The 165,070-nt window shown below is 72.3% G+C and carries 170 protein-coding genes (1 of these 170 cut by a window edge); 56 read left to right on the top strand and 114 right to left on the bottom strand.

The window, feature by feature from the left end; all coding sequences use genetic code 11:
- Positions 1-414 carry the 3' portion of an Fpg/Nei family DNA glycosylase gene (locus C1N91_RS15655; RefSeq protein WP_137768450.1) on the top strand. 366 nt of this gene lie to the left of the window's left edge, so 414 of the gene's 780 nt are visible here — the last part of the coding sequence; its start codon lies beyond the left edge, outside the window; it ends in the stop codon at positions 412-414.
- A gap of 36 nt (positions 415-450) precedes the next feature.
- Here C1N91_RS15655 and C1N91_RS15660 read toward each other — a convergent pair whose 3' ends face one another.
- The 5 genes from C1N91_RS15660 to C1N91_RS15680 all read right to left on the bottom strand — a co-directional run bounded on the left by C1N91_RS15660 (position 451) and on the right by C1N91_RS15680 (position 7,367).
- Complete coding sequence (locus C1N91_RS15660) at positions 451-948, bottom strand: hypothetical protein (protein WP_137768451.1); 498 nt, start codon at positions 946-948, stop codon at positions 451-453.
- 123 nt (positions 949-1,071) lie between these two features.
- The gene (locus C1N91_RS15665; protein ID WP_137768452.1) at positions 1,072-3,144 is read right to left on the bottom strand and encodes a glycosyl hydrolase; all 2,073 of its coding nucleotides are present in this window, start codon (positions 3,142-3,144) and stop codon (positions 1,072-1,074) included.
- A 3-nt stretch (positions 3,145-3,147) separates the two neighbouring features.
- Positions 3,148-3,888, bottom strand: coding sequence for an HlyD family efflux transporter periplasmic adaptor subunit (locus C1N91_RS15670; RefSeq protein WP_137768453.1), 741 nt, complete (start codon positions 3,886-3,888; stop codon positions 3,148-3,150).
- Positions 3,885-5,795 carry a glycosyltransferase family 2 protein gene (locus C1N91_RS15675; protein WP_217496445.1) on the bottom strand — a complete coding sequence of 637 codons (1,911 nt, stop codon included), beginning with the start codon at positions 5,793-5,795 and terminating at the stop codon, positions 3,885-3,887. The genes C1N91_RS15670 and C1N91_RS15675 overlap by 4 nt, the downstream gene beginning before the upstream one ends.
- 537 nt (positions 5,796-6,332) lie before the next feature.
- Positions 6,333-7,367, bottom strand: a complete 1,035-nt coding sequence (locus C1N91_RS15680; protein WP_137768454.1) for an aldo/keto reductase — start codon at positions 7,365-7,367, stop codon at positions 6,333-6,335.
- Between the two features lie 133 nt (positions 7,368-7,500).
- On the opposite strand from C1N91_RS15680, the gene C1N91_RS15685 reads away from it, so the two are divergent.
- Positions 7,501-8,046 (top strand): TetR/AcrR family transcriptional regulator, encoded by a 546-nt coding sequence (locus C1N91_RS15685; RefSeq protein WP_217496446.1) that lies wholly within the window; start codon positions 7,501-7,503, stop codon positions 8,044-8,046.
- Between the two features lie 80 nt (positions 8,047-8,126).
- Here C1N91_RS15685 and C1N91_RS15690 read toward each other — a convergent pair whose 3' ends face one another.
- Positions 8,127-9,047 carry a LysR family transcriptional regulator ArgP gene (locus tag C1N91_RS15690; RefSeq protein ID WP_137768456.1) on the bottom strand — a complete coding sequence of 307 codons (921 nt, stop codon included), beginning with the start codon at positions 9,045-9,047 and terminating at the stop codon, positions 8,127-8,129.
- A gap of 70 nt (positions 9,048-9,117) precedes the next feature.
- Here C1N91_RS15690 and C1N91_RS15695 point away from each other — a divergent pair, with 70 nt between their 5' ends.
- Positions 9,118-9,897 carry a LysE/ArgO family amino acid transporter gene (locus tag C1N91_RS15695; RefSeq protein WP_137768457.1) on the top strand — a complete coding sequence of 260 codons (780 nt, stop codon included), beginning with the start codon at positions 9,118-9,120 and terminating at the stop codon, positions 9,895-9,897.
- Positions 9,898-9,961: 64 nt separating this feature from the next.
- On the opposite strand, the gene C1N91_RS15700 is transcribed toward C1N91_RS15695, so the two are convergent.
- The 5 genes from C1N91_RS15700 to C1N91_RS15720 form a co-directional block, all read right to left on the bottom strand.
- Complete coding sequence (locus C1N91_RS15700) at positions 9,962-11,437, bottom strand: APC family permease (RefSeq protein ID WP_058750490.1); 1,476 nt, start codon at positions 11,435-11,437, stop codon at positions 9,962-9,964.
- A gap of 368 nt (positions 11,438-11,805) precedes the next feature.
- On the bottom strand, positions 11,806-12,678 hold the full coding sequence (locus tag C1N91_RS15705) for a hypothetical protein (RefSeq protein WP_175416060.1): 873 nt from the start codon (positions 12,676-12,678) through the stop codon (positions 11,806-11,808).
- Between the two features lie 98 nt (positions 12,679-12,776).
- Positions 12,777-13,634: an alpha/beta fold hydrolase gene (locus C1N91_RS15710; RefSeq protein ID WP_137768459.1), complete on the bottom strand. Its 858-nt coding sequence runs from the start codon at positions 13,632-13,634 to the stop codon at positions 12,777-12,779.
- Positions 13,635-13,813: 179 nt separating this feature from the next.
- Positions 13,814-14,362: a methylated-DNA--[protein]-cysteine S-methyltransferase gene (locus C1N91_RS15715; RefSeq protein WP_137768869.1), complete on the bottom strand. Its 549-nt coding sequence runs from the start codon at positions 14,360-14,362 to the stop codon at positions 13,814-13,816.
- A gap of 41 nt (positions 14,363-14,403) precedes the next feature.
- Positions 14,404-16,005 carry a DNA-3-methyladenine glycosylase 2 family protein gene (locus tag C1N91_RS15720; protein WP_254678275.1) on the bottom strand — a complete coding sequence of 534 codons (1,602 nt, stop codon included), beginning with the start codon at positions 16,003-16,005 and terminating at the stop codon, positions 14,404-14,406.
- Positions 16,006-16,378: 373 nt separating this feature from the next.
- Between C1N91_RS15720 and C1N91_RS15725 the strand changes: the two genes are divergently transcribed.
- Positions 16,379-16,876 carry a molybdenum cofactor biosysynthesis protein gene (locus tag C1N91_RS15725; RefSeq protein ID WP_137768871.1) on the top strand — a complete coding sequence of 166 codons (498 nt, stop codon included), beginning with the start codon at positions 16,379-16,381 and terminating at the stop codon, positions 16,874-16,876.
- A gap of 143 nt (positions 16,877-17,019) precedes the next feature.
- Here C1N91_RS15725 and C1N91_RS15730 read toward each other — a convergent pair whose 3' ends face one another.
- The 7 genes from C1N91_RS15730 to folE form a co-directional block, all read right to left on the bottom strand.
- A complete protein-coding gene (locus tag C1N91_RS15730; RefSeq protein ID WP_058750492.1) occupies positions 17,020-17,565 on the bottom strand; it encodes a type 1 glutamine amidotransferase domain-containing protein in 546 nt (181 codons plus the stop codon).
- A 110-nt stretch (positions 17,566-17,675) separates the two neighbouring features.
- Positions 17,676-18,329: an HAD-IA family hydrolase gene (locus C1N91_RS15735; RefSeq protein ID WP_137768460.1), complete on the bottom strand. Its 654-nt coding sequence runs from the start codon at positions 18,327-18,329 to the stop codon at positions 17,676-17,678.
- 17 nt (positions 18,330-18,346) lie between these two features.
- Complete coding sequence (locus C1N91_RS15740; protein WP_137768461.1) at positions 18,347-18,541, bottom strand: hypothetical protein; 195 nt, start codon at positions 18,539-18,541, stop codon at positions 18,347-18,349.
- Complete coding sequence (locus C1N91_RS15745) at positions 18,538-19,155, bottom strand: hypothetical protein (protein WP_137768462.1); 618 nt, start codon at positions 19,153-19,155, stop codon at positions 18,538-18,540. Before C1N91_RS15745 ends, C1N91_RS15740 begins: the two co-directional genes overlap by 4 nt.
- 140 nt (positions 19,156-19,295) lie before the next feature.
- Positions 19,296-20,033, bottom strand: a complete 738-nt coding sequence (locus C1N91_RS15750) for a pyrimidine reductase family protein (protein WP_137768463.1) — start codon at positions 20,031-20,033, stop codon at positions 19,296-19,298.
- Positions 20,030-20,968 carry a dihydropteroate synthase gene (gene folP, locus C1N91_RS15755; protein WP_137768464.1) on the bottom strand — a complete coding sequence of 313 codons (939 nt, stop codon included), beginning with the start codon at positions 20,966-20,968 and terminating at the stop codon, positions 20,030-20,032. Before folP ends, C1N91_RS15750 begins: the two co-directional genes overlap by 4 nt.
- A complete protein-coding gene (folE, locus tag C1N91_RS15760; protein ID WP_254678276.1) occupies positions 20,965-21,594 on the bottom strand; it encodes a GTP cyclohydrolase I in 630 nt (209 codons plus the stop codon). The genes folP and folE overlap by 4 nt, the downstream gene beginning before the upstream one ends.
- A gap of 148 nt (positions 21,595-21,742) precedes the next feature.
- Between folE and C1N91_RS15765 the strand changes: the two genes are divergently transcribed.
- Complete coding sequence (locus C1N91_RS15765; protein WP_137768466.1) at positions 21,743-23,215, top strand: NCS2 family permease; 1,473 nt, start codon at positions 21,743-21,745, stop codon at positions 23,213-23,215.
- Positions 23,216-23,388: 173 nt separating this feature from the next.
- Here the strand turns inward: C1N91_RS15765 and C1N91_RS15770 are convergent, their stop codons facing one another.
- The 5 genes from C1N91_RS15770 to C1N91_RS15790 form a co-directional block, all read right to left on the bottom strand.
- The gene (locus tag C1N91_RS15770) at positions 23,389-23,865 is read right to left on the bottom strand and encodes a hypothetical protein (protein WP_137768467.1); all 477 of its coding nucleotides are present in this window, start codon (positions 23,863-23,865) and stop codon (positions 23,389-23,391) included.
- A 67-nt stretch (positions 23,866-23,932) separates the two neighbouring features.
- Positions 23,933-24,274 (bottom strand): hypothetical protein, encoded by a 342-nt coding sequence (locus tag C1N91_RS15775; protein WP_254678277.1) that lies wholly within the window; start codon positions 24,272-24,274, stop codon positions 23,933-23,935.
- Between the two features lie 6 nt (positions 24,275-24,280).
- Positions 24,281-24,745, bottom strand: a complete 465-nt coding sequence (locus tag C1N91_RS15780) for a prevent-host-death protein (RefSeq protein WP_137768468.1) — start codon at positions 24,743-24,745, stop codon at positions 24,281-24,283.
- A 39-nt stretch (positions 24,746-24,784) separates the two neighbouring features.
- Positions 24,785-26,062 carry an MFS transporter gene (locus tag C1N91_RS15785; RefSeq protein ID WP_137768469.1) on the bottom strand — a complete coding sequence of 426 codons (1,278 nt, stop codon included), beginning with the start codon at positions 26,060-26,062 and terminating at the stop codon, positions 24,785-24,787.
- Complete coding sequence (locus tag C1N91_RS15790) at positions 26,059-26,631, bottom strand: ArsR/SmtB family transcription factor (RefSeq protein ID WP_137768470.1); 573 nt, start codon at positions 26,629-26,631, stop codon at positions 26,059-26,061. Before C1N91_RS15790 ends, C1N91_RS15785 begins: the two co-directional genes overlap by 4 nt.
- A 111-nt stretch (positions 26,632-26,742) precedes the next feature.
- Here C1N91_RS15790 and C1N91_RS15795 point away from each other — a divergent pair, with 111 nt between their 5' ends.
- Positions 26,743-27,258, top strand: coding sequence for a DUF1697 domain-containing protein (locus tag C1N91_RS15795; protein WP_137768471.1), 516 nt, complete (start codon positions 26,743-26,745; stop codon positions 27,256-27,258).
- Between the two features lie 15 nt (positions 27,259-27,273).
- Here the strand turns inward: C1N91_RS15795 and C1N91_RS15800 are convergent, their stop codons facing one another.
- The 3 genes from C1N91_RS15800 to C1N91_RS15810 form a co-directional block, all read right to left on the bottom strand.
- A complete protein-coding gene (locus tag C1N91_RS15800; protein ID WP_137768472.1) occupies positions 27,274-28,041 on the bottom strand; it encodes an SDR family NAD(P)-dependent oxidoreductase in 768 nt (255 codons plus the stop codon).
- A gap of 205 nt (positions 28,042-28,246) precedes the next feature.
- Positions 28,247-30,757, bottom strand: coding sequence for a glycoside hydrolase family 65 protein (locus C1N91_RS15805; RefSeq protein ID WP_137768473.1), 2,511 nt, complete (start codon positions 30,755-30,757; stop codon positions 28,247-28,249).
- Between the two features lie 87 nt (positions 30,758-30,844).
- Entirely contained in the window at positions 30,845-31,606 is a 762-nt protein-coding gene (locus C1N91_RS15810) for an HAD family hydrolase (protein WP_137768474.1), read from the bottom strand.
- A gap of 217 nt (positions 31,607-31,823) precedes the next feature.
- Between C1N91_RS15810 and C1N91_RS15815 the strand changes: the two genes are divergently transcribed.
- Positions 31,824-33,179: an APC family permease gene (locus C1N91_RS15815; RefSeq protein ID WP_137768475.1), complete on the top strand. Its 1,356-nt coding sequence runs from the start codon at positions 31,824-31,826 to the stop codon at positions 33,177-33,179.
- Positions 33,180-33,254: 75 nt separating this feature from the next.
- On the opposite strand, the gene C1N91_RS15820 is transcribed toward C1N91_RS15815, so the two are convergent.
- The 13 genes from C1N91_RS15820 to C1N91_RS15875 all read right to left on the bottom strand — a co-directional run bounded on the left by C1N91_RS15820 (position 33,255) and on the right by C1N91_RS15875 (position 47,474).
- Positions 33,255-33,977 carry an alpha/beta hydrolase gene (locus C1N91_RS15820; protein ID WP_175416061.1) on the bottom strand — a complete coding sequence of 241 codons (723 nt, stop codon included), beginning with the start codon at positions 33,975-33,977 and terminating at the stop codon, positions 33,255-33,257.
- Entirely contained in the window at positions 33,974-35,089 is a 1,116-nt protein-coding gene (locus C1N91_RS15825; protein WP_137768476.1) for a bifunctional GNAT family N-acetyltransferase/class I SAM-dependent methyltransferase, read from the bottom strand. The genes C1N91_RS15820 and C1N91_RS15825 overlap by 4 nt, the downstream gene beginning before the upstream one ends.
- A gap of 62 nt (positions 35,090-35,151) precedes the next feature.
- Positions 35,152-37,293, bottom strand: coding sequence for a glycosyltransferase family 39 protein (locus C1N91_RS15830; RefSeq protein ID WP_137768477.1), 2,142 nt, complete (start codon positions 37,291-37,293; stop codon positions 35,152-35,154).
- Between the two features lie 56 nt (positions 37,294-37,349).
- Positions 37,350-37,835, bottom strand: coding sequence for a GNAT family N-acetyltransferase (locus tag C1N91_RS15835; protein WP_175416062.1), 486 nt, complete (start codon positions 37,833-37,835; stop codon positions 37,350-37,352).
- The gene (locus C1N91_RS15840) at positions 37,822-38,352 is read right to left on the bottom strand and encodes a helix-turn-helix domain-containing protein (protein ID WP_137768478.1); all 531 of its coding nucleotides are present in this window, start codon (positions 38,350-38,352) and stop codon (positions 37,822-37,824) included. The genes C1N91_RS15835 and C1N91_RS15840 overlap by 14 nt, the downstream gene beginning before the upstream one ends.
- A gap of 104 nt (positions 38,353-38,456) precedes the next feature.
- A complete protein-coding gene (locus C1N91_RS15845) occupies positions 38,457-39,158 on the bottom strand; it encodes a response regulator (protein ID WP_137768479.1) in 702 nt (233 codons plus the stop codon).
- Entirely contained in the window at positions 39,155-41,647 is a 2,493-nt protein-coding gene (locus C1N91_RS15850; protein ID WP_137768480.1) for an ATP-binding protein, read from the bottom strand. Before C1N91_RS15850 ends, C1N91_RS15845 begins: the two co-directional genes overlap by 4 nt.
- A gap of 123 nt (positions 41,648-41,770) precedes the next feature.
- Positions 41,771-42,376: a potassium-transporting ATPase subunit KdpC gene (gene kdpC / locus C1N91_RS15855; protein ID WP_137768481.1), complete on the bottom strand. Its 606-nt coding sequence runs from the start codon at positions 42,374-42,376 to the stop codon at positions 41,771-41,773.
- Between the two features lie 3 nt (positions 42,377-42,379).
- Positions 42,380-44,491, bottom strand: a complete 2,112-nt coding sequence (gene kdpB / locus C1N91_RS15860; protein WP_137768482.1) for a potassium-transporting ATPase subunit KdpB — start codon at positions 44,489-44,491, stop codon at positions 42,380-42,382.
- An 11-nt stretch (positions 44,492-44,502) separates the two neighbouring features.
- Positions 44,503-46,194: a potassium-transporting ATPase subunit KdpA gene (kdpA, locus tag C1N91_RS15865; RefSeq protein WP_137768483.1), complete on the bottom strand. Its 1,692-nt coding sequence runs from the start codon at positions 46,192-46,194 to the stop codon at positions 44,503-44,505.
- The gene (locus C1N91_RS15870; RefSeq protein WP_058729515.1) at positions 46,194-46,283 is read right to left on the bottom strand and encodes a potassium-transporting ATPase subunit F; all 90 of its coding nucleotides are present in this window, start codon (positions 46,281-46,283) and stop codon (positions 46,194-46,196) included. Before C1N91_RS15870 ends, kdpA begins: the two co-directional genes overlap by 1 nt.
- The gene (locus C1N91_RS16810) at positions 46,280-46,420 is read right to left on the bottom strand and encodes a hypothetical protein (protein WP_175416063.1); all 141 of its coding nucleotides are present in this window, start codon (positions 46,418-46,420) and stop codon (positions 46,280-46,282) included. Before C1N91_RS16810 ends, C1N91_RS15870 begins: the two co-directional genes overlap by 4 nt.
- 106 nt (positions 46,421-46,526) lie before the next feature.
- The gene (locus C1N91_RS15875; RefSeq protein WP_137768875.1) at positions 46,527-47,474 is read right to left on the bottom strand and encodes a helix-turn-helix transcriptional regulator; all 948 of its coding nucleotides are present in this window, start codon (positions 47,472-47,474) and stop codon (positions 46,527-46,529) included.
- 62 nt (positions 47,475-47,536) lie between these two features.
- Here C1N91_RS15875 and C1N91_RS15880 point away from each other — a divergent pair, with 62 nt between their 5' ends.
- Positions 47,537-47,956, top strand: a complete 420-nt coding sequence (locus tag C1N91_RS15880) for a VOC family protein (protein WP_137768484.1) — start codon at positions 47,537-47,539, stop codon at positions 47,954-47,956.
- A 34-nt stretch (positions 47,957-47,990) separates the two neighbouring features.
- Here C1N91_RS15880 and C1N91_RS15885 read toward each other — a convergent pair whose 3' ends face one another.
- Positions 47,991-48,881, bottom strand: coding sequence for a putative RNA methyltransferase (locus C1N91_RS15885; RefSeq protein ID WP_137768485.1), 891 nt, complete (start codon positions 48,879-48,881; stop codon positions 47,991-47,993).
- A 34-nt stretch (positions 48,882-48,915) separates the two neighbouring features.
- Here C1N91_RS15885 and C1N91_RS15890 point away from each other — a divergent pair, with 34 nt between their 5' ends.
- The 5 genes from C1N91_RS15890 to C1N91_RS15910 all read left to right on the top strand — a co-directional run bounded on the left by C1N91_RS15890 (position 48,916) and on the right by C1N91_RS15910 (position 55,628).
- On the top strand, positions 48,916-49,671 hold the full coding sequence (locus tag C1N91_RS15890; protein WP_137768486.1) for an SDR family NAD(P)-dependent oxidoreductase: 756 nt from the start codon (positions 48,916-48,918) through the stop codon (positions 49,669-49,671).
- 83 nt (positions 49,672-49,754) lie between these two features.
- Positions 49,755-50,366: a CG0192-related protein gene (locus C1N91_RS15895; protein WP_137768487.1), complete on the top strand. Its 612-nt coding sequence runs from the start codon at positions 49,755-49,757 to the stop codon at positions 50,364-50,366.
- Between the two features lie 105 nt (positions 50,367-50,471).
- Positions 50,472-51,131, top strand: coding sequence for a 4'-phosphopantetheinyl transferase family protein (locus tag C1N91_RS15900; RefSeq protein ID WP_137768488.1), 660 nt, complete (start codon positions 50,472-50,474; stop codon positions 51,129-51,131).
- A gap of 46 nt (positions 51,132-51,177) precedes the next feature.
- Positions 51,178-54,546 (top strand): carboxylic acid reductase, encoded by a 3,369-nt coding sequence (gene car / locus C1N91_RS15905; RefSeq protein ID WP_137768489.1) that lies wholly within the window; start codon positions 51,178-51,180, stop codon positions 54,544-54,546.
- A 143-nt stretch (positions 54,547-54,689) separates the two neighbouring features.
- A complete protein-coding gene (locus tag C1N91_RS15910) occupies positions 54,690-55,628 on the top strand; it encodes an aldo/keto reductase (protein WP_137768490.1) in 939 nt (312 codons plus the stop codon).
- Positions 55,629-55,844: 216 nt separating this feature from the next.
- Here the strand turns inward: C1N91_RS15910 and C1N91_RS15915 are convergent, their stop codons facing one another.
- From C1N91_RS15915 to C1N91_RS15935, 6 genes are all read right to left on the bottom strand, one after another.
- Entirely contained in the window at positions 55,845-56,048 is a 204-nt protein-coding gene (locus tag C1N91_RS15915) for a hypothetical protein (protein WP_137768491.1), read from the bottom strand.
- Between the two features lie 57 nt (positions 56,049-56,105).
- Positions 56,106-56,351, bottom strand: coding sequence for a hypothetical protein (locus tag C1N91_RS16815; protein ID WP_175416064.1), 246 nt, complete (start codon positions 56,349-56,351; stop codon positions 56,106-56,108).
- A gap of 59 nt (positions 56,352-56,410) precedes the next feature.
- Entirely contained in the window at positions 56,411-58,141 is a 1,731-nt protein-coding gene (locus C1N91_RS15920) for a serine/threonine-protein kinase (RefSeq protein ID WP_137768492.1), read from the bottom strand.
- 10 nt (positions 58,142-58,151) lie between these two features.
- Positions 58,152-59,048, bottom strand: coding sequence for a phosphatase PAP2 family protein (locus C1N91_RS15925; protein ID WP_137768493.1), 897 nt, complete (start codon positions 59,046-59,048; stop codon positions 58,152-58,154).
- A gap of 37 nt (positions 59,049-59,085) precedes the next feature.
- Positions 59,086-60,771 carry a bifunctional 3'-5' exonuclease/DNA polymerase gene (locus tag C1N91_RS15930; RefSeq protein ID WP_137768494.1) on the bottom strand — a complete coding sequence of 562 codons (1,686 nt, stop codon included), beginning with the start codon at positions 60,769-60,771 and terminating at the stop codon, positions 59,086-59,088.
- Positions 60,772-60,876: 105 nt separating this feature from the next.
- Positions 60,877-61,125: a hypothetical protein gene (locus C1N91_RS15935; RefSeq protein WP_254678278.1), complete on the bottom strand. Its 249-nt coding sequence runs from the start codon at positions 61,123-61,125 to the stop codon at positions 60,877-60,879.
- 102 nt (positions 61,126-61,227) lie between these two features.
- Here C1N91_RS15935 and C1N91_RS15940 point away from each other — a divergent pair, with 102 nt between their 5' ends.
- Entirely contained in the window at positions 61,228-61,449 is a 222-nt protein-coding gene (locus C1N91_RS15940) for a hypothetical protein (protein WP_137768495.1), read from the top strand.
- Between the two features lie 18 nt (positions 61,450-61,467).
- Here C1N91_RS15940 and C1N91_RS15945 read toward each other — a convergent pair whose 3' ends face one another.
- Positions 61,468-62,841 carry an L-serine ammonia-lyase gene (locus C1N91_RS15945; protein ID WP_137768496.1) on the bottom strand — a complete coding sequence of 458 codons (1,374 nt, stop codon included), beginning with the start codon at positions 62,839-62,841 and terminating at the stop codon, positions 61,468-61,470.
- 87 nt (positions 62,842-62,928) lie between these two features.
- Between C1N91_RS15945 and C1N91_RS15950 the strand changes: the two genes are divergently transcribed.
- On the top strand, positions 62,929-63,747 hold the full coding sequence (locus C1N91_RS15950) for a shikimate 5-dehydrogenase (protein ID WP_137768497.1): 819 nt from the start codon (positions 62,929-62,931) through the stop codon (positions 63,745-63,747).
- A 114-nt stretch (positions 63,748-63,861) separates the two neighbouring features.
- Here the strand turns inward: C1N91_RS15950 and C1N91_RS15955 are convergent, their stop codons facing one another.
- The 4 genes from C1N91_RS15955 to C1N91_RS15970 form a co-directional block, all read right to left on the bottom strand.
- The gene (locus tag C1N91_RS15955) at positions 63,862-64,305 is read right to left on the bottom strand and encodes an SRPBCC family protein (RefSeq protein WP_137768498.1); all 444 of its coding nucleotides are present in this window, start codon (positions 64,303-64,305) and stop codon (positions 63,862-63,864) included.
- Between the two features lie 3 nt (positions 64,306-64,308).
- Positions 64,309-65,754, bottom strand: coding sequence for a phytoene desaturase family protein (locus C1N91_RS15960; protein WP_137768499.1), 1,446 nt, complete (start codon positions 65,752-65,754; stop codon positions 64,309-64,311).
- Between the two features lie 36 nt (positions 65,755-65,790).
- Positions 65,791-66,507, bottom strand: a complete 717-nt coding sequence (locus C1N91_RS15965; protein WP_137768500.1) for a hypothetical protein — start codon at positions 66,505-66,507, stop codon at positions 65,791-65,793.
- 125 nt (positions 66,508-66,632) lie between these two features.
- On the bottom strand, positions 66,633-67,319 hold the full coding sequence (locus C1N91_RS15970) for a hypothetical protein (protein WP_137768501.1): 687 nt from the start codon (positions 67,317-67,319) through the stop codon (positions 66,633-66,635).
- A 138-nt stretch (positions 67,320-67,457) separates the two neighbouring features.
- Between C1N91_RS15970 and C1N91_RS15975 the strand changes: the two genes are divergently transcribed.
- Positions 67,458-67,733, top strand: a complete 276-nt coding sequence (locus tag C1N91_RS15975) for a hypothetical protein (protein WP_137768502.1) — start codon at positions 67,458-67,460, stop codon at positions 67,731-67,733.
- A gap of 20 nt (positions 67,734-67,753) precedes the next feature.
- Here the strand turns inward: C1N91_RS15975 and C1N91_RS15980 are convergent, their stop codons facing one another.
- The 8 genes from C1N91_RS15980 to C1N91_RS16015 form a co-directional block, all read right to left on the bottom strand.
- On the bottom strand, positions 67,754-68,281 hold the full coding sequence (locus C1N91_RS15980) for a GNAT family N-acetyltransferase (protein ID WP_175416065.1): 528 nt from the start codon (positions 68,279-68,281) through the stop codon (positions 67,754-67,756).
- A 211-nt stretch (positions 68,282-68,492) separates the two neighbouring features.
- On the bottom strand, positions 68,493-69,536 hold the full coding sequence (locus C1N91_RS15985) for a glycine betaine ABC transporter substrate-binding protein (RefSeq protein WP_137768504.1): 1,044 nt from the start codon (positions 69,534-69,536) through the stop codon (positions 68,493-68,495).
- A complete protein-coding gene (locus C1N91_RS15990; protein WP_137768505.1) occupies positions 69,533-70,312 on the bottom strand; it encodes an ABC transporter permease in 780 nt (259 codons plus the stop codon). The genes C1N91_RS15985 and C1N91_RS15990 overlap by 4 nt, the downstream gene beginning before the upstream one ends.
- Positions 70,309-71,601 (bottom strand): ABC transporter ATP-binding protein, encoded by a 1,293-nt coding sequence (locus C1N91_RS15995; RefSeq protein WP_137768506.1) that lies wholly within the window; start codon positions 71,599-71,601, stop codon positions 70,309-70,311. Before C1N91_RS15995 ends, C1N91_RS15990 begins: the two co-directional genes overlap by 4 nt.
- A complete protein-coding gene (locus C1N91_RS16000; protein ID WP_137768507.1) occupies positions 71,588-72,235 on the bottom strand; it encodes an ABC transporter permease in 648 nt (215 codons plus the stop codon). Before C1N91_RS16000 ends, C1N91_RS15995 begins: the two co-directional genes overlap by 14 nt.
- Positions 72,236-72,532: 297 nt before the next feature.
- Entirely contained in the window at positions 72,533-73,168 is a 636-nt protein-coding gene (locus tag C1N91_RS16005) for a DUF6197 family protein (protein ID WP_137768508.1), read from the bottom strand.
- A 57-nt stretch (positions 73,169-73,225) separates the two neighbouring features.
- Positions 73,226-74,104, bottom strand: a complete 879-nt coding sequence (locus tag C1N91_RS16010; RefSeq protein ID WP_137768509.1) for an aminoglycoside phosphotransferase family protein — start codon at positions 74,102-74,104, stop codon at positions 73,226-73,228.
- A 122-nt stretch (positions 74,105-74,226) separates the two neighbouring features.
- Positions 74,227-74,913, bottom strand: a complete 687-nt coding sequence (locus tag C1N91_RS16015; protein ID WP_175416066.1) for a ScbR family autoregulator-binding transcription factor — start codon at positions 74,911-74,913, stop codon at positions 74,227-74,229.
- A gap of 79 nt (positions 74,914-74,992) precedes the next feature.
- Here C1N91_RS16015 and C1N91_RS16020 point away from each other — a divergent pair, with 79 nt between their 5' ends.
- Positions 74,993-75,424, top strand: a complete 432-nt coding sequence (locus C1N91_RS16020) for a hypothetical protein (RefSeq protein ID WP_175416067.1) — start codon at positions 74,993-74,995, stop codon at positions 75,422-75,424.
- Positions 75,425-75,465: 41 nt separating this feature from the next.
- Here the strand turns inward: C1N91_RS16020 and C1N91_RS16025 are convergent, their stop codons facing one another.
- Complete coding sequence (locus C1N91_RS16025; protein WP_137768512.1) at positions 75,466-76,617, bottom strand: PP2C family protein-serine/threonine phosphatase; 1,152 nt, start codon at positions 76,615-76,617, stop codon at positions 75,466-75,468.
- The gene (locus C1N91_RS16030; protein WP_175416068.1) at positions 76,614-77,390 is read right to left on the bottom strand and encodes a ThuA domain-containing protein; all 777 of its coding nucleotides are present in this window, start codon (positions 77,388-77,390) and stop codon (positions 76,614-76,616) included. The genes C1N91_RS16025 and C1N91_RS16030 overlap by 4 nt, the downstream gene beginning before the upstream one ends.
- Before the next feature lie 120 nt (positions 77,391-77,510).
- Here C1N91_RS16030 and C1N91_RS16035 point away from each other — a divergent pair, with 120 nt between their 5' ends.
- Complete coding sequence (locus tag C1N91_RS16035; protein WP_137768513.1) at positions 77,511-77,963, top strand: DUF3817 domain-containing protein; 453 nt, start codon at positions 77,511-77,513, stop codon at positions 77,961-77,963.
- Between the two features lie 292 nt (positions 77,964-78,255).
- On the opposite strand, the gene C1N91_RS16040 is transcribed toward C1N91_RS16035, so the two are convergent.
- Complete coding sequence (locus tag C1N91_RS16040; protein WP_137768514.1) at positions 78,256-80,466, bottom strand: NADP-dependent isocitrate dehydrogenase; 2,211 nt, start codon at positions 80,464-80,466, stop codon at positions 78,256-78,258.
- Between the two features lie 114 nt (positions 80,467-80,580).
- A complete protein-coding gene (locus tag C1N91_RS16045) occupies positions 80,581-81,069 on the bottom strand; it encodes a hypothetical protein (protein ID WP_137768515.1) in 489 nt (162 codons plus the stop codon).
- Between the two features lie 162 nt (positions 81,070-81,231).
- Here C1N91_RS16045 and C1N91_RS17150 point away from each other — a divergent pair, with 162 nt between their 5' ends.
- From C1N91_RS17150 to C1N91_RS16060, 3 genes are all read left to right on the top strand, one after another.
- Positions 81,232-82,317: a M23 family metallopeptidase gene (locus tag C1N91_RS17150; RefSeq protein ID WP_137768516.1), complete on the top strand. Its 1,086-nt coding sequence runs from the start codon at positions 81,232-81,234 to the stop codon at positions 82,315-82,317.
- A 202-nt stretch (positions 82,318-82,519) separates the two neighbouring features.
- A complete protein-coding gene (locus tag C1N91_RS16055) occupies positions 82,520-83,848 on the top strand; it encodes a hemolysin family protein (RefSeq protein WP_137768517.1) in 1,329 nt (442 codons plus the stop codon).
- Positions 83,849-84,087: 239 nt separating this feature from the next.
- The gene (locus C1N91_RS16060; RefSeq protein WP_175416069.1) at positions 84,088-84,993 is read left to right on the top strand and encodes a helix-turn-helix transcriptional regulator; all 906 of its coding nucleotides are present in this window, start codon (positions 84,088-84,090) and stop codon (positions 84,991-84,993) included.
- 42 nt (positions 84,994-85,035) lie between these two features.
- On the opposite strand, the gene C1N91_RS16065 is transcribed toward C1N91_RS16060, so the two are convergent.
- A complete protein-coding gene (locus tag C1N91_RS16065; RefSeq protein ID WP_137768518.1) occupies positions 85,036-85,278 on the bottom strand; it encodes a hypothetical protein in 243 nt (80 codons plus the stop codon).
- Between the two features lie 48 nt (positions 85,279-85,326).
- Between C1N91_RS16065 and C1N91_RS16070 the strand changes: the two genes are divergently transcribed.
- From C1N91_RS16070 to uraD, 3 genes are all read left to right on the top strand, one after another.
- Entirely contained in the window at positions 85,327-85,977 is a 651-nt protein-coding gene (locus tag C1N91_RS16070) for an SAM-dependent methyltransferase (RefSeq protein ID WP_137768879.1), read from the top strand.
- A 210-nt stretch (positions 85,978-86,187) separates the two neighbouring features.
- Positions 86,188-86,670 carry an FBP domain-containing protein gene (locus C1N91_RS16075; protein WP_137768880.1) on the top strand — a complete coding sequence of 161 codons (483 nt, stop codon included), beginning with the start codon at positions 86,188-86,190 and terminating at the stop codon, positions 86,668-86,670.
- Positions 86,671-86,715: 45 nt separating this feature from the next.
- Complete coding sequence (gene uraD, locus C1N91_RS17270; protein ID WP_368074207.1) at positions 86,716-87,513, top strand: 2-oxo-4-hydroxy-4-carboxy-5-ureidoimidazoline decarboxylase; 798 nt, start codon at positions 86,716-86,718, stop codon at positions 87,511-87,513.
- A gap of 25 nt (positions 87,514-87,538) precedes the next feature.
- On the opposite strand, the gene C1N91_RS16090 is transcribed toward uraD, so the two are convergent.
- A complete protein-coding gene (locus tag C1N91_RS16090; protein ID WP_254678279.1) occupies positions 87,539-88,942 on the bottom strand; it encodes a nucleobase:cation symporter-2 family protein in 1,404 nt (467 codons plus the stop codon).
- 197 nt (positions 88,943-89,139) lie between these two features.
- Positions 89,140-90,126, bottom strand: coding sequence for an aldo/keto reductase (locus C1N91_RS16095; protein WP_137768519.1), 987 nt, complete (start codon positions 90,124-90,126; stop codon positions 89,140-89,142).
- Between the two features lie 95 nt (positions 90,127-90,221).
- Here C1N91_RS16095 and C1N91_RS16100 point away from each other — a divergent pair, with 95 nt between their 5' ends.
- The 8 genes from C1N91_RS16100 to C1N91_RS16135 all read left to right on the top strand — a co-directional run bounded on the left by C1N91_RS16100 (position 90,222) and on the right by C1N91_RS16135 (position 97,971).
- Positions 90,222-90,455, top strand: coding sequence for a hypothetical protein (locus tag C1N91_RS16100; protein ID WP_137768520.1), 234 nt, complete (start codon positions 90,222-90,224; stop codon positions 90,453-90,455).
- A gap of 121 nt (positions 90,456-90,576) precedes the next feature.
- Entirely contained in the window at positions 90,577-91,122 is a 546-nt protein-coding gene (locus C1N91_RS16105; protein WP_137768521.1) for an acyl-CoA thioesterase, read from the top strand.
- Positions 91,123-91,186: 64 nt separating this feature from the next.
- Entirely contained in the window at positions 91,187-91,771 is a 585-nt protein-coding gene (locus tag C1N91_RS16110; protein WP_254678280.1) for a YdeI/OmpD-associated family protein, read from the top strand.
- A gap of 158 nt (positions 91,772-91,929) precedes the next feature.
- Positions 91,930-92,811, top strand: a complete 882-nt coding sequence (locus tag C1N91_RS16115) for an aldo/keto reductase (protein WP_137768523.1) — start codon at positions 91,930-91,932, stop codon at positions 92,809-92,811.
- A gap of 160 nt (positions 92,812-92,971) precedes the next feature.
- Positions 92,972-93,553 (top strand): PadR family transcriptional regulator, encoded by a 582-nt coding sequence (locus tag C1N91_RS16120; RefSeq protein WP_137768524.1) that lies wholly within the window; start codon positions 92,972-92,974, stop codon positions 93,551-93,553.
- Complete coding sequence (locus tag C1N91_RS16125; RefSeq protein WP_137768525.1) at positions 93,550-94,284, top strand: ABC transporter ATP-binding protein; 735 nt, start codon at positions 93,550-93,552, stop codon at positions 94,282-94,284. The genes C1N91_RS16120 and C1N91_RS16125 overlap by 4 nt, the downstream gene beginning before the upstream one ends.
- The gene (locus C1N91_RS16130; RefSeq protein ID WP_137768526.1) at positions 94,281-97,091 is read left to right on the top strand and encodes an FtsX-like permease family protein; all 2,811 of its coding nucleotides are present in this window, start codon (positions 94,281-94,283) and stop codon (positions 97,089-97,091) included. The genes C1N91_RS16125 and C1N91_RS16130 overlap by 4 nt, the downstream gene beginning before the upstream one ends.
- 118 nt (positions 97,092-97,209) lie before the next feature.
- Positions 97,210-97,971, top strand: a complete 762-nt coding sequence (locus C1N91_RS16135) for an SGNH/GDSL hydrolase family protein (RefSeq protein WP_137768527.1) — start codon at positions 97,210-97,212, stop codon at positions 97,969-97,971.
- Positions 97,972-97,984: 13 nt separating this feature from the next.
- On the opposite strand, the gene C1N91_RS16140 is transcribed toward C1N91_RS16135, so the two are convergent.
- Positions 97,985-98,650 (bottom strand): SDR family NAD(P)-dependent oxidoreductase, encoded by a 666-nt coding sequence (locus C1N91_RS16140; RefSeq protein ID WP_137768528.1) that lies wholly within the window; start codon positions 98,648-98,650, stop codon positions 97,985-97,987.
- A gap of 131 nt (positions 98,651-98,781) precedes the next feature.
- On the opposite strand from C1N91_RS16140, the gene C1N91_RS16150 reads away from it, so the two are divergent.
- The 4 genes from C1N91_RS16150 to C1N91_RS16165 are packed head-to-tail and all read left to right on the top strand — an operon-like array spanning position 98,782 to position 102,404.
- Entirely contained in the window at positions 98,782-99,966 is a 1,185-nt protein-coding gene (locus C1N91_RS16150) for a PQQ-dependent sugar dehydrogenase (protein ID WP_254678281.1), read from the top strand.
- A 55-nt stretch (positions 99,967-100,021) separates the two neighbouring features.
- Positions 100,022-100,975: a helix-turn-helix transcriptional regulator gene (locus tag C1N91_RS16155; RefSeq protein WP_137768529.1), complete on the top strand. Its 954-nt coding sequence runs from the start codon at positions 100,022-100,024 to the stop codon at positions 100,973-100,975.
- On the top strand, positions 100,972-101,199 hold the full coding sequence (locus tag C1N91_RS16160; protein WP_137768530.1) for a hypothetical protein: 228 nt from the start codon (positions 100,972-100,974) through the stop codon (positions 101,197-101,199). The genes C1N91_RS16155 and C1N91_RS16160 overlap by 4 nt, the downstream gene beginning before the upstream one ends.
- Positions 101,196-102,404 carry an MFS transporter gene (locus C1N91_RS16165; protein WP_137768531.1) on the top strand — a complete coding sequence of 403 codons (1,209 nt, stop codon included), beginning with the start codon at positions 101,196-101,198 and terminating at the stop codon, positions 102,402-102,404. The genes C1N91_RS16160 and C1N91_RS16165 overlap by 4 nt, the downstream gene beginning before the upstream one ends.
- 57 nt (positions 102,405-102,461) lie before the next feature.
- Here the strand turns inward: C1N91_RS16165 and C1N91_RS16170 are convergent, their stop codons facing one another.
- Both C1N91_RS16170 and C1N91_RS16175 read right to left on the bottom strand, forming a co-directional pair.
- Positions 102,462-103,433 (bottom strand): NAD-dependent epimerase/dehydratase family protein, encoded by a 972-nt coding sequence (locus tag C1N91_RS16170; RefSeq protein WP_137768532.1) that lies wholly within the window; start codon positions 103,431-103,433, stop codon positions 102,462-102,464.
- 148 nt (positions 103,434-103,581) lie between these two features.
- Complete coding sequence (locus C1N91_RS16175; protein WP_137768533.1) at positions 103,582-104,067, bottom strand: DUF4126 family protein; 486 nt, start codon at positions 104,065-104,067, stop codon at positions 103,582-103,584.
- A 113-nt stretch (positions 104,068-104,180) separates the two neighbouring features.
- Between C1N91_RS16175 and C1N91_RS16180 the strand changes: the two genes are divergently transcribed.
- The 4 genes from C1N91_RS16180 (at position 104,181) to C1N91_RS16195 (ending at position 108,949) form a co-directional block, all read left to right on the top strand.
- The gene (locus C1N91_RS16180; protein WP_137768534.1) at positions 104,181-104,825 is read left to right on the top strand and encodes an NAD(P)H-binding protein; all 645 of its coding nucleotides are present in this window, start codon (positions 104,181-104,183) and stop codon (positions 104,823-104,825) included.
- A gap of 42 nt (positions 104,826-104,867) precedes the next feature.
- Positions 104,868-106,145, top strand: a complete 1,278-nt coding sequence (locus C1N91_RS16185; protein ID WP_137768535.1) for a DUF2254 domain-containing protein — start codon at positions 104,868-104,870, stop codon at positions 106,143-106,145.
- A gap of 33 nt (positions 106,146-106,178) precedes the next feature.
- Positions 106,179-108,014 (top strand): BCCT family transporter, encoded by a 1,836-nt coding sequence (locus tag C1N91_RS16190; protein WP_137768536.1) that lies wholly within the window; start codon positions 106,179-106,181, stop codon positions 108,012-108,014.
- A gap of 110 nt (positions 108,015-108,124) precedes the next feature.
- Positions 108,125-108,949, top strand: coding sequence for a DNA-formamidopyrimidine glycosylase family protein (locus C1N91_RS16195; protein ID WP_137768537.1), 825 nt, complete (start codon positions 108,125-108,127; stop codon positions 108,947-108,949).
- Here the strand turns inward: C1N91_RS16195 and C1N91_RS16200 are convergent.
- Positions 108,907-109,458 carry an AAA family ATPase gene (locus tag C1N91_RS16200; protein ID WP_137768538.1) on the bottom strand — a complete coding sequence of 184 codons (552 nt, stop codon included), beginning with the start codon at positions 109,456-109,458 and terminating at the stop codon, positions 108,907-108,909. The two genes, C1N91_RS16195 and C1N91_RS16200, sit on opposite strands and share 43 nt — an antisense overlap.
- A gap of 140 nt (positions 109,459-109,598) precedes the next feature.
- On the opposite strand from C1N91_RS16200, the gene C1N91_RS16205 reads away from it, so the two are divergent.
- On the top strand, positions 109,599-110,036 hold the full coding sequence (locus C1N91_RS16205; protein WP_137768539.1) for an arsenate reductase ArsC: 438 nt from the start codon (positions 109,599-109,601) through the stop codon (positions 110,034-110,036).
- Here the strand turns inward: C1N91_RS16205 and C1N91_RS16210 are convergent.
- From C1N91_RS16210 to C1N91_RS16240, 7 genes are all read right to left on the bottom strand, one after another.
- On the bottom strand, positions 110,033-110,419 hold the full coding sequence (locus C1N91_RS16210) for a DUF1304 domain-containing protein (RefSeq protein WP_137768540.1): 387 nt from the start codon (positions 110,417-110,419) through the stop codon (positions 110,033-110,035). The two genes, C1N91_RS16205 and C1N91_RS16210, sit on opposite strands and share 4 nt — an antisense overlap.
- Before the next feature lie 22 nt (positions 110,420-110,441).
- Positions 110,442-111,152 (bottom strand): NUDIX hydrolase, encoded by a 711-nt coding sequence (locus tag C1N91_RS16215; protein WP_394586951.1) that lies wholly within the window; start codon positions 111,150-111,152, stop codon positions 110,442-110,444.
- The gene (locus C1N91_RS16220) at positions 111,149-111,862 is read right to left on the bottom strand and encodes a copper resistance CopC family protein (protein ID WP_137768541.1); all 714 of its coding nucleotides are present in this window, start codon (positions 111,860-111,862) and stop codon (positions 111,149-111,151) included. Before C1N91_RS16220 ends, C1N91_RS16215 begins: the two co-directional genes overlap by 4 nt.
- An 80-nt stretch (positions 111,863-111,942) precedes the next feature.
- Positions 111,943-112,380: an ester cyclase gene (locus tag C1N91_RS16225; RefSeq protein WP_137768542.1), complete on the bottom strand. Its 438-nt coding sequence runs from the start codon at positions 112,378-112,380 to the stop codon at positions 111,943-111,945.
- 176 nt (positions 112,381-112,556) lie between these two features.
- Positions 112,557-113,417, bottom strand: a complete 861-nt coding sequence (locus C1N91_RS16230) for a LamG domain-containing protein (protein ID WP_254678282.1) — start codon at positions 113,415-113,417, stop codon at positions 112,557-112,559.
- Entirely contained in the window at positions 113,414-114,295 is an 882-nt protein-coding gene (locus C1N91_RS16235; RefSeq protein ID WP_137768543.1) for a S26 family signal peptidase, read from the bottom strand. The genes C1N91_RS16230 and C1N91_RS16235 overlap by 4 nt, the downstream gene beginning before the upstream one ends.
- A 285-nt stretch (positions 114,296-114,580) precedes the next feature.
- A complete protein-coding gene (locus C1N91_RS16240) occupies positions 114,581-115,234 on the bottom strand; it encodes a hypothetical protein (protein WP_137768544.1) in 654 nt (217 codons plus the stop codon).
- Between the two features lie 165 nt (positions 115,235-115,399).
- On the opposite strand from C1N91_RS16240, the gene C1N91_RS16245 reads away from it, so the two are divergent.
- Positions 115,400-115,855: a MarR family winged helix-turn-helix transcriptional regulator gene (locus C1N91_RS16245; protein ID WP_137768545.1), complete on the top strand. Its 456-nt coding sequence runs from the start codon at positions 115,400-115,402 to the stop codon at positions 115,853-115,855.
- Between the two features lie 76 nt (positions 115,856-115,931).
- Positions 115,932-116,915 (top strand): TerC family protein, encoded by a 984-nt coding sequence (locus C1N91_RS16250; RefSeq protein WP_137768546.1) that lies wholly within the window; start codon positions 115,932-115,934, stop codon positions 116,913-116,915.
- Here the strand turns inward: C1N91_RS16250 and C1N91_RS16255 are convergent.
- Positions 116,902-117,501 (bottom strand): TetR/AcrR family transcriptional regulator, encoded by a 600-nt coding sequence (locus C1N91_RS16255; RefSeq protein ID WP_217496447.1) that lies wholly within the window; start codon positions 117,499-117,501, stop codon positions 116,902-116,904. The genes C1N91_RS16250 and C1N91_RS16255 overlap by 14 nt on opposite strands.
- 63 nt (positions 117,502-117,564) lie before the next feature.
- On the opposite strand from C1N91_RS16255, the gene C1N91_RS16260 reads away from it, so the two are divergent.
- Positions 117,565-118,218, top strand: coding sequence for an NAD(P)-dependent oxidoreductase (locus C1N91_RS16260; protein ID WP_137768548.1), 654 nt, complete (start codon positions 117,565-117,567; stop codon positions 118,216-118,218).
- Between the two features lie 101 nt (positions 118,219-118,319).
- On the opposite strand, the gene C1N91_RS16265 is transcribed toward C1N91_RS16260, so the two are convergent.
- The 4 genes from C1N91_RS16265 to C1N91_RS16280 are packed head-to-tail and all read right to left on the bottom strand — an operon-like array spanning position 118,320 to position 122,683.
- Positions 118,320-119,420 carry an AI-2E family transporter gene (locus C1N91_RS16265; RefSeq protein ID WP_175416070.1) on the bottom strand — a complete coding sequence of 367 codons (1,101 nt, stop codon included), beginning with the start codon at positions 119,418-119,420 and terminating at the stop codon, positions 118,320-118,322.
- The gene (locus C1N91_RS16270) at positions 119,417-120,508 is read right to left on the bottom strand and encodes a Brp/Blh family beta-carotene 15,15'-dioxygenase (RefSeq protein ID WP_137768550.1); all 1,092 of its coding nucleotides are present in this window, start codon (positions 120,506-120,508) and stop codon (positions 119,417-119,419) included. The genes C1N91_RS16265 and C1N91_RS16270 overlap by 4 nt, the downstream gene beginning before the upstream one ends.
- Positions 120,505-121,788 carry a lycopene cyclase family protein gene (locus C1N91_RS16275; RefSeq protein WP_137768551.1) on the bottom strand — a complete coding sequence of 428 codons (1,284 nt, stop codon included), beginning with the start codon at positions 121,786-121,788 and terminating at the stop codon, positions 120,505-120,507. Before C1N91_RS16275 ends, C1N91_RS16270 begins: the two co-directional genes overlap by 4 nt.
- Complete coding sequence (locus C1N91_RS16280; RefSeq protein WP_137768552.1) at positions 121,766-122,683, bottom strand: bacteriorhodopsin; 918 nt, start codon at positions 122,681-122,683, stop codon at positions 121,766-121,768. Before C1N91_RS16280 ends, C1N91_RS16275 begins: the two co-directional genes overlap by 23 nt.
- Positions 122,684-122,874: 191 nt before the next feature.
- Here C1N91_RS16280 and C1N91_RS16285 point away from each other — a divergent pair, with 191 nt between their 5' ends.
- The 3 genes from C1N91_RS16285 to C1N91_RS16295 are packed head-to-tail and all read left to right on the top strand — an operon-like array spanning position 122,875 to position 124,600.
- Complete coding sequence (locus C1N91_RS16285) at positions 122,875-123,528, top strand: response regulator transcription factor (RefSeq protein WP_137768553.1); 654 nt, start codon at positions 122,875-122,877, stop codon at positions 123,526-123,528.
- Between the two features lie 9 nt (positions 123,529-123,537).
- Positions 123,538-124,020, top strand: coding sequence for a MarR family transcriptional regulator (locus tag C1N91_RS16290; RefSeq protein WP_137768554.1), 483 nt, complete (start codon positions 123,538-123,540; stop codon positions 124,018-124,020).
- A 25-nt stretch (positions 124,021-124,045) separates the two neighbouring features.
- Entirely contained in the window at positions 124,046-124,600 is a 555-nt protein-coding gene (locus C1N91_RS16295; protein ID WP_137768555.1) for a GNAT family N-acetyltransferase, read from the top strand.
- A 44-nt stretch (positions 124,601-124,644) separates the two neighbouring features.
- On the opposite strand, the gene C1N91_RS16300 is transcribed toward C1N91_RS16295, so the two are convergent.
- Positions 124,645-125,001, bottom strand: coding sequence for a hypothetical protein (locus C1N91_RS16300; protein ID WP_137768556.1), 357 nt, complete (start codon positions 124,999-125,001; stop codon positions 124,645-124,647).
- 99 nt (positions 125,002-125,100) lie between these two features.
- Positions 125,101-125,835, bottom strand: a complete 735-nt coding sequence (locus C1N91_RS16305) for an SDR family NAD(P)-dependent oxidoreductase (RefSeq protein ID WP_137768557.1) — start codon at positions 125,833-125,835, stop codon at positions 125,101-125,103.
- A 77-nt stretch (positions 125,836-125,912) separates the two neighbouring features.
- On the opposite strand from C1N91_RS16305, the gene C1N91_RS16310 reads away from it, so the two are divergent.
- Positions 125,913-126,491, top strand: a complete 579-nt coding sequence (locus C1N91_RS16310; protein WP_137768558.1) for a TetR/AcrR family transcriptional regulator — start codon at positions 125,913-125,915, stop codon at positions 126,489-126,491.
- A 55-nt stretch (positions 126,492-126,546) separates the two neighbouring features.
- Here the strand turns inward: C1N91_RS16310 and C1N91_RS16315 are convergent, their stop codons facing one another.
- Positions 126,547-127,788, bottom strand: coding sequence for an MFS transporter (locus tag C1N91_RS16315; protein ID WP_137768559.1), 1,242 nt, complete (start codon positions 127,786-127,788; stop codon positions 126,547-126,549).
- A 181-nt stretch (positions 127,789-127,969) separates the two neighbouring features.
- Between C1N91_RS16315 and C1N91_RS16320 the strand changes: the two genes are divergently transcribed.
- The gene (locus C1N91_RS16320; RefSeq protein WP_137768560.1) at positions 127,970-128,332 is read left to right on the top strand and encodes a carboxymuconolactone decarboxylase family protein; all 363 of its coding nucleotides are present in this window, start codon (positions 127,970-127,972) and stop codon (positions 128,330-128,332) included.
- Positions 128,329-128,766: a cupin domain-containing protein gene (locus C1N91_RS16325; RefSeq protein WP_137768561.1), complete on the top strand. Its 438-nt coding sequence runs from the start codon at positions 128,329-128,331 to the stop codon at positions 128,764-128,766. Before C1N91_RS16320 ends, C1N91_RS16325 begins: the two co-directional genes overlap by 4 nt.
- 64 nt (positions 128,767-128,830) lie before the next feature.
- Here the strand turns inward: C1N91_RS16325 and C1N91_RS16330 are convergent, their stop codons facing one another.
- From C1N91_RS16330 to C1N91_RS16425, 21 genes are all read right to left on the bottom strand, one after another.
- Positions 128,831-129,214, bottom strand: coding sequence for a VOC family protein (locus C1N91_RS16330; RefSeq protein WP_137768562.1), 384 nt, complete (start codon positions 129,212-129,214; stop codon positions 128,831-128,833).
- A gap of 153 nt (positions 129,215-129,367) precedes the next feature.
- Positions 129,368-130,063 carry a helix-turn-helix transcriptional regulator gene (locus C1N91_RS16335; protein WP_137768563.1) on the bottom strand — a complete coding sequence of 232 codons (696 nt, stop codon included), beginning with the start codon at positions 130,061-130,063 and terminating at the stop codon, positions 129,368-129,370.
- A gap of 61 nt (positions 130,064-130,124) precedes the next feature.
- Positions 130,125-131,858 carry an alkaline phosphatase family protein gene (locus tag C1N91_RS16340; RefSeq protein WP_254678283.1) on the bottom strand — a complete coding sequence of 578 codons (1,734 nt, stop codon included), beginning with the start codon at positions 131,856-131,858 and terminating at the stop codon, positions 130,125-130,127.
- Positions 131,859-131,893: 35 nt separating this feature from the next.
- Complete coding sequence (locus C1N91_RS16345) at positions 131,894-132,445, bottom strand: phosphoribosyltransferase family protein (protein ID WP_254678284.1); 552 nt, start codon at positions 132,443-132,445, stop codon at positions 131,894-131,896.
- Positions 132,446-132,488: 43 nt separating this feature from the next.
- Positions 132,489-132,863, bottom strand: a complete 375-nt coding sequence (locus C1N91_RS17065) for a hypothetical protein (protein ID WP_254678285.1) — start codon at positions 132,861-132,863, stop codon at positions 132,489-132,491.
- 9 nt (positions 132,864-132,872) lie between these two features.
- Complete coding sequence (gene dnaB / locus C1N91_RS16350) at positions 132,873-134,237, bottom strand: replicative DNA helicase (protein WP_058728756.1); 1,365 nt, start codon at positions 134,235-134,237, stop codon at positions 132,873-132,875.
- A gap of 426 nt (positions 134,238-134,663) precedes the next feature.
- Positions 134,664-139,124 carry an FtsK/SpoIIIE domain-containing protein gene (locus tag C1N91_RS16355; RefSeq protein ID WP_137768566.1) on the bottom strand — a complete coding sequence of 1,487 codons (4,461 nt, stop codon included), beginning with the start codon at positions 139,122-139,124 and terminating at the stop codon, positions 134,664-134,666.
- A complete protein-coding gene (locus tag C1N91_RS16360) occupies positions 139,124-140,044 on the bottom strand; it encodes a hypothetical protein (RefSeq protein WP_137768567.1) in 921 nt (306 codons plus the stop codon). The genes C1N91_RS16355 and C1N91_RS16360 overlap by 1 nt, the downstream gene beginning before the upstream one ends.
- Positions 140,041-140,769, bottom strand: a complete 729-nt coding sequence (locus C1N91_RS16820) for a hypothetical protein (RefSeq protein ID WP_175416071.1) — start codon at positions 140,767-140,769, stop codon at positions 140,041-140,043. Before C1N91_RS16820 ends, C1N91_RS16360 begins: the two co-directional genes overlap by 4 nt.
- Positions 140,766-141,359 (bottom strand): hypothetical protein, encoded by a 594-nt coding sequence (locus C1N91_RS16370; RefSeq protein ID WP_137768568.1) that lies wholly within the window; start codon positions 141,357-141,359, stop codon positions 140,766-140,768. The genes C1N91_RS16820 and C1N91_RS16370 overlap by 4 nt, the downstream gene beginning before the upstream one ends.
- 37 nt (positions 141,360-141,396) lie before the next feature.
- Positions 141,397-142,971: a hypothetical protein gene (locus tag C1N91_RS16375; RefSeq protein WP_137768569.1), complete on the bottom strand. Its 1,575-nt coding sequence runs from the start codon at positions 142,969-142,971 to the stop codon at positions 141,397-141,399.
- Entirely contained in the window at positions 142,971-143,264 is a 294-nt protein-coding gene (locus C1N91_RS16380; RefSeq protein ID WP_137768570.1) for a hypothetical protein, read from the bottom strand. Before C1N91_RS16380 ends, C1N91_RS16375 begins: the two co-directional genes overlap by 1 nt.
- Positions 143,265-143,349: 85 nt before the next feature.
- Complete coding sequence (locus C1N91_RS16385; RefSeq protein WP_058748771.1) at positions 143,350-143,643, bottom strand: WXG100 family type VII secretion target; 294 nt, start codon at positions 143,641-143,643, stop codon at positions 143,350-143,352.
- Between the two features lie 270 nt (positions 143,644-143,913).
- Positions 143,914-145,353 (bottom strand): WXG100 family type VII secretion target, encoded by a 1,440-nt coding sequence (locus C1N91_RS16390; RefSeq protein ID WP_137768571.1) that lies wholly within the window; start codon positions 145,351-145,353, stop codon positions 143,914-143,916.
- Positions 145,353-145,673: a hypothetical protein gene (locus C1N91_RS16395; protein WP_137768572.1), complete on the bottom strand. Its 321-nt coding sequence runs from the start codon at positions 145,671-145,673 to the stop codon at positions 145,353-145,355. Before C1N91_RS16395 ends, C1N91_RS16390 begins: the two co-directional genes overlap by 1 nt.
- Before the next feature lie 130 nt (positions 145,674-145,803).
- Positions 145,804-146,097, bottom strand: a complete 294-nt coding sequence (locus C1N91_RS16400) for a WXG100 family type VII secretion target (RefSeq protein WP_058748771.1) — start codon at positions 146,095-146,097, stop codon at positions 145,804-145,806.
- Between the two features lie 250 nt (positions 146,098-146,347).
- Positions 146,348-146,800, bottom strand: coding sequence for a 50S ribosomal protein L9 (gene rplI, locus C1N91_RS16405; protein WP_058728351.1), 453 nt, complete (start codon positions 146,798-146,800; stop codon positions 146,348-146,350).
- Between the two features lie 14 nt (positions 146,801-146,814).
- Positions 146,815-147,072: a 30S ribosomal protein S18 gene (gene rpsR / locus C1N91_RS16410; RefSeq protein WP_017887834.1), complete on the bottom strand. Its 258-nt coding sequence runs from the start codon at positions 147,070-147,072 to the stop codon at positions 146,815-146,817.
- A 50-nt stretch (positions 147,073-147,122) separates the two neighbouring features.
- Complete coding sequence (locus C1N91_RS16415) at positions 147,123-147,692, bottom strand: single-stranded DNA-binding protein (RefSeq protein WP_137768573.1); 570 nt, start codon at positions 147,690-147,692, stop codon at positions 147,123-147,125.
- A 3-nt stretch (positions 147,693-147,695) separates the two neighbouring features.
- Complete coding sequence (rpsF, locus tag C1N91_RS16420; RefSeq protein ID WP_058728349.1) at positions 147,696-148,067, bottom strand: 30S ribosomal protein S6; 372 nt, start codon at positions 148,065-148,067, stop codon at positions 147,696-147,698.
- A 187-nt stretch (positions 148,068-148,254) separates the two neighbouring features.
- A complete protein-coding gene (locus C1N91_RS16425; RefSeq protein ID WP_137768574.1) occupies positions 148,255-149,691 on the bottom strand; it encodes a CCA tRNA nucleotidyltransferase in 1,437 nt (478 codons plus the stop codon).
- A gap of 123 nt (positions 149,692-149,814) precedes the next feature.
- Between C1N91_RS16425 and C1N91_RS16430 the strand changes: the two genes are divergently transcribed.
- The 6 genes from C1N91_RS16430 (at position 149,815) to C1N91_RS16455 (ending at position 158,733) form a co-directional block, all read left to right on the top strand.
- Positions 149,815-154,077: a DUF6049 family protein gene (locus C1N91_RS16430; protein WP_137768575.1), complete on the top strand. Its 4,263-nt coding sequence runs from the start codon at positions 149,815-149,817 to the stop codon at positions 154,075-154,077.
- A gap of 91 nt (positions 154,078-154,168) precedes the next feature.
- Positions 154,169-155,167, top strand: a complete 999-nt coding sequence (gene trxB, locus C1N91_RS16435) for a thioredoxin-disulfide reductase (RefSeq protein ID WP_137768576.1) — start codon at positions 154,169-154,171, stop codon at positions 155,165-155,167.
- A 63-nt stretch (positions 155,168-155,230) separates the two neighbouring features.
- Positions 155,231-155,557, top strand: coding sequence for a thioredoxin (gene trxA / locus C1N91_RS16440; protein WP_022832611.1), 327 nt, complete (start codon positions 155,231-155,233; stop codon positions 155,555-155,557).
- 191 nt (positions 155,558-155,748) lie between these two features.
- Positions 155,749-157,053, top strand: a complete 1,305-nt coding sequence (locus tag C1N91_RS16445; protein ID WP_137768577.1) for an aminotransferase-like domain-containing protein — start codon at positions 155,749-155,751, stop codon at positions 157,051-157,053.
- Positions 157,054-157,093: 40 nt separating this feature from the next.
- A complete protein-coding gene (locus C1N91_RS16450; RefSeq protein WP_137768578.1) occupies positions 157,094-158,056 on the top strand; it encodes a D-alanine--D-alanine ligase family protein in 963 nt (320 codons plus the stop codon).
- Between the two features lie 2 nt (positions 158,057-158,058).
- A complete protein-coding gene (locus C1N91_RS16455; RefSeq protein WP_137768579.1) occupies positions 158,059-158,733 on the top strand; it encodes an ElyC/SanA/YdcF family protein in 675 nt (224 codons plus the stop codon).
- A gap of 791 nt (positions 158,734-159,524) precedes the next feature.
- Here C1N91_RS16455 and C1N91_RS16460 read toward each other — a convergent pair.
- The 8 genes from C1N91_RS16460 to rpmH form a co-directional block, all read right to left on the bottom strand.
- The gene (locus tag C1N91_RS16460) at positions 159,525-160,505 is read right to left on the bottom strand and encodes a ParB/RepB/Spo0J family partition protein (protein ID WP_137768580.1); all 981 of its coding nucleotides are present in this window, start codon (positions 160,503-160,505) and stop codon (positions 159,525-159,527) included.
- Positions 160,505-161,398, bottom strand: coding sequence for a ParA family protein (locus tag C1N91_RS16465; RefSeq protein ID WP_137768581.1), 894 nt, complete (start codon positions 161,396-161,398; stop codon positions 160,505-160,507). Before C1N91_RS16465 ends, C1N91_RS16460 begins: the two co-directional genes overlap by 1 nt.
- 81 nt (positions 161,399-161,479) lie before the next feature.
- Positions 161,480-162,124, bottom strand: coding sequence for a 16S rRNA (guanine(527)-N(7))-methyltransferase RsmG (gene rsmG / locus C1N91_RS16470; protein WP_137768582.1), 645 nt, complete (start codon positions 162,122-162,124; stop codon positions 161,480-161,482).
- Positions 162,121-162,618 (bottom strand): Jag family protein, encoded by a 498-nt coding sequence (locus tag C1N91_RS16475; protein WP_137768583.1) that lies wholly within the window; start codon positions 162,616-162,618, stop codon positions 162,121-162,123. Before C1N91_RS16475 ends, rsmG begins: the two co-directional genes overlap by 4 nt.
- Positions 162,619-163,581: a membrane protein insertase YidC gene (yidC, locus tag C1N91_RS16480; RefSeq protein ID WP_137768584.1), complete on the bottom strand. Its 963-nt coding sequence runs from the start codon at positions 163,579-163,581 to the stop codon at positions 162,619-162,621.
- An 8-nt stretch (positions 163,582-163,589) separates the two neighbouring features.
- The gene (gene yidD, locus C1N91_RS16485; RefSeq protein WP_137768585.1) at positions 163,590-163,985 is read right to left on the bottom strand and encodes a membrane protein insertion efficiency factor YidD; all 396 of its coding nucleotides are present in this window, start codon (positions 163,983-163,985) and stop codon (positions 163,590-163,592) included.
- Positions 163,982-164,377: a ribonuclease P protein component gene (gene rnpA / locus C1N91_RS16490; RefSeq protein WP_137768586.1), complete on the bottom strand. Its 396-nt coding sequence runs from the start codon at positions 164,375-164,377 to the stop codon at positions 163,982-163,984. Before rnpA ends, yidD begins: the two co-directional genes overlap by 4 nt.
- 61 nt (positions 164,378-164,438) lie before the next feature.
- Positions 164,439-164,576, bottom strand: a complete 138-nt coding sequence (gene rpmH / locus C1N91_RS16495) for a 50S ribosomal protein L34 (RefSeq protein WP_019181680.1) — start codon at positions 164,574-164,576, stop codon at positions 164,439-164,441.
- Between the last annotated feature and the right edge of the window lie 494 nt (positions 164,577-165,070).

Below are 165,070 nucleotides of genomic sequence, written 5' to 3' on the forward strand. Positions count from 1 at the left end.
GGCCCCGACCTGCTCGGCCCCGACTGGGACACCGACCGGGCGCTGGAGAACCTGACGGCGGACCCGGAGCGCCCGATCGGCCTCGCGCTGCTCGATCAGCGGGTGCTGGCCGGCCTGGGCAACGTGTACCGGAACGAGCTCTGCTTCCTGCGCGGCGTGCAGCCGACGCGGCCGGTGGGACAGGTGTCGGACCCGGCACGGGTGATCGCGCTGGCGCACCGGCTCATCACGATGAACCGCGACCGCAGCAACCGGGTGACGACCGGGGTCGATCGGCCCGGGCGGCGGTTCTGGGTGTACGGCCGCGCGGGCAAGCCCTGTCTGCGGTGCGGGACGCCCGTGCGGCGGGGTGAGCTCGGCGATTCGGAGCTCACGCTGCGGGACACCTACTGGTGCCCGCGCTGCCAGACCTGAGCCGACCGGCCGGAGCCAGCCGGGTGGGGCCTGGGATCAGCGGTCGGCGGCCTCGACGGCGCAGCTCTCGGCGCGCTTCGCAGCGTCCGAGTCCGCGCTGAAGGAGCTCGGCGCCGGCGAGGCCGACTTCGACTCGTCCGAGCTGGCGTCCTTCGCGGTCTGGTTCACGGCGTAGATGGTGCCGTCCCAGTCCTGCGCCGTCGGGTCGGTCTCCGTCGCCCAGATGGTCAGCTCGTCGTCGTTGGCGTCCTTGCTGTCCGACGGCACGATCGACGCGGCGAGGTACCAGCCGCCGTCACCCTCGGCGACGTTGGCGAAGTCCGTCGTGTCGTGCGGGCCGACGGCGGTGCCGATGGCGTCGACGGCGTTGCTCGAGGCGACGGCGCACTCCGCCGACTGCGACTTCTGCTCGTCCCCCGGGACCTTGCCGACCGGGTCGATGTTCTGGGCGCCGCCCGGGTCGCACGCCGTCAGGAGCAGGGCGAGGGTGGCAGCGCCGAGCAGCGCGGTGGCGGTCTTGGCTCGCGTGGTCATGCCCTGGACGGTAGGCCGCTGTCCCCGTGCAGGACCCCAGAGCGTCCGGGAAGCGAACGACGGGCGGCACCGCGGTCGGGGACCGCCGCGCCGCCCGTCGGGTGGGCGTGCGAGGACCTGCCGCTACGACCGGCCCCGCGTCATGATCCACGCGAGCAGGTACGACCGCGTGTTCGCCGAGTCGATCACCGCGTCCGGCAGCCGCTCGGCGTCGCGGAGTGCCGCCGCTGCATCGGACTTCCCGCCGAGGGCGCGGTACATGAGCAGGTAGTCGCCGAACTGCACGTCGTACCGGCCGTCCGGCACGGCCTCGTCGAGCACCCGCTGGATCTGCTGCCGCCCGCCCGCGTCGACGTACTCGCCCGCCATCGCCGGCATCGGGATGAGCTCGATGCCCGCGGGGGCCGCTGCGGCCGCGCTGAACCACGTGGCGTGGTCGCGCTTGCCGCCCCAGTTCAGGGAGACGACCCGGTGCGTGAAGCCCGGGAACGCGGACAGGTCGGGGTCGAGCACGTCGCGCTGCGCAGACGCTGCCTCGTTCGACAGCAGCCACGTGCCGGTCGACTCGAGCGTCGACGACCCGGACACGGCGCCCCAGCGGGCGAGGCCGTTCCAGGCGGACACCGCCTCGGACGACGACTCCTGGTTGTTGCCGTCGGCGAAGGGCGAGTAGCCGGACGCCCACGAGTGCTGCGCGTACGGGTCGTAGACGCGGAGCGCCGGGAAGGACTCCGTTGCGGTCGGCGAGGCGATGTCCGCGGCGACGAGGTCCGCGACGGTGCGCCACTTCTGCACGAGGGACGCGTCGCCGTCGGCCACCATCGCGGCGGCGGACAGCACGTAGCCGTAGTGGAAGTGGTGGTCGTTGAACTCGTCGGAGCCGAACGACGCCTGCTGCCCGACGAGGCCGTGCACCTCGGGGTCGTACGCGAAGCACCGTGCCGTGCGACCACCGCACCCGGCGGGGTCGAACCACTGGTCGAGTTCGGCGACGACGGACGTCTTCAGCGCCGCGGCCTGGTCGTCCAGCCCGAGCGCGACGGCGAGCCGGTAGAGCGTCGCGACGCGGTACAGGTCCTTCCCGCCGCCGTACGAGTCCGCGGCGTACGACGAGGCGTCGACCTTCGAGGCGTCCTGCCGCACCTGTGCCGCCAGGGTCTCCCGCTGGCCGTCGGTCAGGCGGGACAGGTCGAGCCGGTCGGACGGCTCGACCGTGTCGACGCCGAAGCGCAGGGCCGTCCCGGTGCACAACGGGGCGGGACCCGTGATGGTCGCGACGCGCAGGTCGGTGCACGTCAGTCCCTCGGTGCCCTGGCCGGGCTGCGGCACGAGCACGCCGGCACCGCCGTCGAAGTCGTACGACAGCGTGGTGCGCTGGGAACCGCCGGACGCGCTGCGCTCCAGGGTCGTGCCGGAGAGCGGCCGTGCGGCCTCGACGAGCCGGGCGACCTGCGACGAGGACGCACCGTCCGGCGTCGGCAGGAGCACCACCGATCCGCCGCGGCGCAGGGTCACGCCCGACGCCGAGACGGAGCCGTCCCGCACGACGACCTGCCAGGTGCGGCCGCCGCCGGACATCGTCGCCGTGTGGTCGCCGGTCCGGTCGAGCGGCGCGGTGCCGGTGATCGTCTGGTCGCGGTCGGCCGTGTAGGTCACCAGGGGCGAGCCCTCGGCGACGACCGAGTGCCCGAGCACCGTGTCGCCGTCGCGGTGCTCGACGGTCACCGAGACCGCGTCGTACGCGGAGACGAGCGTGCTCGTCGCCCCGAGGTCGAACCCGACCTGCGGCACGGCGCCGCCGGCGATGGTCTTCTCGGTCGCGGTCACGTCCGGTAGTCCGGCGGCGAAGCCGTCGGAGGTGACCTGCCACGAGATCGGCGTCGGGAACACCGGCTGCGGGGCGTCCCCGAACACCAGACCGGAGAACCAGCGGTTCGTCGGCGGCAGGAGCCCTTCGGCCAGGCGCATCGTGCCCACCGTGGACGACGCGACGTCACCCAGGGCGGCGACCGCGCGCGCCTGGGCCGCCGAGTCGGCCGCTGTGGCCGACGGGGTCGGGTGGTCCGTGCCTCCCGTCCCGGTGCACGCGCTCAGCAGCAGGGCGACGGACGTCACCAGGGGGACGACCAGGAGCGCCGGTCGGGAGGCCCGGCGTGCGCCCGCAGGGCGGCCGTCGGTGCGCAGGTGGTACGGCACCGACTACAGCCCGATCTGACGCGAGAAGTCGCGGACGGCGTCGGTGACGCCCGCCAGCGTGCCGTCGTCGCGCAGGTGCAGGGTCGCGTCGACCGGCGTCCCGGGGCTCGTGATGCCCGTCGACGGCGAGGCCGACAGCTCGGGGCTCTCGACGTCGACGGTGGTCTTCGCTCGGCCCGCGTCGTTCGTCTCCACGCTCACGTTCTTCACGGTGCCGGTGATGGTGCGGTCGTCGGGCAGGCGGAGCTCGACCTCGGCGCCGTTCTGGATCCGGCCGTAGTCGCGGGGCGTCACGGTGAAGTTCGAGGTGACGAAGAGGCTGTCCGCCTTGTGGATCGTGCCGAGCTCGGAGCCCGCCTGCACGTAGCCGCCGGTCTTCACGTCGATCTTGGCGACGGTGCCGGACACCTCGGCCTTGAACGTGATGAAGCCGTCCTCGCCGATGTCGTACGCGCTCGTCTGCGTGTCGGCGCCGACGACGCCCTTGCGGATGTCCTGCGCGAGCTGCAGGCTCTGCACCTGCAGGAGCTTCTCGCCCTTCTTCACCGAGTCGCCCTCCTGGACGTACTCCTCGGTGACGGTGCCGCCGTAGTCGGTGCCCACGGCGTACTCCTGCGCAGCGATCGCGGCCGAGGTGCTGGCCACGGCGCTCTGCCGCTGGTTGAAGACGAGCGTGCAGGCGGCGACGATCACCAGGACGACCACGAGGCCGCCGAACAGTCGGAGTCGGTTGGTCCAGGTCATGCGCGGGTTCCGTCCTGCATCTGCATCGCGACGCCGGCGATCGCGGCGCGCTGGGGTTCGAGGGTGTCGGGCCGGACGACGGTCGTCCGGACGGGGTTGGCCGGCGCCTGCGCGAGCAGCGCGGCCGGACGGACCGGCTCGACGCGGCCGCGCTGGCGGTCGGCGACGCGGTTCCGGGCCTGCTCGCGGAAGGCCGCGACGATGAACGCGGCGAACACCAGGGTGTTCGTGATGTTCCAGGCCGTCGCGAGGGTGAACTGGCCGTTGCCGGTGTCGCGCCAGACCGCCACGACGCTCGTCAGGGCGAGGAACACGAAGACGAGCACCTGCGGCACGATGAAGTTGAACGGCGACGGTGTGCGACCGCGGTTCGCACCGGTGACGTGCCAGGCCTGCTCCTTGCCGCACAGGACGTTCCAGAGCGCGCTCGCGTAGATCGGGAACGACACGGCGGCGAGCAGGAGCGTCTCGTAGCGGAACGAGCCGAGCGCGTAGAAGGCCAGGACGACCTGCATGAGGTAGAAGCCGAGGTAGAACAGCACCCACTCGCCGGCGCCGATCGACAGGTTCATCGGGCGCAGGTCGAAGAAGATCTCGAGCGGCGGCACCAGGAGCAGCAGGCCGGGGACGATGCCCGTCAGGTAGAAGCTCGCGGTGACGAGGTACTGCAGGCGCTGGTCCATCGTCAGGCGGTGCTTCGGGTTGAACGGGAAGTGCGTCAGCAGGATCTCGAACCCGCCGGTCGCCCAGCGCAGCTGCTGCTTGGTGAAGCCCTCGATGGTCTCCGGGGCGTCGCCGACGGCCAGGGTCATCGGGATGAACACCGACTTCCACCCGCGCTCGTGCAGCATCAGGCTGGTCCAGACGTCCTCGGACTTCGAGTCCGTGTGCATGCCGCCGATGTCGTCGATCGCGCTGCGGCGGAAGATGACGTTCGTGCCGACGCAGAACGCGGCGTTGAAGCGGTTCCGGCCGGGCTGGATGAACTTGTAGAACACCGTCTGCATGTAGCCGGCGCCACGGGACACCAGGTTGTGCAGGTTGCCGTAGGTCTGGGGCGTCTGGACGAACGCGATCGTGTCGTCCGCGAAGAACGGCACGGTCTCGAACAGGAACTCCGGCTCGGGGACGAAGTCGGCGTCGAACACGGCGTAGTAGTCGCCCTTGGCCAGGGTCAGCGCGTGGTTGATGTTGCCGGCCTTGGCGCCGTGCGACGACAGGCGGCGGACGTACCGTGCGCCGAGCTGGGCGGCGAGCGCCTGCACCTCGTCGCTCCGGCCGTCGTCGAGCACCCACGTGCGGTGCTCGCCGCGCATCGCCACCGCGGCGCGGACGGTCGCGGCGATCTTGGACAGCTCCTCGCCGTACACCGTGATGAACACGTCGACCACGACCCGGCGTCCGCGCACGTGCATCGGCCAGCGGTGCGGCTGGTCGGCGAGGCCGTCGCGCTCGATGGTGTCCCGGTCGAACAGCGTGTCCTGCGTGTGGTGGAACGCGAAGTCCCGCGGGTCCGCACCACCGGACAGGATCGTCCACATCGACAGCAGCGCCTGGCCGACGAGTACGCTCTCCGCGACGATCACCAGGCCGTACGGCAGGAAGTCGCCACGGTTCGCCGGGTCGAGGAGGAACACCGCGTAGGCCATCACGCCGAGGGTCGCGACGAGCACGATGAGCACCATGACGGGGCTGTGCGCGCGGCTCTCGGAACGGGGCCGCACGTGTGGGACCTGCTCGGTCTGCCGACGACGGCGGGCACGCTCGCGGTCCCGCGGGGTGAGCTGCTGCGGGAGCGGCTGCTCGACGAGCTGCGCCACGTCGGGTGACTGCGGTGGAGCGCTCCGGTGGTACTGCGGAGCACTGGCGTCCGGGCGCGAGCGACGGACGTCCGTGGGTGCGGACATGAGGGTCTCCTGTCGGGTCGGGAGAGACTCACGGCCCGCAGGCAGGGACGCCGACGGGTCGCGAGACGGGCGTCGGCGACTGTGGCGACATGGGTCCGGATCCTTCGGGGTCCGGCTCGGCGAGGGACCAGGGATCCTGCGCCGGGGAGGTCGCGACCGAGGGTGCGGTCGCGGTGTTCGGTGTGTCGAGAGCGGTCGTGCGGCGACGGCCCGTGCCGTCGGTCGTCTGCGACACTACGACCCGCTCTGCTCGCCCGTGTGTCCGTCCCGTGAATCCCGCAGGACCCCGCCGCTTCTTGCGGTTTCCCGCAACGCCGCGGTGCGGGTTGCGGGTCGCAGGTTCGGGTGGCGCGGTCCGCTCCCGGTTGTCCCGGTTGCGGTCCTGGTTCCGGTTCTGGCTCCGGTTCCGGTTCCGGTTCCGGTTCTGGTTCTGGTTCCGCGGGACGCAACGAAGGCGGTTGCTCGCAGCGGTACAGCGCTGCGAGCAACCGCCAGGGTTGCGTTTCGCGAGGGGGACGGGCCTCGGGCGAGCCGGGGTCAGGCGGCGGAGCGCTCGGCGACGGGGCGGCGACGGAGCTCGGGGCGCAGGAGCGCGGGCGGCTGGTACTGCTGGTCGAGCCGGGTGACGTCGGTGCCCGGCGGGACGATCGCGTCGATGCGGTCGAGCACCTCGTCGGAGAGCGCGACGTCGGCCGCGGCCAGCAGGTCGTCGAGCTGTTCCACCGACCGCGGTCCGATCAGCGCGCTGGTGACGCCCGGGTGCGCGATCGCGAACGCGAGGGCGAGGTGGGTCGTGGGGATGCCGGTCTCCTCGGCGAGGGCGACGACCTGCTCCACCGCGTCGATCCGCCGGTCGTCCTGGTCGTGCCGGAACATGCCGGCCCGCGACAGGTCGTTCTGCTGGCCGCGACGGAAGCGCCCGGTCAGCATGCCGCCCGCGAGGGGGCTCCACACGAGTGCGCCCATGCCGTACCGCTGGGCGACCGGCAGGACCTCGCGCTCGATGCCGCGGCTGAGGATCGAGTACGTCGGCTGCTCGGAGCGGAAGCGCTCGAGCCCGCGGCGCTCGGACGTCCACTGCGCCTCGACCTGCATCGAGGCCGGGAAGTCCGAGGACCCGATGGCGCGGACCTTGCCGCTCCGCACGAGGTCGGTCAGGGCGGACAGCGTCTCCTCGAGGTCCACCGTGTCGTCGGGGCGGTGTGCCTGGTACAGGTCGATGTGGTCCGTCTGCAGGCGGCGGAGCGAGTCCTCGACCGCGGTGGTGATCCACCGGCGGGAGTTCCCGCGCCGGTTGGGATCGTCGCCCATCGGGCCGTTGAACTTCGTGGCGAGGACGACGTCGTCACGCCGACCCTTGATCGCCTTGCCGACGAGCACCTCGGACCCGCCCTGCGAGTAGCGGTCCGCGGTGTCGATGATGTTGATGCCGGCGTCGAGCGCACGGTGCACGATGCGGATCGAGTCCTGCTCGTCGCCGTTGCCGATGCGGCCGTCGGTGCCGAGCATCATGGCGCCGAGCGCGAAGGGGCTGACCTGGATGCCGGTGCGGCCGAGGGTGCGGTACTGCATGGTGGTGCCTCCTGTCGGTGGCGCTCCGGTGCCGGCCGTCGTAGGCTGGGATGAAGCGGAACGCTCTTCCGGAAGCATACGGAACGGCTTTCCGTTTCCGCAAGCCCACCTCGTGATCGCCCTTGGAGGCACCGTGCGCGCCGATGCCCGCCGCAACCTCGACGCCCTCGTCGACGCCGCCCGCCAGGTCTTCGCCGAGCAGGGCGTCGACGCACCCGCCAAGGTGATCGCCGACCTCGCCGGGGTCGGCGTCGGCACGCTGTACCGGCACTTCCCGCAGCGCTCCGACCTCGTGGTCGCGGTGTTCCAGCAGGCCGTCGAGGAGTGCGCCGACGCCGCCGTGGACCTCGCCGACCACCACGCCCCGGACGAGGCCCTCGCGCTCTGGCTCCAGCGGTTCACGGGGTTCGTCGCCACGAAGCGTGGCCTGGCAGCGGCACTGCAGTCCGGCGACCCGGCGTTCGAGGGGCTGCACCCCTGGTTCATCGGTCGGCTCGGTGGGGCACTGACCGGACTGCTCGACGCCGCCTCGGCCGCCGGCACGATCCGCAGCGACCTCGACGCCACGCAGCTGCTCCGCGCGGTCGCGGACCTGTGCCACGGGGCGCCGACGACCGAGCAGAGCCAGCAGCTGGTCGGGGTGCTCGTCGACGGGCTGCGCTGGCGGGCGACCGTCTGAACCGCAGCCGCCGCAGCCGCACCCGCAGCCGCCGGAGATCCCGGGTGTGCCCGGCCCGCCCCCGCCCGCCGCTCCGGCGCTCAGCCGGGCTGGTGCAGTCGCTCGCGCGCGGTCGCCCGCACGGCCTCGGTCACACGCTCGAGCAGTGGTGACGCCAGGTTCCACCGCTGCCACCACAGCGCCACGTCGGCTCGACGGCCCGGGGTGAGCTCGACGAGCGCACCGCTTCCCAGACCCTCGAGGCACTGGGCCTCCGGCAGCATCCCCCACCCGAACCCGAGCGACACCGCACGCGCGAAGTCCGCCGAGGTCGGGACGAAGTGCCGCGGTCCGCGCGGGGCGTGCCCGAGGACCCGGCGGAGGTACCCCTGCTGCAGGTCGTCGTCGCGGTCGTAGTCGACCAGCGGGACCGCGTCCAGCCGCGTCGTCATCTGCCGCTCGGACACCGCACCGGCGAGGTACCGGTCGACGAACGCGGGTGACGCCACGGCCCGGTAGCGGTCGACGCCGAGCGGTACCGACGAACAGCCCTGCACCGGGTCGGCCTCGGCGGTCACCGCGGCCATCACCGTGCCGGCGCGGAGGAGCTCGGCGGTGCGGTCCTGGTCCTCGCGGTGCAGGTCGAACACGACCTCGGTGTCGACCCGGACGAGGGCGAGGGCGTCGAGGAACCAGGTGCCGAGCGTGTCCGCGTTGACGGCGAGCGGGATCGACGGCACAGCCGGACCGTCGGCGTCTCCGACCGCGCCGAGCGCCCGGGCGGTCTCGTCCTCGAGCAGCCGGGCCTGGCGCGCGTGCCGGAGGACGACCTCACCGTCGGCGGTGGGCACCACAGGGGTCGTGCGCTGGAGCAGTACCCGACCGAGCTGCTGCTCCATCGCCTTGATCCGCTGCGACACGGCGGACGGCGTGATCGCGAGCGCGCGGGCCGCGGCGTCGAGCGTGCCGTGGTCGACCGCGGCGAGGAGCGTCTCGAGGTGGTCTCGCTGCAGCCGGAGCATACAGCAGAGCTTACGGTGCTGCAGGAACGTGAGCTGGACTGCATCCCGGTGCGCTCGTAGCGTCGGGAGCGTGACCGCACTCCTCCCCCTGCTCGCCGGGCTCGGTACCGGCCTGGCCCTGATCGTCGCGATCGGCGTGCAGAACGCCTACCTGCTCCGGCTCGCCGTCAGCGCTCCCGTGCGGGTCGTCGCCGCGGCGGTCGCTGTCTGTGCCGTGTCGGACGCGGTGCTCATCGTCGCCGGGGTTCTCGGCGTGGGCGCCGTCGTCGAGCGCTTCCCCGTCGCGCTCGTGGTGGTGCGGTTCGTCGGCGCGGCGTTCCTCGTCGTTTACGGGGTGCTCGCGGCCAGACGGGCGTTGCGCCCCACCGGGGCGGCGATGGCCGTCGAGCAGGACGCGGCGGACGACGGTGTGGTCGTCCCGACGACGGCTGCGCGGTCGACGGTCGCACGGGCGGGAGCCGCGCACGGGACGGCCGGAGCTGCGGGGCGGGGCGCGGAGGAGCCTCCCGGCCGGGGCTCGACCCCCGCGACCCGGACCGCCGCAGCACGCGCGGTCCCGACGCTGGGTGCGGCGGTCGCGACGATGCTCGTCTTCACGTGGGCGAACCCGCACGTGTACCTCGACACGCTCGTGTTCCTCGGCTCGGTGGCGAACCAGCAGGGCGTCGACGACCGCTGGTGGTGGACCGTCGGTGCCGTCGCCGCGAGCTGCCTGTGGTTCGGCGCGCTCGGGTTCGGTGGACGGCTGCTCCGTCCACTGTTCGCGAAGCCCCTCACCTGGCGGGTCTTCGACGGGCTCGTCGCCGTCGTGATGCTGTCGTTCGGCGTCGCGCTCGCCGTCGGCGCGTAGGCACGGCGCACCGCAGCACGGCGGCGGACGCAGCACGGCGGCGGACGCAGCACGGCGGCGTCCGCTACTGCAGGCCCTTGCCCACCCGGCTGTGCCGACGGCTGTAGCCGAAGTAGATCGCGAACCCGATCGCCAGCCACGCGATGAAGCGCAGCCAGGTCTCGACCTCAAGGTTGAGCATGAGCCAGAAGCACAGCACCGCCGAGAGGATCGGCAGCACCGGCACCCACGGCACCCGGAAGGCCCGGGGCGCGTCGGGACGGGTCTTGCGCAGCACCACGATGCCGATCGACACGAGCACGAAGGCGGAGAGCGTGCCGATGTTGATCATGCCCTCGAGGCGCTCGACCGCGGTGAACCCGGCGATGAACGCCACGACGACACCGGCGACGACCTGCACCCGGACGGGCGTCTGCGTCTTCGGGTTCGTCTTCGAGAACCAGCGGGGCAGCAGACCGTCGCGGCTCATCGAGAACACGATGCGGGACAGCCCGAGGAGCAGGACCATGACGACCGTCGTCAGGCCGATCAGCGACCCGATCGCGATGATGCCGGCGGCCCACGGCAGGCCGACGATGTCGAACGCCGAGGCGAGGGACGGGGCCTCCTCGTCGGCGAGGCGCTGGTAGGACACCATGCCGGTGATGACGATGCTGACGCCGATGTAGAGCAGCGTGACGATGCCGAGGCCGATGAAGATGCCTCGGGGCAGGGTCTTCTGCGGGTTCTCGGTCTCCTCGGCGCTCGTCGCGACGACGTCGAAGCCGATGAACGCGAAGAACACCAGCGAGGCCGCGGCGAGCAGACCGAACACGCCGTACTGCGCCGGGGCCTGGCCGGTGACGAACGAGACGAGCGACTGGGTGAGGACGCCGCCCTCGGCACCCTTGGACGGCTCCGCCGGCGGGACGAACGGCGCGAAGTTCGCCGCCTTGACGAAGAACGCCCCGGCGACGATGACGAAGACGACGATCGCGACCTTGATGATCGTGATGACCGCCGAGACGCGCGACGACAGGCGCGTCCCGAAGGCGAGCAGCAGCGTGAAGACGCCGACGATCAGGACGGGCCCCCAGGTGAAGCCGATCGGGCCGAGCTGGATCGTGTCGGGCAGGTCGATGCCGAAGACCCCGAACGCGGTGCTCAGGTAGATGCCCCAGTACTTCGCGATGACGGCGCTCGCGGTCAGGGTCTCGAGGATGAGGTCCCACCCGACGATCCAGGCGAGCAGCTCGCCCATCGTCGCGTAGGTGAAGGTGTACGCGGAGCCGGCGACCGGGATGGTCGAGGCGAACTCGGCGTAGCACATGATCGCGAGGCCGCAGGTGACGGCGGCGAGCAGGAACGAGATGATGACGCTCGGTCCGGCGAAGTTCGCGGCGGCGTTCGCGCCGACCGAGAAGATGCCGGCGCCGACGGCGACCGCGATGCCCATCGCGGCGATGTCGAACGTCTTGAGCGACCGCTTGAGCGAGCGGCCCTTCTCCTCGGAGTCGGCGAGGGAGGCCTCGATCGACTTGATGCGGAGCGGTGTTGCCATGGGGAGGTTCCCGTCATCGGCTGGCGGTGGACCCCGGAAGGGTACTGGTGTACCACCCTGGCTCGCAAACGGTGCCGGCCCGGCAGCACCAGCCGTCCGGACGGGAGGCGCGGCCGGAGTCCGCCCCGCGCGTCACGGGACGACGGCGTCGCGGCGAGACGACGCCGACGCCGACGCCGCGAGACAACGCCGGATCTGGGACCGTCTCGTGGCGCGCAGGGCGCCTGGTGCTGACGCCGGCGTCTCGTGGCGCGCAGGGCGCCTGGTGCTGACGCCCGCGTCTCGTGGCGCGCAGGGCGCCTGGTGCTGACGCCGGCGTCTCGTGGCGCGCAGGGCGCCTGGTGCTGACGCCCGCGTCTCGGTGCGGGTCAGACCCCGCGGCGCCAGTCGGCCAGGAAGCGCGCGCCCGCCTCGTCGTGGATGACCCCGTCGGGAGCGGTGAGCACCGGGAACGGCGTCTCAGGGATGCCGTCCGCCGGTCGGACGTCCACGTGCGCGACGTCGTGGCCGTTCGCGTGCAGCCAGTCGGCCATCGCGTAGTCGCTCCGCGAGTCCCCGACGGTCCGCCACGTCACCGGGAGCTCCCCGTCCTGCGCGAGCAGCTCGAGGGCACGCTCGGCGCCCATGTCCTTGCCGGACCGGTCTGACTCCACGTCGGTGGAGATGATCGTCGGGTCGACCCGCCACTGCACGGCGCCGTCGGCGTCGGGTCGGACGTCGTCGAGCCGGCGGACACCGAGCCCGCGCCGCTCGAGCGCGGCCATCGCCTTCGCGTCGAACTCGGCCTGGCGGGCGAGGTAGGCGGCGTTCGGCACATCGACGCGCTGCTCGATCGACACCATGGCGTGCTTCGTCTCGTCGAAGAACACCAGGTCGGCGTACTCGTCGCGGACCAGGTCGCGCATCTCGTCGGCGAAGTCCCGCGGGAGGGCGAGGTCCTCGGCGACGACCAGGTCGCTCATCCCGCCCTCGTACTGCGGGCCGATCGAGCACCAGACCGCGCCCTTCTCGCACACCGCGTGGACCCGACCGGCCTCGGTGAGGCCGCCGGCCACGAGCGGACCGACGACCTCTTCGCGGATGAACGCGTCGCTGCGGCCCGTGTTGAAGACGATCGGGACGCCCTCGGCGGCGAGCGCGACGAGATCGGCCACGATCGAGGGGATCGCGATCGTGCGGGTCACCGGGCTGGCGATGGGCCCGTCGACGTCGAGCAGCAGGCCGAGGCGGGGAGCAGTCACGACCCCATCCTCTCGCACCCGTGCGGCCTGCCCGTCCGCGACGACCGGGACGACTGCCGTGCACCCGCCCGCGCGCAACTCCCCGGCAGCCGGAGCGGTCACTCCTCCGTCGGCATCCCGACGAACCGGTCGACCAGGTGCCGGAGCACCCTCGGCTCCGGCACGTGTCCCTGGCCGGGGACGACGAGGTGCCGCGAACCGGGGACCGCCTCGGCCAGCGCGACCGAGGCCTGCCGCATCCACTCGGGGCCGCCGTCGCCGGAGGCCACGAGCACCGGCACGCCGACCGACGCCGCGACCCGCTCGGGCACGGAGAGGCCGTTGAGCACCCGGACGTCGCGGGCGAGCACGTGTGCGTCGGCCAGGAGCGACCGCCAGAGCCCCGGCTTCAGACGGGCCGCCGTGATGTACGGGATCGGGACGCCGAGCACGCGGGACAGGAACGCCCGGACCGCCTGCGCCCGCCGTCCGGCGGCGACGTGCCCGTCGAGGAAGTCCGCGAAGAGGACGTCGTCGCCCTGCGGATCGACCGAGGCGCGGTACGGCGGCTCCCAGAGCACCGCACGCCCGAACGGCACGCCCGCGGCGAGGCCGCGCAGCACCACACCGGCGCCCACGCACCACCCCACGGCGTCGGCAGGGCCGCCGATCGACGCGGTGACCGCCGCCAGGTCCTCGACCTCGCGCTCGACCGACCACGGCGCCGTGTCCCCGCTCGCACCCCGACCCCGCCGGTCGTAGGTGACGACGCGGTAGCGGTCGCGGAGTGCCGCGACGATCCGGTCGGACGCCGGGCTGCCGTGGTGGTCCCACGCCCCACCGACCAGCACCAGGGCGGGCCCGGAACCACTCTCGGCGACCGCGAGCGCCGTTCCGTCCGCGGACACGACGGTGCGGTCGAGGTGTCCGGGGTCCCGCTGGGGCTGTCCGGGCGGAGCGTGCTGGTCGGCGGGCATGGGTCCTTCCGAGGTGTGCGACGGCGCTGCGTCGGGTCCTGCGGATGGACCGTGCGGGTCGGTACCCAGAGCATGACAGTCCGGACCGTGAGCGTCACCACCCGCAACCAGGGGGAGCGCTCCACGTTCCCTGTGCACTCTGCTCGGACGGCCCAGCTCAGCGAGCGCTTCCGGTCGACTCAGACCAGCGCGGTCACCCCGACCGACTCGCGCTCGAGCAGGGAGCGCTTCACGTCGAGCCCCCACGCGAAGCCGCCGAGCGACCCGTCGGACCGCAGCACCCGGTGGCAGGGCACGAACAGCGCCGGGGCGTTCCGGGCGCAGACGCTCGCTGCCGCACGGACGGCGTCGGGCCGCCCCATCGCTGCCGCGAGCTCGGTGTAGGTCAGGACCGTACCGGCCGGGATCGCCCGGAGCTGCCGCCACCCCTCCGCGAAGAGCTCGGTGCCGTGCTGCCGGACGGGGACCCGCATCGCCGCCTCGACCTCGCCCGCGTAGAAGGCTTCGACCGCGTCGGCCGACCGCACCCGACCGTCGGTCAGTCGGCGCGGACGGTGCCGTTCGGCCAGCCGCGCGAGCAGCCGCGCGGAGTCGTCGGTCCAGCCCGATGCGAGCACGTGGCCCTCGGCGTCCTCGAGCACCGTGAAGGGGCCGTCGGGGGTGTCGAGCGTCTGCACCGTCGCCGCCGGCAGCGTCGCCGCTGGGTCGGTCGTCGTGGGGTCGGACATCGTGGGTTCGGACATCGTGGGTTCGGACATCGTGGGGTCGGTCATCGTCTCTCCTCCTGCTGCTGGTGGGTCGCCGCTGCCGTCTCCGCCGCCACGGTCGCGCGGTCGACGATCGGACGCCAGCAGTGCATCGTCAGGTAGCTCCGCCACGGCGCCACCTGCTCCGACCGTAGGGAGAGCTCGCGGGCACCACCGGGCAGACCAAGCTCCTGTGCACCGTTCCGCACGGCGAGGTCGCTGTGCAGGAACACGTCCGGGTGGTGCCGGACCCGGAGGGCGACGTAGTCCGCCGTCCACGGGCCGATGCCCTTGACCGCCAGGAGCCCGGCACGCTGCTCCGCGAGGGACTGTCCCGCGTCGACGACGAGCGACCCGTCAGCGAGCGCCGCTGCGACACGCAGGATCGTGTCCACGCGCGCCGCCGGCCCCCGGAGGACCTCGTGCCCGTGGGTCGCGATCGTCGCCGCGGTCGGGAACAGCAGCCCGTCCTCGGCCAGTCCGGGGTCGACGGGCGCCCCCAGCGCGGCCACGAGTCGGGTCTGCGCTGTGCGGGCAGCGGCCACCGAGACCTGCTGCCCGATCAGGGTGCGGACGACGACCTCGTGCGCGTCCACGGCGCCGGGCAGGCGGATGCCGGGGACCCGCGCCACCGCGGGGGCGAGCACCGGGTCCGCCGCGAGGACCGCATCGACCGCCTCGGGGTCGGCGTCGAGGTCGAACAGGGCCCGCACCCGCGCCACGAGCGTCGGCAGGTCGGAGAGCGTGGTGAGCCGGACGCGCAGGGCGACCCCGGTGCGCCCCGCGCCCCGGCCGGCCCCGTCGGCGGCGGGGGCCGAGGCGGTGAAGCGGGCCGGGCCTCCCGGCAGGGTGACGAGGCGACCGTAGGCGGTGACGCGACCCGAGGCGTCCCGTTCGACGTGCTCGAGCCCCGGCAGGGCGTGGAGCGCGTGCCAGTCGAGCAGGCCCTGCAGGTCGAACGGCGGGCGGGCCGGGAGGTGCACGTGCAGCCAACCGTCGTCGGCGGTCGGCGCGCCGTCGTTGCGGCCGTCGGTCCGGCGGGCTCGGAGCTGGGAGGGGGTGAGGGCGAAGACCTCGCGGACGGTGTCGTTGAACTGCCGCACGCTGGTGAAGCCGGACGCGAACGCCACGTCGGCCACCGGCAGGTCCGACGACGTCAGCAGCGTCCGGGCGGTCTGGGCACGGTGCGCCCGGCTGAGCGCCTTCGGCCCGGCCCCGAGCTCCTCGGTCAGGATCCGGTTGAGCTGCCGCTCCGAGTAGCCGACGCGCGCGGCGAGGCCGGGCACGCCCTCGCGTTCGACGACACCGTCGAGGACGAGTCGGACGGCGCGACCGGCGACGTCCTCGCGGAGGTCCCACTCGGGGCTGCCCGGGGTCGCCTCCGGCAGGCAGCGCTTGCAGGCGCGGAAGCCGGCGAGGTGCGCGGCGGCGCTGGTGCGGTAGAAGGTGACACCCTCGGCGCGCGGGGTGCGGGCGGGGCAGCTCGGACGGCAGTAGATGCCGGTGGAGTGCACGGCGGTGACGAACTGCCCGTCGAACCGGGCGTCGCGCGACGCGACCGCCCGGTGGCGCTCGGCGTGCTGCACGTCGGGCTGCGGCTCGGTGCGGGGTACGGGGATCGTCACGCCGTCAGCCTGGCACGGGCCGCCGACAGCCACTGGCGGGAATCGGACACGGCAGTGGGGGTGGTCGCTGCCCGTCGGTCGGCGGGGGCGTCGAGACGACGGCGTCGCGTCGAGACGCACCAACCGCGTCGAGACGCCGCGAGATCCGGCGGCGTCTCGCGGCCCGCGTGGCGTCCCGAACACACGCCGGCGTCTCGCACACACGCCGGCGTCTCGCACACACGCCGGCGTCTCGGGTCCGCTCCAGCGTCTCGGGTCCGCCCCGATCCCACGCAGCCGGCCGGGAGGCACGACTACCGTGAGTGCCGTGACCTCCGTCGACGACGTGGCCGGCCCCGGCGACCTGCCCTTCCGCACGGACGTCGAGGTCGCGATGCTGCTCGTCTCTCCGCGCCACCGGTACGAGGGGCGTCCGGCGGACGGTGCGCTGCCCGCCGAGGGTCCGGAGCTCCGCGACCAGATCGACCTCCGCGCGGGGCTCGGCATCGTCGGTGACCGCTACTTCGCCGCGCGGGCGCACGTGCACGCCACCGTGACGGTGATCGGGATCGAGGGGCTCGACGCCGTCGCCGGTGCGGTGGGCGCCGCGATCGACCCCGCTGCCACCCGGCGGAACGTCTTCCTGCGCGGGGCCGACGTCGAGGCGCTCCGGGGCGAGCCGTTCTCGCTCGAGAGCCCCGGCTCCGGCGGCCCGGTGCGCTTCCACGGGTACCGGCCGGCGAACCCCTGCGCGTGGATGGACCACGAGTTGGCGCCGGGCGCGTTCCGGGCGATGCGGGGACGCGGCGGCGTGCGGTGCGACCCGGAGTCGGACGGCGTGCTCGCCCTCGGGCCCGCGGTGCTCCGCACGGCACGCCCGGTCGCGCTCTGACGGGAGCGGCGCGGTCATCCGCTGCGGGAGACCGGCGAGACCCCTGCGTGTTCCGCGAGCGCCGTTCCGCGAAACGCAACGTCGGCGGCACCGCGCAGCGCTGTACCGCTGCGAGGAGTCGCCGACGTTGCGTGTTGCGACGGTCAGGCGGTGAGGGCCTGCTCGATGGCGTCGACGAACGCCGGCAGGTCGTCGGGGTTGCGCGACGTGATCAGGCCGCCGTCGACCTGGACCTCCTGGTCGACCCACTCGGCGCCGGCGTTGCGCACGTCGGTCTGCAGCGAGGGGAACGAGGTGATCGTCTTCCCCTGCAGGACACCGGCCTCGATGAGGGTCCACGGGCCGTGGCAGATCGCGGCGACGGGCTTGCCGGCCTCGGCGAACGCCTTCACGAGGGCGACCGCGTCCGAGTCCTGGCGGATGGTGTCCGCGTTGATGGTGCCACCGGGGACGACGAGTGCGTCGTAGTCGCCCGCGCCGCTGACACTGCCGATGGTGGTGTCGACGGACACCGACTTGCCCGGGTCCTTGTCGCCGACGAGGGTCTCGATCGAACCCGACTCCTGCGCCGCCACCGTGACGTCGGCGCCGCGCTCGCGGAGCTGGTCGGTGGGGACGACGATCTCGTCCTGCTCCACGCCGTAGTTCGTCGCGATGACGAGGATCTTCTTGCCGTCGAGGGCTGCCATGGTCGCTCCTTCCGATGCCGGGGTCTCCCGGCGCGCTGCCGAGGGTCTCCCGGCGCGATGACCACGGTCGTCCGGTCGGCCTGGGGACGTTCGCAGTCCGGAGCCGACGTTCAGCCCCGGATGCGGAACCCGTCCGCTTCGCGCACGACCTCGAGCCCGTCGTACCCCGAGATGCGCGGGAGGCCCTCGGTCACCGCTCCCTCGAGCGTCCCGACGACGACGGTCGTCGCGCCGGATGCGACGGCGGCCTCGACACCGGCGGGAGCGTCCTCGAACGCCAGGCACCGTTCGGCCGGCACCCCGAGCAGTGCGGCGCCCCGCAGGTACCCCTCCGGGTGCGGCTTGCTCCGCTCGGCGTCCTCGGACGGCACGAGCGCCTCCGGTACGGGGACGCCCGCGGCGCGCATCCGCTCCACCGCGAGCTCCCGCGGGGCGCTCGTGACCAGGGCGACCGGGACACCGGCGTCGAGCAGGCGCTGCACGAAGGCCGCGGCTCCCGGTACCTCGACGATGCCGTCGGTGTACCCGATCTCGGCGGCGATCATCGCGTCGACGATCACGCGCTGCTCGTCCGCGGACAGCTCGGGCAGGAAGCGCTGCACGGTGTCGATCGTCTGGCGACCGTGCGAGAAGCCGAGGATCTCGGCCGGGTCGATGCCGTGCTCCGCCCCGAAGCGGCTCCAGGCGTCCTCGACCACGGCGGTCGAGTCGACGAGCGTCCCGTCCATGTCGAACAGCACCCCGGACACCACGACGTCGATCACGCGTCCGACCCTAGCCGCTACCGATCGCCCGGACGCCGGTTCCGGATGACCACCAGGCCCGCGACGACCAGCAGTGCCAGGCTCGTGACCCACACCACGACCGGGACCTCTCGGAGCGCGGGGACGACGCGGCCGCCGGCCATGACGAGTGCAGCACAGCCGATGAGCACGGCGGGGGTGAGCGAGTCGCGTCGGGTCGGTCGGCGGCTCACCCTCGGCTCGCCTTCCCGGCGCAGAAGGAGATCGTCCCGCTGGTCGCCGCGCCGGCAGCCGTGATGCACGCGATGCAGCCGACACCGGCCGTGACCAGACACGCCGCTGAGCAGGCGATGGTGAGGGCGGTGATGGCCCACGCTGCGACCCCTGCACTGTTCAGGCAGGACGAGAACCGGCTCCACCAGGTCGAGCGCACCGTGGGCGCGGCCGTGACGTCACGGTCGAGTCCGGCAATCCCGTTGATCCACGTCTGCAAGCGGCCGGAGTCAGAGGATCTCGGCGTCAGGACCAGTTCGCTCCAGGTCCTGACGTGTCCTCCGTCGACGACGGCAGTGACGCTGGACTCGGCCAGCACACCGGCACCCTCGGCGAAGGGCATCCGCAGGACCGTCCCGTCGACCGTCGCGAAGGCCCGGGCTCGTGCCAGGTCGAGGGGGAGCCCGCTCGATGACGTTCGGCCCGATCCGGACCACACCGCGACAGCCGCCGTGGTCTCGCTGTCAGGAAGGGCCTCCCATGACTGCGCCTGCTCGACGAGGTCCCGGACGCCCCGTTCGGCCGAGGCCGCCGACGGCGTCGGGGCAGCGGCTGCCGGGTCAGGCGCGGCCACCAGGCCGCTGACGAGGGCGACGAGGACGGCTCCCGCCGTGACGAGCGGCCGAGCGGTCAGAGGAGTGGAGAAGGAGCTCGTGGTCAGACGGCGAGCCTACTGGTGTCTCACATATCAGTGCAGGTGTTCGTCACCTTTCGTCATGATCGCACCCACCGCGTCAGCAGCACACCCCCGTCGCCGAGCAGCACGTGCGCGGGCCGCATCCGCCGCAGCTCCGGCGAGGACCCGGTCGCGATCCGCGGCCCCTCCCCGCCCTCGAGCGTCGGGTCGATCGTCAGCGTCAGCTCGTCGACGGCATCGCCGGCGACGAGTGCCCCGAGGAACGACGGCCCGCCCTCGCAGTGGACCCGGTCCAGCCCCCGGTCGGCCAGGGCGGCCCGCAGCGCGTCCACGTCGACGGAGTCGTCGCCGCAGGCCACCACGTCGGCGACGTCGGCGAGCGCCCGCCCCGAGGACGACGATGCGCCGGACCCCGATGTCAGCACGATCGGCCGCACCGGCGCCTCGGTGAACACCCGCGAACCCGCGTCCATCGACCCGGACTTCGTGACGATCGCGAACACCGGGTGGTCGGACATCCCGTGCGCCCGACGCCACGCCACGTCCTCGTCGTGCAGCACCATGGGCCCGTACTCCTCGTCGCGCACCGTGCCGGCAGCGACGAGGACCACGTCGGCGACCCGTCGCAGCAGGTCGAAGATCCGCAGGTCGTCGTCCCCGCCGAGCGAGGCCGTGCGACCCGACGCGGACGCCGAGCCGTCGAGCGTCGCGACGAAGTTGACCCGCAACCAGGGCCCGTCGGGCACGTCCGCGGTGTACAGGTCGAGCAGGTCGTCGTCGGACAGGTCCGCGACGGACGGGGGCAGGACGGTCATGTGTTGTGCCTCGCTTCCACGGGTTCGCGCCAGCCGAGGACCGCCTCGACCATGCGCATGGCGTCGACGCTCTCGACGACGTCGTGCATCCGGACGATCCGGGCGCCGAGCATCGCGCTGACCGTGGCCGCGGCGAGCGACCCCGGCAGCCGTTCGCCGCGGGGGCGTCCGAGCGACTCCCCCACGAAGTCCTTGTTCGACACGGCGGCGAGCACCGGGTACCCGAGCGCCACGACCTCGGGCAGGCGCCGGGTCAGCTCGAGCGTGTGCACGGTGTTCTTGTTGAGGTCGTGCCCCGGGTCGACGATGATCCGCGACTCCGGGATCCCCGCGGCGAGCGCCCGGTCGACCCGCTCGCGCAGGAAGTCGACGACCTCGCGGCCGATGTCCGCGTACCGGGGTGGCTCGGGCAGCTGCTGCCGCGGCGGCGCGGTCGAGTGCGTGATGACGATGGTCGCCTCGGATTCGGCGACGACGGACGCCATCCGAGGGTCCGACAGGCCGGTGGTGTCGTTGACGACGCTGGCGCCGGCGGCGATCGTCGCTGCCGCGACCTCGGGCCGGAAGGTGTCGACCGAGATCACGACGTCGGACTGCTCGGCGAGCTGGGAGACGACGGGCAGCACCCGGTCGATCTCGTCGTCCGCCGACAGCTCCGGGCCCGGCGCGAACTTCACCCCGCCGATGTCGACCCAGTCGGCGCCCTGGTCGGCGGCGCGGACGGCCGCCTCGACAGCACGATCGAGGGCGAAGGTGGCGCCCTTGTCGTGGAACGAGTCCGGGGTGCGGTTCACGATCGCCATCACCGCGACGCGGTGGTCGAAGTCGAAGGTGCGGCGCCCGATGGTGCGCACCGGGTCGCGCAGGTCGGGCACCACCCAGCCCGGTGCGGAGGACGCGGCCCGGAGGCTCGTGGCCGGCCGCCCGGTCGTCATGCGTCCGCCCCGTGGTCGGTCCCGGCACCCGTGGCAGCCCCGGCACCGGCACCGGCACCGATCAGGGCGATCGCCTCGGCGCGTCCCGCTACCTCGGCGAGGCTGCCGGTCGCGGCGACGGTCACCGTCGACGAGCCGGACTGCCGTTCGCCACGGGTGGTGACGCACTGGTGCGTGGCGTCGAGCACGACGAGCACGCCGTCGGCGTCGAGTCCCTCGGCGACGGCTGCGGCGACCTGCTCACCGAGGCGCTCCTGCAGCTGCGGCCGCGAGGCCACGGCGTCGAGCACGCGGGACAGGGTCCCGAGGCCGATGAGCTGCTCCCCCGGTGCGTAGGCGAGGTGCGCGACCCCGATGAAGGGCAGCAGGTGGTGCTCGCACATCGAGCGGAAGCGCACGTCACGGACCACCACGAGCTGCCCGCGCTCGCCGTCCTCGGAGTGCACGGCACCGGATCGGGCGATCGCGGTGGCGTCGACTCCCATGCCGGCGAAGAACTCGACGTACGAGTCCGCGACGCGAGCCGGGGTCCGTTCGAGCTCGGGACGGTCGGGATCGTCGCCGACGGCGAGGAGGAGCTCGCGCACGGCGGCTTCGACCCGCGCGCGGTCCAGTCGTTCGTTCACGGACTCATCCAACACCGTGGACTGGCCGGAGAACGCGGCCATCTGTCGGACGCACCGTCCCCCGGGTGGGTGATCCGGGCCTCCCGGCCGGAGCCCGCGCAGCGACATGCGAGCCGCTCGGACTCCCAGCGTTCTGTAAACTCGTTCGGTGAGCGCCCAGCAGACCGACACCCCGCCCCGGAACCGCTTCGCATCCGGCCTCGACCGCTTCTTCTCGATCACGCAACGCGGGTCGAGCATCCCCCGCGAGATCCGTGGTGGTCTCGTCTCCTTCGTGACGATGGCCTACATCGTCATCCTCAACCCGCTGATCCTCGGTGGGTTCAGCCAGGACCAGGCCCCGCAGGACGTCCTGGGCGGCTGGTTGCAGAACGCGCAGGTCGCCGCCGCGACCGGTCTCGTCGCCGGTGTGATGACGATCGCGATGGGCCTCGTCGCGAACCTGCCGTTCGGCATCGCAGCGGGCCTCGGCATCAACTCGTTCCTCGCCGTGAGCGTCGTGCACCAGGTCACCTGGGCCGAAGCGATGGGCCTCGTCGTCATCAACGGCGTCGTGATCGTCATCCTGGCCCTGACCGGCATCCGGACGATGATCTTCACGGCCGTCCCCGCGCAGCTCAAGGCCGCGATCACCGTCGGCATCGGTCTGTTCATCGCGTTCATCGGTCTGGTCGACTCGGGGTTCGTCCGCACCACCAAGAACGCCTCGCCGCCGCTGCAGCTCGGTGAGGACGGCTCTGTCGCGGCCCTGCCGACCATCGTCTTCCTGATCGGCCTGGTCGTCATCGGCACGCTCATGGCCCGCCGGGTGAAGGGCGCACTGCTCATCGGCATCGTCGGCACGACGATCGTCGCGATCATCCTGCAGGCGATCTTCAAGGTGCCCACCTCGGTCGACTCACCGACCGGCTGGAACCTCAACGCCCCCGGTTTGCCGAACGCCCTCTTCGCCCTGCCGGACCTGTCGCTCGTCGGACACGCCGACGTCTTCGGGGCCTTCACCCGCATCGGCCCGGTCGCCGCGTCGATGCTCGTCTTCACGCTCGTCTTCACGAACTTCTTCGACGCGATGGGCACGATGACCGGTCTCGCCAAGGCCGCCGGTGTCGCGAAGCCCGACGGCACCTTCCCGCGCCTGAAGTCGGCGCTCGTGGTCGAGGGTGCCGGTGCGATCGCCGGTGGTGGCGCCTCGGTGTCGTCGAACACGGTGTTCATCGACTCGGCGTCGGGCATCGGCGAGGGTGCCCGCACCGGCATGGCGTCGGTCGTGACGGGTCTGCTGTTCCTGGCCTCGATGTTCCTCACGCCGCTGACCCAGGTCGTCCCGCTCGAGGTTGCCGCCGCCGGGCTCGTCGTCGTCGGTGCGCTCATGGTGGCGCAGGTGAAGGACATCGAGTGGAGCGACTTCGGTGCCGCGCTGCCGGCGTTCCTCACGATCGTCGTGATGCCGCTGACCTACTCGATCGCGAACGGCATCGGCGCGGGCTTCATCAGCTGGGTGCTCATCAAGCTGCTGTCCGGCCGCGGGCGAGAGGTCTCGTGGCTCCTGTACGTCGTCGCCGCGGGCTTCCTGCTGTACTTCGCGCGCGGGCCGCTCGAGGCGCTGCTCGGCGTCGGGTAACGCTGGGGTCGGCCCCGGCCCGTTCCGTTCCGTTCCGTTCCGTTTCGTTCCATTCCGGCCCGTTCCGGCCCGGCCCGGCCCGCGAAAGCGACAGTCCTCGACGAACCGTTCGTCGAGGACAGTCGCTTTCGCGCATCACACGGTCCGTGTGCGCCCGGCCGGGAGGCCCTGGCTCAGTCCCGCAGGTCAGCCGGCTTGGCCTCGTGGCGGCGTCGGCCCGCGGTGCGCCGGTCTTCCTTCATGCTCGCCTCGTACAGGTGGCGCTTGCCGCCGACGAGCTGGTCGCGGGCGGTCTGCTCGAGCTCCTTGGCGAGGGCGTAGTAGTTGTCGTCGTAGTCCTCGACGATCTGGAACGTCCAGCGCCCGTCGATCACGTTGCGCCCGACGAGCTCGGTGTCGATCCGCTCGGCCAGTTCGGTGTGCCCGGCCTCCCGGAGCTGCTCGACGGCCTCGCCGAGGTTGAGGTCCGCGGTCCCGGTCAGCCTGTGGAACCCGTAGAGCAGGCCCCGTGCGTGCTCGAGCACCTCGAGCGCGGCCGACAGCGTGCCGAGCGCCTCGACCGTCGCCTCGGACACCCCCTCGGGCACCACGTGTGCGTCGTCCGGTCCCTGTCCGTCGGCTGCCTGGTCGTCGTTGCGCTCGTCCGTCATGCTCCTCGTCTACCGGAGCGTCGCTCGGGTCGCTCCGAGCAAGTGCGGGACCGCCGCGCCGGATGCGTCACTTCGTGGCGTTCGGGTGATGCGTGTGCACGGCGATCACACCGACCATCCGTTCCGCCTCGTCCACGGTGAACCAGATCCGGGCGCCACGCTTGAGCTCGATCTGTCGCCGGGTCCACGCGCGCCCGGAGTGCACGACCGTCCTCAGTTCTCCCCGCAGCGCGTGGCACGCCAGGTCATCGGTGAGGGGATCGCTCGTCAGACGGTCCCAGGCGTCCGCCACGGCGTTGCGCTGGGTCGCCACGAGGTCACGCCATCCCAGTTCTGCCGCCCGGGTGAGGAACACGAGCGAGTACTCCGTGGTGCGGACCGGTCGCGGCACCGTGGTCCGGCGTGCCACGGCTCGTCAGGGGCGCTCGACAGCGATCGGCTCGTCGAGGAGCTGCGGGTCCGGACGATCCCAGCCGGCGGCGATCGCTTCGGCGGAGTTCCGCCACGCCTGCATCTCCAGCAGGAGCGTGCGCGGTTGACGCAACGAGAAGGATCCGCGAGCGATCTCGGTGATCTCCTTCGCGAAGCGGACCTGGTCATCGGAGCTGAGGAGCTTCAGCCACGGGTAGGGGATCGCGAGCCGGTCCTCCAGCGGGAGCTCGACGTTCACGGTCATGGCGGCGATCAGCTGCGCAGCGATGTCGAGCACCGCCTCGTCGTCGTCGGAGCGCTCCTTGGTCGTGAGGACGAGCGGCTTGCCGTCCCGACGAGTCACCTCGAGCGGCTCGACCTCGGCCGCCGCGAACACGTCCTTCGCGTGTCGGGACAGGTCGGACGACTGGACTGAGCGCCGGCGACGAGGGGGAGCAACGAGGGTCATGGACCGATGCTATTCAGAACACGTTCCGAACTCAAGACCTCAGCGCGCCGTCGTGGGGACCGGGGGACTCGCTGCCGACGCCTCCGCGACGACCGGCCGGCGCTCCATCAACCGCCAGGACCCTCCGAGCAACGGCGACAGCGTCACGACCGTGTACACCGCCGCCACGACCCCGAACGTCGCCGTCACGCCGATGCCGTCCGCAGCGATGCCCCCGAAGAGCCCACCGAGCGGGATGCCCGCCCACGATCCCGCCGACAGGAGCCCGAACACGCGGGCCCGCATGTGCGACGGGATGCGCTCGAGCTCCACGGCCCCGAGGATCGGGTTGAGCGCACCCGCCGCCAGCCCCGACAGCACGCACGCGCCGAGCACCCACGGCAGCCCGAGCCCGAGTGCCGGGACCACGAGCGACGGCCCGCCGGCCAGGACGAAGCACACCACGAACGTGATCCGTCGCGGCACCCGGTGCGCGACGTACCCGAATGCGAGCGATCCGAGGAAGGCCGCTCCACCGTAGGTGCCGCTGACGATCCCGAGCGACTGCGCCCCGTCGAGCAGCTGGTCGGCGTAGAGCGGGAGCAGGGCCGTCGACCGCGCGGCGTCGAGCAGGTTCGTGACGAGCACGAGCGCGATGACGAGCCGGAAGAGCGGGTCCCGCGCGCAGAAACGGAGTCCCGACGCCAGGTCGCGCCAGTACCCGGCGGACGGTTCGACGGGCGCTGCGTCCGGTTCCGGGTGCACCGTCGCACCGCGGAGCGTCAGGGCAGCGAGCACGGCCGCCGCCGTGAACACACCGGCCGTCACCGCGAGCGCCGGCAGCGGTCCGACCGCCCCGACGAGCAGGCCGGCCGCGGGCGCCCCGAGCAGCACCGAGAACCGGACCGACGCCTCGAAGTGCCCGACGGCGCGTTCGAGCGGGATGCCCGCAGCCGTCGCGAGCCCGGGCAGGAGCACCCGTCGGCCGGACTCCCCCGGGGTGTCGAACAGGCCGCCGAGGAACACGAGCAGGAGCAGGGCCCAGGACGGCAGCCCGACGGTCCACGCCAGGAGCGGGATCGCGACGAGGGTCGCAGCGCTGACCAGGTCGGACGTCACGCTCGACCGGACGAAGCCGAAGCGCTCGACGAGCACGCCGCCGAACGCCCCACCGAGGACGATCGGGACCGTCGCCGCGAACGCCGCGATGCCGACGTCCGTCGCCGAGCCGCCGCGGGACAGCACGACGAACGGCACGGCGATGGTCGTGGCGACGTTGCCCGTCCGCGACACGACCTGCACCGCGAGCAGCGACCGCAGCCGCCAGTGCGCGTTCACGGGCGCGCCGACCGGTAGCTCTGGACGACCGCGGTCACGCGCTCGGAACCGTCGCCCGGCTCGTGCTCGGCGCTCCGTGCCTCCCACCGGTCCAGGACGCCCTGCAGCTCGCTGCCGAGGGCCTGCAGCTCGCCGACGGTCAGCCGGAGGGTCCGGTCACCGCTGTTCGATGCCGCCACCCACTCGCGTCCGAGCGCCGGCACCTGGTCGAGGAACGCCCGGTACTCGTCGGCGTACGCCTGCGCGACGGTGCGGTCGAGCGCGGTGCCGGCGAGCATGCGGTCAGGGTCGTCGAACCCGTCCGCGAGGTTCCACGACGTGTGCTGCGCGACCGCCCGCCACCAGCGCTCGCGTCGGTCGGTACCGAGCTCCGGCGCGGGCTCGATGAAGCCGGCGTCGGCCAGGCGCTTGCAGTGGTAGCTGATCGTCCCCGGCGCCTCGTCGACCTGGTCGCCGAGCATCGCCGCGGTCTGCGGGCCGCCGGTCCGCAGCAACCCCACGAGCCGCAGCCGGGTGGGGTGGGAGAGCGCACGCATCTGCGCCGCGTCGTCGAGTCGCTGCACGTCCATGGCTCGACCATAGATGCACAAAATATGTTGTGCAAGACTTCTTGCGCAATGGTTCTTGTGAGTCCTTCTGGAGGCTCGCCCCGCGCCTGGTGAGCGCGCTACGGTTCCGGCATGGCCAGGTGGGTCGCGCTGCTGCGCGGGGTGAACGTCAGCGGCATCACGATCCGGAACGCCGACCTCGCGGCGGTGTTCCGGGAGCTCGGGTACGCGGACGTGCGGACGGTCCTGGCCTCGGGCAACGTCGTCTTCACCGCACCGGGCGAGGCGTCGGAGGTGCAGGCTGCCGTGGAGCAGGGGCTGCGGGACCGGTTCGGGTACGACGCCTGGATCGTCCTCGTGCCGCACGAACGACTGGCCGCGATCGTCGAGGGGTTCCCGTTCGGGTCCGCACCCGACCGGCACGACTACGCGGTCTTCGGGTCTGACGACACCGCGCTCGACGAGCTGATCGCCGACCTCGACACCGACGACGCCGTCGAGCGGCTGGTACGCGGGGACGGGGTCGTCTACTGGTCCTGTCCGAAGGGGTCGAGCACCGAAACCGCCTTCGCGAAGCGGGCCGCCGCCGCACGCTTCAAGCGCACGACGACGACCCGCAACGTGAACACCCTGCGCAAGCTGCTCTGAGCCGCGCGAGGGGCGTCAGGACTGCGCGGGCTGCCCGTTGCTCGCGGTGGTGCCGCCGTCGACCGGCAGCACCGCGCCCGTGATGTACGACGCCGCGTCGCTCGCCAGGAACAGCACCGCCGCGGCGACCTCCTCCGACCGCCCACCACGACCGAGCGAGACCCGCTCGGCGAACTTGTGCTGGAGTTCCTCGTCCTCGGCCTGCTGCTCGGTCATGTCCGTCCAGATCAGCCCCGGCGCGACAGCGTTCACCCGGACGCCGAACTGCCCGTTGTCGAGCGCGGCGGCCTTCGTGAAGTTCGAGACCCCGCCCTTCGCGGCGTTGTACGGGCTCATCCGCCAGTCGGCGTCCATGCCCGACACCGACGACGTGTTCACGACCGACCCCTTGGTCTCCCGCAGGAACGGCAGTGCAGCTCGCGTTCCGTAGAACACGCTCGACAGGTCGGTCTCGATGACGCGGTGCCACTCGTCGGGCTCGATGTCGGTGATGTCGCCGGAGGTGAAGGTGCCGGCGTTGTTCACGAGCACGTCGATGCGGTCCCACCGGTCCACCGCGTCGGACACGATCGTCTCCCAGGCTGCCGGGTCGGCCACGTCGGCCTGCAGCGCGACCGCACGACCGGTCGGCAGGCTGTCGGCGACGGCACGGACCTTGTCCTCGACGCTGTCGACGAGCAGCACGTCCGCGCCCTCGTCGACGAACGCCCGCGCGGTGGCCTCGCCGATGCCGGACCCGGCCCCCGTGACGATCGCGACCCTGCCCTCGAACCGCTTGTCCATGTGTGTCTCCTCTCGATGCACTGCTCGTGCCGCAGGAGACGCCGTCGGCCCGGGGGCACGGACGACCACGGTGCCCGCTCGCGGCTGGACGCACGCGCAGGCGGACGCACGGGCGGCCAGCGGACCGGCCCCACCGGCGCGGAGGCGGGAGCAGGCCGAAGGCGCGGCGCGGGACGGACCCGCACCGCGCCTCCAGACCGGACCGTCAGGCGGTGGTCTCGTCGACGTCCATGTCGCGGTCGAGGGAGATCATCGGGATCGACGCCGTGATGACGGAACCGTCGGCCCGCAGCGTGCCCTGGATGTCGCTCGTGGTCGGGGCGTGCCCGGTCATCCGCGGCCCGTGGTGGGCAAGCGGCACGACCGTCGGCGCACCGGCCGTGATGTCCCACTGCTGGTTGTGCACCCACGCGGTGAAGCCGTCGCCGGTCTCCACCGTGAAGGTCATCGCGTCCTCTTCGAGGTCGACCCGGACGCGCGACCCGTGCACCTGGATGCGGTAGGTCAGGCGGTCCCAGTCCTTCGGTAGCCGCGGGTTGAACGTCATCCGGCCGCCGTGGTCGCGCATGCCGCCGAAGCCGTTCACGAGCGCACCCCAGATGCCGCCGGTCGACGCGATGTGCACACCGTCGGAGGTGTTGCCGTGCAGGTCGGCGAGGTCGACGTAGAGCGCGGTCAGGAAGTACTGCGCCGCCAGGTCGTGGTAGCCGACCTCGGCCGCCATGATCGACTGCACGACGGCGGAGAGCGTCGAGTCACCGGTCGTCAGGGCGTCGTAGTAGTCGAAGTCGCGACGCTTCTCGGCGGCCGTGAACTCGTGGCCCTGCAGGAACAGCGCGAGCACGACGTCCGCCTGCTTGAGCACCTGGAACCGGTAGATGACCAGCGGGTGGTAGTGCAGCAGCAGCGGCCGCTTCGACTCGGGGGTGTTCTCGAGGTCCCAGAGCTCCTTGTCGAGGAACTGGGCGTCCTGGGGGTGGATGCCGCGGTGCGGGTCGAAGGGGATCTCCATCGACTCGGCGGCGTGCTCCCACTCGGTGACCTCGTCGTCGACGAGCCCGGTGCGCCGGACCATGCGGCCGTACTCCTCCGGGTCGTCGGTCGCGAGCTGCCGGCAGGCGTTGACCGCGAACCACAGGTTCGCCCGCGCCATCACGTTCGTGTAGAGGTTGTCGTCGACGACGGTCGTGTACTCGTCGGGTCCGGTGACGCCGTCGATGTGGAACTTCTTGTCGCCGTTCGAGCGCCAGAAGCCCAGGTCGGACCACAGGCGGGCGGTCTCGACCAGGATGTCGATCGCCCCGCGCTTCAGGAAGTCGGTGTCGCCGGAGGCCCGCACGTACTGCATCAGCGCATGCGCGATGTCCGCATCGATGTGGTACTGCGCGGTGCCGGCCGCGTAGTAGGCCGACGACTCCTCGCCGTTGATCGTCCGCCACGGGAAGAGCGCCCCGCGCTGGTTCAGCTCCCGCGCCCGCGACCGGGCGGCGTCGAGCATGTTGTAGCGGAAGCGGAGGGCGTTCCGCGCGACGATCGGCGCCGTGTACGACAGGAACGGCAGGACGTAGATCTCCATGTCCCAGAAGTAGTGACCGCCGTACCCGGAGCCCGTGACGCCCTTCGCCGCGATGCCGTGCCCGTCGGTGCGTGCCGTGGCCTGGGCGAGCATGAACAGGTTCCACCGGACGGCCTGCTGGATCGCCGGCTGCCCGGGGATCTCGACGTCGCTGCGCGTCCAGTAGTCGTCCATCCACGCGCGCTGCTTGGCGAAGGTCTGCTCGACGGTCTCGGCGCGTGCACGGTCGAGCGTCCGGTCGCACCGGTCGGCGAGCTCGCGCGCCGGCACCCCGCGGGACGTGTGGTAGACCATGTGCTTCACGAGGCGGATCGGCACCCCGGCACGGGCCTGCACGCGGTAGACGTGCTTGGCGAGGTCGTCCTCGATCGACGAGGCCTCGTCCCAGGGGTTCTCGGTCTCCAGGTGGTGCTCGACACCGACGCAGATCGTCATGCCCGAGCTCGCCGCCTGGTACCCGAGCAGCGACCGCCCACCCGTGCTGCGCTTGATCACGGGCTCGAGCACGCGCTCCGTGAACGCCTCGGCCTTGCGGGGGTCGAAGGCGTTCGCCGCGGCGCGCATGCCCGCGTGGTACTCGTCCTGCACGTCCTGCCGGTTGAGGACCTGGCTCGAGAGCAGGATCGACGCGTCGCCGTCGAGCACGGTGACCTCGTAGTCGATGACGGCGAGGTGCCGGTCGGTGAACGAGACGAGCCGGCGGGCACGGATGAGCACGCGCTTGCCGGAGGGCGTCGACCACTCGGTCTCGCGGTACAGGTACCCGCCGCGGAACTCGAGCCGTCGGGTGTGCCGGAGGATGTCGGCCTCGGCCAGCACGAGCGGCTCGTCGTCGACGTACAGCCGGATGACCTTGGCGTCGGGCGCGTTGATGATCGTCTGCCCGGTCTTGGCGAAGCCGAAGGCGTCCTCGGCGTGCCGGATCGGCCAGGTCTCGTGGAAGCCGTTGACGTACGTGCCGTACTGCACGCCGCCGCGGCCCTCGTCGAGGTTGCCGCGCAGACCGAGGTAGCCGTTGCCGACCGCGAAGTTGGTCTCGGCGACGCCCTGCTCGTCCGGCGCGTACTCGGTCTCGACGAGCGCCCACTCGTCGACCGGGTAGCGGACGCGGTCGAGGGGGTCGGAGGTGATGGGGTTCATGGCGTGTGCTCCGTGGGAGGGAGGAGTCGTGGGCAGGTCGGGACGGTCGGGCCACGCCGTCGGGGCCGTTCCGGGTGGGACGGGACGCTAGTGGGTGCGGGGTGCCGGGAGCTGGTCGACCAGTTCGGCGAGGTCCTGGACGACGACGTCGGCGCCGTGCTCGCGCAGAGCGTCGGCGCCGGCACCGCGGTCGACGCCGACGACGAGCCCGAAGGCGCCGTTCCGGCCGGCCTCGACCCCGCTCGTGGCGTCCTCGACGACGACGCACTCGGCAGGGGCGAACCCGAAGCGCCCGGCCGCGTCGAGGTAGGTGTCCGGTGCAGGTTTGCCGGCCAGGCCGTCCTGACGCGCGACGAGCCCGTCGACGACCACCGGGAAGTGGTCGAGGATGCCCGCCGTGCGCAGGACCTGCGTCGCGTTCGCCGAGCTCGACACGACGGCGACCTGCATGCCGGCGGCGATCGCGGCGACGAGGAACCGGAGCGACCCCGGGTACGGCTCGACGCCGTGTTCGGTCAGCTCGGCCGTGAACTCGGCGTTCTTCCGGTTGCCGAGCGCGCACACGGTGTCGCTGCCCGGAGCGTCGTCGGGCGAGCCCTGCGGGAGCTCGATGCCCCGCGACGCGAGCAGCGATCGCACACCGTCGTAGCGCGGCTTGCCGTCGATGTGGTCGAAGTAGTCCTGCTCCGTGTACGGCGCGACGCCGTGCTGGGCCAGGAACGGCGTGAACAGGCGGCTCCACGCGCGCATGTGCACGTCGGCGGTGGGGGTCAGCACGCCGTCGAGGTCGAACAGGAGTGCCCGGGTGTCAGCGAGTCGTGCGGGCGTGCGCCGGTCCGGCATCGTCATCGGGGTTCCTCTGGTCTCGGTGGCGGTCCGCCCGCGACCGAGGGTCTCGGCGGGCGGTTCGGCTCCGACCGAGTCTAGGACCGCTCCAGCCCGGGCGTTCAGGCTCGCGGGGAAGCTGTGGAGAACCGTTCACCCGGGCGTCGACCGCGCCGAGCGGACCTTCCGAGAGGACCCGGACCACCCCACGTCGAGGTTGGGCGCGACGGAAGGCACCAGCATGACCAGCGACACCAGCGCTCCCCCACAGGACGGCTCCGCCTCGAAGCTCCGGCAGGCGATCACCGGCCCGCTCCTGTTCCTCTTCATCCTGGGCGACGTCCTCGGTGCCGGCATCTACGCCCTGGTGGGCACCCTGTCGAAGGACGTCGGCGGGGCGCTCTGGGCACCGCTGGTCCTGGCGCTGCTGCTGGCCCTGCTGACCGCTGGCTCGTACGCCGAGCTCGTGACGAAGTACCCGAAGGCCGGCGGCGCCGCGGTGTTCGCCGAGCGGGCGTACCGGACGCCGATCGTGTCGTTCCTCGTCGGCTTCAGCATGCTCGCCGCCGGGGTGACGAGCGCCGCCGGGCTCTCCCTGGCGTTCGCGGGCGACTACCTCGGCACCTTCGTCGACCTGCCACCGGTGCCGACGGCGATCGTGTTCCTCGCGCTCATCGCCTGCCTGAACGCCCGCGGCATCTCGGACTCGCTGAAGAGCAACGTCGTCATGACGGTCATCGAGGTCTCCGGCCTCGTCATCGTCATCGTCGTGGTCGCGGTCATGCTCGGCGGCGGAGGCGGGGACGTCTCGCGCATCGGCGCCTTCCCCGCCGAGGCGAACCCGGCGCTCGCCACCCTGAGCGCCGCGATCGTCGCCTACTACTCGTTCGTCGGCTTCGAGACCTCGGCGAACATCGCGGAGGAGGTCCGTGAGCCCCGCCGCGTCTACCCCCGCGCGCTCTTCGGCGCCCTCGCCACGGCCGGCGTCGTCTACGTGCTCGTCGCGCTGGCGAGCTCGATCGCCCTGCCCGCAGGGGAGCTCTCGGACTCGAGCGGCCCGCTGTTGGCGGTCGTCTCGGCCACGGGCGTCCCGATCCCCGACTGGGTGTTCAGCACCATCGCCCTGATCGCCGTCGCGAACGGCGCGCTCCTCACGATGATCACGGCCAGCCGCGTCACCTACGGCATGGCGGAGCAGCGACTGCTGCCCGGACCGCTCGCCCGGGTCCTGCCGAACCGGAAGACGCCGTGGGTCGCCATCGTCGCGACCACCGTCGTCGCGATGGCCCTCACCCTGGTCGGCGACGTCGGCACGCTCGCCGAGACGGTCGTGCTCCTGCTGCTCTTCGTGTTCATCAGCACGAACGTCGCGGTCCTGGTGCTGCGGACGGACCGCGTCGAGCACGACCACTTCCGGGTGTGGACGTGGGTGCCGGTGCTCGGGGTGGCGTCCTGCGTCCTGCTGCTCACGCAGCAGAGCGGGCAGGTGTGGCTGTACGCCGCGATGCTGCTGGCCGTGGGCGTGGTGCTGTACTTCGTCGCCCGCGCGACGGGTCGCCGGACCGGCCGCGACCACGAGGCGGGCCGCATCCACTGACGGGATCGGACCACGAGACGGACGGGAGGCTGGGTACCAGCTGGCACCGAGCCTCCAGTCCGTCGTCCGCTCGGCTCAACCGAGGGTGCGCACCCAGTCCTCGATCGCCGCGCTGATCTGCACCCGCGCGTCTGCACGCGGGATCGTCGCGGTGCGGTCGCCCGGCTGGTCGCCGTAGGCGCCGAAGTCGGCGTGGTTCGCCCCCTCGATCTCGACCAGGGTCGCTGTGGTCGGGAGGAGGTGCCGGGCGGCGGCGACCTTGTCCGGTGTGGAGAGCCCGTCGCGTGAGCCGGAGACGCTGAGGACCTGGACGTACGAGCGGGCGATGTCGTTCGCGCAGTAGCTGCCGAGCAGGAGCAGCCCGTCGGCGTCCTGCGCGAGCTGGCACGCGCGGACCCCGCCGAGGGAGTGCCCGCCGACCGCCCACGTGCGGACGTCCGGGGCGTGCGCCTCGAAGGTCGCCAGCGGTCGGATGTCGAAGAACGCCAGGTTGAGCGTCGGCTTCGTGATGACGACGGTGGTGCCCGAGGCGACGACCTGCCGGAAGGTCGCCATGTACGCGTACGGGTCGACCTTCGCGCCCGGGATGAAGACGATCCCCCTGCCGTCGTCGCTGCCCGTCGGGGTCATCACGATGCTGTCGCCGACGTCGCGGACGGCCACGCGGTCGTCGCGCCAGACCTGCAGCGCGGCGCTCCGGGTGCCCTGCATGACGGTGTTCGCGTACACCAGGAAGACGACCGCGAGCAGCACCACGACGGTGACGATCCAGGCGGTCCAGCGGAGTGCTCGGTTCACGGTCGGTCATCCTCGTCGGGTCGGTCCTCGTCCGGCCGACGGGCCGTCACGGTCAGCCAGCGCTCCTCGGCGCCGGGGCGGGTGGTCTCGCGCACGTCGACGGCAGCCCACCCGGCGTTCGTCACCACAGCGGCGAGGCCGTCCTCGTCCCAGTAGGTGAACCAGCGGGGGTCGGCGAGCTTGCGGTCACTCCAGCCGTCCCCGTCCCCGTCCCCGTCGCCCCGCTTCACCGTCGCCGCGAGGACACCTCCGGGGCGGACCGCGTCGCGCGCGCGCTCGAGCACGGCGGCGGTGTCCGAGCGTGGGACGTGCAGCAGCACGGCGTTCGCGAAGACGGCGTCGTACGGGCCGCCCCAGCCGTCGCGGCGGACGTCGAGCACGCGGGCGTCGTGGCCGTCGGCACGCAGGCGCTCCACGAACGCGGCGCTGCCGTCCGTCCGGTCGACGCGCAGGCCCGCCGACTCGAGGGCGTCGGCGTCCCGCCCGGGGCCGGAGCCGAGCTCCAGGACGCGGGCGCCGTCGGGCACGAGCGCGAGCAGGTCGTCGACGAGCCCGGCGCGGTGGTCGTCGGTCCGCTCGGCGTAGCGATCGGCGCCCCGCTCGTAGGCCAGGAGCGTGCGCTCGGCGGTGAGGTCGCGGCGCATGACCGTCTCGCGCCGACCGTCCGGCAGCAGGCCGCCGGGGGTGTCCGTCGCGGTGAAGCCGATCCGCTCGTACGCCCGGCGGGCGCGGCCGTTGTCGGGCATCACGGACAGCTCGAGGCGCTCGACCCCCTGCGCGACGAGTGACTCGGCGATCGCGTCGACCAGGAGCGCGACGGTCCCCCGGCCGCGGGCGTCCGGCGCGATCCACATCGAGATCACCTCGGCGAGCGCGGGGTCGTCCGGGTCCGGGACCCCGCTCGCCATCCCGACCGGGACGTCGCCCTCGACCGCGAGCAGGTCGACCGCTCTCGGTAGTGACAGGCGAGTGCGCCAGCGGTGCTCCGGGGCGCCCTGCCAGTCCTCGAGGCGGGAGCCGAACGCCTGCGGCGCGTCCGCGAGGGCGGCGAGGCGGACCGGCCGCCAGAGCGCCCAGTCGTCGGCGGTCACCCGGCGCAGGTCGATGGTCACGGATCGACGGTACCGCTCGCGTCCTGTCCGCAGGACGCGGGCGGTACCGTCGGTCTCCGTGGTCAGGATGCCGGCGTGAGGTCGTACATCGTCACGCCGTCCACCGTCGTCGCCTCGTAGTGGGCGGCGACCCACTCGGCGATCTGCTCGGTGGCGTCGCTCCCGGTGCTGCTGCCCGCGCCCGACTGCGATGCGCCGCCGATGAACCAGTGGATCCTCCCCGCGGCGACGAGGGCCCGGAACTCCGCGAGGGTCGGCGCGGGGTCGGTGCCGTTGTAGCCGCCGATCGCCATGACCGGGTCGCCGGTGGCGAGCTGGTAGGTCGCGGCGCTGTTCGACCCGACGGTCGCGGCGGCCCAGGTGTACTCGTCGGCGTCGGCGGAGAGCGCGGCTACGACCTCGTCGGACACCTCGGTCGAGCCGCCGAGCAGGTTCGTGCCGCCGCCGGGGGCGTTCCCACCGCCGTCGGTCGTGCCGCCCGCGGCCCCCGGGCCGGCAGCGCCCTGGCCGGTCGTGTTCTGGCCGGTTGCGTTCTGGCCGTTCTGGCCGCCCGGTGCTCCACCGGGTGCACCCTGACCGCCCGGCGCTGCCTGACCGCCGGGCGCACCCTGGCCGCCGGCACCGCCCTGACCGCCGGGCCCACCCTGGCCGCCGGGCATGCCGCCACGGCCGCCGCCGAACCCGCTCGTCGTGACGCTCGGCCCGGCCGACGGGAGCGCGCCCGTGTGCCCGACCGTGGTGGTCTGCACCGAGAACGCCGTCGGCCCGAGCAGCGCCGCGACGAGCACCGTCGCGACGGTCGCTCCGGCGAGTCCACGCCCCCGAGGCGGCAGCACGACGAGCGCCGCCCCGACCACGGTCGCAGCGAGCACGACCCAGCGGATCCACGGCTGCCACGACGACGCCTGGGAGAGCAGGACGAACGACCAGGCACCGGAGACCGCCACGACCGCCGCCGCGACGATGCGCCAGGCGAGCACGTCGCGGCGCTGCCACAGGAGCCCGGCGCCGATGCCGACCAACCCGGCGATGTACGGAGCGAGCGCCACCGTGTAGTACGGGTGGAAGATCCCGCCCATGAAGCTGAAGACCAGACCGGTGACGAGCAGCGAGCCGCCGAGCACCAGGACGGTCGTGAGCCGCGGGTCGCGGCGCCGACGGACCCCGACCGCGACGAGGGACACGACGAGCAGCACGAGCGCGGTCGGCAGCAGCCAGGTCACCTGCGTGCCGAACTCCGAGCCGAACAACCGGGTCAGGCCGGTCGAGCCCCACGACCCCGCTCCGGTCGCCCCGCCCGGCACGACGCTCCCCGTCTCGTCGCCCGTGACCCGCCCGAGGCCGTTGTAGCCGAAGGTCAGCTCGAGGAAGCTGTTCGTCTGCGACCCGCCGACGTACGGGCGCGCCGAGGCCGGGACGAGCTCGACGATCGCGACCCACCACCCCGCGGAGACCACCACGGCGAGCGCCGCCGCGAGCAGGTGCCCGACCCGCCGGAACACCGGGCGGGATGACGCGACGAGGTACACGCCGACCAGGGGCGGCAGCACGAGGAACGCCTGCAGCTGCTTCGTCAGGAACCCGAGCCCGACGAGCACCCCGGCCCAGACCACCCACCGCATCCGCCCGGACTCGATGCCGCGCAGCGTCAGGGCGATCGCCCCGACGGTGAGCAGCACGAGCAGGGCGTCCGGGTTGTCGTAGCGGAACATCAGGGTCGCGACCGGCGTCGTCGCGAGCACGGCCCCCGCGGTCAGTGCCGCGCCGGCCGAGAAGCGGCGCCGGACGATCCGGTACAGCACCGCCACCGACGCGACGCCCATGAGCGCCTGCGGCACGAGGATCGACCACGAGTTCAGCCCGAACAGCCGGACGGAGATGCCGATCACCCAGAGGAACGCCGGCGGTTTGTCGACCGTGATCGCGTTCGCGGCGTCGGAGGAGCCGTAGAAGAACGCCTCCCAGCTCTGGCTCCCCGCCTGCACGGCCGCGGAGTAGAACGCATTCGCCCAGCCGTTCACGCCGAGGTTCGCGACGTAGAGCACGCCGGTGACCAGCAGCAGCCCGAGGAACGCCGGGCGCTCCCACCGCGCGGCGTCGGCGCGACCGCGGACCAGCGCCGCCAGCCGCTCGCGGACTGCCGGTCGGTCGCGGGTCGGTGGTGGCAGGAGGCGCGGGCGCTCGGCGGGGATCGTGTCGGTCATGCCCCCGAGCGTGCGATCCCCACGTGCGCGGATCGTCGGCGCAGCCTTGGACGCGCCTAAGGGACCGAGGCCAGGGAGACCAGCGGCCGACTCCAGGCGACCTCGCGCGCGAGCTGCCCGGTCGTCCGAAACAGCTCGACCTGGGTCGTGTCGGCGAGCACGGTCACGAGTTCCTCGCGGTCGGCCGGCACGAAGCCGAGCCCCTGCCAGAACGGGCCGGACCGGCGGCTGAACAGCCAGGCCCGCCGTGCCCCGCCAGCAGCCGCCTCGGCCATCGCGAACCGGGCGAGCGCCGCCCCGCGGCCGGAGCCGCGCAGCGCCGGTCCGACGGCGACGCTGCGGAGGAGGGCGTGCCTCCCGTCCGGTCCGGTCTCGTAGCCGGTGGTCCCGACGACGGCGCCCGCCTTGTCACGGACGGCCCAGAGGTGCACGCCCTGATCGGCCAACCCGGCGACCGTCAGGTCGCACGCCGACAGGAAGGCGTGCACGTCGTCGACGTCGTCCGGTCCGACGCGGACGGGGGTCGGCTCAACGCGCGGCACGGACCGGCACGGCGGTCGCGGTCGAGAGCGGCCAGCGCCGGTCGAGCCGCGCACCCAGCACCGCTTCGAGCAGGAACCACCCGACCGGACGCCGGACCGCCCAGTACGCACCGACGAGCAGGAACACCAGCGGGGACCACACGTGCAGGACCAGGAGCAGGACGGTGACGATGCCGAACACGACGCCGACCGCGTTCGAGAACGACCAGAAGCCGGCCACGAACCGGTCCCGAGCAGCCTGCTGGGTCGCAGCAGCAGCAGCCGCGGCCTCCGCCGCCGCGGTCCGCTCGTCGAGCCCGCGGACGCCGGGCTCCAGCTCGGCGGGGTCGTCCTGCGCGAAGAGCTCCCGCACCGGCACCTCGAGCGCACGGGCGATCGCGGAGAGGGTCTCGAGGCTCGCGTCGTTGCCGCCCTCGAGGCGTTGCACCGTCCGGACGGCGACGCCGCTCGTCTCGGCCAGGCGTTCCTGGGTCCAGCCACGCTCTCGTCGGAGGGTGGCGATCCGCATCTCGTTCATGGTGCCGAGCCTAGGAACGACCGGGGCGACAGCACCACGACAGCACCACGACAGGGACACGACAGGGACGCGACAGCCTCCCGCCACCTGCCCGCCACGGGCCGTCACGCCCCGTGCGGGTCGAACCGGTACCCCATCCCCGACTCGGTCACCAGGTACCGAGGGTGCGACGGCTCCGGCTCGAGCTTCCGCCGCAGCTGCGCCATGTAGAGCCGCAGGTAGCCGGAGTCGTTGCCGTGCGTCGGGCCCCAGACCTCGGTCAGGAGCATCTCGCGGGTCATCAGCCGCCCGGGGTTCGTGACGAGGACCTCGAGCAGCCGCCACTCGGTCGGGGTGAGCCGGATCGTCGGACCCGTCGGCGGCGTGACCTGCTTCGCGACGAGGTCCACGACGAGGTCGCCGATCGTCACCGTCGGCGTCACACCCGCACTCGCCGCGGCCGTCGCCTGCCGCCGACCGAGTGCGCGGAGCCGGGCGAGCAGCTCGTCCATCTGGAAGGGCTTCGTCACGTAGTCGTCCGCCCCGGCGTCGAGCGCGTCGACCTTGTCGGACGAGTCGGTCCGACCGGAGAGCACGAGCACGGGCACCTGCGACCACGCACGGATGCCCTCGAGCACGCCGATGCCGTCGAGCCGGGGCATGCCGAGGTCGAGCATCACGATGTCCGGCCGCTCGGTGATCACCGCGTCGATCGCGGCCCGGCCGTCCCGCGCGGTCACGACGTCGTAGCCGCGGGCGGCGAGCGTGACGGACAGGGCCCGGACGAGCTGTGCGTCGTCGTCGGCGATGAGGACCTTCGTGCTCACTTGACATCCACTCCCAGGTGTCCGGCGATCGGCAGCCGCACGACGACGGTGAGCCCGCCGCCCGGGGTGTCGTCGACCTCGATCGTGCCGCCCATGCCCTCGGTGAAGCCGCGCGCGAGCGCCAGCCCGAGTCCGAGCCCGGTCTCGTTGTCGGTGTCGCCGAGTCGCTGGAAGGGCTGGAACACCTCGCCGCGTCGGTCCTCGGGGATGCCCGGGCCGTGGTCGGCGACGCGCAGCTCGACGCCGCCGCCGAAGGCGCTCGCCGCGACGCGGACGCGCGTGCCCTCCGGCGCGTAGCGGCTGGCGTTGGCGAGCAGGTTCACGACGACGCGCTGCAGCAGTCCGGGGTCGGCGAGGACGGGCGGCAGGTCGGCCGGCAGGTCGAGGTCGACGTCGTCCGGGCCGAGTTCGAGCTCGTCGAGCGCGGGGGCGACGACCGTCTCGAGGGCGGTCGGCAGTGGGTTGACGGCGAGGACACCGGCCTGCACGCGACTGACGTCGAGCAGGTCGGCCAGCAGCACCGCCAGCTGACGGAGACTCTCGTCGGCGGTGGTGAGCAGTGCCTCCCGGTCGGCCGGCGAGAGCTCGATGTCGGAGGCGTGCAGGGTCTGGACGGCAGCGGACGCCGCCGCGATCGGTCGGCGCACGTCGTGCCCGACGGCCGCCAGGATGGCGCTCCGGACGCGGTCCGCCGCGGCGATCCGCTCCGCGTCGACCGCGGTGCGGGTGAGACGCCGGTGCTCGACGGCGGCGTCGAGCTGCTGCTCGACGACGCGCAGCAGTCGGCGCTGGGTCGGGTCGTCGGGCGCGCCGGCGAACTCGAGGACGGCGCCGGACGGGAGGCTCGTGGTCGCGTCCGCCACGTTGGCGAACGTCCCCGACGTGGCCGGCACCTCGTCGCCCTGACGGATCCGCACGCCGGTGAAGCCGAAGGCCTCGCGGGTGCGGTCGAGCAGCGCCTGCAGGGCGTCGTCGCCGCGGAGGACGCTGCCGGCGATCCCGACCAGGAGTCCGGACTCGGCGGCGGCACGACGTGCCGCGCGGCTGCGACGGGCGGACCGGTCGACCACGAAGCTGACCAGCACGGCGCTGATGACGTACATCACGAGCGCCACGAGGTGCCACGGCTGCTGGACGGTGACCATGTAGAGGGGTTGCACGAAGAAGTAGTCGAGGCTCAGCCCGGACAGCACGGCGGTGAAGACCGCCGGCCACATCCCGCCGATCAGCGCGACGACGAGCACGAGCAGCTGGTACGACAGCACGTCCACCGTGATGGCGTCGGGGTCGTTGCCGAACGACAGCAGCCAGGTCAGCAGCGGGCCGAGGACCAGCGAGACCGCGAACGCGGCGGCGATCCGGCCCCGCGACAGGCTGCCGCCGAGCTTCGGCAGGGCGAAGCCGCCGCCTGCCCGCTCGTGGGTGACGACGTGCACGTCGATGTCGCCGGACTCGCGGACGACCGTGTTGCCGATGCCCGGACCGGTGAGCGCGGCGGCGAGACGACTGCGGCGGCTGACACCGATGACGATCTGAGTGGCGTCCACCGACTTCGCGAACCGGACCAGGGTCGACGGCACGTCGTCACCGACCACCTGGTGGTAGGTCCCGCCGAGCTGTTCGAGCAGGGCGCGCTGCTTGCCGAGCGCACCGGGGTGGCGTTCGCGCAGCCCGTCGTTCGTGGTGACGTGGACGGCCGCGAGCTCCCCACCGGCGCTGCGGGCCGCGATGCGGGCACCCCGGCGCAGCAGGGTCTCGCCCTCCGGGCCGCCGGTGAGCGCGACGAGCACGCGCTCGCGGGTCTCCCACCGATGGTCGATGCCGTGCTCGGCGCGGTAGGCCTTGAGCGCATCGTCGACCTCGTCGGCGAGCCAGAGCAGGGCGATCTCGCGGAGCGCGGTGAGGTTGCCGAGCCGGAAGTAGTTCGACAGCGCGGCGTCGATGCGGGCGGCCGGGTAGACCAGCCCGTCCGACAGTCGTTCGCGCAGCGATGCCGGGGACAGGTCGACGACCTCGATCTGGTCGGCGGCGCGGACCACGGCGTCGGGCACGGTCTCGCGCTGCACGGTGCCGGTGATCTCGCGGACGACGTCCCCGAGGGACTGCATGTGCTGGATGTTGACCGTCGAGATGACGCTGATGCCGGCGGCGAGGAGCACCTCGACGTCCTGCCAGCGCTTCTCGTTCGGGCTGCCGGGGGCGTTCGTGTGGGCGAGCTCGTCGACGAGCGCGACGTCGGGCGCCCGGGCCACGACCGCGTCGAGGTCCATGTCGTCGAGGGCGACGCCGCGGTGCTCGACGACCCGGCGTGGGACGAGTTCGAGGCCGTCGACCAGCGCTGCTGTTGCGGCTCGCTCGTGGGTCTCGACGACGGCGACGACGACGTCCCGGCCCTCGGCGCGGAGCCGGTGGCCCTCCTCGAGCATCGTGTAGGTCTTGCCGACACCAGGAGCGGCGCCGAGCAGCACCCGGAGTTTCCCGCGCTTCACGTGCTCATCCTCTCGCTTGTCGCTGTGGTGGTGTCGGTGGTGGTGCCCGCGGAACCAGGTTCCGGACACTGCACCAGGAAGTTGCGCGGTGCTGTGTCCGGAACCTGGTTCCGTCGGAAGGGGTCAGGCCGCCTTCGCCAGCGCGAGGTTCAGCTCGAGGACGTTCACGACCGGCTCGCCGAGGAACCCGGCCTGCCGGGACTCGGTGTGCTGCTGCACGAGCGCGCGGACGGTGGACTCCGACAGCCCCCGGGCCTCGGCCACCCGGGACACCTGCTGCAGCGCGTACTCCGGGCTGATGTCCGGGTCGAGGCCGGAGCCCGACGCGGTCACCGCGTCGGCGGGCACCTCGGCCTCGCTGACCCCGTCGGCCTTCGCCACGGCGGCCCGGCGCTCCTCGATGCTCTTCAGCAGGTCGGGGTTGTTCGGTCCGAGGTTCGAGCCGGACGAGGCGTTCGCGTCGTAGCCGTCGTCGCCAGCGGCGCTCGGACGCGACTGGAACCAGCGGTCGGCGCCCTTCCCGGAGAACGACTGCCCGATGAGCGACGAGCCCACGACCGTGCCCGACGAGTCGGTGACCATCGAGCCGTTCGCCTGGTCGTGGAAGGCGGCCTGGCCGACGCCCCACACCGCGAGCGGGTAGGCGATGCCGAGCACGACGGTGGACAGCAGGGTGAGGCGCACGGCCACACCGGTGGAGCGGAAGAAGGAACGTGATGAGGAAGCCATGGTCTAGAACCCCGGGATGAGACCGACCACGAGGTCGATCGCCTTGATGCCGATGAAGGGGACGATGACGCCGCCGAGCCCGTAGACGAGCAGGTTGCGTCCGAGGACGGACGACGCCGAGGCGGCGCGGTACTTGACGCCGCGCAGCGACAGCGGGATGAGCGCCACGATGACGAGCGCGTTGAACACGACGGCCGACAGGATCGCCGACGACGGGCTGTGCAGACCCATGACGTTCAGCGCCGCCAGGCCGGGGAACGCCGCCTGGAACATCGCGGGGATGATCGCGAAGTACTTCGCGACGTCGTTGGCGATCGAGAACGTGGTGAGTGCCCCGCGGGTGATGAGCAGCTGCTTGCCGATCCGGACGACGTCGATGAGCTTCGTCGGGTCGGAGTCGAGGTCGACCATGTTGCCGGCCTCCTTCGCAGCGGTGGTGCCGGTGTTCATCGCGACGCCGACGTCGGCCTGCGCCAGCGCGGGGGCGTCGTTCGTGCCGTCACCGGTCATCGCGACGAGGTTGCCGCCCTCCTGCTCCTTGCGGATGTAGGCGAGCTTGTCCTCCGGCGTGGCCTCGGCGAGGAAGTCGTCCACCCCGGCCTCGGCGGCGATCGCGGCGGCGGTGCGGGGGTTGTCGCCGGTGATCATCACCGTGCGGATGCCCATCGACCGCAGCTCGGCGAAGCGCTCGGCCATGCCGTCCTTCACGACGTCCTTGAGGTGCACGACGCCGAGCAGCGCGACGGAGCCCGAGGCCGAGCGGCGCCCGACGACGAGCGGTGTCCCGCCCTGGTCGGAGATCTCGGCGACCGCGGTGTCGATCGCCGCGACGACGGCCGCGTCGGTCGATCCCGCCCACGCGAGCACGGCCGCGGCCGCACCCTTGCGGATCTGCGACCCGTCGGCCAGGTCGAGCCCGGACATGCGGGTCTGCGCCGTGAAGGGCACCTCGACCGCGCCCGCCGGGTTGCCCGGCGCGATGCCGTCCTGCTCGGCGAGCGTGACGATGGAACGGCCCTCGGGCGTGCTGTCCGCGGCGCTCGACAGCGCGGCGGCCTCCATGAGCTCCGCCTCGGTCACACCGGGGACGGGCACCACGCGCGAGGCCTGGCGGTTGCCGTACGTGATGGTGCCGGTCTTGTCGAGCAGCAGCGTCGTGATGTCACCGGCGGCCTCGACCGCGCGGCCGGACATCGCCAGGACGTTGTGCTGCACGAGCCGGTCCATGCCGGCGATGCCGATCGCGGAGAGCAGCGCCCCGATGGTGGTCGGGATGAGACAGACGAGCAGGGCGATGAGCACCGGCACGCTGACGGTCGCACCGACCAGCCCCGCGATGGGCTGCATCGTCAGGCAGACGATCACGAAGACGATCGACAGCGACGCGAGCAGGATGTTCAGCGCGATCTCGTTCGGCGTCTTCTGCCGCGCAGCACCCTCGACGAGCCGGATCATCCGGTCGATGAAGGTCTCGCCCGGTGTCGAGGTGATCCGGACGACGATCCGGTCGGACAGCACCCGGGTGCCGCCCGTGACGGCACTGCGGTCGCCGCCGGACTCGCGGATGACGGGCGCCGACTCACCGGTGACCGCCGACTCGTCGACGCTGGCGATGCCCTCGACGACGTCGCCGTCACCGGGGATCACCTCGCCGGCGACGACCACCACGACGTCCCCCTTGGCGAGGTCCACCGAGGCGACCTCCTCGGTGTCGTTCGACAGCGCAGCGGCGTCGGACGCGTCCCACCGCAGGACCCGGCGGGCGCTGGTCGTGGAGCGGGTCTTCCGCAGGGTGTCGGCCTGCGCCTTGCCCCGGCCCTCGGCGACGGCCTCGGCCAGGTTGGCGAAGACGACGGTCAGCCAGAGCCACACTGCGATCGCGGCGGTGAACACCGACGGCTCGACGAACGCGGTCACGGTGGTGAGCGCGGCGCCGACCTCGACGATGAACATGACGGGGTTGCGCCACATCAGGCGCGGGTCGAGCTTGCGGAGTGCGCCGGGCAGGCCCGCCGCCAGCTGTCGGGGTCCGAAGGCGGACGATCGGGTGACCGGCCGGGAGGCGCTGGTCGCCTCCGCCTCGGCGGTCGCGGTGGTCGTGGTGTCGTGTGTCATCGATGCGGCTTTCATCGTGCGAGCGCTTCGGCGAGGGGGCCCAGGGCGAGGACCGGGAAGTAGGTGAGGGCGGTGACGATCACGGCGACCGCACCGAGCAGGCCGACGAACAGCGGCCGGTGCGTGGGGAGCGTCCCGACGGTGGCGGGCACCTTGTCCTGCGCGGCGAGGGACCCGGCGAGCGCCAGGACGAGCGCGATCGGGACGAACCGGCCGAGCAGCATCACGACGCCGAGCGCGGAGTTCATCCACGTCGTGTTCGCGGTGAGCCCACCGAAGGCGGAACCGTTGTTGTTCGCGCCCGAGGTGAAGGCGTAGAGCAGTTCGGACAGCCCGTGGTTGCCCGGGTTGAAGATGCTCGTGCCGAGGACCTGCTCACGGACGCCCGGGATCACCAGGGACAGTCCGGTGCCGAGCAGCACCAGGGTCGGCGTGACGAGGATGTACAGCGCGGCGAAGGTCATCTCGCGGGCACGGATCTTCTTGCCGAGGTACTCCGGGGTCCGACCGACGAGCAGGCCGCCGATGAACACCGTGATCACCGCGAGCACGAGCATGCCGTACAGGCCGGAGCCGACACCGCCGGGGCTGATCTCGCCGAGCATCATGTTGAGGAGCGCCATCATCCCGCCGATCGGCGTGAAGCTGTCGAACATGCCGTTCACCGCACCGGTGGACGTGGCGGTCGAGGTCGTGCCGAAGAGCGTCGTGCCGAGGATGCCGAAGCGCATCTCCTTGCCCTCCATGGCCGCACCGGCCGCCTGCGTGGCGCTGCCGCCGCCGGCGAGCTCCGCGATCGACATGACCGAGAGCGACACGAGGAAGATCGCGCCCATCACGGCGAGGATCGCGTACCCCTGGCGGTCGTCGCCGACCATGCGCCCGAAGGTGCGGGGCAGCGAGAACGGGATGACCAGCATGAGGAAGACCTCGACGAGGTTCGTCCACGCCTGCGGGTTCTCGAACGGGTGCGCCGAGTTCGCGTTGAAGTAGCCGCCGCCGTTCGTGCCGAGCTCCTTGATGGCCTCCTGCGACGCGACGAGCCCGTCGGGGATGTGCTGGGTTCCACCGGCGAGGGTGGTGACGTCCAGCCCGCTGCCCCAGGACTGCACGACACCGCCGGCGACCAGGACGATCGCGAAGACGAAGGCGCCCGGGAGCAGGAGCCGACCGGTGCCGCGGACGACGTCGACCCACACGTTGCCGAGCGTGCCGCTCTTCCGGCGCGCGAACCCGCGCACCAGGGCCACGGCGACCGCGAGGCCGACCGCGGCGGACAGGAAGTTCTGCACCGCGAGGCCCGCCATCTGCACGGTGTAACCCATCGTCGCCTCGGGCGAGTAGGACTGCCAGTTCGTGTTCGACACGAACGACGCGGCGGTGTTGAACGCGAGCGACGGGCCGACGTTCGGCAGCCCGAGGTCTCCCGGCAGCACGACCTGGATCCGCTGCAGCAGGTAGACGAGCAGCACGCCGACGGCGCTGAAGAGCAGCACGCCACGCAGGTACGCGGGCCAGGACTGCTCGGCGTCGGGGTCGACCCCGATCACGCGGTAGACACTCCGCTCGATGCGGGCGTGCTTCGTGGGCGTGTAGACGCGCGCCATCCAGTCGCCGACCGGGCGGTACGCGACCACCAGGAGCAGGACGAGCGTGGCGACCTGGGCGATGCCGGCCCAGACGTCGGCAGGGGAGCCCGCCATCAGAAGCGCTCCGGGTGGACGAGGGCCCACACGAGGTAGACGACCGATGCGATGCCGAGGACGGCGGCGGCGATGGTGACGACGATCACAGCCGCTCCACCCCCTTGGCGATGAGTGCCACCACGCCGAACACGGCGAGGACACCGGCGACGACGAAGACGTCGAACACGAGGGACTCCGATGGGGTTGCTTGCGGGTCGACGCCGGGCGGCGCGGACCGCACCACGGATGGTGCGGTACCGATGCTGGATCCGGTGTCGCGCCTCCAGGTCGGTCCTAACGGGTTCCTGACGGCGTCCTGACGGACGCATGCACCGCCCTAACGCACCGCCCTAACGCACCGCCGCGCGCTCGAGCCGCTCCGCCGATCGGCGCACGGCAGCCCGGAGTTCCTCCGGCCCCTCGACCACGAACGGCACCGTCAGCGCGGCGACCGCTCCGGCGAGCCCGTCCCACGACCACGAGCCGAGCATCAGCCGCGAGCGGCCGTCCTCGAGCGGCTCGAGCACGGCGTCCTCGGGCAGGAACGGCGCGACGCGCTCGGCATCCTGAGGGGTGAGCAGGACGGACCCGCGGCACGGCCACGCGTCCTCCTGCTCGGACCCCTTGAAGCGTGCCGACACGAACGCCGCAGCGTCCCCACCGGGAACGGGCCGTGGAGGGAACGGGAGCCGCGTCCGCATCCGCGGGGCGATCCGATCGACCCGGTAGGTGCGCCAGTCGTCGTGCTCGGGGTCCCACGCCAGCAGGTACCACCGGCCGTACCGGGCGACCACCGCGTGCGGCTCGACCCGGTGCGGGGTGTCCCGCTCGCCGTACCCGAACCGCAGGACCTCGTGCCGGTGCACGGCCTCGCTGACGGCGACCAGCACGTCCGGGGCGACCCGCGGGCCCGACGACCCGACGACGGCATCCACCAGGTCGACGCGCTGCCGGAGCCGGTCCGGCATCACCTGCCGGACCGTGGCGAGCGCGCGGACGGCGGACTCGGCGATGTCCGCACCGGAGGCAGGGGCGACCGCGAGGGCCAGGGCGATCGCCACCGCCTGGTCGTCGTCGAACAGCAGCGGCGGGAGGTCCGATCCGGCAGCCAGGCGGTAGCCGCCGGCCGGCCCGCGGACCGAGTCGATGCGGTAGCCGAGGTCGCGGAGCCGGTCGACGTCCCGGCGGAGCGTCCGGGGGCTGACGGTCAGGCGGCCGGCGAGCTCGTCGCCGGTCCACTCTCGGTGCACCTGCAGCAGGGAGAGCAGGGCGAGCATGCGCGAGGACGGTCCGGCCATGTCGTTCATCTTCGATCGAGAAGCGGTCACGATCTGACCGCAACACCGTCGACACTCGACCCATGAGCATCGAGACCACGACCCACATCAACTTCGACGGACAGGCGCGGGAGGCCCTGGACTTCTGGGCCTCCGCCTTCGGCGGCACCGTCACCGCCGCCACCTACGGCCAGATGGGCGCATCGCAGGACCCCGCCTGGGCGGACCGCATCGTGTTCGGCCAGGTCGCGACCGACGCCGGCTTCCGGATCATGGCGTTCGACGTCTGGCCGGACCAGCCGTACGACCAGGGCACGAACGCCTTCTACGTGTTCGTGCACGGTGACGACGCCGACGAGGTCACCCGCTACTGGGAGGCCCTGTCCGACGGTGCCGAGGTGCGGCAGCCGCTCGCCCCGTCGCCGTGGGCGCCGCTCGCCGGACAGCTCCGCGACCGGTTCGGCGTGGTGTGGCAGCTCGACGTGGCGGCACCGCAGGCCTGAGCGGTCGACGCGCGGGCCGTCAGTGCCCGAGCCCTCAGTGCGTGGACGGTCCGGCGACCGTCCACGTGCTGACCGTGACGGCCGCCGTCACGGTCGTCGGGGCGAACACCCGGTCCGGATCGACGTGGTGGTGGCTCGGCCCCATGTGCACCACGTCGTGCACGTCCTCGGCGGACAGCTCCATCGTCCAGGTCAGGTCCTCGGACGTCCGCTGCACGAAGGTCGGTTCGAGCGAGTCCCGCAGCCGCCGTTCCTTCTCGGGGTCGACGGCGATGGTCGCCTCGGCCAGCTCCGCCAGGTGCCCGTTCCGCGGGGTCACCACGGCGAGCACGCCGTCGGGGTGCAGCACCCGGGCGTACTCCCGCTGGTTGCGCGGGGCGAAGACGTCCAGCACCACAGCGGCCGCGTCGTCGACGACCGGGAGGCGCTCGGTCACGTCCCCGACGACGGCCCCCGCCCTCGGGTGGACGCGGGCCGCTCGTCGGATCGCGACCGCGGACAGGTCCAGCGCGACCCCGAGGCAGGCGGTGACGGAGCCTGCCTGGGCCGGTCCGGTCCTCCCGTCCGGTCCGTCCGTGACGGGCACGTCCGGTCCACCCGCGTCCAGCACGTGCGCGAGGTAGGTCCCCGGTCCGGATCCGACGTCGAGCACGACACCGGGCGCATCCGTGGCGGCGACCACCGCGGCGAGCGCCCGCTCGACGGACGCGTAGTGCCCGCGGCCGAGGAAGCGGATGCGGGCGTCGACCATCTCCGGGGTGTCCGCGGTCAGGGCGCGGCGCTTCGCGGGCAGGAGCGTGAGGTGGCCCTGCTTCGCCTCGTCGAACCGGTGTCCGGTGACGCACCCGACCTGCCCGCCGTCGACACGGGCGAGGGGCTCGGCGCAGACGGGGCAGGCGAGCACGGGGAGCAGGTCGTCGCGCACCGTCCCAGCGTACGGGCGTCGGTAGCCTGGCCGGATGGCACTGGAGCAGCTCTTCGGCCTCGACGGTCGCCGTGCACTGGTCACCGGGGGCAGTTCCGGCATCGGGCGGGCGATCGCGCTCGCCCTGGCGGACGCCGGCGCCCACGTGTTGGTCGCGGCACGGACGCGGGCCACGATCGACGAGACCGTCGCGACGATCGCCGACGGCGGCGGGTCGGCCACGGGCGTCGTCGCCGACCTGTCGACGCGGGCGGGAGCGCATGCGCTCGCGGACGCCGTCGGCGAGGTGGACGTCCTCGTCAACTCGGCCGGCATCAACCTGCGGCCGCCGATGCCGGACCTCGACGAGGGCACGTGGGACGCGACGATGGCCGTCAACCTCGACGCACCCTTCGTGCTCGGCCAGCGGCTCGCGCCCGGCATGGCCGCGCGCGGGTACGGCCGGATCATCGGCATCAGTTCGCAGCAGGCGCACCGCCCCTTCGCCTCGAGCGGCGCGTACGGGGTGTCGAAGGCCGGCCTGGAGGCACTGGCACGGTCCCAGGCGGAGGCCTGGTCGGGCAGCGGGGTCACCTCGAACGTCCTTGTCCCCGGCTTCGTGCAGACCGCGCTCAACAGGCGACTGTCCGCCGACCCCGAGCGGGTCGCGGCACTCGCCGCACGCACGCTCGTCGGACGCAACGGCGAGCCGTCGGACTTCGCGGCCGTGGCGGTGTTCCTGGCCGGACCGGGCTCCGGGTACGTCACGGGCCAGTCGATCGCGGTCGACGGCGGCTTCTCCGTGCACTGACCTCCGCGCCCTGACCGCAATGCGCTGACCGCAGTGCGGCGGGCCGAAGACGACAGTCGAGCGCTGCTCGGTAGCGTCGGTGCATGGCCGTCATCCACCGCGCAGAACTCCGACCGTCCAAGGCCGAGGCGCTCGCCGCATGGCTGCCCGCGCAGCCGTGGAGCGGGCTCACCGCCGGTGCCACGGTCGAGGTCGTCACCCGCTTCCGGTTCGACGACCCCGCGGGCGAGGTCGGCGTCGAGGAGATCCTCGTCCGGACGCCAGAGGGTCGGCTCCTGCACACCCCGCTGACCTACCGCGGTGCCCCGCTCGAGGGGGCCGGGGCCTGGCTGGTGTGCGAGATGGACCACTCGGTACTCGGTCGCCGCTGGGTGTACGACGCTGCGGCCGACCCGGTCTACGCCGACGTCCTGCGCCGCGCGATCGCCACCGGCGGGCACGAGGCGGAGCTCGAGCGCGCCGACGGCTCCGGACGGTTCGACAAGGAGGGCACGGCGACGGGCAGTGGTTCGGCGCCCGACTCCCCCACGGTGACGACGGCCTCGGCCACCACGGACGGCACCGAGACGACGGTGCACACCGACCACGGCGACCTCGTCGTGCTGCGCGTGGTCGGACTGCCCGTCCCGACCGGCGAGACGCTGACCGCGACGTGGGGCGACCGCTCGGCCGTCGTCGCCGTGCTGCCCGCCTGACGGACCCGCCGCCGGCCCTCCCACGACGATCCCCGGCCGCCGCGAGCGCCGCCCGCGGCGTGCCCCATTCGGGGGACTCGGAGCTTCCCGGCGTGTGATTGCAATGTGCAACTTCGGGGCGGGACGGACTGGGCGGGGCTGATCCCCGCCTCGGTGACCGTCGCCGCCGTCGACCACGACCTGGGCGGCCCGCTCACCGACGAGGAACACGCGGCGATCGCCCACGCCGTCCCCTCGCGTCGCGCCGAGTTCCGGACCGGTCGGGTGCTCGCCCGCCGCACCCTGACGGCGATCGGCACCCCCGTGACCTCGCTGCCCGTCAGCCGGTCCGGCGCCCCTCGGTGGCCCGACGGCGTGGTCGGCACGATCACCCACTGCCCCGGCGTGCGCGCGTGCGCGGTCGCCCGGAGCGTCGAGCACGCCGGTGTCGGCATCGACGCCACCCCGGCCCGTCCCCTGCCGTCGGGGGCGCTCCGACGCATCGCGGACCTCTCGGACGACCGTGTCGCACGGGGTCTCGCTACGCTCCGCCGAACCGGGGTTGAGAGTCCGGACAGCGTCCTGCTCGCCGCTGCCGAGGCCGTCGCGAAGGCCCGCACGGCCGCGCACGACGGCTGGTTCGGCATCGACGGTGCCCACGTCGAGCTGCGCCCGGACGGGAGCTTCGCGGCAGGGGCACGACGCGGACCCGCGTTCGCGGCGACCGGGCGATGGGCAGTGGACCGGGGGACGGCGCGGGCGGGCATCGTGCTCGCCGCGCGCTGAGACGCGGCGCGCGGGGGCGCGCCGGACGAACGAGGAAGGAACCACCATGGTGCAGCAGGACGAGGACACCTCCGTCGAGGCGGTGTTCGACCGGTACGCAGATCGACCGGCCCTCCGACAGCGGGACGGCGAGGTCGTCACCGATACGAGCTTCCGGGAGCTCCGGGATCGCGCGCGGGCACTCGCGGCAGTGCTCGGCGAGACCGTGTCGCCGGGTGACCGGATCGCGGTGCTCGGCCCGCCGAGCGCCGACGTCGTGACGCTCGAGCTCGCGTGCTCGGTGCTCGGCGCGGTGAGCGTGCCGCTGCAGTCCAGCGCGCCCGTCGAGCAGCTCCGCGCGATCGTCGACGAGACGACGCCGGTGTGGCTGGGCGTCACGGCCGACCAGACCGGGACCGCGCAGGCCGTCACCGACGTGGCCGCCGCCGAGGTGCACACCGTGCTGCTCGACACGGACGACACGGACGACACGGACGGCACGGCAGCGCTGCCGGCGCTCGCCGACCTCGTGGCGCGGGGCCGTGCCCTGCCGCAGCCGACCCCGTGGCGACCGGCACCCGACGAGGACCCGCTCGCGCTGCTGCTCTACACGTCGGGCAGCACCGGTACCCCGAAGGGCGCGATGTACACCCGGTCGATGGTCGAGCGGCTCTGGCACGCGCTCCCGCCGGACCACCCGGACGCCGTGACCGTCGGGTACGCCTACCTGCCGCTCAGCCACCTGACCGGGCGCGCGGCACTGCTCGCGACGCTCGGCCGCGGCGGCACCGTGGCCCTCGCGACCTCGACCGACCTGTCGGCCCTGTTCGAGGACCTGCGGGTCTACGCACCGACCGAGCTCGTCCTCGTCCCCCGGATCGCGGAGATGGTCCGGCAGGAGGGCGCGCGCGAGGAGCAGCGCCGACTCGCCGCCGGAGCCGCCGGAGCCGCCGGAGCCACCGCCGCCACCGCAGCCACCGACGCCGCGGCCGTGCGCGCACAGGTGCAGGAGGACCTCCGCACGCGCGCCTTCGGTGGACGCGTCGCGCAGGCCGTCTGCGCCAGTGCCCCGCTCACGCCCGAGCTCCGGGCGTACCTCGAGGGGTGCCTCGGCATCCCGCTGCACGACCTGTACGGCTCGACCGAGGCGGGCAGCATCCTGCGCGACGGCGTGGTGCAGCAGCCGCCGGTCACCGAGCACAAGCTCGTCGACGTCCCCGAGCTCGGGTACCGCACCACCGACCGACCGCTCCCCCGCGGTGAGCTGCTCGTGAAGAGCACCGCGGTGATCCCCGGGTACTTCCGCCGCCCGGACGTCACCGCCGCGGTGTTCGACGAGGACGGCTTCTACCGGACCGGCGACGTGATGGCGCAGACCGGCCCGGGCACGTACGAGTACCTCGACCGCCGCAACAACGTCATCAAGCTCTCGCAGGGCGAGTTCGTCGCGGTCTCGGCCCTCGAGGCGACCTACGGCGGGACACCGGAGGTCCGGCAGATCGCCCTGCACGGGGACAGCCGGCACGCCTTCCTCGTCGCCGTCGTCGTGCCCGCCGACCCGGAGGCGACCGAGGGCGACCTGCTCGCCGCCCTGCAGCGCACCGCCCGCGCGCACGGCCTCGCCCCCTACGAGGTGCCCCGCGCCCTCGTCGTCGAGCCGGACCCCTTCACGGTCGACAACGGCATGCTCTCCGACGCGCGGAAGCTCCTCCGCCCACGGGTCACCGCCCGCTACGGGGACCGGTTCGCCGCGCTGTACGACGCGGTCACCGAGCAGCAGAGCGGCACCCTCGTCGCGACCCTGCGCGAGCACGTCGGTGACGAACCGACCGTCGACACGGTCGTCCGTGCCGCCCGTGACCTGCTCGGCGCCGAGGTCAGCACGGAGTCCGCGTCGGCCGCCCGGTTCTCGGACCTCGGCGGTGACTCGCTGTCGGCGCTGACGTTCTCGGGCGTCCTCGAGGACGTCTTCGAGACCGAGGTGCCGGTCGGCGTGATCACCGACCCGACGAACGACCTCGCCGCCGTGGCCGCGTACGTCGACCGTTCGGCCGCCGACGACCGCCCGACGGTCACCCGCGTGCACGGCGCCGACCCGACGGTGCTCCGGGCGACCGACCTCCGGGTGGACCGCCTGCTCGGCGAGGTCCCCACCCCGGTCGCACGCGCGCCCCGGGACCCGTCCGCGCCGCCCCGCACCGTCCTGCTCACCGGCGCGAACGGCTACCTCGGCCGCTTCACCGCGATGGACTGGCTGGAGCGGCTCGCACCGGTCGGCGGCACGCTGGTGTGCGTCGTCCGCGGGTCGGACGACGCTGCTGCCCGTCGCCGGCTCGACGCCGCGTTCGCTGCCGACCCGGCGTTCGCCGCCCGGTTCGCCGAGCTCTCGGGATCGCTCGAGGTGATCGCCGGGGACGTCAGCGAGCACCTGCTCGGCCTCGACGACCCCCGGTGGCGCGAGCTCGCCGCCCGGGTGGACCTGGTCGCGCACGCCGCGGCCCTGGTGAACCACGTCCTGCCGTACACCGCGCTGTTCGGGCCGAACGTCGTCGGCACCGCCGAGGTGATCCGGCTCGCGATCGCCGCCGGGAGCGTCCCCGTCACCTTCGTGTCGAGCGTCGCGGTCGCCGGTGGGGCCCGTCCGAGCGCGACCGAGGACGTCGTCCCCGACGCTCCCGCCGCACTCGACGAGCGGGCGGACGTCCGGACGACGATCCCCGAGTGGACGGTCGCCGACGAGTACGCGAACGGCTACGGCGCGAGCAAGTGGGCCAGCGAGGTGCTGCTCCGCGAGGCCCACGACGAGCACGGGGTCCCGGTCGCGGTCTTCCGCTCCGACATGGTCCTGGCGCACCCGCGCTGGCGCGGTCAGGTGAACCTGCCCGACGTGTTCACCCGCCTGGTCTGGAGCGTGCTCGCGACCGGGCTCGCGCCCGCGACCTTCGTGCAGCGGACCCCGGACGGCCGGGTGCAGCGCTCGCACTACGACGGCCTGCCCGCCGACTTCACGGCGGCGGCGATCGACGCGATCGGCGCGTCGGTGGTCGAGGGCCACCGGACGTTCAACGTCGTGAACCCGCACGACGACGGTGTCTCGCTCGACACGTTCGTCGACTGGCTGGTCGAGGACGGGCACGCGATCGAGCGCGTCGAGGACCACGCCGAGTGGGTCGACCGGTTCCGGTCGGCGCTCGAGGCGCTGCCGGACGAGGACCGCGCGCGATCCGTGCTCCCGTTGCTGCACGCGTTCGCGGTGCCCGAGGCCCCGCACGCCGGGTCCGCGATCCCGGCCGACGCGTTCGCGGCGGCCGTGCGGGCGGTGCGCCCGCTCGGGGCACCGGCGATCCCGTCGCTCGACCACGCGCTCATCACGAAGGTGGCGGACGACCTGACGTTCCTCGGTCTGCTCCGGCCGGCCGCGACGACCGCGCGCTGACCACCGGACGGGAGGCGCGGCGCCGGCCGGCACCGCGCCTCCCGTCCGTCACCCGGTCACGCCGAGCGCCGCTGCCGGGCCGGTCCCGACGGGCACCGGCAGGGCCTGTCTGCGCACGGTGACCTGCTGGCAGGATCGAGCGCGTGAAGACACTGGAGTTGCCACAGACCGACCTCACCGCGTCCGACGTCGTCGTCGGGCTCATGCGGATCAACGACATGAGCGACGAGGACATCCGCGAGCTGTACACCGCCTCGCGCGACGCGGGCGTCACGATGTTCGACCACGCCGCCGTGTACGGCGTCTGGCACGGGTGCGAGCAGCGCTTCGGCTCGGCCGTGACCCTGTCGTCGTCCGAGCGTGCCGCGATCCAGCTGCAGACCAAGGTCGGCATCCGCCCGACGCCGAACGGCGCGTACTTCGACTTCTCGTACGAGCACATCATCGAGTCCGTGCACGAGTCGCTGGAGGCACTGCACACGGACTACGTCGACGTGCTGCTCCTGCACCGCCCCGACGCGCTCGTCGAGCCGGACGAGGTCGCCCGCGCGTTCGACGAGCTGCACGCCGCCGGCAAGGTGCACCACTTCGGGGTCTCGAACCACACGCCCGGTCAGGTCGAGCTCCTGAAGAAGTCCGTCCGCCAGCCGCTGGCGTTCAACCAGGTGCAGCTGAGCATCACGCACGCGAACGTCATCACGCAGGGCCTGACGGCGAACATGGCCGGTCTCGACCAGTCGATCGACCGCGACAACGACATCCTGAACCACGCGCGCCTGCACGACGTGACGCTGCAGGCCTGGTCGCCGTTCCAGAAGGGCTTCTTCGACGGCGTCTTCCTCGGCGACCGCGAGCAGTACGCCGAGCTGAACGACGTGCTCGAGGAGCTCGCCTCGGCGCACGGGGTGACCCCGACCGGCATCGCGGTGGCGTGGATCACCCGGCACCCCGCGCACTTCCAGGTCGTCCTCGGCACGACGAACCCGCAGCGCGTCCGGGACTCGGCCGCGGGTTCGGACGTCGAGCTGTCCCGCGAGGAGTGGTACCGCGTCCTCACGGCGGCGGGGCACACCGTCCCCTGACCGGGACCCGGCCGCGGGACACCGCCCCGGGCCGGGCTCACGCCTTCCGGTCCCGCCCCCCCCCCGGCGGTGCCGGACTCCGCACAACGGGGAGCACGTCGCGCCACGGAAGTCCGTGGTGTCACGTGCTCCCCGTTGTGCTGACGCACGTCGTGCCGCCGGCTCCCAAGAGCAGATCGGGGGCTCGGCTGGGGCGGCTCGGCCCGGGCAGGGCAGTCAGTCGTCGGCGGTCGGGGCGCTCAGCACGCGCACGTCGAGGGGCGAGACCCGCGACGGGTCGGCCGAAGCTCCGCCGACGACGTCGAACGAGATGCCGAGCTCGGCGGCGGTGTCCTCGTCGAGCTCGAGCCCGTCCTCGGTGGCCTGGTCCTCTGGGATGGCGCGACCCTGCGACGGGTCCCACGCGTTCGCGAACGACATGCGCACGAGCATGCCGCTCCCGGCTGGCAGCGAGGTGTCAGATGTCGACGGTGTCCGTCAGAGGTCGTCGGCGTGCAGCCGGTCGCCCGCCTGCGGACGGCGGAAGACCGGACCACCGCCGGCCTCGTCCTCGTCCTCGTGGGAGACCGGGGAGGTGCTCGGGTCGACCGAGTCGGGACCGACGTCGGCGCCGCGGTCCTCCTCGACCTCGCGTTCCGTCTCGGTCTGGTCGTCGTGCGCCACGCCGTCCACGGGGAGGTCGGCGCCGGGCTGCTGCGGATCGAACGGTGTGCTCATCGACATGCACCGAGCGTGCTCCGCGCCGGTGGACGGCAGGTGGACGCTGTCCGTCCGCCGCGCCCTCAGCCCCGGCCGGGGCCCTTCGCCGGTCCCTCGGTGAGGGTCCCGATCGTGGTGTCGACCGCCGTGTCCGCCGCACCGGCACCCTTGTCCTTGCCCTTGCCGCTGTTGCTTCCCGGACCGTTGCCGCTGCCGTTGGTACCCGGGCCGCCCTGGGGCGCCTCGACCGGGTTCGACGCGGGGCCGCCCGGCTGGGGCCCGACGCTCGCGTCGTCGGCGGGCTGACTCGGCTCCTGCGCGGGCTCGCTCGGCTCCTGCTCCTGGCTCGGCTCCTCGGCCGGTTCGCTCGGCTCCTGTGCGGGCTGGCTCGGCTGCTGCTCCTGACTCGGCTGCTGCTCCGGCTCTCTCGTCTGCTCGTCCGTCGACGTCGAGGGCTCGCTCGACCCGGTGGGCGCGGGCGCCGGGTCGTCCCGCCCGCCGAGGGCGAACAGCGCGACGCCGATGCCGGCCAGGACGAGGAGTCCGATGACGACCGCAGCGATGATCCCGGCCCGTCGACGCTTCGGTTCGGCCGCGGCCGCACCACCGCGTCCGGCGGTCCCCGCCCCGCTGCCCGCGCCACGCGCCGCGGCACCACCGACGGCAGCACCACCGCCGGCAGCACCACCGCCGGCAGCGGCAGCGGTACCCGCTCCACCTGCGCCGCGCTGGGCACCGAGGACGGTCGTCGCGACGTCGTCCTGCGCCCCCGGTCGGTCGTAGGCGCGCGTCGGCGCGTCGGCGCCGCCCGCGGTCGGCATGGCTCGCGTGGCCTGGTCGCCGTCCACCGCACCCGGCATCGCCCGGGTCGCCTGGTCGCCGTACGCCGCATCCGGGCTGCCGGCGCCGAGTGCGGCACCCGCCAGACCGGCAGCCGCGCCGGCCGCGCCACCGGCGGCACGGGTCAGGGTCCCCGGGCCGCCGGGCAGCAGCTGCGTGGCCGGTGCCGTGCCGTCGCGTTCGAGGGCCCGGAGGCGACGGGCAGCCTCTGCCGCGGTCGGCCGCTCGGACGGGTCCTGCGCCGTCATCACGTGCAGGAGCGTCCGCCAGGCAGTGGGCAGGTGTTGGTCGATCTCCGGGCCGCGCGTGAGTCGCGCGGTCGCGGACTCCACCGCCGTCCCGGGGAACGGTCGCTCGCCGGTCAGGCACTGCAGCAGGACGAGCCCGAGGGCGTAGACGTCGGCCTGACCGGTGACCTCGCGACCGAGGACCTGCTCCGGGGAGATGTACGCGGCGGTGCCGATGACGGTGCCCGTCCCGGTCACCCGGGCGGCGTCGCGGAGCAGGGCGATGCCGAAGTCGGCGAGCTTGACGTGCTCGCCGTCGCTCTCCAGCAGGACGTTCGCGGGCTTCACGTCACGGTGCACGATGCCCTGCGCGTGCACCGCGGCGAGCCCCTCGGCGACCTGGGCACCCATGCGTGCGGTCGTGGTCGTGTCGAGCGGCCCCTCGCGCAGCCGGGTGTCGAGGTCGCTGCCCGGGACGAGCTCCATCACCAGGTAGGAGTCGCCGTCCTCGTCGTCCAGCGCGGCGTCGTAGAGCGTGACGAGGGACGGGCTGCGGAGTGCGGCGAGGGTGTGCATCTCGGCCTCGGCCCGGGCGCGCTCGCCGTGGTCGACGGCACCGATCCGGAAGACCTTGACGGCGACCTCGCGGCCGAGTTGCTCGTCGACCGCACGGTAGACCGAGGCCATGCCGCCGTGTCCGAGCGTGCCGGTGACGCGGTACCTGCCGCCGAAGACCCGTTCTTCCATGCGGGTGAACCTACCGTGGCGACCTGACCGGGCGTGCCGGTCCCGCGCCGCGGCGGACGGGTTCGGCACCCCGGTGCAGGGCCGTCAGGTAGAGCCGGTGGGCCGTGATCACCAGGGCCAGCCAGGCCAGGCCGAGGGCCCACGCGGCGAGCACGTCCGTCGTCCAGTGGTGCCCCAGGAAGATCCGCGAGACGCCGATCGACAGCACGAAGAGCGTCCCGACGACGATCGTCCACACGCGGGTCACCGTGCGGGACTGCCGCAGGATGAGCAGGTACACGATCGTGCCGACGACGACCGTGGCGTTCAGGGTGTGCCCGGACGGGAACGACGGCGAGTGCTCGTAGGGCGGCACCGCGTCGGACAGCGGCGGGCGGGCACGGCCGATCAGGTCCTTGCCCGCGATCGTCATGAGGAGCGAGCCGCCGCTCGCCGCCACGAGCAGCACCAGCGGGGTCCAGGCCCGGCGCTGCACCGTGAAGCCGACGAGGAACGCGACGGCGACGATCGGCATCCCGATCGTCCCGGCGATGTCGGTCCACCACGTCACCGCCCGGTCCGCGAACGGCGAGCGCAGGGTGAGCATCCAGTCGAGCACCGGACGGTCGAGCACGGCGACGTCGTCGGACTCGCGGACGGCGTCGTACACCTCGGACGCCGCCCACGTCGCGGTCACCGCGATGCCGATGCCGACCAGGAGCATGAGCACGAGCAGCGGGAGCGCTCCGTACCGTCGGCCGAGCGCGGCCCAGGCCTCGGCGACCGCGTGCCCGACACGCGATCGCCACGAGGTGAGGTCGACCTCGCCGACGTGGCGGTCCGCGTCGACGGCGGTGCGCTCGTCCCGGTCGACCCGCGCGGCGGCAGCCGCGAGCGGGTCCGTCGGCTCCTCGTCGTCGCGCTGCATCGTCCCACCCTGCCCGTCCGACACTGCGAACGCCCGGTCAGTCCTTCGCGGCGCCGTAGTCGCGCACGGTGGACACGCTCAGCGGGAAGACCACCGGGAAGTCCCGGAAGAGCAGCCGCCCGGCGTCGACCGCGGCAGCACGGACCTGCTCGGCGACGAACGCCGCGTGCTCGACCGGTGTGTGCACCACGATCTCGTCGTGCACGAAGAACACCAGGTGCGGGCCGGCCGTCAGCGGGCCGGGGAACCGCGCCGCGAGCCGGGTGCGGAGCGACCCCATCCAGGCCAGTGCCCACTCGGCGGCGGTGCCCTGCACCACGAAGTTCCGCGTGAACCGACCCCAGCTACGTGCTCGTCCCTCGACCGCCCGCTGCTGCACCGGGGTGCCGTCCACCGACCACGCGCGGTTGCGGGCGACGAACCAGGCCTCGTCGGGCACCGGCGACGTCCGGCCGAGCAGCGTCGTGACGGGCTCACCGCGCTCCCCCGCGCGCGCGGCACGGTCGACGAGCCCGAGCGCCGCGGGGAACGCCCTGGCCAGCCGCGGCACGAGCCGACCGGCATCGCCCTGCGTGGCGCCGTACATCGCGCCGAGCATCGCGCCCTTGGCCTGCTGCCGGGTCTCCACCGCACCCGAGGCCACCACACCGTCGTACAGGTCCCGCCCGTCACCCGCGGTCGCCATGGCCCGGTCGCCGGCCATCGCGGCGAGCACGCGCGGCTCGAGCTGCGCCGCGTCCGCCACCACGAACGCCCACCCGTCGTCGGCGACGACCGCGCTGCGGACGGTCTTCGGCAGCTGCATCGCGCCGCCGCCGTCGGCCGCCCACCGCCCGGTGACGACCCCGCCGACGACGTACTTCGGGTGGAACCGCCCGTCCTGCACCCACTCGTCGAGCCAGGCCCATCCGTTCGCCGTGAGCAGGCGGGAGCGCTTCTTGTACTCGAGCAGCGGCGCGATGACCGGGTGCTCGAGCTCCTGCAGCTCCCACTTGCGCGTCGACGACACCATGAGTCCGGCCGCTCGGAGCGCCCGCAGGACGTCGGCGGGCGAGTCCGGGTTGAGACCGGGTTCGCCGAGGTGCGCCCGGATCTGCGCCGCGAGCTCCTCGAGCCGACGCGGCCGCACCCCTGCCGGCACCCGGGGCCCGAGCTCCTGCTCGAGCAGTCGCTCGTGCACGTCGGCGCGCCACGGCAGCCCGGCGTGCAGGATCTCGGCCGCGACGAGCGCCCCGGCGGACTCCGCCGTCGTCAGGAGGCGGAGGGCCCCCGGGGTCGTCGACGTGGCGATCGCGTCGAGCTGCAGCCGGAACTCGGCGATCGGGTCGGCCGCGTCATCGGCCGGCCCGACGGCGAACAGCGCGTCGTCGAAGAGCCGGGCCTGCGTCGGACGGGTGGGGCGGGCCTCCTGGCCGGGTGCATCCCACGTGTCGACGGGAGCCGCTGCGAGGGCGGTGCCCCGTGCGGCGAGCGCGCCGCGGAGGATCCGGCGGCAGAGTCGGAGGTCGACGCATCGGCCGACGCGTCCGCCGGCCGCCAGGACGGCCGGGTACCAGCGGGCGGTGTCGTCCCAGACCCAGCGCACGTCGGGTGCGTCGTGCGCGGCGACGAAGGCCGGGAGACCCGGCTCGTCCACGCGCGTCGGCTCGCCGGCCAACTCCCCCGCGTCGGTCAGGGGCGTCGCGGTGACGCCGCCGTCGACGCGGTGGAGGACGAGGTGCACCCGACGATCATCCCCCGGTTTCGCGAAACGCAACGTCGGCGACTGCTCGCAGCGGTGCAGCGCTGCGAGGTGTCGCCGACGTTGCGTCCCACGGAGGGGGGCGGGTCAGTCGGCGTGGTGGGGGTCCTGCGCCGCGTCCGTGCGGGGGTCGGTGCCGGCGGCGTCGCCCGGGCGGACGGCTGCCGAGTCGGCGACGTCGATGCGGACGTCCCCGTCCTCGGCACGCGAGACCTCGACGCGCGGGTCTGCGTCGTGCTCGTCCGAGCCGGACATGCGTCGGAAGGTGTCCTGACGCCGTTCCTCGAAGGACATGTCGACGCCGTCGCCGAGGTGGTCGTGGTCCGTGTCGCTCATGCGACCGACCGTACCCGCGGCGTCCGGGGCGGCTCACGGCAGTGTAGGTGAGCAGTGTTCAGCGATTTGGTGCGCGAATCGGACAGCCGCCATGGTGGAGCGATGGAGACGGAACGCGCACGAGCACCACGGTGGCGACCGGTCCCCGCCGACGACGTCCCGATCCACGCCGTGGTCCGCTACCGCGACCGGGGGCGGCTCGTCGCCGGCACGGCGGTGGACGTCCTCGACACGCCGGGGCGTCCCGCCCTCATCGTCCGTGCGGACGACGGGCAGCACCACGTCGCACCGCGCGCGGTCCCGCTGGAGATGCGGGTCGCCTGACCGTCCGGTCGCGCCCGGTCAGCAGAGCGGGACGTTGACCGCCAGACCGCCCATCGCGGTCTCCTTGTACTTCGTGGACATGTCCGCTCCGGTCTGCCGCATGGTCTCGACGACCTGGTCGAGCGACACGTGGTGCACGCCGTCGCCGCGCAGCGCCATCCGCGCGGCGTTGATCGCCTTGTTCGCGGCGATCGCGTTCCGCTCGATGCAGGGGATCTGCACGAGGCCGCCGATCGGGTCGCAGGTCAGCCCGAGGTTGTGCTCCATCGCGATCTCGGCCGCGTTCTCGACCTGCTCCGGTGTACCGCCCAGGACCTCGGCCAGCCCGGCCGCCGCCATCGACGCCGCGGAGCCGACCTCGCCCTGGCAGCCGACCTCGGCGCCGGAGATCGACGCCCGCTCCTTGTAGATCGAGCCGATCGCCCCGGCGGTGAGCAGGAAGCGGACCACGGCATCGTCGCGGCCCTCCGGCGCGACCTCGGAGACGTAGGTCAGCGCGTAGTAGAGCACCGCGGGGATGATCCCGGCGGCGCCGTTCGTCGGCGCGGTGACGACCCGGCCGCCCGTCGCGTTCTCCTCGTTGACCGCCATCGCGGTGAGGTTGACCCACTCCATCGCGAAGAGCGGGTCGTGGTGCGGGTCGTCGCGGGTGAGCTGCTCGTGCCAGTTCGCCGCCCGGCGCCGGACCGCGAGTCCCCCGGGCAGCGTGCCGGTGCGCCGGATGCTGCGGTCGACGCTCTCGCGCATGACCTCGTGCACGTGCAGGAGCCCGGCGCGGACCGCGGCCTCGCTCCGGGTGACGGTCTCGTTCGCCATCGCGATGCCGTTCACGGGCAGGCCGGTGGCGGCGCAGGCGGCCAGCAGCTCGGCACCGCTCGAGAAGGGGTGCGGGACGGCGTCGTCGACGGGGATCGCGGCCTCGGCCACCGTGCCCTCGGAGTCGGTCGTGATGAACCCGCCGCCGATCGAGTAGTAGGTCTCCTCGGCCAGGACCGCGTCTGCGGCGTCGCGTGCCCGGAGTCGCATCGCGTTCGGGTGCCGGGGGAGCATGGTCAGCGGGTGCAGCACGATGTCGGCCTGGCGGAACGGCACGGTCGCACCGCCCGCGAGGCGCAGCACGCCGGTCTGCTCGAGGTCGTCGAGCGCAGCCGCCATCGCGTCCGGGTCGACCGTCTCGGGGTCGGAGCCCATCAGGCCGGCGAGCACCGCACCGAGCGTGCCGTGTCCCTGCCCCGTGGACGCGAGCGAACCGTACAGGTGGACGTCGAGCCCGGCCACGGGGACGTCGACGAGCCCGGCCGCGAAGGCCGCTCCGGCTCGCATCGGCCCGACGGTGTGGGAACTCGACGGGCCGATCCCGACGCTGAACAGATCGAAGACGGAGACCGGCACCCCGCCACACTAACCCGTCCGGACGGCGTGGACCCCGAGCGAGCGCGGTGGACCGCTCCATCGGCACGGGCGTGCGAGACTCGTGGCATGCCCATCCTCAACAAGGACATGCAGGTCTGCATCTCGCTCGCGGCCCGCCCGAGCAACATCGGCACCCGGTTCCACAACTTCCTGTACGACGAGCTCGGGCTGAACTTCGCGTACAAGGCGTTCACGACGACCGACCTGCCCGGCGCGGTCACCGGCATCCGGGCACTCGGCATCCGGGGCTGCTCGGTCTCGATGCCCTTCAAGGAGGCGATCATCCCCCTCGTCGACGTCGTCGAGGAGTCCGCGGCCGCCATCCAGTCGATCAACACCGTGGTGAACGACGAGGGCGTGCTCACCGCGTCGAACACCGACTACGAGGCCGTCGCCTCCCTGCTCCGCACGCACGAGGTCGACCCGACCGCCCGCGTGGTCCTCCGCGGCTCCGGCGGCATGGCCAAGGCGGTCACGGCGGCCTTCCGCGGCGCGGGCTTCGAGCAGCTCACCGTCGTCGCGCGCAACGCGGAGACCGGCCCCGCCCTCGCCGAGCAGTACGGGTTCGACTGGGTCGCGACCGAGCAGGAGGCGCCCGACGCCGACGTCCTGGTCAACGTCACCCCGCTCGGCATGCGGGGCGCCGACGAGGACGCACTCGCCTTCGCGCAGGACCGCATCGAGGCCGCGTCGACCGTCTTCGACGTGGTCGCGTTCCCCTCCGAGACCCCGCTCGTCCGCGCCGGTCGCGCCGCCGGGAAGCGTGTGGTCACGGGTGCCGAGGTCATCGCGCTGCAGGCGGCGCGCCAGTTCGAGCGGTACACGGGCGTCGCCCTGACGGACGACCAGGTCCGTCGGGCGAGCGCGTTCAGCCGCGCGGAGTGACCGGATGACGGTCTGGAGGATCGTGGCGGCGCCGCCACGTCCTCCCTCGCAGGCTCGGTCGGCGCGGCCCGCGTGACGCTGACGCGTCACCGCTGAGCGGGCCGCGCAGTCCGTCTACTGGGTGCCGGCGCGACCCTGCGCGACCCAGCGGAGCCGCCGGATGCTCTCGTTGTTCCGGATCCAGATGCCGGGCTGGGCGATGAAGCCGGGCACGAGCGACCCAGGTCCCCGCACGGGGTTCTCACGGAGCGTGACCCGACTCCCGCGCGGGTGCGGTTCCACCTCGACCTCGACGCGCGCCTCGCCGACCGGCCAGCCCTTCGCCTGGATCACCAGGCGGCGGGGCTCGTCGACCTCGAGCACGGTCGTCACGTCGTTGATCAGGAACGGCCAGATGCCGAACGAGTGGTGCAGCTCCGAGCCGACCGCCGGCCACGTCGGGTCCTGGCGGCGCATGCGCGAGGCGCCGACGACCCAGGTCGGGTAGAGCCAGCCGTCACGGAGCACGTCGAAGACGGCCTCCGGGCTGCAGTGCACGATGCGGACGTTCTTCGCCATGGTTCAGTCCTCCGGTGCGAGATCGACGTGCTCGGACAGCCCGAAGGTGTGGCGCAGCGCACTGCGGGCCGCGTGCCAGCCCGCCATGCCGTGCACACCCGGGCCGGGCGCGGACGCCTCCGAGCACAGGTACATGCCGCCGCCCATCCGCCACGGGTCCGACGACAGGACGGGCCGCTTCACGAGCTGCCAGAAGCTCGCTGCCCCGGCGGCGATGTCGCCGCCGACGTAGTTCGGGTTGTACTCCCCCATCTGCACGGCCGTGCGGCTGCTCGACTGCAGGATCGTGTCGCGGAACCCGGGGGCGAAGCGCTCGACCTGGCGGACGACCGCGTCGGTCGGGTCGACGTCCGATCCGGCCGGCACGTGCGCGTACGCCCAGAAGACGTGCTTGCCGCGGGGTGCGCGACCCGGGTCGACCACGGTCGGCTCCGAGCCGAGCACGTACGGCCGTTCCGCGTGCCGCCCCTCTGCGACGGCCCGCTCGGCCTCGGCGATCTCCGCGCGGGTGCCGCCGATGTGCACCGTGCCGGCCCTCCGGAGCTCGGAGTTCGTCCACGGCACCGGGTCGGACAGCGCGAAGTCGACCTTCGCGGCCGCGTTGCCGAACCGGAAGCGGCGGAGCGCCCCACGCTTCGGGGTGGGGATCTGCTTCCCGGCGATGTGGAGCATGCCCGGGACGCTCGTGTCGAACAGGACCGCCTTCGCCGGGGTGAGGTCGCCGAGGGATCGAACCTCACGGCCGGTCTCGATCGTCCCGCCGTGGGCGACGAGGTCGGCGGCGAGCGCGTCGACGATCGCCTGGCTGCCCCCGATCGGCACCGGCCAGCCACGGGCGTGCGCATAGGACCCGAGCGACAGCGCGGCGGCTGCGGTCGACAGGGACGGCATGTGCTGGATCGAGTGTGCGGCGACGCCGGACACCATCGCCGGTGCGACCTCGTCGCGGAACCGGGCGTTCCACGCGGCACTGCCCTGCTCGAGGGCGCGGAGACCGAACCGCAGGACCGTCAGCGGGTGGCGCGGGACGTGCAGCAGCGCGTCGGTGGCGAAGTCGGCGACCTGGTCCGCGTTGCCGGACAGGGGCGCCATCAGGTTCCGGAACGCCCGACCGTCGATCCCGAGGCCGTCGGCGGTGCGCTCGAGGTCGCGGTACGCGATGCCGGCGCGGCCCCGGTCGAGGGGGTGGCCGTACTGCACCTCGGGCAGCCGGAGCTCGATGCGGTCCTCCATCCGGAATCGCCGGAAGAACTCGGACTGCAGCGCCATGGGGTGCACCGCGGAGCAGACGTCGTGGTGAAACCCGGGCAGCGTGAGCTGGGCCGTGCGGGCGCCGCCGCCGATCGTGTCGTTCCGCTCGACGACCTCGACCGACAGCCCGGCACGCGCGAGCGTCACCGCCGCCGCGAGTCCGTTCGGTCCGGCACCGACGACCACCGCATCAACCATGTGCCCGAGCCTAGGAGTTGCCCACAGCGCGTTCGCTCAGATGACCGTCCGACCTGCGTTCAGCGCCTCATCGCGACGAGCGAGCACGGGATCGATGCGACTCGAATCGACGATGAGTCGCTCCGCGTCTGGACTCACGATTCCCGCGATCCGGGTGATGTCGTCACGGATGCGTCCCAGCGGGGCAGCGTGGGTCGGCTCGTGGTGCGCGAGACGGTTTCGGAACCGGCGCACGTCGTCGAGCAGGCGGTGCAGTCTTTTGCGACGGAGCGTGCCGAGGTGCGGGAACGCCGTCCTCAATCGCGGCTGCCAGAGCACGGTCTCGTAGCTGAGGGTCGGGTGCCGCGGCACCCCGGCGTCGGTCAGCCCGACCCAGAACCCGAAGCTCGTCGCGGCGACGACCTGGTCGGCGGTCGGTCGCGCGACGCCTCGCCGCGCCAAGGTGTCGGTGGCACCGTCGACGGCGCGACGCTCTCGCGGCATGAGGTGCACCGCCTCGTCGTTCCACCAATCGTCGTTCCGTCCAGCGCGCAGGGCGTCGTGCATCGTGTTGCGGACGGCGATCTCGAGCACGGCGATCGGGCCCCAGAACGCAGCGGTCATCTCGATGTTCCAGGCGTAGAGGCGGAGCGCGCCGGCACGATCGCCGTTGCAAGCGGCGAGGTAGGGGCCCAGGCGAGCAGCGCTGCAGAGGCGCGGTAAGTCCGTGAGCGTGGCGATGTCGAGCCCAACGACGGCTGATCGACCGGTCACACGAACTCCCCCGAAGACGACGATCGCCCCAGGAGTCCGGCGATGCCGAATGGTCCTGGGGCGTTACGGCTCCAGTATAGACGCGTTTCGGTGGTACATCAAGTACCAGTCCACGTGCGTGGAGGTCAGGGGCGGGCGATGTCCGCGTCGGCGGGGTCGGTCCCGTCCTCGGGGCCGTCGCCCTCGTCGGGCTCGTCCGCGTCGGCCGGTGTCGCGATCGGCGCCTCGGCGCCCGCGGGGTGCTCGGCGAGCAGCGCGGCGAAGTCCTCGTCGAGCATCTGCTGCAGGCGTTCGTCGCGCCCGATCACGTAGTCCTCGGTCGGACGCTGCGCCCACCCGAGTCGCCCGACGACCGTCGTGCCGATGTCGTCCCACGCGCGCGCCCGGGCCTGCAGCACGATGCCGTCGACGAAGCCCTGGTCGTCGCGCCGCCGGTCGAGCATCGTGGCGAGCTGCTCGTACGTGGCCTCGCGCGTGCGGAGCTTCAGGTCGTCGCCCCGCTTGTAGTCGTGCTGGTGCTGGGAGCGGCCCCGCTTGTTGCTCGACGTGGACCGGATCTCCCGCATGCGGGCGGCGTCACCGCGCTGCTCCTCGGCCATGCGGTGCAGCTCGTCGCGGGCGGCCTCGGCGATGACGGCGTGGTCGAAGTACCCCTGGTCGCGGAGGGCGTTCGTGATGATCCGGTTCGCCACAGCGACGGTGACCGCGGCCTTGGCGATGAGGAAGCCCTCGTCCACCGCTCGCTTCAGCTCGACCTGGCTGACGGGTCGGTCGCGAACGTCGTTCCTGGTGCGTCGTCCGAACAGGGCCATGCTCCGACGATACCGGCGTGCAGCCGTCCGTCCGCAGCGTCCGTCCGCAGCGTCCGTCCGCGGGTCCGTCCGCAGGAGGACCCACGATCACACCGCCGAGGGACGTGCCGGAGCGACCCGACCCGTAGCGTCGTCTGCATGACCACGATGCAGCACTCCCCTCGGACCGGCCTCGGCACCGCGAGCCTCGTGCTCGGGATCTGCTCGCTGCTCGCCGGGTGGACCTTCTTCGCCCCCGTCGTCGGCCTCTGCCTCGGCATCGCCTCCCGCGGTCGTGAGCCGATGGCGCGCGGCCGGGCAGGGTGGGGCATCCTGCTCAACCTCGTCGCACTGGCGGTGTGGATCCTGGTCGGCCTCCTGCTCGTGCTCGGCGGCGCGTTCGCGGTGTGGGCGGGCGTCCAGCAGGGCCGCTGACCGACAGCGGCCGACGACCCTCAGGTCACGAGCCCGTAGACCGCCACGTCGACCCGTCGGGGTCCGAGCGGCAGGGCGCGGCGGAGCGTCCCCTCGTGCGCGAACCCGAGCCGTTCGGCCAGCGCCCGACTCCGGACGTTGTCGGCGCCGGTCCGGATCTCGACCCGGGCGCTCCCCCGCTCGCGGGCGACGTCGACCAGCGCGGCGGCGGCGCGTCGGACGATCCCGCGCCCCTCGTACCGCTCGTCGATCCAGTAGCCGAGCGATGCCTGGCCCAGGTAGTGATCCAGCGCGAGCGACGCCGCCCCGACGATGCGTCCGTCCACACGGATGACGCACGGCACGGCCCGGTCCATCGCGTACTGCCCGAGCAACTGCTCGGTGTGCAGCACGAGCGAGTCCCGCGAGACCGACGCCCACGCCCACGGCTCCGCCGCACGGAGCCGTCCGAGGTTGGCCTGCACCAGCTCGTGGACGGCGTCGACCGTGCTGAGGTCGCGCAGCGTCAGCGTGCACCCGTCGCCGAGGTCCCGTCCCGAAGCCGCCACGCCCCCGACACTATGCACATCGGCCCCCGACGTCCGGGGTCGGCACGACGCGGCCTGCAGCGAGCACGCAAGCACGCAAGCACGCAAGCAACCGTGGACCCGACGTCACCCGACCCGGCGCGACCCGACCCGACGGACGACGGGAGGCGCGGCACCCACCGGCACCGCGCCTCCCGTCCGAGCGCACGCGCGTCCGAGCGCCGTGCATCCGTCAGGGCGCCGTGATGAAGCCCTTGTCCACCATCCATTCGAACGCGACGTCCGCCGGCTCGCGCCCCTCGACGTCGACCTGCCGGTTCAGCTCCTGCAGCGCCTCGTCGGTGAGCTCCGGCGAGATCTGGTCGTACACGTCACGGAGCTGCGGGTACTCCTCGAGCGTCTCGGAGTCGATGACGGGCGCGACGTTGTACGCCGGGAAGAAGCCGCGGTCGTCCTCGAGCACCGTCAGCCCGAGCGACTTGATGCGGCCGTCGGTCGTGAAGACCTCGCCGAAGTTGCACCTGCCCCGGTCGGTGGCCGTGTAGACGGTGCCCGTGTCGAGGATGCTGACGTTCGAGGTCGGCACGCCGTTCTCGCCCGACCCGCCGAGCTCCAGGCCGTACTTCTCGAGCATCGGCTTGAAGCCGTCCGCTCGCGAGTTGAACTCCGACTCGACGCAGAACGTGCGCTGGTCGACCGGCAGCTTCGTGATGTCCGAGAGCGTCGCGACGTCCCCGAGCTCGGAGACCGCCTCGTCGCGCACGGCGAAGGCGTACGTGTTGTTCATCGGCGCGGGTTCGAGCCAGGTCAGCCCGTTGCCGGCGTCCTCGTCCTTCACCGCCTGCCACTGCTCGGTCTTGTCCGGGATCCCCTGCTCGTGCGCCATGAACGTCAGCCAGGCGGTGCCCGTGTACTCGTAGGTGAGGTCCGCGCTGTGCGAGGTCATCAGCTCGCGCACCGCGACCGAGCCCGGCACGTTCGTCTCGTCGGTGACGTCGAACCCGGCCGCCTTCGCGGCGAGGACGGCGATCTTGCCGAGGACGAGCTGCTCGGTGAAGTTCTTCGACGTCACGGTCAGCGCCGCACCGTCCGGCAGGTCGTCGATGCGCTGGATCGACCCCGGCGCGGCCCCCGGAACGAAGGACGCGGCCGGCTGCAGGCCGCAGCCGGTCAGCACGAGGGCACTCGCCCCCGCCACGGCTGCTGCGGTCACCCAGCGGCGACCGGCGGACGGACGGGAGGCACGGCGCGCGTCCGGCGCTTCGGCGGTGGTCATCGGAGTCCCTTCGGTCGTGCGACCGTCTCGACCACGCGGCCGATCCAGTCGATGGTCAGGGCGAGGAGCGCCACCAGGAGCGCCCCGGAGACGAGCACCTTCGGCAGGAACAGGTTCACGCCCGTGGTGATGAGGAGCCCGAGGCCACCCGCGCCGACGAAGGTCGCCAGGCTCGCGGTGCCGACGAGCAGCACCAGGGCCGTCCGGATGCCGGAGAGCATCACCGGGACCGCCAGCGGCAGTTCGACCTTGAGCAGCACGCTGAGGGCGCTCATCCCCATGCCCCGACCGGCCTCGACGAGCCGGTCGTCGACGCTCTGCACCCCGAGCATGGTGTTCCGGAGCACCGGCAGGATCGCGTAGAGCACGAGGGCGATGACGGCCGACCAGCTGTTCAGGCCGAGCCACGCCGCGAGCAGCACGATGAGCCCGACCGCGGGGGCCGCCTGTCCGAAGTTCGCCACGGCGATGACGGTGGTGCTCGCCCGACGGAAGGGCCCGCGGGTGAGCAGGACCCCGAGCGGGATGCCGATCACGAGCACGAGCACGGTGGCCTGGAGCGTCAGGACGAGGTGCTGCCCGGTGAGCTCGAGGATCCCCGACGGGTTCAGGGTCGAGCGCTCGGTCGCGCTGAGGTCCGCGGTGTTCAGCCAGAGGACCCAGGCGGCGAGGACCACCAGGATCGCGATCGGCTGGACGAGCAGCCCCTTCCACGGGGTGCGCTGCGCGGTACCCGGGCCGGCCGCGGCGGGGGCGTCCGTCGCGACGGCGGTCACAGGTCCTCCCCGGAGGTGGCGAGGGTCGGCGAGGTGGGTGCGGGCGGCAGGGTCTCGATCGGGTTCGTGTTCGTGCCGACCGGCGTGTAGGCCTGCTCGTCGGCGGCGGCCGCGCGGGAGCGGGTGATCGCCTCCATGACGGTCTCGACGGTGATCACGCCCCGGAAGGCGTCGCGGCGCCCGGTGACGAGCGCGGCACCGGCGCTCGAGACGAGCATGGTGTCGAGCGCGTCGTTGAGCGTCGCGGCCTCGCCGACGACGGGCAGGGCGGGGTCGATGCCCTCGGGGATGCGGTCGAGGCGCTCGAGCTGCCGGCGCGACGGCCACCCGATGGGCCGCTGACGGCGGTCGACGACGACGGCGTGCCCGTGTCGCCCGGCCTCGTCCATGCGCTGCAGGACGGCCTTCGCGTCCTCGCCCGGCGAGCACGTCACGGCGGACACCACGTCGACGTCGCGCACGCGGTTCAGCGTCAGCTGCTTGAGTCCGGCACCGGAGCCGATGAAGTTCTCCACGAACTCGTTCGCGGGCTCGGCGAGGATCCGCTCCGGGGTGTCGTACTGCACGATGTGCGCACCCTCGGTGAAGATGACGATCCAGTCGCCGAGCTTCACGGCCTCGTCGAAGTCGTGCGTGACGATGACGATCGTCTTGTGCAGTTCCTCCTGGATGCGCAGGAGCTCGTCCTGCAGGCGCTGCCGCGTGATCGGGTCGACGGCACCGAACGGCTCGTCCATGAGCAGGACGGGCGGGTCGGCGGCGAGTGCACGGGCCACGCCGACGCGCTGCTGCTGCCCACCGGAGAGCTCGCGCGGGAAGCGGTCGCGGTAGGTGTCGGGGTCGAGCGAGACCAGGTCGAGGAGCTCGTCGACGCGCGCGGCGATCCTCTCCTTCGACCAGCCGAGCATCTTCGGGACGATCGCGATGTTCGCCGCGACGGTCATGTGCGGGAAGAGCCCGCCGGCCTGGATGACGTAGCCCATGCGGCGACGGAGCTCGTCGCCGTCGATGCTGGTGACGTCCTCGTCACCGACGACGATGCGGCCCTCGGTGGGCTCGATGAGCCGGTTGATCATCTTGAGCGTGGTGGTCTTGCCGCAGCCGGACGGGCCGACGAGCATGACGACCTTGCCGGCCGGGATCTCGAGCGTGATGCCGTCGACGGCAGGCTTCTGCTGCCCCGGGTACCGCTTGGTGACCTCGTCGAGCAGGATGCTGCGCCCGGTGACGTCACCCTCGGGCGCGGCGCCGGGTGCGTGGTCGGTGGTGGCGTGGTCAGTGCTGGACACGGATACCTCTCGGGGTGGTCAGGCGGCCGAGGCCGATGAGGAGCAGGTCGAGGACGAAGGCGAGCAGGACGACCCCGACCACCCCGACGACGACGGAGTTCAGGGCGTTGGCGCCACCGAGCCGGGAGAGCCCGGAGAAGATGAAGCCGCCGAGACCGGGGCCGAGCGCGTAGGCGGCGATCGCGGCGATGCCCATGACCATCTGCGCGGACACGCGGACGCCGCTGAGGATGATCGGCCACGCCATCGGCAGCTCGACCTGCAGCAGGGTGCGCATCCGGCTCATGCCGATCCCCCGCGCCGACTCGACGACGGTCGGCGGGATCTCGGCGAGGCCGACGACCGCGTTCCGCAGGATCGGCAGCGTTGCGAAGAAGGCGACCGTGACGACGGACGGCACGACGCCGAACCCGAGGGGCACGATGAGCAGGCCGATCACGGCGAAGGACGGCAGTGTCAGCCCGACGGCGGACACCCCGTTCGCGATCGAGGTCAGCTGCGGACTGCGGTAGACGAGTGCTGCGAGCACCACGGCGATGAGCGTGGCGAGCACGGTGCACTGGACGACCAGTGAGAAGTGCTGCCACGACGAGAACCAGATCTGGTCCCATCGCTCCACGACGTACTGGAACACGGTTGAGTGCCCCTCCCTGGTCGGCCGAACGCCCCACCGGACGGGGCACGAACTCGACCGACCGTACGCAGGGGTCGGGGTGTTTGACCAACAGCAAACGTCGGATCCGTGCAGATCCTGCATCTTCGCGCAGGGGGAAACCCCAGGTCAGCAGGGTGTGCCGACCCTCCACCTGGGAGAACGGTAACGATGTCGAGCAGACGTCGGCTACCCGGGCATCCTCCGCCCGGACGCCGATGACCCGTCGCACGGGGTACGACGGGTCATCAGGGACTCACGGGGCACTGCACCCGTCGGTCACTCCGCCAGGGGTACGCGGCGCGCGGCGACCCGCTCCGCCTCGTGCACGGCGACCCGTTCCGCGGTGAGGAGCAGCGATGCGACCTCGGCCACGGTACGCCCGGGACGGTCGTTCCAGGTCGTCAGGTCGCGGACCCGGGCCATCCGCACGTCCGGCGCCGGGCACCACAGCACCGGGCGGCCCTCGTCCGCGGCCAGGGCGTGCCAGACGAGGTCGAGCGATCGCTGGACCTGCTGCGAGTGCACGACCTGCGGGCCACCCGCCGCCGAGACGACGGCGCCGACCAGGCAGGCGGCGACGAGCGGTCGGCCCTGCGCGGCGAGCGCCGCGGCACTCGACGCCTTGCGCAGGCGCCCGTGCTCGTCGAGGTAAGCGAACCAGGAGTGCTGGATCCACCCGCGTTCCACCACCCCGCGCGCACCCGTGAGCAGCCGCTGCAGGTCGTCGAGTTCGTGCAGGTGGGCGACCAGACGTCGGTCGCGGGCGACCGCACGGCGGACGGCCAGGCGGTCGAGCAGACCGCGCAGCCCGGTGCGTCGGGGAGTGTCGGACGGGACGGTGCCCGGTCGGGTGGACGGGGCGGGAGAGGCGTCGGTGTCGACGTCGTGCGGGACGCGGAACTCGAGGGTCATCAGGCCCCTCCGATCTCCAGTGCACGGACAGGTGAGGGAACGGTAACCCCTGCGGGCTCAGCCGTCCAGCACCGCGTCGATCGCACGGGCCGCGACCGTCCGGAAGGCGTCGTCGTCCGTCACGGCGAGCGCCGACGCGATCGAGACCGCCCACCCGCGGGCACGGGTCCAGGTCGCCTCGTCCGCGTCGACGCGCGCGCCGAAGGCCCGTCCGCCCGCGTCGTCGAACGTGAGCCAGCGGGTGGCGAGGTCGACCGCCGGGTCCCCCGCGGTCAGGTCGCCGAAGTCGACCACCGCCGAGAGCCGTCGGGCACCGAGCGGCATCGACTCGACGAGCAGGTTGAAGGGGTGCAGGTCGCCGTGCACCCAGACGGGAGGCCCGGTGTACGTCGGCGCACCGGCCGCGGTCCGCCAGAGTACGGCCAGCTCCACGGCCCGGGGCACGTCGTCCGTCGCCAGTCGCGTGAGGACGGCGTCGCTCCGCGTCGCGAGCGGGACGGCGCGGACCGGGTTCACCGGGGCGTCCGGCGGGGCGGGCACGTGCAGGCGGGTCACCACGGCGGCCAGGTCGCGTGCCACCCGGACGCCCTGCGCCTGCTCCCCCGCCGGGTGACCGGGGAACCAGGGCACGACGCTCCACGCCCACGGGTACCCGAGCGCCGGACGGCCGGTGCGGACGGGCTCGGGGACCGGCACGACGTCGCCCACCAGCGCGGCGATCGTCGGGAGCCAGCGCTGCTCGTGCTCGACGAGGGTGGCGGCGGCGGCACGGCGGGGCAGCCGCACGGCCAGGGAGTCCCCGGCGCGCACCACGACGTTGTCCCACCCGCTCGCGACGACGCGCAGCGGCAGGTCGGCGAGGTCCGGGTGCTGGTCGCGGAGCAGCGCGGCGACGAGGTCGACGTCGACGTGGAACTCGGCGGCCGGGGTGCCCATCGGGTCAGGGTAAGCCGTCGCAGCGATCCCCGCGAACGTGGGGCTGCTGCGGAAACGTACTCCTTGGTATCCTCCAAGAGAAGCGACGTGGGTGTCCCTGGGGGGACCCGCGTCGCTCAGTCTCATCCTGGGGTGTCGGCTTCGCCGGGGGTGCCGGCGTCTCCGGGGTGGATGATCGCCACGAGCCGCGGGACGTCGGCCCGGGTCCGGTCGGTGGCCATCGCCGACAGCAGCATCGTCCAGAGTTCCTGCAGACGGTCGTACAGGTCCGCCCTGTCGTGCAGCATGTCCGACACCATCTGCACGCCCGCCACCGCCGGGCTCACGACGTGCCCGACGAGCTCCGGGTCCCACGACGGGTCGACCTCGCCCGCCGAGATCGCCCGCCGGATGATGTCGGCGGTGTGCTCGACCCAGTGCTCGTAGGGGTGCTCGCGCGGTATCTCCCGGGCGTTCGGGTCCGCGGCGAGCCGGATCCCCGCGCGGACCACGACCTCCCGCGTCATCTGCGTCGCCACCCCCTGGGACATCCACATGAGCGACTCGAGCGGCGACGACGACCGTGCGGCCGCGACCTCGGCATAGTGGCGCGAGATCTCGTCCTGCCGTGCGATCACCGCGCCGGCGATGTCGGCCTTCGACCGGAAGTGGAAGTACAGCGCGCCCTTCGTCATGCCGGCACGCTCAGCGACGCCGTCCATGGACGCCCCGACGTAGCCGCGCTCGTCGAACTCCGCCGCCGCCGCCTCGATGAGGGCCGCGCGGGTCGCGACCGCCCGCTCCTGCCTGACCCGGCCGTCCTGCGCCATGCCGTCGATGCTAGCCAGGAGACACTGCTCGAAGGGGGCCCTCAGGGGACCCCCCGAGCGCTGCCGTACGGTGACCGGCATGGACGGAAGGCTGGAGCCCGGGCGCTGGGCACGGGTGGGACGGTGGCTGCTGCTGCCGATCGCCGTGCTCGACTGGGTCGCCCTCGCACCGCAGCCCGTCGTCGTCATCGCCTTCCTGGTCGCCGTGCTCGGCATGGTCGGCATGGCCGGCGCGCTCGTCGTCCGGATGCTGGGCCGGTCCCGCGGCGCGATGGCCGGGCTCGGGGTGGTGCTGCTCCTCGGCGGGCTCGTCGTGCTCGGGCTCGACCCGTTCCCGGGCACCGTGCCGTTCCTCGACCCGTGGTGGCCGGACGCGATCACGCAGCCCCAGGTCGTCGGCAGCGCCTACTGGAAGACCGCGGGCCTCGGCATCGAGCTCGCCGGCGTGGCGCTCCTGGCCACGCTGCTCGTCGCCACCGCGACCGGACGCCCGGCACCGCGGAACCGCTGACCACCCGCCCCCCGTCTCCGAGCGGTCGGGACTCCGCGCGGTCAGGTGCGCGTGAGCACCACGACGGCGACGTCCGCAGCACTGCCGACGACCGGTACGAGCGACCGGACCTGCGCGACGAGGTCTTCGGGGTGGGCCGCTGCCGACGCCGCGAGGGCCTGCACGTCACCGATCCCGTCGAGCGCCAGCGTGCCGTCGGTGACGAGCACCAGCCGGTCCCCCGGCGCGAGGTCGAGTGCCCCGACGGCCCGCGGCACCGTCACGGGCTGGAGGCCGATCGGCAGGTCCGACGACCCCAGGGCGGTCGTGGTCCCGTCGGCACGGACGAGCAGCGCCGGGCCGTGTCCGGCGTCGACCCACTCCGCGTGACCCGTCGTCGGGTCGAGGCGCACGTGCAGGACCGACCCGACGGCACCGCCGGCCGACAGGTCGGGGGCGAGTTGCGCCTCCAGGCCGGCGAGCGCGTCACGGAGCGGCAGGTCGCTGCGTGCGACGACCGCGGCCCGCACCGAGGCGGCGAGGAGCGCCGAGGCCCGACCCGCCGCGGCGACCGTCCCGACGGTGACCTGGACCGTCCCGTCGGCGGCGACGCGCCAGTCGACCAGGTCGCCGCCGTGCTCGTCCGGCTCGAGGAACCCGTCCACCGCGGCACCGGGCACCGTGACGGGCTCTGGCACCAGCCCGGTGAGCACCCGGCGCACCCGGCCCTGCTCGATCGAGTGCCCGAGCTCGCGTTCCGCCCAGCGCGCGAGGTCCCCGAGGAGCGCGAGGTCCTCGTCGGAGAACACCCGCGGTTCGGCGTCCATCACGCACAGCGTGCCCACGCGGGTGCCGTCCGGCATCGTCAGCGGCGCTCCCGCGTAGAACCGGACCCCGTACTCGGTCACGGCCGGCGTGTCGGCGAACCGGACGTCGAGGAGCGTGTCCGCGACCACCATGGGCCCGGGCGTCAGCACGGTCGTCGCACAGAACTGCCCGGTGGCGGGCACGCTGGTGCCCTGCTGGAACCCGTACGTGGACTGCGTGGTGACGAGGTCGGCGTGCACGAGGTTGAGGAAGGTCAGCGGCACGCCGAAGGCCTCGTGCGTCATGCGGGTGATGCGGTCGAAGCGTTCCTCCGGGCCGGAACCCAGGACGGCGAGCGCCTCGATCACCGCGGTGCGCCGGTCCGCACCGTCGAGCTGGTCGGTCATCCCTCCTGTGTACCCGCACCGGCACCGAGGAACCAGTCCCGCGGGTGGGGGTCGGCGGTCAGCTCGCGCCGCTCGGACGTCGGCGCCGCCCAGGACGCCGCGTTCGCGAGCACCCGCTGGACGTCCTGGTGGTGGTAGACGGGGTACTCCTGGTCGCCCGGCGAGAAGTAGAAGACCCGGCCGAGGCCGCGGCGGTAGGCGACCCCGGAGCGGAAGACCTCGCCGCCGGCGAACGTCGACAGGAAGACCTCCTCGTCGGGGCGGGGGATGTCGAAGTACTCGCCGTACATCTCCTGGCGGTCGATGACGATCGGGTGCGGGACGCCGGCTGCGATGGGGTGCTCGGGTGCGATCGTCCAGACGAGCTCGCGCTCCCCGTCGTTCCGCCACTTCAGGGAGCACGTGGTGCCCATCAGCCGCGTGAACGGCTTCGAGTAGTGCCCGGAGTGCAGCACGACCAGGCCCATGCCGGCGTGCACGGCCTCGACGACCCGGGTGACGACCTCGTCGGCGACGTCCTGGTGGGCGACGTGTCCCCACCAGAACAGCACGTCGGTCTGCGCGAGCCGCTCGGCGGTCAGGCCGTGCTCGGGCTCCTGCAGCGTGGTGGTGCTGACCGACGCCTCGGGGTGGTGCTCCCGGAGCGCGGCGGCGATCACGGTGTGCATGCCGTCGGGGTAGTGCCCGAGCACGGTCGCGTCACCGCGGCTCTCGTGCACGTTCTCGTTCCAGACGACGATGTTCAGGGGGCGGCTCTCGGTCGGCGCTGACATGTCCCCGACGCTACCCGCTCCCCGGGTCGAATCGATACGACCGGTGGTGTGTCGGGGTTGTGTCGGTACCACCGGGGGCGTGTCGGGGGTTCTCCCGGACGGGTGCGCGACCATGTGGGCATGACCCCTCGCTCCCTGTTCCGCGCCGCTGCCGTGGCCGAACTCGTGACCTGGACGCTCCTGATCGCCGGGATGGTGCTGAAGTACGGACTGGACGCAGGCGACTGGGGCGTGCGGATCGGCGGGAGCATCCACGGGTTCGTGTTCCTGGCGTACCTCGTGGTGACGACCGTCGTCGCGGTGAACCAGCGCTGGTCCGTCGGAACGCTCGTGCTCGGCTGGGTCAGTGCCGTCGTGCCGTACGCCACCGTGCCGTTCGAGGTCGCGGTCGCCCGGCGCGGCATGCTCGAGGGTCCGTGGCGCCGGTCGCCCGACGACCGCTCGGGGCTCTGGGACCGCCTGCTGTTCTTCGTGGTGCGTCGCCCCGCGGTGTCGGCCGGCATCGGTGTCGTCGCCGTCGCGCTGGTCTTCTCGGCGCTCCTCGTCGTCGGCCCCCCGGTGCCGAAGGGCTGATGCGGCGCGCTGCTGCCGCGCCGGCGCAAGGTCGCCAGGTCGCCAGGTCGCCAAATCGCCAGGTCGCCCGGTCGCCAGGTCGCACGACGTGCCGCCCACGGTCGCTCCGGTCGCACGACGTGCCGCTCACCTTCGGCCGCGACGGCATGTCGTGCGACCAGAACGGACCGGGCGGGGCGAGCCGGGGCGGGGCCGGGCGTGGCGGGGCGGGGCGGGACAGGGCGGGCCGACGACGGACGGGAGGCGCGGTGCCGGCTGGCACCGCGCCTCCCGTCCGTGGGTGGGTGCGTCCCTACAGGGCGGCCAGCGCCTCGTTGAGGGTGGCGGACGGGCGCATCACGGCGTTCGTCTTCGCCGTGTCGGGGCGGTAGTACCCGCCGATGTCGGCCGGCTTCCCCTGCACCGCGTTCAGCTCGTCGACGATCTGCGACTCGTGCTCGTCGAGCTGCGCCGCGAGGCCCTGGAACGCCGCCGCGAGCTCGGCGTCCTCGGTCTGGCGGGCGAGCTCGTCGGCCCAGTACTTCGCCAGGTAGAAGTGGCTGCCACGGTTGTCGATCGTGCCGATCTTGCGACCGGGGGACTTGTTCTCGTCGAGGAACGTCCCCGTGGCACGGTCGAGCGTGTCCGCCAGCACCTTCGCCCGCGTGTTGCCGGTCACACCGGCGAGGTGCTCGAACGACACCGCGAGCGCGAGGAACTCACCGAGGGAGTCCCAGCGCAGGTAGTCCTGCTCGACGAGCTGCTGCACGTGCTTCGGGGCCGAACCGCCGGCACCGGTCTCGAACAGGCCGCCGCCGCCCAGGAGCGGGACGACGGAGAGCATCTTCGCCGAGGTGCCGAGCTCCATGATCGGGAACAGGTCGGTCAGGTAGTCGCGGAGGACGTTGCCCGTGACCGAGATGGTGTCCTCGCCGCGGCGGATGCGCTCGAGCGAGAAGCGCATGGCGTCGACGGGTGCCATGATCTCGATCTGCAGGCCGTCGGTGTCGTGGTCGCCGAGGGACGTGCGGACGAGACCGATCAGGTTCGCGTCGTGCGCGCGCGTCTCGTCGAGCCAGAACACGGCGGGCGACCCGGTGGCGCGGGCGCGCGTGACCGCGAGCTTCACCCAGTCACGGATCGCGACGTCCTTGGTCTGGCAGGCGCGCCAGATGTCGCCCTGCTCGACGTCGTGCTCGATGACCGTCTCGCCGGAGCTCGTGACGACGCGGACCGTGCCGTCGCCCGGCAGCTCGAAGGTCTTGTCGTGCGAGCCGTACTCCTCGGCCTTCTGCGCCATGAGCCCGACGTTCGGCACGGAGCCCATGGTCGACGGGTCGAACGCGCCGTTCGCGCGGCAGTCCTCGATCACGGCCTGGTAGATGCCGGCGTAGCTCGAGTCCGGGATGACCGCGAGGGTGTCGTGCTCCTCGCCGTCCGGGCCCCACATGTGGCCGGAGGTGCGGATCATCGCGGGCATCGAGGCGTCCACGATGACGTCGCTCGGGACGTGCAGGTTCGTGATGCCCTTGTCGGAGTCGACCATCGCGAGCTCGGGGCCGGCGTCGATGCCGTCCAGGAACGCCTGCTTGATCTCCGCGCCGTTCGGCACGCCGTCCAGCCCCGCGAGGATCGACCCGAGGCCGTCGTTCGGGTTGAGCCCGGCGGCGGCCAGGTCGGCACCGAAGCGCTCGAACACGGACGGGAAGAACGCGCGGATGACGTGGCCGAAGATGATCGGGTCCGAGACCTTCATCATCGTGGCCTTGAGGTGCACCGAGAACAGCACGCCCTGCTCCTGCGCCGCGGCGATCTGGTCGCGCAGGAACGCCTCGAGCGCACGGACGTGCAGGACGGTGCCGTCGACGACCTCGCCCTGCAGGACGGGGATCGACTGCTTCAGCACGGTCGTGGTGCCGTCGGCGGCCACGAACTCGATCGTCAGGGTGTCGTCGGCCGGAGCGATCCACGACTGCTCGTTCGAGCGGAAGTCGTCCTTGCCCATCGTCACGACGTTCGTCTGCGAGTCCGACGACCAGGCGCCCATGCGGTGCGGGTGCTTGCGGGCGTAGTTCTTCACGGACAGCGGTGCGCGGCGGTCGGAGTTGCCCTCGCGCAGGACCGGGTTCACGGCGCTGCCCTTGACGCGGTCGTAGCGGGCGCGGACGTCGCGCTCCTCGTCCGTGGTGGGCTCGTCCGGGTAGGCAGGCAGGTCGTAGCCCTGCGCCTGGAGTTCCTTGATCGCGGCCTTGAGCTGCGGGATGGACGCCGAGATGTTCGGCAGCTTGATGATGTTCGCCTCGGGGGTCTTCGCCAGGTCCCCGAGCTCGGACAGGGCGTCGTCCAGGCGCTGCTCGTCGGTGAGCCGCTCCGGGAACTGCGCGATGATCCGGCCGGAGAGCGAGATGTCGCGGGTCTCGACGTCGACCCCCGCGGTGCGTGCGAACGCCTCGACGACCGGCAGGAACGAGTGGGTGGCGAGGAACGGTGCCTCGTCCGTGAGCGTGTAGATGATCTTGGCCATGCTGGCGGGTACTCCCTTGTTCGACCGTGCCGGACCTCGGTCCGTCCACGGTACTCGCGGCGCGGATTCTCTCGACGTCAAGATACCCGGTCCGGACCCCGCCGTGGCAGGGCGTCAGACGGTGATCCGGAACACCCGGACGCCGGCGGCACGGAGCCCCGCGGTGCCGAGCCGGGTCCGCATGCTCCGGAAGGGGCGCTTGAAGCCCGAGCGGGCCGAGGCCACGCCGATCTGGTGGAGGACCTCGGAGGTCAGCGTGCGCTCCACCTTGGGTGCCAGCCGGGTGACGCCCGAGACCGTGATCACGATGCGCACGGCGTTCGGTGCGAGCAGCGGCGCGATGAGCTCGGCGGCCTCCTGCGCCCGGTGGAACGCGGGGTCGTCGCCGGGGCGTCGGATCGCGATGACCGCCAGGTCGGCCTCGGCGTGGTCGTCGGGATCGGGCAGGTCGTCCACCCCCACCACCCGCATGCGCGCGGCGTCCACACCCGCACGGACGGCCGAGGCCCGGAGCACGGGGAGCAGCTCCTGGGTGCCCGCGAGCACGACCTCGGCGGTCGCGAGGTCGATGGGTTCGTGTCGCTCCCGCGGCGTTCGGGCCATGGCGCAGGTCCTTCCGGTCGCTGGACTCGGACACTACCGACGAGACGTCCAGCAGGCACGCAGCGGCGGTGACACGTCAGCGGACTGCCAGGCGTTCGGTAACGGGGAGATCACGGAAGGGCCTGTACAAAGCGACAGACTCGTGCAGAATGGTCTGCGGCCATGACGACGACACACGACACAGACCAGCAGCAGGAGCCGGGCACCCCGGTCGTGCACCTGTCCCGTCGCGCTGCCCTCGAGGCCGAGCGCGCCGCAGCCGGGAAGCCGGCTCGCCGCTCCCGCCCTCCCCGTCCCGCCCGCCCGGAGGCCACACCGGCGGTCGCGAGCGGCTCCCCCGCAGCGACGACCGCGAGCGAGCCCGCCGCGACCGTGACCACAACTGCGGCCACACCGGCACCGGCACCCCACGCGGTCCCGGTCGCAGCACACTCGAGTCGTCGCGCGTCCGAGGCGCGCGCCAGCACCGAGCACGTCGACGCCCGGATCACCCGGATCGTCCGCCGCAGCACCCCGAAGCCCCCGACGGCACGTCCCGCCCGGGCGCGCAGCACGCACCGCGCCAGCCGGATCACGCTCACGAGCGCCGCTGCCGCCCTCGCGATGTTCGCCGCCTCGGCGATGCCCGCCCACGCCAGCGCCGGGACGTCGACGGCCACCTCGACCCTGGCGCCGCAGGTGCGCACGCAGGACTACGCGGTGACCCAGGCGGTCACGGCCGCCACGCTCGACCGCGACGACTTCACCGTCGGTGGCGGGCAGCAGGTCGTCGTCGCGGGCGACGGCAGCACCGAGGGTGCGGTCTCCTACGGCGGCGAGGTCCGCTCGCCCTTCCCGGGTCCGGTGCGGATGAGCTCGGGCTTCGGCTACCGCTCGGCCCCGTGCGCCGCGTGCTCCTCCCTCCACCAGGGCCTCGACTTCAACCCCGGCATGGGCGCTCCGATCGGTGCCGTCGCAGCCGGCAAGGTCCGGGTCTCGGGCACCTACTTCTCGTACGGCACCGCGGTGATCATCGACCACGTGATCGACGGCCGTCGCGTGTCGACCCTCTACGGGCACATGATCCCGGGCTCCTCGCCGCTGCGGGCCGGTGACACGGTCGCCGCCGGGCAGTTCATCGGCAAGGTCGGTTCCTCCGGCGTCTCGACCGGTGCGCACCTGCACCTCGAGGTGCTCATGGACGGCGTCACGCCGATCGATCCCGAGGCCTGGCTCGAGGCGCGGATCGGCCGCTCGCTCACCATCTGACCCGGGCTCCCCACCCGGAGCGACGACCCCACCCGCGCCGACGACCCGGCGGCTCCGCTGCCGTCCCGCGCCGCGTGCCCCGGACCCACAGCACTCGCGCAGCAGCGGTGCGGCGACGTCCCAGCGGACCTGTGCAGGATCACAGCATGGACGATCACCACAGACCGCCCGCCCGTCGTCGACCCTCGGGGGTGTCCCGCTGATGGACGCCGACACCTGGATCGCCTTCGGGCTCGTCATCCTCTTCGTGCTCGTCGGTGGTGTCTTCGCCGCTGCGGAGATCGCCCTCGTCTCGCTCCGCGAGTCCCAGCTGCAGCAGCTCGAGCGCCGGGGTTCCCGCGGCGCCCGGGTCGCCGCGCTCGGCCGTGACCCCAACCGGTTCCTGTCGGCCGTGCAGATCGGCGTCACCGTCGCCGGGTTCTTCTCGGCCGCCTACGGTGCGTCCTCGATCGCCCCGGACGTCGCACCGCTGCTGTCCGACCTCGGACTCGACCAGGGTGCGGCCGAGGCCGTCGCGCTGGTCCTGATGACGCTGGTCATCGCGTACCTGTCGCTCGTGTTCGGCGAGCTCGTGCCCAAGCGCCTCGCCCTGCAGCGCGCCGAGGGCTTCTCGATGGCCGTCGCACCGACGCTCGACCGCTTCGCGACCCTGATGCGCCCGGTGATCTGGGTGCTGTCGAAGACCACGAACGGCGTCGTCCGGCTGCTCGGCGGCGACCCGGACGCCCGCAGCGAGTCGATGAGCACCGAGGAGCTCCGGGGCCTGGTCGAGGACCACGACGCCATCGACGCGCAGGGCCGACGCATCGCCCGGAGCGCGCTCGACGCCGGTGACCGGATCCTCCGCGAGTCGATGCGCCCCTGGTACGACGTCTCGACCATCGACGCGTCGCTGAGCATCGCCGACGCGACCGACCATGCCATCGAGGTCGGTCACACCCGGTACCTGGTCACCGAGGGCTCCCGCGACGACGTCTCGGGCTTCGTGCACCTGCGCGACCTGCTCCGTCCGACCGACCCGACGGCGCCGGTCTCGACGCTCGTCCGCCCGGTGCTCGCACTGCCGGAGACGAAGTCGCTGTCGAGCGCGATCGCGGACATGCGCACCGAGGGCCACCAGATCGCACTCGTCGTGGACGAGTACGGCGGCAGCGCCGGCATGGTCACGCTCGAGGCGCTGCTCGAGGACCTGGTCGGCCGCATCAGGGACGAATGGGACGCAGCTGAGTACGACCCGGCGGCGGCCCGGGCCGACGGCATCGACGGTGCGACCGTGCTCGAGGACCTCGCGGCCGACGGCGGCCCCCAGCTGCCGGACGGCGACTACGAGACCGTCGGCGGGCTCGTGCAGGTGCACCTCGACCGGGTCCCGCAGGTCGGCGACGTCGTCTACGCCGGCGAGCACCGCCTCGAGGTCACCGAGATGGACGGGCACCGCGTGGCCCGGGTACGGGTCACGGCGCGGGCGGCGGACGCCGCGGCGACGCCGTCGGCCACCGAGCCGGTGCGCGCGACCCCGCCCGTCGCCTGACCGGTCCGACCACCGGACGGGAGGCGCGGTGCCGGCCCGCACCGCGCCTCCCGTCCGTCACCGGTCCCGCAGCGCTCGCCGGTCGCGCGGGTCCCGCGTCGCGAGACGCCCGGTGGTCCACGAGACGCCGCCGGTTCCGGCGGCGTCCCGGTCGTTCGGCGGCATCTGGCTCCCCCGGCGCCGTGGCGGGTACCGGCGGTGCCTGTCGCCGCGACCGCACCGCCACGTACGCTCGTCGCATGGGTATCGACGTGCGCAACGAGATCCGTGACTTCCTGTCCTCACGACGGGCACGGCTCACCCCCGACGAGGTCGGGATGCCGTCGTTCGGCGGCGGTGTGCGCCGCGTCCCCGGGCTGCGCCGCCACGAGGTCGCGATGCTCGCCGGGGTGAGCGTCGACTACTACACGCGGCTCGAGCGCGGGTCGCTCAAGGGCGTCTCGGACAGCGTGCTCGAGGGCCTCGCGGGTGCGCTGCAGCTCGACGAGGACGAACGGGTGCACCTGTTCGACCTCGCACGGCTGGCGAACGCCGGCGTGAAGGTCATGCACCGGAACGTGCCGACGCGGGTCCGACCGGGGGTGCAGCGCCTGCTCGATGCGATCACCGGGGCGCCCGCGTGGGTGCGGAACGAGCGCGGCGACGTCGTCGCGACGAACGAGCTCGGCCGCGCACTGTACGCACCGATGTTCGCGGGGCCGGGGCGTCCCGTGAACACCGCGCGGTTCACGTTCCTCGACCCGGCCGCGCGCGACTTCTTCCCCGACTGGGCCGCGACCGCGCGCGAGGCGGTGGCAGTCCTCCGCGCCGCCGCCGTCGCGAACCCCTGCGAGCCCGGGCTGGTGACGCTCGTCGGTGAGCTCTCCACCCGGAGCGAGGAGTTCCGCGGCTGGTGGGCGGCGCACGACGTCCGGGTGCACCGACGGGGTGGCAAGCGCATCGCGCACCCGATCGTCGGCGAGCTGCAGCTCGACTTCGAGGCGCTCGAGCTCGTCGCCGACCCGGGACTGACGATGTTCACGTACTCGGCGGAGCCGGGCAGTGCGTCGGAGCGGTCGCTCGCACTGCTGGGGACCTGGGCCGCGACCGAGCGGTCCGAGCGGCTCGCCGCGGTGCGTGCCGGCGATGCGGAGCAGGACGACTGACCTGCCGGGCCGCGCGTCCTGGGTGAGCGCGGTCGGACGGCGTCAGGGTGCCGTCGGTCCCGTCGGACGGTCACGGTCGCGGTCGTCGGTGTCGTCGTCGCCGAGCGTGTCGACGAGCGCGTCCACGCGGAGCCGGTCGATGCGCAGTTCCTTCTCGATCGCGGTCAGCCGCAGCACCCGGACCGCGGCGAACACGAGCACGATGAGCGCGATGACGAGCACGAGCAGCAGCAGCACGACCGCCAGGTAGACGAGACTGACGACGGCGAATCCCCCGGAGAGCATGCAGCGACGCTAGCAGGGACGCTCCGTAGGGTGGGAACGGTGACGACGATGCCGGCGGACGGGGACCTCGCGGCGCTCGTGCGTCGACACCGCCGCCCGGAGCCGTCGTTCGTGCGCGCGGTGGCGAAGGCCCTCGGCGACGCCCGCACCGTGCACGAGGTCCGCCCGGGTCCGGTCTCGTACGTGCCCGCGGACCGCCGGGTCCTCAACGACACCGACGCCGACGGGGGCGCCGACGCCACGCTGCTGACCTTCCCGACCGTCGACACCCTCGCCGCGCTCGCGCTGCCCGCCGGTGGCCGCGTCGTGGTGCTCGCGCGCGATCCGGACCGTCTGCGCGCCGGGTGGCTCGCCGAGTACGCGTCCGAGGTGGTCGCCGCCGAGGCCGGGACGCTGCCGACCGTCGACGCCCTCGCCTCACTCGTGGGCCCGTCCGCCGAGGTCCTGCACCTGCCGGTGCCGTTCACCTGCGTGGACGGCTTCGGCGAGGGGTACTACGCGCGACCGGAACGGCTGCTCGACGCCGACGTCCGCGCCGCAGATGCCGCATGGCGCCTGGTCGACGACCTGACCGCTCGCCGCTCGGTCGCCGCGCTGCGGAACGCGCTCGCGTCGGGCGAGTGGGACGCCCGGTACGGCGTGCTCCGCCGGCAGCCGACGCTGGACGGGTCGGTCGTCCTGCTGCGCTCCGTCCCCTGACCGTTCCGCAGCCACGACACGCCCGGCTTGACACGCCGTCGTAGGCTGGGGTCGTGAGTCAGCAGGAGGTGGTCGGCGCGCAGAGCGCCGGCATCAGGGCGTGACGCCCCCGGCTGTGCGCTCCGGCACGGCCGCGTTCGTCGAACCCTGACCACCCCTCTGCCCGTGCGGCGCGACACCGCGCCCGGGCCCGTCGAGAGCGACCACACCGTGCTGCCCATCAGCGAGAAGACCATCCGTTCGTCCTTCGTCAACGCCTCCCGGAAGGAGGTCACCGATCTGACGCTGCCCACCGATCTCGAGACGCTGGACTGGGAGTCGCTCGACTTCCTCGGCTGGCGCGACCCGAAGACCGCTCGCCGTGCGTACGCCGTCGTCCCCACGCTCGAGGGCGACCTCGTCGGCATCCTGTTCCGGCAGGCCGAGGCGTCGCCGCGCGCTCGGGCCCAGTGCTCGTGGTGCCAGGACGTGAAGCTCCCCAACGACGTCGTGTTCTACGCCGCCAAGCGCGCGGGGAAGGCCGGCCGGAACGGCAACACCGTCGGGACGCTCGTCTGCCAGGACTTCCAGTGCTCCCGGAACGTCCGGCGCCCGGCCCCTCCGGCGTACGAGGGCTACGACGTCGAGGCCGCCCGGGCCCGGCGGATCGAGGACCTGCAGCTCCGGATCGCGTCCTTCGCCGCCGAGCTCTGACGCCGGGAAACGCCGGCGTAACGCGGCAACCCTATGGTGTGGCGGGTGGACCTCCGCGACTTCGACTCCGCCCCCGCCGACGACGCCCGACGGACCGCCCTGCACTGGGCGGCGGTACCGGCCTGGGCCGACGCCCTGGTGGCCGCACGACCGTTCCGCACCGTGCCGGCCCTGATCGCAGCGGCGACCGAGGCCGCGGCGGACTGGACCGCGGCGGACCTCGACGCCGCCCTCGCCGAGCACCCCCGCATCGGCGAGCGCACCACCGAGGCGTCGTCGGCCCGCGAGCAGGGCGCGATGGCGACGGCGGCGGACGACGTCGCCGCGGCGATCGCCCGCGGGAACGCCGCCTACGAGGACCGGTTCGGCCGGGTGTTCCTCGTGCGTGCCGCCGGTCGGGCGCCCGAGGAACTCCTCGCCGAGCTCGAACGGCGGCTCCCCGGCGACCCGGACGCCGAGGTCACCGAGGCCACCGCTGCCCTCGCCGACATCGCCGTGCACCGGATCCGTGCGACCTTCGGCGTCCCGCACCTGACCACGCACGTGCTCGACGCCCGGACCGGCATGCCGGCCGCGGGCATCGCCCTGACGCTGCGCACCGCCGGGGGCGAGGTGCTCGCCACGGGGGAGACCGACGCGGACGGTCGCGCCGGGCTCGGACCCGACGTGCTGCCACGCGGCGACCTCGAGCTCCGGTTCGACACCGGCGCCCACCACCGCGCAGCCGGGGTCCCGACCTTCCACCCGTACGTCGTCGTGGCGTTCTCGGTGGCCGGGACCGACCACCTGCACGTCCCGCTGCTGCTCAGCCCCTTCGCGTACAGCACCTACCGCGGCAGCTGACCTCACCGTGCACGGCTGGCCAGCGTCAGGCGCGACCGTCGCCGACCGTGGCGACCGGCGCCGTCGAACGCACCGCGTCGTAGGACCCCGCCACGGGGTCGTCGCCGTACCGCTCCCGCAGCCCGTGCGACCCGAGCAGCAGGTTGAGCAGGATCGCCGCGACCGCCCCGGCCGAGATGCCCGAGTCGAACACGAGCGTGAACCACGTCGGGAACGCGCCGTAGATCTCCGGCTCCACGGTCGGCAGCATCGCGATCGCGAGCGGGAGCGCCACCACGAGCACGTTCCGGTTGTCGAACCGCACCTTCGAGAGCGTCCGGATGCCGCTCGCCGCGACCATGCCGAACAGGGCGACCCCGGCTCCGCCGAGCACCGCGTGCGGCACCGCCTCGACGACGGCCGCCACCTTCGGCACGAGCCCGAGCACCACCAGGATGCCGCCCGCCGCCGTCGCGACGTACCGGGAGCGCACGCCGGTCAGCGCCACCAGCCCGACGTTCTGCGCGAACGCCGTGTACGGGAACGTGTTGAAGACACCGCCGAGCACCGTGCCGAGGCCGTCCGCCCGCAGCCCGTCGGCCAGGGTGCGGCGCGACACCGGACGGTCGACGACCTCGCCGACGGCCACCATGTCGCCCGTGGTCTCGGTCATGATGACGAGCCCGACGACGAGCATCGACACGATCGAGGCGAGGTCGAAGGTCGGCAGGCCGAAGTGGAACGGCGTGACGACGGCGAACCAGGCGGCGTCGCCGATGCCGGACCCGTCGACCATACCGGGGACGAACAGCGCGGCCACGGTGCCGAGGACGAGTCCGAGCAGCACCGACACCCGCGCGAGACCCCGCGGCGCGAACCGCTCGACGAGGACGATCGCGAGCAGCACCCCGGCCGCGAAGGCCACGTCGAGCGGATCGGCGGCGCCGTCCTTGCCGCCCTCGGTGATCCACCCGGCGGCGACGCTCGTGAGCGAGACGCCGATGATCAGGATCACCGTGCCGGTGACGATCGGCGGGAACAGGCGGACGAGCTGCGAGAACCACGGCGCGACGAGCACCATGAACACCCCGCAGGCGATGGTCGCGCCGTAGACGGCGGTGATGCCGTGCGCGCTGCCGATCGCGATCATCGGGCCGACGGCGGCGAACGTCACGCCCTGGACCAGCGGCAGCCGGACCCCGAAGCGCCAGAACCCGACGGACTGCACGATGGTCGCGAGGCCGGCGACGAACAGGTCGGCGCTGATGAGGAAGGCCAGGTCGGCCCGGTCGAACCCGAGCGCCCCACCGACGATGAGTGGGACGGCGACCGCCCCCGCGTACATCGCCAGGACGTGCTGCAGCCCGAGCGGCAGCAGCCTGGCGAGCGGCGGGATCGTGTCGACCCCGTCCTGCCCGGTGGTCGTGCGTGGTGTCCTCGTGCTGGTCATGGGTGCCCCCGTCGCGTCGCCGGTCACGTGTCACCTCGACGCTAGGGAGCCCCTGTTTCCGCGCCGTGACGAGCACGGGTCGCGCGGATCACGCGACCCGACCCCGGAACGCACGTTCCGGCCGCTGGCCGCCACCGGGACGGACGGGAGGCCCGTGGCGGGGTCGCCACGAGCCTCCAGACCGTCTCCTGGTCGCCTCAGCGACCGATGGACGACATGTCCGGGTACCGGTCACCGGTCGGGACGGGCAGCGCCGACAGGCGCTCGAGCTGGTCGGCGGACAGCGTCACGTCGGCTGCACCGACGTTCTCCTCCAGCCGCGAGACCCGCTTCGTGCCGGGGATCGGGACGACGTCGTCGCCCTGCGCGAGCAGCCAGGCGAGGGCGACCTGTCCCGGCGTCGCGCCGACCTCGGCGGCGATCTCCTTGACGGCGTCGACGATCTTCATGTTCTCGGCGAACGCCTGCTCCGCGAAGCGTGGGTTCTGGCGACGGAAGTCGTCCTCGTCCAGGTCGGACGGCTTCGTGATCGCGCCGGTCAGGAAGCCGCGGCCGAGCGGCGAGTACGGCACCAGGCCGATGCCGAGCTCGCGGAGGGTGTCGAGCACGTCGCCCTCCGGGTCGCGCGTCCAGAGCGAGTACTCGCTCTGCAGTGCGGTGATCGGGTGCACGGCGTGGGCCTTCCGGATCGTCGCGGCGCTCGCCTCGGAGAGCCCGATGTGGCGGATCTTGCCCTCCTGCACGAAGCCGGCGAGCTGGCCGATCACGTCCTCGATCGGGACGGCCGGGTCGACGCGGTGCTGGTAGTAGAGGTCGATGTGGTCGGTGCCGAGGCGACGGAGGGAGCCCTCGAGCGCCTCGCGGACGGACTCCGGTGCGCTGGAGATGCCGCGTTGCTGGGTGGGGGTCTGCTCACCGGCCTCGTGCCGGTACAGACCGAACTTGGTGGCGATGACGACCTGGTCGCGGCGGTCGCCGAGGGCACGACGGAGGAGTTCCTCGTTCGTGTACGGGCCGTAGGCCTCCGCGGTGTCGAAGAGGGTGACGCCGAGGTCGATCGCGCGGTGGATGGTGCGGATCGACTCGTCGTCGTCGGTGCCGGCGCCCGTGTAGAAGGCGCTCATGCCCATGGTGCCGAGGCCGACGGAGCCGACCTCGAGGTCTGCGAGCGTGCGTGTCTGCATGCCTGCAGGTCTACTCCTGGCAGTCCCTCGTCAGGGAGGTACCGGCACGGCTACGCTGAGGGGACGGACAGTGTCCGCGACGGGAGGGGAACGTCATGACCGTGGTCTGGATCGTCATCGGGATCGTGGTGGTCATCGCCGCCGCGCTCGTCGTGCTCGAGGTGCAGAACGTCCGACGCCGCAGGGCCCTCGCGCACCTGGAGCCCGTCGACCCGCGCGTCGGGGAGCGAGCGATGAGCGAGGCGTCGGCAGCGCACTCGGTGATCGAGGGGCAGGCGAAGTCGGCGCACCCGGGCATCAGCGGCGCCGGGGGCGGCCCGCTCGCCTGAGCCCTCCTGATCGACCCCGTTGCAGGTTCCGCTGCACGGTGTTGCACTCCGCACCGAGCGGCATCGTGCCGTTCCTCCAACGCGTTCGACCACGGCGTCCTCCCGCTGGTGTGATCGGCTCGTGAACCTGTACCTGCGGCTGCTCCTGCTCACCCTGCGCATCCGGCTCGCGGCCGCACGACCGGGCCATCGGCCGTCGCTCTGGGGCGAGGCCCGCACACCGTTCCGGGTGCTGCCCACGGACCTCGACCCGCTGCGGCACGTGAACAACGGCAAGTACCTGTCGATGCTCGACCTCGGGCGGTACGACCTGCTGGTGCGGTCCGGGTTCTGGCAGGAGGCCTCGCGCCGCGGGTGGTACGCCGTCGTCGCCGCGCAGACCATCACGTACAAGCGCTCCCTGACGCTCGGGCAGCGGTTCACCCTGCTGACGAAGGTGCTCGGCTTCGACGAGCGGGCCGTGTACATGGAGCAGACGTTCGTCCGCGACGGTGCCGTCGTCGCCCGGGCGGTCGTGCAGGCGCGGTTCCTGCGCCGCGAGGGCGGCCAGGTGACGCCGGACGAGCTGGTGGCCGCGGCGGGCGGGTCGCCGCGGGACCTGACGCTGCCGGGCTGGGTGCACGAGTGGGCCGATGCCGTGCGCATCAGCAGCGGCGGGGTGCACTGACGGCGTGGCGGGGTGCGCTGACGGCGCGGCACTCGGCGCGGGTGGACGGTCCTACGATGACCGCGTGGACGACGACGACCTGGTGCTGCCCGACGCCGCTGCCTGGCGCGCCTGGCTCGACGAGCACGAGGACGATCCCGACGGCGTCTGGCTGGTGCTGGCGAAGAAGGGCACCACGGAGCCGACCTCGCTGACCTACGACCAGGCGCTCGACGAGGCCCTGTGCTCCGGCTGGATCGACGGACAGAAGCGCGGGCGGGACACCGCGACCTTCCGGCAGCGCTTCACCCCGCGTCGCCGGGCGTCCCTCTGGTCGCAGCGGAACATCGGTCTCGTGGCGGCGCTCGAGGACGCCGGACGCATGCGCACCCGCGGTCGCGCCGAGGTCGACCGCGCGAAGGGCGACGGCCGCTGGGACCGCGCGTACGCCGGTGCCGCGACGGTCACCGTGCCCGACGACCTCCGGGCCGCGCTCGACGCCGCACCGGCCGCCGCCGCGCTGTTCACCGAGCTCGACGCGACGAACCGGTACGCCGTGCTGCACCGGGTCGTGACGGCGCCGAGCGACACCGCGCGGGCGAACCGGATCGCGAAGCTCGTCGCCGGGCTCTCGGCGGGCGAGACGCCGTACCCCCGCCCGGCCCGCTGACCGGTGCTCCCGCGGGCGCGTCGAACCATGATCCCGACATCGAACCAGCCGCACGCCGTGGCTCGATGTCGGGAACGTGGTTCGATCCCCGATCCGGTGCACGCGCCAGGGGGACACCGACCCAGGAACGGGCCACGAGACGGGCGTAGACCGGGCGCATGACCACTGGTACCGACACCACGAACCGTCCTGCCGCCGCCTCGGGCACCTTCCGCATCGGTGGTGACCTCGAGGTCCACCGCCTGGGCTACGGCACCATGCAGCTCACCGGCCCGGGCGTCTGGGGCCCGCCGAAGGACCACGACGAGGCGGTCCGCGTGCTCAAGCGCGCGGTCGAGCTCGGCGTCGACTTCTTCGACACCGCCGACTCGTACGGCCCCTACGTCGCCGAGGACCTGCTCCGCGAGGCCCTGCACCCGTACGGCGACGACGTCGTCATCGCGACGAAGGCCGGCCTGACCCGCACCGGTCCGAACGAGTGGCCGCCGGTCGGCCGCCCGGAGTACCTCCGCCAGGAGGCCGAGATGAGCCTCCGCCGCCTCGGCCTCGAGCGCATCGACCTGTTCCAGCTGCACCGCATCGACCCGAAGGTCCCCCTCGAGGACCAGGTCGGCGAGCTGAAGAAGCTGCAGGACGAGGGCAAGATCCGGCACATCGGCCTCTCCGAGGTCTCCGTCGACGACGTCAAGGCCGCACAGGAGATCGCCACCATCGTCTCCGTGCAGAACCTCTACAACCTGCAGAAGCGCGACGCCGAGGAACTCCTCGACTGGTCCGAGGAGCAGGGAATCGGCTTCATCCCGTGGTTCCCGCTGGCGACCGGCGGCCTGACCGGCGACGACTCGCCGCTCACCGAGATCGCCGAACGCAAGGGTGCGACGCCGGCACAGCTCGCGCTCGCCTGGCTGCTGAAGCGCTCCCCCGTCATGCTGCCGATCCCGGGGACGTCGAGCGTCGACCACCTCGAGGACAACCTGCAGGGCGCGACGATCGAGCTGACCGACGAGGAGTTCGCGGAGCTGTCGAAGCTGGGGGAGTGAGCCCCGGGGCCGGCCGACATCCGACGGGAGGCCCGTGGCGATGCCGCCACGGGCCTCCCGTCGTCTCGTGACCACTTCGTGACCCGGCTCAGCTTGTCGACGCCTACCGCGTATGTGCATACTCGGTATGTCCGAAGCGGACGGAGACGGGGGAGTCACGATGAGCGTCAAGATGGGCGTACTCGCGCTGCTGGTGGGAGGACCCGGCTACGGGTACCAGCTCAGGGGGGAGTTCGAGCACCGGACCGGGGGGAGCTGGCCGCTCAACATCGGCCAGGTCTACACGACGCTCGACCGCCTCGAACGCGACGGCCTCGTGGCCCGCGGCGAAGCCGACGATGACGGTCACGTCGTCTACACGGCGACCGTCGCGGGCCGCGAGGAGGTCGCACGCTGGTTCAGCGAGCCGGTGCCCGCGAAGCGCGGTCGGGACGAGCTCGCGATCAAGTTCGCCCTCGCCGTCACCGTCCCCGGGGTCGACGTCCCGCGACTCGTGCAGGTCCAACGGGCGTCGGCGATGCGCGCGCTGCAGGACCTGACCAGGCTCAAGCGGACCGCCGACCCGGCCGAGGACCTGGCGTGGTCGCTCGTCCTCGAGTCGATGATCTTCCAAGCCGAAGCCGAGGTGCGGTGGCTCGACCACGTGGAGAGCTTCGTCGACCGGTACATGCCGCCCGCGGTACACGACGCACCAGCTCAGGGCAGGGCCATTGCCGCAGCGGCACGTGAGGCCGTCCGATGAGCACGACAGCGACCGCTCCTCTGCTGTCCCTCGACGCGGTGAGCGTCCAGTACGGCTCCGGGGAGCGAGCGGTAATCGCTCTTGCCGGTGTCGACCTGTCGGTCGAGCGCGGCGAGATGGTCGCCGTGATGGGGACGTCGGGGTCCGGCAAGTCGACCCTCCTGGCATGCGCCGGTACCCTGCTGCCGCCCACCAGCGGCGAGGTCCGCATCGACGGCGAGTGGGTCTCCGACCGCCCCGCCCGCGAGCTCGCAGCACTCCGTCGACGCCTGGTCGGCTTCGTGTTCCAGGACTTCAACCTCATCCCGTCGCTCACCGCGTTCGAGAACGTCGCGTTGCCGCTGGAGCTCGACGGCTGGAAGGCGAGCCGGGCCCGACGCGCAGCCGAGCTGGCGCTCGAGAACGTCGAGCTCGGGGACCGTGCCGACGCATTCCCCGACGACCTGTCCGGTGGGCAGCAGCAGCGCGTCGCGATCGCCCGCGGGGTCGTCGGTGAACGGCGCCTGGTGCTCGCCGACGAACCGACCGGCGCCCTGGACTCACAGACCGGCGAGGTCGTGCTCCGGATGCTCCGTCGACACGTCGACAACGGCGCGGGCGCACTGCTCGTCACGCACGACGCGCGCCACGCCGCGTGGGCGGACCGGGTGGTCTTCCTTCGCGACGGCCGGGTCGTCGACGAGACGGTGTACGCCGGCGTCGAGGACCTCGTCGGCCGAGCAGCATCGTGAGGGGCCGGCGCCGCACCCGCACGCCCGTCGCGATCAGGGCCGCCCTCCGTCTCGGTCGTCGCCTCGCCTTCGCGAAGGTCGGCCGCGCGGTGTTGATCGTGTCGCTCATCGGCGTCCCCACTGCAGGGTTCGCGGCAGGGGCCGTGGTCATCCAGTCCACACTGCCCACGGTGCAGGAGCAGCTCCGGTACGACCTCGGCCACGCGGCGGCCCAGATGCGCCTGTCCGGTCCTGATGTGCCCGGGATGCGGCAGGACCCCGTCCAGTGGCAGCTGACCGACTCCGCACGGGACAGCCCGGTGACGACGGCAGACGAGGACTCACCCTGGGCCGAACTGCTCGACCACGTGCCCGAGGGAGCTGACGCGATCACGGTCCGGACCACGCAGGTCGTCGTCCGCGGCCCGGAGGTCCCCGTCGCCGTCACCGCGGACGAGGGAGCGACGTGGTCGCCCGCCCTCGACGGGCACTGGCACGTGCTCTCCGGCCGTGCGCCGGCCGCGCCGGACGAGGCGATGGCGACCCCGGCGACGCTCGAACGCCTCCACGTGTCCGTCGGCGACGCGATCACCGTCACCGATCCGGTCCGCGAGCGCTTCACCGTCACGGGCACCATGCGCGATGCCGCGACCGGCCCCGAGGCCGAGGGCGTGTTCCTACCGTCGGGGTCACTCCCCGCCGACCTCCCGGAGTCACTCCAGCGCGGCGGGTCGGACACGACCGTGTTCCTGCCCGACGTCGCCCCGACGTGGTCGGAGATCCGCTCGCTCAACGCGCACGGGATCGTCGTCGAGTCCCGTCCGGTCGTGCTCGCCCCGCCGTCGGACCGACTCGAGGGGGCCCCGACCGGGACGACCGTGGACGCGTACCTCGGAGCCATGGCGCTCGTCGGGGTGTTCGCCGCCTTCGAGGTCGCACTGCTCGCCGGTGCCGCCTTCCTGGTCGGCACACGGGCGGACACCCGCACGCACGCGATCATCACGAGTGTCGGCGGCGGTCGTGGCTTCGTCCGCGCCGTCGTCGCCGGCTCCGGGTTGGTGCTCGGTGTGACGGGTGCGCTGCTCGGCACCGCACTCGGCACAGGACTCGGTGTGCTCGCGTTCCACCTGCTCGACGACGGCAACGTCGGGACCTGGCCGGGGCTGCACGTGCCGGGACTCGCCATCGTCACGATCGCGGCGGCCGCCGTCGTCGCCGGTCTCGTGGCGGCCCTGGTCGCGGCGCGGGCGGCGACCAGGATCGACGTCCTCGCGGCCCTCCGTGGATCCCTGCGACCCGCTGCCCCCCGTCCCCGGGCAGAGCGTCGACGTCGCACCTGGGTCCCCGTCCTGGTCGTCGCCGGGACGGCGATGACGCTCGCCTGCGGCGCCGGGGTGCTCCTGCTCAACGACCGGCCCGTGCAGCAGGACCGGTGGGCGGTGCTCGTCGGTGTCGGCGTCGCCCTCGGACCGTGCCTGGTGCAGCTCGGCGTCGCACTGGCGTCGCCGTGGGTCCTGGCCGGCGTCGCACGGCTCTCGGCCCGCCTCGGTCTGTCCGCCCGGATCGCCGCGCGGGACGCCCGACGCAACCCGGTCCGCACGGTCCCGGTGCTCGCGAGCGTGATGAGCGTGGTGTTCGTCGCCTCGGTCGTGCTCACGTGGAGTGCCTCGGAGCACGCCCGGTTCGTCCGGGGGTACGAGTACACGACTGCCGTCGGGGTCGCGACCGCGAACGTCTCACTGACCGACCGGGACGGCTACAGCGACGGGTACGACGCCGCCGTCACCGACCGGGCCGCGCGGGTGCTCTCCGGAGCGTTGGACGGCGTCCGGCTGCACGTGCTCGCCGTGAACCGCGAGGACGCCGGCAAGGGGCCGACCACGATCACCACGCCGCACGACTTCGTCCAGCGGGACTGCCCGACCTTCGACACGACCGACTGCGCGACCTTCCTGCAGAGCGTCGGGAGCGGCGAGCCGCACATCGTGGCGGGGACGGTCGACGACTACGCCCTGCTCACCGGGCACCGCCCGTCCGCCGAGGTCCGACGGGCGCTCGCGGACGGCGAAGCCGTGTCGCTCTGGCCCGAGTACGTCCGCGACGGAGCGGTCCGCATCGACACCTTCCGGAACCGCGCGGTGGGCGACGACGCTCCGCTCGAGGACCCCCGCCCCGATGCATCGACGACGATCCCGGCCGTGCTCGACGTGCAGACGCCACGGATCAAGGTCGGGGTCTTCATGACGCGGGAGACGGCAGCGGCAACCGCGGTCCCGCTGGTCGACGGCATGCTCGCGATGCACCTGTCGCAGGAACTGACCCCGGCGCAGTACGACGGGCTGTCGTCCGCGTGGCAGAGCGGTGGCGGCGCGGACCGGGAACGATGGGGCGGTCCGGGCTTCGTCTACGAACGCGGACCGGTCGACGAACAGGCGACGGTGCAGGCCCTCGTGCTCGCCCTCGCCGCGGCGGTGACGATCGGCGCCACGGCGGTCGCCGTCGGACTCGCCCGGTCCGACGGTCGTCGCGACGACGAGGTCCTCGACGCGATCGGAGCCGAGCCGGTCCTGCGTCGACGCGTGTCGGCGTGGCAGGCGGCGATCCTCACCACGGTCGGCGCGGTCGTCGGCACGCTGCTCGGGTTGCTGCCGATCCGGGCGCTCACCCTTCGGTTCGATGCCGGTCCGACCGGGACCACGCACCTGCCGTTCGTGGCGGACTGGCCGGTGCTCGCGCTGCTGGCCCTGGGCCTCCCGCTCGTCGTGACGGCCGGGACCTGGCTGACCGCCGGCCGTGGACGCCGGGTGGCGGTGCGCCGTGCGCACTGAGGACGAGACCGTCGGCGGCCACGAACCTGTGAACGGCCACGAGGACCCTCAGCCGGACCGCACGTTCCCCAGGTCGGGGGACTGGTTCCGTCGGGCGATCCGGGGGATACCTGTACCCGTGACCCGCACCACCCGCCTCGCCCTCGTCGCGAGCATCGTCTCCGCCGCCTGCCTCGTCGGCGCCGGCGTCTTCGTCGTCGCCGCCCCCCACACGGCGAGCGCCGAGGACCGCCCCGTCGCCACCGCAGCGGCATCCCGTGTGGAGCGGAAGGCCGACCTGCCGCGTCCGAGCACCCCGGACCAGGTGGTCTCCGGCGCGCTCGACACCCCGGCCCTGGCCGACGCCGTGCCGTTCGCGTACGCCGGCGACTCGATCACGGCACGCCCCGACTCGTGGCTGCACCAGCTCGAGTCCGACGACCGTCTGCACGCCGTCGGCGGGTACGCGCACAGCGGGTACCGAGCCGACCAGGTGCTCGCTGAGATCGGCCCGGTGCCGCAGGCGCGCGTGCTCGTGGTCGAGGTCGGGACGAACGACGTCAACCAGGCCGTCCCGCTGGACCACACCATCGCCAACGTGGACGCGATCGTCCGCAAGGTCGGTGCCGAGCGGGTGCTCGTCGTCGCCGGTCCGCCGTCCGACTGGACATGGAGCCGGTGGGGTGCCGACCGCCGCTCGGGGCAGATCGTCCTGACGGATGCGCTGCACGCCGACGCCGATGCGCACGGCTGGGAGTTCGTGGACCCGTTCCGGTCGCTCCGGGCCTCCGACGGCGCGTACCTGCCGGGCACCAGCCCGGACGGCATCCACCCGACCGCCGAGGCGAACCGCTCGGTCGCGGCGGCGATGGCCGACGCGATCGAGCGCACCGCGCGCTAGTCCGTCCGCTCGTTCACTCCGGCAGCGGCTCGGCGTACGTCCGGAACTCCCCGCGCTCGGTGTGCATCGTCCAGAGTCGTTCGGCCACCGCGGCCGACGAGTGGTCGTCCTGCCCGTCGTCGATGCCGAACGGGATGATCAGCTGCCCGACGTGCACGTGCTCGTCGGCGACGGCGTCGTGCAGGAGCTGCGCGTAGGCGCTCTCGCCGGCGAACGCGACCGAGGTGCCGGTGACCCGTGCGCCCGGTCGGACGGCGCTGCCGCCGTTGACGAACAGGATCGTGCCCGTGCCGATCGCACGCATGCCGGGCAGCACCTGGCGCACGGCGTTCACCGAGCCGTAGACCGAGAACTCGATCGGACCGACGAGGTCCTCGGCGGTGGTCTCGAGCACGGGGCGCATGTACTCCTTGGCGGGCAGCGGGCTGTACTGCAGCACCTCGATCGGGCCGAGCTGCTCGGTGGCGGCCTCGAGCGCGGCGCGGAGCGAGTCCCCGTCGCGGACGTTCGCGGCGAACCCCTGCGCGCGGTACCCGGACGACCGGAGCTCGGCGGCGAGCGAGTCGAGCCGGTCCTGGTTGCGGGAGATCAGGGCGACGTCGAAGCCCTCGCGGCCGAAGCGGTCCGCGACGGCGAGCCCGAGGCCCTTGCCGGCGCCGACGATGGCGATGGTGGTCATGCGGTGGTCCTTCCGTGGGTGTGCGGCCGACGGTAGGCCGGTGTGCGCAGCGGTGAGGGGTTCCGCCGGGAACCCCCAGGCGATTCCCGACGGGGGCGTGTGGACTCGGTGCACGACCCGGGAGGATCACCGTGGACACCACCCGCACCACCGGCACCGGCACCGGCACCGGCACCCGCGCCCGCCGCAGCCGCCGCACCTGGTCCGCCGTCGGACTGGCCGCCGTGGCCGCCCTCGGCCTGACCGCCTGCTCCGACGACCGGGCGGCGACCGGTCCGGACGACTCCGCCGGGCAGCGCAGCACCGCGAGCCCGCCGGCCGACCTCGCCGCGGGGCAGCTCGCCCCGGACGGGCAGACCACCGACGTGGTCTCCGGCCTCGAGGCACCCTGGTCGGTGGTCCCGGTCGGTGACGACGGTGACGCGTTCGTCAGCGAACGCGACTCCGCACGCGTGCTCGAGCTCCGAGCGGACGGGACGACCCGCGAGGTCGGGACCGTCGAAGGTGTCCGGCACGGCGGCGAGGGCGGACTCCTCGGCCTCGCGCTGCACGACGACGACCTGTTCGTGTACTCGACGGCCGACGACGGCAACCGGATCGAGCGCTACGACCTGACCGGGGACACCGGCTCGTACCGGCTCGGCGAGGCCACCACCGTGATCGACGGGCTGCCCGCGAACACCTTCCACGACGGCGGGCGCATCGCCTTCGGCCCGGACGACATGCTCTACGCGAGCGTCGGCGACGCGGGGCAGCGGTCCGAGGCGCAGGACCGCGACTCCCTGGCGGGCAAGATCCTGCGCCTGACCCCGGACGGCGAGGTGCCGGACGACAACCCGTTCGCGGGGTCGCCCGTCTGGTCGCTCGGGCACCGGAACGTGCAGGGCATGGGCTGGGCCGAGGACGGCACGATGTTCGCAGCGGAGTTCGGGGAGAACCGCTGGGACGAGCTCAACGTCATCGAGCCGGGCAACGACCACGGCTGGCCCGAGGTCGAGGGCACCGGCGGCGAGGACCGCGGGTTCGTCGACCCCGTGCAGCAGTGGTCGACCGACGAGGCGTCCCCGAGCGGCCTGACCGTGATCGGCGACACCGTCTTCGTCGCGAACCTCAAGGGGGAGTCCGTCCGCGCCGTCCCGGTGTCCGACCCGTCGAGCTCGACCGTGTACTTCCAGGGCGAGCACGGGCGCATCCGCACGGTGCTGCCCGGACCCGACGACACGCTCTGGTTCGTGACGAACAACACCGACGGCCGGGGAGACCCCCGCGACGGCGACGACCGGATCCTGTCCGTGCCGCTCACCACCGGGCGCTGACGGGGGTTCCGGCAGCACCTCGTTCCGGACCCGGTGCGGCCGTACCGTGGAGCGCATGGACCACCGTGACGAAGCCCGTGACTTCCTCGCCAGCCGTCGCGCGCGCATCACCCCGGAGCAGGTCGGCATCCCGACCTTCGGCACCCGGCGGCGCGTCCCCGGGCTGCGGCGCGAGGAGGTCTCCCGCCTGGCCGGTGTGAGCATCGACTACTACACCCGCCTCGAGCGCGGGAACCTGCAGGGCGTCTCCGACAGCGTGCTCGACGCCGTCGCCACGGCGCTGCGGCTCGACCCCGCAGAGCACGAGCACCTGCGCGACCTGGCGCGACACCAGAACGCGACGCCGCGCCGTGCCGCGCGGGCCGTCCCGGTCGCCGCCGTGCGCCCGGAGTTGCAGTACCTGCTCGACGTCGTGACCGACGCACCCGCGATGATCGTCAACAACCGGCAGGACATCGTCGCCGCGAACGCCCTCGGGTGGGCGCTGCACGCCGACGTCGCCACCGGGGATCGACCGATGAACTTTGCGCGCTACATCTTCCTCGACAGCCGTGCACGCGACTTCTACCGCGACTGGGACCGTGCGGCGCACACGAACGTCGCGATCCTGCGGCGCGAGGCCGGACGGACGCCGGGAGACCGGGACCTCGCAGCGCTCATCGGCGAACTGTCGGTGCGCAGCGAGGACTTCCGCGAGCTCTGGGCGTCCCACGACGTCCGGCGGCACTACGCCGGCGTGAAGTCCTTCGACCACGCCGTGGTCGGGCCGCTCGAGCTGCACTTCCAGTCGTTGGAGCTCACCGAGGACCCCGGCCTCTCCCTGACGATCTACCCGGCGACTCCGGGCAGCGCGAGCGCCGACGCACTGCAGGTGCTCGCGTCCTGGGCTGCGACCGAGCGGATCGCGGAGCGGGCGACGGACCGGACGACAGAGCGGACGACAGAGCGGGCCACGGAGCGGACGACAGGCCGGACGACGGCCGACGCGACGGGACAGGAGCTGGCGTGACCCACACCTCCGCGGTCGCGACACCGCTGACCCGGCGACCCGGACCGTGGGCACGCCTGCGCTTCCGGTGGCAGGCCGAGCAGGAGGTCCACGAGCTCACCCGGGACCGGGCGCACGAGCAACGGGTCCTCGCCGAGGCAGCCGTCCGCCTGCAGCCCGGCCCCTGGGCGATCGGTCTGCTCCTCCGTCGGGACCCCGACACCGACCAGGTCCCGCGCCGATGAGCGAGGACGCCCCTCCGGCGACGATGACGCGTGGCCGGACGCTGCTCTTCGCCGTGGCCGGTGGTGCGGCCGTCGGGAACCTGTACTGGGCGCAGCCCCTGCTCGACGACGTCGCGTCGGACCTCGGGACCTCGCCGGCGTCCGCGGGACTCCTCGTCACGCTGACGCAGGTCGGCTACGCGCTCGGGATCCTGCTGCTCGTGCCGCTCGGCGACGTCGTCGACCGACGACGCCTGGTCCCCGGCGTGCTCGCGGCCTCCGCGGTCGCCCTGCTCGCCGCCGCGCTCGCGCCGGGGTTCCCCGCGCTGCTCGTCGCACTCGCGTTGGTCGGTGCGACGACGGTCGCCGGGCAGCTCCTCATCCCGCTCGCGGGCGACCTGGCAGACCCGGCGGCACGCGGCCGGGTGGTGGGGACGATCGCATCCGGGGTGCTGACCGGCATCCTGCTGTCCCGGACGGTCAGCGGGGTGATCGCGGACGTCGCCGGGTGGCGCAGCGTGTACGTCCTCGCCGCGGTGGTCGCGGTCGTGCTGGCGGTCCTGCTCGCACGGGCGGTCCCGCGTCTGCCGGAGCGCGAGCGGGTGCGGTACCCGCAGCTCCTGGCGTCGGTGGCCGGCGTCGTCCGCGCACACCGGGCGGTCCGCGTGACGCTGGTCGTCAGCGCGTCCGTGTTCGCCGTGTTCACGATGTTCTGGACGGCGCTGACGTTCCTGCTCAGCGGCGCGCCGTTCGGGTACTCGACCACCGCGATCGGCGCCGTCGGCCTGGTCGGGCTCGCGGGGGCCGTGGCGGCGCAGCGGGTCGGGCGGCTGCACGACCGTGGCTGGTCGGTCCCGGTGACCGGTGCCGCGCTCGTGCTGGTGCTCGTGTCGCTGGTGGTCGCCGGCCTGGGCGCGCGGTCGATCGTGGTGGTGCTCGTCGCGGTGCTGCTGCTCGACGTCGGGGTGCAGGGCGCGAACGTGCTGAACCAGACGCGCCTGTTCGCGATCGACCCCGCGGCACGCAGTCGGCTGAACACGGCCTTCGTCACGTGCAACTTCGTCGGCGGCGCGGTCGGTTCCGCCGTCGCCGGGGTGCTCTGGAAGGTCGGTGGTTGGACCGCCGTGACGATCGGCGCCGCCGTGCTCATCGGTTTCGCGACGACGGTCTGGGCCGTGCACCGGCGCGGGGCGCTCGCGCTCCCGGAGCGCGCTGCACAGAGCTGACAGCCGGCCCGCGGCACGCGCACCGAGAGTGCGCGTCCTGCCTCCGGACGCCCGCACTCAGGGGCGGAACGTCCCCGGCACGTCGAGATCGCCGTGGGCCGCCTGCCACCGCAGCGCGTCGCGCACCGTCTCCGACGCCGTGTACGCCGGCGCGTAACCGAGCACACGCTGCGGCTTCTCGGTGCTGAACACCTGGCTGCGGGACAGGTGCTCCCAGCTGGCGTCGGCGTGCTCCGGAGCCGTGGTCTCACGGAACCGGTCCCAGCTGACGGACTCGAGCCGTGCCTCCCGGCCGACCCACGATGCGACCAGGTCCGCGTACCCGCGGACCGTGAGCGCCGTCGGGGCGGTCGCGAAGAAGTCCTGTCCGGCCGCGGCGTCACGCTGCTCGACCGCCAGCTGGAACAGCTGGGCGACGTCGTCGGCGTGCACGTGGGCCATCGACTCCGCGCCGAGACCGGGGACCTCGACGGTCTCGCCGGTGGCCAACCGCGTGATCACCGACGGGTCGAGGTTGCCGAGCGGTCCGATCGGCATCCAGCCCGGACCGCTGATGTGCCCGGGGTGGATCGAGGTCGTCGTGACACCACCATGGGCGGTCTCCTGCAGGAGCATGCGGGCGATCGCGTCCTTCTGGGTGCCGTACTCGCCGGACGGCGGGGTGGCGGTCTCCTCGGTGATCGGCAGCACGTGCGAGACGCCGGCACGCCAGATCGAGCCGCAGTGCACGAGGTGGGTGCGGCTGCCGCGGAGCGCCCGGACGAGCTGCTCGGCGGAGTGGAGGGTGAAGCAGACGAGGTCGACGACGGCGTCGGCACCGAGCGCGGCGATGCGGGCGCCGAAGGTGCCGTCACGGTCCTCCTGCTCACGGTCGGCGGTGATCCGCTCGACCTGCTCCCACTCGGGAGCGTCCGCGTACGGGGCGCTGGTGCCGCGCGTCACGACGGTGACGCGGTGGCCGGCCCGGACGAGGCGGGGGACCAGGAATGTGCCGATGTGGCCGGTGGCTCCGATGACGACGATGTCCATGCGGGCCACGCTAGGCGCGCACTGCCGTGCGCGACAGGCCCTGGTGGTGCTCCCTCGGTGGACGCGACGCGGCTGGGCCGGGTGGCGGACGGACGGGAGGCCCGTGGCGGGTCCGCCACGAGCCTCCCGTTCAGTCGGGTGGTCGGGTCTAGGACCCGCTGACCGCCTTGACGGAACCGGCGATGACCGCGGCGTCCTCGGCGAGCGCGCCGACCGGGTCGGGCAGGCCCGAGCTGCTGAGCGCCTTGCGCGCCGCCCAGCCGAGGAAGCTGCCGACGACCGCACCGATCCCACCGAGCACCGCGCCCTCGATGCGCAGGTCGCGCCGACCCGTGGTGCCGAGCGCCGCGCCCGCGAACGCTCCGGCTCCGATGCGGCCGATCAGCCCGAGCGGCGAGATGCGCGCGGGGGCCTTCGGGGACTTGTCACCGATGAGTTCACCGATGGCAGAGGCGACGAGCAGGCCGCGGCCGAGCGGCGTGCTGAACACCTTCCACTGCTGCCAGTCACCCTTCACGGCCTTGTTGTCGTGGTTCAGCGCGAGCACCGCCAGCGGGGTGCTGCTCCGTCCGCCGCTGAGGAACCCGAGTGCCAGGGTCCGGACCAGGGTGTGCTGCTCGTCGTGCTTGCTCATGGTTCTCCTGTCGAGTCCGCTCGGACGTCGTGTCCGCTCGGACGGTACTCGCCGGGCGCTGGGGGACGGACCGCCGCCGCCCCCTCCGAGCCGTGCCGCGTACCGTCCGGGCCATGAGCAACGTCATCCTGTTCGGCGGCCACGGCAAGGTCGCACTCCTCGCCACCCGCATCCTCACCGAGCGCGGCCACAGCGTCACGTCGGTGATCCGCAACCCGGACCAGCAGGACGAGGTCCGCGCGCACGGCGGCGAGCCCCGCATCGCCGACGTGCAGGAGCAGTCGCTCACGGACTTCGCCGACCTGATCCGCGGGCACGACGCCGTCGTCTGGTCGGCCGGCGCCGGTGGCGGGTCTGCGGACCGCACCTGGGCGATCGACCGCGACGCGGCCGTGCTGTCCGTGCAGGGCGCCGCGCAGGCCGGGGTCGACCGGTACGTGATGGTGTCGTGGTCCGGATCGACGCTCGACCACGGGATCCCGCAGGACCAGGACTTCTTCGCGTACGCGCAGTCCAAGATGATCGCCGACGCGGTGCTCCGTGACTCCGGGCTGCAGTGGACGATCGTCGCGCCGAGCACCCTGACCGACGACGAGCCGACCGGGTCGGTGGACTGGGACGGCTCGTCGTCGCAGGTGCCGCGCGGCGACGTGGCGCACGTGGTCGCCGACGTCGTCGAGGACTCGTCGACGGCCGGTCGGACCATCCGCTTCAACGGCGGCGGGACGGCGATCGCCGAGTTCCTGCAGCAGCGGTAGCGGTCGGGTGTCGGTGACGGACCGGTCGGGTCGGCCCTGCTGATGCACGCGCTGCTCGTCCGCGTCCGCGAGTCGTTCTGGTTCCTGCCCGCCCTGCTCGGGGTCGTGGCGATCGTCGTCGCGCAGCTGCTCGTCACGCTCGACCGCGAGGTCCTGGACGGGCAGGTGCCGGCGGTCCCGTTCCTCGACGCCCTGAGCGCCGGCGGTGGTCGGTCGATCCTGACGACGATCGGCACGGCCATGCTCACGGTGGCGGGCACCTCGTTCTCGATCACGATCTCGGTCCTCGCGACCACGTCGTCGACGTACGGGCCGCGGCTCGTGCGGAACTTCACGGCGGACCGGGCGAACCAGCTCGTGCTCGCGGCGTTCACCTCGACGTTCCTGTACGCGATGGTCGTGCTGCGGACCGTGCACACCGACGTCGACGACGGCGACGCGTTCGTGCCCGTCGTCGCCATCCACGTCGCCGTGCTGCTCGCGGTGCTCGACGTCGGTGTGCTCGTCTTCTTCATCCACCACATCGCGTCGAGCACGCAGATCACGTCGCTGCAGCGGCAGGTGCAGACCGACCTGCGTGCCGCGGTCGACGAGGCCTACCGGGACGGCGACGACGAGCGACGGACGATCCAGCCCGTCACCGTCCCCGAGGACGGCTGGTACGCGGTCCGGGCGGCCTCCGACGGCTACGTGCAGTCGGTGGAGTGGCGGACGCTGACGGCATGGGCGGTCCGCAACGACCGTCTGGTGGACGTCGTCGCGACCCCGGGCCGGTACGTCATCCAGGGCGACGTCGTCGTCCGCGTGCGCGTCCGCGCGGACGGGGACCAGATCGACCGATCGCGCGACGACGACAGCACCCCGGCGATCGACGCCGCGACCTCCCGGACGCTGCGCGCCGCGGTGGTCCTCGGCACCGCCCGGACGCCCGTGCAGGACGTCGAGTTCGCCCTCCAGCAGCTCGTCGAGATCGCCGTCCGCGGTCTGGCGTCCGGCTCGAACGACCCGTACACGGCGGTCAGCGCCCTGGACATGGCGACGCCGGTCCTGGTGCCGCTCTGGCGCGACCGGAGCGCCGTGACGGCACTGCTCGGGCCGGACGGGACGCCGCGGGTCCTGCAGCACTGGCCGTCCCCCGAGGACCTGGTGGCCGGACTCTTCGCGACCGTCGGGCACTACGGCGCCGGACAACCGCTCGTCGAGCGGGCCGCCGATCGGCTCGCTGAGCGGCTGGAGCACCAGGCGCCGGAGCACCGGCGCGGACTCGTGGCCGGGACGCGCGCGCGGCGTGACGACCCCGACGGCGAGCCACCTGCCTGAACGGAGTCACAGCACGTCAGGCACCATGGACCGATGGCCACGACCAGACCACCAGCATCATCCACCGACCAGCTCCGCCCCGGGGAGCCGGTCCGCACCACCCCCGAGCTCGCGCGCTGGGTCTTCTGGCCGGCCGCCGTCATCGTGCTCGGCTTCGTCGCCTGGACCCTCGTCGCACCCTCGTCCGCCGAGGCCGTGTTCACCGCGCTGCAGAGCGGGATCGTCCGCAACTTCAGCTGGTACTACGTGCTCATCGCGGCGTTCTTCGTCGGGTTCTCGCTGTTCGTCGGGTTCTCGAAGTACGGCGACATCAAGCTCGGCAAGGACCAGGACGAGCCCGAGTTCACCACCGGCTCGTGGTTCGCCCTGCTCTTCGCGGCGGGCATGGGCATCGGACTCGTCTTCTACGGTGTCTCCGAGCCGCTCAGCCACTTCGCCTCACCCCGGCCCGGCGTCACGGGCACCGAGAACCAGCTCGCGCAGCAGGCGATGACCCAGACGTTCCTGCACTGGGGCCTGCACGCCTGGGCCATCTACGTCGTCCTCGGCCTCGCCCTGGCCTACGCGATCCACCGTCGCGGCCGTCCGGTCTCGATCCGGTGGGCACTCGAACCGCTGCTCGGCAACCGCGTCCGCGGCGGGTGGGGCAACCTCATCGACGTGATCGCCCTGATCGGCACGCTGTTCGGCGTCGCGACCTCGCTCGGCCTCGGTGTCATCCAGATCGGCGCCGGACTCGAGAGCGCCGGTCTCGCCGAGAGCAGCACGGTCAGCCAGATCGCGATCATCGCGGTCATCACCGCGGTGACGATCGTCTCCCTGGTCACCGGCGTGACCAAGGGGATGAAGATCCTGTCGAACTTCAACCTCATCCTCGCGGCGGCACTGCTGCTCTTCATCCTGATCGTCGGCCCCACGCAGTTCCTGCTGCGGGACTTCGTGCAGTCGATCGGCGCCTACCTGCAGAACGTCGTCGGACTCTCCTTCAACGTGACCGCGCAGCAGGGTGCGGCCGGCGAGGAGTGGCAGGGCGCCTGGACGACGTTCTACTGGGGCTGGTGGATGTCGTGGGCCCCCTTCGTCGGCATCTTCATCGCACGCATCTCGCGCGGCCGCACCGTGCGTGAGTTCGTCTTCGGCGTGCTGCTCGTGCCGACGGCACTGACCTTCCTCTGGTTCGCCGTCCTCGGTGGTGCCGCCATCCACCAGGAGACGGACGGCGCCGGCGGCCTCGTCGGCGCGGACGGGTCGGTCGACGTCGAGGGCTCGCTCTTCACGCTGCTCGCCGACCTGCCCGCCGGCGTCGTGCTGACCTTCGGCGCGATCCTGCTCATCGGCGTCTTCTTCGTGACGTCGTCGGACTCGGGGTCACTCGTCATGGCGATGATCGCGTCGGGCGGCGACATCGAGCCGAAGAACTGGCTGCGCGTGTTCTTCGCGCTCGTCGCTGCGCTGCTGGCCGTGGCGCTGCTCCTGACCGGAGGGTTGAACGCGCTGAAGACCGCGGCGATCACCACGGCGTTGCCGTTCAGCATCGTCCTGCTGATGACCTGTTGGTCGACGATCATCGCCTTCAACCGCGAGCGCCGGGCGTACGACAAGGCGGAGCGCGAGGTCCTGCTCGAGCACGTCGGTGCGTACTACGGCCTCGAGGTGGACGCGCCGAACGAGCGCGCAGCCGGACGGCCGTGGGACATCGTCCGTCGCCTCCGTGGCCGGACGCCGCAGCGCAGTGGTGTGAGCACCTCGCCGGATGCGTTCCCCGTGCACACCGACACCGTCTCACCGGATCCCGGGATCGACGCGAGCCTCGACCCGGCGCCAGCCGACGCAGCAGCGGACGCTCAGGAGGCGCAGCCGCGGTCCTGACGTGACCCGGTGACGGACGGGAGGCGCGGTGCCGGCTGGCACCGCGCCTCCCGTTCGCCTGCTCATCGGTCGACTGAGCCGCTGTCGGTGGCCCCGCCTAGCCTGACGACATGCCCGAGGGTGACTCCGTCCACCGCCTGGCGTCACGCCTCCGCGCCGTCGACGGTGCCCTGGTCACCCGCGGTGAACTGCGCGGTGGCGCCGACGCCGGCGTTCCGCTCGGCGGCCGGCGGATCATCGGGCACGCGACGCACGGCAAGCACCTGCTGACCCGGTTCGACGACGGCAGCACGCTGCACACGCACATGCGGATGACGGGCTCGTGGACGACGACGGGCGCCGGGAAGCGCCTGCCCGTGCACGCCGCGCGGGACGCCCGCGTCCGGATGGCCCTCGACGACGGCCGGACGGTGTGGGGGATCGCCCTGCCCGTGGTCGAGCTGCTCTCCACCCGTGACGAGCACCTGGCGGTCGGGTACCTCGGCCCGGACCTGCTCCACGACGACTTCGACCGCGACGAGGCCCTCCGTCGCTGCACGGCCGACCCCGACCTGCCCGTGCGCACCGTCCTGCTCGACCAGCGGCGCGTGGCGGGGCTCGGCAACCTCTGGGCGAACGAGCTCGGCTTCGTCCGCGGGCTACACCCCGACCGGCCGATCGGCACGGTCGACGTCGGGGCACTGCTCGACACGGCGCAGCGCATGCTCCGCCACTCGGCGACGACGCCCGACGCGTACCAGGTGACCACCGGGGTGCTCCGCCGCGGCGAGCGCCACTGGGTCGTCGGTCGGGCCGGTCGGCCGTGCCTGCGCTGCGGGACGCGGGTGCGCGCCCGCGACGACGTCGAGGTGGTCGGTTCCGCGCCCCGACGCGTCTGGTGGTGCCCCCGTTGTCAGCCCGTGACGGTCGAGGCGGCGGCGACCGCTGCCGGCTGACCGTCGGCGATGTCCCGGGCGACCTGCTCCGGCGCGCGGTCGACAGTGGAGACGACCTCGGCGGCCTCGTGCAACCAGCCGTCCGCGGCCTCGGCGTAGGGTGCGAGCCGGCTCATCCGGAACGTCGAGTACCCGACGACCGCGTCGTCCTCGATCCGCCGGCGCAGGGTGTCCTGGTCGGCATGGAGCACGACGTGCCGCACCGGGATCCCGTGCTGCGCGAAACCGTCGGCGATCTCCCGCCAGTAGGCCTCGACCAGCACGGTCTGCGGCATGACGAGCGTGCCGCCGACCTGGTCGAGCACCCGTCGGGCCGTCTCGACGACGAGCGGCCGCCACGGGGCCCAGTGCTGGAAGTCACCGTGGTCCGGCAGCGGCGGCCGGACGTCCATCAGGACCTCGCCGATCTTCTCGGGGTCGAGCACGTGGGCGTCGGGCAGCATCGGCTGCAGCAGACGTGCCGTCGTCGTCTTGCCGGCCCCGTGGGTGCCGTTGATCCACACGATCACCCTGCGGACGCTACCGCACCGCTCCGCGCGGGTGGGTCACGATCCGGCACCGGCCACGGGACGGCCTGGAGGCGCGGCGGCGGCCCGCGACGAGCCTCCCGTCCGCCGGACGCATCGTCCGTTCACCTCGGTGCGGCAGGATGACCCCACCCGTCGCCCCCACCCCCGGAGTCACCGTGCCCGACCAGAAGCCCGCCGTCCTGTTCGTCTGCGTCCACAACGCCGGCCGCTCCCAGATGGCGGCCGGGTGGCTGCGCCACCTGGCGGGCGACCGCGTCGACGTGTTCTCCGCCGGGTCGGAGCCCGCCGACCGGATCAACGCGGTCGCGGTGCAGGCGATGGCCGAGGAGGGCATCGACATCGCGGGGGAGCAGCCCGCCGTCCTCACCACCGACGCGGTCCGCCAGGCCGACGTGGTGGTGACCATGGGCTGCGGCGACGCCTGCCCCGTCTTCCCGGGCAAGCGCTACGAGGACTGGGCACTCACCGACCCGGCCGGCCTGCCGATCGAGCAGGTCCGTCCGGTGCGCGACGCGGTCCGGCAGCGCGTCGAGACCCTGCTCGCCGAGCTCGTCTAGACCAGCGCGGCGATCCCGAGCGCGACCAGCGCCAGGAGCGGCAGCGCGCCCTGCGTGCTCGCGGCGCGGCGCTTCGTCGCGTCGCTCGTGAACAGCACCAGGGCGGCGGCGAGCATGCTGCCGGTGCCGGCGACGACGAGGGTCAGGCCGACCGCGGTCTGACCGGAGGCGACGACGACGATGCCGACCAGGACGAGCACGGCGAGGAACAGGTTGTAGAAGCCCTGGTTGAACGCGAGCGACCGGGTGGCGGCGGCCTCCTGCTCCGAGGTGCCGAAGGTGTTCCGCGCGCGCGGGGTGGTCCAGAGGACGGACTCGAGCACGAAGATGTACACGTGCAGGAGCGCGGCGAGGGCGGCGAACACGAGCGCGACGATGGTCATGCCCCGACCCTACGACGACCGGTCAGCGCCCGGAGGGGAGCGGCAGCTCGTGCGACGCGTCCCACGGCTCCGTCCAGGCGAGCCGGTCGAAGAGCGCGTCGAGGAGCATCGCGGTGAACCCCCAGAGCGTGTGCACGCCCTGGTCCGACCGTACCGTGAAGGCCGGTCCGCGCCACTCCTGACCACCCCGCCTCAGGACCGTCACGCCGCGGTTCGCCGGGTCGAGCAGCTCTGCCACCGGCGTCCGGAAGACCGCGGCGGACTCCCGCTGGTCGACGACCCGCACGGGCGTCGGGTCGCGCCACCACCCGAGCACGGGCCGCACCAGGTGGTTCGAGTGGGCGAGCGGCACGGCGGGCAGGGTCCCGAGGACCTCCACACCGGACGGGTCGAGCCCGGTCTCCTCGCGGGCCTCGCGCAGGGCCGCGGCGGGGGCGTCCGCGTCGCCGGGGTCGATGCGTCCACCGGGGAAGGCGACCTCGCCCGGGTGCGACCGGAGCGTCGATGCCCGGGCGAGCAACAGGACGTCGAGGTCGCGGTGGACGGCACCGGCTGCGGCCGGCCGGTCGGCGGGCACCCGGTCGAGGACGCCGAAGAGCATGAGCACGGCCGCCGCACGAGGGTCCGCGGTGGTCGGCAACGCAGGGACCAGCGGGGCCGCTCCGGGACCGGCGACGGCGGCGAGCGCAGCGCGGGCAGCGTCGACCGACGGCGACCGGTCCGTCCGCGTCACCGCTGCGTGCCGTCCTCGGCGGCGCTGCCGGCTGCCGGGCCGTCCGATCCGGCCCCGTCCGGGCCGTCGGCGGGGACGCCGTTCCGACGGGCCAGCAGGGCGCGGATGCCGACGACACCGGCGAACCCGACGACGACCAGCGCGACGATCAGCAGCAGGATGGTGTGGTGCTGGTGGCCACCTGCGGGTGCAGCTGCGGTCGTGGCGGACATGTCGTCGCGGATGCTGGACGCATCGTCCGCCCGCGCGGTCGCGGTCGCGGTCGGCGCAGCCGTGGCACTCGGCACCGGTGTCTCCGCGATGCCCGAGTCCGTCGAGGAGTCCAGCGCCGCCGGGCCGCTCGACCGGAAGCGGTACTCGCCCGAGATCGGGTGCCCGTCGACGGAGACGCTCCGCCACCGCACCAGGTACGAGCCGGCCTCGGAGACGTCGAGGTCCTTCGCGATGGTGTTGCCCTCGACGCTGACGTCCCCGGACGTGTGCTCGGCGCCCTCCGCGTCGGTGACGCTGATCACGATGCCGGTCTGCAGCCCGCTGAGCGGCGGTTCGGACAGGGTCAGGAGGACGTGGTCCACGTCTCCCGCGACCGTCACGTCGGCGACGGGATCAGACGCGACCAGCACGTCGTGGGCCGATGCCGGTCCGGCGACCAGCAGGACGGGCGCGAACGCTGCGACGACGACGGTGGCGAGGAGGGCTCGGAGACGCACGGGTGCCTTTCATCGGCGGCGGACCCGGCTGGTACCGGACGCCCCGAGCGTACCCGGGGCGTCCGGTGCGGCGGCGCGGGTCAGTCCTTGCTGACGAACTGCGCGTCGGACGAGCCGAGCTGCAGCTGCTCCTCGATGCCCTTCTGGTCCGTCGAGCCCCAGCGCTCGGCGATCTTCCCGTCGACGAACTTCGACACCTGGATGCCGCGGACGGTGAACTCGCGGCCGGTCGGCTCGTGTCCCTGGAACGGCCCGGTGTGGGTGCCGTGGATCGTGAACACCGCGGTGATGAAGTCGTCGGTCACCACGAGCGGGTCCGCCTCGAGCGTGACGTCCGGGAACGCGGTCGTGAACTCCGTCCAGAAGTCGACGATGCCGGCGAGCCCCGGCGCCTGGTCGGGTGCGGGGTCGTGGTCGACGACGTCCTCGTGCCAGGCCTCGTGCATGCGGCTCCAGTCGCGTGCCTCGAGGATCCCGCCGAGCTTCTCCTGCGTGGCGGCGTTCGCGTCCTTGGTCATGTGGGTTCCTCCCGTGGTCGGACGGTGAGGGTCCTGGCTACGCCGGGCACCCCGGAGGGTCCCGAGGATCGAGGGACACGCTGTCCGGTCGGCGCACGTGCCCGGGACGGTGGAGGAGCCGGACCGGAGGCCCGTGGCGAGCCCGCCACGCGCCTCCCGTCCGGCTGGTGGTCGCGTCAGCGACCGGCTGCGGCGTGGTTCGCGACCTGCGTTGCGGACAGCTCGGTGGAGTAGACGGCGGCGTAGCGCATCTGCCCGGTGAACCAGTAGTTCGCCGGCGCTCCCGGCCACCCGGTGATGGTGTCGTACCCGATCCGGAAGTACCCGGTCGCGTTCTCGGGCGTCCGGTACGCGGCGTTCGACGCGACGAGCGTGCCGTCGAGGTACAGGCGCATGCCGTTCGTCGGCGACATGGTCGAGACGACGTGGTGCCAGGCACCGTCGGTGACGGCCTTCGGCGAGGTGATCACCTGGGTCGTGCCGTTGTACGCGCCGAAGACGAGCTGCCCCGCGGTGTTGATGTAGATCTGCCGGTCGTGCTGCCCCGAGGTGGCGACCTGGTTGCTGCCGAACCCGATGAGGAGCCCGCCCGCGACGGTCGTGCGGAACCAGACCTCCTCGCTGAAGGTCGTCGGGTTCTGGTACGAACGCGGTGTCGAGACGAAGCTCGTCGACCCGTTCAGCGTGTACGCCGGACCGCCGTCGCGCGCGCAGGCGGCGGGGTTCGCCGTCGTCGTCATGCTGCCCTGGTACGTCCCCGCAGCGTTCTTGCCGGAGGAGTCGGCGGCGGTGCGCGACCCGGCGGCCTCGTCGAGGTCGTAGGCGAACAGCGCACCGGAGGCGTCGGCCAGCGCTGCGGCGCCGCAGGTGAAGTACGGCGCGGTCGCCGCGGTGTTGCCGGTGTTCGTGACGGTGGCGCTGTACGCGGACCGGGTCGGCGCGAACTGGTTCAGCAGGACGACCACGGCGAGGGCGACGACGAGCAGGGCGGCGACGACCCGGCCGTCGCGCAGGGAGCGCAGGGGGCGGCCGGTCACGATGCACGCACCGGTTCGACACGACCGACGGCAAGGCAGAGCACGAGCGGCACGAGGCACACCGCGACGAGGGCGGCCCAGCCCGTCGGGTCGAGGTCGATGGTCGAGCTCAGCTGGTAGTGCCCGTTCCTCGTGAGCTCGTGGATGACGACGCGTCCGACCTGGCCGTCGACCAGGTGGACCGAGTTCCCGCCGTGGGCGTCGACGCGGACGGGGAAGATGCCGGAGGAGACGATCGTCGCCTCGACCCCGCGCGGGCTCGAGGTGTTCGTGATCGTCGTGACGTTGACGAACGGCTTGAGCACGAACGCGGCGTAGGACGTGGTGAGGGCACCGCCGGCGATGCGCAGGCAGGTGCGGGTCACACGGTCGGTGAAGGCGCTCGTGAGGGTCCAGATGAGCAGGGTGCCGACGAGCAGGATCGGAGCGGCCCGGAAGAGCCACCCGAGGTGGGGGACGAGCGCCACCGGGGTCCCGATGACGTCGCGCTGCGTGAGGGCCCACGGGTCGGTGGCGCCGTTGATGTCACCACGGGTGTGGAGTCCGGCCGCGTCGATGCCGATGATGCGGTGCGTGTAGACGACACCGGGGTTGGCATCTGTCGCGAAGGAGACGACGTCGCCGACCGCGAGCGTGTCCACGTCGACGGGCAGGTCGAGCACGAGCGTGCCGACCGGTGCGGCCTCGCCCATCGAGGGCGTCTCGACGACGAACCAGCGACCACCTGCGGACAGGAACAGCACGGCGGCGACGAGCAGCAGGGCGGCGATCGCGGCGACCGTCCAGGCGAGGACGGTCTCGGAACGGGAGACTGCCCGTCCGCGCAGGACCGGACGGTCGAGCGTGCCGCTGAGCGGGATCGCCGCGGTCTGGCTCATCTGGTGCTCCGGTGGGGTCGGCCGCCCCGGGGGACGGCGGGAGGTGCGGGGGCTCTGTGGGAGAGGGGCGGCGGCACTCGGACGTGGGGGGGTCGTCCGAGTGCCGCCGGGGTGGGCGCGGTCCGACCGGACGGGGGGATGACGGTCGGACTGCGCCGGGGGGTGACGTCGCCCGGCCGGAAGGGGGGGAGGCCGGTCGGGGGGCGTCGGTCTGGGGCGGGTGCGGGAGCGGGGCGGTGCCGGCGGGGCGGGATCAGGGCGTCACGCCGACTCGCTCGCGGTGGGTCAGGCGGTGAAGGTCCAGGTCATCGGGACCGAGGCGGCGAGACCCTGGTACGTGTTGCCGGCCGACGGGTCGAGGGTCACGGCGAAGTTGAACGGGACGCTCGCACCGGCTGCGGGGGCCTGGGGCATCGTGAAGGACGAGGCCGGCGCACCCTTGAAGCTGGCGAGCGTGCCGCTGAACACGGTGGTCGAGCCCGAGGTGATGACGAGGTTCATCTTGGCGCAGAGGTCGGTGGCGGTGCCGTTCTGGGTGCCGTTGGCCGACTGCGTGCACGTCGCGCCCGGGGTGAGCGTGAAGGTCGCGGCGTTCGCGGTGCCGGTGTTCTTGATCGAGATCGCCGTGTTCACGGTGTTGCCCGGCGTCATCGTCGTGCTGCCACCGAACTTGTTGATCGTCGAGCAGGTCGCCGCGTTCGTCGAGACCGAGCCGCCGTCGGTGCTGAGGCAGGTGACGGTCGCGCCGGCGTTCTGCTCCTGCATGACCAGGGTGCCGGTGGCTGCGGTGTTGCTCGAGTTGGTGATGCTCGCCGCGAACCCGGACAGCGTGCCGGTCAGCGAGAGCGAGAGGAGGACGGCGGCGAAGATGCCGGCCAGGAGCGCCACGGGGGCGAAACGGATCCGCTTCAGTGCGGAGGTGCGGAGCTTGGTGGACACGGTGGACCTCTTCGTTCGGTGTGGTGCGGGAAGTCTGGGAGCAAGGGGTTCGGGCCGACTTGCTTCAACCATCAAGATAGTTAGTTGTTCGCCAACTTGGCCACTCGTATACTTACCCCAGACCGGGGGACGCCCCGTGTCCCCCCTTCGACGGAAGCAGGCCACGTGGCCCCCACCACCCCCGAAGATGCCGACCTGATGGCAGCCTTCGCCGCGGTCGTCCGTGCGAACACGAGCCTGATCGGGCAACTGAGCGCTCGGGCCGGCATCCACGAGAACGCCCTGCGCGCCCTCGTGCTCGTCAGCGACACCGGCTACTCGACCCCGACCGAGGTCGCGGGGTACCTCGGACTGACCTCGGGTGCGGTGACGAACATGATCGACCGCATGACGGCCGCCGGACTGCTCGAGCGGGCACCGAACCCCGCCGACCGACGCGGATCGCTGCTGCGCCTGCTGCCCGCGGGTGACGCCGTCGTCGAGGACTACCGGGCCCGGTACGGCGCCATGCTGCGTGCCGTCGACGGCGCGCACGGCGGCGAACTGCACGAGGTGCTGAACGCCCTGGCGACCAGCCTGTACGAGCAGGCGGCCGACGCGGTCGGCGACCACGGGGACTGAGCCGGGGACGCGAGGGACGGGAGGCACGCGGCAGCCCGCCCGCGCGCCTCCCGTCCGCATGCCCCAGACTGGGACGATGCCCCAGCTCCCCGTCGTCTTCGAGGTCGGCTCCATCATCGCGCTCGTCGCGATCCTGCTCGTCGACCTGCTCATCGTCGCCCGGCGGCCCCACGTGCCGAGCCTGCGGGAGTCCGGTGCGTGGGTCGGGGTCTACGTCGGACTCGCGCTCGTCTTCGCCGTGCTCATGCTCGTCTTCGCGGGCGGGGACGCCGCCGGGCAGTTCGTCGCCGGCTGGCTGACCGAGTACAGCCTGAGCATCGACAACCTGTTCGTCTTCGTCATCATCATGGCGCGTTTCAGCGTGCCGAAGGCGATCCAGCAGGAGGTGCTGATGCTCGGCATCATCATCGCCCTGGTGCTGCGCGGGGTGTTCATCCTCGTCGGCGCGCAGCTCATCGAGGACTTCACCTGGATCTTCTACCTGTTCGGCGCCTGGCTGATCTGGACCGCGATCCAGCAGCTCCGCGAGGAGGACGACGAGGAGCAGCAGGACAGCGCCCTCGTCCGACTGCTCCGTCGACGCGTCCGGATCACCGACGAGTTCGACGGCATGAAGTTCCGCGTGTCCCAGGACGGCGCGAAGCACTTCACCCCGCTGCTCATCGTGCTCATCGCGATCGGCACGACCGACCTGCTGTTCGCGCTCGACTCGATCCCCGCGATCTTCGGCATCACCGAGAGCGCCTTCATCGTGTTCACCGCGAACGTCTTCGCCCTGATGGGCCTGCGGCAGCTGTACTTCCTGCTCGGCGGGCTGCTCGAGCGCCTGGTCTACCTGAAGTACGGGATCGCGCTCATCCTGGCCTTCATCGGCGTGAAGCTCGTGCTGCACGCCCTGCACGAGAACGAGCTCCCGTTCCTCAACGGCGGCGAGGGCTTCTCGTGGGCGCCGGAGATCCCGACGTGGGTGTCGCTCGTGGTGATCCTCGTCGCGATGGCGGGTGCGACCGGCGCGAGCCTGGTGCGGATGCGGCGGGACGCGGTGGTCAGCGGCCGCTGACCGTCCGGGCGCCGAGGTCCGACCCGAGCATCATCTCCATCGCGTCCCCGACGAGCCGGTCCCCGTCGGCGCGGGAGATCCGGTGTGCGGCGACGAGCGCTGCGATGCCCTGCATCGAGGCGGCGAACAGCATCTTGAACGTGTCGCGGGCGCCCTCGTCCGTGCGTCCGTCCCGCGGCCCCATCGCGCTGTCGAGCGCGTCGAACAGGTCCCGCGCGGCGCTCGAGACGGCCTCCGGGCGGCCGCCTGGGCCGGGCTGGAACATCAGGTCCATGAGCGCTGCGTCGTCGATGGCGAAGTCGACGTAGGCGCGGGCGACGCGGAGGAACCGCTCCCGGACGTCGTGCTGCCCCGCCACGGCGCGTCGGACCTCGTTCGTCAGGCGGTGGAAGCCGGCCTCCGCCAGCGCATCGAGCAGTGCCTGCCGGTCCACGAAGTGGCTCCGGGGTGCGCCGTGGCTCACGCCCACCCGTCGGGCGAGGTCACGGAGGGACAGCCCGTCGACGCCGGACTGGCGGATGACGACGATCGCCTCGTCGAGCAGCGCGGTGCGCAGGTTCCCGTGGTGGAAGGGCCGGTCGCTCACGGGACCCATCCTACCGCGGAACTAGTCATTGACTACTTTCTTGTCACTGTCTAGATTGGCCGCATGACCTCGACACAGACGATCCTCGTGCTCGGCGCGACCGGCCAGACCGGCCAGCACTTCACCCGACTCGCCCTCGACGCCGGCCACCGGGTCCGGGCGCTCGCCAGGACCCCCGCGAAGCTCGCGCTGCAGCACGACGGGCTCGAGGTCGTGCAGGGGTCGATCTCGGCACCGCTCGACCTCGACGCCCTGCTCGAGGGCGTCGATGCAGTGGTCCTCATGCTCGGCGACGTGGTGGCGCAGCGCGACTGCCTCGTGAACACCCCGTTCGTGCAGGCGCTCGTCCCGGCGATGCGCCGGAAGGGTGTGCGTCGCCTGCTCTACCAGGCGGGTGGGCTCAGTGCGGCGCCGGGGAAGCGGCTCATGCCCGTGCTGCGGCTCGTCCGCGCGACCGTCGCCCGCTCGTACGACGGGCAGCACCGGGACAACGAGGCCGTGATGCGCTGGCTCGACACCGAGGCCCGCGACCTGGCCTGGGTCGTGCACCGCGCGGGCATCGGTTCGGACGGTCCGTCGAAGGGCGAGCTGCGACGGTCGCGGACCTGGATCAGCATCGCGACCTTCGTGGACTGCGCTGCCTACTCGCTGCGCCTGCTCTTCGACGACGACGCCGTGCACACGTGCGACGGGAGCGCCTACCGCCGCGGACGGTGAGCGGCGCGGCGCGGCGCCGCGGTGGGCGTCGGGGTAGCGGCGCCGCGCGGATCCGGACCGGCCGGCTCGTCACCCGGCCGGATCGTCACCCGGCCGGATCGTCACCCGGCCGGCTCGGCGCTCTTCGGGATCGGCAGCGCGATCTCGACGTCGGGGTCGTCCTGCCGGGCTGCACGGATCATGGAGTTCGCGGTCGCGGCGAGCGGCACGGCGAAGAAGCCGCCCGCGATGCCGCCGATCGTCGTGCCCGCGATCACGGCGAGCAGCACCGCGAGCGGGTGGACCGCGACGACCGAGCCCGTCAGGAACGGGTGCAGCACCTGTCCCTCGAGCTGCTGCACGAGCACGACGATCCCGAGCATGACGAGGGCGACCACCCACCCCTTGAACACCAGCGCGAGCAGCACCGCGACCGCCCCGGCGGCGAAGGCACCGACGACCGGGATGAACGCCCCCACGAAGACGACGACGCCGATGGGTCCGGCGAGCGGCACCCCGAGCAGGAACGCGCCGAGCGCGATGCCGATCGCGTCGGTCGCCGCGATGACGACCTGCACGCGGATGAAGTGCGTCAGGGTCGTCCACCCGGCCTCGCCGGCGACGCCGATCCGGTGCTGCGCGGCCCGCGGGAAGAGCGAGACGACCCACTCCCACATGTGGCGACCGCCGGTGAGCGCGAAGATCGTCACGAAGGTCACGATGAAGAGCCCTTCGCCGAGGTGGACGAGGGTGGCGCCCGCGACGACGATGCCCTGCTGGAGCTCCGCCGAGTGCTGCTCGACGAAGGTCCGCGCGTTCGCCGAGAGGGTGTCGAGGTCGACCGACGGCAGGCCGAACGGCGGGTGCCGCAGCAGGTCCTGCACGTTGCCGATGAGCGCGACCGTGCGGTCCTCGAGGCTCGGGAGCTGCTCGCTCACCCGCCAGACGACCAGGAACACGAGCAGCGCGATCCCGACGACGAGCGACAGCAGCGCGAGGACGATCGCGAGCCACTTCGGGACGCCGTGGCGCTGCAGCGCCGCGCTGAAGGGCACGAGGAGCGCCGCGACGACGAGCCCGATGAGCAGGGGCACCACGACGTTCGACAGCGTGAACGCGACCCAGCCGACCAGACCGACGGCCGCCGCGATGACGAGGATCCGACCGGCGAAGACGGCACCGGTGCGCAGACCGGACGCGCGGGGCGAGGGGGTGACGGTCACGGGGTGTCCTTCGTTCGGGGTGACGAGGCTCGAGGAGCGGGCGGGTTCGCGGTCCAGGTGCGCTGGACGTGGTCCATCCAGGTGACGACCACGGTGTGCGGGGTGGTGAGTGCGGCGATCAGGGCGAGGTAGACGCCGAGGTCGAGGCGATGCACGACGACGGCGAGGACCACGAGTACCACGATCGCGACCGCCGTGATCGGCCATGCCTGACGGGCGAAGCGGAGGAACGGCGCGAGCAGTCGCCCGCGGTGCAGCTGCCGCGCGCTGGTCGGGTCCGTGAGCTCCAGGCGGAGGATGTGCCGGACCGCGTGCCACAGCGTGAAGTAGAGCCCGACCGCGAGCACCGGCGGCACGACGGTGAAGAAGGCGACGAGCACGAGGTCCTCGGAGACCTGCCGCCACCGGGGTCCACCCGACCGGCCGACCACGACGGCGTGCAGCACGACGAGCACGGCGACGAGGACGGCGCCCGCGATCCGGACCGCCGTGGGGACGACGAGGACGGCACTGCCGAGCCCGCCGTCGACCACGCTCGCCGACTCGACGACGACCTGCACGGCAGCGCCCGGCTGTGCCACGAAGGGGACGAGCATCGGCAGCGCGCCGCGCACCAGCACGGTCAGGACGGAACCGGCCCGTCCCGGTGCACCGTCACCGAGCAGCCGGTCCACGAACAGGTCCCCCTGCCCCCAGTGGAACCAGGTGATCCCCACGAACACGGCGAAGCCCAGCAGCGGCGCGGCGACCCAGAGCGCCGCGGTGGCCGAACCGACGACGAGGTACAGGGCGACGACCACCAGGACCGAGCGCGCGGTGCTCGTCCCCAGGCGCAGCCGGGCGGGGACGAGGTGGTCGAGCGCACCGTGCGGGAGTCCGAAGACCAGGACGCTGACGGCGAAGGGGACGAGCTGGACGGCCGTCGGCACCGGTGTGCCGGTGAGCCGGAGGACGGCGCAGACCAGGGCGACGACGACGAGGACCGCGGTCACGGGTGCCAGCACGTGGTCGGCGACCCAGGTGCGCAGCGCGGGGGGAGCCTCCTCCGGGCGCGCGAGCACGGGCAGCCCGGCGGTCACGGCGCTCACCGGACGCTCCGCGCAGCACGGGCACTGCGCAGGACCGCGTCGACCACGGTGCGGCCGAGGGCCGCGAGGAACGGTGGCTTCTGCAGCGCCAGCACGATGCGCAGCTCGTCCACCGGCGTCGAACGCTCCGTCAGGAAGCGCACGACGAGCGGCCCGGGCAGCGCGAACAGACGACGGAACGCCTCGGGCGCCTGCTCCGGCCGGTCGCGCAGGAACCGGAGGAACACGGCGTCGAGGAACCGCGTGCGCCAGCCGTCCGTGAACGGCGGGACGGGCGCGCCTGCCGCCAGGTGCTGCGCGACGACGGCGCAGTGCCGGTTGCTCCGGGCGAACCCGTAGCCGCTGCTCGGTCGGGTCGTCCCGAGGACGGTCTCCGCGGCCGACCACCGCGCACCGGGTCGGACCGGGGCGTCGGTCATCGGGATGCACCCCCGCTCCGTGTCGACGATCCGCCACTCGTCCTGCCGCAGACCCCAGCGCCGCTCGACGTAGCGCTCGACGTGGTCCTCGTGGTCGAACGGATCGGCGGCGTCCGGCGAGAAGAGCGTGCTCTCGACGAGGGCCTCGGTGGGGGAGACCGGCAGGACGTACACGAACCGCACGGGTCCGGCGTCGTCCTGCCCGCTGAAGTCCATGAGCGTCGCGGTCGTCGTGTCGAAGACCGGCCGGTCCGCGGTGATCCAGTGCCCGACGAAGCGCTGGTGGAGCAGCACCCGGCCGGCGTCGACGTGCTCCGGGCAGCGCGGTCCCCGAGCGTCGAGCACGGTCCCGGCGCGCACCTCGCCCAGGGCCGAACGGACCGAGACGCCCGACCCGTCCGTCGCGGACTCCGCCGTCACCGCCGTCACGGGGGCACCGTCGACGAACCGGACGCCACCGAGCGCGGCCAGCCGTCGCTCGGCCGCTGCACGTCGGTCGGCCGCCCGCACCAGGACGTACGGGTGCGCTGGGTCCGTCCCGACGCTCGCTCCCCGGTCGGTCCGGACCTCCCACCTCGTCCACGACGCCGAGCGGGCCTCGGGCAGGGGATCACTGCCGTCGTCCCACGAGCACCACGAGCGCGGGTCCGGCTCCGAGCGGCCCTCGAGCACCAGGACGGACCGGTCACCCGGGAGCTCGGCGAGCCGGATCGCCGTCGCGGTGCCGGAGCAGCCCCCGCCCACCACGGCGACGTCGACGGTGGCGGGGAGCGGCCCCGCGACGGGGCCGGGGGCCGGAGCGACGTGCGCTCCGGCCCCCGTGGTGGTCGTGCCGGTGTCAGCGACGGACACGGTGCTCACCGCGACCTGCGACGGTGGCGGTGTCGGACCCGGACGCGGTGTCGGGCAGGGTGCCGTCGGCGAGCTTCTCGGACGAGACCCACAGCGCCTCGGGCAGGGTGTCGACCCCGGCGCGGACGTCCTCGGCGGACCGGAACTTGGCGACCTTGTGGATCATCGCGCCGAAGCCGACCTTCGCGACGATGTCCGCGGCCGACAGGACGACCTGCATCCAGGTGATGACGGCGCCACCGTGGCCCCAGCCCTGCAGCCCGAAGATGATCGGGTACGCCATCCAGGTGACGATGAGCAGGATCCCCGCGTTGCGGAGCGTCGTCGCCGCCTCGGAGCCCTTCAGGTCGCGGCCCCCCTTGACGACCACGTAGATCACGAGGAGGTACAGGATCACCATGAAGACGCCGGAGATGACGCCCCAGGTCCAGAGGGCCGGGATGCTCGTGCCGGAGTCGATCACGACACCACCGACGAAGCCGGTGCTGATCATCAGGAACGCGGCGGCCACGCCGACGGCACGCAGGCGACGGGCCGCGACGCCGGCGAGGGTGGCGACGGCCAGGAGCTCGATGACGAGCAGCGGCACGGTGACGGTCCAGTCGAAGTAGCGCGGTGCCCAGGACAGGATCGCGTTCGCGTTCGGGACCCACGAGTCACCCTTGCGGTCGTACCCGAGGGCGAAGGACGCGACGAGCACGACGTACGACAGGAAGGCGACGCCGGTGATCGCCGTCCCGGCGTAGACGCCGGTCCGGTAGCGACCGGTGACCTCGTTCGTGGACACGAGCGACTTCACGAAGAACGCGAGGAGCGCCAGTCCCGCGACGGAGAGTGCGTAGACGATGATCGAGTGCTCCGCGAGCGTCAGCGTCGCGTTCCACGGAGCGAGTGCATCCGACATGGGGTTCCTTCCGGGGGATCGAGGGGCGGCGCATCACGGCCGACCAGGAAAACTTGCTCCCGGGCAACCGTCGTGGTTCCCAGGCCCGGCTGCAGACGGGGTACAAGGCCGTCCGTAGCGTGGTGATCCCGACGGAACTCGCGTCGATCAGCACCCGTCTCACCCCCAGGGGTGGTCCTGAGAGGATCCAGATGCCCGACCGCATCCGCGTCGCGCTCGTCAACGACTACGAGCTGGTCCTCCGCGGCCTCGCCGATCTGCTCGCGCCGTTCGCGGACCGGCTCGAGGTGGTGCAGCTCGACGCCCGACGACGGGTCACCGTGGACGTCGACGTGGCGCTCTACGACACGTTCGCGCAGCCGGAGCCCGACGACGAGGACGTCACCCGGTTGGCGTCGAACCCCCGCATCCGAACCGTCGCCGTGTTCACGTGGAAGATGGACCAGGACCTCATCGACGCTGCGGTCGCCCGCGGTGCGACGGGGTACTTCGCGAAGAGCTCCACCGCCGAGCATCTCGCCGACGGGCTCCTGCGGGTCGCCGCCGGCGAACGGGTGCTCGACGCCCCTCGACGCCGGGTCCCCAGCGGTCCCGGGGTCGACTGGCCGGGTCGGGAGCACGGGATCTCCGACCGGCAGTCCGAGATCCTCGCGCTGATCACCCAGGGCAAGCGGAACGACGAGATCGCCGAGCTCACGCACCTGAGCCCGAACACGGTCAAGACCCACATCCGGACGCTCTACAGCAAGATCGGCGCGGTGAACCGGGTCGACGCGGTCCTCTGGGGTACCGACCACGGGTTCCGGCCCGACCACCGCAGCGTCGACCGGGCGACCTCGCCGTAGGCTTACGGCGTGAGCGACGACGATGAGCAGCAGTCACGAACGGAGTCGTCCGTCGTGGACGCGTCGGTCGTCGGACTCGGCATCGTGCTCCGGTCACTCGCGCCCGCGCTCGAGCAGGTGACGCTGCAGCAGTACCGGATCCTCGTCCTCCTCGTCACCCGCGGGTCACTGCGTGCCGGGGACCTGGCCGTCGAGCTCGGACTGCTGCCGTCGGGCATCACCCGGATGGTCGACCGTCTGGTCCGCGACGGCTGGGTGACCCGGCGGACCTCCGGTCGCGAGGTCCTGGTCACCGCCAGCGACGAGGCCGTCGCGCTCGTCGAGCACGTGCTCGCCCGTCGAGCGGTCGAGATCCGGGCGGCACTCCGCCGGATGACCCCCGAGGAGCGGACCGCGGTCCGCACCGCCGCCGACGCGCTGGTCCGGACCGCGGGTGCGGAGCCGATGCTGGACGCACAGATCCTCCTCGCCACCGCGCCGCCCGGGCGCTGATCAGGCCGGGCCGTAGCGTGGTCGCGTGACGATCGCGCTGACCAGGACCGACCCGCAGGGTGCCGACCGGGAGGCCCTGGTCACCTTCCACAAGTCGGCCGACTTCCCCTTCCACGTCCGCGCACACCCCACTCGCGCCGACCTGGAGCGCGCGGTCGACCGCGGCGCGTTCCGCGACGACGAGCACGACTCCTGGTGGCTCGACGACGACCGGCTCGGCCGCGTCGGCCTGGTCGTGCTCGAGGACCTGCAGGACCCGGCCCCACTGCTCGACCTCCGGCTCGCGCCGGCGTTCCGTGGGCGGGGACTCGGGCTCCCGGCCCTGCGCGCGGTCACGGACCACGTGTTCCGCTCGATGCCGGAGGTCACGCGCTTCGAGGGGCAGACGCGCGAGGACAACACCGCCATGCGCCGGGTGTTCCTGCGCACCGGGTGGGTTCAGGAGGCGCACTACCGGGAGTCGTGGCCGATCGAGGGCGGGTCACCGAAGGCGTCGGTGGCGTACGGGGTGCTTCGCCGCGACTGGGAGACGGGCGCGGTGACACCGGTCCCCTGGGGTGACGTCTCGCTCGACGGCTGACCTGGTCGTCAGTGTCCCGTCCGGGTCCGCGCAGGCGGTTCCGCTCAGGCGGGCTCGTCGACCAGCGCCGTGAACCGACTGCCGACGCCGTACACGAGGTGCCGCATGGTCCCGGGCGCGGGCGCCGGCACCTCGTCGTGGTCGTGGCACACCAGCAGGGTCCACTCGGGCCACCACTTCTTCGGCCGCTCCTGCTCCGAGAACCCGCAGACGGCGCACTCAAGGTGCGCCCAGACCTTCTTCGCGCCGGTGCGGTTGCCCCGCGACTGCACGAGCCACGCGGGCGGGTCCTGCTCGATCCGCTCGAGCTCGGACTCGCTGACGTGGGACGGGATGCCGTGGCGGGCGGCCATCTCGAGCGGGATGTCGAGCCGGATGGCGGCGTCGCGGCGGGAGAGCATCCGTCCAGGGTAGGTCGTCCCGGCCGGGAGGCTCCTCCCGCGGCCCCGCCACGTCCCTCCCGGACGCGACGGGGCCGTTGCGATCGGTGGCCGGGTGGGTCAGACGGCGATGCGTCCGCCGTCGACCGGCACGACGGCTCCGTGCACGAAGGACGCCGTGTCGGCCGCGAGGAACGCGATCGCCTCGGCGACCTCCTGCGCGGAGCCCGGACGTCCCGCCGGACCGGCCGCCGCGAGCTGGTCGAGCGCCTCACCCATGGCCGCGGTGCCCTCGGTGCGGGTCGGTCCGGGGCTCACGGCGTTCACGCGGACGCCGGACGGCCCGAACTCGGCCGCCCAGGACTTCGTGAGCAGCACAAGGGCCGCCTTGGTCGAGCCGTACAGGCCCATGCCGGCGGCACCGAACTCGGCGACCATCGTGGTCACGTTGACGATCGCGCCGGTTCCGCGCTCCGCCATGCCCGGAGCGAGCGCCGCGACGAGGAAGTACGGCGCCTTGACGTTGAGGTCGAACACCTCGTCGAACCCCTCGGGCGTCGTGTCCGCGGTCGGCCCGAACGGGAAGATGCCCGCACTGTTCACGAGCACGTCGACCCGGCCGTCACCGATGCGGAGCGCCTCGGCGGCGAGGGCACGGGCGCTCCCCGCGTCGCCGAGCTCGGCGCGGACGAAGTCGGCGGTACCGCCGGCAGCGCGGATGCCGCGGACGACCTCGTCGCCGCGCTCGGCGTTGCGGCCGGAGACGACGACGTGCATACCGCGAGCGGCGAGGAGTTCGGCGGTGGCGCGACCGATGCCGCTGGTGGACCCGGTGACGAGGGCGATGGGAGTCATGATGCCTTCCTGAATGAACAGATCTGTTCGGTTTGTGGTGCTGGTAACTGTACAGATCAGTGCAGTAAAGTCAAACCATGCCCGAGCCCACCAGGACACGTCGTCGCCCCGCGTACGAACGCGCCGTCGCCACCGCCGACCGGCTGTTCTACGAGCAGGGCATCCACGCCGTCGGCGTCGACCAGGTCGCGGCCGAGGCGGACATCTCGAAGGCCAGCCTCTACGCGCACTTCCGCACGAAGGACGAGCTCGTGCTCGGCTACCTGCGCGGCCGCAGCACCGCGTGGCAGGACCACGTCGCCGCCGAGCTGCCGCAGCGCGGGGCGACCCCGGAGGAGCGGATCGTCGCCGTGTTCGCGCTCCTCGGCGAGTGGTTCGAGGAGCCCGGGTACCGCGGGTGCCCGTTCATCAACGTCGAGGCGGAGTACGGCGCCGGACACCCCACGCACGAGGTGACCCTCGAGCACCGCGACTGGGTGCGCGGGCTGTTCATCGGCCTCCTCGCCGACGCGGGCGTCGCGGACGTCGACGGCACCGCACTCCAGCTGTGCCTGCTCTACGACGGCGCGATGGCGAGTGCGCAGGCCGATCCGTCGCGGCCATGGGCACGGGCCGCCGGTGCAGCAGCCACGGCGCTGCTCGCGGCGGGGCGGTAGTCCGGCGACAGCGCCCGCGGTGGTCGGGCGGGAGGGACCTCGCGCTCGAGTGGTCCTACCTGGCGCGCTCCGGCCGCCGGTCCCGAGCGGTCGCGCGCCTCGGTCCCGAGGTCACGGCGAGCGCGATCATCGGGACCAGGGTGAGCGCGACGATCCCGGCCCCGATGAGCGCCGGGCCGGTGACTCCGGTGGTGGCGAGGAGGCCCCCGACGAGCGCGGTGCCGATCGCGGTGCCGAGGTTGAACGCCGACACGGTCAGGGCTGCACCGAGGGGCGCGGCGTCGCCCGCGGCGTGCACGGCGGTGTGGATCAGGACCCCGTTGGCGCTGAGCCCGAACAGCCCGAGCGCGGCGACGAGGACCACCGTCAGGACGGGCTGGTCCGCGACGGTGCCGATCAGGACGAGCAGGACCGCGCTGGCCGCCGGGGTGACGATGGTCACCGCTCCCGGGCGCGTGTCACCGAGCCGGCCGCCGACGAGCGTCCCGACGAGGGACCCCACGCCGAACGCGGTCAGCACGACCGGGACCAGACCGGCTGCGACACCGGCACGGTCCGTGAGCAGCGGGGCGATGAAGGAGTAGGCGGAGACGATCCCGCCGCTGGTGGTGACGCAGGCGAGCAGGGTGAGCCAGAGTCGTGCGGAGCGCAGGCCCGTGAACTCCCCGCGGATCGACGCGCGACCGGTCGCGGACGGGTCGTGGGGCACGAGCCGCGCGACGAGCACGGCGAGGACGACCGCGGCGGCGGCGATCGCCCAGAAGGTGCCGCGCCAGCCGACCGCCTGCGCGAGGAACGCTCCGAGCGGCACACCGAGCACGGTGCCGAGCGAGCCCCCGGCACCGACGACGCCCTGCGCACGTGACCCGAGTTGCGGTCCTGCGGCGCGGGCGGCCACGACGGAGGCCACCGACCAGAACGCTCCCGTCGCGAACGCGGTGACGAGCCGGGCGAGCAGCAGGACGGTGAAGTCGTCCGCCAGTGCGACCACGACGTGCCCGGCGACGAACAGTGCCAGGGCGAGCAGGAGTGCGAGACGCTTCGGCAGCCGGATCGTCAGCAGCGTCATCAGGGGAGCGCCGACGATCATGCCGACCGCGAAGACCGTGATGAGCAGTCCCGCCCGGCCGAGCGGGACGTCGAGGTCGGCGGCGACCTCCGGCAGGATGCCCGCGATGACGAACTCCGTCGTGATCATCAGGAAGGTACCGGCGGCCAGGACCGGGACCACGAGGGGGAGGCGCTGCCGTGCGGTGGTCGTGACGGCGGTTCCGCTGGTGGTGGTCGGTGCGTGCATGAAGACTCTCGTTCGGCGGGGTCGGTCCGTCCCACGGTAGGGACGGAGCCACGGCGGGAGAGAGGTTCCACCGGACCCCGTCTCGGCAGCACCGGGCACGGTGCGCAGCGGAGCGGTTGCATGGCACCACCGGGACATCGACCGGGAGCATCGATCGGGACGACGAGGAGTGTGCTCGAGCATGACGGACGACGACACGCAGACGGGATGGACCGGCGGCAGGGACGCCTTCGGGGACTTCGCGCCCGGGATGGTGCACTACACCGACGCGGTCCTGTTCGACGAGGTGTGGGAACGAAACGGGCTGTCCAAGCGCGACCGAAGCCTGGTCACGATCGCGGCGCTGACCGCGCTCGGGAAGACGGACCAGTTGCGGTTCCACCTCGGCTTCGCCCGCAGCAACGGCGTCACCGACCGAGAACTCGAGGAAGCACTGCTCCACCTGGCGTTCTACACCGGCTGGCCCAACGGCATGAGCGGGACCACCGTCCTGCGGGACGTCATCGAGGACGACGGTGACGACGAGAGCGAGCAGCATCGATGACCGAGACCGACTTCCAGCAGCCCTTCCCGACCGGCGAACCGAACGACGCGTTCGCGCAGTACTTCTCCGGTCGGAGCTTCAACGCTCCCGTCGTCGACGGCGACGTGCCGGTGAACAACATCACCTTCGAACCGGGGTGCCGGAACGACTGGCACATCCACCACGGCGGCGAGCACGGCGGCGGCGACCAGGTCCTCATCTGCACCGCCGGATCCGGCTGGTACCAGGCCGAGGGCTCCGACCCGGTCAGCCTGACCCCCGGCACGACCGTCCGCGTGCCCGCCGGCACGAAGCACTGGCACGGTGCGAAGGCCGACTCGTGGTTCTCGCACCTGGCGTTCATCACGCCCGGTGAGGGCGTCCGCAACGAGTGGCTCGAGTCCGTCCCCGACGAGGTCTACGACGCCCTGCCGTCGCACGGGTCGGCCGGCTGACACGGGCCGCGGACGACGACGAGATCAACTCCTCGGCGCTGCAGACCGGGGACGCAGTGACGGGTCACCCGAGCTGATCCGACTCCGGCCGGCTGAAGAGGTTGACGACGTTGCCGTCGGGATCGCGGACCAGTGCGGACCGGTTGCCCCAGGGCATCGTGGTCGGTCCGAGGACGACGTGCTCGGGCTCGGGACGGAGCTGCGCGAAGCGGGCGTCGACGTCGTCGACCTCGAACTCGATGAACACGGACCGGTTCGTCGCGGGCGTCATGGCGCCGCCGAGCATCGCGACGGTGGCGGTGCTGGCGATCGCGAGGGTCGCACCGGGGCCGGTGAACTGCGCGAAGACGGGCGCGGGGCGCTCGGCGCGCTGGCCGGTGAGCTGTTCGTAGAAGGCGACGAGGCCGTCGAGGTCGTCGGTGACGATGCGGATGGATGCGAACGACACGGGATTCCTCCGGTGGTGCTGGTGCTGACGCGGTCGTCGACCAGCGTCCCGGGCCGTCGCGACACCGTCCTGTCGGTGTTCGCCGGATCCCGTCGTCGGAGATCGCCCTCGCGCGTCGCCGGACCGCCGTCGGTCCGCGGCTCGGTCGCCGGTTCAGTCGCCGACGACGGGACGCAGTCGTCCGTACTCGATGCCCAGGTCCTCGGTGCGCAGCACGCGCCGGGGTGGCCGCTCGTCGGTCACCTCGATCGATGCCATCCGGTCGCCGCGGAACGCTCGGACTCCGTCGCGCAGCCGGCACCACGCGACCAGGTACCAGTGCCCCTCCTTCTCGATCGACCCGAGCGGTTCGACGTCACGAGTCGACTCCGTGCCGTCCGCAGCGCGGTACCGCAGCCGCACCACGCGGTCCGAACGCAGGGCCTCGGCGAAGGCGACCGGCGTGACGGGGTCCTCGTCGGCCTCCAGGAAGTGGACCCGTGACGCGACCGCACCCGCGCGCGCCGCATCCCGGTCCGGCATGACGGCGAGCACCTTGCGTGCCGCGGTGCGAGCAGCCTGCCGGAACGGGCTGGCGCCGAGGGCACCGAGGCCGATCAGCACCGCGAGCGCCTCGTCCGGCGTGAAGCCGGCGGGGCCGAGCGTCGCCGACGCGTCGATGACGTACCCGCCCGTGCGGCCGGGCTCCGCCCAGATCGGCAGCCCCGACTGCTGCAGTGCCGCGAGGTCCCGCTCCACGGTCCGGACGGACACCTCGAACCGCTCGGCGAGGCGGCGTGCGCTCCGCGGTCGCGGTGCGGCGGCCCGCAGTTCCTCGACGATGCCGTACAGGCGGTCGGTGCGGTTCACCGACCCATCATCCGGCAGGTCGGACGGTCAGCGGAAGTCGCCGAACGGTCGGGCGGTGCGGTCAGTCCCGGTCGCCGAAGAGTCCGGCGCCGTGCTCGGTGAGGACGTCGTAGGCGTCCCCGAACGTCGTGGGTACCGGGGCGTCGGGCTCGTACTTGGCCAGCAGCAGCCCGAGCAGCCCGATCCCCGGCGCGGTCAGGGGCCGGCGACGGTCCCGTTCCGACGGCGGACCGCTCCTGCCCTCCGGGTTGGTCGGCACGTACTGCGGGGCGACGTCCGGCCAGAGTTGCGGTTGCCGGGGGACCTTCCGGTTCAGCACGTTGTGGATCCCCGTGGCCTCGGCGTCCCGGTGGGTGAGGGGTTCGAGGCCGTGTTGCTCCGTCAGCGTCCGGATGACCGCGGCGTGGTGCATCGGCTCGTTGATGATCGTCCCGGGTTCCGTGTAGGCGGACACCACGAAGGCCGGCACCCGCCCGCCGAGTCGGTCGAAGGTGAACCCCATCTCGCCCGGGGTCGGCGACCCCGACGGTGACGCGACGCCTGCGGGTGGCGGGACGTGGTCGTAGATCCCGCCGTGCTCGTCGAAGGTCACCACGAGGGCGGTGTTGATCGCGTTCGATCCGCGCTCGCTCCGTCCGCCGCGGACGGCGTCGTAGACGCTGGCGAGGAGCGCTTCCGCTGCGCGGACGTCGGACGTCGCCGACTCGTACGCGCCGGCGTCCGGCGCGCTGTGGTCACCCGGGCTGCCGACCGGCGGGTGCATGTCGTTGTGGTCGAACATCATGCGCGGCTCGATGAACGCGTAGTCGGGGAGGTTGCCGCTCGCCGCATCGGCGTGGAACTGTTCCATGCTCCGGAAGTTGGTCTTCCAGTACCGCTCGATCGACGGTGCGTGCAGGAACCCGGTCAGGGACACCACCTGGCGCGCGTCGAAGTACACGCGCCAGGTCTTCCCCGCCTCCTCGAGTCGGTTGAAGATCGTCGGGACGGCGTCCGCACCCAGCCACTTCTGCGGGCCGCCCTCCCGGCCGTTCGTGACGAAGCCGTGCGAGGTGCTGGCGTGGAAGAACGAGCGGTTGCAGAAGGTCTGCGACGGCACCGCGCAGTGCCAGTGGTCGTAGACGGCGAACGATCTGGCGAGCGTGGAGAAGACGGGCAGCATCGCCGGCGAGAAGCCGCCCATCACCCGCGAGTACTCCTCGACGCTCGGCTCCCGGCCGCGCTCCAGCCGGAAGTTCACGACGTAGTCGTGGACGAACCCGGACATCGTCGGCGTGCTCGTGTCCGCCGGGGCGTTGAACGGCGCCGCGTACCCGTTCCGTGCCGGGTCGGCGTTCTCCGCGGGTTCGACGAGACCGAACCACTGCGTGTTGACGTGCGGGTAGAACTCGCCCGGGTCCGGGTCGGGCTGGCTCATCACGTGGTCGGTCGTCCCCTCGTACACGTGCGCGGGGACGACGGTGCCGTCGGGGGCGGTGTTCTCGTGGCGTCCGTCCTGCAGCCCGGCGAAGGACTGCCCGGGGCGGAGGTCGGCGTCGGTGTACAGCCGGCCGAGGACGTGGTCGAAGCTCCGGTTCTCGAACATCACGACGACGACGTGGTCGAAACCCGGCTCGGGCCGTGCCGGGAGCGGCGTGAAGCCGTACCGGGCATCGTGCACCGACCGGTCGTACGCGGTCCCGGCGCCCACGAGTCCGGCACCGACGGCAGCGCTGGCCGCGCCGACACCGGCCCGGCGCAGGAAGGTCCGCCGGCTCGGTGCCGGCGTCCCACGGTCCTCGCTCTGGTGGTCCATGCGGTCCATCATCACCCCGTCCTGCCCGCAACCGTCTACAACTGGTGCATCGACAGGAGCGCGCGCAGTCGCAGCGTCCGTCGGAGCGGAGGCCGCTCGAGCCCGTCGACCACGACGGCGGCACCGAGCCAGGTCGCGCCGGCCATGTCGGTCAGCGCCCGAGCGGCTTCTGCCTGCGCTCCCGTGGCAATCCAGTCGTCGACGAACAGCACTCGGTCGCCGGACCGCAGCAGGCTCCGGCGGACGCCGAGCCGCAGGGAGCGGTCCCGGTAGTCCGGGCCGGTCGTCACATCCCACCACGCATCGGTGTCCGCGGCACGGCTCGGGTCCTTCCGAGCCTCGGCGAGACCCACCCCGAGGTGCGCTGCGACGAGCGCTCCGAGGAGCGTTCCGCGCGACTGGATGCCGAGCACCACCGTTGGCTGAGCATCGTCGAACAGGGCGGCGAGGCCGGGACCGAGCGCGCCCAGGACGTGCGGATCGCGCCACCAGCCGGTCACGTCGGCGGTGGAGTACGGATCCGTCCGATCACTCCGCCACCGGAACGAGTCCTGCAGCCGTCGTCTGAGGTCGGTGTCCACGGTCACGACGTGATTCTCCCGGTTCGCGCGAGGGGACGGCGACGGGTCGTCAGGTCGAACAGTCGATCGAGGGGTCGGTCGAGGCGGCCGACAGCCGGAGCTCCTGCGGTGCGTCGAGCCGACCTCGGGCGTCGAGCACCAGGCACCCGTACTCCGTCGAGCCGTCGTGCGCATCGACCTCGCAGTCCTCGGTCGATCCCGCATCGACGAGGAGCGTCGTCCGGTCGCCGGGTACCAGTCCGTCTCGGTTGTCCCACAGGCACGTCAGGTCGACCGAGCGGCCGAGGTCGTTGACGACCGCGATCGGCACCTGGGCTCGGAAGGTACCGAGAGCCCAGCCGACGGCAGCGGCGACGGCCAGGAGCGCGACGCAACCGACCAGCACGCCGATGATGATGGTGTTCCCGAGCCGACGCGTCGTCACACGCGTGCCCTACTGCGGCATGTCGACGAACCGCGAGAACATCCCGTGGAACGCCACCGTGATCGTGTCCGTCGGGCCGTTGCGGTGCTTCGCCACGATGAGGTCCGCCTCGCCCTGGCGCGGGTTGTCCTTCTCGTACGCCGACTCACGGTGCAGCAGGATCACCATGTCGGCGTCCTGCTCGATGGAGCCCGACTCGCGCAGGTCCGAGATCATCGGCTTCTTGTCCGCTCGCTGCTCAGGACCACGGTTCAGCTGCGACAGCGCGATGACCGGGACGCCGAGCTCCTTCGCCATGAGCTTCAGCGCACGCGAGAACTCGGAGACCTCCTGCTGACGGCTCTCGACCTTCTTGCCCGAGGTCATCAGCTGCAGGTAGTCGATGACCACGAGCTTGAGGTTGTGCTGCTGCTTGAGCCGGCGGCACTTCGCACGGATCTCGACGAGCGTCATGTTGGGGGAGTCGTCGATGAAGAACGGGGCGTCGTTGATGCGCCCGCGGGTCTGCGCGATCGTGGTCCAGTCGCGGGAGTCGACGGTGCCCTTGCGCATGTTCTGCAGCGGCACGCTCGACTCGGCGGACAGCAGGCGCATCGCGATCTCGGCGCGGCCCATCTCGAGCGAGAAGAACGCGGCGGTCTGGTCGTGCTTGAGCGCTGCGGCGCGGCACAGGTCGAGCGCCAGGGTCGACTTGCCGAGTGCGGGGCGCGCGGCGACGATGATGAGCTGCCCGGGGTGGAAGCCGTTCGTCAGGGCGTCGAGCCCGCTGAACCCGGTCGGCACGCCGGTCATCTGCCCGTCGCGGCCCTTCGCGGCCTCGATCTCGTCGATCGCGGCGCCGATGGCGTCGGTCAGGGGCACGTAGTCCTCGGTCTGCACGCCACCTGCGACGTTGTAGACCTCGGCCTGGGCGCTGTTGACGAGGTCGGTGACCTCACCCTCGGACGCGTAGCCCATCTGCACGATGCGGGTACCGGCGTCGACCAGGCGGCGGAGCACGGCCTTCTCGGCGACGATGGCTGCGTAGTACCCGGCGTTCGCCGCGGTCGGCACCATGCTCGTGACGCTGTGCAGGTACTCGGCGCCGCCGGCTCGCGAGAGCAGACCGGTCTTCGTCAGCTCGTCGGTGACGGCGATCACGTCGGTCGGTTCGCCGTGCGAGTAGAGCGACAGGATCGCGTCGAAGATGACCTCGTGCTTGGGGATGTAGAAGTCCACGCCACGGGCGGTCTCGATGACGTCGGCGACCGCGTCCTTCGACAGCAGCATGCCGCCGATGGTCGACTGCTCGGCGAGCAGGTCGTGCGGCGGCGTCCGTTCCGAGCCCCGGTCGGACAGGTCCTGCGGGGACGGATCGAGATGCGCGATCGACACACGGACTCCCTCTTGTCGTGACGGTGCAGGCCTCGGCCCACACCGGCTTTCCTACCCCGGACGACCGACATCCCCTGCCTCCGCCGAGTCGCTGGGCCAAGCTACGGGGACAGAGTTATCCCCAGCAAACGGCCCTGTGGATAACTCTGTGGAGAGCATGCGGAACACGCCGGGTTCCCATGTGCACAACTGTGGACGAGTATGTGGACAACTGCACGGTAGAACACGTGTTCGACGGATTGAACTGGGGTTTTCCGTTCCACACCATGTGTGGAGAACCGGGCTTCAACTACACCTTGAAGGTTGTCCCGGGTGGCGTTTCAACTGTGTAAAACGACTTGACAAAGGGGTGCCCTGTGGGGAGCGTTCTCGGGTCGCTCTCAGCATCGGCAGAACGCCGCGAGCAGTAACCGGCCAGCACCAGCCTCAGCCGACCAGCGCCCCGGTCCCGGCCCCGGTCCCCGCCAGCGTCCCGCGCGGGACCATCGGCACCTGCAGCGTCGACGCCAGCCCGGTCCCCAGGTGCACGAGCGCCGACCCGGGCTCGATCCGTGTGGAGATCGACGACCGCGCGATGCGCACCCCGATCAGGTCCCCGGCCAGGGTGTCCTGCGGCGACAGCAGCGCCCCGCGCCGGTTCTTCTTGGCGTCGACCTGCCAGCCGCCGAACCCGGCCGCGAGCCCCGTGGTGTTCCCTCCGAGCAGCATCCCCTGCCCGTTGTCCACCGCGGCGCGACCCCAGTCGCGCAGCCACCGCGCCGCCGAGCAGTCGATGAGCAGCTCACCGTCGTCCACGACGAGCACGAGGGGAGTGCCGTCGGGTGCGAGCACGGGTTCGAGCTGCTCCTGCGTGACGTCGTCCCCGCTGAACACCGCACGCACGCCGGGCAACCCCTCGAGGTCCCGCACGGGCCCCGGCCGCGGCGCGAGGACGACGAGCGACGTGCCGCCGGCCAGCAGCGACCGCGCCATGGCAGCGAGCATGGTGGACCGACCGGACCGAGACGGTCCGGCGACCACGAAGGTGCCGCCCCCCGTGCGCAGGTCGACGGTCTGCAGCTCCATGTCGTCCCCGCCGATCCCGGTGATCGCGACCATCGGGGCGGGTTCGGGAGCGGACTCCAGGGCGAGTGCGGTGTCGAGGTCCAGGTCCTTCGGCATCGCGTCCACGCGGAACGGGCGCGGCGACGGCGGGACCGGTGCGGCCGCTCGGAGCTCCGCGGCGAGGTCACGCACCGCGGTGGTCTGCCCCTGCCCGGACACGTCGGTGCCGAGCGTCGCGAAGTGCACCTCGGTGCCCGAGTCGGCGCGGAACCCCCGCCCCGGCGGGATGGACGCGGGCAGCTTCCGGTGGTTGATGCCGCCGAGCGAGTAGTCGAGCCGGTCGGTCAGCCGCAGCACGACCTTGTCGTCGGTGAGCGTCGACATGCGCGACGACAGCAACGACCGGTCACCGGACACCACGACGTGGATCCCGGCTGCTGCGCCGTCGCGCAGCAGCGACTGCACGGCGTCGGTCAGCGCCCCGCCGTCGACCTCGCCGAGCGAGGTGGTGAAGTTCTCCCACCGGTCGATGAGCACGAGCACGTGCGGCAGTCGCTGGCCCGGCGCCGCGAGCAGGCGCTGCTCGGTGACGTCCGCTGCGGACGCCGCGGCGATCAGGTCGTGCCGCCGGGCGGTCTCCCGTGTCAACCGGTCGATCAGGCGCGTGGCGCGTTCGACCTGCGTCCGCTGCACCACGGCACCGCAGTGCGGCAGCTGCTGGAGCGATGCGAGGGCACCGTTGCCGCAGTCGATCGCGTACACGTGCAGGTCGGCGGACGACAGGGACCGCGCCGCGGACGCGGCCAGGGTGCGGAGCGCCGTCGACCGACCCGACCCCGGCGCGCCGACGACGAACTGGTGCGTGAAGCGGGCGAGGTCGACCTCGGCTGCGCGCTGCTCCTGGGTGTCCGGCAGGTCCTCGAGCCCGACGGCGAAGCGCAGCGACTCCACGGACGACGACGAGGAAGACGACGGAGACGAAGACGGGGACGACGACGACCCGACCGCGGCCGACGCGACCTGCGCGAGCGGCAGCAGCTCCGGCAGCGGCGGCAGCCACGGGCTGTGCACCCGTCCGATGCCGAGCCGGTCGCGGGCGTCACCCATCGCCTGCACCAGGACCGAGAGGTCCGTGGCGGCGGTCGCCTGGTCGCTGCGCGACGGTCGCGCGGGCGGTGCGGTGGCGAAGTCGCGCCACTCGAGCACCCGGACGAACGGGAGGCCCGTGGCCGGGTCCTCCTCGCCGGCCCACCGACCGCCGACCCGCGCCGACTGGAAGGGCACGACCGACGAGTGACCGAGGCGCGCGTACGCGCGCCCCGGCACGCTCTTCGGGATCCGCGCGGCATCGGCCACGTCGATGACGTCGGTGCTCTCCCCGGAGTCGGTCATCCGCAGCGCGACGCGCAGGTTCGTGTTCGCCCGGATGTCCGGCCCAACGACACCGCCGGGGCGCTGGGTGGCCAGGATCAGGTGCACCCCGAGCGAGCGACCGCGCTGCGCGATGCCGATGAGCCCGGTGACGAAGTCGGGCAGCTCGGTGACCATCGCCGCGAACTCGTCGATGACGAGCACGAGCCGTGGCATCGCCTCGCCGGCACCGCCGCGGGCGAGGTGCGCCTCGTGGTCCTCGATGTCCTTCGCACCCGAGGCAGCGAGGATGTGCTCACGCCGGGTGAGCTCGGCGCGCAGCGACCGGAGCGCCCGCTCGACCAGGTGCTGGTCGAGGTCGGTGACGAGCCCGACCGTGTGCGGCAGGTCCGACGCCACGCTGAAGGCCGCACCGCCCTTGTAGTCGACGAGCACGAACGTCATCCGGTCCGGGCGGTTCCGCAGCGCGAGCGACGCGACGAGGGTCTGCAGGAACTCGGACTTGCCGGACCCGGTGGTGCCGGCGACCAGGCCGTGCGGACCGTCCTTGACCAGGTCGAGCTCGAAGGCGCCGTCGATCCCCACGCCCACGACCGCTGCCGTGCTCGTGCCCGACGCCGCCCAGCGTTCGGCGACGGTCCGGCCGTCTGGCTGCGGCAGGTCGACCACGTCGAGCAGTCGGGCGGCGTCCGGCACCAGGCCGTCCCCGTCGGACCCGCTCGTGTCACGCAACGGCGAGGTCCCGCGGGCGACGTCGTCGTACCAGTCGTCCGCGACCCGGTCCGCGAGCACGAGCTCGACGGGCGCGGACAGCTGCCGGCGGAGCACGAGCTCGGTGGCGCTGCGGTGCGTGACGGTGGCGACGCACTCCTCGGGCAGCTGCCACTCCTCCTCGTCGATGCAGACCAGGCGGATGCCGCACGCGGGCCCGTCCCGGAGCAGTCCGACGACGCCGGGCATCGCGCGGAGCCGTCTGGCGCCGTCGAGCACCACGACGATCTCGGGCGAGAACCGGCTCCGGTGCGTCCCGTTCTTCTGCCGCTCCGCCCGGCGCTCGGCGAGCACCTGGGTGAGCTCGGCCAGGCGCCGGCCGATCGTCTCGCCGTCGGCGCCGATGAGCGCCAGCGCCTCCTGCCCACCGGTCGGACGCAGGTGCGGCAGCCAGAGCGTCCAGGTCCACGCCGGGACGTGCTGCTGCGCCGTGAGCACGACGAACTGCACCTCGCGCGGGCTCTGCGTGACGGCGAGCTGGCCGAGCACCCAGCGTCCGAGGTCGCGCGGGGTGTCACCGGCGCCGGCGATGCCGAGCACCCCGACCTCGGCGAGCGGGACCGTCACGGGCACGCCGCGGGTGACGCGGGGCGCGTGGGCGAGTCCGTCGAGGTCGCGGTCGTCGACCACGGTGACGGTCGACGGCAGGTCGCCCGTGCCGATCCGCACGTGCAGGTGGTCACCGTCGGACGGTCGGCGCTCCCAGAGCCGCCGACCCGGGGTGGTCGCGACCACCCGCAGCGAGGCGGCGTCGAGCGCGGACGTCCGCCGCTGGTCGCGCTGGTCGAGCACCGCCTGGTCGATCGCCGCCTCGAGCGCGGCGACCCGTTCGCGGTGCTCGGCGAGCTGCTTCCGGTGGCTCTTCTTCCCCGTGCGCCGCGCACTGATCGTCTGCCCGATCACCATCATCGGCGTCATCGCCGCGAAGAGCAGGTAGAACGGCGAGCGGAACACGGTCGCCATCACGATGCCGAACATCGCCGGGACGAACACCATGATCCACGGGATCGCGGACCGCTGCGGTGGCACCGGCGGCTTCGGGATCCGGAAGTCCGTCTGCAGGAACGGCGGGAGCAGCCGCGGCGGCCGGTTGAAGTCGAGCTGCCCGGAGTCCGGCGGACGGAGCAGCATGCGGTCGACGACCTCGACCGGCGCGACGCTCAGCACCGTGTCGCCGAGGCGCACGAGGGCGTGTGCCGGCCAGTCCGTCCACTCAGCCGCGATCGGCTCGCCCTCGAGGGTGGGCGCGGGACGGTCCGTGGGACGCTCGCCGTCGTCCTCGGGCGGGGTGAGCCGGACCGTCACCGACCCGTCGAACGCGGTGCGGGCCTCCAGACCGGGACCGTCGGCGGCCGCACCGACCGCGGCCGCACCGTCCTCGGCGAGGGCGATGCGGACCGTGCCCGGCGACAGCCGTCGGACGCGACCCGCGTCGACCCCGCCCACGACGAGCAGGTGCACGGTGCCGTGCTCGGGCTGCGGCCGCTCGGTACCGCCGACGTGCAGGACGGCGCCGTCGACCAGCCCGCTGCGCGCGAACGGCACGTCGCCGTCGGGGGCGCCGTCCGGGACGGGCCGCCCGCCGGTCCGTCGGACCAGGGCGTCGACGACGGTCCGCATCGGCGTCTGTCCGGCGGCGTCGACGAGGACGTCGGAGTGCTCACCGGTCGCGTCGTCGACGACCGTGACGACGACGCGCATCAGGCCTGTTCCCGCGCGTCGGCCGGGACCTGACCGTCCACCGGCGCAGCCGGGTCCACCGGGACCGAGCGACCGAGGGCCGCCCACTGCAGCGTGCCGAGCTCGTCGGACACGTGGGTGCCGTCCCGCCGCACCGCGATCGTCCAGCGTGTGAGCGGGTCCGGGGCGGCCGCGATGCACGCCCAGCGGCCGCCCGGCCGCTCGAGCAGACGGGCGAGCTCGCGTCCGTCCGCGCCGGCCGGCACCCGGGACACGACCAGGAGGCCCGGGGTCGCGTCCGCCGTGACCGCCGCGATCGCCTCGTGCACCGTCACGGCCGTGCCCACCCCGACCGGCGACCCCACCTCGAGCACGGTGGTGCCGGCCGCCCACGGGGCGGCCGTGAACTGTTCGACGACGCGGACGAGCAGCGCCGCACGGGCGGCGCCCTCCCCGCGCAGGGCCACGATCCCGCGCACCCGACGCAGGTCGACCACGACCGTCTCGTCCTCTCGGGTGCCGACCGGTACGGCCGTCGCGAACTCGACCGGGGCCCCGCCGACGAGCGGGACCGCCTGCAGCGCCCACATCGGCGCCGACCACGTCCGACCGTCCGGCGTGGCCGTCCACGGCGCCGGCGGCGCGATCGTCGGCGACGCGACGTCGATCCGCACGGTGTGGCCGATCGTGATCCGCACCGCGCCGGGGAACAGCACGCCCGCCCCGGCGCACGAGGCCTCGATCCCCCGGAGCACCCGGTCGACGGCCCAGGCCGCGGCCGGGTCCCGGCGCACCTGGTCGGCCCAGACCAGTGCGTCGGTCGAGGTGCGGCGGCGGAGCGCGACGATCGTGGGCACCACGACGGCGAGGGCGCCGAGGAGCACGACGACCGACATGGTCAGCAGCAGGTGCGACTCCGGCGTCAGGAACGACCAGGTCACGAACGGGCCTCGGCGATCTCGGCGATCCGACGCTCGAGCGGGGTCGGCTCGGTGCCGGGGACGTCCGTCCAGCGGAAGGTGGTCATCACGGCGTCGAAGAGCATCACGAGCGCGTCCGTCAGCTGCTCGGCGGCCTCGGGGTCCTCCGGGTCGCTGGGGCTGATCGCCGAGAACGACATGATCACCCACCGACCCGGTCGGTGCGGGACGGGGATCGAGTACGTCACCTGTCGGTCGTCCACCACGGGCAGGTCCGCGCCGACCTCCGGGAGCTCGGCGGCGACGTCCGCGCGCCGGACCGTCTGCTCGGTGCGCGCCGCGATGCCGCCGTCGACCTCGCGCAGCCCGGTGTCGTCCGGATCGCGCCGGGTGGGCAGCGCTTCGGCGAGCAGCTGCGCGACCACCTGCTCGGGCGCTTCCTCGGACTCGTCGTCCACCTCGGACTCGATGATCGACACCGGCGGGGTGTACCCGTCGACGGGCTGGACCGGCATGTGGACGGCGGTGGCGCCGTTGTCCCCGGCCTCGACCACCGCGCGCAGGAGGCGCTTCCGCATCTCCTGCCGCAGCGGCTCGGCGCGGTCCCGTGGCAGGTCGTCCGGCAGCGCCCGCGCGATCACGGTGCGGACGGTCTCGCCGAGCTCCTCGCGTTGGTCCTCGCCGGCGGGCAGACGGGCCCACCCCGGCGGGACGACGACCAGGAACGACGCGGTCGGAGTGGTCATGCGTGCACCTCGTTCTCGACGGTGGCCAGCAGGTCGACGACGAGCGGCGCGAACACCGGGACCAGCCCGAGGTCCGTCGTCCGCCAGAGCACGTGCGTGTCGACGCCGTCAGCCCGACGGACGGCGGTGACCGACGCCCAGATCGCCCCGTCGTCGTCGAGGTCGTAGCGGGTGACGACGGGCCCCTCGCCACCCACGTGGTCCGGGAGCTCGTCGACCGAGGGCGGCTCGACCGGCAGACCACCGGTCGCGCCGGCCAGGTCGAGCAGGTCCGCGGTGCCGCCCTCGGCGAGCCCGACGGTGACCACCACGGGGAGCGGCCAGTTCCCCGGCACCGCGAGCGAGGCGAGCAGACGCTGCCCGGACCCGAGACCCGCGCGGAAGGCCAGCAGCGTGTCGAGCGCCGCGACGGTGTCGAGCTCGGTGACCGCCGACCCTCCCGAGCGAGCACGGTCGAGCCCGACGACCGCGTCGAACAGCTCGAGGGTCTCTGCACGCCAGGCGGTGTCGACCTCGTCGGGGTGCGGGACGAGCAGCCACGAGGCGTCGGTCGTGATGCTCGACGTCACCGTGGGGGTCGCAGTCGTCATGGTGCTCCTCGGTTCTCGTTCCGGTCCGGCGATCGGGTCAGCGCTGGGCTGCGGGCACGGTCGGCAGGTCGGTGACGGGGTGCTTGTGCTCCGAGACCCACTCGGTCCACGGCCGCTCCTGGTCGGCACCGATGCCGATCGGGCCGATGACCAGGCCGGCGATCGCGTTGCCCTTGCCCCACGCGCTCATGAACCCGTTCGCACCGACGTGGTACCACGGGGCCGCGGTGACGCCGGACCGCAGTCGGTTCAGCTTCTCGAAGTCACTCAAGCGGTCCCGGGTGAACTGGAAGTCGACGCCACCCAAACGCTCGCCCCAGTCCTTGAGTCCGCCGCGGGTGCCGACCTCGGTCCAGAACTGCTTCTTGACGAGCTTCGCGTCGTTCGCGATCACCTTGTGGATCTTCGCGACGTTCCACCAGTTCGGGTTGTCGGCGAACTTCGCCGCGAACGACGCCTCGGTTCCGATCCACTCCACATCGACGGCGTCGCGACGACCTCGAGCCCGTTCCAGTGCCCTCGTCGCCTTGCTGATCTGTGCCTGCAGCCCGTCGAGCTGCTTCGTGATCGTCTGCGCCTGCGCCGACGACACGGGCCGGTCGAGGCGCTTGTCGAGCTTCGAGAAGTCCCGCTTCAGCGCCTGCAGCTCGTCCTTCCGCACACCGACCGCCTTGTGCGCGGCCTTGCTCGCGGACGAGAACTTCGTGGTCATGGCGCCCTTGGTGGCCTTGATGCCGTTGCTCACCGCGGTCGAGGTGACCTTCGTGATCGCGGTGCCGAGACCGAGCGTCAGCACGCCGACGACCGCCATGACGAGGTCGAAGACGTTGCCCTCGCCCATCGCGAAGGTCGCCGCCTGCGCGATCAACGTCATCCCCGCCGAGATCGCGCCGAGGATGGCACCGATGCCGAGGCCAGGGATCAGGAAGGCGAACACGGCCAGGACGATCCCGATGATGGTCAGGATCTTGATGAGCATGTGGATGAACTTGTACCACCCGGAGTCGTGCAGCCCGTCGTGCCAGCCGTCCCGCATGGTGCTCGCGGCCGCCCGGCCGGCGGCGCTGAGCTGTTCGCGGGCGTCCTGCAGCTTCCGCTTGGCCGCCGCGACGGCATCCTCTGCGCTCGAGATCCGGTCCGCGCGCTTCTGACTGTCGGCGGTGTCCTCCGGCGTCGGCTCCTTCCCGCCGGCCTCCGCATCGGCGACGGGATCGGCGAGTCCCTGGGCCGACCCGAGGTCGCCCTTCGCGGCGATCGCGTCCTGCAGCGCCTGCCACGAGGTCCCCATCACGGTCCCGGCCCCGCGGGCACTCTCGTCGCCGACCGCTGCGGCGAAGCCCTGCAGAGCCTCGCCCGCCGACCGGTACCGACCGGTCATCTGCTGCAGGGATCCGGCGACGTCCTTCGCCCGCTTGCGGACGGCGTCGACGGCCTCGCCCTTGCCGACGGACTCGTCGCCGCTGCCGACCTTCTCGAGCGTCGCGGCGGTGGTCTCCATCGACTCCGCCATGTCCCGGTAGTACGCCGCGAGTTCGAGCACCTTCGCCGGCTGCGTCGCGATCGGGTCACCCGGCTCGTCGAGGGCGGCCCAGTCACCTGCGCGGGCGGTCATCAGGCGGACTCCTCGTGCGACTGCAGGCCGTCGGTCAGCTGCTGCTGCAGGTCGCGCCACGTGTCGACCGAGTTCTGCAGGTTCTTGTCGAGCTTGTCGACGTTCTTGCGGATCTTCTCGCGGTGGAGCTTCCAGTCCTTGCTGAAGTGCGAGAAGGCGTCCTGCAGGTGGGACTCGCCGAAGACGCCGTGGTACTGGTCGTCGTCGGACTTCTGGTGTTCGAGCTCGTCGTTGATGGCGTGCACCTTCGCGGCGCTGTCGCTGAGCTCCTGGCTGATCACGAGATCGGACACGGGTACCTCCGAGGGGACGGGTCGGGAACGGATCGCGCCCCGGCCGACGTCGCTGACGGCAGCGTCGACCGGGGCGCGGAGCGCGCTACTTGATGGCGTTGGCGAGTTCCTGGTCGGTCTGCTGCAGCGCCTCGGCCGCCTTGTTCAGGTACATCGACATGCCCTCGAGACCCTCGATGGTCTTCGTGGCACCGTCGTTGAACTCCTGGTACGAGCTCCCGAACGCGACCGAGGACTGGTCCGTCACGTAGCCGCCGCTGATCAGCGAGTCCACGAGCGCCTTCAGCTCCCGCAGCTTCGAGGTGATGTCCTGCTCACCGTTCACGAGTCGGGTCGCGGCGTCCTGCATCTCGCCGTAGGTCACGTTCAAGTTGGGCATGGCCTGCTCCTGTCGTTCGTCGCGCCCCCCGGTCGAGGGACACCGGGAACGTTATTCCAGGGCGGAACGATCTCGGGGGGTACATTTCTCGACCCGGTCGACCCGGAGGTCTGCACAGTGATGTGCACATTCCAGTACATCGGCGTCCCGACGGGCTCGGTACCGAGCGGTATTCACATGCCACAGTGGCCAAGACCACCGCGGTCATCGGCGTGTCGCGGTGCGCCGATCGGACCGGTGTCCCCCGGAGTGCGGACCGATCGGCGCGGCTCAGGCGGTGGTGAGGGCGCCCGAGACGGCCTCGTACCCGGGCACGCGTTCCTGGTCGGCACCCCAGCCCGTCGGCTTGATCCCCTGGCCGTACACGAAGGTGTTGACCCAGCTCGTGACCACGCGTCCGCCGGCCGCCCAGGTGTGCCACGTCGGCGACGCCGCGATCTGCACGCCGTACTTCGCCCACAGCTCCTTCTGCATCTTCGTCATCTCGAACTGCCGGTCGACACTGAACAGGCGCTCCCACTGCCAGCCCTTGCCGTCCTTCCCGAAGACGTCGAGCACCTTCGCCTTGTCCTCGTTCCAGAGCGCCCGGTTCGGCCGCCACCAGTTCGGCTTCTCCTTGAAGCCGTCGAGGACGTTCTTCGTCCTCGCAGCCGCGAAGGTCTCCTTCACCGTCGCGATCTGCTTGCTGAGGTCCTGCACCTCGGTCCGCGCCGCGGAGTACTCGCTCGCCGTCCGGGCGCCGAGCGCCTTCGTGATCTGCACGGAACGCAGGTCCTGCAGGTTCCGGATCTTGTCCAGCGACGTCTTCTGGAACCCGGCGAACCCCTTCGCGAGCCCCGCCGTCTTGAGCGTCGAGACCGCCTTGGTCAACGCGCCGCCGACACCGACGAGCACCAGGCCGACCGCCGAGGTGATCACGTCGAGCCACGAGCCCTCGCCCATGCTCGCGAGCGCGATGTTCGCGACGAGGGTCACCGACGCCGCCACGGCCGCCATGAAGGTCAGGATCCCCACGCCGGGGATCAGGATGGCGAGCGCGGCCAGGGCGATGCCGATGTACGTGAAGATCTTGACCAGGATCTTGAGCAGCTTCGAGAAGAACGCCTTGATCTTGTCACCGAGGGTGTCGTGCAGGCCGTCGTCCCATGCGGCGCGGATCGTCGACGCAGCCTGACGGCCGGCACCGTTCAGGGTGTCGACGGCCCGTCGGAGCTTCGCGGTCGCCGCATCCGCTCCTGCCCGTGCGTCCTCGGTCGCCCGGTGCTTCGCGTCGACGGCCCCCTGCTCGTCCGCGGTCAGGGGCGGCGCGTCCTGCGCCCGTCCCTGCGACGGGTCCACCATGCTCGCGGCGCGCGACCCCGCTGCCGACGCGTCCTCGGCCTCGCGCAGCGCTGCGGCAGACTCGTCGAGTGCGGTCTCGAGCGACGGCAGGTACCCGGTCAGCGCGTCGCGGATCGCGTCGTAGCGGCCGGACATCTTCTGCAGCGAGGCGGCGACCTCGCCGCTCTTCTTCCGCACGGCAGCGGCGGACTCGCCCTTGAACTGCGACTCGTCGCCCTCGCCGATCCGCTTCAGGACGTCCGCCTCGCTGCGGATCTCGTCCGCGATGGAGCGGTAGTAGTCGACCAGCTCGCGGACGACCTGCGTGTCCGCGACGATCGGGTCCGAGGCCTCGCCGACGAGCGACCAGTTCCCTCCGCGGGCGGGCATCAGGCGGCCGTCCCGTCGGTGTGACCCGTGTCGGTGCGCTCGGTCGTGAGCTTCTCCGCCAGGTCGTGCTCGAGCGCCGACCAGTTCTCGACCGACTTCTGCATCTTGTCGTGCAGGTCCTTCACGGCGCCCGTCATCTTCTCGCGGTGGATCTTCCAGTCGCCGGAGAAGTCGTGCATCGCCCGCTGCACGTCGTGCTGGCCGTAGACCTCGGTCAGGGCACGGTCGTCGGACTTCTGGTGCTCCAGCTCGTCCGAGATGTGCCGGAGCTTCGTGGCCGAGTCCTCGAGGACGGCCTTGGTGATGATGAGGTCTGCCATGGGTGCTCCCGATCGCTGCCCGTGCCGATGCGCCGCTGCGCTGGTGTGCCGGTGGAAGGTGGGACGGGCGGCCCGCAGTGGGCCGCCCGTCGTCCGGAGCGGTCGTGGACCGGCCGTCCGGTGTCGCGCGCTACTTGATGGCGTTGGCGAGTTCCTGGTCGGTCTGCTGCAGCGCCTCGGCCGCCTTGTTCAGGTACATCGACATGCCCTCGAGACCCTCGATGGTCTTCGTGGCACCGTCGTTGAACTCCTGGTACGAGCTCCCGAACGCGACCGAGGACTGGTCCGTCACGTAGCCGCCGCTGATCAGCGAGTCCACGAGCGCCTTCAGCTCCCGCAGCTTCGAGGTGATGTCCTGCTCACCGTTCACGAGTCGGGTCGCGGCGTCCTGCATCTCGCCGTAGGTGACGTTCAAGTTGGGCATGTCGTGCTCCTGGTGTCGAGGTGGTACGCCTCCGGTACCGGAAGCCGGGACGACCGTACCGACCCGTTGCCTCCCGGACGGGGGTGTTCGGGTGTTGTTCACCGGGAGTTCGTGCCGTCGCGACGGACGTGAACGTCCGCCGCACACCCGCACCGACGTGTGTCGCGGCCCCCTGCGGGACGCGATCAGCGCGCACGACGAAGGGCGGGCCTCCCGGAGGAGACCCGCCCTTCGACGGTGGTGCCGCTGCTTACTTGGCGGCGACGACCTGCAGGGAGATCACCGCGGTGATGTCCTCGCGCAGACGCACGGTGGCCTCGTGGTCACCGACGGTCTTGATGGTCGCGGGGACCTCGACCTTGCGCTTGTCCAGCGAACCGACGCCCTGCGCCTGGACGGCGTCGGCGACGTCCGCCGGGCGGACCGAACCGAACAGGCGGCCGTCCTTGCCGGCCTTGACGGTCAGCTTGATGGTCGCGTTCTCGAGCTTCATCTTGAGGTCCTGGGCCTCTTCGATGGTGGCGAGCTCGCGAGCGGCACGGGCCGCACGGATCGACTCGACCTGCTTCTCGCCGCCCTTGGACCACGCGACGGCGAAGCCCTGGGGGATGAGGTAGTTGCGGGCGTAGCCGTTCTTGACGTCGACGACGTCACCGGCGGAACCGAGGCCGGAGACCTCGTGGGTGAGGATGAGCTTCGACATGTGAACTCCTCCGATCAGCGGCCGGAGCCGGCGTAGGGGAGGAGCGCCATCTCACGGGCGTTCTTCACGGCACGGGCGATGAGGCGCTGCTCCTGGACGGAGACGCCGGTGATGCGACGGGCGCGGATCTTGCCACGCTCGGAGATGAACTTGCGAAGGGTCGCGACGTCCTTGTAGTCGATGACGCCGACCTTGATCGACTTCGCGGGAGCGGCGTTCTTGCCGCCCTTGCCGCGAGGCTTCCGGCGGTCGCCGGTGCTCTTTCCAGCCATTGTGATTCCTTAGAGAAGAAGAAGTTGTGTGTCCGTCAGACCGCTGAGGATCAGAACGGCGTCTCGTCGTCGTACGAACCGCCGGGCTGGCTCCACACGTCGTTCGACTGTGCGTTGCCGCCCTGCTGGCCGCCCTGGGGCGACCACGGTGCGTCCGACTGACCGCCGTTGTTGTTCCAGCCGCCGCCGTTGCCGCCCTGGCCACCACCGGAAGCGTTGCCGCCCCCGACCTGGCCACGACCGCCGCCGGAGCCACCCGCAGCACGGGTGACCTGCGCGGTCGCGTAGCGGAGCGACGGGCCGATCTCGTCGACCTCGAGCTCGATGCTCGTGCGCTGCTGGCCCTCACGGTCCTGGTAGGAGCGCTGACGCAGACGACCCTGCGCGATGACGCGCGAGCCCTTCGTCAGCGAGCCCGCCACGTGCTCGGCGAACTCGCGCCACACGCTCGCACGGAGGAACAGCGCGTCGCCGTCCTTCCACTCGTTCGCCTGACGGTCGAACGTGCGAGGGGTGGATGCGATGGTGAAGTTCGCCACCGCGAGCCCGTTCTGCGTGTAACGCAGCTCGGGGTCCGCGGTGAGGTTGCCCACCACCGTGATGACGGTTTCGCCGGCCATGACCTACTCGGCGCTCGCGGTCGCGTTGGCGGCCTTGCGGGCCGCACGGGCCTCGTCGCGCTGCTTCTGCGCGGCGACCTGGGCGATCGCCTCTTCGGCGCGGAGGACCTTCGTGCGGAGCACGGCCTCGGAGAGACCGAGCTGACGGTCGAGCTCCTTGGCGGCCTCGGGGGTCGAGGTGAAGTCGACGACGGCGTAGATGCCCTCGGACTTCTTCGCGATCTCGTAGGCCAGGCGACGACGGCCCCAGACGTCCACGTTGTCGACGGTGCCACCGTCATTGCGGATGACCGCGAGGAACTTGTCCAGGCTGGGAGCAACGGTGCGCTCGTCGATCTCGGGGTCGAGGATCGCCATCAGTTCGTACTGGTGCATGCGGAACCCACCTCCTTTGGTCTCGGCGGCCCCGGGCGGTTCCCGGAGCAGGAGGGTTGATGCATGTGTCCGGTGGCGCAGGAGCGCAAGGACAACCCGAGTAGCTTAGCCCACGGCCTGGAGGCGCGCCACCGGCTGTGCAGAACGGCCCCGGTCCGGCAGGCGGTCGCGTCGGGACCGGGGCGGCTCAGGCCGTCGCGTCCCGCTCGGCCCACCAGGCGCGCAGGCGCTGCTCGGCCTCGTCGGCGCCGAGGGGCCCCTCGTCCATCCGCACCTCGAGCAGGTACCGGTAGGCCTCGCCCACGGCACGCCCCGGCTGGATGTCGAGGATGCGCATGATGTCGTCACCCGTCAGGTCGGGCCGGATTGCCTCGAGCTCCTCCTGCTCCGCGAGCGCCGTGATGCGGTCCTCGAGGTCGTCGTAGGCGAAGCCGAGGCGGTCGGCCTTCCGGCGGTTCCGCGTCGTGACGTCCGAGCGGGTGAGCTCGTGCAGACGTTCGAGCAGCGGACCCGCGTCACGGACGTAGCGGCGGACGGCGGAGTCGGTCCACGCACCCTCGGTGTAGCCGAAGAACCGCAGGTGCAGCTCGATGAGACGGGACACCGCCGCGATGGTGTCGTTGTCGAACCGCAGCGCCCGCAGTCGCTTCTTCGCGAGCTTCGCGCCGACCAGGTCGTGGTGGTGGAAGCTGACGGCACCGCCCGGTTCGAGCTTCCGGGTCGCCGGCTTGCCGATGTCGTGCAGGAGCGCGGCGAGCCGGAGCACCGTGTCCGGGGCCTCGCCCGGGTGCCGCTCGGCCTCGTACCCGATCGCCTGCGACAGCACGGTCAGCGAGTGCTCGTAGACGTCCTTGTGGTGGTGGTGCTCGTCGATCTCCAGGCGCATCGCGGGGAGCTCGGGCAGGAAGCGCTCGGCGAGACCGGTGTCCACGAGCAGGCGGACGCCGGGGACCGGCCCGGACGTGTTCAGCAGCTTGACGAGCTCGTCGCGGACCCGCTCTGCCGACACGATGTCGATCGAGTCCGCGAGGTCCGTCATCGCGGCACGGACCTCGTCGGACACCGTGAAGCCGAGCTGGGCGGTGAAGCGTGCGGCCCGCATCATGCGCAGCGGGTCGTCGCGGAACGACACGGGTGCCGCCTGCGGGGTGTGCAGCCGGCCGGCCAGCAGGTCCTCGACACCGCCGTGCACATCGACGAGCTCGCGCTGGGGGAGTCGGAGCGCCATGGCGTTCACGGTGAAGTCCCGGCGGAGCAGGTCGTCCTCGATCGTGTCGCCGAACGCCACCTCGGGCTTCCGGGTCTCGCCGTCGTAGAAGTCGCTGCGGTAGGTCGTGATCTCGACCTGTTCGCCGGCGACCCGGGCGGCGATCGTGCCGAACTGCCGACCGACGTCCCACGTCGCACTCGCGATCGGCTCGACGATGCGCAGGACGTCGTCGGGGCGGGCGTCGGTCGTGAAGTCGAGGTCGGTGACGGGTCGACCGAGGAACGCGTCGCGGACGGGGCCGCCGACCAGGGCCAGCTCGTGTCCGGCATCGGCGAACGCCCGAGCGAGGACGGCGACCGGCTCGGTGGCTGCGAGTGCGTCGAGTCGTTCGACGGCCTGGGCAACGGACTGCATGACGGACCTCATCCTCCCAGATCGGCGCACCGAGTTCTCCACACGGCCCGCGCGCACGGGATCGTCCCCGTCCGCCCCTCGTACACTCGTGCTCGGCCGGAACCGACCCTCGGGCCCTCCTGTATGCACATCCTCCGCTCCACGCTCGCCGCCGCTGCGACGGCCCTCGTCGCCATCGGCATCGTCGTCACGCCCGCAGGTCCGGACCCGGCCCACGCCGCCACGGTCGACCGCACCACGACCCGCACCGCCGCTCCGGCCGCTGCCGACCAGGGGAGGACGACGGTCTCGATCGCTCCCGCCGGCCGCGGGATCGTCCGACGCGACCAGGACCTGCAGCTCACGGTCACGGTGAGGAACGACACGGACACCGAGGTTCCCGCCGGCTCGGTCGAGCTCGACATCTTCCGCTCCGAGAGCACACGCGACGTCCTCTCCGACTGGCTTGCCGACACCAGCACGACCGGTTACCTCGGCGCCCCGATGGACACCACGGACGTCCCGGCGGTCCCGGCGCACCGATCGGTGACGCAGACCGTGACCATCGTGCCGGGCAACGTCGCCCTGGGCGGGTACTCGTCGTTCGGCGCCCGACGCATCGCCGCCGAGTACACCGCAGGCGACACCTCGGCCGTCGCCCGGTCCGCGATCACGTGGTACCCGGACTTCCAGCAGACCCCGGTCGGCGTCTCCGTCGCCATGCCGATCACCCTCCCGGCCACCGTCGACGGCGTGATCGGCGCCGACGCCCTCGCGGCCGCGACCTCGGTGGACGGGACCCTCACCCAGCAGCTCGACGCCGCCGTGGACCACAACGTGGCCGTGGGCGTCGACCCGCGGATCATCGCCTCGATCCGGTTGCTCGGCGAGAACGCACCGTCCAGCGCCCGGAGCTGGCTCGACCGGCTCGAGGGGCTCCGGAACGAGACCTTCGCGCTGCCGTACGCCGACGCCGACGTGACCGGGCTGCGCCAGGCGGGTGCGGACGGCATCCCCGGCGTCATCTCGCTCGACCAGGCGGTCGAGGAGCAGAACTTCCCCGGTGCCAGCACGCCGACCCCGACCCCCACGGCCACCGCCACGGGGACGCCGACGGCCTCCGCCGGTGCCACCCCCGACGAGACTCCGGGCACGACCCCGACCACCACGGACGACGCGACCGCCGACGCGCAGGACGGCGCGGACCAGGACGGTGCAGCACCGGACGGCACGGGCCAGGACGGCACGGGCCAGGACGGCACGACCACGACACTGCCGACGACGGCCAGCCTGCTCGACTTCCCCTACGCGCTCGACGGTGTCGCCTGGCCCGTCGAGAACACCCTGGCCACGGACGACCTGCCCGCGCTCGCGAAGGCCGGCGCCGAGACGACCATCGTCGCGAGCGGCAACACCTCGGCCGGCCCGGACACCACCGTCGCGGCCTCGGAGCGCATCGGCGACCAGAAGGTGCTCGTCGCCGACCAGGGCATGTCAGCGCTGCTCCGCGAGGCGGCCACCGCCACCGACCAGCGCGACCACGACGCCGCGATGGCCGAGCTCACCGCGACCCTCGCGACCGCAGCCCGTTCCGGCAGCGCGCAGAGCCCCGTGCTCCTGACCCTCGGCCGCGAGTGGCCGACCGACTCGACGATGCTGAGCAGCGCCCTCGACGCGCTCGAGGACACCCCGTGGGTCGCTCCCGCCGACCTCTCGACCGCGGCGAAGGCCACCGCCGGGTCCCTCACGCTGGCCCCGGCCGACGACGGGTCGGACCGCCTCGACCGACTGCGCCGACTGGTCGCGAGCGAGCAGGACCTCACCGCCTTCGCATCCGCCGTCGACGACCCCGCGACCGTCACCGCCCCGGCACGACTGCGCCTGCTCGCCCTGGCGTCGAACGCCTGGCGCGGCGATCCCGAGGCGCTGACCACCGCCGTCGGCAAGCAGGTCCGGACCTGGACGCAGACCACCGACCAGGTGAGCATCCCCGACTCGAGCTCGCTCACGCTCCTCGGCGACCGCTCGTCGTTGCCCGTGTCGGTACGCAACCGCACGGACTACCCGATCACCGTCCTGCTCAACGTCCAGCCGTCGAGCTCGGCGCTGCAGGTCGTGCGGAACGACGTCGAGGTGAAGCTCCAACCGCAGTCCTCGGCCCGCACGACGATCCCGGTCCGGTCGGTCGCGAACGGCAAGGTCAGCCTGACGATGTCGCTGACCACGCCGACCGGGGTCACCGTGTCGCAGCCCACGACCGTCGAGCTCAACGTGCAGGCGCAGTGGGAGACGGTCATCACGGCCGTGGCAGCGATCGGTCTCGTCGCGATCTTCGGCTTCGGGATCTTCCGTAGCATCCGGAAGCGCATCCGACGCCGCAACGGCGATCTCGACGACGAGGACGACGACGACCCGAACCGCCCGCTCGCGGTGCAGCCCGATGCGCCCGGTGCTCCCGCCGCCCGGTCTGGAGGCTCGTCCGGCGTCGCGCAGGCGGCCCCCGCAGCCGCGGTGGTCGGCGCAGGGGCGGTCGGTGCAGGGGCGGTCGGTGCAGCAGCCGTCGGCACCACCGCCGTGTCCGGTCCCGCGCACGTCGCACCGAACGGGTCCGGCGCACCACAGCAGGACGGCGCGCGCCCTGCGGACGCGACCGTCCGCGACGGAGGTGAGCCGCGCCTCCCGGCCGGCCGACCTGACCAGGACGACACCGTGTCCGATCCCGAGGAGCCGACCATCAGCACGCAGCAGCAGCCCGCCGTCGACGCGGAGCCCGCAGCCGAGCGGAACCTCGGACGGGCGAGCGCGATGCTCGCCGCGGGCACGATGCTCTCGCGGGTGCTCGGCTTCGGCAAGACCTTCGTGCTGGCGTACGCGATCGGCCAGGCGCACTCGCCGGGTGCCGACGCCTTCGCCCTGGCGAACCAGCTGCCGAACAACATCTACGCCCTCATCGCGGGTGGCCTGCTCTCCGCGGTGCTCATCCCGCAGATCGTGCGGTCGATGCAGCAGAGCCGCGACGGCGGGACGGCGTACGTCAACAAGATCGTGACGCTCGGCACCACCGTGTTCGTCGTCATCACGATCGTCGCCACGGTCCTCGCGCCGTTCCTCGTCTGGCTGTACAGCCAACAGGCCACGGGCGACGGCAAGGGCTTCACGCCGGCCCAGACCGACCTCGCGGTCGCGTTCGCGTTCTGGTGCCTCCCCCAGATCCTCTTCTACGCGCTGTACTCGCTGCTCGGCGAGGTCCTGAACGCCAAGCAGGTCTTCGGTCCGTTCACGTGGGCGCCGCTCATCAACAACGTCATCGCGATCGCCGGCCTCGTCGTCTTCATCGCGATGTTCGGCGACCAGGCGGTCAACTCCTCGGTCGACTCGTGGACCCCCCTGAAGATCGCCGTCCTCGCCGGCAGTGCATCGCTCGGTGTGATGGCCCAGGCCGCGTTCCTGCCGTTCTTCTGGAAGCGTGCGGGACTGTCGTTCCGTCCGGACTTCCGGTGGCGCGGGGTCGGGCTCAAGGCGACCGGCACGGCGGCAGGCTGGCTCTTCGCGATGATCCTCGTCACGCAGCTCGCGGGCATCGTGCAGTCGCGCGTCGCGTCGCTCGGCACGGGCGCCGCGGGCAACGCGGTCCTGCAGAACGCGTGGCTGCTCTTCATGTTGCCGCACTCGATCTTCGCGGTGTCGATCGCGACGGCGTACTTCACGCGGATGAGCCACGACGCAGAACGGGGCGACCTGGACGCCGTCCGGCGCAACCTGTCGCTGTCCCTGCGGATCGTCGGACTGTTCACGGTGTTCGCGTCCGTGGCACTGATCGTGGTGTCCGTGCCGTTCGGGCGCATGTTCGCCGGCACCTTCGAGCAGGCGCTCTCCATCGGCGCGGTGCTGCTCGCCTACATGCCCGGTCTGGTGCTGTTCAGCATGCTCTTCATCATCCAGCGGGTCTTCTGGGCGATGCACGACCACCGCACGCCGTTCCTCATGCAGTGCGTGCAGTCGGTGCTGTTCGTCATCGGGGCCCTCGCCGTCGCGACGTTCCCGCAGAGCATCGTCGGTGTCTCGATCGCAGCGTGCACGACGCTGGCGGGGACCGCGCAGACGATCGTGGCGCTCGTCCTCGTCCGTCGTCGCCTGAACGGCATCGAGGGGCCCGTCGTCACCCGTTCGCACGTGCAGTTCGTCATCGCCGCGCTCATCGCGGGCGTCGCCGGTGCCGTGGTCGTGTCCACCCTCGGCGCCTTCGTCGAGGACGGCTTCGCGATGTCCGACCGGACGGGCGCGTTCATCACCATCGTGCTCAGCGGTGCAGCGATGGCGGTCGTGTACTTCGGCGCCCTGGTCGTCGCGAGGAACGGCGAGATCGCGAACGCCGTGAAGCTCCTCCGCGCGCGACTCGGACGCTGATCACCGGCTGTCCGCTCCCCGGTGGCGCGGAATGTCCCGCCGGTACCATGTGTTGACCCGGTCAGCACTCAACGGAAGGGCAGCGAGGCACATGCGCCAGCTCATCATCATCGGTTCCGGTCCCGCCGGGTTCACCGCCGGCATCTACGCCGCGCGCGCGGAGCTCAAGCCCCTGATCGTCGCGTCGAGCGTCGAGACCGGTGGCGAGCTCACCAAGACCACCGAGGTCGAGAACTTCCCGGGCTTCCCCGAGGGGATCCAGGGCCCGGACCTCATGATCAAGATGCAGGAGCAGGCCGAGAAGTTCGGTGCCGAGGTCCTGTACGACGACGCCGTCTCGGTCGACCTGACCGGCGAGGTCAAGAAGGTCACGGTCGGCTCCGGTGAGACGTACGAGGCCCTCGCGGTCATCTACGCGACCGGTTCGGCGTACCGACACCTCGGCCTCGCCGACGAGGAGCGACTCTCCGGCCACGGTGTGAGCTGGTGCGCGACCTGCGACGGCTTCTTCTTCCGCCAGAAGAACATCGCGGTGGTCGGCGGTGGCGACTCCGCGATGGAGGAGGCCACGTTCCTCACCCGCTTCGCCGACAAGGTGACGGTCATCCACCGCAAGGACACCCTGCGTGCGTCGAAGATCATGCAGGACCGCGCGATGAACGACCCGAAGATCGAGTTCGCGTGGAACAAGGAGGTCACCGGGATCACGGGTGACTCCTCGGTCGAGGGCGTCACCCTCCGCGACACGGTGACCGGTGAGGAATCCTCACTCCAGCTCGACGGGCTGTTCATCGCCATCGGCAACGACCCGCGCACGCACCTGGTCCACGGGCAGATCGACCTCGCGCCCGAGGGCACCATCGCGGTCCAGGGTCGCTCGTCGCGGACCAACCTGCCGGGTGTCTTCGCCGCGGGTGACGTCATCGACCCGACCTACCGCCAGGCGATCACGGCGGCCGGCTCCGGCACCGTCGCCGCCCTCGACGCGGAGAAGTACCTCGCCGACCTCGACGACGCGCTCGTCGACCAGGCCGAGGGTGTCACGCCCGAGGGCCCGGCGATCATCGACGTCGAGGCCGCCAGAGCCTGACCCACCTCGGAATACCGCGGCGGCCCAGCCGTTGCACCAACTGAACTTCTCGAAGGAGCACACATGTCCAACGCAAAGGCCGTCACCGACGCCACCTTCTCGGACGAGGTCCTCAAGTCCGACAAGACCATCCTCGTCGACTTCTGGGCCGAGTGGTGCGGCCCGTGTCGCGCCGTCTCCCCGATCCTCGACCAGATCGCCGCGGAGCACGCCGACAAGATCGAGATCGTCAAGCTCAACGTCGACGACAACCCGCAGTCGGCCATGAACTACCAGATCACGTCCATCCCGGCGATGAAGGTGTTCAAGGGCGGCGAGGTCGTCAAGACCGTCATCGGCGCGAAGCCGAAGCCGGCGCTCGAGGCCGACCTCGCCGAGTTCCTGGCGTAGGCACCCCGCACGACCCTGACGGCCCCGCTCTCCCCGGAGAGCGGGGCCGTCGTCGTCCGGGTCGTCGTGCGGGGGGAGTGCCAGCTGGACGTGGGCGGGCCACAGCTTCAGGATCGGCCCCTGACTCCCACCGCAGATCCGGCGGGCAATGTCGTAGTGTGGCGGGAATGTCCCACTGAACGGAGCACACGATGACGAACGGCAACAGCCTCGACCCCTGGTACGACTCCTACGCCCAGCGCACCGCCGGGCTGAGCGCCTCCGAGGTCCGAGCCCTGTTCGCCGTGGCATCGCGGCCCGAGGTGGTCTCGCTCGCCGGTGGCATGCCGTACGTCTCGGCGCTGCCGCGCGAGCTCGTCACCGGGTCGATCGACCGGGTGATGACCGAGGACGCCGCCATGGCGCTGCAGTACGGCGGCGGCCAGGGTCTGCGGTCCCTGCGCGAGCACATCGTCGACGTGATGAGCCTCGAGGGCATCCGTGCCAGTGCCGAGGACGTCGTGGTCACCACCGGCTCGCAGCACGCGCTGGACCTCGTCACGCGACTGTTCATCGACCCGGGCGACGTCGTGCTCGCCGAGTCGCCCTCGTACGTCGGCGCCATCGGCGTCTTCCGCTCGTACCAGGCGGAGACGGTCCACGTCACGACCGACGAGCACGGCCTGGTCCCCGAGGCGCTGCGCGAGGCGATCGCGAACCTGCGCGCGCAGGGCAAGCGGATCAAGTTCCTCTACACGATCCCGAACTTCCACAACCCGGCCGGCGTCACGATGAGCCGTGAGCGTCGCATCGAGGTCCTCGACATCTGCCGATCGAACGGCATCCTCGTGCTCGAGGACAACCCCTACGGACTGCTCTGGTTTGACGAGCCCGCGCCGCAGGCGATCCGTTCGATCGACGACGAGGGCGTGGTCTACCTCGGGTCCTTCTCGAAGACCCTCGCCCCGGGCTTCCGCGTCGGCTGGGCGCTCGCCCCGCACGCGATCCGCGAAAAGCTCGTCCTGGCCAACGAGTCCGCCGTCCTCGCGCCGAACTCCTTCGGTCAGTACGTCGTGAACGCCTACCTGGACGCCGCAGACTGGAAGGGGCAGGTCGACACCTTCCGAGGCCTCTACGCGGAGCGCAGGGACGCCATGCTGGCCGCGCTGGGGGAGTTCCTGCCCGACCTGTCGTGGACGAAGCCGAACGGCGGCTTCTTCGTCTGGCTCACGCTGCCGGAGTCGCTCGACTCGAAGGGCATGCTGCCCCGTGCCGTGAAGGAGTTGGTCGCCTACACGCCCGGGACCGCGTTCTACGCCGACGGCCGCGGCGGGGGCAACATCCGCCTGTCGTTCTGCTACCCGACGCCGGACCAGATCCGGGTCGGGGTCAAGCGCCTCGCGACGGTCATCAACGACGAGCTCGAGCTACTCGAGACCTTCGGGCACTCCACGCGGCCGAGCGCGGTCACCGAGTCGCGCTCCACCGTGGTCGCACCGCCGCCGAACATCTCCTGACCAGCACTTCCATCGACCGTTCCACCCGGAGGACCCTCGCATGGCCGAGCTCACCCGTCGTCACGTCGTCGTCGTCGCGGGAGGGATCTCGCACGAGCGCGACGTCTCGCTCCGATCGGGTCGTCGCGTTGCCGACTCCCTGACGGGCTACGGCTGGCAGGTCGACCTACGTGACGCCGACGCCACCCTCCTGCCGGCGCTCCGCGAATCTCGCCCGGACGTCGTGTGGCCGGCGCTGCACGGCGCGTCCGGTGAGGACGGCGCGCTGCGCGGTGTCTTGGAGGCACTCGACATCCCGTTCGTCGGCTCGCGGTCGACATCCGCTCGGCTCGCGTGGGACAAGCCCACCTCGTCCGCGCTGGTCGCGCGTGCGGGCGTGCGTACCCCGCGGTCGGTCACGCTGTCGCACGACGTCTTCCGTGAGCTCGGGGCCGTCGGGGTGCTCGACGCGATCGCGGCGGAGCACCCGGTGCCGCTGGCGGTGAAGCCCGCACGAGGCGGCAGTGCACAGGGCGTGACGCTCGTCGAGGACCCGCACGACCTGCCCCGTGCGATGGTGTCGGCGTACACCTACTGCGACGACGTCATCGTCGAGCAGCTTATCCGCGGGACCGAGGTGGCCGTCGGCATCATCGACACCGGCGACGGTCCGGTCGCCCTGGCCGCGGTCGAGATCGTCCCGAAGAGCGGGACCTACGGCTTCGAGGCGCGGTACAACGCGGGGGAGACGACGTTCTTCACACCGGCTCGGCTCTCCGACGAGTTCGCTCGCGCAGCAGCAGACGCCGCAGTTGCAGCACACACCGCGCTCGGCCTCCGCCACCTCTCGCGCGTCGACCTGATCGTGGACGGCGCTGGTACGCCCTGGTTCCTCGAGGCGAACGTCCTTCCGGGGCTGACTGAGACCTCACTCGTTCCGCAGGCCCTCAGCGCATCCGGCTTCGACCTCGGGTGGACGTACGCCGAGCTGGCGGAGCAGGCGATCCGCGACCACCGCGCCTGATCATGTCCGCGAAGGGCAGTGTTCCACGTGGAACACTGCCCTTTGTCGTTGCTCTGGTGGGTTCGGCCACCCTCGCCGCGCTGACCTTCGGTGAGGCGGTCCATGCCCGGGCATCAGCGCAGGCACGTGCAGAGCTCGGCGACAACCAGCGGTACGGGGAGGAGCTGATTGCTTCGCATCAGGGCCGTACCTGCAATGTCGTCGTCCTCGGTTTCGCCGATCGAGGGGATCGCCCCAATGCCGTGAACCGCTGGCGAGCGCGGATCGCTGCCCGGACAGCGCTGCGTCTTGCGGCGCATGGAGTAACCATCACCGTCATATGCTGCGGTGGAGCCGCCCGGGGCACCCGTCCTGAAGCCGACCTGCTCGCTGAAACAGTGCGCGCAACAGGGTGGCTCGGTGAGATTCGGTGCGACCGGGAGAGTGTGTCGACATGGGAGAACATCACCAATGCGCGGAAGCTCCTCAATGACTCGGCCATGATCGCGATCTGCTCGAACGGTCTCCACGCTGCCAAGGCTCGTGCGTACCTCCGTCGTCAAGACCTGCGGCTCGCAAACCGGCTCGTGCCCGCTGACGACTATCGGTTCGGAGAGATGATCCTCTTCAAGCCGATCTTCGCGGCAGTCGGGCTCTGGAAGCTCGCTTCGCTGCGCAGCGTTTCACGTGGAACATGAACTCCTGCTGCGCCATCCCTCCGGGCGCAGTCGTACGACGGTCCCGACACCGATCGGCTGCAGGCCGGAAGCAGGTGCGATGCGCTGAGCGTCCTGCTCCGCCCGGTAGCCCTCTCGCCCCGCGGGTCTCCCTTTCGGACAGACCCGGCGGATCCCGCCGGCAAGGGGATGAGACGGGGCAATTCGCCGCCCTGGCCATCGCCAGCCCATCAGCGCGCGATACCTCTCGGACCACGACCGCCAGCTGGTGGGGAGCAGGCAACTCCTCGTCCGCGCCCCGGGCTTCCGCCTCCGAGGAATCCCGGTCATCCTTCGACGACCCTCATCTCGAGCCGGCAGTCGTACTCGGACGCTTGCGGACGCCTCGTTCGGCTTGAGGCTCTCCACTCAGTCCTTGGCGCCCTGGCCACTCAGACGACGGGATCGGCTCGGATAGCCGAGGCATCCGGAACCCCGACCGTTGAGCCGTAGCGGGCCACAGCTCCCGATCAACGGGCCTTCGTCTTCATGGGGATCGGGCGGCAGTGTCGAATGTTCCACGTGGAACGGACGCTGGATTGCCGCACGACCGTCAGCAGGCGAATACGAGACCACGGTGGCCACAGAGACGACAGGAGGGCACGACAGCCCGCCAGAGCGCTCCTGCCGGCTCAGAAGGGCCTTGCCGTTATGCGAACCAGCCAGACCTGAGCGAGGCCGTCAGAAGGGCGCCTGCGGCTCAGGGCGCGTCTTGCCGAGTGCACTCGAACCGGCAGATCAGCTCCGTGAACACAGTGACGTGCGGGAGCGGCTCAGTCGGTGACGTCGCTGATGCCGAGTTCGCCGAGGATGCGGTTCAGGTCGTCCCCGTTCGCGAAGTCGATCGTGACGGAACTCTTCCGGGCTCCGACAGCGATCTTCACACGCGTGTTCAGCCGGTCGCCGATGCGCTCAGCCAGGTCGTTGAAGTGCGCCTGTCGCTTCGACGGCTCCGCCTTCGGCTTCACCGGCGTCTTCGCCGCGAGCTGCTGCGCGATGGCCTCGGCCGCGCGCACCGACAGGTCCTCGTTGACGATCTTCTCGGCCAGGTACTCCATCGCCTCTGCATCGGGCGCCGCGAGGATCGCCCGCGCGTGTCCAGCCGACAGCACACCGGCGGCGACGCGGCGCTGCACGGGGGAGGGCAGGCGGAGCAGCCGGATGGTGTTCGTGATCTGCGGGCGCGACCGACCGATACGCTGCGCGAGCTGCTCCTGGGTGATCCCGAAGTCAGCGAGGAGCTGCTGGTACGCCGACGCCTCTTCCAGCGGGTTCAGCTGTGCGCGGTGCAGGTTCTCGAGCAACGCGTCTCGCAGCATCGCATCATCGGGGGTGTCCTTGACGATCGCCGGGATCGTCGCGAGCCCGAGTTCCTTCGTCGCACGGAGACGCCGCTCACCCATGATGAGCTCGTACTGCGGCTCGGTTCCCGAGGCACCCGCGATCGGGCGGACGACGATCGGCTGGAGCACGCCGATCTCGCGGATCGAGTGCACGAGCTCCTGGAGCTCTTCCTCGCGGAACTCCTTCCGCGGCTGCTGCGCGTTCGGCACCACGTCGAGCGGGTTGAGGTTCGCGAGCCGCGCACCCGGAACGGCCACCAGGTCCTCGGCGGTCGCCCCGCCGGCAGACGGGGGAGATGCCGGGGATCCACCGGTCGGGAAGAACACGTCGACCGGGCGGTCCTGCTGGTCCGACGCCGTGGGGATCAGGGCGCCGATACCTCGACCGAGGCCGGTTCGCTTGGGTGCCATCAGTCCTGCGCTCCTCGTGCTGCGATCTCGGCGGCCGCCTCCAGGTAGGAGAGCGACCCTGACGAGTTGACGTCGTACGACACGACGCTCTGGCCGTAACTCGGTGCTTCGCTCACGCGAACCGACCGGGGGATCACGGCCTTGAGGACCTGTTCTCCGAAGTGCTCACGGACATCCGCTGCAACCTGGTTCGACAGGTTGGTGCGCCCGTCGAACATCGTGAGCAGGATGGTCGAGACGCGGAGATTCGGGTTGAGATGCCGCTCGATCAGCTCGATGTTCCGCAGGAGCTGGCTGAGGCCCTCGAGTGCGTAGTACTCGGTCTGGATCGGGATCAGCACCTCGTGGGCCGCGACGAACGCGTTGATCGTCAGCAGTCCGAGCGAGGGCGGGCAGTCGATGAACACGTAGTGGTACGGCTCGTCGAGCGAGGACAGGTACTGGTCGAGCGCCGTTCGTAGCCGCTGCTCGCGGGCGACCAGGGAGACGAGCTCGATCTCGGCGCCGGCGAGGTGGATCGTCGCTGGCACGCACCACAGCGTTTCGGACTCGGGGGAGCGTTGCACCGCATCAGCGATCGGCGCCTCGTCGACGATCACGTCGTAGACGCTCGTCACCTCGGCCTGGTGCTCGACTCCGAGCGCCGTCGAGGCGTTGCCCTGCGGGTCGAGGTCGATCACCAGCACCCGGGCGCCACCGTGGGCCAGCGCGGCGGCCAGGTTGACGGTCGTGGTCGTCTTGCCGACCCCGCCCTTCTGGTTCGACACGGTGAAGACGCGGGTCTTCTCGGGGAGCGGGAACTGCTGGGTCGCGATCGCCCGGCGTCGTCGGTTCAGATCCGCGAGCTCGCGGGCCAGGGGCGTCGACGCGTCGTAGTCGGTCGATGAACTCAACGAAGACCTCTTCCCCGGGTCAGTGTTCCACGTGGAACGTCGGGCGTTCGGCGTCCGGCGGAGCCGGACCCAGCCGCGGCGTCAGTCAACTGTAGCCCGGAAGACTCGCGTGGTCTCCTCGACCACACCGTCCCCGAGCTCGAGCACCTCGACATCGGTCAGGCGCTTGCGCAGGATGACCTTCCGGGCCTTCTCGATCTCCTCGTCGACTCGCGCACCCTTCATGAGGACGAGCTGCCCGCCCGACCGGACCAGCGGCACAGTGAGGGGGATGAGCTTCGAGAGCGCACTCACCGCTCGCGCCGTCACCTGGTCGACCACGACGGAGTCCGCGACGTCCTCCGCTCGTCCGCGCAGGACCGTGACGTTCTCGAGCCCGAGCCGCTCCGACTCCGCGTTCAGCCAGTCGCAGCGACGCTCCATCGGCTCGATGAGCGTGAAGGTGACGTCGGGGCGGGCGATCGCGAGCACGAGACCGGGCAATCCGGCACCGGAACCAACGTCGGCGACGCGACCGTCGGCCTCCAGAAGGGGAGCGAGCAGTGCAGAGTTGAGGATGTGTCGCGTCCACAGTCGCGGCAGTTCGAGCGGGCCGATCAGGCCCAGCTCCTCGCCGCGGCGGGCGAGCTCGGCGGTGAAGGACCGTGCGAGCTCGATGCGGTCCCCGAACAGGACCGCAGCGGCCGCCGGCTCCTGCTCCAGGACCGGCGTGACCTCGTCCGTCATCGGGTGACGACCGTGTGGCGGTCTCGTCCCTCGCCCTCGGACTCCGAGTGGAAGCCCTTCTCCGCGACCAGGTCGTGCACGAGCTTGCGCTCGTACGACGACATCGGGGGCAGTGCTGCGGACGACGAACCCGCCTCGATGCGTTCGACCGCGGTGTCGACCAGTCGCTGGAGCTCGGTGGCGCGGGCGTCCCGCGAGCCGCCGATGTCCAGGATGAGCCGGCTGAACTCACCGGTCTCCGCCTGCACGGCGATCCGGGTGAGCTCCTGCAGGGCCGACACCGTCTCCGGCTTCGACAGCACCCGCAGCGCACCGCCCTCGTCGCTCACGGACAGGTACACCCGCCCGGCACGTTCCTCGATCTCGATGTCACCGTCGAGGTCGCAGATGTCGAGGAGCTCCTCGATGTAGTCCGCAGCGATGTCCGCTTCGTCGCGGGCGTCGTCGGTCTCGACGGGAGCGTCGACGGTGGGGGCGGTGTCCTGCTCGGTCACTTACTTCTTCCCGTTCTTCTTGGAGCGGTTCTTGCCGACGGGCTGCTGGCGCTGCGTGGTCACGCGGACGGGCTCGACCTCGACCGCTGCCGAGCCGGCGCCGGCCTCGGCGAGCACCGGGGTGCCGCGGCGCTGGGCCTTCTTGGCGAGGCGGGCCTCGCGGGCGAGCGCGGCCTCGGAACCCGGGGTCGGCATGCTGCGGATCACGAAGTACTGCTGCGCCATCGTCCAGATGTTCGACGCGAGCCAGTAGAACATGACGCCGAGGGGGAAGCTGAGGCCCGAGATCACGAAGACGAGCGGGAGGATGTACAGCATCATCTTCTGCTGGCGGTACATCGGCGACGCCTTGGTCTCCGGCGACATGTTCTTGGCCACGAGCTGCAGCTGGGTGACGAACTGCGACGCGGTCATCACGACGATCATGAAGCCGGCGATGACGCGGACCTCCCACCCGGAGGCGTTCGTGAAGGTCTCGTGCAGGGGAGCGCCGAACAGGGCGGCGTTGCCGAAGTCCTGCGCCAGGGTGTTCGTGAGCAGGCCGATGCCCGTCTTGTTGATCTGCGCCTCGTGCAGCACCGAGTACAGCGAGAAGAAGATCGGCATCTGGATGAGCAGCGGCAGGCAGGAGCTCAGCGGGTTCGTCCCGGTCTCCTTGTAGAGCGCCATGGTCTCGCGGCTCATGGCCTCACGCGAGAACTGGTCCTTCTTGCCCTTGTACTTGTCCTGGATCTTCTTCAGCTGCGGCGCGACCTCGAGCATCCGGCGCTGCGACTTGATCTGCCGGACGAAGATCGGGATCAGCGCGGCCCGGACCACGAAGGTCAGGAAGATGATCGACAGCACCCACGTGATGCCGGCCGACGGGTCCATGCCGAGGGACTCGAAGATCCAGTGGAAGGCCACGAGGATCGCCGAGACCACCCACTTCAGTGGCCAGAGGATCGTTCCGATGAAGTCCATGAGGACGGTCACGCCTTTCGAGTGCGCTGGGGGAGCAGGACCGGACGACGGACATCGCCGGACGACTGGGGGTGCAGCTGGGACGGAGGGAGCACGAACCCGAACCGGGTCAGGCGGTAGGGACGGTCACGCTCGCGAACGTCGTCGATCCCACCGGCAGCCCACGGGTTGCACCGCGCGATCCGCCAGGCCCCCATCGCCGACCCGCGCACGACGCCGTACTGCTGGATGGCCTCGAGCGCGTACCGTGAGCACGACGGGTGGTAGCGGCAGACGTTCCCGTACAGGGGAGAGATGACCGCGCGGTAGGCGCGCAGCACGACGACGCACACGTTGCGTGGGAGCAACGCGACGACCCAGGCCAGTCGGTTCAACGCCAGCCGGGTCCACTGGATGCGGTTCATGCTGCCTTCTCCACCCCGCGCGCGAAGGAGCGCGAGACGTCTCCGAGCAGGGTAGGCCATCCGGCCTGCGCTGCGGCTGGCAAGGCCCTGATGACCACGTCGTGGCCGGTCGGTACCTCGGTCAGCAGCTCGTGGGCGATGGCCTTGAGCCGACGACGGATCGTGTTGCGGACGACGGCGTTCCCGACCGTCTTCGCGACGATGAACCCGAAGCGGGTCGGATCGTCCGGGCCGGGCGCGACGATGTCCGGGCCGCCCGCGCCCTGGGGCGTGCCACCGACCGGCCGTCGGACCACGGATACGACGACGTGCGCCGTGGCGCTCCTGCGACCACGACGCACGACGGACCGGTAGTCGTCACCGCGGACGATGCGGTTGGCGCGGGCCAACACGATCGCTACCGGGTTCCGATTCGGGACCGGATCAGACGCTGCCCCGAGGGGCGCAGCCCGATCAGGCGCTGAGCTCGGTGCGGCCCTTGCTGCGGCGCGCGGCGAGGATGGCGCGGCCGGCACGGGTGCGCATGCGGGCGCGGAAGCCGTGCTTCTTGGCGCGACGACGGTTGTTCGGCTGGAAGGTGCGCTTGCTCATGATGATCTCCACACGGCTGCGCTCGAGGACGGGCTCAGCGCGAGCCGACACGTATGTCTGGACAGCCGCTCGACGAGGCCGAACGACACGATGGGCGCGACCGAATGGCCGCAGTCAACTGGTTAACGGTACGTGACAGGGGCGGCGAGGTCAAACGGTGCCGAGGACCGGGGTCGACCGAGGCATCCGCACGATCATCATCCACATTGGGGAAAACGTGCGTTCGGTACGACTCGGTCGGACCCTTTACAGTGGTGTGATCGATCGGCCCGTTCCGCGGAGCGACGGGGGAGTCACCTCAGCATCCGCAGCCGGACCGCCGTGGACAGGACTGTGGACAACCCTGTGGATCACCACTGCAGGGGACAGCGGTCCGCCCCGTGGAACCGTCCGCGCCGACACGGCTCGGCGCGCACCGACCACCCACCAGGTGGACCGGTGTCCGGCCACGCCCGACACCAGCACACCGACAGCAGACCAGGAGACCAGCGCGA

It is taken from the genome of Curtobacterium sp. SGAir0471, from assembly GCF_005490985.1.
GTDB lineage: Bacteria > Actinomycetota > Actinomycetes > Actinomycetales > Microbacteriaceae > Curtobacterium.

Bases quoted from the DNA above. Each gene is read 5' to 3' on its own strand.
- C1N91_RS15660 (WP_137768451.1), bottom strand. From the start codon at position 948: ATGACCACGCGAGCCAAGACCGCCACCGCGCTGCTCGGCGCTGCCACC.
- C1N91_RS15670 (WP_137768453.1), bottom strand. From the start codon at position 3,888: ATGACCTGGACCAACCGACTCCGACTGTTCGGCGGCCTCGTGGTCGTC.
- C1N91_RS15675 (WP_217496445.1), bottom strand. From the start codon at position 5,795: ATGTCCGCACCCACGGACGTCCGTCGCTCGCGCCCGGACGCCAGTGCT.
- C1N91_RS15680 (WP_137768454.1), bottom strand. From the start codon at position 7,367: ATGCAGTACCGCACCCTCGGCCGCACCGGCATCCAGGTCAGCCCCTTC.
- C1N91_RS15690 (WP_137768456.1), bottom strand. From the start codon at position 9,047: ATGCTCCGGCTGCAGCGAGACCACCTCGAGACGCTCCTCGCCGCGGTC.
- C1N91_RS15700 (WP_058750490.1), bottom strand. From the start codon at position 11,437: ATGGCAACACCGCTCCGCATCAAGTCGATCGAGGCCTCCCTCGCCGAC.
- C1N91_RS15710 (WP_137768459.1), bottom strand. From the start codon at position 13,634: ATGCCCGCCGACCAGCACGCTCCGCCCGGACAGCCCCAGCGGGACCCC.
- C1N91_RS15715 (WP_137768869.1), bottom strand. From the start codon at position 14,362: ATGTCCGACCCCACGACGACCGACCCAGCGGCGACGCTGCCGGCGGCG.
- C1N91_RS15725 (WP_137768871.1), top strand. From the start codon at position 16,379: ATGCTGCTCGTCTCTCCGCGCCACCGGTACGAGGGGCGTCCGGCGGAC.
- C1N91_RS15730 (WP_058750492.1), bottom strand. From the start codon at position 17,565: ATGGCAGCCCTCGACGGCAAGAAGATCCTCGTCATCGCGACGAACTAC.
- C1N91_RS15750 (WP_137768463.1), bottom strand. From the start codon at position 20,033: ATGACCGTCCTGCCCCCGTCCGTCGCGGACCTGTCCGACGACGACCTG.
- folP (WP_137768464.1), bottom strand. From the start codon at position 20,968: ATGACGACCGGGCGGCCGGCCACGAGCCTCCGGGCCGCGTCCTCCGCA.
- C1N91_RS15770 (WP_137768467.1), bottom strand. From the start codon at position 23,865: ATGACGGACGAGCGCAACGACGACCAGGCAGCCGACGGACAGGGACCG.
- C1N91_RS15780 (WP_137768468.1), bottom strand. From the start codon at position 24,745: ATGACCCTCGTTGCTCCCCCTCGTCGCCGGCGCTCAGTCCAGTCGTCC.
- C1N91_RS15790 (WP_137768470.1), bottom strand. From the start codon at position 26,631: ATGGACGTGCAGCGACTCGACGACGCGGCGCAGATGCGTGCGCTCTCC.
- C1N91_RS15795 (WP_137768471.1), top strand. From the start codon at position 26,743: ATGGCCAGGTGGGTCGCGCTGCTGCGCGGGGTGAACGTCAGCGGCATC.
- C1N91_RS15800 (WP_137768472.1), bottom strand. From the start codon at position 28,041: ATGGACAAGCGGTTCGAGGGCAGGGTCGCGATCGTCACGGGGGCCGGG.
- C1N91_RS15805 (WP_137768473.1), bottom strand. From the start codon at position 30,757: ATGAACCCCATCACCTCCGACCCCCTCGACCGCGTCCGCTACCCGGTC.
- C1N91_RS15810 (WP_137768474.1), bottom strand. From the start codon at position 31,606: ATGACGATGCCGGACCGGCGCACGCCCGCACGACTCGCTGACACCCGG.
- C1N91_RS15815 (WP_137768475.1), top strand. From the start codon at position 31,824: ATGACCAGCGACACCAGCGCTCCCCCACAGGACGGCTCCGCCTCGAAG.
- C1N91_RS15830 (WP_137768477.1), bottom strand. From the start codon at position 37,293: ATGACCGACACGATCCCCGCCGAGCGCCCGCGCCTCCTGCCACCACCG.
- C1N91_RS15840 (WP_137768478.1), bottom strand. From the start codon at position 38,352: ATGAACGAGATGCGGATCGCCACCCTCCGACGAGAGCGTGGCTGGACC.
- kdpC (WP_137768481.1), bottom strand. From the start codon at position 42,376: ATGGCTTCCTCATCACGTTCCTTCTTCCGCTCCACCGGTGTGGCCGTG.
- kdpB (WP_137768482.1), bottom strand. From the start codon at position 44,491: ATGACACACGACACCACGACCACCGCGACCGCCGAGGCGGAGGCGACC.
- kdpA (WP_137768483.1), bottom strand. From the start codon at position 46,194: ATGGCGGGCTCCCCTGCCGACGTCTGGGCCGGCATCGCCCAGGTCGCC.
- C1N91_RS15875 (WP_137768875.1), bottom strand. From the start codon at position 47,474: ATGGCCGGACCGTCCTCGCGCATGCTCGCCCTGCTCTCCCTGCTGCAG.
- C1N91_RS15880 (WP_137768484.1), top strand. From the start codon at position 47,537: ATGAGCATCGAGACCACGACCCACATCAACTTCGACGGACAGGCGCGG.
- C1N91_RS15890 (WP_137768486.1), top strand. From the start codon at position 48,916: ATGGCACTGGAGCAGCTCTTCGGCCTCGACGGTCGCCGTGCACTGGTC.
- C1N91_RS15895 (WP_137768487.1), top strand. From the start codon at position 49,755: ATGGCCGTCATCCACCGCGCAGAACTCCGACCGTCCAAGGCCGAGGCG.
- car (WP_137768489.1), top strand. From the start codon at position 51,178: ATGGTGCAGCAGGACGAGGACACCTCCGTCGAGGCGGTGTTCGACCGG.
- C1N91_RS15915 (WP_137768491.1), bottom strand. From the start codon at position 56,048: ATGTCGTTCGCGAACGCGTGGGACCCGTCGCAGGGTCGCGCCATCCCA.
- C1N91_RS16815 (WP_175416064.1), bottom strand. From the start codon at position 56,351: ATGTCGATGAGCACACCGTTCGATCCGCAGCAGCCCGGCGCCGACCTC.
- C1N91_RS15920 (WP_137768492.1), bottom strand. From the start codon at position 58,141: ATGGAAGAACGGGTCTTCGGCGGCAGGTACCGCGTCACCGGCACGCTC.
- C1N91_RS15925 (WP_137768493.1), bottom strand. From the start codon at position 59,048: ATGCAGCGCGACGACGAGGAGCCGACGGACCCGCTCGCGGCTGCCGCC.
- C1N91_RS15935 (WP_254678278.1), bottom strand. From the start codon at position 61,125: ATGAGCGACACGGACCACGACCACCTCGGCGACGGCGTCGACATGTCC.
- C1N91_RS15940 (WP_137768495.1), top strand. From the start codon at position 61,228: ATGGAGACGGAACGCGCACGAGCACCACGGTGGCGACCGGTCCCCGCC.
- C1N91_RS15950 (WP_137768497.1), top strand. From the start codon at position 62,929: ATGCCCATCCTCAACAAGGACATGCAGGTCTGCATCTCGCTCGCGGCC.
- C1N91_RS15955 (WP_137768498.1), bottom strand. From the start codon at position 64,305: ATGGCGAAGAACGTCCGCATCGTGCACTGCAGCCCGGAGGCCGTCTTC.
- C1N91_RS15960 (WP_137768499.1), bottom strand. From the start codon at position 65,754: ATGGTTGATGCGGTGGTCGTCGGTGCCGGACCGAACGGACTCGCGGCG.
- C1N91_RS15970 (WP_137768501.1), bottom strand. From the start codon at position 67,319: ATGGCCCTGTTCGGACGACGCACCAGGAACGACGTTCGCGACCGACCC.
- C1N91_RS15975 (WP_137768502.1), top strand. From the start codon at position 67,458: ATGACCACGATGCAGCACTCCCCTCGGACCGGCCTCGGCACCGCGAGC.
- C1N91_RS15985 (WP_137768504.1), bottom strand. From the start codon at position 69,536: ATGACCACCGCCGAAGCGCCGGACGCGCGCCGTGCCTCCCGTCCGTCC.
- C1N91_RS16005 (WP_137768508.1), bottom strand. From the start codon at position 73,168: ATGACCCTCGAGTTCCGCGTCCCGCACGACGTCGACACCGACGCCTCT.
- C1N91_RS16010 (WP_137768509.1), bottom strand. From the start codon at position 74,104: ATGGGCACCCCGGCCGCCGAGTTCCACGTCGACGTCGACCTCGTCGCC.
- C1N91_RS16015 (WP_175416066.1), bottom strand. From the start codon at position 74,913: ATGGCGCAGGACGGCCGGGTCAGGCAGGAGCGGGCGGTCGCGACCCGC.
- C1N91_RS16020 (WP_175416067.1), top strand. From the start codon at position 74,993: ATGGACGGAAGGCTGGAGCCCGGGCGCTGGGCACGGGTGGGACGGTGG.
- C1N91_RS16025 (WP_137768512.1), bottom strand. From the start codon at position 76,617: ATGACCGACCAGCTCGACGGTGCGGACCGGCGCACCGCGGTGATCGAG.
- C1N91_RS16030 (WP_175416068.1), bottom strand. From the start codon at position 77,390: ATGTCAGCGCCGACCGAGAGCCGCCCCCTGAACATCGTCGTCTGGAAC.
- C1N91_RS16035 (WP_137768513.1), top strand. From the start codon at position 77,511: ATGACCCCTCGCTCCCTGTTCCGCGCCGCTGCCGTGGCCGAACTCGTG.
- C1N91_RS16040 (WP_137768514.1), bottom strand. From the start codon at position 80,466: ATGGCCAAGATCATCTACACGCTCACGGACGAGGCACCGTTCCTCGCC.
- C1N91_RS16045 (WP_137768515.1), bottom strand. From the start codon at position 81,069: ATGGCCCGAACGCCGCGGGAGCGACACGAACCCATCGACCTCGCGACC.
- C1N91_RS17150 (WP_137768516.1), top strand. From the start codon at position 81,232: ATGACGACGACACACGACACAGACCAGCAGCAGGAGCCGGGCACCCCG.
- C1N91_RS16055 (WP_137768517.1), top strand. From the start codon at position 82,520: ATGGACGCCGACACCTGGATCGCCTTCGGGCTCGTCATCCTCTTCGTG.
- C1N91_RS16060 (WP_175416069.1), top strand. From the start codon at position 84,088: ATGGGTATCGACGTGCGCAACGAGATCCGTGACTTCCTGTCCTCACGA.
- C1N91_RS16065 (WP_137768518.1), bottom strand. From the start codon at position 85,278: ATGCTCTCCGGGGGATTCGCCGTCGTCAGTCTCGTCTACCTGGCGGTC.
- C1N91_RS16070 (WP_137768879.1), top strand. From the start codon at position 85,327: ATGCCGGCGGACGGGGACCTCGCGGCGCTCGTGCGTCGACACCGCCGC.
- C1N91_RS16090 (WP_254678279.1), bottom strand. From the start codon at position 88,942: ATGACCAGCACGAGGACACCACGCACGACCACCGGGCAGGACGGGGTC.
- C1N91_RS16095 (WP_137768519.1), bottom strand. From the start codon at position 90,126: ATGCAGACACGCACGCTCGCAGACCTCGAGGTCGGCTCCGTCGGCCTC.
- C1N91_RS16100 (WP_137768520.1), top strand. From the start codon at position 90,222: ATGACCGTGGTCTGGATCGTCATCGGGATCGTGGTGGTCATCGCCGCC.
- C1N91_RS16115 (WP_137768523.1), top strand. From the start codon at position 91,930: ATGACCACTGGTACCGACACCACGAACCGTCCTGCCGCCGCCTCGGGC.
- C1N91_RS16120 (WP_137768524.1), top strand. From the start codon at position 92,972: ATGAGCGTCAAGATGGGCGTACTCGCGCTGCTGGTGGGAGGACCCGGC.
- C1N91_RS16125 (WP_137768525.1), top strand. From the start codon at position 93,550: ATGAGCACGACAGCGACCGCTCCTCTGCTGTCCCTCGACGCGGTGAGC.
- C1N91_RS16140 (WP_137768528.1), bottom strand. From the start codon at position 98,650: ATGACCACCATCGCCATCGTCGGCGCCGGCAAGGGCCTCGGGCTCGCC.
- C1N91_RS16155 (WP_137768529.1), top strand. From the start codon at position 100,022: ATGGACCACCGTGACGAAGCCCGTGACTTCCTCGCCAGCCGTCGCGCG.
- C1N91_RS16165 (WP_137768531.1), top strand. From the start codon at position 101,196: ATGAGCGAGGACGCCCCTCCGGCGACGATGACGCGTGGCCGGACGCTG.
- C1N91_RS16170 (WP_137768532.1), bottom strand. From the start codon at position 103,433: ATGGACATCGTCGTCATCGGAGCCACCGGCCACATCGGCACATTCCTG.
- C1N91_RS16175 (WP_137768533.1), bottom strand. From the start codon at position 104,067: ATGAGCAAGCACGACGAGCAGCACACCCTGGTCCGGACCCTGGCACTC.
- C1N91_RS16180 (WP_137768534.1), top strand. From the start codon at position 104,181: ATGAGCAACGTCATCCTGTTCGGCGGCCACGGCAAGGTCGCACTCCTC.
- C1N91_RS16185 (WP_137768535.1), top strand. From the start codon at position 104,868: ATGCACGCGCTGCTCGTCCGCGTCCGCGAGTCGTTCTGGTTCCTGCCC.
- C1N91_RS16190 (WP_137768536.1), top strand. From the start codon at position 106,179: ATGGCCACGACCAGACCACCAGCATCATCCACCGACCAGCTCCGCCCC.
- C1N91_RS16195 (WP_137768537.1), top strand. From the start codon at position 108,125: ATGCCCGAGGGTGACTCCGTCCACCGCCTGGCGTCACGCCTCCGCGCC.
- C1N91_RS16205 (WP_137768539.1), top strand. From the start codon at position 109,599: ATGACCCCACCCGTCGCCCCCACCCCCGGAGTCACCGTGCCCGACCAG.
- C1N91_RS16210 (WP_137768540.1), bottom strand. From the start codon at position 110,419: ATGACCATCGTCGCGCTCGTGTTCGCCGCCCTCGCCGCGCTCCTGCAC.
- C1N91_RS16225 (WP_137768542.1), bottom strand. From the start codon at position 112,380: ATGACCAAGGACGCGAACGCCGCCACGCAGGAGAAGCTCGGCGGGATC.
- C1N91_RS16235 (WP_137768543.1), bottom strand. From the start codon at position 114,295: ATGAGCCAGACCGCGGCGATCCCGCTCAGCGGCACGCTCGACCGTCCG.
- C1N91_RS16250 (WP_137768546.1), top strand. From the start codon at position 115,932: ATGCCCCAGCTCCCCGTCGTCTTCGAGGTCGGCTCCATCATCGCGCTC.
- C1N91_RS16260 (WP_137768548.1), top strand. From the start codon at position 117,565: ATGACCTCGACACAGACGATCCTCGTGCTCGGCGCGACCGGCCAGACC.
- C1N91_RS16280 (WP_137768552.1), bottom strand. From the start codon at position 122,683: ATGTCGGATGCACTCGCTCCGTGGAACGCGACGCTGACGCTCGCGGAG.
- C1N91_RS16285 (WP_137768553.1), top strand. From the start codon at position 122,875: ATGCCCGACCGCATCCGCGTCGCGCTCGTCAACGACTACGAGCTGGTC.
- C1N91_RS16300 (WP_137768556.1), bottom strand. From the start codon at position 125,001: ATGCTCTCCCGCCGCGACGCCGCCATCCGGCTCGACATCCCGCTCGAG.
- C1N91_RS16305 (WP_137768557.1), bottom strand. From the start codon at position 125,835: ATGACTCCCATCGCCCTCGTCACCGGGTCCACCAGCGGCATCGGTCGC.
- C1N91_RS16310 (WP_137768558.1), top strand. From the start codon at position 125,913: ATGCCCGAGCCCACCAGGACACGTCGTCGCCCCGCGTACGAACGCGCC.
- C1N91_RS16315 (WP_137768559.1), bottom strand. From the start codon at position 127,788: ATGCACGCACCGACCACCACCAGCGGAACCGCCGTCACGACCACCGCA.
- C1N91_RS16320 (WP_137768560.1), top strand. From the start codon at position 127,970: ATGACGGACGACGACACGCAGACGGGATGGACCGGCGGCAGGGACGCC.
- C1N91_RS16325 (WP_137768561.1), top strand. From the start codon at position 128,329: ATGACCGAGACCGACTTCCAGCAGCCCTTCCCGACCGGCGAACCGAAC.
- C1N91_RS16340 (WP_254678283.1), bottom strand. From the start codon at position 131,858: ATGGACCACCAGAGCGAGGACCGTGGGACGCCGGCACCGAGCCGGCGG.
- C1N91_RS16355 (WP_137768566.1), bottom strand. From the start codon at position 139,124: ATGCGCGTCGTCGTCACGGTCGTCGACGACGCGACCGGTGAGCACTCC.
- C1N91_RS16820 (WP_175416071.1), bottom strand. From the start codon at position 140,769: ATGACCACTCCGACCGCGTCGTTCCTGGTCGTCGTCCCGCCGGGGTGG.
- C1N91_RS16370 (WP_137768568.1), bottom strand. From the start codon at position 141,359: ATGACGACTGCGACCCCCACGGTGACGTCGAGCATCACGACCGACGCC.
- C1N91_RS16375 (WP_137768569.1), bottom strand. From the start codon at position 142,971: ATGACCGCCCGCGCAGGTGACTGGGCCGCCCTCGACGAGCCGGGTGAC.
- C1N91_RS16385 (WP_058748771.1), bottom strand. From the start codon at position 143,643: ATGCCCAACTTGAACGTGACCTACGGCGAGATGCAGGACGCCGCGACC.
- C1N91_RS16390 (WP_137768571.1), bottom strand. From the start codon at position 145,353: ATGCCCGCCCGCGGAGGGAACTGGTCGCTCGTCGGCGAGGCCTCGGAC.
- C1N91_RS16395 (WP_137768572.1), bottom strand. From the start codon at position 145,673: ATGGCAGACCTCATCATCACCAAGGCCGTCCTCGAGGACTCGGCCACG.
- C1N91_RS16400 (WP_058748771.1), bottom strand. From the start codon at position 146,097: ATGCCCAACTTGAACGTCACCTACGGCGAGATGCAGGACGCCGCGACC.
- rplI (WP_058728351.1), bottom strand. From the start codon at position 146,800: ATGTCGAAGCTCATCCTCACCCACGAGGTCTCCGGCCTCGGTTCCGCC.
- rpsR (WP_017887834.1), bottom strand. From the start codon at position 147,072: ATGGCTGGAAAGAGCACCGGCGACCGCCGGAAGCCTCGCGGCAAGGGC.
- C1N91_RS16415 (WP_137768573.1), bottom strand. From the start codon at position 147,692: ATGGCCGGCGAAACCGTCATCACGGTGGTGGGCAACCTCACCGCGGAC.
- rpsF (WP_058728349.1), bottom strand. From the start codon at position 148,067: ATGCACCAGTACGAACTGATGGCGATCCTCGACCCCGAGATCGACGAG.
- C1N91_RS16425 (WP_137768574.1), bottom strand. From the start codon at position 149,691: ATGCAGTCCGTTGCCCAGGCCGTCGAACGACTCGACGCACTCGCAGCC.
- C1N91_RS16430 (WP_137768575.1), top strand. From the start codon at position 149,815: ATGCACATCCTCCGCTCCACGCTCGCCGCCGCTGCGACGGCCCTCGTC.
- trxB (WP_137768576.1), top strand. From the start codon at position 154,169: ATGCGCCAGCTCATCATCATCGGTTCCGGTCCCGCCGGGTTCACCGCC.
- trxA (WP_022832611.1), top strand. From the start codon at position 155,231: ATGTCCAACGCAAAGGCCGTCACCGACGCCACCTTCTCGGACGAGGTC.
- C1N91_RS16445 (WP_137768577.1), top strand. From the start codon at position 155,749: ATGACGAACGGCAACAGCCTCGACCCCTGGTACGACTCCTACGCCCAG.
- C1N91_RS16450 (WP_137768578.1), top strand. From the start codon at position 157,094: ATGGCCGAGCTCACCCGTCGTCACGTCGTCGTCGTCGCGGGAGGGATC.
- C1N91_RS16455 (WP_137768579.1), top strand. From the start codon at position 158,059: ATGTCCGCGAAGGGCAGTGTTCCACGTGGAACACTGCCCTTTGTCGTT.
- C1N91_RS16460 (WP_137768580.1), bottom strand. From the start codon at position 160,505: ATGGCACCCAAGCGAACCGGCCTCGGTCGAGGTATCGGCGCCCTGATC.
- rsmG (WP_137768582.1), bottom strand. From the start codon at position 162,124: ATGACGGACGAGGTCACGCCGGTCCTGGAGCAGGAGCCGGCGGCCGCT.
- yidC (WP_137768584.1), bottom strand. From the start codon at position 163,581: ATGGACTTCATCGGAACGATCCTCTGGCCACTGAAGTGGGTGGTCTCG.
- yidD (WP_137768585.1), bottom strand. From the start codon at position 163,985: ATGAACCGCATCCAGTGGACCCGGCTGGCGTTGAACCGACTGGCCTGG.
- rpmH (WP_019181680.1), bottom strand. From the start codon at position 164,576: ATGAGCAAGCGCACCTTCCAGCCGAACAACCGTCGTCGCGCCAAGAAG.